The sequence below is a fragment of the Haemophilus sp. HN_Hi08 genome, assembly GCF_049824455.1.
Taxonomy (GTDB): Bacteria; Pseudomonadota; Gammaproteobacteria; order Enterobacterales; family Pasteurellaceae; genus Haemophilus; species Haemophilus influenzae_D.
In genome coordinates, this window is record NZ_CP187493.1 from 1095759 (window position 1) to 1326444 (window position 230686).

The window sequence follows — 230686 nt, forward strand, 5'->3', positions numbered from 1 at the left end:
TCATTGCTTTGGTGATGTATTAGCCGTGAAAGCAGAAGAACGTGAAGACGGCAAATTACAACTTTTAGCTCAATTACAGCCAACTGATGCACTTATTGCATTAAATAAAGAAGGGCAAAAAGTTTACACCTCCGTTGAAATCGACCCCAATTTTGCCGACACGGGCAAAGCCTATTTGGTCGGTTTAGCCGTTACGGATAATCCAGCAAGCTTAGGCACAGAAATGTTAAGTTTCTCACACAATGGTTTAAATGCTCGCAAGCTAAAAACAGATAACCTTTTCACTGCCGCTATTGAAACTGAATTGGAATTTGTGGAAGAAACACAAAGCATCTTTGAAAAAATCAAAGGCTTGTTTGCGAAAAAAGAAAAATCAGACGATGAACGCTTTTCTGATCAAACACAAGCCATTGAGCTTTTAGCCGAGCAAACCAAAGAAACCTTGGAAAAATTAACCGCACTTTCTGACGATTTAGCCAAACAACAAGCCGAAATCGAAGAAATGAAAGCAGGTAATGCGGAAATCCAAGCAACCTTTGCAGAACTCAAAAAGCCGGTTGAACCCGAAAATCCTCGCCCTTTAGTTTACGGTGAACAACCTGAAACTGACGGCCGCTTCTTTTAATTTATCTTAGGAAAAAACCAAATGAATAAATTTACCCAACAAAAATTTAATACTTATGTAGCTGGTGTTGCAGCAGATAACGGCGAAGATGTGGCATTCGTTGCAAATGGCGGTCAATTTACCGTTGAGCCAACTATCCAACAAAAATTAGAAAATGCCGTGCTTGAAAGTTCTGATTTCTTGAAACGCATCAATGTAGTAATTGGGCTTGTTATTGGTTGAAAAGCACCCTGAACAAGCACTGGCATATTTAGAACGTGCTTTGGGTTTAGATCAAAAAATTGGTGTGAAAGGCGACATCAAGAAACTAAAAAAACAATTATCAACAACTGAATATTGATGTTGTTTTAATGCCCCGTCTAAATCGCCTGACCGACTTGGCATTTTAGGAAAATTTTTCTTGTTTGAGAGTAGCGAGTTAAAAATTTTCAGTTAAGAAAATGACAACAAAGGGCAGAAAAGCGATTTAATCAGGGTGTGTTCTTTGGTTCTTTCTTGCACAAGCAAGAAAGAATATAAACCGAGCAAACCACGCAGCCGTCGGGCGGATTAAAAGTGCGGTCAAATTCTGACGGATTTATTAGCCGTGCTTAATTTAATCCTCACCCGACTTTTTTTATAAGGGTAAATCAATGAGCGACGGCGCAATATCAGTCAAACTTGCCCCTGATTATGAAATGGGCGAAGTACAGCAACAGTTAAATGATTACGATACGTTAGATGACATTATCAGTAATGACGGTTTCTTCCCCGATATGTCACTTGCTCAATTTCGTAATCAATACCGTGCAGACGGCACCATTACCACACAACGTTTACAAGAAGCCTTGATTGAGGGCATGGCAAGCGTCAATGCAGAACTCTCCACGTTTAAAACGCAAAGCAAACACGACAGTTTAGAACAGATCACTGCCCCATCAATCAATGGCGAAAGCGTGCTGATTTATCGTTATAAACGTGCGGTAAGTTGCTTGGCACTGGCAAACCTTTATGAACGCTATGCAAGCTACGACAGCACTAACGATGGCGAAAAGAAAATGGCACTACTCAAAGACAGCATTGATGAATTACGCCGTGATGCTCGCTTTGCGATTAGCGACATATTGGGCCGAAAACGCGTCGATGCGGAGTTAATCTAATGCAAGTTTACGCACAACAAAATGACAATTTAGATGCCATCCTTTATCGCCATTTTGGACGAAGTGAAGGCTTGCTCGAAATAACTTGCGAACTCAATCCACATTTAATGGACAAGCCCATTATTCCCATTGGTACGGTAGTCAATTTGCCAGAAGCCGATACAGAAAAAATCAGTGTAGCAAATGACACAATTCAACTTTGGAGCTGATATGCACGACACACCATCAAGAGCGTCTTACACATCAGGAATATTCGCTTTCTTAATTGGACGCATTGCCGATATGTTCTCAAATGTAAATTGGGCTGATGTCGCATCGATTACAGGTATTGTGATTGGTGTCGCCACCTTTCTTGTGAATTGGTATTACAAGAAAAAAGACTTTGAATTAAAAGAAAAAGAACTGAAACAACGGAGCCATCATTATGATTAAACGTTCAGCTAAATACATCTGCGCCATATCCGCCATTGTTGGACTTGTGATTGCCACTCATGGGAATGAAATTCGAACATCAGAAAAAGGCTTGTTACTGATTGGCAATGCAGAAGGTTGCATGAAAAAGCCCTATCAATGCCCTGCCGATGTTTTAACAGTCGGCATAGGCATAACCGATGCCGTTGAAAAAATTGACCGCAATAAAATTTACACCTTGCAAGAAATTGCAGAGTTATACGTAAAAGGCATTAAACAATCAGAAAAATGCGTTAATCAATACGCCAACGGGCAAACTATGCCACAAGGTGCATTTGATGCCTTAGTGTCCATTACCTTTAACGTAGGATGTGGCAAATTAAAAAATAGCTCACTTTTTAAAATGGCACGCCAAGGCTACAGCAAAGCCATGTGCGGTCAGTTTGAGCGTTGGATTTATGCCGCAGGAAAAGTGCTAAAAGGCTTAATCGAACGCCGACAAAAGGAGAAAAACCTATGTTTAATTTCTTAACTGCCAAAGAAAGAAGCATTTTACTTATCGGGCCAATACTACTTGTACTCTTGATTATGTTTCTGGGATTTGAGGCTAATTATTGGCGAAAAGAAATGCTCAAAGAAGAACAGCTAAAACTGAAATGGCAAAACGCTTACATTGAGTTAAATCATAGTGTTCAAAATTTTGCCGAACAGCAAGCACAACTTATTCAAGCCGTAAACAACCTCAAAGCAAAATCAACAAACACAGGATTTAAAAAATGTACTTAAATCAAATCAAGATTGGGCTGATAGCCCTTTGCCTGATGATGTTAAACGCCTGCTCAACTCAGCAGGAAATCATTAAGTCGCCGATTCTTTGTCCGCAAACCACAGAGTGCAGTGCCTATTCGCCACAAATCCGCACCAATGGCGAATTAGCCGAAGCCTATTTACGGACACTGCACCACCTTGATTTGTGCATTATCGAGAACTCAAGTTTAAAAAAATGCATGGATGAATTTAATAAAAAGGAACAGCCATGACAGATCAATTCGACCGAGCACAACAGCTTGAAGAAATGCAACGCGAAATCGCCCTGAAAAAACACCGCACTTTTAAAGCAGTAAGTCGCCTTTATTGTGAAGATTGCGATGCACCCATCCCAGAAAAACGCAGACAAATGATTCAGGGCGTAACACGTTGCGTGGTTTCTAAAAAAGAGGGTAATAACGTACAAATTCATTACGCAAAAGAACCAGTATGGGATGAACCACCCCGAGTAAAAGTCTACTTGGAAAACTGGGATTCGCCAATTTTTGAGGGGGATATAGTCTAATGGCAACAGTAGAAGAAGTTCAGGCAAAATTGACCGCACTTATTGCCAATCTTTCTCTGCAGGCACGTAGACAACTTGGGCGAAAAATCGGGCAAGCCTTACGAAAAAGACAATCGAACCGAATTGCACGCCAACAAAACCCCGATGGTTCTGCCTTTGAACCGAGAAAACCACGTAAAGAATTTAGAAAAAAAAGGGCGAATCAAACGCAAAGCCATGTTCGCTAAACTTCGCACCGCCCGACATTTAAAAGTGCGGTCAAATGGTAACGAAGTTTCAGTGGGTTTTAATGGCTCAAGTGCCGCCATTGCTACAGTGCATCAATACGGTTTAAGCGCTAGCCCATCTAAATATAAAGATTTCAAAGTGCAATTACACCAAAATCAATTGCAAGCCCAAGTAAGCCAACAGACAGAATAAATAATGAAAGTATCGCAATCATATTTCCCCCTTTTGCTTGCTCGATTATTGAGCTAAATAATTAATCTTGTTAATAGAAAAGTGAATAAAAATGAATAATTTACAACTTACCGTTTTATTAAATGCCATTGATAAAATTTCTGCTCCAGTTCGCAGTGCATCTAAAAGCGTTAATGAGCTATCGGCAAAACTAAAAGAAAGCAAATCGATTCAGCGACAACTAAATCAGCAAAATAAACAGCATCAAGCTGCAATGAAACAATATGCTTCTGCTATCAACCCATTGAAATCAAAATTAGATTCACTAAATCAAGAATTAGAGCAAGCCAAACAAAAAGCAGCGTCTTATGCTCAATATATGAAGAATGCTCAACATCCTACTGCAGGACTTCAAAAGGAAGTAGAGAAAGCGAAAAGTGCGGTAAAAAACTCAAGCAAGAACAAATTGATGCAGCAAATAAATTACAGCAAGCACGCCAAGAATTAGCAAAATCAGGCATTTCTGCAGAAAAACTCGCGCAAAAGCAAAGAGAACTGCAGAAAAATACCAAAAGCGTAACGGATCAAATTAAAAATCAAGAAGCCGCATTGAAGAAACTCAACGCTAAGCAGGCTGCTTATAATCAATATCGTGGGCAAGTTGAAACTCTCAAAAGTATTAGTGGAAAAGCACAAATTATTGGCGCTCAAGCCTCTGCTGCGGGTACAACGATCACTGCACCAATTGTCAATTCCATTCGAGATTTTATGTCGTTTGAAGATGTTATGGCGGGGGTCGCTCGCCAAGTTCCAGGGCTAAAAGACAAATTTGGGCAATTTACTCCTAAATACGATGAATGGAAAAATAAGATTAAACAGCTTTCAACTGAATTACCTCTTACCACAAATCAAATTGGTGACATGGTTACTGCTGCAGCGAGAATGGATATTCAGGAAAATGAATTGGAAGATTTTATTCGCTTAAATACCCAAATGGCGACAGCATTTGATGCAGAAAACCCCGATGAATTAGTAGAGTTATTTGGTAAAGTACAGAAAAACTTTAAATTAACCACCAAAGATGCCAAAGAGCTAGCCGATACTATTAACTATTTAGATGATAATGCCATTTCAAAGGGGACAGATATTATTAATTTTCTAAATAACACATCAGGAATTGGTAATTTAGTCAAAATTAGTGAAAAGAATCTTGCTGCACTTGGTTCAACTTTATTAACGGCAGGAAACGAAGCCAGTACATCAGCCAAAGCAATCGAAAGTACGTTCAACCGTCTAAGTAAAGCCACTAGAATAAAACCCGTTAATAACGGACTAAAAGCGTTAGGTTTAGATCCAAAAGCGATTCAAAAAGCAATGGTAAAAGATGCTCAAGGCACATTAATGATGATTGTTGAAAAAATAAAAAAATTGCCTAAACATTTATAGGCTGGCGTAATTAGCGATATTGCAGGCGGAAATTATAATACCCAATTAGCAGGGCTTGTTGCCAATACCGAAGAATGGCGCAGACAAATTGAACTGGCAAATAGTGAAGAAGCTAAAAATAGTATGGCTAGGGAATTTCAAACCCGAATGACTACTTTATCAGCAAAATGGCAATTATTTAAAAATCGTTTATTCAATGTAAATAGTTCTGTAGGAGCCAGTTTAAAAAATACGATGACTAGCTTAATGGACGGAGTTGGCTATTTGCTTGATAAAATCCAGACGTGGATTGATAAACATCCTAAATTAACCTCTACTATAGCAAAAACAGCAGCTGCAGTTGGGGAAGTTTAAGCCTATTAGGTGCATTAAGCCTTGCTTTAAGTTTTATACTTTACCCCGCCGCACGGCTATTTTTAGGCTTATCCAAATTAAACGTAATTCTTCCTAAATTTTCAGGACATTTATCATCTGCAGGGCGGCTAATATTAAGAGGATTACTTTCTCCGCTAAAATTAATTGCACTGGCTATCAGTCCACTAGGGATAGTTAAATGCGTGGGCTTACGACCAACCTACATTGGATTATATGTTGTTATATCAATAACCAAGCTAAAACAAGCATAAAGTGCGGTTAAAAAAGCTAATAAAAGAAAGACAAGGAATTAGCTTAAAACTAATAATATTTTGTAGAAATTTTAAAAAATAAAACCGAGCATTTACTCGGTTTTTTCTTTTTTAGAACAGATTGCTAATAAAAATCACTAAGATGATCACGGGGACAACAAATTTCACGTAGTTAAACCAAATTTTGATAAAAGTTGAATATTTTGTTGAAGAAAGTTCTTTTTTGGCTTCATCTTTTAATACAAAACCAACGAAAATAGCACAGCCAAGTGCGGTCAGCATAAAGAGAATATTTCCACTGGCGTAATCATAGAAATCAAAAATGCTTTTGCCGAAGATGGTTACGCTTTTCCATAGATTATCCCCTAAAATTGCTGGAATATTGCCTAATAGAAAGATCCCTCCAAGCGTAAAAATAATGGCTTTACCACGACGCATTCTGAGTTTTTCTTGCAATGCCGTGATGATTACTTCATAAATTGTGATGGAAGTCGTTAGTGCGGCAATTAATAATAAGCCGAAGAAGATAATCGCAAAGAATTTACCTGCCCATAAGTGAGAAAATACGATAGGTAAACTTTGGAATACTAAAGTTGGCCCTGCGTTTGGTTCAATCCCAAAAGTGAAAAGTGATGGGAAAATCATAAAGCCAGCAAGTACAGCAATAATTGTGTTGGTAAAACCTGTGATTACGGCGGTGTGGATTAAGTTTTCTTCTTTATTGAGGTAACTGGAAAGGGTAATTAATACGCCAAAACCAAGGCTTAATGCGAAGAATACTTGACCTAAAACGAAGATAAATAATTGTGGGGTAATTTTGCTGAAATCAGGTTTTAAATAGAATGTAATGCCTTCCATTGCGCCCGATAATGTTACGTTGCGAATAACCATTCCAATTAAGAAGATAAATAGCAGTGGCATTAAATATTTTACCGAACGTTCAATCCCACCAATGATACCCTTTGCCAAGATAATGTAATTCACGACAACAAATAAGAATGTGTAGAACATAATTTCATAAGGGCTGTTGCCGATATGAAGATCGTAGAAATTTTTGGCAATGTCTTTTGTGATGGGGCTTGAAATGTCCAATGTACCGTTAATTAGGCTGATGATATAAGAAATAACCCAACCACCAAGCACCATATAATACGCCATAATGCCAAATGCACCGAGTAAGCCCATATAACCTAATATTTTCCAATATTTAGAAATGCCTTTTCCTTTGTCGAGAATTTTATCGCCGAAGGCATCAATAGAATTTACACGTAAGCGGCGACCTATCACGTTTTCAACTAAAATCATTGGGATACCGATTACAATCATTGCGATGCAGAAAAGTAGAACGTAGGCACCGCCACCATTTTCCCCCACGAGATAAGGGAAACGCCAAGTTGCACCGAAACCGACAGTTGCACCTGCGACCGTCATAACATAAGTTAGGCGGCTCGACCAAGTTTGTCGCTGTTTATTATTTGTTGTCATTTTTTATCCTATTTTTAATAAAAAGTGCGGTAAATAATTAGGCTGTTTTACCGCAAAATTAAAATTCAACTTTTTCTTTATATTCACAAAGATCTTCAATAATGCAAGATCCACAACGTGGTTTGCGTGCAATACAAGTGTAGCGTCCGTGTAAAATCAGCCAATGATGAACATCTACTTTAAATTCATTAGGTACGACTTTAAGCAGTTTTTCTTCCACTTTTACCACATCTTTACCCGCTGCAAAATTAGTACGATTGCAAACACGGAAAATATGGGTATCCACGGCAATGGTTGGGTGACCAAATGCTGTATTTAGTACAACATTGGCTGTTTTTCGCCCAACACCTGCTAATGCTTCTAAGGTTTCACGATTTTCGGGGATTTCGCCGTTGTGCTTTTCGATTAAATCACGGCAGGTTTTGATAATATTTTCTGCTTTACTATTAAAAAGCCCGATAGTTTTAATATAGCTTTTTAAACCGTCTAATCCTAAGTCTAAAATCGCTTGAGGCGTGTTTGCCACGGGGAATAGTTTCTCTGTTGCTTTATTCACGCCTTTATCCGTTGCTTGTGCCGATAGAATGACCGCAATTAATAATTCAAAGGGCGAGTTATACTGTAATTCTGTGGTTGGGTGGGGATTTTGCTCCCGTAATCTTGTGAGTATTTCGATTCTTTTTGTTTTGTTCATATTTTGTAGAAATTAGTCTATTTTATTTATTGAAATTATTTGTTTAGAAGGTTGCAAGCCCCCTTCCGTCACTTCGTGGCACCTTCCCCCGCAAGCAGGGGAAGGCAAGATTTTTTTGAACCTCTTTTTGTCACTTTGTGACATCGCCCTGTAAGTAGGGGAAGCAAGATTTGGTTGCCTTATTTTTTTACATTATCAATTCGATTTTTTATGGCGAGGAGCAAGCCTAAGCCTATAAATGCGCCTGGTGGCAGAATGAAAAGTAAAAAGCTACTGTCTGTATGGTAAATATGGTGCGTTAAAAATTTTGCTTGTTCGCCGAATAGATTTTCGATGCCCTCAAAAATCGTGCCTTGCCCAATAATTTCACGCAATGCACCGAGTACTGTTAAGCTAAGTACCATTCCTAATCCCATTGAAAATCCATCCCAGATCGAATGGAGTAAGCTGTTTTTTGAGGCGAATGCTTCTGCACGACCGATAATAATGCAGTTAGTCACAATTAATGGAATAAAAATCCCCAGTGATTGATAAAGCGTATAAGTGTAAGCATTCATTAAAAGTTGAACCGCGGTTACTGTTGTCGCAATAATCATCACGTAGATTGGAATACGGATTTCCTTAGGAATATATTGACGGAAAAGGGAAATGACCGTATTTGTGCAAGTGAGTACAAGCATTGTTGCTAAGCCCAAACCAAGCGCGTTGGTGGCGGTGCTAGACACCGCTAAAAGCGGACAAAGCCCGAGAAGTTGGACAACCGCAGGGTTATTTTTCCAAATTCCTTGAGTAAAAATATCTTTCCAGATGGATTTTTGTTGATTTTCAACCGCACTTTCTATTTTTTCTTCTTCAAGTGCGGTATTTTTTTCAGTTAAATCTGTCATATTATTTCACTTGTGTTGAAAGCTGTTGTAACAAGGCTCGATTATTTAGCATGATTAATGCTGAGCGTTTAGTTTGATTAACCACTGCGCGAGGTGTAATGGTTGCGCCAGAAAATTGATCAAATTTTCCGCCATCTTTTTTGACTGCCCATTCGCTTAAATTATGTTCATTAATCGATTGATTTGTGAAACCTAAAATCCAGTTAGAAATTCGGCGTTCAATTTTATCGCCTAAGCCTGGTGTTTCGTGATGTTCAATTACTCGTACTCCTAACACTTCGCCTTTCGGATCTAATCCTACAAGCAAGCGAATATCGCCAGAATAACCATCGGGCGCGGTGGTTTCATAGGCATAGGCAGAAACATTTCCATCTTTTTTCGCAAAATAAATTTTCTGAATGCCCAGCAAATTTTTATCTTGAGGAATAACCGCACTTTCTAGCAAATTATTGTTGAAATAATCTTGTGGAATAACTTGTAGAAGTAATTCTCGCTGTTGTGCTGCGATTACCGCATCAATTTTATCTTTTGTTAGGAAGAAAATTCCTGCAGAAATTATTGTGCAAAGTAGGGCAATAAAGCCTAATAATATGCCGTAACGCGATGTGATTTTTACTGTACCCATTATTTTTTTCCTTTTATTGGATAACCAGATACGCGAGGACGTGTGTAATGATCGATAAGTGGAACGCAAATATTACTTAATAAAATAGCAAATGCCACGCCGTCGGGATAATTTCCGTGATAACGAATGAGATAGACAAATAATCCCACTAATGCACCAAAAAAAATTTTTCCTCGTGGTGTAATGGAGGCTGTGACAGGATCTGTGGCAATAAAAAATGCACCAAACATCATTGCACCGCTCACGAGTTGGCTAATTGCACTTAAATGCGTGAAACCAGTGAAAGCGGTGGCTGTGGCTAAACAGAAAAAGGTTACGATCATTGCCACTGGAATTTGCCAGTGAATGATGCGTTTTAAAATAAGGAAAATTCCGCCCACTAAGAAAGCCACATTGACTTGCCACCAGCCTTGAGCAAAGTCGGTTCCATTACCCATAAAAATCGGTAGTTTAATTAATTCATAAAAATCATTTAATTGAGTGTGACTTTTATAGAAAATTTTTGCGCTATCTAAGGGGGTGGCTTGGGTAATACCATCAATGTTATGCGTAAGTTGTGAAAGCGTAAACCCATCAGTGGTTAAGCCTGAAAATATTAATGAAAAGGCATCTGAAAAAGTTGGTGTTTCCTGTAATAAATTAATTGGTGGCATCCAAGTTGTCATTGGTAATGGGAATGAAATTAGAAGAATTACATAGCCAATCATCGCAGGATTGAATGGATTTTGCCCTAAACCCCCATAAACTTGTTTACCTAATAAAACTGCACAGAGTGTTCCAATAATGATGACCCAATAAGGTGCATAAGGTGGAATAGCCATTGCCAAAATTAATGCAGTCAGGGCTACGCTGAAATCTGAAAGATAATTGAGCGGCTTTTTGCCGCGTAATTTTATTGCAATAAATTCCGCAATAATTGCCGTGCCAATGGCTAATGCGGATTGAATTACCACGCCAAATCCAAAATAATAAATTTGCGTGAAAAAAGCGGGCATCATTGCCAATATTACCCAAAGCATAATACGCGCTGTGAGTTTCCCCGAATGGGTATGTGGAGAGCTAACCATTTTAAACATTATTTTATTCCTGATTATTTTCTAATGTTGCTTGTGTTTTTGCTAATTTCTTTGCTTTTGCTCGAGCAATAGCAGCGGCTACGGCGGCTTTTTTAGGGTCAAGTGCGGTTGAATTTTCTTCTGTTTTTTCTACCGCATTTTTTGTTTTTTCTTCATCATTTTCTACGGTTTTTGAATTTGAAATAGCTTCGGCGGTGCTATTTGCTTGCGCAAGTTTTTTCGCTTTTGCACGCGCAATAGCAGCGGCTACGGCGGCTTTTTTAGGGTCAAGTGCGGTTGAATTTTCTTCTGTTTTTTCTACCGCATTTTTTGTTTTTTCTTCATCATTTTCTACGGTTTTTGAATTTGAAATAGCTTCGGCGGTGCTATTTGCTTGCGCAAGTTTTTTCGCTTTTGCACGCGCAATCGCTGCGGCTACGGCGGCTTTTTTAGGGTCAAGTGCGGTTGAATTTTCTTGTGTTTTTTCTACCGCACTTTTTGTTTTTTCTACTTCATTTTCTACGGTTTGAGAATTTGAAATAGCTTCGCTAGTGCTATTTGCTTGAGCAAGTTTCTTCGCTTTTGCACGGGCAATAGCAGCAGCTATAGCCGCTTTTTTAGGGTCAAGTGCGCTTGAATTTTCTTGTGTTTTTTCTACCGCACTTTTTGTTTTTTCTACTTCATTTTCTACGGTTTGAGAGTTTGAAACAGCTTCGCTGGTGCTATTTGCTTGCGCAAGTTTTTTCGCTTTTGCACGCGCAATCGCTGCAGCTACAGCTGCTTTTTTCGGATCAAGTGCGGTTGAATTTTCTTGTGTTTTTTCTACTTCATTTTCTGTGGTTTGAGCGTTTGAAATAGCTTCGGCGGTGCTATTTACTTGCGCAAGTTTTTTCGCTTTTGCACGGGCAAGTGCGGCTGCAACCGCTGCTTTTTTCGCATCGGTTGGCTGAACAGATTGTTCTTGATTTTCGACTTGAGATGCTGCTTGCTGACGAGCTAAACGGCGAGCCTTACGTTGTGCCATTAAATCTGTGTTATCCGGTAAAACTTCCCCTTTTTCTGAGGTTAGTGTTTTAATCTGCGTTGATTCTGTTTCATTGGCTTTTTTCGCTTTCAAGCGTTCGAGTGCCGCCTTGACTGGATCTTCCCCTTTAGTTTGGGCTAATTCTTCACGGCGAGCCTGTGCTGCACGTTGTGAACGTGCTTTACGCTCTTGTTCTTCACGTTCCATCCGTGCTTGTTTTGCTTCAAAGCGAATTTTGGCTTCATCTGATTTCTTTTGTTTTTCTTTGATTTGCCAAATTTTTGCTTTTTCTTGGCGGAAATACTGAATTAGAGGAATATGGCTTGGGCATACGTAGGCGCAAATCCCACATTCAATACAATCTTTGAGGGCGTATTCTTCCGATTTTTTGTGATCTTCACTGCGCGCAAACCAATAAAGTTGTTGTGGCATTAAATTTACTGGGCAGGCATCAGAACAGCTAGAACAGCGAATACAAGCCTGTTCTGCTTCAGGTTCGGCATATTCAAGATAATCTGGAGCAAGTAAACAATTGACAATTTTTGTCACAGGCGCATTGAAGTTTGGAAGCTCTAGTCCCATCATTGGCCCACCCACAAATACAGGAAAATACTTGTCAAATTGATAGCCAACATCGCTCAATATTTGGGAAATGGGTGTGCCAAGACGAACCCAATAATTACCTTTTTCAGCGATTTTATTTCCAGTAAGGGTAACGACACGTTCAATTAAAGGCTCGTCATTTATAACTGCTCTTTTTATTGCAAACATTGTTCCCACATTTTGCATTAATACGCCAATGCTGGACGAACGTGCACCACTTGGCACTTCTATCCCTGTGAGCAAATAAATCAGTTGTTTGGTAGCACCTGAGGGATATTTTGTTGGAATGATCCGAACGCTAATGTCATTTGCTCCCTGTAGTGCTTTGCGGATTGCCTCTATGGCTTCAGGCTTGTTATCTTCAATGGCAATGACAACTTTTTCAGGACGCAATATATAACGTAAAATACGAATGCCTTCTATTATTTCATCAGCGCGTTCACGCATAAGACGGTCATCACAAGTGATATAAGGCTCACATTCTGCACCATTGATAATTAAGAGTTTGACTTTTTGCTCTGCTGACTGAATTTTGGCAGCAGTCGGGAATACCGCACCGCCTAAACCTGCTATACCTGCTTGATAGATTTTGTGGATAAGTTGTTCTGGTGATAGCGTTGAAAAATCATCAATAGGATTACGTTCGATCCATTGATCTAAACTATCTGCTTGTAAATGAATTGTGGGTTCATCAAGACCTGAAGGATGGGTGGCAACATAAGGTTTAATCGATTTAATTGTGCCAGAAGTGGGCGCGTGAACTGGCAACATACGCAAGCCATCGCCTTTTGTTAAGGCTTGTCCTTTTAAGACGTAATCGCCCTCTTTTATTAAGAGATTGCCTGTTGTTCCTACGTGCTGTTTGAGTGGAATGTAAAAATCCGTGCCGAGAGGCAGATGGCGTAATGGCTGTGAATTAGATTGAGATTTCATTTCTGGTGGATGAATGCCACCTTTGAAATCCCATAATTTACCGGAATTGAAACGAGATAATACGTCCGCCATTTATTCCCCCACAACCAATTTTTTTTCAGAGCCATCGACATTCATTACTGGAATAACAAGTTTTGCATCAAATTTCCAATCCCAATTATCGATATTTTTTTTCACGGGAATCATTAAAATACAATCTGTCGGGCAGGGAGCAACACAAAGCTCGCAACCTGTACAAAGATCGGGAATAATCGTGTGCATTGCTTTATTTGTACCAATAATGGCATCAACGGGACAGGCTTGGATGCATTTTGTGCAGCCAATACACATATTTTCATCAATAAAAGCGACTTTCTCGATAGGTTCTTCTACGCCATCCATTGTTGGCACATCAACCCCTAGAATTTCGGCAATTTTTACGATAGTTGTTTGACCACCTGGAATACATTTTGTGATTTCATCGCCATTGCAAATGGCTTCAGCATAAGGCTTACAACCAGGATAACCACATTGCCCACATTGGCTTTGCGGTAAAATAGCATCAATTTTCTCTACGACAGGATCAGCTTCCACTTTGAGCTTAATTGATGCAAAGCCCAAAATTGCACCGAAAATTAAAGCAAGTAGCGTAATTACGATGAATAAAAAAGTCATTATTTCTTTCTTTTTCCTGAAAAATACTGAGACAGCCCAATAAATAAAATTAAGAGAGTTATTATCATTAAAAAGTAAATCATTTTATTACTTTACAAGTCCTGTAAATCCCATAAAAGCGAGGGACATTAAGCCTGCAGTAATTAAAGCAATGGCTGAACCGCGAAAAGTGACTGGTACATCAGCTGCGACTAAACGTTCACGAAGTGCGGCAAAAAGTACCAATACTAAGGAAAAGCCGAGAGATGCACCAAAACCATAAACGACAGATTCTGTTAAATTATGAGCAAGATTTATATTTAATAGTGCGACACCAAGTACTGCGCAGTTTGTGGTTATCAAAGGCAAGAAAATGCCGAGTAAACGATATAATGTTGGACTTGTTTTGTTTATTGCCATTTCGGTAAATTGCACCACTACAGCAATAACTAAAATAAACACTAATGTACGTAAAAAAGTGGCATTTAAGGGAATTAGAATATAATGATCAACTAAATATGCACAAAGGGAAGCAACGGTTAAAACAAACATTGTTGCTAATCCCATTCCCACAGCCGTTTCAATTTTTTTGGATACGCCCATAAAAGGGCAAAGTCCTAAGAATTTTACCAATACAAAATTGTTAATTAATGCGGTTCCGATAATTAATAAAATATAGTGCGTCATTATTTTTTGCCTTTTGAATAGGGGCGTTATTATCCCTATTTATGGAAGCAAGAACAATAGAAAATTTTGCTAAGGGGAAATGCTAAATAGCGATTTTGGTCTTTATTCATACCACTTTCAATCATTCGGAGATTGTCCCAATTTGGCCAAGAACCAAATTGACTGCCATCTTTTTATGAATTAAATATAATAAAACCCCTAAAGATTGGAGAGTGTCTTAATGACAAAGATTTGTCTTGTAAACATAGAAATAAAAACTTCTGTCTTTTTTGTGAATAAATGTTTAGTACATAAAGTCTTTAGACTGTTTTGCACTATAACGATGAATGATATTTATCGCACTTTCTTCAGCTTGTCGTCCGAATTTTTTTATTAGGGATTTTTTTAAACGGTATTTAACATTAAGCACCTGTTTTTCTTTCATTTTTTCCAAAATTAAATCATCACTCGTTGAGATTTCATCGACAAGTTGTAATTCAATGGCTTGTTGTCCAAACCAATGTTCGCCTGTTGCGATTTTATCAATATCTAGGCAAGGGCGATTTTGTGAGACAAACTGTTTGAATAATTTATGTGTTTCTTCCAATTCTTGTTGAAATTTTTGTTTGCCTTTTTCCGTATTTTCGCCCAATACGGTCACTGTACGTTTAAATTCGCCCGCAGTCATTACATCTACATCGACATCGTGTTTTTTCAATAGTCGATGAACATTTGGAATTTGAGCGACAACGCCAATAGAACCGATAACAGCGAAAGGTGCGGATACAATTTTATCGGCAACGCAAGCCATCATATAACCGCCACTTGCAGCCACTTTATCAACGGCAACGGTCAATTTTATGCCTTTTTGTTTTAAGCGAGACAATTGAGAGGCTGCAAATCCATAATTATGCACAATGCCACCAGGACTTTCTAAACGTAGTAATACTTCATCTTCAGGTTTGGCGACATTTAAGATAGCTGAAATTTCTTCGCGAAGTGCGGTTGTTTCTGAGGCTGAAATATCGCCGCAAAAATCTAATACATATACGCAAGCTTTCTTTTCATCTTCTAAAGTATCGCCTTTTTTCAATTTTTCTTTACGTTTTTTAGCATTTTGTTTTTCAGCTTTTTTTTCTGCTTTGGCTTGCTGTTTTAGTTCTTCTTCAGAAAGATTAAAATCACGTAATAAACGAACTTGTTCATTAAATTCTTTTGATAAATCTTTAATTTCTAATTCTCCCGTTTTAGACTTCTTATGTTGGCGATAAGAAATAATCAAACCAACAATAGCAAGAATGAGTAATAAAATTGTTAAAATTTCCAAAATAAAAATTCCATAGCCTGTTAAAATATCGTTCAACATTGTTACTCCCGTTGATATTTAATGGATTAAATTTTCACGACACTGGTTTAGTGTGTAGATCGCCAACATAATAAAACATTGTGATTGTTTTTGCTATTTATAACAAAAAATTTTAAATTAATTCTTACTTTTTATATTTTCATTTTGCTTAATTTGGCATAGCATAAGCGAGTATTTCATTTATACCAAAGGAGCAATTATGAAATTACGTGCTGTTGTATTAGGTCTTGCCACTTTATGCGCAAGTACGGCAACCTTTGCTGGAATGGTTTCTACGTCATCTAATCTTGAGTTTTTAGCGATTGATGGTCAAAAAGCCTCTAAATCTCTCGGAAAAGCTAAGACATTTACTGTAGATGATACCCAAAGCCATCAGGTTGTTGTGCGTTTAAATGAAATTGTTGGTTCAGGATCGAATCAATCTCTTTTTGAATCTAATCCTGTGATTGTGACATTTCAAGGTAATGCTGAAGATTTAGTTATTTCTGCACCAGTTATTCGTAATCTTGACAGTGGCGATAAATTCAATCAAATGCCAAATATTACTGTGAAAACAAAATCAGGTAATGCTATTTCAGCGAAAGTGGATGTGTTAAAACAAGAAGGTTTATTCCCAAGTGCTAATGTGCTAAATGATCTTGCTGAATATAATGCTTCTGGTGCAGCTGCATCAGTTTCTGCATTTGCTGCAACAACTTCTGCTAATTCAATGGTTGCTGCTCCAGCAGGTAATGCAAAAGCGAATAAAGGCAAAGTGGTTATTCAGGGCGAAAATGTTACAGAGCAACAGCTCCAATATTGGTTCCAACAAGCGGATAAAGAAACTCAAACACGTTTCTTAAATTGGGCAAAATCCCATAAATAATGACCGCACTTTATACAATAAAAAGTGAGCCTTGTTGCTCACTTTTCTATTTTGATAAGGATTTGAAATGAATATTCGGTTAAATGCTAAAGTAATTTCTACAATTCCTGTTTTTATTGCCGTAAATATTGCGGCAGTGGGAATATGGTTTTTTGATATTTCTTCGCAATCAATGCCTTTGATTCTCGGCATTATTGCAGGCGGTTTAGTGGATTTAGATAACCGTTTAACTGGACGATTGAAAAACGTATTTTTTACCCTTATTGCCTTTTCTATTTCTTCCTTTATTGTGCAGTTACATATTGGCAAGCCTATCCAATATATTGTGTTAATGACGGTGCTGACATTTATTTTCACTATGATTGGTGCCGTGGGGCAGCGTTATAGCACTATTGCTTTCGGTTCATTAGTGGTTGCGCTTTACACCACATTAACTTATATCCCAGAGGTAAATGTATGGTTTATTAACCCTGTAATGATTTTATGCGGTACCTTGCTGTATAGCGTGGTGACTCTGATTGTTTACCTGTTTTTCCCAAATCGCCCCGTGCAAGAAAGTGTCGCTAAAGCGTTTTGTGCGTTGGGTGAATATTTAGATACTAAATCCTGTTTTTTTGATCCTGACGAAGTGGCTGAGATTGAAAAAAAACATCTTAATTTCGCGATGAAAAATGCGAATGTTGTCACGGCATTTAATATTGTGCGCACCGCACTTTTTTACCGTATTCGAGGGCAACATCGCCATCCTCGTACCCAGAGAATGTTACGTTATTATTTTGCCGCGCAAGATATTCACGAACGGGCTAATTCTACGCATTTTGATTATCAACAAATAACGGAAAAACTAAAAAATACAGATTTGATTTTCCGTATTCAACGTTTATTAGAGCTACAAGCACAATCCTGTAAAGAAATCACGGCGAGTTTGCGTGAAAATAAACCTTATCATTTTAATGAACGTGTGGAACGATCCCTTTTAGGCACCTTGCATTCCTTTGAACTCTATCGAACACAACATCTCAATGATCAAGATGAACTGATTGATATTCAAACCTTGTTAGATAATTTACAAAGCATCAATTGGCAACTTCGCCAATTGGCACAAGAAACGACGTATACAGAACAATTAGCTCAAATTCATACGGAACAAATCACTGGGTTAAAAAATATAAGTGCGGTGATTTTTAGTCATTTTACTTTTGAGTCACCGTTGTTCCGTCACGCAGTGCGTTTATCTATTGTGGTATTTTTATGTTGTGCAATTGTTGAATTTTTCCAATTTAATCTTGGTTATTGGATCTTATTGACCACTGTATTTGTGTGCCAGCCAAACTATTCTGCAACTAAAGTACGTTTACGTCAGCGTATTATTGGCACGATATTAGGCGTAGTGGTGGGATCTCTATTACCTTATTTAAATCCAACTTTAGAATTAAAACTGGGTCTTGTGGTACTTACAAGCACGTTGTTCTTTTTCTTTCGTAGTAATAATTACAGCTTTTCAACCTTTTTCATCACACTGCAAGTATTGCTCAGTTTTGATGTCATGGGATTTGATACGGCAGCTGCGTTAATGCCTCGCTTACTTGATACTTTGCTTGGTGCCGCGATTTCATGGTTTGCCGTATCTTACTTATGGCCAGATTGGAAATATTTGCAACTTGATAAAGTGAGCCATCAAGCATTGCGTAGTGATGCGGTGTATTTATTGCATATTATTAGCCAATTGCAATTTGGTAAAAGCGACGATCTTAAATATCGCATAGCACGTCGCAATGCCCATCAATATGCAGCCGCACTGAGTACAACACTTTCTAATATGAATAATGAACCAGTGAAATATAAGGCATATTTACAAAAAGGCTTTGATTTACTCAAGCTTAATTATTCTCTATTAAGCTATATTTCGGCCCTTGGCGCTTATCGCGACAGAATGAAAAATTTGCAACAGACCGCACAGTTTTTATCTGGTTTTTATCCTGTGGCAAAGAAAATTATTTATACCTTAGAACACATTGAAGAAATACCCGAAGCTATTTTTAACCAACAGCAAGAAAGTATCGAAACACATTTAAAAGAATTGGAAAAACAAGAGATGACTGCCGAAGAACGCGCCGTCTTTAGTTTGCCGTATCAGCAATTAAATTTGATTACGCAACTCTTACCGCAGTTCTATGAGTATTTTAGGAAAGAGTCTTGTTAAAGAGTATGGGATCGTTATAAAGATAAAAGTGCGGTTGATTTTTGAGAGATTTTAAAACGCTTTGAAAATTGACCGCACTTTATTTTTTATTAAGCAATAACATTGACGAATGAGTTATTACTGTCCCATATTTTTCACTGATTTTAGGAAACCTTGGGCGGTATCAAACACAGAGGATTTTCCCTGAGCTTGTAAAATCATATCAGACATTTCACGGAATGCGCCTTTGCCGCCATGGGTGGAAAGTACATGATCAACAGCATTTTTCACATAAATAGGGGCATCAGCCACAGCAAAAGAAGTTCCACACGCTGCAAAGGCGGGGAGATCTACGCTATCATCGCCAATATAAGCGGTTTGCTCGGCGGTGACGCCAGCTTGTTTCATGAGATCAAAACAAGCCGTTTCTTTTTCAAGTTTGCCAAGAAAGAATAATTTAATACCAAGATCGGCAATGCGACGACGTAAAATAGGGGAGTCGCGACCAGAAAGCACTGCCACTTGAATATCCGCATCCATCAGCATTTTTATGCCTAAACCATCTCGTACATGAAAGCTTTTGATGGCTTCACCATTGGCATCATAATGAAGTTGTCCATCAGTGAGTACGCCGTCTACATCAGTAATGACAAATTTAATATTTTCTAATTTTTGTTGCATCGGGATTCCTTAGCTTGAAAATTCCACTAAACCCACTACGTGATTTTCATCATTAACAACGACTAGCGAGTGAATTTTTTTCGCTTTCATAAAGTCTTCGGCTTTTGATAAAAATTCGTCTTGATGAATAGTTTTTGGTGAACTTGTCATAAAGTCTTTGGCTGTTTTATTCAGCGTTCCTGCACCATTGGCTGTAAGCGCGCGGCGAATATCGCCATCCGTGATAATACCTTTAAGTTGCTCATTTTCCATCACTAAGGCAACGCCCATTCGCCCTTCATTCATGACTGTGAGGCAGTCAGTAAAATTGGTGGTCGGTAAAATTGTTGGTAGGCGAGTTTGCATTTGATCTTTCACTTTACATAATAAACGACGACCAAGACTGCCACCTGGATGGAATTTAGCAAAATCTTCAGGTTGGAAATTTCGTGCCGTAATGAGCGATACGGCGAGCGCATCACCAAGTGCCAGCGTTACAAGTGCGGATGTTGTTGGCGCGAGATTATTTGGACACACTTCACGCTCAACAGTAATATCTAGAACATAATCTGCATGGTGTGCGAGCGTGGAATTTTTGTTACTCGTCACGGCAATAATTTTATTACCAAAATTTTTTAAACTTGGAATCAGTTTATTGACATCATCGGTTTCACCGCTATAGGAAATTAACATCACGATATCAATTGGTTTCAACATTCCTAAATCACCGTGGAAGGCTTCAGTCGGATGTAAAAAGAAACTTGGCGTGCCCGTAGAGGCAAAGGTAGCCACCATTTTTTTGCCGATTAAACCCGATTTTCCTATCCCTCCGATTACCAAACGCCCTTCGCAGGCTAAAATAAGATCGATGACTTGATTAAAATCGTCGCCTAAGCGTTGGCTGAGTTGCAAAAGTGCGTTACTTTCCACTGAAAGGGAATCCTGTGCAATTTTTAGATAGTTCATTCTTCTTCCTAAAAGAGCGGTTGAAATTGGCGTTATTTTAGCGAAATCCTAAAAAAATACGAATGAAAAATTAGGCATTATTGTTTATAAGATTGATGAGCAATATTCAAAAATTGGGGATTTTATTGACCGCACTAGTGATTGCCCCTATACTACGTGCCGAGTTGGTTAGACAATCGCTGGTTTATTGAAGCCCTTAACCGTATTTATACGACCTAGTGGGACAAGTAAACGAGAGGAAAGTCCGAGCTACACAGGGCAGAGTGCCGGATAACGTCCGGGCGGCGTGAGCCGACGACCAGTGCAACAGAGAGCAGACCGCCGTGTAAACGGTAAGGGTGAAAGGGTGCGGTAAGAGCGCACCGTGCCGTTGGTAACAACGTGCAGCAGGGTAAACTCCACTCGTAGCAAGACCAAATAGGAACTCAATGGGTGGCCCGTCCAGAGTTCGGGTAGGTTGCTTGAGCGGCAGAGTAATTTGTCGCCTAGAGGAATGATTGTCCACGACAGAACTCGGCTTATCGACCAACTCAAAACGCTTGTAAAAATGACCGCACTTTAGTTTGTTTTTCGGAATAGATTAAAGTGCGGTTATTTTTGACGAATATTAAATTATTTTTCGTTTAATACACGTGGAAATAAAATATTATTTTCCAAATGAATATGATGCATTAAATCATCAATAAATTCATTAATACCGCTATATAAGGCTTTCCAACTGAAACAAGCATCTGCTGGTGGCGTGCAGTTATTAGTAAGCGATTTGATCACTTCCACATCTTGTCCCGCTTCATCGTGTTCCATTTCCATTACACGAATTGGCATTGAGGCCATAGCATAATTCCCCATTTTGATCATTGGGAACAAAATTTGTTCTTCTTTCATTAAATGCTGGCTAAGTTCAGCATAAATTTTTTCTAACTGTGCGACTACGCCTATAGGACAGTCATCACGATCACCATGTACATTTTCTACTTTCTCCGCCAATGTAATTAATTCAGGGAGTTGTTCACGGTGGCGATTATGAAAACGAGTAATAATGTGATCGATCATCTCCGCATAAGATGCCGAAGTCCAATCTTTATCATTATTTTCTGCTTTACTTTGTTGTAAATCAGTTAAACGTTTTTCAATTTCAGCAAGGTTAAGATTCTTTTGTTGTGCTGCGACTTCTAATAATACAGAACCTCCGCAGCAAAAATCTAAATCATATTCACGAAAAATTTTAGTTGCACCTGGAATTGAAACAGCGAGTTCGCTAAGTTTTTGTTGGGCAAAAGACATAAATCACTCCTATATTGATTAAGTAAAAATAAATCCGATAAAAATAGTAGGATATTTTTCTGATTATGAAAAGTAGAGAAATTTATTTATTGATTAAATTATGATTTAAATCAATAAAAATACCTCATAATAATCAGCTAAAAATTTATGGTTATTAATATAAATAGGATTAATTATCACTAATGAGCTAGTCTTATATTCATTATGTATTTTTTTATATAATTGATTTTTAAGAATTTAGGAAAATACTGATTTTCATCAATATTATTGATTGTGTTTATGAAGTGAAATCTTTTAGAATGACGACAAATCAAATTTAACGCATAACTCCGAGCTTGTTTAGCCTAAGTTTCACAAGAAATACGGTGGCAAGCCAATAACGCGCTACGTTATTCAGGGATACGCTGGAAACGGTTTATCCTCTCCGTATTTAGAAAGGTGTAAAATGCAATCCATTCCTATTAAAAACGTAGGAGAGTCTCGCTTAGTCGATCTTTTCCAACGCCAATACTACTATCTGCGACTGTCGATTACCGATCAGTGTAATTTCCGTTGTACTTATTGTTTACCTGATGGTTATCAACCCGAAGCTAACAAACCAAGTTTCTTAACTTTAAAAGAAATTACCCATCTTGCTCAAGCGTTTGCTGAAATGGGCACAGAGAAAATCCGTTTAACGGGTGGGGAACCGACTTTACGCAAAGATTTTATTTCTATTGCTGAAAGCATTACTAACATTGATGGCATTCGTCAATTAGCCGTCACGACAAACGGCTATCGCATGGCAAAAGATGTGGCTGATTGGAAGAAAGCAGGGATTACGTCTATTAACGTCAGTGTTGATAGCCTTGATCCCAAAATGTTCCATCAAATTACAGGTATCAATAAATTTGATGACGTGATGCGTGGTATCGATCGTGCATTTGAAGTGGGCTACAACAAAGTTAAAGTCAATTCAGTTTTGATGAAAAATCTGAATGATAAAGAATTTGAACAATTTCTCGCTTGGGTTAAAGATCGCCCAATTCAAATGCGCTTTATCGAACTGATGCAAACGGGCGAAATGGATAGTTTCTTCGATAGATACCATATTTCTGGACAAATCTTAGCGGATAAATTGCTGAAAAATGGTTGGACATTACAGCAGAAATCTCACACTGATGGTCCTGCTAAAGTATTCACGCATCCTGATTATGCAGGCGAAATTGGCTTAATTATGCCTTATGAGAAGAATTTCTGCGCAAGTTGCAATCGTTTAAGAGTGTCAGCAAAAGGTAAACTTCATCTTTGTTTATTTGGCGAAGAAGGCATTGAATTACGTGATTTATTGCAGTCGCACGAACAGCAAGGTATTTTACAGGCTCGTATTTTTGCCGCACTTCAAGGCAAACGTGAACATCATTATTTGCATATCGGCGATACTGGTGTAAGAAATCATTTAGCTTCTATTGGTGGCTAAAAAGCAAAGTGAGATGAATGGTAATATTCATCTGCTTCCTTTTGTCGCTTATTTAAAACATTCAATATTTTAACCGCACTTTTATTATATTATGACTACATTTACACATATCAATTCTCAAGGCGAAGCCAATATGGTGGATGTTTCTGCTAAAGCGGAAACTGTTCGTGAAGCTCGTGCTGAAGCCATTGTCACCATGTCAAAAGAAACTCTTTCCATGATCGTGGAAGGAAAACATCACAAAGGCGATGTATTTGCTACTGCTCGTATTGCGGGTATTCAAGCCGCAAAACGCACTTGGGAGCTTATCCCACTTTGCCATCCATTGTTACTTTCTAAAGTAGAAGTGAATTTAGAACCGTTACTTGAAACCAACCAAGTTCGCATTCAATCTCTTTGCAAATTAACTGGAAAAACTGGCGTAGAAATGGAAGCACTAACTGCGGCAAGCGTAGCAGCCTTAACCATTTACGATATGTGTAAAGCTGTGCAGAAAGACATTGTGATTGAGAAAGTTCGCTTGTTAGAAAAGAGCGGTGGAAAATCAGGCCATTTTATTGCGGAGGAAAAATAAGATGTTAAATGTTTTATTTTTTGCTCAAACTCGTGAATTAATTGGCATTGATGTCATTCAATTAGAAGATGATTTTGCCACTGCGGAAGCGGTGCGTGAACACCTTGCTCAAAAGGGCGATAAATGGGCATTGGCACTGGAAAAAGGTAAACTTTTAGTGGCAATTAATCAAACCTTAATGCCTTTAGAAAGTGCGGTAAAAAATGGCGATGAAATTGCCTTTTTCCCACCAGTAACAGGGGGCTAAATGACGGATATTCAAATTGCGGTACAAGAACAGCCTTTTGATCAAAATGCCGTTTATCAATGGCTTTCTGAGCTACATTCGGTTGGCGCAACGGTTATATTTGTGGGCAAAGTACGCGATCTTAATTTAGGCGATGCAGTATCTAGTTTGTATTTAGAACATTATCCCGCAATGACAGAAAAAGCCTTACGTGAAATTGTAGAACAGGCGAAAGCACGTTGGGATATTCAACGTGTATCGGTAATTCATCGTGTTGGGCTTTTACAAACTGGCGATGAAATTGTTTTAGTGGGGGTAAGTTCCGCACATCGTGGAGATGCTTATCACGCCAATGAATTCATTATGGATTTTTTAAAATCTAAAGCACCATTTTGGAAAAAAGAACAAACCAATCAAGGCGAGCGTTGGATTGAAGCAAGAGAGAGTGATAAAGAAGCATTAGAAAAATGGTAATAGCTTATCTGCACCCTAATTCATTAAGGTGCAGATTAAATATTTTCATTTATGTTATTTTGATAACGCGCCACTTCCCCAAGTTTGCACTTCTTCAGGGCGGTTTATTTGAAGCAAGAAACGTTTGTTGGGCTGCGCTTGCGGTTGAATTTCTTTTTCTGCTGGTGTGGAGAAAGAAATCCCACCTTTTAGCAACTGCTGAACACTACCCGTATTAAATACCGCACCTTTCCAGCCTAAGCTAAAGTCGTAGCCTGATGCGATCCAAAATTCTGTGTTTTGTCGAACAAGATGGCTATATTTCGGCATAATGGCAATATGCACTAATACACGATCACCAAGACTATTAAGTTCAAATTTCTTCACTGTGCCAACTTCTACACCTCGATAAAGAATTGGCGAACCTTCACTTAAATTCATCGCATCACGCGTTTCTAAAATAAACGGCGTGCCATTGCTAAATTTATTACGTTGTGGTGCCGTTTGCGCTAAATTAAATTGTGTTTTTGTGTTTCCATTACCAATTTCAATATCAATATAAGGCTGTAATAAACTATCAAGGTTATCTATTCCACCAGCCGAAATTTGTGGCGAGATTATCGTAAAATTAGCCCCTTCTTTTGCAATTATATTCATATAACTTGGATTTATTAGGGCTTTTGCAGTAATGCGTTTTGCTTTTGCATCAAGCTGAATACTGTCAATTTGCCCCACATCTAAACCAAGATAGCGCAGATTCATTCCTTTGCTAAGATTAGTTGCATCATCTGTGATTAACGTAATTACAAACCCAATGGATTTTGCATAACTTTCATTTGCATAAAGTGTTCGATTATTGCCTGAACCGCCATTATCAAAGCTAATCGCCCCTTTTAAGGAACGTGCAAGTGGCGTTGCTTGAATACTAATGCCTTTTGGACTTACATCTATTTTTGCCGCACTTTCTACCCAAAAACGGCTTTTATCTGTCAATAAATGTTGATAAGCAGGATAAATATAAATGTCTACATCAAAGTTATTTGTTTTAGGTTTAATACTTAAAATTTTTCCTACTTCAAATTGACGATATAGTACAAGAGAGCCTTTATCAATGCTTGGTAAGGTTTGGGTGTGTAAGGTTATCGTTGGCGTAAGAATATTTCCTGTGATGCCATGTTCAGCATTGCTGATATTTTGATAAAGCGGATAACTGGTTTTAGCTTTTCCCAAAGCTTGTTTTGCCAGCACTCGAACACCGCCTTGTAACCATTTTTCTGGTGTCGCGGATTCAAAACGCAATCCATCTAATCCAACGCTTATATCAAAATTGGTTGCTGCCACAAATTGTGTATCTTCGTGAATTAAATTGCGGTATTCAGAGGCAATTGCTGCTTTAAATTGTACGCCATTTACATCTATTGTTTGTGAAACAATTTGCCCAATTATCATATTGTTATAAAACACATTTTGCCCTTCGCTTACACCATAATTTTCTGGCGCAGTAAGGGTTAAAACTAACGTGTTAGGCGCATTGAGTAATAATTCATTTTCTTTAATCACGTTAAATTGATGTTTAGTTTCGCCGTCTCCCGCAATCACATCAAAATATTCGCCACGAAAGAATTTTTTGGGTTCTGCTAAATTGCCAAGATCTATTTTTTTATTGCGTAGGACAATTTTGCTATTCGCTTTAAACAAAGAGGCTTGGTTTGGATCTATCAATAAACTGCCCTCTAAAATTTCATCGTTATTTTCCACCGCACTTAGCTTGGCGAGAATCCCTATAGCATTATCTTGAGAATAAACTTCCGTTTGCCCTGCAATAAGAGCGGTAGAGGCAGGAATAGTTACCTTAATTTCAATCCCACGTTTAGCCGCTTTTAAATTGGTATAGAGCGTGAAATGACTATTTTCATTTGCTTTTGGGCTGTCAGCTGGAGAGTCAAAAGAAACCGCCCCCTGTACAACGGCATTTAAACTTTCTACATTTAGGTTTAAGCCTGACGGGCTAATATTAGCGTTAATGCCACTAATATTCCAAAAGCGTGAATCTTTTTTCACAAACTTGGCATAGGCTTTATCAATGACCACATCTATTTCTACTTTATTGTTTTTATTAATACGGTAATCATAGATTTTTCCTACAGGTAATTTTTTAAAATAAACGGACGCACCAATAGAAATCGAACCTAAATCATCAGAAATTAAGTGGATCAACAAGTCTCCTGCTGAAACTTGCGCAATAGGCCCTTGTTCTTCTGCTATAAATTCATCTTCACGATCGCCATCACCCGGTTGAAGAGTGATGTAATTACCTGACACGAGAGAATCTAATCCTGAAATGCCTGCAAGGGAAACATTTGGTTGTACAAGCCAAAATTTTGTGTCTTCACGTAAAATATTTGAAGCCTCAGGATTGATATTTGCAATAACTTCTACTTTTTGTAGGTTATCAGTGAAATGAACTTCTTTTACTATGCCAATTTGTAATCCTTGATAACGAATTTGAGTTTTATCTGCCACAATGCCAGAACCATTGGTAAAAGTAATTGTAATGCTAGTACCGCGTTCTTTCACAATTTGGAAGAATAAAATTGCCCCGATACATAATGCGATAAAAGGCAATAGCCAAAAAGGCGAAATGCGTTTTGTTTTACGTAAGTTCGCTGTTATTTCTTGATATTTTTCTTCTATTGAGGAGGAATTATTTTTCTCTGTCATAAATTTTCCAAATTAATTTGCTATCAAATTGAGAGGTGGAAAGCATAGTGCAAAATACGGCTGCGCCAAAATAAAATGCGCCTGGCCCTACGGTAAAATTAATGATTTCTCCGCGTGTGACAAGCGACATCATTAAGGCTAATACAAATAAATCGAGCATAGACCAGCGTCCAACAAAATGTACTAGATGCAATAAACGCATTTGCCATTTAATAGAATGTTGCCATTTAAAATGCACGCAAGCAAGTAAGTAAAGCATAATAAAAATTTTGCTGATAGGCACGAAAATACTGGCAAAAAACACAACAAAAGCAACAAAATAACTACCTGATTTAACAAATGAAATAACCCCAGAAATTAACGTATCTTCAGATAATGCACCTGTTAAATAAATGCCAGATATAGGTAATAAATTTGCAGGAAAAAGCATAATAATCCCTGCAATTAAGGTTGCCCAAGTCGCTTGTAATTTTAGCTTATCCGATGTATTAAGAGGTGACTGGCAGCGCGGACAACAAATTTTTTGTTGATGATCGTAATGGATAGATTTTTGTGTAAAGGTGTAATGGCAAGCAGGACATAATTCAACAGCTTGTTTTGTATAAACTGGAGTACATTCAGGATAAAATTCCTGCCACAAGGCGGAAAGATTAAGTTTGATAAAAAGCAGCGTGGTTAAAAGTGCGGTAAAAATAAAAGGAATTAAATAAATATTAATTTCTAATGTTGCATATTCGCGTACTTTAAATATGGTTACCCCAAGTGCCACTAAATAAACATCAAACATTACCCAAGCTTTAATGTAACCAAGAAATAGTAAAACACTACGTGGTTTTATCTGAAAAATCTTAGCCAGCCAAAGCATAATAACTAAAAGTGCAAAAGTAATCGGCATTACTACTGCACAAATAAAGATCATAAACGCGGTATATTCATAACCACCCACTGCCATTTTCCAAATGCCATCCCAAATAGAGGCATCAATTTTAATACCTAATAAATGTAAACTTAATAAGGGGTAGTTCAAGGAAAAGGGCATTAATATCAAAATAGATAATGCAATCATTGCACAACGATGTAATGACCACCTCGTACCACTTGCTAATAGATGATGACAACGTGGACATTCGGCTTGTTCATTTGATTGAAGAATAGAAGGCACGTTAATGCAAGCATCACATTCTGTGCATTTTAAAATTTGAAATGAAGGCGAAGTTAGCTTTGTTTTAGGCACGTTTGTGGTCTTTCTTTATGAATTAAAGCACGCCATTCTATCGTTGTTTTAACGTATTTGTGAAGTCTTGGCGTTATTTTTGTGTGAAATTTATTCAGCATAACGGGATCCGTTGTTAATTTTGTAAAAAGTGCGATAAACTAGGCAAATCTTCATTTTATTAATAGCCTCAAGGATATAACTATGACTGACACACAATTATCATCTCAAGTTACAGATGTGCAAACGGAAGTGCAAAAATTAACCAACGCAAAAGCTATCATTGCTTATTTAGCAGAAAAATTTCCTCTTTGCTTTGTTTTAGAGGGCGAAGCAAAACCATTAAAAATAGGTTTATTTCAAGATTTAGCTGAAGCATTACAAGATGATGAACGCGTAAGTAAAACCCAATTGCGTCAGGCTCTTCGTCAATATACATCAAATTGGCGTTATTTATATGGCTGTCGTGAAGGTGCAGTGCGTGTTGATTTACAGGGTAATCCTGCAGGTGTATTAGATACAGAACACGTTGCTCACGCTGCACAGCAACTTGCTGAAGCGAAAGCACGCTTTGCGGAAAAACGTAAAGCAGAAGCTGCGGCTAAAAAAGCACAACAAAAACAGCGTCCGCGTAAACCAGCGAATAAAAACTTTAAAAAACAGAGTAAATTATCACTAAGTGCGGTTGATTTTTCACAAATTTCTGTTGGTTCTGTTGTGAAAGTTAAAGCTGGAGATAATGCTAAAAAAGCAACAGTGGTAGAAGTATTAAAAGATTCAGCACGTGTTGAACTTGAAAACGGTTTGATTATGAACGTTGCTGCAGATCGTTTATTTGCTTAATAAATGAAAATTGACTCGGAAATGGTTATGAAATTTAAAATGTCAAAAAATGTGATTTGTTATGCGTGGTTATCGGTATGTTTGAGCAGTGCAATTCCTGCATTTGCTGTACAACCTAAGTTAAAGCCAAGTGACATTAGTATTCCAGCGATAAGTGAAGAAAACCAGCTGGCAACTAAGCGTGCAACGACGAGATTAACTCAATCCCATTATCGTAAGATTAAATTAGATGATGATTTTTCCGAGAAAATTTTTGATCGTTATATTAAAAATTTAGATTTTAGCCACAATACTTTTTTGCAGTCTGATATAGACGAACTTCGTCAAAAATATGGTAATAAGTTAGATGATCAGTTAAATCAAGGCGATCTTTCTGCTGCGTTTGAGATTTATGATGTAATGATCAAACGTCGTTATGAACGTTATACTTATGCGTTATCTTTATTAGATAAAGAGCCTGATTTAAATGGTCAAGATCAAATTGAAATTGATCGTGAAAAAGCGGCTGCTCCACAAACTGAAGCTGATGCGAATAAACTTTGGGATGCTCGCGTAAAAAATGACATTATTAATCTTAAATTAAAAGATAAAAAATGGTCAGAAATCAAAGCAAAACTTACAAAACGCTATAATTTAGCCATTCGTCGTTTAACGCAAATAAAAGCAGACGATATTGTTCAAATTTATTTGAATGCTTTTGCGCGTGAAATTGATCCTCACACCAGTTATCTTTCCCCAAGAACAGCGAAAAGTTTTAATGAAAGTGTGAATCTTTCCTTGGAAGGCATTGGGGCTACTTTACAATCAGAAGATGATGAAACTAGCATAAAATCTCTTGTACCTGGTGCACCAGCGGAACGTAGTAAAAAGCTGCATCCTGGGGATAAAATCATTGGCGTTGGGCAAGCAACAGGCGATATTGAAGATGTTGTTGGTTGGCGTTTAGAAGATTTGGTAGAAAAAATTAAAGGGAAAAAAGGCACTAAAGTTCGCTTGGAAATTGAGCCTGCTAAAGGGGGAAAATCACGTATTATTACTTTGGTGCGTGATAAAGTCCGTATTGAAGATCAAGCGGCTAAACTAACTTTTGAAAAAGTGTCAGGGAAAAAAATTGCGGTAATAAAAATTCCAAGTTTTTATATTGGATTAACCGAAGATGTCAAAAAACTACTGGTTAAATTAGAAAATCAAAAAGCTGAGGCTCTAATTGTTGATTTACGTGAAAATGGCGGTGGTGCATTAACGGAAGCGGTGGCGTTAAGTGGTTTATTTATTGCTGATGGCCCTATTGTGCAGGTTCGCGATGCTTATCAGCGTATTCGTGTTCACGAAGATGATGATGCTACGCAACAATATAAGGGGTTATTATTTGTGATGATTAATCGTTACAGTGCTTCCGCATCAGAAATTTTTGCTGCAGCAATGCAAGATTATCGTCGAGGTATTATCATCGGGCAAAATACTTTTGGTAAAGGTACGGTACAACAGAGTCGATCGTTAAATTTTATCTATGATTTAGATCAGAGTCCGTTGGGTGTTTTACAATATACCATTCAAAAATTTTATCGCGTTAATGGTGGTTCAACCCAATTAAAAGGTGTTGCAGCCGATATTAATTTCCCCGAAATTATAGATGCGAAAGAATATGGGGAAGATAAAGAAGATAATGCGCTTGCTTGGGATAAAATCCCATCAGCGAGTTATATGGAAGTAGGAAATATCGATTATATTGATAATGCAGTAAATATTCTAAATGAAAAACATCTTGCTCGTATTGCTAAAGATCCTGAATTTGTTGCATTGAATGAAGAATTGAAAGTGAGAAATGAACGCCGAGATCGAAAATTTCTATCATTGAATTATAAAATGCGTAAAGCAGAGAATGATAAAGATGATGCAAGACGTTTAAAAGATTTGAACGAACGTTTTAAACGTGAGGGTAAGAAAGCGTTGAAAGATATTGATGATTTGCCGAAAGATTACGAAGCACCAGATTTCTTCTTAAAAGAAGCTGAAAAAATGGCAGCTGATTTTGTTATCTTTAATTCAGATCAGAAAATTAATCAAGCAAATAGCTTATCTGAAGAAAAAACGGAAAGTAAAAAATAAATACTAAATGGTTTTGACCGCACTTTGTTTGAGCAGAGCATTTTAATAAAGGTTTAGGAAATGGTCGTGTTTAAAAGCACCTTAAAGTTATCATTATTCGCCTTATCATTATCTATGATGATGTCGGGTTGTGTTTTAGCCGATTTGAGCAAAAATGACCAATCTAAATCATTGAACGGCATTAATCTTTCCCATTTGTCACTCGCAGAAAGAAAAGAGCTTGAAGAAGCCATTTATGCGGATCAGCAACGTTTAACGGAAGAAAAACAAACATTGCTTAATATGACGCTAACACACGAAATAGGCGATCATAAGTTACAATTTAAGTCCTTACTTGCGCGTTTATATGCTTCTCGTAAGTATGCCCCGTTATGGACTGACAATGCGGCAGCTCGTCAATTGTTACGTGATTATGCAGCAATGGTGGCAAGCGGTATTTCAACATCGTCGGCAAATTCACTAGAAACATTGGCATTGGTAGAACAACAAGGTGGATTGGCTTATGATGTGTTATTAAGTGATATTTTGTTAGATTATTTATATTACACAAAGAATGTTCGTTCTCAAGCATCGAATTGGTTGTATTCATCTGATCAATATCAAGCAAAACAGCCTGAAAATGATCATATTCAACGCTGGTTAAGTGCGGTGGAAAATAATCAACTTCTTGATTTCATACAAAGTTTAGCGGGAGAAAATCATTTATATCGCCAAACAGTTCAATCATTGCCGATGTTTATTCCGACTTCTAAAGAATCAAATATTGCTCAAAAACTGGCAATGAATGCACAGCGTTTACGTGTGATTCCTGATTTTCATAATGGAATTTTTGTGAATATTCCAAGCTATAAATTACAGTATTATCGTGATGGCGATTTAATTTTAGAATCTCGGGTAATTGTTGGCAAAAATTCGCGCCGAACCCCTGTGATGTATAGCAAATTAAGTAATGTGGTTGTAAATCCGCCTTGGAATGCGCCAATTCGCTTAATTAATGAAGATTTACTGCCAAAAATGAAAGCCGATCCAAATTATATTACGGAGCATAATTATTCAATTTTAGATAATCAAGGCAATGTTGTTGATCCTGCTTCTATTGATTGGGAATCTATTGGTAATAAATTTCCTTATCGAGTTAGACAAGCGGCTGGCGATAGTGCATTAGGTAATTATAAATTTAATATGCCAAGTTCTGATGCAATTTATTTACACGATACGCCAAATCATGGCTTGTTTAATCGTAAGAATCGTGCGTTAAGTTCTGGCTGTGTACGCATTGAAAAATCAGATCAATTGGCAAGTATTTTATTAAAAGAAGCAGGTTGGACAGAAACTCGAAAAAATACAGTATTAGCAAGTAAAAAAACCACTTCTGCACCGATACGCTCGGATAATCCTGTCTTTTTATATTATGTTACTGCGTGGATTGAAAACGGAAATATTGTAAATTTACCTGATATTTATGGTTATGATCGCCAGATTAATCTTGCGGAGATTAATTGGGATCTCGTAAAAAAATATCTTCAATAAAATAAGGAGCTATAATGAATTATGTGGATCAAAATAAACGAAAGTGGTTATCGCTGGGCGGTATTGCGTTAGGAATATCTATTTTACCCAATTCTGTATTAGCAATGGTTTCAACGCCTAAGCCTCGTATTTTAACTTTCCGCAATATTAATACGGGCGAAAGATTAAGTGGCGAGTTTTCTTTAGTAAAAGGTTTTTCGCCTGCGATGTTAAAAAAATTGGATTATTTAATGCGTGATAAAAGGACAAATCAAGTGCATAAAATGGATCCAAATTTATTCCATAAATTTTATAATATTCAAACTAATTTAGGTTTACGCAATGCTGAAATTGAAGTCATTTGTGGTTATCGTTCAGCTGCCACTAATGCAATGCGTCGTCGCCAAAGTCGCGGTGTAGCGAAAAATAGTTATCACATTAAAGGAAAAGCCATTGATTTTCGTATTGCGGGTGTGCCTTTGATTAAAGTGAAATCTTCTGCGGAAAGTCTTAGAAATGGTGGCGTGGGTTATTATCCAACCAGCAATTTTATTCACGTAGATACAGGCCCTGTGAGAACTTGGAAAGGCGTGTAAAACAAATGTAAAATTAACCGCACTTTTGTGCGGTTTTTCATTGGAAAAGATATGTTATTTGACAGCCATCTTCATTTAGACCAACTCTCTGACGAGAATATTCAGCAAACACTTGGTCATTCAAAGATTATAGGTATGCTTGCGGTAAGTATGAATCTTGCAAGTGCTAAGAAACTGCTGAATTTAAAACAGACTTACCCAGAGAAACTTTATATTGCAGCTGGTTTTCATCCTGAACAGCAATTACCTAGTTTAGAAGAACAAAAAGAATTATTTCAATGGATTGACGAACATCACTCCTTAATTTCTGCCATTGGCGAGGTGGGCTTGCCACATTATTCTAAACGAGAAAATCCGAATTTAGATTACGCACCTTACATTGAATTACTAGAACGATTTATTCTGATCGCGAAAAAATGGGATTTACCATTAAATTTGCATATTGTACATAACGATGTAGAGATTGCCCTTGAATTATTGCAGAAACATAATATTCAATTTGCCCATTTTCATTGGTTTAAGACAGATGAAAAATCTTTTCAGAAATTTTTATCTACCCCCTATTTTGCAAGCCTAACGCCTGATATTTTATGGAATCCTAAAACCCAATATGTCGCACAACATTTACCCTTAAATCGCTTGATGATTGAAACAGATAGCCCTTGGCAACACGAGGGATTTAAAAGTGCGGGTATTTCTGAACAATTATTGGCAGTATTGCAAAAACTAGCTGAATTAAAATCTTTGCCATTACATTCTGTTCAAAATCAACTGTTTTTGAATACTCAACAATTTTATCGATTATAAGGAGTAAAAATGAATATCGAAATTATCCCTGTTACCGCATTCCAACAAAATTGTTCTTTGATTTGGGATGATGACAAAAATGCCGCAATTATTGACCCAGGTGGCGAAGCCGAACGCCTAATTCAACGTATTGAAGAACTGAATTTAAATCTCAAAGTGATTTTGATTACTCACGGTCATTTAGATCACGTTGGTGCTGCAATGCAATTAAAACAACATTTTGGTGTTGAAATTTGGGGTTCTCAAGAAGAAGATAAATTTTTATTTGAAAGTTTACCCGAGCAAGCCCAACTTTTTGGCTTACCAAATATTGACGCTTTTTTGCCTGATCGTTGGTTTAATCAAGAGGGCGAAATTTTAAAATTAGATGGCTTTAATTTTGAAATTTTACATTTACCAGGACACACACCAGGGCATATCGGTTTTATTGAACACGAGAAAAAAGTGGCATTTACAGGCGATGTATTATTTCAAGGTGGTATTGGTCGTACCGATTTCCCTCGAGGCGACTATGAAACATTGATTTCTTCAATCCGAACAAAATTACTCCTATTAAATGACGATCTTATTATTATTGCTGGGCATGGACCTTATACAACCATTGGGCAAGAAAAGCAGACCAATCCATTTTTAAATCCTAAATCCTTGGAGGTTATTGATCGCTCAATTGCTAACTGAAAAATGAATGATCAATTAGCCTAAAAGTGCGGTAAATTTTTCCACGTTTTTTTATTTAATTTCCAAAAATGTGAAGTAGCTCACATTTTTGAAATTATTTTCTGTTACAATCAACGTCCTCAATTATTTTCTTGACAAAGGAGCAAAACAATGAAAATCATTAAGCAAGCAAGCAAGCAAGCAAGCAAGCAAGCAAGCAAGCAAGCAAGCAAGCAAGCAAGCAAAATAGTCTAATTCGCCTTTCTTTAATCAGTCTACTTATTTCCACTTCTTTTTATTCTGTTCAATCTTTTGCTGACGATCCAAAATGGACACCAGAGTATGGAACTGTTCCTAGTGGTACAGCTTTTGGTGTGGCATTGGGTGATGAAAGCCAAGTATTAAATCAATCTAACGGGAAACCGTCTCACGCTTCCGTAGCAATTGGAGGTTTGGCTAAAGCTCAAAATTTGGGTTCAATAGCAATTGGTTATAAAGCTGAAGCTGGACTGGATAATACGACAACAGGCGAACAAGGCGATGCGTTTAGTTATGCTATTGGGCGTGAAGCTAAAGCACCAAAAAGTGGTTTAGCATTTGGTAGTGAAGCTGAAGCTTTAGGTAATGAAGCTATTGCTATTGGTACATATTCATATAGTAAAGATGGGATTGGTGCAATGGCTATCGGTGTTGGTAGCCGAGTGGCTGTTTTGGAAAAAGGAAAAAGTAATAAAATTGATAATCAAAACAGTAAAGTGTTAGAAGTAGATGCAGAAGGTTGTGTAAATAAAATTAGTGTAGATCGAACTTCTGAAGCTGATATTATCAAAAAAAGTGGAGCAACTTACGGTGCATTAGCATTTGGTTGGAAAGCATCTTCGCATAATTTATTTGCTACCTCAATAGGTGCATTTTCTACGGTTGCCGCGATTGAAGGCACTGCTGTTGGTGGCGGAACTCAGGTAACCGGCTATCGCGGTTCTGCTTTCGGTATGCACAGCAAGGCGCAAGCAGAAAAAAGTTTGGCTTTGGGTTATGAAAGTGAAGCCGCCGCTTACAACTCTGTTGCTTTAGGTGCTAGTTCTCTTGCTAACCGCCCTAACACCGTTTCTGTTGGCGATGGCAATTATAATCTTTACCGTCAAATCACTAATGTCGCCGATGGTACTCAAGAAAATGATGCAGTAAATGTTCGTCAGCTAAAAGCTCAAGCTCAACGACTGAAAAAAGAATACCGCTCAGGGATTGCAAGTGCGATTGCAATTGGAGGACTGCAATCTGCTTCCATACCCGGTAAACAAGGTGTTTCTGTCGGGGTAGGGAATTTTAAAGGGGCAAATTCACTCGCAGTAGGGTATTCACGTTTATCTTCTGATGGTTCAGTGAGTTTGAAAATTAACGCAGCTCTTTCATCTAGTGGCTATTCTGGCGGTGGAGCAAGCGTAGGATTTATGTGGTAATTTAAAAACACAAGTAAAAATAACCGCACTTTGTTTAAGAGATGAAGTGCGGTTTTTTATATACAAAGAGTTTGAACTAGATCACAAATTTGTAACAATTTCTTATAAGAGGCTTATTTCCTTTTTAATCCTATGTATAATGCGTAAAAAAATGGAGCGAAAATATTGCTTCAAATATCATAATAAAGAGGTAATTATGCAGCAAAACAAGGCATTTGATGATTGGTTAGCCAGCACAGCTTTAGGTGGTGCAAATCAATCTTATATAGAAGAACTTTATGAAAGCTATTTGAGTGATCCACAGTCGGTGGAGGAAAGTTGGCGAGCCACTTTTGATTCTTTACCAAAAACTACCGCACTTGAACAGCCCCATACACCAGTGCGAGATTATTTCCGTCGTTTAGCGCGGGAAAATCATAATGAAGCAGTGACAGTAATAGATCCTGAAGCTGGCGCAAAATTAGTGAAAGTTCTACAATTTATCAATGCCTATCGTTTTCGTGGCCATTTAGAGGCTAATCTTGATCCTCTCAATTATTATCGTTGGAAAGTATCTTCCGTCCCTGAATTAGATTATCGCCATCACGGTTTTACTGAACAAGATCTCAACGAAACTTTCAATATTAATCAGTACGTTTACAAACGCGATACCATTAAACTTGGCGAATTAGCTCAAATGTTGAAAGAAACATATTGTGGCTCAATTGGCTTGGAATTTATGCACGTACAAGATATGGAGCAGAAAATGTGGCTTCAGAGTAAAATGGAAAGTGTGTTAGAGAAACCGCTTTTTACATCTGAAGAACGTGTTAATTTTCTGCGTGAACTTACGGCAGCAGATGGTTTAGAGCGTTATCTTGGTGCGAAATTCCCTGGTGCGAAACGCTTTTCCTTAGAAGGAAGTGATGCCTTTATTCCATTGATGAAAGAAATTATTCGTCATTCTAGTCGCCAAGGGGTAAATGATGTGGTAATGGGAATGGCACACCGTGGACGTTTGAATATGCTTGTGAATGTATTAGGTAAAAAGCCTGAAAATTTATTCGATGAATTTGCAGGTAAACATTCCAGTGAACGTACGGGGGATGTGAAATATCATCAAGGTTTTTCTTCTGATTTCGCAGTAGATGATAAGCGAGTTCACTTAACTTTGGCATTTAATCCTTCCCATTTGGAAATCGTAAGCCCTGTTGTAATTGGTTCTGTTCGATCTCGACAAACTCGTATGAATGATACAGAACATAGCAAAGTGCTTGCTATTACTGTTCACGGAGATTCAGCTGTGGCAGGACAGGGGGTTGTTCAAGAAACATTGAATATGTCAAATGCCCGTGGTTACAGTGTGGGCGGTACCATTCGTATCGTGATTAATAACCAAATTGGTTTTACCACATCTAACCCGAATGACACACGTTCCACAGAGTATTGCACCGATATCGCGAAAATGATTCAAGCGCCGATTATTCACGTTAATGGCGATGATCCTGAAGCGGTGGCATTTGCTGCGCGTATGGCGGTGGAATATCGTAATTTATTCAAACGAGATATTTTTATTGATTTAATTTCTTATCGTCGCCACGGTCATAACGAGGCAGATGAACCATTAGCCACTCAACCAATGATGTATAGCATCATCAAAAAACATCCTACACCTCGTAAAGTTTATGCTGATCGTTTAGTTTCAGAAGCTGTAATAACTGAAGAACAAGTTATTGAAATGGCAAATAATTATCGTGATGCGCTAGATAATGGCGATCGCGTGGTATCTGAATGGCGTGAAATGGATGCGGCAAAAATGGATTGGTTGCAATATCTCAATTATGATTGGACTGCACCTTATGAAAGCAAATTTTCGCAGGAACGTTTTTTAACCCTTGCCAAACGTGTGTGTGAATATCCCGAAAGTTTACGTGCGCATCCTCGCGTAGAAAAAATCTATAATGATCGTAAAGCAATGTATCAAGGCGAAAAATTGCTCGACTGGGGTATGGCTGAAACCATGGCTTATGCAACCTTACTTGATGAAGGTGTTAATGTTCGTTTATCAGGCGAAGATGCGGGACGAGGTACTTTTTTCCATCGTCATGCCGTTGTGCATAATCAAAATGATGGTACGGGATATGTACCATTAACACATTTGCACGCCAATCAAGGTCGTTTTGAAGTATGGGATTCTGTACTTTCAGAAGAATCTGTACTTGCTTTTGAATATGGTTATGCAACGACAGATCCAAAAACTTTAACTATTTGGGAAGCGCAATTTGGCGATTTTGCTAATGGTGCGCAAATTGTTATTGACCAATTTATTAGCTCTGGCGAACAAAAATGGGGCAGAATGTGCGGTTTGGTAATGTTGTTGCCACACGGCTATGAAGGACAAGGCCCAGAACATTCTTCCGCACGTCTTGAACGTTATTTGCAACTTTGTGCCGAACAAAATATGCAAGTTTGCGTGCCATCAACGCCAGCGCAGGTGTACCATATGTTACGCCGTCAGTCTTTACGTAAAATGCGCCGTCCGTTGATTGCTATTTCTCCAAAATCTTTGTTACGCCATCCATTAGCCGTATCCAGTTTAGATGAATTGATTAATGGAACTTTCCAAACGGTAATTGGAGAAATTGACGAGCTGGATCCTAAAGATGTAAAACGTGTGGTAATGTGTTCAGGTAAAGTTTATTACGATTTACTTGAACAACGTCGTGCCAATAATCAGAAAGATGTGGCGATTATTCGTATTGAGCAGCTTTATCCATTCCCTCACGAGGATGTGAAGAATGCACTTGAGCCTTATGCGCACGTGACTGATTATGTTTGGTGTCAAGAAGAACCACTTAACCAAGGTGCGTGGTATTGCAGCAAACATAATTTTGAATCAGCAATTCCAGAATCCGTTAGACTAAAATATGCAGGGCGTCCAGCTTCTGCTTCGCCTGCTGTGGGCTATATGTCGCTTCACACTAAGCAGCAAAAGCAGTTAGTGGAAGATGCACTGAGTTTTTAAAGTGCGGTTAATTTAATAAAGGTTTTTATATCTTTGCTTTCCTCTGTAAATAGGGGAGCCAAGATAATTAAGATATAGAGTAAAAAAGAAGAAAAGGAAAAATAAAATGACTATCGAAATTCTTGTTCCAGACCTACCTGAATCAGTTGCAGATGCAACTGTTGCCACTTGGCATAAAAAATTGGGCGATACTGTGAAACGTGATGAAGTTATTGTGGAAATTGAAACGGATAAAGTCGTGCTAGAAGTCCCAGCACTTTCTGATGGTGTACTGGCTGAAGTTGTTCAAGCTGAGGGCGAAACTGTCGTCAGTAAGCAGTTGCTAGGCAAAATTTCTACGGCTCAAGAAGGAGATGTCAGTTCAGCGACGTTAAAAGCAACGAATGAACCCACACCATCTGATCGTCAAAATGCAGCGATTGAAAATAGTCATAATCATAATGCGGATCATAGCCCAGCAATTCGTCGTTTATTGGCAGAATATGATTTACAAGCAGATCAAATTCAAGGTTCGGGTGTAGGCGGTCGTTTAACACGTGAAGATATTGAACGTGAAATCGCAAAACGACAAGCTCAGCAAGTGAAACAAGAAGCTGCCACTGAGCAAAATACAATTAGTACGGTGGCTTATAGCGCACGTTCTGAAAAACGTGTGACAATGACCCGTTTGCGTAAACGTATTGCTGAACGTTTACTTGAAGCCAAAAATAGTACAGCAATGCTTACTACTTTCAATGAAGTGGATATGCAGCCAATAATGACTTTGCGTAAAACCTACGGGGAAAAATTTGAAAAACAACATTCAGTGCGTTTAGGATTTATGTCTTTTTATATCAAAGCGGTTGTGGAAGCATTAAAACGCTATCCTGAAGTTAATGCTTCTATTGATGGGGATGATGTTGTTTACCATAACTATTTTGATATTAGTATTGCGGTTTCGACCCCGCGTGGATTAGTCACACCAGTGCTTCGTGATTGCGATAAGCTTAGTATGGCTGATATTGAAAAACAGATTAAAGCATTAGCTGAAAAAGGTCGTGATGGCAAATTGACAGTAGAAGATCTCACTGGCGGCAATTTTACTATTACAAATGGCGGCGTGTTCGGTTCTCTTATGTCCACTCCAATTATCAATCCACCACAAAGTGCGATTTTAGGGATGCACGCAATTAAAGAACGCCCAATTGCGCTTAATGGTCAAGTTGTGATTCGTCCTATGATGTACCTTGCTTTATCTTATGATCATCGCCTAATTGATGGCCGTGAATCTGTTGGTTTCTTGGTAACGATTAAAGAATTATTGGAAGATCCAACAAGATTGTTATTAGAAATCTAAGAAATAAAAGGCTTTCTGTATTAGAAAGCCTTTTAAAATGAACAAAAATTTAACCGCACCTTAAATATTTAAAAAGTATATTCCAAAGTGCGGTTAGTTTTTATGTGTTTTTAATTAGAGAGAAAAATCGTCAAAATCATTCGTATCAACTTTTGAGTCAATTTGACCTACAAGGTAAGAACTTACTTCTACTTCTTGTGGTGCAACCTGTACGTTATCTGACACTAACCAAGCGTTAATCCAAGGAATTGGATTTGAACGTGTTTGGAATGGTAGTGGCAATCCAACAGCTTGCATACGGATATTGGTAATATATTCTACGTATTGAACTAAAATATCTCTGTTGAGACCGATCATTGAACCGTCTTTAAATAGATAATCAGCCCAGGCTTTTTCTTGTTCTGCCGCTGCAACAAATAAATCATAGGCCTCTTGTTTACATTCTTCCGCAATTTCTGCCATTTCAGGATCGTCTTGACCTGCTGCCATAATATTTAAAATATGCTGTGTACCTGTTAAGTGTAAGGCTTCATCACGTGCGATAAATTTAATAATTTTCGCGTTGCCTTCCATTAAACGACGTTCAGCAAAAGCAAATGAACAAGCGAAAGAAACGTAGAAACGAATAGCTTCAAGCGCATTAACACTCATCAGGCAAAGGTAAAGTTGTTTTTTCAAACTACGTAAAGTCACGACGCATTCTTTGCCATCTACGGTATAAGTTCCTTCGCCGTATAAGCCATAAAGTTGGCTATCACGGATTAAATCATCGTAGTAAGATGAAATATCCTGTGCGCGTTTGATGATTTCTTCGTTGGTCACGATGTCATCAAACACGATAGAAGGATCGTTCACAATATTACGAATAATATGTGTGTAAGAGCGAGAGTGAATGGTTTCAGAGAAGGTCCAAGTCTCAATCCAAGTTTCTAATTCAGGAATAGACACTAAAGGCAATAATGCTACATTCGGGCTACGACCTTGAATAGAATCTAACAAGGTTTGATATTTTAAGTTACTGATGAAAATGTGTTTTTCATGTTCAGGTAACGCGGCATAGTCAATACGGTCTTGCGACACATCTACTTCTTCCGGACGCCAGAAGAAAGAAAGTTGTTTTTCAATAAGCTTCTCAAAAGTCTCATATTTTTGTTGATCGTAACGTGCAACATTAACATTTTGACCAAAGAACATCGGTTCTTTTAATTGATCATTTTTATTTTGGGAAAAAGTGGTATACGCCATTTTATTTATCCTTTTAAATAGAAGTTATCATTTATTTAGCTTTCCCTGTTTATCAGGAGAAACTATCGAAGACTGAGGAAAGTATCCTAATTCATTATGTCGTGCTATCTTCCCCATAAGTTGGGGAAGACAATAGGGGCGTTTAAATTTTGCAAGCACCACCAGCACAGCCGTCATCAAGATCTTCTTGAACATCTTCGGCACCGTCGCGGGTGTTTTGATAGTAAAGGGTTTTTAAACCGTATTTGTAAGCGGTTAATAAATCTTTTAATAATACTTTCATTGGTACTTTACCGTCTTCAAAACGTTTTGGATCATAGTTTGTGTTTGCAGAGATCGCTTGATCCACGAATTTTTGCATAATACCAACTAAGTGTAAGTAACCGTCATTACTTGGAATATCCCAAAGTAATTCATAGTTATCCATTAAATTTTCATATTCAGGCACAACCTGTTTTAAGATACCATCTTTTGACGCTTTAATACTTACGTGACCGCGTGGTGGCTCAATACCATTAGTCGCATTGGAAATCTGTGATGATGTTTCTGATGGCATTAAGGCCGTTAATGTTGAGTTACGTAAACCAAATTCTTGAATATCTTTACGTAAACTTTCCCAATCATAATGTAGAGGCTCTTGTGTTAAAGCATCTAAATCTTTCTTATAGGTATCAATCGGTAAAATGCCTTTTGCATAAGTGGTTTCATTGAAGTATTCACACGCACCTTGCTCTTTTGCTAAGTTCATAGAGGCTTTCAATAAATAATATTGAATGGCTTCAAAAGTGCGGTGAGTTAAATCGTTGGCTGAACCATCAGAATAGCGAACACCATTTTTCGCAAGGTAATAGGCATAGTTAATGACCCCAATACCGAGTGAACGGCGTGCAAGTGAGCTACGTTTTGCTGCCACAATAGGGTAATCTTGATAGTCTAATAAGGCATCAAGAGAACGAACCGCAAGATCCGCAAGTTCTTCTAATTCATCTAAGTTTTCAATTTTACCTAAGTTAAAGGCGGAAAGCGTACAAAGTGCAATTTCCCCATTTTCATCGTTAATGTGTTGAAGCGGTTTAGTTGGTAATGCAATTTCTAAGCACAAGTTAGATTGACGAACTGGTGCCACTTGCGGATCAAACGGAGAGTGGGTATTACAGTGATCCACGTTTTGAATGTAAATTCGACCCGTTGATGCCCGTTCTTGCATCAATAAAGAAAAGATTTCAACTGCTTTAACAGTACGCTTACGGATAGTTGGATCTTGTTCGTATTTTACGTAAAGTTCTTCAAATTTATCTTGATCCGCAAAGAATGCTTCATAAAGTCCTGGCACATCTGATGGGCTGAATAAAGTAATTTCGCTGCCTTTAATTAAGCGTTGATACATTAGTTTGTTTAATTGCACGCCATAATCCATATGACGAACGCGGTTGTCTTCCACACCACGGTTATTTTTTAATACGAGCAAGTTTTCTGCTTCTAAGTGCCAAATTGGGTAATAAAGTGTTGCTGCACCGCCACGAACGCCACCTTGTGAGCAAGATTTCACTGCAGTTTGGAAATATTTATAGAATGGAATACAACCTGTATGGAATGCTTCTCCACCACGAATCTCACTACCTAATGCACGAATAGCCCCTGCATTAATACCAATCCCCGCACGTTGTGAAACATATTTTACAATAGCTGATGCCGTTGCATTGATTGAATCTAAACTGTCATCACATTCAATTAATACGCAAGAGCTGAATTGACGAGTTGGAGTACGCACACCCGCCATAATTGGCGTTGGTAAGGAAATTTTGAAAGTCGATGTTGCATCGTAGAAACGTTTTACATAATTCAAACGTGTTTCTTTTGGATATTTAGAGAATAGACTTGCGGAAACGAGCAAATATAAGAATTGTGCAGACTCGTAGATTTCTCCCGTCACACGGTTTTGTACTAAATATTTACCCTCCAATTGCTTCACGGCTGCATAAGAAAACGTCATATCACGCCAATGGTCGATGAAATTGTCCATTTCATCCCATTCTTCGCGAGTATAATCATCTAATAACGCTTGATCATATTTTCCCATACGTACTAATTTTTTGACGTGATCGTATAAACGAGGGGGATCGAAATGACCATAGGCTTTTTTACGTAAATGGAAAATCGCTAAACGAGCAGCTAAATATTGATAATCTGGCGAATCTTTGCTGATTAAATCTGCGGCTGCTTTAATGATGGTTTCGTGGATGTCTGAAGTGCGAATGCCTTCATAAAATTGAATATGTGAACGAAGTTCTACTTGGGAAACAGAAACATTGTCTAGTCCTTCAGCAGCCCACGTGATCACACGATGGATTTTATCAAGATTGATTTGTTCTTGCGTACCGTCACGCTTTGTAACCATTAAACTTTTATTCATTGTATTAGCCTTCTTGTTGTTATTTAAAACAGGATTTAAAACACAAGATATAGTGTTTTTATGAAAACGATGCACAAGATAATGTGTTTGAGAAAAGATCGCAAGTAATAAATTTTTTGTTTTAATTCTTGACAATAGATAACTTATTTAAAAATAAACGGTTTTTGTGAGAATAAAAATTAAAATTTTTTATTTATAAAAATAAGAAAAAGTGCGGTAAAAATTTGTTGAATTTTTCACCGCACTTTGAAAGATTAGTCTAGGTATTTGAATACTTTAATTACTTTTTTTACCCCGCTGATTTTGCTGGCAATGTCGGCTGCCGCATTGGCTTGGGATTGTGTGACGTTACCCAGTAAAAATACTTCTCCATTTTCACTAATCACTTTGATATCGGTGGCTTTAACTCGACCATCAACGAACATCTTAGATTTGACTTGCGTTGTGATCCAACTATCTTTACTTATTTGTGCAAAGGAAATTTTAGGGCCTATAGTGAGTTGGTTATAAGTATCATTAACGCCTTCAACGCCACGTGTTAAGTCCGTTGCTGTTTCCTTGACGTTATCATTTGGTACTTGACCGATTAAAAGTACTCGACCATTGTAAGATACGGCATTTACACGGCCTTCAGCCTTAATTTGGGCATCTTTTTCTACAGCATTTTCGACTTTAAATTCTAGGGTTTCGTCATCAATTTGTGTCCCTGTGGTTCGGGGATCTGTACCTACTTTAGCTGCGACAGCACCACCTCCAATCACAGCTGCAACACAGCCTTGTAGAAAAATAGTCGCCCCAAGCAGGATAGCGAGTTTTTTTAACGGGGATAATGTCATAATTAACTCCTTTTTAGATTAAATTACTATTAGTTTGAAAGTGATTTATTTTCCTGTCAAGCACTTGGGAATAAAGTCTGATCAACTAATTCACAAAGTGCATTAATCACAAAAAGATGGTTCTCTAAGATACGACTTTCTTTGCTGGCTGGGATTGATATTTCTAAATCCTTGTCTGCTAAAATTCCTTGAATGGCATCATTGTTAGAGCCAGTCAGCGCAATAACATTAATTTCTTTGCTGACAGCGTGGGAAATCGTATTTAGCACGATTTTTTCTGTCCCCAAAGGTGCAAAAGCAATAAGTAAGTCGCCCGATTTTGCAACAGCATTAAATTGATGACAATACAATTCTTCTGGCGATTGTTCAAAAACAAGTGAAGAACCCACCGCACTTTCTAAACTCAATAGTACAGAAGGGAAGCTCGGTCTAACTAACTCGTATCGATTCAGCAAGTTAGATACAAGAAACTGTGCATTAGCATAAGAACGTGACACGCCACAGGCGATAACCTTATTACCGCCTAATAAACATTGCATTACCATTTGTGTGGCGTTGGTAATATTTTCAGAAAGCATACTTGATGCTGCAATTTGAATTTGAATACTTTCGCTATAAATATCTTTTACTTTTTGTAACATTATAAAAAGCCGTTAATCGAGAAAATTAGGAATCCATTGAATATCTTGGGGCGTTTTGCCAAAGGCGATTAAATCAAAGCGGCAATTAGCATCTTCTAAGCTCATATTTTGTTTTGCAAGCCATAAATTTGCGGCATCTAACCATTTTTGTTGTTTTCGCCAATCTACGCTTTCTATAGCAGAACCAAAGGCGGAATGACTTCGTTGGCGAACTTCAACAAAGACGATAGTTTTTTTGTCATTCATTATTAGATCAAGTTCACCACATTTGAGATTTTGATTAGCCGCAATAAATGTTAAGCCTTTTGCTTCTAAAAAAAGGCGAGCTTGATGCTCAAAGCTCGCCCCTTGCTGACGTTTTAAAGAAAACATTAGTTTGCAACTGGTACAATTGCACCATCTTGATATTGATACCAAGTCATATCGCGTTCAACATTACAGTTGGTATCAGCACTTAAAATCCCTGTTAAGCCACTTAAGCGATAGCCTGGCACTTGGCGTAATTCATTGAATTGATTAATTAGCAACCACGCATCCGCACCCATTGCATATAAACGCATCAATTGATATTCGCCCCCCGTGGATTTTGCCAACTTCTGATATTGTGGAGAATTGGTATCTTTAAAAAATGGAATATCACTAAACTGTACACCGTTCATCTGTGCGATGAAGTCAGCATTAGTGTTTGTTGCACTTGCGCTTGCTCGAGAGCTGGCATAAATCGCTAAATTAGGCACGATATTTGTTAAATAACCTTTCATTTCTGCCAGTTCAGTTGGACTTGCTACGGCATAAAGTGCGGTTGTATTTGAGTTATTTTCTTGAACGAAATAAGTCACATCCGCAGGCAAATTGTAGTAACGGATATTCGCATCAGTACCTGCTAATTGTTGCCAACGTACATTAAAGGCATTGCCTACGCGTTGTCCTAAATCATTTTGTGGCATTGCGACAAGTGGATTACGCACGCCATCGTTCCACATTTTATTGGCAGCAGATTCAGCTTCATCTTCTGGAGAAAGTCCGTAATAACAAAGTTGAGGAATCGCACGAGAATTTGGTGTGGCATTTAATGCAAGCACATCCATACCTTGAATTTGAGCAGGATCCGCTAAAATCACATCAAGATTTTGTTTTAGTAATGGGCCAACTAAGGTTTTAATACCCGCCTGTTTTGCCTGCACAATAATATCTTGAACAGAATTCATTGAGGTATCAAATACTTGCACTGGAACGGTTGAGTTACCTTTTGCATCGTTGAAACCCGATTGAATGGTTGTACCAAGAATTTGTCCATCACCACTTAATGGCAGTAACAAACCAATTTGTGAAAGAGTTGTTTGCTGGAAATTTAATAAAGAAAGTAATTCTTTTGGAAATAAAATTGCGGCTGAATGATTTGGATAGGCATTTTTCCAGCTTTGTAGTGTTTGGCTTAATTGCACAGGCTGACGAATATAATCGTTGTAAGCTTTGATTAAAGTGAGCCAGCCACCTAAAGCCGCGCTGCCTTCATCAGAAGCATTATTGATTACGCCAGTATTCGCTGAACGCAATAAAGCCCAAGTTTTATCAATGTTATCTTGACGGCGTTGTACATCCGTTAAATTTTTATCCATTTCTATCCGCGCTTTTACCGCTTCAATAATGTCTTTACGGTTTTCGGCAACAATAGCTAAGATTTCGTAATAACGAGATTTTTGTGACGGGCTTAATTTATTCAAATCTAATACACGTAATTGATTTTGAGCGACCTCATTAGCATTTTTTGCAGCAGAAATTCTCGCTTCAATTAATGCTCGATCTAATTTTTGCGCATCATTTAATTCGCCTAATTCCCTTAATAACGCTTCCGATTGTTCAACTTTATTTTCACGGATTAACACGCGAGCTGCGAGCAATTTATAGGTTTGTTGATCTTCAAGTTCTTGTGTTTGCCCTAATTTGTTTATATAAAATTCAGAACTTGCATTTGCATCTTGTTGTAAGGTTTGTGTGAAATTGCTACCAAGTAGATTTGAACAGCCAGCTAAAGCCATTGACAATAAAATTGGCATTAAACGTTTTTTAAAACGTCCACCTTGTAATAGAATAGACATCTTTGCTCCATCATAAACAGACAATAGTTGTAGCAGATCTTACTTATCTCATAACTTAAAAGCAAACAAAAATGACTGATTTAACCGGAATTTTATACATTGTTGCCACGCCCATTGGTAATTTACAGGATATTACCCAGCGTGCTTTAGAGACTTTTGTGCAAGTGGATTTAATTGCAGCAGAGGATACTCGCCATAGTGGATTTTTATTGAGTCATTACGGCATTAAGAAGCCATTTTTTGCTTTGCACGATCATAACGAACAAGAAAAAGCCCATATTTTGGTGGAAAAGCTTAAGCAGGGGAGTAATATTGCTTTGATTTCTGATGCGGGGACGCCATTAATCAGTGACCCTGGTTTTCATTTAGTACGTCAATGCCGTGAAGCTGGCATTCGAGTTGTGCCTTTGCCTGGAGCCTGTGCGGCAATTACCGCACTTTGCGCATCGGGGATTGCTTCTGATAGATTTTGTTTTGAAGGTTTTTTACCTGCGAAAAGTAAAGCGCGCAAAGATAAATTAGAAAATATCGCCGAAGAAGACCGCACTTTGATTTTTTATGAATCTACCCATCGTATTTTAGATACGCTAGAAGATATGCAAGCGGTGCTAGGAGAAGAACGATATATGGTGTTAGCCCGTGAAATGACTAAAACTTGGGAAACGATTACGGGCAACACGATTAAAAATTTACGAGAATGGCTTTTAGAAGATCCAAATCGTACAAAAGGCGAGATGGTTTTGATTGTGGAAGGCAAACCAAAGTCTGACAATAACGATGAAATTTCGCCGCAAGCGGTAAAGGCACTTGAATTAATTGCAGAAGAATTGCCACTAAAAAAAGCAGCAGCTATTGTTGCGGAATTGTATGGTTATAAGAAGAATGCTTTGTATCAATTTGGATTAGCGCATTTGGAAAAATAACCTCAAAATCAACCGCACTTTATTAATCCGATTTTAATCTGTGTTGTTGTACTAAACGGATATAAGCACTCACAAGATATTTACTTTAGACTGGAAAAAATATGTTAAACCAAGTTTCAAATACATTACTCACGCCAAGCAATCTTTCAACTCAAACATTACTCAATATTTTTGATGTTATGTCGCATCGCAATATTGATTATGCCGATCTGTATTTTCAACTTAGCCAAGATGAAAGTTGGGTATTAGAAGATGGCATTATAAAAGAAGGCGGTTTTCATATTGATCGTGGCGTTGGCGTGCGGGCAGTTTCTGGCGAGAAAACAGGCTTTGCTTATGCCGATCAAATTAATCTTGCTTCTTTGCAGCAATGTGCAGAAGCTGTGAAAGGAATTGCGCAAGTCAAACAGGGAAATTTGATTTCGCCATCCGCTTTTAATGTTGTAAATCCTATTGCTCGTTATGCAGCGATTAATCCTTTGGAAAGTTTAACCAAAGAGAAAAAAATTGAGCTATTACATTTGGTTGATCGTACGGCTCGAGCTGAAGATCATCGTGTAACCAAGGTTTCAGCAAGCCTCAGTTCCGTTTATGAAGAAGTATTAGTCATGGCGACGGATGGTACACTAGCAGCAGATATTCGTCCTTTAGTTCGCTTATCTATTTCTGTGTTAGTAGAAGAAAATGGCAAACGTGAACGAGGCAGTTGTGGTTCTGGTGGACGTTTCGGTTTAGATTGGTTCTTTGAAATTGTTGATGGCGATATTAGAGCTGTAAGATTTGCTAAAGAAGCGGTTCGTCAAGCACTTGTAAACCTTAGTGCAATTGCAGCACCAGCTGGATTAATGCCTGTTGTATTAGGTGCTGGTTGGCCGGGTGTGTTGCTACACGAAGCAGTAGGTCACGGTTTAGAAGGCGATTTTAACCGTAAAGAAAGTTCACTTTTTACAGGCAAGATTGGCGAACAAGTAACTTCTCCATTATGTACAATTGTAGATGACGGCACCATTGAAAATCGTCGAGGATCATTGACTATTGATGACGAAGGTGTGCCAAGCCAGTGCAATGTACTTATCAAAGATGGAATCTTGCAAGGTTATATGCAAGATAAAATGAACGCCCGTTTAATGGGCGTCTCGCCAACAGGGAATGGACGACGTGAGTCTTATGCACATTTGCCAATGCCTCGAATGACTAACACCTATATGCTTGCGGGACAAAGTCACTTTGATGATTTGATTGCTTCTGTAGAACAGGGGATTTATGCACCGCACTTTGGTGGTGGGCAAGTGGATATTACCTCTGGTAAATTTGTATTTTCTACTTCAGAAGCTTATTTAATTGAAAAAGGGAAAATCACGAAACCAGTGAAGGGTGCAACTTTAATCGGTAGCGGCATTGAAGTGATGCAAAAAATTTCTATGGTTGCAGATAAATCAGAACTTGATTTAGGTATCGGGGTTTGTGGTAAAGAGGGACAAAGTGTACCCGTTGGCGTAGGGCAGCCAGCATTAAAAATTGATGAAATTACTGTTGGTGGAACAAATTAAGTCGAATTTGTGTGAAAGATCACAAAATGCTTATCAAAATTGGATTTTTACTGGTAATTCTATTCAAATTTTTATAGCCTCTGCTAGATTTTATTTCTTTTAATTATTTGAAATTATGTTGAAAAGAATTTTAGTTATTATTGGTTTAGCTGTATTAGCAACGGCTTGTTCTAATACACCACGAACGGCAAATCATCAGATTATTTCGGAAAATGATGATGTTCAATTAACGGGTTTAATTAATAATTTAGAAAAAGATAATCGAACAGGTATTTTTCACAAAGTGAGAACAAACCGCTCCTCGGCTTTGATGGGCGATAAGGCTCTCGCTAGTGTATATAATGAATGGGTTGGCACTCGTTATCGTATGGGCGGTACGACTAAACGTGGTATTGATTGTTCAGCATTTATGCAAACAACTTTTTCTGAAGTTTTTGGTATTGAATTGCCTCGTTCTACGGCTTAACAGCGTCATTTAGGTAGAAAAATAAATAAATCCGAACTTAAAAAAGGCGATTTAGTTTTCTTCCGTAAAAATAATCACGTTGGTGTTTATATTGGTAATAACCAATTTATGCACGCAAGTACAGGGCAAGGTGTGACGATAAGTTCCCTTGATGAAAAATATTGGGCTAGAACCTATACTCAATCGCGTCGTATTATGTAATATAAAAAAACCGAACATTAAGTTCGGTTTTTTGATAAAAATTTCCTCTTTTAGTCGAGGGGATTTTTATTATTCTTTAAATTCTTCCATCATTTCTTGTGCTTTTTTTACCATATCTTCTGAACCCACAAATAATGGAACACGTTCATGAAGTGCGGTTGGTTCGATATCTAAAATTCGACGATAACCATCTGTTGCGACACCACCAGCTTGCTCCGCTAAAAATGCAATAGGATTGCCTTCATATAATAAACGGAGTTTTCCATTTGGATAGTTGGTTGCACTTGGGTAAATATAAATGCCGCCTTTTAATAAATTGCGGTGGAAGTCTGCTACAAGTGAACCAATATAGCGAGATACGTAAGGGCGATGAGTCGCTTTATCTTCTTCTTGGCAATATTTAATATATTTTTTCACACCTTGTGGGAATTTCAGGTATTGTCCTTCATTGATGGAATAAATTTTGCCCTCTTTTGGCATTTGCATATTTTCGTGTGACAGACAGAATGTACCGATAGACGGATCATAAGTGAAACCATTCACACCGTGACCAGTGGTATAAACCAACATTGTTGATGAACCATAAACAATATAACCCGCCGCGACTTGTTTATTACCTGGTTGCATAAAATCTTCTAAGGTAACAGGTGAGCCAATTGGAGATACGCGACGGTAAATAGAGAAAATTGTTCCTACAGATACGTTTACATCAATATTTGAAGAACCATCAAGGGGATCCGTTAAAATAATATATTTTGCATTACGGCCACGTTCTGTATCAAACGCAATAAAACTTTCTTCTTCTTCAGATGCAAAACCAGCCACTTCTTCACGTGCCATTAATGCCGCTTTCATCGTGTTATGGGCGAATAAATCGAGTTTCATTTGACTTTCGCCTTGTACATTTTCAATACCAGATTGACCGAGAATATTTGTTAAACCTGCTTTGTTAATATCTCGATGAATAATTTTCGCTAAAAGACGAATTGACGACAAAATACCACTCAATTCCCCCTTTGCGTTTGGATATTCAGCTTGGCGTTCAACGATAAATTCACTCAATGTTTTCATAATTTTCCTTTTAGTTTTTCATAATACGTTGATTAATTATAGGGAGTTTGGAGTGTAAACTCTAATGGCAGATTATCAGAATGAGATCTTTATCACAAAAATTTCACATTAATTGTTGTAATTTTTAGAAACTATCGCTTATTTTTGAATAAATTTTGGAGTGTTTTTATGCATTTGCGCTCCAAATAAACTTGGGCTACCATAACCGCACTTTATTAAGCCAAAAGGTAAAAAATGAAAATTGCATTAGGCATTGAGTATAATGGACAAAATTATTATGGTTGGCAGAGACAAGAAAAAGTCCGCAGTGTACAAGAAGAATTAGAAAAGGCACTTTCTCACATTGCAAATGAAAAAATTGAAATATTTTGTGCGGGGCGAACGGATTCTGGCGTAAGTGGAACGGGGCAGGTTGTTCATTTTGAAACCAATGCGGTTCGCCCAGAGAAGGCTTGGGCTTTTGGTACGAATGCTCATTTACCTGATGACATTGCAGTGAGTTGGGCAAAACAAGTCGATGATGAATTTCACGCCAGATTTTCTGCAACAGCACGCCGTTACCGTTATATTCTTTATTGTAATAAATTACGCTCTGCGATTTTAGCGGGAGGAATGACACATTGTCATTTAGATTTAGATGCGGAAAAAATGCATCAGGCAGGACAATGTTTACTTGGCGAACATGATTTTTCCTCTTTCCGTGCAGCACAATGTCAATCCCATACCCCTTGGCGTAATGTGCATCATTTGAATGTGTCTCGTATCGGGCAATATATTATTGTGGATATTCAGGCGAACGCTTTTGTGCATCATATGGTGCGTAATATTGTGGGAAGTTTGATTGAGGTCGGTGCTGGAAATCAGCCGATTGAATGGATGCAATGGCTACTTGAGCAGAAAAATCGTCAGCTTGCTGCACCAACAGCAAAACCCGATGGATTGTATTTGGTTGATGTGATTTATCCGCAGAAGTTTGATATTCCTAAACGCCCAATTGGCCCTTTATTTTTAGAGGATGGTTTATTAAATCGTACTTTGAAATAAAGCGTAATTTAATCCTTTAAATAACCATATCTGTAAAAAAGACCGCACTTTAAAAGTGCGGTCAATCTTAAGTGAATTTTATATTAATTTTGATATTCCATAGTTCACTAAAAATCCACCAACCACTAGCCATAAATAAGTTAGTATTCCTAAAACAAACGGTTTTAATCCTGCCTTTTTGATTGCGCTTGCTTGCGTCGTTAAGCCAAGGGCAGCCATTGATGAAATTAATAAGAAAGAATCGATTTCAACTAATAAGTTTACGAGTTCTTTTGGTAATAAATCAAAAGAATTAAAAATCGCAACACCAATAAAAAGTACAGCAAACCAAGGAATTGTAATTTTGTGTGACGTATTTTCTGATACTCCATTACTACGTGTTAATAACCAAGAAAGCATTAATAAAAATGGTGCGAGCATCATCACTCGGATCATTTTGGAAATGACGGCAGTATTCGCCACGATAGGATCAATATTTTCCCCAATAGCATACACTTGAGCCACTTCGTGTACACTAGAACCAACATAAATACCGAATTGATGGGCGTTAATTAAATCTTGTGACCAAGTGTAGAAAAAGGGGTAAGTAAAAATAGCAAGCGTCCCGAAAATGACCACTACGGCAATCGCTACTGAAACTTTATGAGATTCTGCTTTGGTCACAGGCTCTGCCGCCATAACCGCTGCCGCACCACAAATACTACATCCAGCCCCAGTGAGATAAACTAATTGTTTATCCATTTTTAGATAACGAATGCCTAAAAGTGCGGTAAAAAAGAAGGTTGAAATTAGCATAATCGCATCAGTGACAACAGCATTTAATCCTACATCGGCAATATCGCCAAAAGTGAGGCGGAAACCATACAGCACAATGCCAGTGCGAAGAAGCGTGCCTTTGGCAAACAAAACGCCTTTTTCCACTTGTGTTGAAAATTGCGGATAAATGGTATTGCCGATTGCCATTCCCAGCAAGATGGCAATAATTAAAGCACTGATATGATAATGATGGGAAAAATCAGTGTTTCCTAAATAGTTAGCAAGTATAGCGATAATGGCAATAAATATAAGTCCGAAATAAAAGGGACGAGTGTTCATTTTTCCTTTCCTTAGTGAGTGTTTTTGTCTTTTACCCAAGCGGTTTCATCTAAAATTTTGCCAAAATAGCTTTCGACTAAGCGACGAGTAACATCAGTTTGTGGATCAGTAAAAAGATTTTGAGGGCTGCCATATTCAATCATTTTTCCGTCATCCATTACGATAATCGTATCTGCAATATGTTTAATTACACCGAGATCCTGTCCCACATAAATATAAGATATACCTAAACGTTGTTGTAAATCAAGGGTTAAATTAAGCAATTGAATACGTACAGAAGCATCTAAATTGCCAATTGCATCATCTATTATAATAATTTCTGGTGCTAAAATTAATGCGCGTGCTAGGGCAACTCGCTGCTTTTGGCTGATAGAGAGATGCTTAATATTGAGATTTGTGTAATCAGGATAAAGTCCAACGAGAGAGAGGGTTTCAAAGATTTTTTCATTACGTTGTGTCTCTGTCCAATCTGTTGCTAGGCTTAATGGTTCGTCTAATATTTGCCCAATATTTAAACGTGGGTTGAATGCAGAATTAGCATCTTGGAAAACCATACGAATATGTTTAGCTCTAGATTGTACATCCTGATATTGTAATTCTCGATCATTAAATAAAATTCGACCAGAAGTCGGCGGAATAATACCTGCTATCATTTTCACTAGGGTTGATTTACCAGAGCCATTATTGCCAATGATCGCTAGTGTTTGTTTGCGTTCAAGGGTAAAACTCACGCTATCCACTGCATTGAATTGACTTCGACCAAATAAACTGGCGTGACCTTTGAAAGTTTTAGTTAAATCTTCCACTTGTAGTAAGGGCATTATTCATTTCCTTTGCAATTAAGTATAAAAGGGGTGGCTGTTGTTTTTTCTTTAAAATTTTTTTCTCGTAAATTAATAGGATAATGACAAGAAAATTCGTGTTGTTTTATTTTCAATCGTCTTGGTTTTTCCATACATTTTTTTTGTGCAAAAGGGCATCTTGGGCCAAGACGACAGCCAATTGGCATTTGCTCTAAAATAGGAACGGTGCCTTCTAACGTACCCAATTTAGTTTTAAATCCTAAAGGTTGAGTAAAATCGGGTACAGCATTAATTAAGGCTTGGGTATAAGGATGATGGGGACTTTCGATTAATATTTCAGTCGGAGCGGATTCTGTATTTTGCCCACAATAAAGCACTGAAATTTGATCGCACCATTCACTAATACTTTTAATATCGTTACTCGTAAGTAAAATTGTTGTTCCCTGATTTTGGTTCATACTGGAAAGTAAACGAAAAACTTGTAGGGCAGTGGTTGATTCTAACGCATTTGTTGGTTCATCCGCGATTAATAAGCGTGGCTGATTAGCGACAGCCATTGCGATCATAACTTTTTGTCCTTCGCCTTCTGTCAGTTCGTTAGGATAGCTTGCCATAATATCACGATGATCTTTAATTCCTACGCGATGTAACAATTCAATAGCACGTCTTTTTTTCCACCCAAACCATTTCCACCATTTATTTTTAAATGTCCAATTAGGAATATTTTGGATGAGTTGTTTTCCTATTTTTCGACTTGGATCAAGGCAAGATAAGGGATTTTGGAAAATCATTGAAATTTCTTTGCCAACAATCTTACGTCGTTTATGAGGACTGAGTTTCAGTAATTCTACATCGTGAAAACGAAAGCGATCGGCAGTAATAATCCAATTTTCTTTGATTGCATTACAAATGACTTTAGCGATTAAACTTTTTCCTGAGCCTGATTCGCCAACTAATCCAGTGATTTCTCCTTCGTTAAGAGAAAGATTGACGCCATCTACAATTTTTATACGCCCATTGGAGGTTTGAATTTCAATATTGAGGTTACAAATGTCTAAAAGTGCCATAAGCTATTCTTGATGTTGATTGATGGCTTTAGTTAAGCCATTACTGAAAATAATACTTAATAAAATAGTAAAAATAATGGCGAAACCAGGTAAAAGTACTGTCCAAGGCGCAAGATAAAGTAGTTCCAAAGAGTCTTTTATCATTGCCCCCCATTCAGGTGTAGGTCGTTGTGCGCCAAGAGAAATAAAGCTTAATGCACTAATATCTAACACGGCTATAACAAAAGCATGAGCCACTTCTTGAATATAAATAACGGTAATATTCGGTAAAATAGTGCTTTTCAATAAGGCTTGATTGGAAATGCCTTCAAGTTTTAGCATTACAACATAATCTTTTTTTAATTCTTTTTGAATAGCGCGATATATGGTGTGAATGAAATAAGGCAAAATCGCTAATAGCGTAGCAAACATTGCATTCCATAAACTTGGTTCCATTAATGTTGAAATAACAACGGCAATTAATAGAATAGGTAACGATAAAAAAGCATCAAAAATATGCCCGACAAAACGAGCTTTAATACCTTTCAGTAGTCCTGCAATAATTCCTAGTGCGCCGCCTATTATTGCCACTGAAAAGACAACCAGTAAAGCAGAACCTAAGGTATAGCGAGTACCCATAATTAAACGACTTAATATGTCGCGACCTAAATCATCAGTACCAAAGAAAAAAGCAATTTTTCCTCTATCTACCCAAGATGGAGGCATTAATTCTTGCCCAATAAATTGTCGATTATCAGCATAAGGTGCAAGATAACTAGCAAAAAGTGCGGTAAAAATTAATGCGATTAATAAATAAAAGCTAAAAAGTGCGATGGTATTTTGACGAAAGCGTAACCAAATTTGAAAGATTGAGGTACTTTCGCGGAATTCATCAGGTTCTTTATTTTGCATACCAACCTTTCTTTTTAAATGGATCGAGTATAAAAGTGAATAGTTTAGTTAATGTATCAATTAAAATAATACATACACCAATAACAATTACACCTGCGGCAATGCTGTTGTAATCTTGTTCATTTACGGCATTAATTAACCAACGACCAATGCCTGGCCAGCCTAAAGCGGTTTCTACCAACATACATTGCGTTAATACTAATGTGAATACACGTGGTACTTGTGGAACAAGCAGGGGAAAAGTATTACGGAATACATATTGATGGAGAATTTTCCATTTTGACCAACCCCGTGTTGTCGCTACTTTAGAAAAATTTTGATTCAAAATATATTCTGCTCGTTGATGAATAATGCGGATAATTTCCATCGTTGGCAAAATACACAATACCAGCGTTGGTAAGGCTAAATGTTGTAATACATTTTGTACAATTTTTGTGCGATAAGGTACTTCCATAAACCATATATCAATGACAGGAAATCCTGTAATAGATTTAATTTCGTAAAGTAAATTATATTGCCCAATAGCGGCAATTTCCCAATGTGAGAGCGCGGCAACATACAGTAAAATGGGGGCTAACCAAAATATTGGAATAGATAGTCCTACATAAGATAGGCTTTGTAAACTTTTTGCAAAAACTTGTTCAGAATTGACCGCACTTATAATGCCAAGTGGCAAACCAAAAATAAATGCTAAAAATAATGTAATGAAACAAAGTTCTAATGTGGGAGGAAGAACCGTGAGAATAAGGTTCATTAATGATTTTCCACCGTTATAGGTAATGCCAAAATCACCTTGTAACAAGGTGCCTAAATAATGAAAATAGCCGATATAAATGTTTTGTGTAACAAGATTCGCATTAAGAGGATCTCGCAATAAAATGACAAAGCCTAATAGCGATAGTACGAGTAATAATAATGCCACCCACAGAATATGGCGAAGAGCCGACCATAACATTAGTGTTTCTCCTGAATAAAATGTAAGGTGGAAAAATCTAAGCTACCAAAAGGTGTTATTTTTACTCCTTTCACACGACTATTTGCGACTAAAATACGTTTTACATTGGCAATAGGAATAATGGGTAATTCACGTAAAACGAGTTCTTGGGCTTCATTATAGGCTTTTGCGCGTGAACTTAAATGTGAGGTGGTAATGGCGCGATCCATAAATTGATCAAATTCTTCATTACACCAATTAGATAAATTAGTGAGTTCATTTTTTGTTCCACAGCTTAAAATTGGACGCATAAAACCATCAGGATCAAGATTACCAGCTAACCAACCAGATAGAATCAAATCATAATTTTCTGATTGATTGCGTAATTGCGCCGTTAAAAATGGACGAGTTACGGCACGCACTTTAACTTTTACACCCGCTTGAGCTAAATCCCATTTTATCATTTCAGCCATTTTAAAAGGTGCAGGATTATAGACTTGTTCTTCATTAATTACCCATAAATTTAACAAAAGGTTTTTATCTGCTAATTTATTTTTGGCGATTTTGGGATGGTAATCAAACTCAAATTCTGGCGTATTGACAGTTGAAGCCCAAGACACTTCAGGAATAATGTTATTAGCAACAGTTGCTGTGTTATGGTAAATGCTATGAATGATTCGAGCTCGGTTTAAACTTTGTGAAATAGCAGCACGGATTTCGTGATCTCGCATTAATGGCTTATCAAAATTAAACGCTAAATAGGCTAAATTCATCCCATCAGTAGATTGCATATAATAATGTTTGTCATCATTTTTTAATAAGCCAATTTGGCTTACTTCAGGATAAGAAGCGATTTGACATTCGTGATTGAAAAATTTGACTAAACGCCCGCTTCGATCAGTAGAAAGATCCACAATAATATGTTCTATCTTAGCTTCTTTTTTCCAATAGTTTTCGTTACGCACTAAGCGAACATATTGATTATATACATAATCTTTTACTTGATACGGCCCTGTGCCTACTGGATGAGTATCTAATTGAGCAAGATTGTCATCTGCGCTTAATTGATAGGCATATTCTTGTGAAAAAATAATCGCATATTGGCTGGCAAGATGCGACAAAATGGAGGAATCAGGCTCAAATAATTCAATTTTTACTTGATAAGGCGAAAGTGCGGTCACAGATTTGATTTTTTCGTTAAGTTTAATGCTATCAAAATAAGGAAAACGCACTTTTCTTGCTTGTTCGTGAAACACTTTATATTGTGGATTACTATAGGTAACATTCGCCTTTGCTAAAGTTGGTAAATAAGTATTATGCCCTAATACACGATTAATCGAAAATACTACATCTTCAGCGTTAAAATCACGTGTTGGGGTAAACCAAGGGGTTTGGTGAAATTTTACGCCGTGACGTAAATTTAATACAATTTCTTTACCATCAGCTGAAATGGAATAAGATTGCGCCAGCATTGGTGTTAATGTTGCACTGTGATTTTTTATATCAAATAATTTGTTATAAATTTGCTCCGTAACCACATTCATACTGGTTCCTGCATCTGCAGTTTGCGGATTAAATGAAAAACCTGAAGCATGGGTGCAATAAGTTAAGCCATTTTCAGTTAAAAATGTTGGAATACTTGGCGCAGCTTGTAATTCTATATTTTGGCTTATGCAGAGCAGAAAAGATAAAAATCTCAGATTTAGACGTAACATAACAAATGCATTGTGATAAATTATGTGCCAAATTGTAAGGCATATTAGTAAAAATGGCTAGGATATTGAATGTTTAATCGGGTTCAAAAGGAAATCAATCAAATTATTAATCGTGGTTTTGACCGCACTTTGCGCTTGGCGGTAACAGGGTTAAGTCGAAGTGGAAAAACGGTGTTTATTACAAGTTTAATTAATCAACTTCTCTCTATTAATCAAAATTCGCCACAGCATTTGCCCTTGTTTGAAGCGGCTAGAAATGGTTCAATTTTGGCAGTCAAACGAGTATCCCAACAAGATCTCAGCGTGCCACGTTTTGATTATGAAAGTAATTTAAATGATTTGTCACAAAATCCGCCTCAATGGTTTCAGTCTACTCGTGGAGTGAGTGAAACGCGTTTAGCCATTCGTTTTCAACGTCAATCTGGCTTGCTACGTCATTTGAAAGAACGCAGTACGCTTTATCTGGATATTTTTGATTATCCAGGGGAATGGCTACTCGATTTGCCGTTGTTAAATCTAGATTTTCAACAATGGTCACAAGAACAAGTCAAGGCAACCACAGGTATTCGCGAAGAATTAGCGCGAAATTGGCTTGCTATGTTACAGGATTTGGATTTAAGTGCGGTCGCAAATGAAGATGTTTTAGCCAAGATTGCGAAAAGTTATACGGATTATTTACACCAATGCAAGTCGCAAGGCATGCAATTTATTCAGCCTGGGCGATTTGTGTTGCCAAGTGATTTAGAGGGCGCACCCGCATTACAATTTTTTCCATTAATTCATCTTTCAGAAGAACAGTGGCAAACCTTGAAAAAAACAGCCAAATCGAATAGCTATTTTGCCGTGCTGACAACACGTTATAATTATTATCGCAATAAAATTGTGAAAGGTTTTTACGAAAATTATTTTTCTAATTTTGATCGCCAAGTGATTTTGGCGGATTGTTTAACGCCTTTAAATCACAGCCAGCAAGCCTTTTTAGATATGCAAATGGGCTTAAATCAGTTATTTAATAATTTCCATTATGGCAGTAGAAATTTTCTTCATCGTTTGTTTTCCCCGAGAATTGATCGATTAATGTTTGTTGCGACGAAAGCGGATCATATTACTCGCGATCAAATGCCTAATTTAGTGAGTTTAATACGCCAAATTGTGCAAGAGGGCGGTCGCCATGTGGAATTTGAAGGAATTGATACGGAATATACCGCGATTGCGGCTGTTCGTACCACAAAGCAAGTGATTGTAAATCAGCAAGGAAAAGAAATTAAAGCGATTCAAGGGATTCGTTCTATTGATAAACAACCGATTACGCTTTATCCAGGAACGGTGCCGAGTAAATTACCAAGATCAGAATTCTGGCAAAAACAACCGCATTTTGATTTCGATAGTTTTGAACCTCAGCCTTTAGAACAAGGGGAGAGTATTCCTCATTTGAGAATGGATGCAGTTTTACAATTTTTATTAAGTGATCGATTTGAATAAAAAAGTGCGGAAAATTTTTCCGCACTTTTTTCATCGTTCTAGCCCGTATTACGCATTCCAGCTGCGATACCTGTAATGGTAATCATCAATGCTTGTTCCACATCGGGATTGACTTGCTCTGGATTTTCACGGAAACGATGAAGCAATTCCACTTGTAGTAGATTGAGAGGATCCGTGTAGATATTACGCAATGCGATTGAATCTGCAATCCAAGGTAAATCAGACATCAATTCACTTTGATGAGAAAGTGAAAGTACAGTTTGAATATCATCTTCAAGTTGCTTACGTAAATTTTCCCCTAAATACCAAAGTTCTTTTTTCACTAATCGTTGATCATATTGTTGGGAAAGCCAGGTATCTGATTTACTAAATACCATTTCCAACATTCCGATTCGCGTTGAAAAGAACGGCCAGTTTTCGCACATTTTATGAATAATATCGCCTTTGCCTTGTTCAATAATCTGGCGGATAGCTGCACTAGCCCCCAACCAAGCTGGCAGCATTAAACGGTTTTGCATCCACGCAAAAATCCAAGGGATGGCACGTAAACTTTCCACACCGCCATTTGGATTGCGTTTTGCTGGGCGAGATCCAAGCGGCAATTTGGACAGCTCCTGTTCTGGCGTTGCACTACGGAAATAAGGCACGAAATCTTTATCGCCACGCACCACACCACGATAAATATCGCAAGAAATCGTGGAAAGCTCGTCCATTATGTTACGCCATTCTGGTTTCGGTTCTGGTGGCGGTAACAGATTTGCTTCTAAAATAGCACTGGCGTAGAGATCAAAGGTTTCTACCGCTACAGCCGGTAAACCCAGTTTGAAGCGAATCATTTCGCCTTGTTCTGTTACACGTAAACCATTTTTTAGGGAACGAGGCGGTTGAGAAAGTAATGCCGCATGTGCTGGCGCACCGCCACGACCAATTGTGCCACCACGTCCGTGGAATAAAGTGAGTTCAATACCAAGTTTTTCCGTTAAATTCACTAAGGCTTCTTGTGCACGATATTGCGCCCAAGAGGCAGCCATCATTCCCGCATCTTTTGCCGAATCTGAATAACCAATCATTACCATTTGACGATTATTGATAACGCCACGATACCAACCCACATTGAAAAGTTGAGTCATGACTTTTTCAGCTGCATCTAGATCCTCCAAGGTTTCAAATAATGGCACAACAGGAATATGATATGGCACGCCCGCTTCTTTTAAGAGTAAATGAACGGCTAAAACATCAGAGGCACTGCGTGCCATCGAAATAACATAACAGGCTATTACACCTTGTTTTTGTTGAGCAATGACTTTGCAAGTATCTAAAATTTCTTGGGTTTCAGGCGATGGCGTCCAGTTTTGCGGAATTAATGGACGGCGTGAGCTTAATTCCCGAATTAAGAAAGCCTGTTTATCGTCTTCCGTCCATTGAGCGTAATCGCCCAAACCAATATAGCGCGTGATTTCAGCAATGGCATCGGTGTGACGAGTGCTTTCTTGGCGAATATCCATCTGAGAAAGTGTCACGCCAAAACAACTAATACGGTGCAAAATATCCAATAATGAACCATTTGCAATAATGCGCATACCGCATTGAATTAAAGATTGATAACAATCGTAAAGCGGTTCCCAAAGTTGATTATCTTCTAAAATAATTTCGCTTTCAGATACGCGCGGTGTGCGATCAGATAAGCGATCATCAAAATAAGCTAAGGTTGCTGTTAGCTGATGGCGTAAATTTTTTACTACGAAACGATAGGGTTCTAAATGGTTACCGTATTTAACACGAAATTCATCGCTACATCTCATCATTGAAAGTTCATCGGCTAATTTGCTGATGTCTTGTAAGAATAAATCTGCCGCTTTCCAACGGGCAAAATAAAGTACTTTTTTGGTGATTTGTGCGGTAACAAATGGGTTTCCATCTCGGTCGCCGCCCATCCAAGAGGAAATGCGTACGGGTTTTAATCCCACTGGCAAATCGTAACCTAAAAATTCACGGGCGGTTTCATTTAGTTGGCGTAAAAATTCTGGTACAGCTTGCCACAAACTGTTTTCCAACATTGCAAAGCCCCATTTTGCTTCATCAAATGGCGTTGGACGAACAGTACGAATTTCGTTGGTATGCCACGCTTCTGCGATTAAACGAAGTAATAGACGCTCAATAATATTGCGTTCTTTTTCCGTTAAATCATTATGCTCTAATTTGCTTAAACATTTATTGATTTCAATGTGTTTATGAATTAATGAACGACGTGTTGTTTCTGTTGGATGTGCGGTCAGAACAAGCTCAATTAATAATTTTTCGACGGTTTTATGCACCTCTTCCACTGAGGCATTTTGTTCTTTTAAACGTTTGAAAAGTTCGCTTAAGGATTGAGAAGAACTTTGTGCAAGAGAATGTTCACGGGAAATCGTTTGATATTGTTCAGCAATGTTTGTGAGGTTTAAAAATTGGCTGAAAGCACGTGCGACGGGAATAATATTTTCATTAGAAATACTGCCGAGCGTGTCGAGCAATGCTTGTCTTGCTTTATCATCGCCAGCACGAGAATTGCGAGAAAGTTTACGAATGTTTTCGATTAACTCGAGAATATCCTCGCCCTGTGCATCGTTGATTGTTTCTCCGAGAAAACGCCCTAACATACTAATGTTATTGCGCAGAGTGGCGTACTCTTGTGTCATAGGAACTCCTAAAAGTAAAAAATAAAATTTGTCAGTTGGCGGTAGATATAACTAAAAATAGGGTGGAGGGCAAATGCTATTCAGAGAAATTTTGAAAATAATCAAGAAAAGCTAAAAAATAGCTAAAAAAGAACCGCGCTTTTTAGGGATTGTTTAAAAAGTGCGGTCTATTTTTGTTAAGTTTATAAAATCGATTTAACGGATTTTCGAATGATAAGCTCAGGGGCTATATCAATACGACCATATTGTTGAACGCTTTCATCTTTGTGACTAATTCGTTCTAACAGAATATTTACTGCCTGTCTGCCTAAACGTAGTTTTGATTGATGAATGGTGGTTAATGGTGGTGCGTAGAAACGTGAGGCGTGAATATCATCATAGCCGATAATGGACATATCCTCTGGCACGCGTAAGTCTTTTTCTGTCAGAGCGGAAATTGCACCTAACGCCATCACATCGTTACAACAGAATAGGGCAGTTGGTAATTCCTCTTGAGTCAGTAAACGATTCATACATTCATAACCATCTTCAGGCTCAAATGCACCTTCTAGTACCCAAGACGGATTGATGGTTAATTTAGCTTCTTCCATTGCTTTTACAAAGCCTTCATAACGTGTTCTTGCGGTAGTTTTATTGAGTTCGCCGCAGATAATCCCGATTTTTTTATGACCGCACTCAATGAGGTGTTTGGTTGCTAAATATCCGCCATCAAAACTATGATCATCAATCACATCGGTATTAGCATTTGGGCCCCAATCCATTACAACCATTGGAATAGTGGAAAATGATGAAAGTAAATCCAATGAATCTTGCGTATATTCAGAACACATTACAAGCAAGCCATCAACCCGTTTTTTTGCCAACATTTCTAAATGATTTTTGACTTTTTCAGGATCATTTTGTGTGTTACATAAGAACAAAGAATAACCTTGTCGATAGCAATGTTCTTCAACAGAATGAATGATTTCGGCAAAATACGGTGCTTCACTGGTTGTCACAATCATGCCAATGGATTTAGTAGTATTGACTTTTAAACTGCGCGCTACAGCACTAGGGGAATAATTAAGTTGTTTAATTGCGGATAACACCGCTTCTTCCGTATCTTTTGCAACGAAACGGGTTTTATTAATTACGTGAGATACGGTTGTGGTGGACACACCAGCTATTTTTGCCACATCTTTAATTGTTGCCATATATTTAAATCCCTAAAAAATTTTTCCTATTATAAAGGTTTGTTGAGAATTTAGTCATCTTTATTGCAAATTTTTTATAAAAAGAAGTGATTTTTTCGTATTATTCTTGCTAGAATGTCTGCGTTATTTTTTATGAGGAGAACAAAATGAGCGATTTTGGTTATGCAATGATTATGGTTGTTTTTAGTATGTCTGTTGTCGTGGGGCTTGCACTTTCAATCTTTTAATCAAATCAACTTTTTATTATCACCGCAGTTTTGTTTCTACAAAGTGCGGTGATTTTTTTCGGTGTTTTGCTTGCCCGTTTAAAATATGGTAAAACTAACGCCGTTTTATTCACAACATATAGGAAGTTCTATGTCAAATTTACAAGCAATTATTGAAGCTGCATTTGAAAAACGTGCAGAAATTACACCAAAAACCGTTGATGCAGAAACGCGCGCGGCAATTGAAGAAGTAATCGAAGGGTTAGATTCTGGAAAATATCGTGTAGCCGAAAAAATTGATGGCGAATGGGTAACACATCAATGGTTAAAAAAAGCGGTTTTACTTTCATTCCGTATTAATGACAACCAAATCATTGATGGTGCAGAAACAAAATATTACGACAAAGTGGCATTAAAATTTGCGGATTACACCGAAGAGCGTTTTGCCGAAGAAGGTTTCCGTGTTGTGCCTTCTGCAACGGTGCGTAAAGGCGCATATATTTCTAAAAACTGCGTATTAATGCCATCTTATGTAAACATTGGTGCTTACGTTGGCGAAGGCACCATGGTGGATACTTGGGCGACAGTAGGCTCTTGTGCGCAAATTGGTAAAAATGTTCATTTATCTGGCGGTGTAGGTATCGGCGGCGTGTTAGAGCCATTACAAGCTAATCCAACCATTATCGGCGATAACTGCTTTATCGGCGCACGTTCAGAAGTGGTTGAAGGTGTTATTGTAGAAGATGGCTGTGTTATTTCAATGGGCGTATTCATCGGTCAATCAACTAAAATTTATGATCGTGAAACAGGCGAAATTCATTATGGTCGCGTACCAGCAGGTTCTGTGGTGGTGTCTGGTAGCCTTCCATCAAAATGTGGAAAATATAGCTTATACTGTGCTGTGATCGTGAAAAAAGTGGATGCGAAAACTTTAGGTAAAGTTGGCATCAATGAATTATTACGTTCTATTGAAGAATAGTAAAAAAATCATAAAAAAAGACCGCACTTTTAAAGTGCGGTCTGAAAATCAAAAGAAATTAAGCGGCGAATGGGTCGCGTAAAATCATGGTTTCTACACGATCAGGGCCTGTTGAAAGAATATCAATAGGTACACCAGTCACTTCTTCAATACGTTTAATATAGTTAATACAGTTTTGTGGCAATTTATTTACATCTGTGATGCGGAAAGTATTTTCTTTCCAACCGGGTAATGTTTCATAAATTGGTTCTACACCTTCCCAATCTTTTGCCGCTAACGGTGCATATTCAACGATTTCGCCATTTGGCATTTTGTAAGCAACGCAGATTTTTACTTCATCAAAACCATCTAACACGTCTAGTTTAGTCATACAGAAACCTGAAATGGAATTGAGTTGGATTGCACGGCGAATTGCAACGGCATCGAACCAACCACAACGACGTGGACGACCTGTTACCGCACCAAACTCGTTACCTTTACGTGCAATTTTAGCACCCACATCATCAAATAATTCCGTTGTGAATGGGCCACCGCCTACACGAGTACAGTAAGCCTTGATGATACCAAGTACATAATCAAGATTGCGTGGGCCAAATCCAGAACCTGTTGCAACGCCACCAGCCGTTGTATTTGAACTAGTGACATACGGATATGTACCGTGGTCGATATCTAACATTGTGCCTTGTGCGCCTTCAAATAAAATATGTTCGCCATTTTTGCGTGCGGTATCAAGAATTGTAGTGATGTCTGCCACCATTCCCGTAATTACATTGGCAATTGCCATTACATCATCTAAGGTTTTTTGATAATCGACAGGTTCAACTTTGTAGTAGTTCACTAATTGGAAATTATAGTATTCAAGGATATTTTTGAGTTTTTCGGCAAAAGCTTCTTTGTCGAACAAATCGCCTACGCGTAAACCACGACGAGCCACTTTATCTTCATAAGCTGGGCCAATACCACGACCCGTTGTACCTATAGCTTTTTTGCCAAGGGCTGCTTCACGGGCGTGATCCATAGCAACGTGATAAGGCAGAATCAAAGGACAAGCTTCTGAAATTAATAAACGTTCACGAACTTTAATACCTCGGCTTTCAAGTTCGCCCATTTCTTTCATTAATGCTTCAGGCGAAACCACAACGCCATTACCAATTAAGCAAGTTACGTTTGGATGTAACATACCAGATGGAATTAAACGTAATACGGTTTTTTCGCCATTGATGATAAGTGTGTGACCTGCGTTATGACCGCCTTGATAACGAACTACGTATTTTACGCGATCCGTCAAAAGATCAACGATTTTTCCTTTACCTTCATCGCCCCATTGTGCGCCTAAGATAACAACGCTTTTTCCCATAATTTCCGCCTTTTATTCGGTTAAATTAGTCAAATAAACAGTCGTTTACTTTACTCTTTTTCAACTTTAATCTCAATGATATAAAAGAAAAAGTGCGGTAATTTTTCACCGCACTTTAGGTTTAAACTTTATTCAAATAAGGATTTGTGTAATGAGCGTACAATTTCATCAGAATGTTCACTTTGTACTAACATACAAACATTGTTGGTACTTGCCCCATAACTAATCATTCGCACATTATAAGATTGAACAGTATCAAAAATACATTTTGCCACACCTGAAGTAATATGCAGGTCATTACCGATTAATGCAACTAATGATAATCCTGTATCGACTTTTACTGAACAGTATTGACGAAGTTCATCTAATAATTCGGTTGAAAGTAATTCCGCACCTGAAGATGCAGAACCTGTTTTATCTAATGTTAATGCAATGCTTACTTCTGAGGTGGTAATGGTATCCACTGAAATTTTGTGTTTAGCTAAAATGTTAAATACATTTGCTAAGAAACCTTGTGCGTGCAACATACTTAAGCTCGAAAGCGTGAGTAAAGTTTGATCTCGGCGTAATGCAATTGCACGGAAAGTTGGACGCGGTTGAGGATCACGAGTAACCCAAGTACCACACGCTTCAGGTGCTTTGCTTGAACCCACATAAACAGGGATATTGCTACGTACGGCAGGGAGCAATGTGGCTGGGTGTAGCACTTTAGCCCCAAAGGTTGCCATTTCAGCGGCTTCAGCAAAGCTCATTGTGTCGATGCGTTGTGCTGTCGGAACAATGCGTGGATCGGTTGTATAAATGCCTGCTACATCAGTCCAAATTAAAACGTCTTTTGCATTTAATACTTCGGCTAATAAAGCAGCAGAGTAGTCGCTACCGCCACGACCTAATGTGGTTGTTTTACCGCTTGGTTCACGTCCGATAAAACCTTGGGTAATAACTAATTCGCCGCGGTCTATTAATGGTTTTAAAATGCTATCGCTGTTTGATTGGGTTTGTTCATCATTTGGCGCAGCTTTACCAAAATGGTTATTGGTTGAAACAATTGTACGCACATCAACCCAAGTCGCAGATGCGTTTTGCTCACGTAAAATCTCAATAAAAATTTGAGTAGACATCATTTCGCCGTGACTGATAAGTTCATCGGTTAATGCGGGAGAGGTTGCAAGACTAGCTGCTTCAGAAAGTGCGGTAATATTTTCAAGATATTTTTCAATAATTGGACGGATACGGCTGTCGTCTTTTAATTCATTCAAAATATTCTCTTGAATTTGACGGATTTCGCCAATTAATTTTTCACGTTCTGTCGCTTTTACACCATTTGCTAAAGCCACTAATAAATTTGTTACACCAGCTGATGCAGAAAGCACGACTACGCGTGTATTTGGATCGGCAATGATAATTTTTGCACAAGCTGTCATTGCATCGTGGTTAGCAACGGATGTTCCGCCAAATTTGGCAACCGAGAGATGGGACATAAGATACTCCTAGATGTTGTGTTTTTTTAGAATAATAGGTATAGAAATAACGATTTCATTATTTTTTGTCAAATAAATTTTAATTAACAATAAATGAACGCATAAAAGAAAAAATAGGATTAGGAAAAATTGGTTGTTGAGAAAGACATATAAGTTGTATAAATGAATAAAAAATAAGTGATATGCTTCATTAATAAGCAAACAAACATAAAATTGCTTTTTTTGTAAAAAAGTATTTGACGAGGATCATCAAAATTAGCATAATACGCCCCGCAAAGCCGATATGGTTAAGCAAATTAAGTAATGGCTACATAGCTCAGTTGGTTAGAGCACAACACTCATAATGTTGGGGTCGCAAGTTCGAATCTCGCTGTAGCCACCAAATTTGCGGGACTGGCGAAATTGGTAGACGCACCAGATTTAGGTTCTGGCGCCGAGAGGTGTGTGGGTTCAAGTCCCTCGTCCCGCACCATTTATCGCTTTGTAATTCAAATAGTCGTTGGGGTATCGCCAAGCGGTAAGGCACTGGGTTTTGATCTCAGCATTCCTAGGTTCGAATCCTAGTACCCCAGCCATACTATCAAAAAAGTCTTCTTTATATCCAATCAAAGATTTATCTAATTGGGGTATCGCCAAGCGGTAAGGCACTGGGTTTTGATCTCAGCATTCCTAGGTTCGAATCCTAGTACCCCAGCCATATTTTTTAACTCCCATAGCACTAACAAAAGCTAGTTTTTTGTCTTATTTAAGGTTGTTTTTGCGATCCAGATCTCAAACAGGTTTATTTGTAATATAAAGTAATATTCTATTAATGCTATCTTGTTTTCCTGTTCATTTAGGAGAGCAATATGGAATTTTCTTTACAATACATCATTATTTTCATTTTTGTTATTTTATTTCTCATTGGCTTATTTTCATCTAAATCAAGATCAACTCGTCGTAATGCAAAGAAGAGTCGTCTTTATCTTTCGACAGAAAACAAAATTAATATTGTGAATAAAAATGATCATCTTGATGTCGTTATATTGAATAAGTATAAAAGAAAAGCTTTGATGAATAAGAGTGAATATCAACTTTTTCTTCGTTTAGAAAAGTTGTTGTCTAAAGATTATCAAGAGTTCCGTTTATTTACTCAGGTTTCAATGGGAGAGTTTTTAGAATCAATAGATAAAGAGGCCCATTTTGCGATAAATAGTAAACGAGTAGATTTTTTGATTGTGGATAAGAAAGGCTATGCCGTAATAGTAATTGAATATCAAGGGCAGGGACATTATCAGGATAATGCAGCGAAGCGTGATGCAGTGAAACGGGAGGCTTGTCGAAAGGCTGGGGTGATTTTTTTAGAATTTCAGCCGAACTATGGAAAAGCAGAATTAGAATTTGTTGTTGAAAACTTAAAACGTTATTTGATAAAAAATTAAAGTTTAGATATTTATTGAGAAACAATGAATATGTAAGGAAAAAGCTAAGATGAATGTCTTAGCTTTTTTGTTATTTTATTTAAATGTGTGAACTAGAATTATGCACGTTTGAAGTCAATGTGAACCAATTTTGGTTTGAATGGGTGACGTTGCATTGCTTGTACTTTAACTGCAACTTCTTTACCACCGATCACTAATGTAATCACTTCAGAATAGAAAGATTCGTGTGCTTGCGCGTTGTTTAATTCATCGTGGTTTAAGATGATTGAAACTGGTTCTTCACTGCCACCATAAACAATTGCAGGGATTTGACCATTGTTACGCAGGCGGCGGCTCGCACCCTTACCTTGCGCAGTACGAACTTCAGCGTTAAATTTAAATGCCATTTTTATGTTCTCTTGAAATTAAATGTTAAAAGAAAGAAAATCGCAGGCGACCCAGCAATTTTCCTAAAAACCGCTCAAAGACAAGCCTTGAGAGCGGTGGATTATAGAATATCCTTATTTTCAAATCAAACTTTTTTCTAGGCTTTTTGATTTAAAAAGATTAAAATGTGAACCAATTTTTTGTCACATCTATTAATAAAAAAGCAGGAACAAATGGAATTTTTGATTGGATTTTTTACTGAATATGGTTATTGGGCTGTTCTTTTTGTTTTAATTATTTGTGGATTTGGTGTACCTATTCCAGAAGATATAACATTAGTTTCAGGTGGTGTCATTGCGGGGCTTTATCCAGAAAATGTCAATTCTCATTTGATGTTGCTAGTTAGTATGATTGGTGTGCTTGTTGGCGATTCCTGTATGTATTGGCTTGGTCGAATTTATGGTACGAAAATTTTACGTTTCCGACCAATACGTAGAATTGTAACATTACAGCGTTTAAGAATGGTGCGTGAAAAATTCAGTCAATATGGAAATCGAGTACTGTTTGTTGCACGATTTTTACCCGGTTTACGCGCTCCAATTTATATGGTCTCAGGCATTACACGCCGTGTAAGTTATGTTCGTTTTGTTTTAATAGATTTCTGTGCTGCGATTATTTCTGTACCCATTTGGGTTTACCTTGGGGAATTAGGGGCTAAAAATTTAGATTGGCTACATGCACAAATTCAAAAAGGTCAAATAGTGATTTATATATTTTTTGGTTTACTTGTAGTATTCTTTTTTTGGAAATGGAAAAAATCTAAAAAATCAGTGCAATAATAGAATAATAAACGGCTAAAAACATTCCTATTTTTAGCCGCACTTTTTAATTTTCTTCTCTCTTTTCTTTAAATAAACCTGATTCGCCTTCAGAATAATCTCTTGGTTGTTCATTTTGAGATTTATCTGTTGCAGTAATCAACTGTTGGGTGAATAAACCTTTGTGATCTTTTTCGCCCAGTAAATTATTGGAGGAGGTTGCGTAGTGGTGATAAAGTTTTTGATAATCCTTAATTAAGGTTTTGAATAATTCAGCACTTTCTGCAAAATGTTTTTCGATTTGCGCTTTTTGTGTATCAAGTTGGGTTTTGACTGTTTTTAATTCAGCCTCTGTTTTAGCTTGATGTTTTACGGAACCTTTGGTTAAACGCACGGCAATGTAACCAATAAATAATCCAACAATAAAAGCGATACCAATCGCTACCCAAATTTCATTTGTCCAATTTTCCATAATGTTCTCCCATTAATGTGATTAAAAACTAGCAGGTTGCAATAACAACAATTTCAACTTTCCAACGAGGATCCGCTAATTTAGCTTCGACTGTCGCTCGACTTGGTGGGCTAACATGATCGACCCATTCATCCCAAGCTTGATTTAATTGTGCATAATCTTGCATATCTGCCAAGAAAATTTGCGCAGTTAAAATATTGCTTTTATTGGAGCCAATTTCTGCTAACAATTTATCAATTAATCCTAATACTTCTTTGGTTTGTTCGTAGGCATTTTGCTCGATGGTTAGTTCTGGAACTTGCCCTGCAAAATAGGCGAGGTTGTTATGAATTGAAACTTCACTTAAACGTGCATTGGGTAAAATGCGTTGAATTGTCATAGGATTCTCCTTTGGGGTATTTTCTTCTATTCTAAATAGCCTTTACTGCTTTGTAAAATCCTCTTTACTAAGCTAGAATACCCGACAGTTATTCTCAATTATTTAATTATTATGAAATTGCTTATTTCTAATCAGCACGGTGCTATTGTTATGGCATTGGTCCCTTTTATTTACGGTATGTTACTTGCTAATCCAGTATGGGCTCACTTATTTTTACTATTAGGATGGTTTTCGCTTTATTTGATGACTTATCCTTTTTTGAATTTATTTAAAGGTAAAAATCTTGAGTTATACAAAAAATGGTCTGTGATTTATTTTGCTGCCGCAGTGATTTTTGCGATCCCCGCGTTAATTTATAATTGGCAAGTACTGTATTTTATGTTTGCCATGCTGCCGTTTGTCGCGGTGAACATTTATTTCACTAAGAAAAAAGATGAGCGTAACTTATGGAATGATTTGGCTGGGATCTTAATTTTTGCTTTAGCTGGAATGGGATCCTATTACTTTTCTGACCGCACTTTTGATGAAAAAATACTTTGGGTGGCGATTTATCCAACATTATTTTTTATTGGAACAACGCTTTATGTGAAATCTATGATGCGTGAGCGAAAAAATCCACGTTATTTTTGGGCATCAGTGATTTTTCATTTATTATTTGTGCTGATTTTTGTGGTTTCTCAGCAGTTTATTTTAGCATTAGCTTTTGTCCCTGGATTAGTGCGAGCGGTTTATCTGCCCACTAAAAAGCTTTCTGTTATGCAAGTTGGATTAATAGAATTTGCGATTACAGCGGTCTTTTTTATTTTACTTTTAATAGCAACTTTATAAATGAAACTGAAGTTATTTTTTCATACAGTATTACTTTCTTGTAGTTTGCCTATTTTGGCGATGAAAACCGTTGATATTACAGCGAGTTCGAAAATGGATGATCAAGCAAGAATGAATTTGGCACAAGAGTTTGCCAATAAACAGCAATGGATCTCTGTTTTCGATATTATGTATCCGATGGCGTTGGAAGGAAATATAACGGCTCAAAGCAATCTTGGTATGTTATATAATCTCGGGCGTGGCACAGCGAGAGATTATGAAAAGGCTTATTGGTGGTTTAGCGAAGCCGCAGAGAAGGGCAGCGTGAAAGGGCTAAATAATCTTGGCGTTATGTATCTGCGTGGCGATTACGTCAAACAAAATACAGAGCAGGCCATTAAGCTTTTTGAACGTACTGCTCGGGCTAAAGATACGGATGCGATGATGATGTTAAGTAATATTTATCGCTCACAAAACCAACCTAAAAAATCCTTAGAATGGTTGAAAAAAGCTGCTGAATTAGGTAATCAGGAAGCAAAACAGCGTTTATCTAGCCAGCCATAATCTAAAAGTGCGGTTATTTTAATCGCACAAATTTCACGCCACTATGTTGCAATAGTAATTTCATTGGATCTTCATCATTCGAGACTGTTTTCTCACGTAATTCCATTAATTTCATCCGCAAATGGGCGAGTTCGTGAATCCTTGTCGCCACCTCTTTAATGTGTTTGTCTAACACGCGATTAATTTCTTCTGCTTGCTGTTTTGAAGCATTTTCTAAATTCAGTAGGCTTTTTATTTCATTTAATGAAATATCTAAATTTCGGCAGTTACAAATAAATGATAAACGTTGCAAATGTTCTTCATTATATTGGCGAAAATTGCCTGAAGTGCGTTTTGGGGGTGGGATTAAACCTTGTTGTTCATAATAACGAATGGTTTCTATGGTACAGCCTAGGGCTTTAGCAAGTGCTCCAATTTTCATCAATTTCCTTAAAAAATGACTTGATTCTAAAGTTACTTCATATTTTATCATACGCCTAGATTTTCTTAAACAAACAAGGAGTATCCAAAATGGAATTAAAAAAAATCGCAGTGGGATTAACCGCACTTTTAGGTATGTCTGTTGCTAACGCACACAATGTTTGGCTTGAGCCTGCTTCATCACAAGATGAATACGTAGTGAAATTTGGACATGAACAAACTGAAACTTATCCAGAATCTAAACTTAAATCTATCCAAGCCTTAAATGCGCAAGGAAAATTAACTGCCGTTGATTACCAATTCAGAAATGGCGAAGCCTATCTTATGCCTAAATCTGATTTAGTATTCGTTCATTTCGATAATGGTGTATGGTCAAAATTACCAAGCGGTAAATACGTTGAAAAAACAAAACGTGAAGAACCAACAGCAGAATTTAGTACCAACCCTGTTAAATTTGGTAAAGCGATTTTGAAATGGGATGCTGAATCTTTCAAATCTCATCAACAAGCTTACGAATTGATTCCTCAAGAAAAAGCACAAGCGAACAAACCACTTTCTATCCTTGTTTTACATAACGGTAAACCCGTTCAAGGCATAAAAGTGGGCGTGAGTGAAGATGCACCGTTCAATTTAACCAATGAAAAAGGTATCGCTCAATTTACGCCAACTAAAGGCTTCAACAAAGTATGGGCAGAGTTTGAGGAAAAAGTAACAAATAATGCGGATTACGATCGTCGCTCTGTGGAATATATGCTAACTTTTGACGCGCAATAATATGGATTTGGGATGAAAAAAATTGTTTTTTTAACCGCACTTTTTGCGGCTTGCTATCTCCCGAATACTTATGCCCATGCGCTTTATGTGTTTGCCCAATATGATGGGCAAACACTCTCTGGCAAATCCTATTATTCTGATATGACCCCTGCAGCTGAAACTTATTTAGAAGTTTTCCGCTCGGGTGTTTCAGATCCTGTTTTAACTGGAAAAACAGACCGCCAAGGCGCATTTAAGCTTTCTATTGCTGATGTGCCACATACAACCTTAAAAGTTGTGGTGGAAGGCGATGAAGGACACCGTGCGTCAGTGGTTGCCGCTCATACATCTGCCGAAAATCAAAGCGGTGCAGATTTAATGCTGCTTCGTGAAGATATTGCGCATTTAAAAGATAAAATTTATTTACATGATATTTTAGGCGGAATAGGTTATATCGTTGGTATTGCTGGACTTATTGCTTTACGTAATGCGCGTAAAATTAAACAAGGACGTATTTAATGCATTTATCTGAAGGCGTGTTACATACGCCTATTTTATTAGCTGGCACAGTGCTTGCTGTTGTGGGCATTGCTGTGGGGTTGCGTCGTTTAGAATCAGAACGTTTACCCCTTACCGCACTTTTTGCGGCTGCATTTTTTGTGGCTGGAACCATTCATGTCCCCGTAGGAATTGGTAGTGTGCATTTAATTTTAAATGGTATGGCTGGTTTATTCCTTGGGTGGGCTGTTTTTCCTGCGTTTCTTATCGCACTTTTATTGCAAGTCATCTTCTTTTCTTTTGGCGGATTTGCAGTGTTAGGCGTCAATCTATGCGTGATGGCAACGCCTGCAGTGATTGCTCATTATCTTTTCCGTTCTCGTTTACAACCGCACATAGCTTTAAAAGATCGCTTATTCGTCGGTATTGGAGCTGGCGTAATTGGCGTTGGCGGGGCAGGCGCACTTGCTTCTTTTGTGCTGATGTTAGATGGTGGAAAAAGTTATCTGAATCTTGTTTGGCTCTTGCTAGTCTCTCATATTCCGGTATTTATTTTGGATAGTATTATCAGCGTAGGAGTGATTACCTTGCTTGGTAAAATGTATCCTGAAGTCATGAATCGTACCGAGAATGTCTCTTAATGAAAATTCATCGCTTATTTCAACCGCACTTTAGGTTGATTTATCTATTTATCTGGGGGCTAATCATCAGTGGATTGAGTGATCTCACTTGGCTTATCTCCCTTAATGTGCTTGCAGTTTCTCTCTTTTTTATTTCACTGCTGTTCAGTCAAAAATCTTTTTTGCCCTATCTTAAACGTTGGTTTGCTTTAGTTATTTTTATTGCTTTAATGTGGGCGACATTAAGTTGGCAAATTGGCGAAAATGGCATTGAACTCAATTTTCAAGGTATAGAATTAGCAGAAAAATTGAGTTTACGGACTCATTTATTGCTGATTTCTCTTTGGCTCTTTTTGTGGAATATTAATGATGCGGTGCTTGTTCAAGCCATTGGCAAATTGCCTTTGCCAGAAAAATTAATTCAACTTTTTGTGCTGACTGTACGTTACATTGCACTGCTTGGCGAATTGCGTCAAAAAATGGATATTGCTATGCGAGCTCGTGGATTTCGTCCTGGGCTTAATCGCCGAACCCTTTATGTGACCGCTCAAAGTGTCGCTTTATTATTGATTCATGCCCTATTAAAAGCCGAAACGGCGCAAATGGCTTTAAAATGTCGTGGTTTTCAGTTTGGCAAAAAGAGAGAAAAATAAATGTTAGCTGTAAATAATCTTTATATAGAACGCAATGGTAGAGCGATTATTCAAGATTTAAGTTTTACCTTGGAAGGTCAAAAACGTCTTTTCGTCCAAGGGGAAATTGGCTCAGGAAAAACCACTTTACTGCTTGCTTTGTTGGGATTTGTTCCAGTAACCAAGGGGGAAATTAAACTATTTGGCAAAGTTTGTCGTAAAGAAAAAGATTTTGCGCCATTTCGTGGCACGATTGGTATTTGTTTTCAAAATGCGGATGATCAACTTTTTGGCCCAACAGTATTGGATGATATTGCCTTCGGGCCATTAAACCAAAATGTGTCTGGAGAGCAGGCGTATCATATCGCAGAGCAGCAATTAGAACGTCTTGGCATTACACGTTTAAAAGATCGTATGGTACATACCTTATCTGGTGGTGAGAAAAATTTTACCGCACTTGCAGGTGTCTTAGCGATGCAGCCAAAAATCTTATTATTAGATGAACCCACCAATGGATTAGATCGAAAAAACACTGAAAAATTGACCGCACTTTTGCGAGAACTTTCCCTACCCATTTTGATTTCATCCCATCATCATGGATTTATTAACGAATTAGCCACAGAAATTATTAGTTTATGATTTCTATATCCATTAGATAAAAATGCGGCTGTGATTGGGAAAGTGATAACCGATAAAAAAGTGCGTTTAGTGGGTATTTTTGGACAAAGTCGATTATTAGATTTACCCACAAATGAACCATTGCCAAGAATTTGTTAATGATTAGATAAAATTAAAGCCTTGATAATCAAGGCTTTATTTTTTACTTACAATATTTTAGAGGATATATTATTTGTAACCCTATTAAAGCACTTTCACGATACTTTCACATAGATAGCGAATATTATCTTCTGTGATTCCAGCTACGTTGATACGACCAGAACGAACAGCGTAAATGGCAAATTCATTTTTTAGACGATCCACTTGTTCCCCTGTTAATCCACTGAAAGAGAACATACCGTTTTGTTCAATGATAAAGCTGAAATCTTGTTCTGCACCATATTCTTTTAGTAACTGAACGAATAAATGACGCATTTTTTTGATGCGTTCACGCATTTCAGTTAATTCATTTTCCCACTCTTGGCGAAGTTGAGTGTCATTTAATACTGTTGCGACAGTCGCCCCACCGTGAGATGCAGGGTTAGAGTAAAGTGTACGAATGATTGATTTCACTTGGGTTAATGCAGTTGAAGCAATTTCTTCATTTTCTGCCACAAGGGTAAATGCACCAACACGTTCATTATATAAACCAAAGTTTTTCGAGAATGAACTCGCCACTAATAATTCTTTGTGGTTTGCCGCAAAAGCACGTAAACCATAAGCATCTTGGTCTAAGCCATTGGCTAAACCTTGATAAGCAAAGTCAAAGAGTGGCAACCAACCATTTTTAGCTGAAAGTGCGGCTAATTCTTGCCATTGTTCTGGAGTAGGGTCAATACCAGTCGGATTATGGCAACAACCGTGTAAAAGCACCACATCGCCTTCGCTTGCTTGGCTTAAATCTTCTAATAAGTGTTCCCAATCAAGGGCTTTGCGTTCAGCATCATAATAACGATATTCACGAATGGTCATACCGACAGCATTGAAAATCGCATTGTGGTTTGGCCAAGTTGGTGTGCTGATCCAAACATTTTGTGCTTTAGTTTGGCGTTTAATAAATTCTGCCGCAATGCGTAATGCACCTGTTCCGCCTAAACTTTGTACTGTTCTTGCTCGATTAGATTGGATGACTTCAGAATCTTTACCGAAAAGTAACGCTTTTGTTTGTTCGTTATAATCCGCAATACCATCAATAGTCAGATAATTCTTGGTTTTTTCCTTATCAAATAAGCGTTTTTCGGCTTCTTTTACTGCACGCATAATCGGGGTTGTGCCTTGCGCATCTTTATAAACGCCAATACCCAAATTGATTTTATTTTCGCGAGTTTCGGATTTAAATGCTTCGCCTAAGCCTAAGATTGGATCGGCTGGTGCCGCTTTGATATGTTCAAACATAGCTTTTCCTTATGTATGTGTTGTGTGATGAATAGTTTTATACTTCAGTCATTTTATTTTATCAAGAAAGATTTTATAAAAATTAACCACACTTTAATATTTTTAAATATTTATCAAAAAGTGCGGTCATTTTTTAAATTATTTTAGTTTTTCAATCGCCCAATTTAATCCCGATTGATAATCTTCGGGTAATTCAATTCGGAGCTTTTCTAATTGTTGAATAATGACCGCTTTATTGGGATGAGAAAGATTGATATGCCCAACCTTACGCCCAGCCCTCACTTCTTTACCGTACCAATGAAGTTGTGCAAAAGGTATATTAAGCCATTTTGGATTATGGTTTGTGCCGATTAAATTTACCATTACACTTGGGGCAAAAATTTGTAAGTCAGGTGTTGGCAAATCAAGTAGCGCACGTAAATGTAATTCAAATTGGCTAATCGCGCATCCTAGTTGTGTCCAATGTCCACTGTTATGTACACGAGGCGCAAGTTCGTTAATTAGTAATTTGTCGCTTACAACAAAACATTCCATTGCCATCACACCCACATAGCCTAATTTATCCATAATTTTGCCGAGCATTGTTTCAGCTTGTTTTTGTTGTGCGGATTGTTGAGGAAATGCATTATCAATCACACTGTAACGCAAAATACCATTTTGTTGCAGGTTATGCGTAACGGGATAAAAACGCTTTTCGCCATTTTTAAATCTTGCGCCTACAATAGAAACTTCATAATCAAAAGGAATAAATTTTTCTGCGATCACTTCACCAAATAAGTCATCGGTGATGTCCGCTTTGTTTTCATCGCTGATAATCCATTGACCACGCCCATCATATCCGCCTGTTCTACGTTTGACGACGACTTTCTCGCCAACAGTTTGGAAAACATCATTCCATTGCGTTTTATCTTTTAATAAACACCAAGGCGAGGTCGAAAGATTCAGTTCATCAAGCAAGGATTTTTGAGTAAAACGATCGGCTAATAATCCAAATACATGTTGATTGACGAAGTTTTTATGATTGCCGAGTAATTCAGTCAAAGGCGTTTTTTCCCAGCGTTCAATTTCTGCCGTGATGATCGCATTTTCAGGTAAGTCAAAAACTGGCACATTGAAGGCTAAGGGTTCGACATAAATATCTAAAGGTGCGCCAGCGTAACCTAACATTCTGCCGAGTTGTCCGTTGCCAAGTACATAAACCGTTGGGTATAAGGTGGAGTTTTGCATAATATTTCTCGTTAAATTTACGAAAAAAACAACCGCACTTTAGAAGTGCGGTCAGATCTGAAGATATTTTTATGTGCGTGGATCGGGATTATCCAGTACAGCACGAGTTTGGCTTTCACGGAAAGATTGCAGGCGTGAAAGCAATTCTACATCCCAACTTGCTAGAATTTGTGCGGCTAACAATCCAGCATTTGCCGCACCCGCAGGGCCAATAGACAATGTTCCGACTGGGATTCCTTTTGGCATTTGCACAATTGAATAAAGGCTATCTACGCCATTTAACATAGAACTTTTTACTGGCACCCCCAGCACTGGCACAAGTGTTTTCGCTGCGAGCATACCGGGTAAATGTGCCGCACCGCCTGCACCAGCAATAATTACTTTGTAACCATTTTTTTGTGCATTTTCGGCAAATTCGAAAAGTTTATCAGGCGTACGATGGGCAGAGACGACTTCCACATGATAAGGCACGTTTAATTCATCTAAAATCTGAGTTGTCTCTTGCATAGTAGCCCAATCACTTTTTGACCCCATCACAACGGCAATTTGTGCAGTTTTTGACATGCTATTTTCTCAATTTTTTTAATTAAAACGTGGTGTAGAATAGCATAGATTACATATATCTAGCAAACGTTTGCTATTTATGTACGTATTAATGGGGATTATTTTATAATTATTTGATTTTTAAATTTTAGTAATTGTAGGCTGGGCGTAAGCCCACGCAGGATATAACAAACACGTGGGCTTAGATTGCGTTACATTAGGAATTATTCGTAAGCAATTTGGAAATCAACTGAGGATTGTACTTTGCCAGCGGTTGCTGGACCTGTTGCGTAATACTGGGCGATAAATTGGAGATCAATTGAATTCTTATCATTTATTTCAGTACTATTCGAAATGTGTTTAGTATTTACGTTTGGTGCTGAAACGCCGTTATTCGTATTTTGAAAAGAAAAATCGGTCGTATCATTACCTACCACTTTAATTGTATCCATACCATTAGCTTTTAGAAGCTGAATATTAACCTTAGTTGCGTAATCTTGATCGGCTTTATTTTTCAACGTAAAGCTATTGTCTTTATCGGCATTTTCCCAAGAATAGAAATAAACCCCGACTTTCTTCGTTTTCGTATCTCCAACTCCAGTTGTAGTACAATCAGTCAATGTAATCGTAAAAGGCGTTGGCATTGCGGTATTCCCCTTGTTTTTTAAATGGGATTTACCTACATCATTTAATACTACGCTCATATCTCTATTTTCTGTTTTCACTTTACAAGTATTCTCAACAACCTTACCAAAAAAGTAACTTTACCAGCGGTTTCTGGATCATTTCCACCATTACTTGCCGCCTGCACATTTCCTGCAAATGCCAATAAAATTAAACTACCAAGAAGTGTTTTTTTTCATAATAAATTGCTCCATAAAGAGGTTTGTGCCTTATAAATAAGGCAAAAAGATTAATATAAACCGTTTATTAAAATGCCAAAGCCTTAATAAACAGCAAGATTTGTTTTTCCAAAAAAGTAAAAAACGCTTCCATTATATATATAATTAAAGTCCTTTTTGAAACATTTCATATTTTATTTTGGATTAAACACGCCGATTGGGGCGTTTTCCGCTGATGCCACTTGGTCGCACGCAGAATTTCCGCTGAAAAAAGTCAGTAAAAACGGTTACAGCTTGCACGGCAGTTATAGCATTAACTTCAACGAAATTGGCACCAATCTCACGTTGGCAGCTTATCGCTATTCTTCCCGTGATTTTTACACCTTAAGCGACACCATTGGTCTTAACCGCACTTTCAGACAATTTAGCGGGGCGTATTTGCCTGAAATTTACCGCCCGAAAAATCAGTTCCAAGTGAGTTTAAGCCAAAGTCTGGGGAATTGGGGCAATCTCTATCTTTCAGGGCAAACCTATAATTATTGGGAAAAACGTGGCACGAATACGCAATATCAACTGGCTTATGCAAATCGTTTCCATATTCTCAATTACTCTGTAAACCTCTCACAGTGCATTGACAAAGAAACAGGCAAACGCGACAACAGCATTTATTTGAGTGTCAGCCTGCCATTAGGCGATAACCATTCTGCAGACAGTAGTTATTCTCGCAGTGGTAACGATATTAACCAACGACTTGGCGTAAATGGCTCTTTTGGCGAACGTTATCAATGGAGTTATGGCATTAACGCTTCACGCAATAATCAAGGCTACCGCAGTTATGACGCAAATCTTGCACATAACAATAGCATTGGTAGCTATCGTGCCTCTTATTCCCGTGACAGCCTCAAAAATCGCTCCACTTCATTAGGCGCAAGTGGTGCTGTCGTGGCGCACAAACACGGTATTACTTTAAGCCAACCTGTTGGCGAAAGCTTTGCCATTATTCACGCCAAATCATTCCTCGTGCAAATTCAATTAGCTTAGTGGATTTCCGCACGGGCAAAAATACAATGGTGTTATTTAACCTCACTTTGTCAAATGGCGAGCCAGTGCCAATGGCATCCACCGCACAAGATAGCGAAGGGGCATTTGTGGGCGATGTGGTGCAAGGGGGCGTGCTTTTCGCTAATAAACTTACCCGGCCAAAAGGCGAGTTAATCGTCAAATGGGGCGAGCGAGAAAGCGAACAATGCCGCTTCCAATATCAGGTTGATTTGGATAACAAGCAAATACAAAACCACGATATTCAATGCAAAACCGCAGAATAATTGAAGAGGATTTATGCAAAAAACAGACCGAAAATTAACCGCACTTTATGCTCGAAAATCCATCGCTTGCGGTGGTCAAACATTGAGTGCCTTTTGTCGTCAAATAGCCTTGTTTGCTTGCTTCATTGCACCGCCTTTATATGCTCATGACGGCAGAGTGACCTTTGAAGGGGAGATTTTAAGTGATGGCACTTGTAAAATTGAAACAGACAGTAAAAATCGCACCGTTACCCTGCCAACGGTGGGGAAAGCCAATTTAAGCCATCCAGGGCAAACCGCCGCCCCCGTGCCTTTTTCTATCACGCTAAAAGAGTGTAATGCAGTCGATGCTAAAAAAGCCAATCTGCTATTTAGCGGGGCAGTAACAGGGCAGATATATCTTTCTAATGCCACAGGCAGCGGCAAAGCCACCAATGTTGGCATTCAAATTGTCAAAGCCGACGGTGCAGGCACGCCCATTAAAGTGGACGGCAGCCAAGCCAACAGCGAAAAAGCCCCCGACACAGGCAAAGAGCAAAACGGCACAGTTATTCAACCCCGTTTTGACTACTTCGCACATTATTACGCCATAGGTGCCGCCACCGCAGGCGACGTTGAAGCCACTGCAACTTTTCAAGTGCAGTATAAGTAATGTTTAATAGGCAATAGAATAAAATGAAAACTCTAACAACATACGCAAAGTATTTCACGCCCATCTCTAAAATTGCATTCTTATTTTGTTTCTTAATGGGGAATATTGCAGAAGCAAGTACGAAACAAGCAAGATTGCAAAATCAATTTTCAGGTCGATCAAGAATTCTTACTTATAATTTTGAAGGTAATTCTATAATGATTGCATCTGCGACTACTAATTAAAAACTTGGCGTAGAATAGCATATTTTACGTACATCAAGTAAACGTTTGCTAAATGATTTTTATAGGAAAATACCATTGCAACTTTAAGGATAAAATTTTATCCTAAGCACAATTTTTATAAGAATGGGGCAAATTATGTTAGCCAAAGCAAAATATAGAAAAGATTACAAACAACCAGATTTTACGGTCACTGACATTTATTTAGATTTTCAACTTGATCCTAAACATACTGTGGTGACTGCAACCTCAAAATTCCAACGCTTAAATAATGAAGCGACTTCTTTGCGTTTAGACGGGCATAGCTTCCAGTTTTCTTCTATTAAATTTAATGGCGAGCCATTTACTGCCTATCAACAAGATGGCGAGAGTTTAACGCTCGATTTAAAAGACAAAAGTGCGGATGAATTTGAGCTTGAAATTGTGACTTTCCTTGTGCCAGCTGAAAATACTTCATTACAAGGGTTGTATCAGTCTGGAGAGGGTATTTGTACACAATGTGAGGCGGAAGGCTTCCGTCAAATCACTTATATGCTTGATCGTCCTGATGTGCTGGCGCGTTATACAACCAAAATTACGGCAGATAAAACCAAATATCCATTCTTACTTTCGAATGGTAATCGTATTGCAAGTGGCGAATTAGAAGATGGTCGCCATTGGGTGGAATGGAATGATCCTTTCCCAAAACCAAGCTATTTATTTGCTTTAGTGGCGGGAGATTTTGATTTATTACAAGATAAATTTATTACTAAAAGTGGTCGTGAAGTGGCTTTAGAGCTTTATGTAGATCGCGGCAATTTTAACCGTGCAACTTGGGCAATGGAAAGTCTTAAAAAAGCGATGAAATGGGATGAAGATCGCTTTAATTTAGAATACGACTTAGATATTTATATGATCGTTGCTGTCGATTTTTTCAATATGGGCGCAATGGAAAACAAAGGGTTAAATATTTTTAACTCTAAATTTGTATTAGCCAATCCACAAACGGCAACCGATGATGATTATCTTGCCATTGAAAGTGTGATTGCACACGAATATTTCCATAACTGGACAGGTAATCGTGTGACCTGCCGAGATTGGTTCCAATTAAGTTTGAAAGAAGGCTTAACAGTTTTCCGTGATCAAGAATTTTCTTCAGATACGGGCTCTCGTGCGGTGAATCGCATTAATAATGTGAAATTTTTACGCACTGTGCAATTTGCCGAAGATTCAAGCCCAATGTCGCACCCAATTCGCCCTGAAAAAGTGATTGAAATGAATAACTTTTACACGGTGACAGTATATGAAAAAGGGGCAGAAGTCATTCGTATGTTGCACACCTTATTAGGTGAACAAGGTTTCCAAAAAGGCATGCAACTTTATATTGCTGAAAACGATGGTAAAGCGGCAACTTGTGAAGATTTTGTGTCTGCAATGGAACGGGCAAATAACCTCGATTTAAACCAATTCCGCCGTTGGTATAGTCAATCGGGTACACCAGAATTATTGATTAGCGATGCTTATGATGAAAAAACGCATACTTATTGTTTAACGGTTTCACAATCCACACCGCCAACCGCAGATCAAATGGAAAAAGTGAATTTACATATTCCATTAAAAGTGGCACTTTATGATGCGGACGGTACGAAACAAATGTTACAACATAATGGCGAATTGTTGAGTAATGTATTAAATGTTACTGAAAAAGACCAAGTCTTCGAGTTTCACGGCATTTATGGTCGTCCAATTCCAGCATTGTTATGTGATTTTTCTGCGCCGGTAAAACTGGATTATGATTATAAAACGGAGCAGTTATTAGGCTTGCTGAAATTTGCAGATAATCAATTTATCCGTTGGGATGCTGCTCAGATGTTATTTGCACAAGAATTACGTCGTAATGTTGTGCGTTTCCAACAAGGCGAGCCACTAGAAATTTCGCCTGAAATTTTGACCGCACTTTCTTATGTTCTTAACCATTATGAGAAAGATATTGAACTGGCGACCTTAATTCTCACCCTTCCAAAAGAAATGGAATTTGCCGAGGGTTTCAAAACCATCGATCCTGATGGTATTTCAGCCGCAAGAGCATTTATGCAAGCTCAAATTGCAGAATCTTTAAAAGATGATTTCTTGCGTGTTTATACCCATATTCGTCTTGATGATTATCAAGTTACGCAACAAGACATTGCCTTGCGTGCAATGCGTAATCTTTGCTTAACTTATTTGGCTTACACCAATTTGGGCAACAACCTAGTGCAAAAACACTACAATAATGCGAATAATATGACAGATACATTGGCTGCATTAAGTGTTGCAACTAAAGCGGCATTACCTTGCAGAGATGCGTTGTTAGCTGATTTTGAACAAAAATGGCAACACGATGGATTAGTGATGGATAAATGGTTTGCATTACAAGCCACTCGCCCAGATGAAAATGTGTTGGAAATTATTCAGTTATTAATGGATCACCCAAGTTTTAATTTTAATAATCCAAACCGTTTACGTTCATTAGTAGGTAGCTTTGCAAATCACAACTTAAAAGCATTCCATAATGTAAGTGGATCAGGCTATCGTTTCTTAACGGATGTGTTAATCCGTTTAAATGAAAGTAATCCGCAAGTGGCTGCGCGTTTAATCGAGCCATTAATTCGTTTTTCTCGCTTTGATGCCCAACGCCAAACGCTGATGAAACGTGCTTTAGAACGCCTAAGCGTTGTAGAAAATCTGTCAAAAGATTTATTTGAAAAAATTGAGAAAGCGTTGCAGTAATACTTGATGATGTGAGAATAGGCTTTATGCCTATTCTCTATTCAATTACCGAATATTTTTAAATGAACTAAAAATTTTTTGACTGCAAATAATTTTCTACCGTATCTACAATGGCTTGCGTTTGAGGATCGATTTCAATATTCACAATATCGCCCACTTTACGTTGCCCCATTAAAGTTCTTTGCAAGGTTTCAGGAATTAAATTCACACAGAATTGTGTGTCTCTTACTTCGCCAATAGTGAGGCTAATGCCATCTACCGCAACAAATCCTTTCGTTAAAATATATTTCATTACATCTGTGCTTGGCAGCTCGAACCAAATTTGTCGGTTATTTTCACTAGCGATAATATCTGAAATTTTTGCGGTGCAATAAATATGACCAGATAATAAATGTCCGCCAATTTCCGTTCCCATTTGCATAGCACGTTCGATATTCACATAATCGCCCACTTTTACTGTGCCGAGATTTGTAATTCTTAAGGTTTCTTGCATCAGATCAAAGCTAACCAGATCGCCGTTAATTTCAGTTACAGTTAAACATACGCCGTTATTTGCTACTGATGCGCCAATTTCCAGATCTTTACGCATTTCAGGTGGTAATTTTACTACTTGTGTTCTAAAATTAGCCTTTTCTTTAATGGAGTGGATAGGGACGGTGCCTTGGACAATTCCAGTAAACATAATTTTTTCCTTTTCTAAAAATTTTTAGCAGTATATCAAATTTATGAATTTTCGTCTTTTATCTCAATACCACGCTGATATTAAAAAGTTGATTAAAATTTCCTTGCCTATTTTATTAGCGCAAATTGCACAAAACTCAATGGGATTAGCGGATACCATTATGGCGGGGCGAGTGAGTTCCACTGATATGGCAGCCATTTCTATTGGTGCTTCAATTTGGATGCCATTGATGTTTTTTGGGCAAGGTTTATTGTTGGCATTGCCGCCTACAATTTCTTATTTGAATGGTTCAGGCCAACACCATCGCATTGCACATCAAGTTCGCCAAGGCATTTGGCTTGTGTTAGGCGTGAGTATTCCTTTAGGTTTACTGATTTATTTCTGTGAAATTCCGCTGCAATATATGCAAATGGAAAGCAAAATGTCAGATTTAGCACGCGATTATTTACATGCCATGTTGTGGGGATTGCCAGCTTATTTGATGCTGATTAATTTTCGTTGTTTAAATGATGGGATTGAGAAAACCAAGCCTGCGATGGTCATTACCTTTTTAGGTTTATTGATTAATATTCCGCTTAATTACATTTTTATTTATGGAAAATTTGGTATGCCTGCTTTTGGTGCGGTGGGCTGTGGTATTGCGACAGCTATTGTGAACTGGGCAATGTGCTTAATGATGATTTTCTATTCCTACACGAATACTCAAGAACGTTCACTAAAAGTATTTAGTCAATTAATTGAAATGCCAAATCCGAAAACACTTAAAAAATTACTGCGTTTAGGATTACCGATTGCCATTGCAATTTGTTGCGAAGTGGCGTTATATGCACTTACGTCCTTAATGCTTTCTCCGCTGGGTGCAACTATTGTGGCAAGCCATCAAATTACGCTGAATACTAGTTCTTTTATTTTTATGTTCCCTATGTCGATTGGTATGGCAACGACGATTTTAGTTGGACAAGCATTGGGTGCAGGTTCTCCACAAAATGCGAAGAAAATTGGCTATGCCGCATTATTATTAGGGCTAACTGTGACAATTGTTACTGCATTAATTACGATTTTTTTCCGTTATGAAATTGCATCGATCTTCGTGACAGATGAAATTGTCATCGCCATGGCAGCAAATCTATTATTATTTGCCGCACTTTATCAATTTTCAGATACCATTCAAATGGTGGTTGGTGGTATTTTACGTGGTTATAAAGATACTAAAGTCATTTTATACATTACCCTTTTCTCTTATTGGGTAATTGGTGTGCCACTTGGTTATACGCTAGGTCGTACAGATTGGCTTGTGCCACACATTGATGCGAAAGGTTTCTGGATTGCCTTTGTGGTCTCGCTCACTTTTGCGGCATTCTTACTTTCTTTGAGAATGAAAAAAATGCAAGCTATGAACGACAACGCTATTTTACAACGTTTAGAAAAACTTAAATAAGGAACTTTATGCAACTTCCAGCTTTACAATCGGCAAAATTAATTCGTCGTTACAAACGCTTTCTTGCGGATATTGAATTGCCAACTGGTGATGTTATGACAATTCATTGTGCCAATACAGGTGCGATGACTGGATGCGGTGAAAAAGGCGATAAAATTTGGTATTCACATTCTGATAGTCAAACTCGTAAATATCCCCATTCTTGGGAGCTTACTCAACTCGCAAATGGACAGCTTTGCTGTATCAATACGCATCGTTCTAATCAGCTTGTCTTTGAAGCATTGCAAAATAAGCAAATCAAAGAATTGGCAATGTATGATGAAATTTACCCTGAAGTGAAATACGGCGAGGAAAATAGCCGCATTGATTTCTTACTAAAAGGCGAGGGTTTGCCTGATTGTTATGTAGAAGTGAAATCAATCACGCTTGTAAAAGGCAATTTAGGTATGTTCCCCGATGCGGTTACTACGCGTGGACAAAAACACGTTCGAGAATTATTGGCAATGAAAAAACAAGGTCATCGAGCAGTAGTGCTGTTTGCTGGGTTACATAACGGTTTTGATCGCTTCAAAATCGCGGAATATATTGATCCTGAATATGATCGCTTATTAAAAGAAGCAATGGAACAAGGTGTTGAAGCCTATGCTTATGCGGGACAATTTGAAATTTCTAATGAAATTCCTACCGCACTTTCTTTGACAGAATCGGTGCCTTATATAAAATAATATTTTTTGATAATTATTTTCATTTAGTTATTGACAAGATTATTGATAACAATTATCATCTAATCATTCCAACAACAATATTAGATAATCACTCCAACATTCCCGCCTATTTCCCCACAAATAGGCGTTTTTTTTATTCACAAATTGCTAAGAATCCCTATAATAAAACCTTTTAAAACATAATTTAGGAAATAATAATGACTGACATTAATACCGTTCTCGCGGAACTAAAGCGTGGTACTGATGAAATCCTTTCAGAAGCGGATTTAATCGAAAAACTGAAAGAAAATCGCCCATTAAAAGTAAAATTAGGCGCAGATCCAACCGCACCAGATATTCATTTAGGACATACTGTTGTATTAAACAAATTACGTCAATTTCAACAACTCGGTCATGAAGTCTATTTCTTAATTGGCGATTTTACTGGAATGGTGGGCGATCCATCAGGTAAAAATGCAACGCGTCCTCCACTCAGCCGTGAAGATGTATTGCGTAATGCTGAAACCTATAAAGAGCAAATTTATAAAATTCTCGATCCACAAAAAACCAAAATCGTCTTCAACTCTGAGTGGTTAAGCAAACTTGGTACAGAAGGTATGATTCGTCTTGCAAGTAACTACACGGTTGCGCGTATGCTTGAACGGGATGACTTCAAAAAACGCTTTGGCAATAACCAACCTATTGCCATCCATGAATTTATTTACCCATTATTACAAGGTTACGATTCTGTTGCATTAGATGCAGATGTGGAACTAGGTGGTACAGACCAAAAATTCAACTTACTTGTTGGCCGTGAATTACAAAAATCAGCAGGTAAAAAACCACAGGTTGCGATTACACTTCCATTACTGGTTGGCTTAGACGGCGAGAAAAAAATGTCCAAATCACTTGGTAACTATATCGGCGTAACGGAAGCACCAAGCGATATGTTCGGTAAAGTGATGTCCATTTCCGATGAACTGATGTGGGATTGGTATAATCTTCTTTCATTCCGTCCATTAAGCGAAATTGCACAATTAAAATCGGAAGTAGAAAACGGAAAAAATCCACGTGATGTAAAAATCTTATTAGCAAAAGAATTAATTGCACGTTTCCACAATGAAGAGGCAGCAAACGCTGCAGAACAAGAATTTATTAATCGTTTCCAAAAAGGCGCAATGCCTGATGAAATGCCTGAATTTACGTTTTCTGGCGAAATAGGTTTAGCTACTTTATTAAAAGAAGCGGGCCTTGTGCCTTCCACTTCAGAAGCAATTCGCTCTGCTCAACAAGGCGGCGTGAAAATCAACGGCGAAAAAGTAGATAACGTGAAAGACAATGCACCAAAAGGCACAAATGTTTACCAAGTGGGTAAACGAAAATTTGCGCGTGTAACGGTTGAATAAAGCAGGTAAAAAAATACCGCACTTAGCTGATAAAAGTGCGGTATTTTTTATCGAAGTTTTAATTTAGTTAAACATCGCAGAAATAGATTCTTCGTTGCTAATGCGACGAATGGCTTCAGCTAGCATAGAAGAAAGTGTTAATACACGAACTTTACCGATCGCTTTCATTTCTTCTGATAGAGGAATAGTATCGGTAACAACAACTTCATCAATGGCATCGCTAGCTAAGTTTTTGGCTGCTGCACCAGAGAAAACGGCGTGAGTTGCATAAGCAAATACACGTTTTGCACCACGTTCTTTTAATGCTTCTGCCGCTTTACAAAGCGTACCGCCAGTATCAATCATATCATCTACCAAAATACAATCACGGTCTGCAACATCACCGATAATATGCATTACTTGTGCTACGTTTGCACGAGGGCGACGTTTGTCAATAATAGCCATATCCGTATCGTTTAATAATTTAGCCACAGCGCGAGCACGTACAACACCGCCAATATCTGGAGAAACAACAATTGGATTTTCAAGATCAGATTTTTTCAAAATATCGTGAATTAAAACTGGAGAACCAAATACGTTGTCTACGGGAACATCAAAGAAACCTTGGATTTGTTCTGCGTGTAGGTCGCAGGTTAATACGCGGTCAATACCAACAGTTGAAAGTAAATCTGCTACAACTTTAGCAGTAATTGGTACACGAGCAGAACGAACACGACGATCTTGGCGAGCATAGCCGAAATAAGGAATGACGGCAGTAATACGGCCAGCAGATGCTCGACGTAACGCATCTACCATCACAATCAATTCCATCAAGTTATCATTAGTCGGCGCACAAGTTGATTGGATGATAAATACATCCGCACCACGCACATTTTCATTGATTTGAACTTGGATTTCACCATCGCTGAAACGTGCGACCGTCGCATCGCCTAGTGAAATATATAAACGTTCAGAAATACGTTTTGCAAGTTCAGGTGTTGCATTACCCGCGAAGAGTTTAATGTCAGGCATTTTATAAAACCTCAGGTTTAGATTGTCGATGAATATGAATTGATGATAGCTGCTTCAACATTGCGTGCAAGGGAGAAACATTGAGTCCTTTCGCAACAAAGCCAAAAAATGCTTCTGGTTTTTGTCTCAATACCGCTTGCGCTTCTGCTTCATTATCAAATTCAGCAAAAACACAAGCTCCCGTTCCTGTTAGTCTTGCTGGCGCATATTGTAGCAACCAGTTTAACGCTTTTTCAACGTTTGAATAATGATTTACCACAACTTTTTCGCAATCGTTTTTATAAGATTCACTCAAAAGTTGTTCAAGGGATTTTTTCGGTGTATTACGTGGTAAATTTGGATCTTGAAAGATGGCAGCCGTCGATATCGAATCATCGGGTTTTAATACAACAAACCATTTTTCGGCAGGTTCACAATAAGTGATTTTTTCCCCAACGCCTTCAGCAAAAGCAGCCTGTCCGTGTACAAATATTGGCACATCCGCGCCTAGAGTTAATCCTAATTTTGCCAGTTCATCAATGGATAAATTGGCTTGCCATAAATAATTTAACGCGACCAATGCGGTTGCTGCATTGGATGAACCGCCACCAACACCTCCTCCCATTGGAAGAATTTTATCTAAATGAATATTTGCACCCAATTGAATATTAGCTTTTTCTTGTAAAAGTTTTGCAGCTCGATAAATCAAATTATCTTCCGTTTTTAGATTTGGAATTTCTGGGGTTAAAACAATTTGATTATCTTCTTCACGGATACTAATTTCCAACCAATCGCCGAAATCTAAAAATTGGAAAAGCGTTTGTAATTCATGATAGCCGTTCGGCAATTTTCCGTTGATATAAAGAAATAAATTCAGCTTGGCTGGGCTAGGGAAGCGCAATGACTTCCCATTTGATTGTTTTGTATTTTGACAAAGTGCGGTAGAAAATTGATGTGATTTCATTAATGTATTCATTAGTAAATCCACTCATCCACGCGAATTTTTAGAGTTTGTTTCGTGCTGTCATTTTTTAGCAGAATGTTTTCAGGCATCGAATTATTTGAGTGATAAGTGAGATAATCTGCTGTCCATTGAGAACCATCCACATGATAAGTAAATGCGCCAAGTAAATGGTTAGTACCGACTTGATAATCTGCATTTATTGCTGGTTCGCCTTTCAGCCAATAAGCTAAATGTTCTAATGGCACATCCATTCCAATAATCTCTTGTAATAAGAGTTTGGCATTGTCTGCAGATTGTTGATTGCCGTTGTTATCGGAAATTGTCATCCCACTTTGGTGCATTTGAATCCAAAGGGTAGATTTACTGATTAAAGAATAGAGTTTAAGCGTATAAGATTTTGGATTTTGGTATTGCCATTCAAAGCGGCTAGAAAAACGTTCTGTAGGACTGATATAACCAATTTGTCCTTTAGCTTGATAGGATTGAATTTTTTGAATCTGTTGTAAATGCTGTTGCCATATCGCATCTGTTTTATCAATATATTGCACATTTGTAGGTCGATCCATATCTAATGTACAAGCGGTTAGAATAGCAGTGGCAAAAAGTGCGGTAAGAAATTTAAACGTTTTCATATTATTCATTAAATCAATAAGCTCGCATATTTTAAGGATTTAGTTTAATTGAGTAAAGTTACTTTTATTTGTTAATTTTTTGGGTAATTTTCTTTTGTTTGTTTAACCGCTAAGATTCTTCGTTTCGTCAATTCATTTCTGATTTCTTGTTTCTCAAATCCATCTGCAATAACTTGCTGTACATCTACTTCATTTGCCGCTTGTAATAATTGATTAATGTAATCTATTTGTGGATAGTCTTTATTTTCAAAACCTGTTCTACCTCGAGTATCAGCTAGACAGACTTGTAGAAATTCTTGAAAGCGTTGTGGTTTTCTCCACACATCAAAACGATTAAACAGCGTTATGACGGTTTCAGCTCGAAGCTCAAAGGCTTTGTGAATATGCGTGTGAAATTCACAAGTCAGTTCTGCAAGTTCTTGAAAATAACTTGGAACCTTCAAGCGTTTGCACAAGGTTCTAGTTGGTTTTATGCCAGCTTGCTCGTGTCCGTAATGATGGGGCAGAATATTTTGAGGCGTAAGAGCTTTGCCTAGATCGTGACAAATGGCGGCAAAACGAACCGCACTTTTGTTTAGATTATGGTTATTTTCAGTTAAATGAACTGTTTGTTTTAATACCAACATGGTATGAATAAAACTGTCCACTTCGGGATGATGTTTTACAGGATTTGGCACCCCATAAAGAGCATCGATTTCAGGAAATAAAACGCTTAATGCGCCTGTTTTATGTAAGGTTTCAAAATAAATTTCAGGGTTTTTTTCGTTTAAGGCTTTTTCTGTTTCTAGCCAAACTCGTTCCGCCGTGAGATGTTGTAATTCTCCCGATTGGGCAAGTTCTGCCATTAGGGATAGCGTTTCTGATGCGATTTTAAAACCGAGAGAATGATAACGGGCTGCAAAGCGTGCCACGCGTAATACTCGTAAAGGATCTTCTGAAAAAGCGGGAGAAATATGGCGTAAAATTCGATTTTCTAAATCTTGTTTTCCGTCATAAGGATCGATAATTTCACCGTCTTCGCTTTGAGCCATGGCGTTAATAGTGAGATCGCGTCGAATTAAATCTTGTTCTAATGTGATTGTTGGGGAGAAATCACAAATAAAGCCAGTGTAACCTGCGCTAGATTTACGTTCTGTTCGGGCAAGCGCATATTCTTCTTTTGTTTTAGGATTGAGAAAAACTGGAAAATCTTTGCCTACTTGTTGATAACCGAGAGAGAGTAGCGTAGAGGGGTCTGCGCCTACCAAAATCCAATCACGATCTTTTACTGGTAAACCCAATAATTGATCGCGAACAGCCCCACCAACTAAATAAATTTTCATTTGTGATTATGCCCAGCCATCACGACGGCGGCGTTTTGGTAAAACATAAGGAATAAGCAAGCCGAAGAGTAAGCCTACGCCCAATACTGAACCGCCATAAATAAACCATTGGATCGCAATTTCTCGTTTACCCACATCAAGTATCGCTTCTAAATCACGATTTTTATTTTTGGTCATTTCAAGTTCACGTTTCAATTGTGAATTTTGTTCTAAAAGATCCGCACTTTGTTGTTCCGCTTGTTTAGTTCGACGTTGCATTTCGACGGTACGTTGTTGCCAATCCCCGTCTAAACGACTAAGTTTTAAGGTTAATTCTTGGACTTGAGCTTTTAATTTTGGATTTTCTTCTTTACTACTTGGTGTACTGCTTAAGTCTGAATTTAAAATCCAAGCTTCACGATTTTTATTGTCACGAATGAGTGTGTATTTGCCTTGGCGATCTAATACATTCACGGCTTCGCCCGCTTGAATTGAACCTGCAATTTTAAATTGCTCCCCAGCACCGCGACGTAAAAACGTGCTTAGATTTTCAGTAACATATTGGGTTTCAGCATAAGCAACATTTATTGATGTGCTTAAAAGTAAAGATGAGATTAAGGCTTTATAGATCTTTTTCATTTTTTCCCCTTAAACATCACAACAAAAGTGCGGTTAAAATTAACCGCACTTTTTATTGAGATCAATTAATTAAAGATAGTTCTTAGCACATAGAAAATAATGATGGCGAAAAATGCACCAGCTGGTAATGTGACGATCCAAGAGCTAATGATATTTCGGATAACCGTTAAATTCAGTGCTGCGATACCACGAGCAAAACCGATACCTAAAATAGCTCCAACAAGTGTTTGTGTTGTTGAGATCGGCAAGCCTGTACCTGATGCCACTACAACAGTCATCGCAGTAGCAAATTGAGCGGCAAAGCCACGGCTTGGCGTTAAATCAGTAATCCCAGATCCAACAGTCGCCATTACTTTTTGCCCCATAGTGATTAATCCTACTGCAATACCTAATGCACCTAAGGGTAAAATCCACCATGCAAGAGTGCTATTAGAGGCAATTTTTCCGCCTTCATTTACAATAGAGACTACTGCAGAAAGAGGGCCAATTGCATTGGCTACGTCATTAGAACCGTGCGCAAATGCCATCGCACAAGCGGTTAATAACATTAATATACTGAAGACTTTTTCTACTGCACCAAAGGTGCCTTTACTTGCAGATTGAGTAAATGTTTTACTTTTGAAATAGAAATGGAAGAACAACATTCCGATAAGACTGATGACAAGTGAAATAATTAAAGTTTCACTATTTGAAAGATTTAAGCCTATGTGTTTTAAGCCTTTTTTCATCGTTACGATACAAAGTACAAACATGGTTATCCCCATATAATAAGGGCCATATTTTTGTGCATTTTTTAATGGCTGTTCAGTATCAAAAATAAGTTTTTGCGTACTTGCAAAGATTGCATAAGCCAAAATACCCGAGATGACAGGCGTGATAAACCAGCTACCAACGATGCTGCCAATATTTGACCAATCTACAGAACTAGGGCCAATCGTAATACAGGCAAATCCAATAATTGCACCAATAATAGTGTGTGTACCAGAAACTGGCCAACCCATTTTGGTTGCAATAAATAACCAAGCACCTGATGCAAATAAGGTTGAAAGCATACCTAAGGCTAAAATATCGGGTGTATCAACAAATTGCATTGGGTCGATTACGCCACTTTTTATGGTTTGTGTTACTTCGCCACCAGCTAAATATGCACCTGCAGATTCAAAAATTAACGCAATAATAATTGCTTGTTTGGCTGTTACAGTACCAGATCCTACGGATGTACCCATTGAGTTTGAGACATCATTTGCTCCAATTCCGAACGCCATAAAAAAGCCAAAGGCTGCTGTGATCCACACCAACCAAGAACCATATTGACTAATAATTTCCATAGTTAATTTCCTATGTTTTGTTGATTATGAACGCGCCAGCATTAATTCAATGCGCGAACCGACACGTTGTGCTTGGTCAGCCAAAACGCCAACCCATTCAATAATTTTATATAAGAACATTACATCAATTGGATTATAACGGCTTTCGATGGTGTAAAGCATTTTACGCAATTTGATCTGCATTTGGTCTGTATCATCTTCAATTGAATCAAGTTCTTGAATCATATCATTGACTAATTTGAGTTCACGACCTTTAAAACCCGTTTCTAATAGCTTATCCATTTCTTCGATTACTCGGTGGGCTTGATGAATTGCATCTAAACTACGTTTTACGTAATGTAAGAATTCTTCCTGCATTTCTTCAGGAATACCAAATTGACGACCAATCATACGGCCTGCAATATCTTTGGCATAATTGGCAAGTTTATCTTGTTGCGTGACTAATTCTAAAAGATCAGTACGATCGATAGGTAAGAATAAACCACGTGGCAATTTCAACCGAATTTCGCGTTTTAAACTATCTGCCTCACGTTCGCATTGAGAAATTTCTAAGCGTTTTTCTTCCGCTTGTTCCCAATTCTTTGAGAAAGTCGTTTGAAAAAAAGGAATCAAAAGATCGCTACATTCGGTCACTTTTTCAGAGTGTTTTTGTAACGGCTTGAGAGGCGAATGGGCAAATAATCCGAGAATATTATTCATTGCCATAAGTGATTTACTCCAAATTAAGGGGTTAAAAATTCGTGCGCATATTACCTGATTTTTGTTGATAGTTAAAATTTTTCAAAAAAATTTGTAAGAAACAAGGTTTATCTTCGACTAACTAAGTAACTGGGTAATATTTCCTAGTGTGGTAAGATAAGTAACTCAATACACTTTTCGCTTTAAAAGCGAGAAAATTTGAAAGGTAAAAAAATGAAGGATTGTAAGATGCAAGGTATCGGCAGTGGCGTAAGTTTATTGATTTTACGCTTTTTTCTCGCGTGGGAGTTTTTTGAATCAGGATTAGAAAAATGGAATGGACAAAATTGGTTCGCTGAAATACAAGATCGTTTTCCTTTTCCATTTAATCTTATTCCTGCCGATATTAATTGGCACGTTGCAATGGGATCAGAATTAATTTTCCCATTCTTGCTGATATTTGGGGTGCTAACACGTTTTAGTGCATTAAGTTTAACGATTTTAATCTCTGTCGCGTGGTATAGCATTCACGCCGATTCAGGTTATAACGTATGTGATAATGGTTATAAATTACCATTAATTTATGTGGTGACTTTATTAATCTTAATTACACAGGGAGCGGGGAAACTCTCTTTAGACACGCTTATTAAGAAGGTTTATCCAACTAAAAGCTGGTTGAAATTTCTCTAATTATTTATTCAAAACTCAAACTTTAGGAGATTATTCAAATGAAAAAATTAGCAACCTTAACAGCATTAGCAGGTGCATTAACGATGGCAGTAGCGACAGCAGCACAGGCTGAATCAAAGTCAAGCAATACTGATAATACAGCAACACCTTGTGTGGGCGATAAATGTGTCAAAACGAAAGCTGCAGAAGGTAAATGTGGTGAAGGCAAATGCGGTGCAGACAAAGCTAAATCTGCTGAAGGTAAATGTGGCGAGGGTAAATGTGGTGCGAGCAAACCGAAAGCTGCTGAAGGCAAATGTGGCGAAGGTAAATGCGGTTCTAAATAAGAATAATAATTATGCTGGCGTAACAATTTATGCCAGCTTTTATTAAAAAGGAGTTAATTATGAAATTACAAGGCGCTGGACTAGGTTATCGTCGGAATTTAGCTGAGGATTTTTTACAACTTCCCTCAAATAACGCTATTCAATTTATTGAAGTCGCACCAGAAAATTGGAGTAAAATGGGTGGAATGGCACGTTATCAATTTGATCAAGCAGCAGAAAGATTTCCATTAGCAGTACACGGTCTTTCACTTTCTTTAGGTGGGCAAGCACCACTTGATCGCGAATTACTCCGTAATACGAAAGCATTAATTAATCAATATAATTCGTCTTTCTTTTCTGAACATTTAAGTTATTGTGAATGTGAAGGGCATTTATATGATTTATTACCTATGCCATTTACAGAAGAAGCAGTAAAACACGTTGCACAACGAATACGTGATGTGCAAGATTTCTTAGGATTACAAATTTCATTAGAAAATACTTCTTATTATTTGCATTCTCCTACTAGCACAATGAATGAAGTGGAATTTTTAAATGCTATCGCACAAGAGGCTGATTGTGGCATTCATTTAGATGTGAATAATATTTATGTTAATGGTGTTAATCACGGATTACTTGATCCTTATATCTTTTTAGATCAAGTTGATGTTAAACGTGTTAATTACATTCATATTGCAGGGCACGATGAAGAACATTCTGCTGCACAAGTTGTAGAGAATTCAGCAAATGAATCATTTAATAAAGTAAAAGGAGCATATCGCCATTTACCTGAATTATTAATTGATACACACGGTGAAGCTGTAAAAGGCACTGTATGGGATTTACTCGAATATGCCTATCAACGATTACCTACGATTCCCCCAACATTATTGGAACGTGATTTCAACTTCCCACCATTTGCAGAACTTTACGCCGAAGTTGAGCATATTGCACAATTACAGCAAAAATACGCTCACACAGAGGTAATGTCTTATGCAGCCTAAGTCATCATTGAAAGAAACTCAGCAAGCATTGGCAAATGCTATTCGGTTAGGTAATGCAGATCCTTTAAATGGTTATGCTGCAAGCCGTTTAGCGGTATATACACGTTTAGTTCGTAATAATGCTTTTGGTTTTATTGATCGTTGTTTTGTTGAAGCACCATTGCATATTGAGCCAGAGTATTGGAAAAATGCTAAAGAAAATTTTGTGCAAAATGGTAATCCGCATTCTCCTTATTTCCAAGATATTGCAGGAGAATTTCTCTTGTTTTGTCAAGAAAAAGAGATATTTGATGCAAATATATTGGCATTGATGGATTTTGAAAATACACAATTACTTGCAGAAGTTTCTTTAGCCAAAGTGCCTGAAAAATTTGAGTGGGATAGACATAGCGTAATGCAATTATCTGGTGCAGCTTATTTAAAAAGTTATGAAGTTGATTTTTTATCAAGTGACTTTAAACAATTTGATGATACGCCAATTCAAGTTATTATATGGCGTGATAGTGATTTTAGGATTCAGCAACAAATCCTTTCAGAGTTAGATTACTGGTTGTTAAGTTATCTACAAGAACAACCAAATTCATTAGAAAATGTTTTGTCTGCACTTAATACAATGGTTGAAGACAGTACTTCAATAATCCCATTATTAGAGCAAGTATGGATGAAATGGGTTACATCTGAAGTAATTTACCCCGAACAAAGATAAAATTTTTGAAAATGCTGAGTAAGATGAAAATATTCATATTTTCATCTTATTTTTTATTGACATTTCGCAATTATTGCTAATTTAGATTAGCAAATATTCACATTTTAGTTTGGCTTTGTTATTTAAAATTATCAATTTTATCCGATGAAATTTGTTGTATGTTTTTCGGATTATTTTGTATTTTTAGTCGCAATATTTTAATCACAATAAATAAAAATTCATTTATAGCTGTTTAATATGTAAAGTAAAACACCACAAAAATCTTGATTTATTTCTATTGTATTGTATATTCAAACAGTTAATTTGAGTAAGGAATATTATGCTACAAGAAATTGAATTAAAATTGGCGATTTCGCCACAAATAGGTATTGAATTGCCACAATATCTCGCAAAATTTACGATTTTAGAACATCAAAATTTATTTTTGGGCAACACCTATTATGATTATCCCGATTATTTTCTTGCTAAACAAAAAATGGGATTACGTATTCGTCAAGAAGATCAGGAACTTACATTAACGCTTAAAACTAACGGTAAAGTTGTTGGTGGATTGCATAGTCGCTCAGAATATAATTTATCATTAACCGAAAAAGAAACGCCAACTAATGCTCAATTAAGAGAGCTTTATCCTTTTGAACAATTACCTCGTTCTACACTACAACCTATTTTCTTCACAGATTTTAACCGCACTTTTTGGTTAGTTGAATTTCAACAATCCAAAATTGAAGTGGCGTTCGATCAAGGCAAAATTATTGCAGGCGAATCTGAGCAACCTATTTGTGAAATTGAGTTTGAATTGAAATCTGGTAATGTGCAGGATCTTTTTGATTTTGTAGAAACCTTGCCTTTCGAAAGAGATATTTATTTTAGTAGTGCAAGTAAAGCAAAGCGTGGTTATTTGTTAGGTTCAAAACAATTTTTGACGGATTGGCTCAATAAATGGCGTGATTTATTAAAAGAAGAACGAGAAGAAAGTGTGGTAGATTTTTGTGCAAAATTTAATTCCGTGTTGAAAATGGAACAGAAACTTTTGGAAGAGACCTTATCTTTTTCTCCCGCACTTTTTAGCCAAGATTTTATGAAAACAGTGGAGCGAGTTGGGGCATTTTTTAATCTTTATCATTATTATGATGAAAATGGAAAAATCTTAGAAGCAGTGGCAACAGAGAAACAAAAAGAAACGCTCTTACCAGCTTTGTTAGAAAGCAATCAGAAAATCTTTGTTGAAATTCGTAACTTGATTCGTTTTCATAGTGAAACGAAAGACAATGAAAAAACTATTGAAAAATTGACCGCACTTTTGAAAAGTCGAGCTTATTTTGAGCGAATGATTAAATTAATGGAATTATCTTATGACCTAGGGTAGGTATACCCTAGGCTAGTCTCAGTGCTACCCCGTTGGGGTAGTTTGATGTTCCCCAAAGGGGAACCACTATAAACATAAATTAACCGTGGGTACACTTACCCACGGGAAGTGCCACTTGTTGGAGTGATTTGATGTTCCCCAGATGGAACTACTATAAACATAAATTAACTGTGGGTATACTTACCCACGGCAAATACGGAGAATGAAATGGCTAAAGCCACGAAAACAGCTTATGTATGTAACGATTGTGGTGCGGAGTTTTCTCGTTGGCAAGGGCAATGTTCGGCTTGTAAAGCGTGGAATACCATTACGGAAGTGCGGTTAATTTCCACGGCAAAATCAAAAAATGATCGTTTTAGTGGCTATGCGGGGGAAACTCAGGCAAAAATTCAAACCCTTTCTGAAATTAGTTTGCAAGAAACACCACGTTTTTCCAGTGGCTTTAATGAATTAGATCGGGTATTGGGCGGCGGGATCGTACCGGGCAGTGCGATTTTAATTGGTGGGCATCCTGGTGCAGGGAAAAGTACATTGTTATTACAGGTCATGTGTGGTTTAGCGAAAAATATGACCGCACTTTATGTGACGGGAGAGGAATCGTTACAACAGGTTGCGATGCGTGCAAGTCGATTGGGATTGTCAAACGATCAATTAAAAATGTTGTCAGAAACCTCTGTGGAACAGATTTGTAATTTGGCGGATCAATTAAAACCGCAAATTATCGTGGTGGATTCTATCCAAGTAATGCATTTGGCAGATATTCAATCATCGCCAGGAAGTGTGGCACAAGTGCGTGAATGTGCTTCTTTCCTCACCCGTTATGCGAAAACCCGACAAGTCGCCATTATTATGGTGGGGCATGTAACGAAAGACGGTACTCTTGCAGGGCCGAAAGTGTTAGAGCATGCTATTGATTGTTCATTACTATTAGAAGGCGAGGCCGATTCTCGCTATCGTACTTTGCGTAGCCATAAAAACCGTTTTGGTGCAGTGAATGAATTAGGTGTATTTGGTATGACCGAACAAGGTTTGCGAGAAGTGAAAAATCCATCGGCGATCTTTTTAAGTCGTGGGGATGAGATTACATCGGGCAGTTCCGTGATGGTGCTTTGGGAAGGCACCCGCCCTCTTTTAGTTGAAATTCAAGCTTTAGTAGATCATTCAATGTTGGCGAATCCTCGCCGTGTTGCGGTGGGATTAGAGCAAAATCGTTTGTCGTTGTTATTGGCGGTTTTACATAGACACGGAGGTTTGCAAATGGCGGATCAAGATGTCTTTGTAAATGTCGTTGGTGGTGTAAAAGTTAGTGAAACAAGTGCGGATTTAGCCTTATTGCTTGCGTTAATTTCTAGTTTCCGTAATCGCCCTTTGCCGCAAGATTTAGTGATTTTTGGCGAAGTTGGATTAGCGGGAGAAATTCGTCCTGTGCCAAGTGGACAGGAACGTATTAGCGAGGCTGCAAAACACGGTTTTAAACGTGCTATTGTTCCTTTTGGTAATAAGCCGAAAAGTGCGGTCGAAAATATGCAGGTTTTTACTGTAAAAAAACTCACGGATGCGCTCGCTGTGTTAGATAATTTATAAAAAAATCATTGCCTACTGAAAATGAAAGTGAAATTCTGTAGAATAGTTGTTCCTTTTTATGTGTAAAGAAATAAAGAAAATGGAAAAAAAACGAAATAAAGCATTGGATGCGATAGATATAAAAATTCTGAATGAATTACAACGCAACGGTAAAATTTCCAATATCGATTTGTCGAGAAAAGTGGGGCTTTCGCCAACGCCTTGTTTAGAACGCGTTAAACGTTTGGAAAAACAAGGTGTGATTATGGGGTATCGCGCATTGTTAAATCCAGAATTATTGGATGCGCCATTGCTAGTAATTGTTGAAATTACATTAGTACGGGGTAAGCCCGATGTGTTTGAAGAATTTAATGCGGCGATTCAAGAGTTAGATGAAATTCAAGAATGCCATTTGGTATCGGGCGATTTTGATTATTTATTAAAAACTCGTGTGGCAGATATGGCTGAATACCGAAAATTGCTGGGGACGACATTATTGCGTTTACCAGGTGTAAATGATACCCGTACTTATGTTGTGATGGAAGAAGTAAAACAAACCAATTTCCTTGTATTGAAATAATATGATTAAACAAATTACAGAACGATTTACGCCAAGACAGTATTTAGCTGAATTTTTGCTAGGATTGACCGCACTTTTTGGACTTTATTTGATTGTTGCTTGGTCAAGTTATACGCCTCTTGATAATTCTTGGGCTACAGCCAGCGCGTATGAAAACACAATTAATAAAGTGGGGACATTTGGAGCGTGGATAATCGATCTTTTTTTTGTTTTTTTTGGCTATGTTGCCCATATTATTCCTTTCACAGCTTTTCTCGTGCCTATTTATTTATTGAAAACAAAAGCAGTTAAACATCTTTCCTGCACTCGAATTATTCTGCGTAGTTTCGGATTTATTATGCTGATTATTGGGCTTTGTGTAGTGAGTATGTTGCTTTTATCAAGTAATACTTTTTATTTGAGTGGCGGCGTATTGGGTGGATCGCTTGTTGTAAATTGGTTCTATCCTGTATTAGGTAAATTCGGTTCAATTTTAATTGGTTTTGTGTTTGCTTTAATTGGCTTTATTTTTTGTTCTGGCGCATCATTAATTCGATTAATTGTTGCATTTTATTATTGGCTAACAATGAAGAATGAGCAATCAGAAAATGCTGAACAAGAAAAATCAACAGAAGAATTAGAGCAAATCGTGATTGTAAAATCAGATCGTTCAGAAACAGAAAATCTAGATCAAAATCATCTCAATGTAGAACAAAACAGTGAAATAGAAACAGTAAAGCCATCATTAGAAGCAGAAAATATTTCAATTGACGCATCTTCATCACATTTAATTAATATTAGCGGGTTAAATCCAGAGGTTTCTATAAAATCAGAATATGAACTCGCTAACGAAGATAGTGAAAAACCGCAATTTTCTTTTGGGTTTGATTCTGAAAGCTTGCCTAGTGTGAATTTATCGAGTGATTCAGATGAACAAAGAGTGAGTAAAAATGATTTTGTAGCAGTTTGGAATAAGCCTGTAAAAACAGTTGTTCAAGAAGATCTAGCAATTAATCAAAGTGCGGATGATTTTACGCAAGTTTCTTTGCTGACAAATGATGAAATGCCAACAGTTTCATTAAAATCAACCTCTGATACTGAAATGGCAGATAATCATTTTGCTGCTCAAGTTGATGAAAAGGTAGATTTAGAAAAAGATGAAGTGAAATTTAGCGTATCTTTACAGAATAATGTGGACGCAATTGAATTAGACAAAAATCAAGAGCCTAATTATAAAGGTTACAGTGGTAGTTTGATTCATCCTGCATTTCAACAGCAAACAACAAAACGTGAAAAACCGAGTACGCCATTGCCTAGTTTGGACTTGCTTTCAAAACATCCGCCAAGTGAACAACGTATTACACCAGATGAAATAATGGAAACCTCACAGCGTATTGAACAACAATTACGCAATTTTAATGTAAAAGCCAGCGTAAAAGATGTGCTTGTTGGCCCTGTTGTTACGCGTTATGAATTAGAATTACAGCCCGGTGTGAAAGCATCAAAAGTTACGAGCATCGATACCGATTTAGCAAGAGCATTGATGTTTCGTTCTATTCGTGTGGCAGAGGTTATTCCGGGTAAACCTTATATTGGTATTGAAACACCAAATCTTCATCGTCAAATGGTGCCATTACGTGATGTGTTAGATAGTAATGAATTCCGTGATAGCAAGGCAACTTTACCTATTGCTTTAGGGAAAGATATTAGCGGCAAACCAGTCATTGTTGATTTAGCGAAAATGCCACATTTGTTGGTAGCAGGATCAACGGGATCAGGTAAATCTGTTGGTGTGAATACGATGATTTTAAGTTTACTTTATCGTGTTCAGCCAGAAGATGTGAAATTCATCATGATCGATCCTAAAGTTGTCGAACTTTCTGTTTATAATGATATTCCGCATTTACTGACACCAGTTGTAACGGATATGAAAAAAGCCGCTAATGCGTTGCGTTGGTGCGTAGATGAAATGGAACGTCGTTATCAGTTGCTTTCAGCTCTACGAGTACGCAATATTGAAGGTTTTAACGAAAAAATTGATGAATATGACGCAATGGGAATGCCAGTGCCGAATCCAATTTGGCGACAGGGCGATACAATGGATGCAATGCCCCCCGCATTGAAAAAATTGAGTTATATTGTGGTTATTGTCGATGAGTTTGCTGATTTAATGATGGTGGCGGGTAAGCAAATCGAAGAACTCATTGCACGGTTGGCACAAAAAGCCCGAGCCATTGGTATCCATTTAATTTTAGCCACACAACGCCCCTCTGTGGATGTGATTACTGGTTTAATTAAAGCAAATATTCCAAGTCGCATTGCTTTTACCGTTGCAAGTAAAATTGATTCACGCACTATCCTTGATCAAGGTGGCGCAGAGGCTCTTTTGGGTCGTGGAGATATGCTTTATTCTGGACAAGGTTCATCTGATTTAATTCGCGTACACGGAGCCTATATGAGTGATGACGAAGTAATTAATATTGCGGATGATTGGCGAGCACGTGGTAAACCTGATTATATTGATGGAATTTTGGAAAGTGTGGATGATGAAGATAATGCAGAAAAAGGAATATCAAGTGGTGGAGAATTAGATCCACTTTTTGATGAAGTAATGGATTTTGTTATTAATACTGGTACAACTTCAGTATCTTCTATTCAACGTAAATTCAGCGTAGGTTTTAACCGAGCCGCTCGCATTATGGATCAAATGGAAGAACAAGGGATTGTCAGCCCAATGCAAAATGGTAAGCGTGAGATTTTATCGCGTCGTCCAGAATACTAATTTAAAAGGAAAGTAAAATGAAAAAAACAACCTTAAAATTTGCCGCACTTACCTTACTTGGTTTGAGTAATTTTGCATTGGCTGATGCGGCAAGTGAATTGCAAATGCGTTTGGCTAAAGTCGATGTTTTAAGCGCAGAATTTGTGCAAACAGTGACTTCTGGAAGTGGCAAAAATATTCAACAAGGAAGTGGCAAACTTCAAATTAAACGCCCAAATTTATTCCGCATGGAGACTAAAACCCCTCAAGAAACCCAGATTATTTCTGATGGTAAAACCTTATGGTTCTATGATCCATTTGTGCAACAAGTAACGGCACAATGGGTTAAAGATGCGGTAAATAACACGCCTTTCGTGTTGCTTACCAGTGATGATAAGACCCATTGGCATCAATATACGGTAACACAACAAGCGGATACCTTTGTGTTAAAACCAACCTTATCAACAAGCAACATCAAGCAATTTGATATTCGTGTTGATGTTAATGGAATATTGCGAAATTTCAGTACGACAGAGAAAGATGGTCAAACCAATCTTTATGTTTTACGTAATATTACTAATCAAGCCTTGTCTGATAGCTTGTTCCAATTCAAGCCAGAAAAAGGCGTTGAAGTGGATGACCAACGTAAAAAATAACAAATGATTATTTTAAATAAGGGCGTAGAAATACGCTCTTTAATTTTGTGAGAAATAAACATGTCGAACCTCAATTTTGATTTTGCCGAAAATGATTTTCGCCCACTGGCGGCAAGAATGCGTCCAACGAGTCTAGAGCAGTATTTTGGGCAAAGCCATTTAATTGGCGAGGGCAAACCACTGCGAAAAGCGATTCAAGCTGGACATATTCATTCAATGATTTTGTGGGGGCCACCAGGTACGGGAAAAACGACCCTTGCAGAAATTATTGCGCAACGTATTAATGCAGAAGTAGAGCGAATTTCTGCAGTGACGAGTGGTATCAAAGAAATTAGAGAAGCGATTGATCGTGCAAAACAAAATCGTCTTGCAGATCGTAAAACTATCTTGTTTGTGGATGAAGTCCATCGTTTTAATAAAAGCCAGCAAGATGCATTTTTACCACACATTGAAGACGGAACGGTTATTTTTATTGGGGCGACAACAGAAAATCCCTCTTTTGAGCTAAATAATGCGTTGCTTTCTCGTGCGCGAGTGTATGTACTGAAATCACTTACGACGGCTGAAATTGAACAAGTTTTGCAGCAAGCTGTAGAAGATCCTAAACGTGGATTGGGTAAAGAGCGGTTAATTTTAGAAGAGAATTTACTGCAAGTGCTTGCCGAATATGTTAATGGGGATGCTCGATTAGCCTTGAATTGTCTCGAATTAATGGTGGATATGGCAGATGAAACCGAAAATGGAAAGAAAATTGACCGCACTTTATTAAAAGAAGTCTTAGGTGAACGCCAAGCGAGATTTGATAAACAAGGCGATCGTTTCTATGATTTAATTTCTGCGCTACATAAATCTGTCCGAGGTTCTGCTCCAGATGCTGCGCTGTATTGGTATGCAAGAATTTTAACGGCAGGTGGAGATCCTCTATATGTCGTGCGTCGATTACTTGCCATTGCTTCAGAAGATGTGGGAAATGCAGATCCTCGCGCTATGCAAGTTGCATTGGCTGCTTGGGATTGCTTTACTCGAGTGGGGGCTTATGAAGGGGAGCGTGCCATTGCCCAAGCCATCATTTATCTTGCGGTTGCTCCAAAAAGTAATGCAGTTTATACGGCGTTTAATACTGCAAAACAGCAAGCGAAAGATTTACCCGATTACGATGTTCCCCCACATTTACGCAATGCGCCGACTAATTTAATGAAAGAGCTTGGCTATGGTGCTGAATATCGTTATGCCCACGATGAACCTAACGCTTATGCGGCAGGCGAAAATTATTTCCCATCAGAATTAAAAGATACTCAATATTATTTTCCGACGAATAGAGGTATGGAAATTCAGATTAAGGAAAAACTAGAACGTTTACGTGAGCAAGATAAAAGTGCGGTGAAAAAACGGTATAAATAATTTTAATTTAGGATTTGTTTTTAAGAATGGAATGAAAGTGCGGCTAATTTTGAAAACTTTTTTGAAATTGACCGCACTTTTTTACTTAATCTCTTAAACAAATCTTTTCAAATTCACTAAAGAATGTTGGGAAGGTTTTGGCAGTACATTTAGGATCTAAAATTGTCACTGGTGTATTGGACAGAGCGATTAGAGAAAAACACATTGCCATACGGTGATCGTTATAAGTCTCAATATCGGCGTGTTTAAATTGATTGAGTGCAAGCGGTTGAATACGAATAAAATCTTCGCCTTCTTCGACTTCAGCACCGACTTTACGTAGTTCAGTTGCCATAGCCGTTAAACGATCTGTTTCTTTCACGCGCCAGTTATAAATATTTCGAATGACGGTTTCGCCGTTGGCAAAAAGAGCTGTGGTTGCAATTGTCATTGCAGCATCTGGAATGTGGTTCATATCCATATCAATGCCATTCAATTCAGCACGTTCGGCTTGAATAAAATCCTCTCCCCAAGTAATTTTTGCCCCCATTTTTTCTAATATATCAGCAAATAAACGATCGCCCTGAATAGAGTTTTTGCCAATGCCTGTTACTTTCACTTTTCCTTTAATTGCTCCAGCTGCGAGAAAGTAAGAGGCTGATGAGGCATCCCCTTCTACCAAGTATTTATTAGGCGAAATATAGGATTGATTTCCCTTAACTTGAAATTTTTGGTAGTGCTGGTTTTCAACCTGAACACCAAAATCTCGCATCATTGCAAGGGTAATGTCAATATAGGGTTTAGAAACTAATTCACCAATAATTTCGATTTCTGTGTCATTTTCTGCAAGTGGCGCAGACATTAAAAGTGCGGTCAAAAATTGAGATGAAATTGAACCATCAATTTTGACTTTTCCACCTTTTATCCCTTTATTGCGAATTGCGAGTGGGGGATAACCGTCATTCTCTAAGTAGCGAATATCTGCCCCCGCTTGGCGTAAAGCATCGACTAAATGGAGAATTGGCCGCTCTTTCATACGAGGCTCGCCAGTTAAGATGATTTCGCTTTCGGTACTTCCTTTTAAGCAAAGTGCTGCGGTTAATGGACGCATTGCCGTCCCCGCATTGCCAAGAAAGAGAGAAAGATTGTTCTGTATATTGAATGTTCCGCCTAATCCCTCTATTTCACAAATAGTTTTGTTATCAGACAGTTGATAGCGTACGCCCAATGCTTTTAGGGCGTTAAGCATATGTTGAATATCATCGCTATCTAATAAATTGGTTACTTTTGTTGTGCCTTTCGCTAAGGCGGCTAAGAGTAATGCGCGATTTGATAAACTTTTAGAACCTGGTAAATTAATTGTTCCTTCAACCGCACTTATTGGTGCAAGAGTAATTTTTTCCATTATAACACCATCGTTTTATTTTTATAAACAAAAATTCTATCGTGTAAAGCGAGATCAAGGGCGCGACTTAGCACGGTTTTTTCCACATCACGACCAGCACGCATCATCGCTTCAGCATTATAAGTATGATCTACATTAATCACATTTTGCATAATGATTGGGCCTTGATCTAATTCGTTATTAATAAAATGTGCAGTTGCGCCAATAATTTTTACACCGCGTTCATAGGCTTGTTGATAAGGTTTTGCACCAATAAAAGCAGGTAAGAATGAATGGTGGATATTAATCACTCGATTTGGATAACGAGCGACAAATTCAGGGTTTAGCACACGCATATATTTAGCGAGAACAATATAATCTGGCGTATATTCATCAATTTTTTTTGCCAATAATTTGTCGTGTTCCACGCGAGTTAAGTTTTCGTGGCTAACCAAATGAAATGGAATATTAAAACGTTCAACAAGTTCACGTAAATTATCGTGGTTGCCGATGACTGCCGCAATTTCTACATCAAGCGCACCATAATAATTTTTCATTAAAATATCGCCAAGGCAGTGAGCTTCTTTTGTGACTAAAATTACAATTCGCTTACGTTGGGTGCTAATTAATCGACAATTCGTTCCTTCGGGTAAGCTATATTTTAGATCTTCTAATAAAGTAGCTTCGTTAAAAATACCTTCCAATTCTGTACGCATAAAGAAATGCTTGGTTTCAAAATCTACAAATTCATTATTATGCAGAATATTTAGTTGATGTTTGTAACAAATATTAGTTATTTTTGCGATTAAGCCTTTATCATCAGGGCAATCAGTGAGTAATATTTTTTTTTCGATCATAATGTTGTGTGCTATGTTTAGATAAAAAAATAGAACCCATAAAAATGAGTTCTAGTTTCGAATAAAAAAATTAAATTTCGAAATCAGATAATGATTTACCTTTGTTCAATGCATTTTGAATTGGACGTGGTGTGCGACCTTGACCCGTCCAAGTTTTATGCTCACCATTTTCATCAATAAAGGCATATTTTGCAGGGCGTGGAGTACGTTTTGCTCGAGTGGATACAGTTGTTGTGCCAAAAATTTCGCGTAATTCTTCAGGCGTAATACCTTCTTTTTCCATTAATTCTTTATATTTAACTAAACGTTCTTTACGTTCAGTTTCTGCTTTAATTAATTCTGCTTCATTAGCGCGTTTTTCTTCGATAGCTGTTTGTAATTTTTCTAGGGCATTTTCTGCTTGTTCTAACGTTAATTCACGTACAGCTGCGCGTAAACTACGAAGATTTGTTAAACCTCTTACTAATTCGTTCATAATAAACCTCAATAAATAACATTAAATGTGGGGAAATTTATTTAATAATAGAGAAAATAAAATTTATTGTAAATATCTATTATTAAATAAATGGCCGGAACAGATATATATTTATATTTTTTTGTGTTTATTTTCTTTATATTTTTATTCGAGTTTATAAATTTTTTACAAAATCTGTTGGCATTTTGTTTGTTTTACGGTAATCTCTCGAATTACTACAAAAGTAGAGGTGCAATTATTATAAGTATTTTTTCAGAGTGGATAACGAAGAAGAAAAAAGAAAGGAATAGTTGCCGAAATCAAATAAAAGTCATTTTGTTTGGTTGGTGGCGTACTCGAAAGGGGCGGCACTGTCATAGTTTTTCTGATTAACTATGGAGCGCTACGGTTGTTCTGGTCTTATTCTGTCCTGTGCTTTCCGTTCTCTCCATTAATTATAGGTATTATTTAATGGAACTTATTGATTTTTCATCATCTGTTTGGTCAATCGTCCCTGCCTTGTTGGCGATAATTTTGGCGATAGCAACTCGCCGTGTTTTGGTTTCCCTTAGTGCGGGGATTATTATTGGATCATTAATGTTAAGCGATTGGCAAATCGGCAGCACATTTAATTATTTGGTAAAAAATGTGGTTTCTTTGGTTTATGCTGATGGTGAAATCAATTCAAATATGAATATTGTTTTGTTCTTATTATTGCTTGGTGTTTTAACCGCACTTTTAACCGTATCAGGCAGTAATCGTGCCTTTGCTGAATGGGCGCAAAGCCGTATTAAAGGTCGTCGCGGTGCTAAATTATTAGCGGCATCATTAGTTTTTGTTACTTTTATTGATGATTATTTCCATAGTCTTGCTGTAGGCGCAATTGCTCGTCCTGTGACAGATCGTTTTAAAGTTTCTCGTGCGAAACTTGCTTATATTTTAGATTCAACGGCTGCACCGATGTGTGTAATGATGCCTGTTTCAAGTTGGGGCGCATATATTATTACTTTAATAGGTGGTTTATTAGCGACTTATTCCATTACTGAATATACGCCAATTGGTGCATTCGTGGCGATGAGTTCAATGAACTTCTATGCAATTTTTTCCATTATTATGGTGTTTTTTGTGGCATATTTTTCTTTTGATATTGCTTCAATGGTGCGTCACGAAAAATTAGCTTTGGAAAATGCTGAAGATCAGTTGGAAGAAGAAACGGGTGCAAAAGGTCACGTGCGTAATCTTATATTACCTATTTTAGTTTTAATTATCGCTACAGTTTCAATGATGATTTACACAGGGGCAGAAGCATTAGCTGCGGATGGAAAAGTGTTTAGTGTTTTAGGTGCATTTGAAAACACAGTAGTAGGAACATCTTTGGTTGTAGGCGGATTCTGTTCAATTATTATTTCTACTTTATTAACTATCCTTGATCGTCAAGTGAGTGTTCCTGAATATGCACGTTCTTGGATTGTGGGAATTAAATCAATGTCAGGCGCAATCGCAATTTTATTCTTTGCTTGGACAATTAATAAAATCGTAGGAGATATGCAAACAGGTAAATATTTATCTTCTCTTGTGTCAGGTAATATTCCAATGCAATTTTTGCCTGTTATACTTTTTGTTCTTGGTGCAGCGATGGCGTTCTCAACAGGTACGAGCTGGGGGACATTTGGCATTATGTTACCAATTGCCGCAGCAATGGCAGCGAATGCTGCACCAGAATTATTGCTTCCTTGTTTATCTGCAGTAATGGCTGGAGCTGTATGTGGAGACCATTGCTCGCCAGTGTCGGATACAACAATTTTGTCTTCAACGGGCGCAAAATGTAATCATATTGATCACGTTACTACTCAGCTTCCTTATGCTGCCACAGTTGCAACAGCGACGGCTATTGGTTACATTGTTGTAGGGTTTACTTATTCAGGTTTAGCTGGTTTTGTAGCAACGGCAGTTTCATTGATTGTCATTGTATTTGCAGTTAAAAAACGCTAAAAGTGTGATCTAATTCAAAAATTTGAATAAAAAATAATATTTTTACTATTTTATAAAATGCGGAATTTTGTCGCATTTTTTTATTTTTATTGATGAAAGATTTTATAAAAAACTAAATTTTCATTTATTTTTGGTTTTTTATATTTTTTTAATTGATTTTTTTATTGTTTTAGTGGCTAGACAAATTTTTTTTACTTTGTATGATGTGAGACATTGACATAACCTGTTCGTATTTTTAAAAGTGCGGTAAATTTAAGGAGTAAAAGATGAAGAAGTTATCTGGCGCAGAGATGGTGGTTCAATCTTTACGTGATGAAGGCGTAGAGTACGTATTTGGTTATCCTGGTGGGGCGGTATTAGATATTTATGATGCAATTCATACGCTAGGTGGCATTGAACATATTTTAGTTCGTCACGAACAAGCTGCGGTGCATATGGCGGATGGTTATGCACGTTCAACAGGTAAAGTTGGATGTGTGTTAGTGACTTCAGGACCAGGAGCAACAAATGCAATCACTGGAATTTTAACGGCTTACACCGATTCTGTGCCTATGGTTATTATTTCGGGTCAGGTTATGAGTAATTTAATTGGCAGTGATGCTTTCCAAGAATGCGATATGCTAGGTATTTCTCGTCCCGTTGTGAAGCATAGCTTTATTGTAAAAAAGGCGGAAGATATTCCATCTACTTTGAAAAAAGCCTTTTATATTGCGTCTACAGGTCGCCCTGGCCCTGTTGTTGTGGATATTCCAAAAGACACTGTAAATCCTAATTTTAAATATCCTTATGAATACCCAGAATCTGTCGAGTTACGCTCTTATAATCCCACAGTCAATGGGCATAAAGGTCAAATTAAAAAAGCGTTAAAAGCACTTTTAGTGGCGAAGAAACCGATACTTTTCGTCGGTGGTGGCGCAATCACTGCTGAATGTAGTGAGCAGTTAATTCAGTTTGCACAACGCTTAAATTTGCCAGTGACTTCATCGTTAATGGGATTAGGGGCTTATCCAAGTACAGATAAACAATTCTTAGGTATGTTGGGTATGCACGGTACTTTAGAAGCTAATACGGCAATGCACGAAAGTGATCTTATTTTGGGGATTGGCGTTCGTTTTGATGATCGTACAACAAATAATTTAGAAAAATATTGCCCAAATGCAAAAGTGATTCATATTGATATTGATCCAACCTCGATTTCTAAAAATGTTCCAGTCGCGATTCCAATTGTCGGAAATGCGAAAAATATATTGGAAGAATTTTTGAGTTTATTGAATGAAGAAGGCTTGAGATCGCAAACAGATCTTGAAAGTTGGTGGCAAGAAATCAACCAATGGAAAGCAAAAAAATGTTTGGAATTTGACCGCACTTCTGGTGTGATTAAACCGCAACAAGTCGTAGAAGCTGTATATCGCCTCACGAAAGGACAAGCTTATGTGGCTTCTGATGTTGGGCAACATCAAATGTTTGCTGCGTTACATTATCCATTTGATGAACCTCGTCATTGGATTAATTCTGGCGGTGCTGGCACAATGGGTTTTGGTTTTCCTGCGGCACTAGGTGTGAAATTAGCTCATCCTGAAGGAACTGTTGTTTGCGTTACTGGCGATGGTAGTATTCAAATGAATATTCAAGAACTTTCTACCGCAACACAATATGGCATTCCTGTTGTCATTATTTGTTTGAATAATCATTTCTTGGGAATGGTAAAACAATGGCAAGACTTGATTTATTCTGGTCGTCATTCACAAACCTATATGAATTCCTTGCCTGATTTTGTGAAATTGGCTGAATCTTACGGTCACGTAGGAATAAAAATTGCTACCCCCGATGAACTTGAAAGCAAATTGCAAGAAGCATTCAGTATTAAAAATAAATTAGTCTTTGTAGATATTAATGTAGATGAATCTGAACACGTTTATCCAATGCAAATTCGTGGTGGCGCAATGAATGAAATGATTTTAAGTAAACCTCAAGAGGAGACAAACTAATGCGTAGAATTTTATCTGTTTTACTCGAAAATGAATCGGGAGCATTATCGCGTGTTGTTGGTTTATTCTCTCAACGTGCCTTTAATATTGAAAGTTTGACGGTTGCGCCAACGGATGATCCAACGCTTTCTCGAATGACTATTGAAGCAGTGGGCGATACTCAAGCATTGGAGCAAATTGAAAAACAACTTCATAAATTAGTGGATGTGTTCAAAGTGGTTAATTTAAGTGAGCAGGAACATATAGAACGAGAAATTGTTTTAGCGAAAGTAAGAGCAGTGGGGTCATCTCGCGATGAAATTAAACGATTAGCGGATATTTTCCGCGGTCAAATTGTAGATGTCACACCAAAGTCTTACACAATTCAATTAAGCGGTACAAATGATAAAGTTGATGCGTTTATTTCTGCATTGAAAGAAGAAACTACATTGTTAGAAATTGTTCGTTCTGGCTTGATTAGTGTATCTCGTGGAGAAAAGAATATTCTCTAAGTTAAAGCAGAAAGTGCGGAAATATTTTAATAAAATTTTTACCGCACTTTATTAAAAACGTCGTTGTTTTAAGGTTTTAATAAAAAAATCGTGACCAACTTCACAAATCTAAAAATATGTATTTGCATAACTGATAGGATTTCTTTATTCTGAGACCACTAAAAACAAGTGCTATCTTAAATAGCCGACATCTATTTTGCTTTCCGAGTAGTGCCCCATTGGGGCACTTTTTTTATTCAGTAAACAAGCATAAAAAATCCCTTTCGTAGGAAAGGGATTTAATTATCGAAATTACATTTTTTCTACGGTTTTAATACCGAGTAACGCTAAACCTTGTTTCAAGGTTTTTTCCGTTAATAATGCTAATTTCAAACGACTTAATTTTACGGCCTCATCTTCAGCATTTAAAATTGGGCAATGTTCATAGAATGATGAGAATATGCCAGCAAGTTCGTATAAATAAGCACAAAGCACGTGTGGTGTGCCTTCTTTTCCGACAGTTTGCACGGCTTCTTCAAATTGTAGAAGTTTGATTGCAAGCGTTCTTTCTTTATCATCTTTAATAGTTAAAGGTGCAGCCAAAAGTGCGGTCGAATTTATCTCTGTTTTATTAAAGATCGAACGAATACGGGTGTAAGCATATTGCATATAAGGCGCAGTGTTGCCTTCGAAACTTAACATATTATCCCAATCAAAAACATAATCCGTGGTGCGGTTTTTGGATAGATCTGCATATTTTACCGATCCAATACCAATAGCCTCAATCACAGCTTGTTTTTCATCATTAGATAAATTGGTATTTTTTTCATTAATTAATACAGTGGCGCGTTCGATGGCTTCATCTAATAGATCGGCTAATTTTACTGTGCCACCAGTACGAGTTTTAAATGGTTTGCCATCTTTACCAAGCATCATCCCAAAGTTTTTATGCTCTAACGAGAAACTGTCTGGTACATAACCTGCTTTACGAGTAATTAACCAAGCTTGTTGCATATGTTGGCTTTGGCGAGTATCTGAAAAAACAAGTGCACGATTAGCTTTTAATGTTTCATAACGATATTTTGCTGCAGCAATATCGGTTGTAGTATAAAGGAAACCGCCGTCTTTTTTCTGAACGATCACGCCCATTGGATCGCCTTCTTTATTTTTGAATTCATCTAAATAAACAACCAATGCACCATCATTTTCTACAGCTAAACCTTGTTTTTTAAGATCTTCTACAATGCTTGGTAACATAGGATTATAAAGACTTTCACCCATTACATCTTTTTCGGTTAAAGTGACGTTTAATCGATCATAGTTGTGCTGATTTTGTTGCATAGTAATATCGACTAAACGTTTCCACATCGCTCGACAATATTCATCTCCACCTTGTAATTTCACGACATAATTACGTGCTTTTTCAGCGAATATTTCATCTTCATCGTAGTGTTTTTTGGCTTCGCGATAAAAGGCTTCAAGATCTTGCAATTCCATTTCACTGGCGTGTTCGTTTTGCATTTTTTCAAGATAAGCAATAAGCATTCCGAATTGCGTTCCCCAGTCGCCTACGTGGTTAGCGCGGATGACATTGTGACCTAAAAACTCAAGGGTTCTGGCTACAGCATCGCCGATTATCGTAGAGCGTAAATGACCTACGTGCATTTCTTTTGCTACGTTTGGAGAGGAATAATCAATCACAACTGTTTGTTTATTGGTAGCTTGAATACCTAAATTTTTGTGGGAAAGTGCAGCTGAAATTTCAGTTGTTAGCCAAGTTGGATTTAAGAAAATATTGATAAAACCTGGGCCTGCGATTTCTAATTTTTCTGCAATATCAGATAGTTGAAGATTATCTAAAACTTTTTGAGCAAATTCTCGTGGATTTAAACCTAATTTTTTTGCCGCAGCCATAATGCCATTGGCTTGATAATCGCCAAATTGTGGTTTTCCTGATTGACGAACAAGCGCATCGCAAGATTGATCAGCGCCTGCAAGAATCATCGCTTGTTTAATTTTATCGGATAGAATAGATTGAATATTCACGTTTTTTCCTATGTTCAAATTGAATAATAAAAATAATCGGTTATGATACCGTTCTTTGTATATTTCTCAAAGGGACAAAATGACAAATTTACAGGAAAATTTAACCGCACTTTCAGCAGATTTAGCAACATTTGAAAGAAAAATTCAGCATTTAGCCAAAGAAATGACAATAGATCTGTCTCACTATGAAATCGATCATCTTGCATTACGGGTAAATAGTGAGCAAAGTGCTAAAAATTGGCTGATACTTTTATTAAAGTGCGGTAGAATTTTATCTGATAATATTGTTAATGGTCGTAAGATTTATCTTATTGAATTAGAAAAACCAGTTAAATTTGCCAATCAATTTGTGGATATTATTGAACTTCCACTTCCTAAAAATAAAAAATATCCAATTGAAGGTTGGGAACATATTGAGATTGTAGTGCCATTTTTACCGAATGAATCTATAAATGAATGGGTACAGCGTGTTAATATGTATTTTTTATGGGACAAATTAACTCAATTAACTCAATTAACCATTAAAGTGAGCGAGCCTAAGGTGGATGGGGAAAGATTACCAAATCCATCTATTGCAGTAAGTTTTACGGATAAAACAGTAAATCATACTTGCATTAAGGTTCATCCTTATTCTATTAAAAAAATACTTGAGGTTTAGTAAAAATGAATAAATTATCACTTGCATTCGTTGTTTTAGCAACAGTAGGCTTGAGTGCTTGTTCTTCTTTCCAAAAAGATGAAAATGCTTATAAAGGTCAAATCGTTTTTAGCCAAATGGAAGGCGAAAATCTAAAATTAACTGTTCGTAAAAATGATTGTTCTGGTAACCAGCAGAAAGGAGAGGAAGTTGTTATTGTGCATAAGTATGATTCAACTCTTGCTGTTGGGGCTTGTGTGACGGTATCTAATAATAGCCAAGTAAAGAATATTTCATCATTTTCGCCAAGAAATCCATTTTAATTCTTTTAAATTAAGGATATAGATATGAAAAAGAAAACACTAGTATTGGCTATCTTAACTATTTTTAGTGTGGCTGGATGTACGAATACAGATATTTTTAGCGGCGATGTGTATAGTGCATCTCAAGCAAAGGAAGCGCGTTCAATTACTTATGGTACGATTGTTTCTGTACGTCCTGTTAAAATCCAAGCTGATAATCAAGGTGTAGTTGGTACTCTTGGTGGTGGTGCGTTAGGTGGTATTGCGGGTAGTGCAATTGGCGGTGGTCGTGGTCAAGCTATCGCAGCAGTAGTTGGGGCGATTGGTGGTGCAGTAGCTGGAAGCAAAATCGAAGAAAAAATGAGTCAAGTAAACGGTGCTGAACTTGTAATTAAGAAAGATGATGGTCAAGAGATCGTTGTTGTTCAAAAGGCTGACAGCAGTTTTGTAGCTGGTCGTCGAGTTCGTATTGTTGGTGGCGGCTCGAACTTAAATGTTTCTGTGCTATAACTAATAGCATTAAAGTCTAATATGATTAATCAGTGTCTTAACTTAGTGAGGCACTGATTTTTTTATAATTAAATTTGTTCAAAATATATATTTATTGTCTATTTAAGATAAATTTAAAGGACTAAATTAGAATTTAGTCCTTTAGACAAGCTTGGAATTATTCAAATCCAAATAATTAACGCCATTCTTTAAATTGATTAATTAATCCATTTGTTGAACTGTCATGACTTTCTATTTTTTCAGAATCTGCTAATTCAGGAAGAATTCTATTTGCAAGTTGTTTGCCTAGTTCGACACCCCATTGATCGAAGCTAAAGATATTAAAAATCACACCTTGTACGAAGATTTTGTGTTCATACATCGCAATTAATGCCCCCAAGGTAAATGGCGTGATTTTTTGAACGAGAATCGAATTAGTCGGTTTATTACCCGTAAATACTTTAAATGGAACGATATTTTTCACATCATTCAAGGATTTCCCCGCTTTTACAAATTCAGCTTCGACTTCTTCTTTTGTTTTTCCGAATGCTAATGCTTCTGTTTGTGCGAAGAAGTTTGAAAGCAATTTATTGTGATGATCTGCCAATGGGTTGTGGCTTTGGGCTGGTGCGATAAAATCACAAGGAATTAAAGTGGTACCTTGATGAATTAATTGATAGAACGCGTGTTGTCCATTTGTACCTGGTTCTCCCCAAATAATCGGGCCAGTTTGGTAATTGTTAATGACATTGCCATCACGATCCACATATTTACCATTTGATTCCATATTACCTTGTTGGAAATAGGCTGCGAAGCGATGTAAATATTGATCATAAGGTAAGATCGCTTCTGTTTGTGCACCAAGAAAATTGGTATTCCATAAACCAACTAATGCTAAAGTAGTTGGAATATTTTGTTCGATTGGAGCAGAGCGGAAATGTTTATCCATTTCATGTGCGCCACTTAATAACGCTTCAAAGTTTTCGAAGCCAATGGATAGTGCAATTGAAAGACCAATGGCTGACCATAAAGAGTAACGACCGCCAACCCAATCCCAAAATTCAAACATATTATTGGTATCAATACCAAATTTTTCTACATCTTTAGCATTGGTTGATAATGCTGCAAAATGTTTTGCAACCGCACTTTCATCTTTCGTTGCTTTCAGTAACCAATCACGTGCACTTTGCGCATTTGTCATGGTTTCTTGAGTTGTAAAGGTTTTCGATGCCACTAAGAAAAGAGTGGTTTCAGGATTGACTTTTTTTAAGGTCTCCGCAATATGTGTACCATCGACATTTGAAACAAAGTGCATATTTAGATGATTTTTATACGGGCGAAGTGCTTCGGTTACCATATAAGGGCCTAAGTCAGAGCCACCAATACCAATATTCACGACATCAGTAATCGCTTTGCCTGTATAGCCTTTCCATTCGCCAGAAATAATACGCTGACAGAAATCTTTCATTTTAGCTAGCACCGCATTGACTTCAGGCATAACATCTTTACCATCAACAAGTACTGGAGTATTAGCGCGATTACGGAGTGCAGTATGTAGCACGGCACGATTTTCAGTACGATTGATTTTTTCACCGGTAAACATTGCTTCTTTTGCACTATCAAGAGCGCATTCTTGAGTAAGTTGGCGAAGATGTGAAAGGGTGGTTTGATTGATGTTGTTTTTGGAAAAATCTACAAGAATTTGGTTATTGAATGTTAAAGAATAATCGTCAAAACGATTTTTTTCTTGTTTAAATAAATCTTGGATGGTGGTGTTTGACAATTCAGCTTTATGAGCTTCAAGAGATTTCCACGCATGGGTGTTAGTCGGGTTAATGTTTTTCATGGTATTTCCTTTCATTAAAAATAATTGAAATTTTAACCGCACTTTCTGGAATTTTATTAGGGAGAATGACTCTCTCTGTTCAAAAAATGCAGTGATTAATCAACATATTCAGTTATAACACGCGGTGTTAATTTTGTAATTAGCTCGTAGCTTAAAATGCCTGTGAATTTAGCTACGGTTTCAATAGGTAATTCCTTGCCCCATAGAATTACTTCATCGCCTACCAAATCTTGGCTATCTGCGCCTAAATCAACAGTGAGCATATCCATTGACACACGCCCAACAATTGGTACAAGACGGCCATTTAAATAAACAGGCGTACCTTCTGGCACATCGCGCGGATAACCATCGCCATAACCCATTGCGACCACGCCAATTTTGGTATCTCGTGGGCTTGTCCAAATACCGCCGTAACCTACAGGATCGCCTTGTTTATGATGGCGAACGGCAATTAATGACGAGGTTAAATTCATTACAGGCGTTAAGCCAAACTCTTTACCGATAGTATCAGTTGGAGAAATGCCGTACATAATAATGCCCGGGCGGATACATTCTAAGTGAGATTTTGGCCAGAAAAGAATGCCGCCAGAAGCGGCGATAGTGCGTTCACCTTGTTTATCTTTTGTGGCGGATAAAAAACGATTGATTTGGAGCTGAGTGTAATCTGATTCTAGTTCATCGGCTCGGCTGAAATGGCTGACAAAGCCTAAGTTCGGTTGAATTTGAGGGAGTTTTTTCAGTTCTTGATAAAAATAATCCACTTCATCAAGAGCAACGCCCAAGCGATGCATTCCCGTATCTATTTTTAACCAAACCTTAATTGGACTTGGTAAATTCGCACGTTTTAATGCTTCTAATTGTTCACGATTATGTACAATAGTTTCGATATTATTGACCGCTAAGATGGGCAAATCTTGTTCATTGAAAAAGCCTTCAAGCAATAAAATTGGTTTGGTAATGCCATTGGAGCGTAATGCCAAAGCCTCTTCTAAACGCGCTACGCCAAAGCAATCGACACTTTGTTCTAAGGTTGAAGCAACGAACACAACGCCGTGACCATAAGCATTTGCTTTAACCACAGCAATAATTTTGCTATTTGGTGCTTTTTGTTTAATTATTTCTAAATTCTGTTTTAAGGCGTGCGAACTGATTTTCGCTGTCGCCGGTTTTACGTTCATTATTTTTCCTTAATAATCATCTCGATATTCACGTTGTTCAGCGAGATTGTCGAAGCGTGAAAATTGTCCATTAAATTTTAACCGCACTCGACCAATTGGACCGTTACGCTGCTTACCAATAATAATTTCTGCAACCCCTTTATCTTCCGAGTTATCGTTATAGACTTCATCACGGTAAATAAACATAATCAAGTCAGCATCTTGTTCGATAGAGCCTGATTCACGTAAATCTGAGTTTACAGGGCGTTTGTCTGCACGTTGTTCTAAAGTACGATTTAACTGAGAAAGGGCGACCACTGGCACTTGTAATTCTTTGGCGAGTGCTTTGAGGGAGCGAGAAATTTCTGCGATTTCTAGTGTTCGGTTATCTGAAAATGCGGGTGCGCGCATTAATTGTAAGTAATCCACCATAATCATACTTAATCCACCATTTTCACGATAAACTCGGCGTGCGCGCGAACGAACGTCGGTAGGGGTTAAACCTGAAGAATCATCGATAAAAAGATTATTTTTTTGTTTGAACATTCCCACTACGCTGGCAATTTTGTTCCATTCAATTTCATCTAAATTTTGACCTGTGCGGATTTTGGTTTGATCAACGCGAGCAAGGGAAGCGATCATACGCATCATAATTTGTTCTGCGGGCATTTCTAAACTAAATACTAAAACAGGTTTTTTACTTGCCATTGCAGCATTTTCGCAAAGGTTCATGGCGAAAGTGGTTTTACCCATTGACGGACGTGCCGCAACGATAATTAAGTCAGAAGGCTGTAAACCTGCCGTTTTTTTATCAAGATCAGTAAAGCCAGTTGTAACACCAGTCACACCCGAATGATTTTCAAGCTTGCTTAAAATATCGATTTTTTCAATAGTACTTTCCAATACATTGATCACATTCTGCGGGCCTTCGCTAGAAGTTGTCCGTTTTTCTGCAATCGCAAATACTTCACGCTCAGCTTCATCAAGAATTAACTTAATGTCTTGCCCTTTGGGAGAATAACTATTTTCAGCAATACGATTTCCTACCGAAATAAGTTCTCGTAATATGGCTTTCTCTCTCACAATATCCGCATAAGCCAAAATATTAATTGCGTTCGGGGTATTATTGGAAAGCTCTGCAAGATAGGCAAACCCCCCCACTTCATCGCTTACACCACGGCTTCTTAAGGCTTGATCTAGCGTAATTAAATCAATAGGCGATTGATTACGCATTAGATGTTCCATTTCTGTAAAAATCAGACGGTGTTGAAAAGTATAAAAATCGTCAGCAATAACACGTTCAGCAATGCTATCCCAATGTTGATTACTCAGCAGAATGCCACCCAATACAGCTTGTTCAGCTTCAATTGAGTGCGGGGGAATACTTACTTGTGCCGTTTTTTTGTCAGAAGATTTGATTTGAGGTTGTGATGCCATAGGACTTATTTCGATACTAGAATGTCGCCTATAATACCGCAAATATCTATTGGGTTTAAGTGAAAAGTGCGGTAAAAAAAGGAAATAAAAAACGGTGGAAAATCCACCGCTCTTTATTTAAAGTATTCAGATTATTGATTATTCAACAATTAATGTGCGACAAACGTTAGTTTCTGTCGCACCTTGTCCACCCTGCGTTAGAAGCACTAAATCGCCTGCAGATAAATAACCTTTTTCTTTTAATGATTGTAGTGCAGCTTTTGCACCAGCTTCAGTACGGCTATCTTCACCATAGAAAACAGGGGTTACACCGCGGTATAATGCACAAAGATTTAAGGTTTCTTGATGACGAGATAAAGCAAAGATTGGTAAACCAGAGCTAATACGTGACATCAATAATGGTGTATGACCTGTGCTAGTTAAAGTAACGATTGCTGCAACACCTTTCATATGGTTTGCTGCATACATTGCAGACATAGCAACAGATTCTTCAATGGCTTCAAATTCTTTATCCATACGGTGACGAGAAACATTAATGCTTGGCATTTTTTCTGCCCCTAAACATACGCCCGCCATTGCCACTACTGTTTCAGAAGGATACTGACCTGCTGCTGTTTCAGCAGAAAGCATAACCGCATCAGTACCATCTAATACTGCGTTTGCAACGTCCATCACTTCAGCACGAGTTGGCATTGGGTTGCTAATCATTGATTCCATCATTTGAGTTGCTGTAATTACTGCACGATTTAATTGACGTGAACGACGGATTAATTTTTTCTGCACGCCAACTAATTCAGGATCGCCAATTTCCACACCTAAATCACCACGAGCAACCATAATTACATCAGATGCTAAAATAATATCGTCCATTGCCTCATCATTAGCAACAGTTTCTGCACGTTCAACTTTAGCAACGATTTTTGCATTTAAACCAGCTTGTTGAGCAAGTTCACGCGCATAATTTAGGTCAGCACTTGAACGAGGGAAAGAAACAGCTAAGAAATCAACGCCAATGCGTGCAGCGGTAATAATGTCTGCTTTATCTTTTTCTGTTAATGCATCTGCAGATAAACCGCCACCTAATTTGTTGATACCTTTATTATTTGATAATGGACCGCCAACAGTGACTTCGGTGAAAACTTTTGCACCATCAGTTGATAATACTTTTAATTGAACACGGCCATCATCTAATAAAAGAATATCGCCTGGCACAACATCTTGTGGAAGCGTTTTATAGTCTAAACCAACAGATTCTTGTGTACCTTCGCCTTTTGGCAATTCCGCATCAAGAATGAATTTATCGCCAACTCTTAAGAAAATTTTACCGTCTTTAAAGGTAGAAACACGAATTTTAGGACCTTGTAAATCACCTAAGATTGCCACGGTTTTACCTAATTTTTTCGCGATAGAACGTACACGTTCTGCTCGTTCGATATGATCTTCAGGTGTACCGTGAGAGAAGTTCATACGAACTACGTTAGCACCCGCTGCGATAATTTTTTCAAGATTGTTATCACGGTCAGTTGATGGGCCCATAGTACATACAATCTTCGTTCTTCTTAGTCTTCTAGACATTATTTACTCCGTCAATAATTACAAAATTTTAAAGATACTATTTTTACTTGGCTACATATTAGCCAGATGAAAAATCGGTGCGCATTATACGCTTAAAAATTTGGGAAATCAAAAACAGCCCTGTTAGTTAAGGCAAGACTGTTTACTTTTTTGCCAGTTATATCGAGTTTTAAGAAAAATACTTGTTTTCAGATTAAAAATATCTATAATTCCAAACACTTTATACAGTGCGACTATAGCTCAGTTGGTTAGAGCACCACCTTGACATGGTGGGGGTCACTGGTTCGAGTCCAGCTAGTCGCACCAAATTTATTCTTCTTTATTCCACAATCTTCAGAGAAAAATATAATAAAAACAATATCTTATATAATTTTACATGCTTAAATCCCCCGCAATTTCTTCCGCTTGTTTAATCACATAAGTTACCGCCTCTTCCTGTTTATCAGGCGGATATTTATATTTTTGTAAGGCACGTCGAACGAGTAATCTAATTCTTGCCCGTACTGCTTCTTTGTGTTGCCAATCAATACTGACTGAGCGGCGTAAAATATCGGTAATCTCTTTAGCGAGTTTAGAAAGCATTTCATCGTTCATCAATTCTTTAGCACTCTCGTTTTGAGAAAGTGCATCGTAAAACGCTAATTCTGCCGTGCTTAAACCGAGTTTTTCGCCTCGCGATAAGCGTTCGGAGAAATCCCGCCCCATCTGCACAAGTGCATCAAGAATTTCCACCACGCTCAAATTGTGATTGTGATATTGCGTGAGGGCTTCTTGCAAACGTTGCTCAAAATCTTTTTGTGCGGTCAGATTTCTACTGGCTTTGGCTTTAATTTCCTGCTTCAAATAACGCTCCATCGCTAACACCCACAGGTTTTTGGTCTCGCTGTTTTTGATCGCTTGCAAAAATTCGTCGGAAAGCAAATTAATCTGTGTTTGTTCTTTGCCCAACAAATCAAATAAATCAATGGTACCTTCAGATACAATACTTTGATTGATTAAGGCTTTAAGCTGAATTAAGCGTTCAGTTGTCCCTTTTCCATTTTGTTCACGTTTGGTAAGCACAGCACGCACAGCATCATAAAAGGCAACTTCTTGACTATATGGTTCGATTTCAGGTAATGCCCCGCATAAAGCGTAACCTTTTTTCAAGCTTTCTGCCGTTTTCAAAAAGGCTTTTTTGCGCGGCTCAATATCGTCTGCATTGTGCCAATGTTGATCGTGCGCTTTGCCTTCGTTTGGTAATTGATCCAGCGTAGCAATATGGTTTGCCGCTGTCGCTATGGCTTTTAGCAACAATGCAGGTTCTTGTTCAGAAATTGCGATCTGAACATCAAATGCTTCGCCTTCAATTGGTGTCGCAAACAAAGTTCGGATAAATTCAAGCTGTTCTTTTATTTTAAAGAACACGCTTTGCACATCTTCCGCTAATTGCCCTTTGCCGGTAGAGTTGGTGTATTGCTGTGTGGCTGCTCGTAATTCTTCTGCCAAACCAACATAATCCACGATAAGTCCACCGTTTTCGCGACTTTTGTTAGCGAATACACGGTTTACTCGTGCGATGGCTTGCATTAGGTTATGTCCCTTCATTGGCTTATCAAGATACATAGTGTTACAGCACGGTGCATCAAAGCCTGTCAGCCACATATCACGCACAATCACCACTTTCAGCGGATCAGTAGGATCTTTAAAACGGCGTTCTAACGTTTGCTTTTCCAGCTTACTGTAAATATGTTTTTGCATTTCAGGCGTATCGCTTGCCGAACCTGTCATCACAATTTTAATCGCACCCTCATTGATATTATCCGAATGCCATTCAGGGTGCAGAGCGATGATCTGATTATACAAATCCACGCAAATTTGACGGCTGGAAACAACAATCATCGCTTTGCCGTCTTGTTGCTGATTGCGTTTTGCAAAATGTTGCACAAAATCGACCGCTAAATCGTGCAATCGTGCTTCTGAACCGAGCAATTTTTCTCGCAAGCGTAATTTCGGGTTTTCTTCGCCTTCCAGCAGCTCATCAATTTCTGCAAATAATTCATCGTGATTAGCATTCTCCGCTAGCTTGATTTGGCGAGCTTCGTAAATAATCGGCACAGTTGCACCATCTTCCACCGCATCTTGCAAATCGTAAATAGATACATACTGACCGAAAACATCTTGTGTATCGCGATCTTCAAGGCTAATTGGCGTACCTGTGAAGCCGATAAAAGACGCATTCGGCAATGCATCACGCAAATGGCGAGCATAACCTGCTTGGAATTTGCCGTTATATAGTTTTTGTGTAAAACCGTATTGACTACGGTGTGCCTCATCGCTAATCACAATAATATTGCTGCGTTCATTTAAGACAGGGAAGCGGCTTTCTTCTTCATTTAGAGCGAATTTTTGAATGGTAGTAAAAAACACGCCGCCCACTTCATTTTGTGCGAGCAGTTGGCGTAGTTGTTCTCGGTCTTCTACTTGTTGCGGTGTTTGTTTGATTAAATCTTTGCCTGAAGAAAAAGTTTGGAACAACTGACCGTCCAAATCGTTGCGATCGGTGACGATTAAAATCGTCGGGTTTTTCAATTCAGGTTGTGAGAGCAATTTGCCTGCATAAAACAGCATTGAAATGGATTTGCCCGAACCCTGCGTATGCCACATCACGCCAATGCGTTTATCGCCTTGCTCGCTCGTAGCAAAAATCGTGGATTCTACAGCTTCATTCACACCGTAATACTGATGATACGCTGCGATTTTCTTGATTAACGCTCCATTAGAACCGCGTTCAAACAGCACAAAATAACGTACATAATCCAGCATTTTGCGGTGTCATCAAGCCGTTTAACAGATTTTGCAATTCATCGCCAAAATCCAACCGCTTACTTTTTGCCTTTTCGTCCACGACTTTCCAAGGTGTAAAGCGTTGGAAATCTGCCGAAAGCGAGCCCAAACGGGCGGCAATGCCGTCTGAAATAATCAGGGCTTGGTTGTAAACAAACAGCTCGGCAATTTCATCTTTATAGGTTTCAAACTGATTAAACGCCTGCAATAAATCTGCCGATTCACGCAACGGATTTTTGAGCTCAAATACCACTAAGGGAAGACCATTTACAAAGCCGATAATATCGGGAATCCGCTTGCCCCCTTTACGGCTTCGGATTTCCAATTGATTGACGGCGACAAAACGGTTGTTTTCCCAATGCTCGAAATCTACCAAGCGTGCCATCTCGATTTTCTGCTCATTTTGTCCGTGGTTATTGGGAGCCTGATATTCAACTCGTACACCATCACGCAACAGCTTATAAAACGCCTGATTACGCACCACCAAGTCGCCAATATCACTTTTTGTCGCCGATTTGACCACAGAATCCACCGCGCTTTCAGGCAGCTGCGGATTAAGTTTACGCACCGCCTCACGCAGTTGCTCAATAAAAACTACGCCGCTCAAATCGCCACGGGCAAACTCGCCTTCATGAACAAGCAAGTCTTTACCATAGCGATATTCCCAACCGAGGGATTGCAGGCGTTGAAGGGTGAGTTGTTCGATGTCGTTTTCGTTGAGCATTTTATTGTTCTCCATCATTTAATAATTCCAGCAAGGCTTCAATGCTTTCATCATGATCGCCATCATACCAAATTGGAAAAATATTGGATTTTTGAAGTGCTTTTCTGCGAGCTGTTCGTTCTTCCTCGGATAAATTTTCACAAGATAAAAAAGCATAGTGTTTAGGTAGATTATCTTTGCCGCGTTCTTCGACAATTTCTGCCATACATTGCAATGTTCGATCTTTATCTAGACTACAACCTAAAAATAGCAAAGATTGAGAAAATAATGATTCCATTACACAGGTTTTGAGAATATTGTGTTCAGAATAATGTCTTTTATAATCATCTTGGGTGAGTACTCTTTTGTTTTTACTTATAAATGTTCCGTGTAACTTTAAAAGAATTCGATAGCCTTCTCCAAATAATTTTTTAAACTCTTCAGCATCAATACCAAATACTTCTTGATCAAAATGAATATCTTGATTTGCATATATTTTTTTAATCAAATCATCGTAATTTGTTGTAATTATGGTTTCTTTAAAAAATTCAGGTAGCCTACATATAATTCCTTGTAGTTCTCCAAGATTTGGAGATTTACCAAATTGATTTTCTAAATGTTCTTGTAGATGACCTTCATCTACATCAAATAATAATTGTGCAGCTTCTTCGTATTCTCCTTTATGAATATGTTCTTCAAAAATAGGGAAATCTGCTCCTGATTCTTTTTGTACTTCATAAAGAAAACCTTTCCATGATGGAAATCCTGAAGGCATAGAAAGTCCAGCTCCAATAAATGGGGTTAGTTTATTTCTTCTAAAGATTTCTTTTAGCTTATGGAATCGTTGTTTATTATCTGCAATTTCTAAAATCTGATTAGCAGTGTCAATTGCTTGTTGTTTACGTTGGTTTTTCCAGTCTTGAAAGGCTAACTCATAAGTTTCAGGTTCTAGCTTAGATAAAATTTGGTCTCGAAGAAAAACACTTCCTCTGATAACTATTTCTTCTCCTTCTGAATTTAATTCTTCAATGAAAAGGCGTTCTAAATAATTGTTATTCATAATTCTCCCCATCTAATAATCTAGGTAGCAATAGATCTCTAGAATTAGATAAGATCTCGTTCTGGTAGCTATTAAATATAGATTTATCTAGAATTTTCTTTAATAACTTTTCAAAAGCTAAATGTACATCATTATTCGCTAGCAATAGTGGATATTTTAAAATATCTCTAGTGCTAATATTGGGTTGAGCAGATCCTTGTGCAGTAAAGTCAACAAAGTTTTTGAATTCTTCTTGAATTACATTCATATATATAAAGCTATAAAATGTTTCAGATTCATTTATTCGTTTAGCCAGAAATTTAGCTACACGTTGATTCAACATAGCCTTTTTATTTGCTGGCATTCTTCCTACTTTTCCAACATAAGCACCTGTTAGTCCAATGACAATGTCTCCACCATTCAAAACAAAATTAGAACGTAAAGATAGGTTATCTTCTGAAACGAAACCATTTCCTTCTACTGTGAGAATTTTTGATTGTATAGAGCCAATTTTTATTACAGGAATTCCTGTATCAGTCCATTCTGAGCTTTTGAATGCATAACCGTTTTGCATTTCACAAATTTCTGAAAGTGTTGTTTGTTTCCACCCCTTCGGCACTTCAACCCCATCAACTTCCACCATCTCACACGGAAACGCTTTGGCGGTTTCGGCTAGTTCGGCGTAGCGTTCAGGCTGTGTTTGTGAAAGTGCGGTCAGTTCTTCGGGTGTTTTTCCGCTGATTGCCTGCATAGCGGCAAGTTCTGCTTGTTCAAGACTCATGCCGTCTGAAAGGGCTTGGACTTTGGCACGCACGGGATCGAAATCAACAAACCAACTTTTAAACAGGGATTGGGCGATTTGTTCCAAGGTTTGATTGATTTGGGTGTTGAGTTCAATTTTTTTATCTAAATCAGATAAAATTCTAGCAATTTCTTTTTGTTCAGAAAGTGGCGGTAAGTTAAATTGATATTTCAATAAATCGCCAATTTTCATATTTAATTGAACAGATGTACCACCTGATATTCCATCAATATAACCACTAAAATGTTTTGATTTGAAAACATAATAAATAAATTGAGGATCAACTTTTTCTATTTTTAAACGTATTCTTGCTAATCCATTATTAAAAACAGCAGGTAATTCTTTTTTTACTAGATAACAAATACCTGTCGAGCAAGTTCTTGCCATAATAATATCATTAGGAATCAGCTGAAATTTTTTAAAGTCAGAATCTTTAACTTCAGTATATCCCCATTTGTCAAATGGCTTATTTTGAGAAATATCTTGTATTCTCAAACAGCGTAAATTTGTTTCATGTTCAACAATCGGTGCTCTACGAATAGCATCTAATCCTGTATTAATACTTTCCGTTATATCTTCTAATGTTACTGTTTGCCAATCACTCATACCCCAATCCTCCTAAATTCTTCTTAATTTCCGCTTCTAATTCCGCACTTTTCGCAAATTGCTCCTTCAAAAGAGCGGTCAGATTTTGCATTTTTTCTGCAAATGGTACGCCGTCGTCTTCTTGTTCTGCGGTGCCGACGTAGCGTCCCGGTGTGAGGACGAAGTCGTTGTCTTTAATTTCTTCTAACGTAGTGGATTTGCAGAAAGCGGCTTGGTCTTCATAGCCGTCTGATTTTTGCCAAGCGTGGAGGGTATTGGCGATTTTGGCGATGTCGTCAGCGGTAAAATCGCGCAATACGCGGTCTTTCATATAGCCGATTTGGCGGGCATCGATAAACAATACTTCGCCTTTACGCTTTTTGTTGCGGTTTAGAAACCAAATGCAGGCGGGGATTTGGGTGTTGGTGAAGAGCTGACCAGGCAGGGCAACCATACATTCCACTAAGTCGGCATTGATGATGGCTTTGCGGATTTCGCCTTCGTTGTTGGTTTGGCTGCTCATGGAGCCGTTGGCAAGCAATAATGCCATTTTGCCGTTGGGCGAGAGGTGGTAAATCATGTGTTGCAGCCAAGCGAAGTTGGCATTGCCTTTGGGCGGCGTGCCGTATGCCCAACGTGGGTCGTCGGCAAGGGATTCGCTCCACCAATCGCTGATATTGAATGGCGGGTTTGCCATAATGAAATCCATCTTTTTGTCGATATGTTGCGGCTGCGTAAAGCTGTCGGCGTTGTGTTTGCCGAAGTCGTAATCAATGCCGCGAATCGCCATATTCATCGCCGCAAGTTTCCATGTGGTGGGGTTGAATTCTTGCCCGTAGATGGAAACGTTATTGATGTTGCCTTGATGGGCGGAGATAAAGCGTTCGGTTTGCACGAAAAAGCCGCCGCTGCCCATGGCTGGATCATACACTCGGCCGGAGTATGGTTCGAGCATTTCGACAATCAGGGAAACAATGGATTTCGGCGTGAAATATTGGCCGCCGCGCTTGCCTTCGGCTTGGGCAAAGCGACCAAGGAAGTATTCGTAAACGTGGCCAAGAATGTCTTTTGCACCTAAATGCACGGGCTCGCCGTTGTAAGTCGGACGGGTAAAATTAGTATCGGAGAAGAGGATAATCAGCCCGCGCAGGGTGTCTTCGTTTACCGCATAGCCACTGATGCGTTGGAGTACGCCTTTGAGTTTTTCGTTATCTTTTTCAATAGCATCAAAGGCATCATCAATGAGCTTTGCCACACCAGAAAACTTCCCACGCTCCTTTCCTATATTCCAAGGCAATTCTGCCCCAGTATTGAGAATAGAAACTTCTTGTAAGGCTTGCCAACGTGCAGAAGCTGGCACCCAAAATACGTTATCCGCGGTGTAATAATCACGGTTTTCTAGTTCAGCGGTTAAGGCTTCTTGATATTCTTCTTCAGTATCAAAAAAAGTGCGGTCAAGATAGAGTGGGTTTTCAGGTGTGGAGAGTTCCGCCTGAATTTTTTCCTGTTGATGGGTGAAATTATCAGAAATGTATTTTAAAAAGATAAGACCAAGAACGATATGTTTATAATTGGCGGCATCAAGTTGTTGACGGAGTTTATCCGCAGATGACCAAAGTTTTTCGTCTAATTCATTTAAAAATGCTTGTTGTAATGCATGATTTTCATCGACAATCTTGGTCGTCTCGCTTGCATAAATTATGCCCTCTGTAAAGTGATTTTTATCGGAAGTTTGAATATTCAAACAAATTATCAGGTGTCATTTTATCGAAAAACAGTATCAGGTTGAAAGGGATTTTTGCGTGCTAAATCCAATGATTTCCAGTAGAATGGGGCGATTTTATAAATAAGGAATAACTATGGCAAGAGAATTTAAACGTAGCGATCGCGTCGCTCAAGAAATACAAAAAGAAATAGCAGTCATTTTACAACGCGAAGTGAAAGATCCCCGTATTGGGATGGTGACGGTTTCTGATGTGGAAGTGTCGAGTGATTTATCTTACGCAAAAATCTTCGTGACTTTTTTATTCGATCACGATGAAACGGCAATTGAGCAAGGTATGAAAGGCTTAGAAAAAGCATCGCCTTATATTCGTTCGCTGCTAGGCAAAGCGATGCGTTTACGTATCGTGCCAGAGATTCGTTTTATTTACGATCAATCCTTAGTGGAAGGGATGCGTATGTCAAATCTTGTGACAAATGTTGTGCGTGAAGATGAGAAAAAACATGTTGAGGAAAGCAATTAATGTCTAGACCTCGTAAACGCTGGCGTGATGTTGATGGAGTGTTTTTGTTGGATAAACCACAAGGCATGTCATCAAATGACATTATGCAAAAGGTAAAGCGTTTATTTCAAGCGAACAAAGCTGGGCATACTGGCGCGCTCGATCCGTTGGCAACGGGGATGTTGCCGATTTGCTTGGGCGAAGCAACTAAGTTTTCACAATTTTTGCTTGATGCAGATAAGCGTTATCTTGTTACGGCAAAATTAGGCGAGCGTACCGATACTTCCGATGCGGAAGGGCAAGTGGTGGAAACGCGTGAAGTTCATGTTGAAACTCAGCAAATTTTGACCGCACTTGAACAATTTCGTGGCGATATTTTACAAGTGCCGACGATGTTTTCTGCACTAAAACATAACGGCAAGCCGCTTTATGAATACGCGCGCCAAGGTATTACGGTTGAGCGTGAGGCGCGTCCAATTACGATTTTTGAACTCAATTTTATTGACTATAATGCGCCTTATTTAACTTTAGAAGTGCATTGTTCAAAAGGCACTTATATTCGCACCTTAGTAGATGATTTGGGTGAAGTGCTAGGTTGTGGCGCACATGTGACAATGTTACGCCGTACAGCCGTAGCGGATTACCCCGTAGCAGAAATGATGCCAATCGATGAGTTACAATTGCTTGCTGAAAGTTTTCCGTTAAGTGAATTGGATCATCTATTACTGCCAACTGATACCGCTGTAAGTAAATTGCCCACTTTGCATTTGGATACAGAGCAGAGTAAAGCCATTGGTTTTGGTCAGCGAGTGAAATTTGCTAACGAACAGCAATTAAGCGGTCAAGTGCGGTTATTTTCAGCGGAGAATTTATTCTTAGGTGTAGCCTTAATTGATGGAAATATAATTCGCCCACAACGGTTAATCACACAATCCGCATAACTTAATTGCCTTTCTTATAAAATTCTAGTAATCTCCCTGTAATTAATTTTTTACAATATATGTAAGATAAACATTACAGGTGAGTTTTATGGAAGCCCTTAAGGATTTACGTTCTGAAATTGATTCGCTTGATCGCGAACTTATCCAACTTTTTGCTAAACGTCTTGAGTTGGTTTCTCAAGTCGGTAAAGTTAAACATCAACACGGATTACCTATTTATGCGCCAGAGCGTGAAATAGCAATGCTCCAAGCGCGTCGTTTAGAGGCTGAAAAAGCAGGCATTTCAGCAGATCTGATTGAAGATGTCCTACGCCGTTTTATGCGCGAATCTTATGCCAATGAAAACCAATTTGGCTTTAAAACCATCAATCCTGATATTCACAAAATTGTTATTGTGGGCGGTTATGGTAAATTAGGTGGCTTATTTGCCCGCTATTTACGTGCATCTGGCTATCCAATTTCTATTTTAGATCGTGAAGATTGGACGGTAGCTGAAAGTATTTTAACGAATGCTGATGTCGTGATCGTTTCCGTCCCCATTAATCTCACCTTAGAAACAATTGAACGCTTAAAACCTTATTTAACGGAAAACATGCTACTTGCAGATTTAACCTCTGTTAAGCGTGAACCGCTAGCGAAAATGCTTGAAATCCATACTGGTGCTGTTTTAGGTTTACATCCAATGTTTGGGCCAGATATTGCAAGTATGGCAAAACAAGTAGTTGTGCGTTGTGATGGACGTTTCCCTGAACGTTACGAATGGTTACTTGAGCAAATTCAAATTTGGGGCGCAAAGGTTTATCAAACCGATGCGACAGAACACGATCACAATATGACTTATATACAAGCCTTGCGTCATTTTTCGACTTTTGCAAATGGTTTACACCTTTCCAAACAGCCCGTTCATCTTTCTAATTTATTATCGCTTTCTTCTCCTATTTATCGCTTAGAACTTGCAATGATCGGTCGTTTATTTGCGCAAGATGCAGAGCTTTACGCAGATATTATTATGGATAAACCAGAAAATTTAGCGGTAATTGAAACACTAAAACAAACTTACGAAGAAGCCTTATCTTTCTTTGAAAATAATGATCGTCAAGGTTTTATTGATGCTTTCCAGAAGGTGCATGACTGGTTTGGCGATTATTCCGAACAATTCTTAAAAGAAAGCCGTCAGTTATTACAACAGGCAAATGATTTGAAGCAAGGGTAGGGAAAGTGCGGTGAAATCTCACCGCAGTTTTCTTTTACTGTCTCGCCAATCTTAAATTTTCAGGTAAATTCTCAAAATTAGAGCGGAATGGATTAATGTCTAATCCGCCACGACGAGTATAGCGTGCGTAAACGGTGAGTTTTTCTGGTTTGGCGTAGTGCATTAAATCATAAAAAATACGTTCGACACATTGTTCGTGGAATTCATTGTGTTGGCGAAACGATACAACGTAACGTAATAATTTTTGGTGATCGATTTTGGTACCAACATAGTGAATATACAAAGTTCCCCAGTCTGGTTGATTGGTAATGAGGCAGTTGGATTTTAGCAAATGGCTGACTAATTTTTCTTCGACAATTTCATCCGATACGCAATCTTTCAGCCAATCAGCGTTAAATTCGTAGCTGGTAATTTCAATATCTTGTTCATCAATGCAATCGCCTTGTAAATGATCAATTTTTTGAGAATCATAAACTGCCACTGGATTTAACCGCACTTTTACATCGCCTTGCGCACATTCGCTTAAATCGCCTTGCATAGTTTGTTGAACGGCGTTGAAGTCGGCAAATTTGCTTTGGTTGAAGCTGTTTAAATAAAGTTTAAAACTTTTTGACTCAATCAAATTTTGGCTTTGATAATCCAGATAAATGTCTGCGATAGCCACTTGCGGCAAGCCTTTTTCATTGAGCCAAGAGATTTCATAAGCCGTCCAAATATCGGCACCAATGGTAAAAGGCTGGTTTTGGGTAATGCCCAATCCATCGCGATTTAACGCGCGTGGCACAGGCTGTAATAACGTGCGGTCATATTGAGAGGCGTATTCCGTTTTTTGACCGAGTTTTAAGGATTTTAAGCTGTTGTCTTGGTAATTCATTTATTTTTCCTTTATATGTTAAAAAATAATTTTGCCTTCCCCTGCTTGCGGGGGAAGGTGGCGCGAAGCGTCGGAAGGGGGATAAGACTTTATCATTCCAACAGAGAGTTGAGGCATCGACTTAAATTACAAAAAATTCCACGATAGATTCGAAACTAATCGACAGGTATCGCATTTAAAATGAAAGGTATCAAAAATCGCGTTTTTTAACGCCCAATTTGCACCACAAGAAGGGCAGCAACGGGATTTTTCAGATTCTAAAGATTGCCCACCTACACGATATAAATAATAGTAAGTCGGTATGCCAGTTTCTTTTTCTATTTCTTGAGCTAAATAACGCCCATGTTTTGAAAGTGTGCTTTGATGATCCGAAATTTCTGCCAAAGATTGTTGTTCTAATATCGCTCCATTCATTTGTAGTTGATCGCAGGCTTGCCAATTTTCTTGCCATTTAATCAGATCTTGGCTTAAGTGCGGTTGATTTTTCAACTGTTTATACAAAGGGATTGGTGCGAAATTTTCTCCGCTATGAATCGGCGAGCAACTTTGTAAATGGGTTGTGTAAAGCACTTGCCAAGCTGGCGACGCATTTTCTGCCGTTTGATCTGAATTGAAATCATCGCCCACAAGTTGAAAACCATCAAAAATTACACCGCACTTTTCTGCTTCTTGTAATGAGCGATTTACTTCCGCGTTATTATTTTGCGAGAAAAGACTATCTTGCTCAGGGCAAATGACACGCATAGCAAAACCTTGTTCGCCATCTTCTTCCGCTAAATATAAAGGAATTTCACGTCCGATAATTTGCCCGTTATACCGCCATTGATCGATCACCGCATTAAGTAAACGGCTTTGTGATTTAATGTTATTTTCTAGTACAGTTAGGCGAAAATAGGTCTCGATTAAATACATAAATTTTTTAATTGCTGTCCGATTTGGTTTAAGCCGTTTAAACGCGTTTCACTTAAACGTTGTGAAATGCCGAGTTCGCTAAAAAATACAGTAATATCAAATGTATTCAATTCATCCGCTGTTTTACCATTGATTTGATTGAGTAAAATCCAAAGCAAGCCATTTATAATTCTGGCTTCGCTAAATCCGTTGAATTGAAAAGTGCGGTCATTTTTAGGCATAATTTGAAACCACATTTGTGCTTCACAGCCAGTAATAGGTTGCATTTGAGCAAGTTCATCATCGCTTGGGCGAGATAAATTTTTGCCAGCTTGAATAATCAGGCGATAGCGATCTTCCCAATTTTTAGCTTGTTTTAATTGTTCTATCATTGTAATAAATCCAGTGCTTTATCTAAGGCGGTAAAAAATACCTCTACATCTTCCTGTGTATTATAAGGGGCAAAAGATAGGCGTAATGTGGTGCGTTCGCCTAAGCGTGCTAAATAAGGTTGAGCGCAATGTTCGCCCACTCGGAGCGCAATATTTTGTTCGCTTAAAAGTGTTGAAAGATCGGAACAGTCAATGCCGTCAAATATAAAGCAAACAACGGTGCTTGGTTGAGGAGAATTGAATAATCGGCAATTCTCGTAAGATTTTAACCGCACTTTGACAAATTCAGCCAAAGATATAGTGTGCTGTTCTGCCGCAGTGAAATCCCATTTTTGTAACCAATCCAGTATAGCATTAAAGCCAATAACCCCAGCAATATTGGGTGTGCCTGCTTCTAAAAGATAAGGCAATTCGGCAAAAGTAATACGATCATTTGATACACGATCAACCATTTTCCCGCCAAAAAAGAGCGGTTGAAGTTGAGAAAGTGCGGTCAATTTTCCTGTTAAAACGCCAAGCCCATTTGGGCCATAAATTTTATGGGCAGAAAATGCGAGAAAGTCTGCATCTAAATCTTGTAAATCAATTTTAATATGACTAATCGCTTGTGCTGCATCCACCAAAACCAACGCATGACTATGTTTTCTAATTAGTTGAATCAGGCGTTTAATCGGCTGTTCTGTGCCAGTGACATTTGAAACAAAATTCAGCGCAACGAGTTTTGTTTTTTCAGAAAGGGCAGAAATAAGAGCATTTTCATCAATTAGCCAATTATCTAAAATCGGTAAAACTCGAATTTTTGTACCGCACTTTTTCGCTGTTTCGTGCAAAGTAACAAAATTAGCGTGATGATCTGCTTGGCTAATCAGAATTTCATCTTCTGTGTTTAATTGCGGCAGCAATCCATTTGCCACTAAGTTTATTGCGTGAGTTGTACCCGAAGTCCAAATAACAGCGCGTTTATCTTCTGCATTAATTAATTCTTTAACTTGTGTGCGAGCCTGTTCATATTGTGCAGTTTGGGCAGCATCATATTGGCTACGATGTACCGAACCTGCAGAAGCATAAAATTCAGCGGTGCGATTAATTAACACTTGAGGTTTCAATGCGGTGGCGGCGTTATCTAAATAAACAACCGCATCTTCACGTTGGAAATAAGGAAATGCTTGACGGAAAGTTTGAACATCAAAAGCCATATTTATTTTTCTCCTGTCTGCGCCATTGGCTCGGTTCGATAGGATGATTATCCGCCCAAAGACCAATTTGTTTGGCTTGTGCATTTTCTTGTGCTTGAAGATAAATCGGATCGTGAGAATATTGTTTATAAGCCCAAGCCATACCCTGTTTAACCATTTCTAAATTAATATTTTTATCTTGATAATAAACAATCGCCAATGTGCGTTTATAGCGATCTTTTCCTTTTTGCGCAAGGCGTACATTTTTTTGATAAACCAGATCAGACAAGGTTTTTTTCGATTTTTGCCCAAAGGCTTGGGATTTTTCTGGCGCGTCGATTTCGGCTAAACGAACCTTAATGGATTTATTACCTTTAGTGAGGCAAGTGAGCGTATCGCCATCACTAATTTTAACCACACGACAGGTATTTTTTTCGCGAGAACAAGTAGAAAGTGCGGTAAAAATAAGTAATAAACTCGTCAATAGTATTTTTCGATTTATCATTTGCAAAGTTTTTGATCTAAGTCTGGTTATTTTACCGAAAAAATGGCTCAAGTTAGCAAAAAAAGCGTAAAATAATTTTGAAATATTATGAAAATAGTTGAAAAAGGTTGTATATGATTCAAAAATTATTTTTATTAGTTCGTTCCTTGGTCATTTTATCCATTATGTTATATCTCGGAAATCTTATTGCTTATTACATTCCAGCTGGCGTTCCGGGAAGCATTTGGGGATTATTGCTACTCTTTTTAGGTTTAACAACACGAGTAATTCATTTAAATTGGATTTATTTAGGTGCAAGTTTGCTAATTCGTTTTATGGCGGTGCTTTTTGTGCCAGTGAGTGTGGGAATTATCAAATATTCTGATTTATTGAGAGAGCAAGTTAATATTTTGCTTGTTCCTAATATTGTGAGTACTTGTGTCACGTTACTTGTTATAGGATTTTTCGGTCATTATTTGTATCAGGCGCAATCTTTTACACATAAACGCAAAAAAGTAATGAAACGTAGAGAAAATCAAGTAAAACAAGCGAATTAGTATGTTAGGAAAGTTATATGCAGCAGTACATTATTTATTTTTATACATTTTTGACTATTTTTGGATTTTGGCTAGCACTACAAATTAGTAAACGTTGGAAGTCAATGATTTTTAATACTTTTGTTTTAACAGTATTAATTTTGGCGGCGATTTTAGTGATAGGTAAGATTCCTTACGATGATTATATGGCAGGAAATGCGCCTATTAATAATTTACTTGGCTTGAGTATCGTCGCTCTTGCATTGCCTCTTTATGAACAACTTCGTCAAATTGCCAAACAATGGAAAATTATTCTTTCAACGGTGGTTATAGCTTCTTTTTTAGCGATGTTAAGTGGTGGACTTTTAGCATTTCTTTTAGGTGCAACGCCCGAAATGATCGCAACAGTTTTACCTAAATCCATCACAACGCCTATTGCGATGGAAGTTTCTCGTCATTTAGGCGGCATTCCAGCCGTAACTGCAGTTGGTGTTGTGGTTGCTGGTTTGCAAGGATCGATATTTGGTTATCTTGTATTAAAAAAATTAGGTATTAAACATCAAGAAGCCATTGGGCTTTCTGTTGGTTCGGTTTCTCACGCACTTGGTACAGTAAGCTGTATGGAAACTAATCCAACTGCAGGCAGTTACAGTTCGATTTCTCTCGTGCTTTGTGGAATTATTAGTTCTATTCTCGCCCCATTTGTATTTAAGCTGATTTATTTCTTTGTTTAAATATCAATAAAAATTCAACCGCACTTTATTCATTCTAGATTTTGTTTGTTCTAGATAAAGTGCGGTTGTTTTTTACGCTGAATGATTAGATAATGCAGAAAAACTAAATAAAACAAAGCGATATGAAATTACTTACTGTTAATTCTTCTTGGACAGAACGTTTTCTACCCGATCCTCCACGCGAAAAAGATAATCGTCCACCATTTCGTCGCGATCGTGGGCGAATTTTACATTCTGCCGCCTTTCGTTGCTTACAAGCGAAAACCCAAATACACGCAATTGGCGAAAATGATTTTTATCGCACTCGCTTAACCCATTCTTTGGAAGTGGCTCAGATTGGCAGTAGTCTAGTTGCTCAGTTGAAATTTGTAGAAACCTTTGAAAGCCTTTCGCAAACATTAAATATTGATAAAAACGAGTTGCAAAAACAATTAAAACCTTTATTGCCGAGTAACGATCTTATTGAGAGTTTGTGTTTTGCTCATGATATTGGGCATCCGCCTTTTGGGCATGGTGGCGAAACGGCATTAAATTATATGATGGCAGAGCAGGGCGGTTTTGAAGGCAATGCGCAAACCTTTAGAATTTTAACGAAACTTGAGCCTTATACTGAAAATGCAGGGATGAATCTAACGCGTAGAACACTATTGGGTGTCGTGAAATATCCTGCGTTGTTAGATGTGGCTTCGCCTCAATATGCAGAACTTAATTTTTCTCGCAATATTGATCCTCGTTTTGTGCGTATTCACGATTGGATTCCAGGAAAAGGCATTTTCCGTGATGATTTAAAAATGTTTAATTGGTTGCTGGAAAATCTTTCTGAAAATGACCGCACTTTATTCTGTCAATTTAAAAAAGTGCGGGAAAATCCAGCTGAATCTTTACATACTCGGTTTAAATCGCTGGATTGCAGCATTATGGAATTAGCAGATGATATTGCCTATGGCGTACATGATTTAGAAGATGCCATTGTGACTGGCGTGGTAAATCCTCATCAATGGCAAGCGGCACATTCCGCATTGAAACAAATTCCTTCAGCTTGGTTGCAAGAAAATATTGATTCAATTAGCCAACGACTTTTCTCTGATAAACATTTTGAACGAAAACAAGCCATTGGTGCATTGGTGAACTTTTTTATTACTAATGTGCGGTGGAAATTAACGGCAAATTTTGATGAACCTTTGTTACGTTATAACGCAGAGTTGTCACCTGAAGTGATTATTGCACTTGGTGTATTTAAAAAATTTGTTTGGGATTATGTTATTCGCAATGTGGATACTCAACGAATCGAATATAAAGGGCAGAGAATGCTGACAGAAATGTTCCAAATTTTTGAATCTGACCCAGAGCGTTTATTACCAAGAAATACTGCAAATCGTTGGCGTAATGCACCAGAAGAAGGGAAAAAACGGATTATTTGCGATTATATTGCAGGTATGTCAGATGCGCACGCCTTGCGGGTATATCAGCAACTTTGACATTGAATTGATGGGATTTTTTATGCAAACTGTATAGAATAGTGCGGTTAATTTTCACTGAATTTTTATGGGGCAGTTGTGGCATTAATTAGTTTAACCAATGGATACCTTTCTTTTAGCGATGCACCTTTATTAGATCACGCAGAACTACATATTGAAGCGAATGAACGCGTTTGTTTAGTTGGGCGTAACGGCGCAGGTAAATCAACTTTATTGAAAATCATCGCAGGCGATGTGCTCATGGATGATGGCAAAATCCAATACGAAAAAGATCTTGTGGTTTCTCGTTTAGAACAAGACCCACCGCGTAATGCGCAAGGCAACATTTTTGATTATGTCGCGGAAGGCGTAGGGCATTTAACGGATTTATTGAAAGAATATCATCATATTTCTGTTCAATTGGAAGAAAATTATAGTGATCAAATTTTAAGTCAATTAGAGCAAGTTCAGGCTAAATTAGAACACGCTGATGGCTGGCGATTTGAAAATAAAATCAATGAAGTATTGTTAAAACTAGGTTTAAATCCAAACACAAAATTATCCGCACTTTCGGGCGGTTGGTTACGCAAAGCGGCACTAGCACGCGCATTGGTGTGCGATCCTGATGTGTTATTACTTGATGAACCAACCAACCACTTGGATGTGGAAGCTATTGAATGGCTGGAGAATTTCTTACTGGATTTCCAAGGTAGCATTGTATTTATTTCCCATGACCGTTCTTTTATTCGCAAAATGGCAACACGCATTGTGGATTTAGATCGCGGTCAATTGCGGTCTTATCCAGGAAATTACGATTTATATTTAACCACAAAAGAAGAAAATCTACGCGTTGAAGCCTTGCAGAATGAATTATTTGATAAACGTCTAGCACAGGAAGAAGTGTGGATTCGCCAAGGTATCAAGGCTCGCCGTACAAGAAATGAAGGGCGAGTGCGAGCATTAAAAGCGATGCGTGAGGAACGCCGCCAACGCCGTGAGGTAATGGGAACAGCCAAATTACAGTTAGACACCTCAAGTCGTTCAGGCAAAATTGTCTTTGAAATGGAAAATGTGAGCTATGAAATCGCAGGAAAAACCTTATTAAAAGATTTTTCAACAACGATTTTACGTGGAGACAAAATTGCGCTTGTTGGGGCAAATGGCTGTGGGAAAACCACGTTCATTAAATTATTGCTGGGGGAAATTCAGCCAACATCAGGAAAAATTCGTTGTGGCACCAAATTAGACATTGCTTATTTTGACCAATATCGTGCTGATTTAGATCCCGAAAAAACCGTGATGGATAATGTAGCGGATGGCAAACAAGATATTGAAGTCAATGGTGTAAAACGCCATGTGCTAGGGTATTTGCAAGATTTCTTGTTCTCGCCAAAACGTGCAATGACGCCAGTTAAAGCCTTATCTGGGGGAGAGAGAAATCGTTTATTGCTCGCCAAATTACTGCTTAAACCAAATAATTTATTGATTCTTGACGAACCGACCAATGATCTCGATGTAGAAACATTGGAGCTTTTAGAAGAAATTTTGACTGATTATCAAGGCACATTGTTAATTGTGAGCCACGACCGTCAATTTATCGATAATACTGCGACAGAATGTTATTTATTCGAAGGTGAAGGGCGTTTGAATAAGTATGTGGGAGGATTCTTTGATGCGAAACAGCAACAAGCCAATTTCTGGGCAAGTAAAGCAACAGAAGAACAAGTTAAAGCGAAGAAAACTGAACAGCTAAAAGAAGAAAGTTCGGTAAAAAATGACCGCACTTCTAAGCCGAAATCAGTGAAACTTTCTTATAAAGAACAACGTGAGCTAGAACAACTTCCACAACTATTGGAAGAATTAGAAACCAAAATCACCATACTGCAAGCTGAAATAGCCGATCCAGCATTTTTCCAACAATCTCACGATATTACCGATGCTAAATTAAAAGCATTATCGGATGCTGAAGCTGAATTAGAAAAGGCATTTTTACGCTGGGAAGAATTGGAAGAAAAGAAAAATTTGGCTGACGGTAAAGCTTAAAAAATAACGCCCGAAAGGGCGTTTTTATTTAGAGGAAATATTGCACAGAATCAGATTTTAATTCTTTGCTAATTGACCAATTATTTTGCTGCTTTTAATTCTTGATAATATTGTTCATAGAATTGGATTGCATCGCCAACGTCATCTTGCCAGTGACTATTTTTTAATATATCAGCTGACGGATAAATCGCTGGATCTTCAGTGATTTCTTTTGGTAATGCTTTTTTCGCTTCAATATTTGAGGTTGGGTAACCGATAGCTAAGGTTAATTTTTCAGCTGTTTTTTTCCCTAACATGTAGTTAATCAGCTTGTGTGCGCCTTCAGAATTTTTAGCTGTTGCAGGAATTGCAAGAGTATCAACCCAAAGTACAGGACCCTCTTTTGGGAATACCATATTTAGAGGTGCTTTTTCTTTTTTAGCAATACGTACCGAACCATTCCATAATTGACCCACTTCCACTTCGCCTGAGATGAACGAGTTAGCTGGGTTATCGGAATTGAAAGAAAGTACATTTGGACGTAATTTCAATAATTCTTCATAGGCTTGTTTGATAATTGCTGGATCTTGAGTATTTGGATCTTGACCAATTTTCAATAAAGCAATGTTGAATACTTCACGTGCATCGTCTAATAACTGAACTTTGTTTGCAAATTCTGGTTTCCATAAGTCTGCCCAAGAAGTGAATTGTTCGCCTTTGTAAGTGTTGGTATTGAATGCGATACCCGGCGCACCTAAAAGTTGCGGAAGAGAGTATTTGTTACCTTTATCATAAGGTTTATTGAGCCAATCAGGATCTAATTCTTTAAGAACAGGTAATTTGCTGTGATCAAGTTCTTTTAACATTCCTTCGCGTGCCATTTTAGAAACGAAGTAGTTAGAAGGTGCGATAACATCATAGCCACCAGACTCGCCTTGAGTTTTGAGTTTTGCGTACATTGTTTCGTTTGATTCTAGGCTTGAAACGATAACTTTGATGCCAGTTTCTTTAGTAAACTCATCTAAAAGACCATCTGGTACATATTCAGTCCAAGTGTAGAGATACACAGTGTCATTAGCAGCAGCCGTAGCTTTTGCAGTTTCTTGCTTAGCATCTTTATCGTTGCAAGCGGTTAAAGTTGCAGCTACGAAGCTGGCAGTAATTAAACCTGCAAATTTTTTCATTTTTGTTTGTTCTCCTGTTAAAGAGTCGTAAAAAACCACCTGCCGAATGACAGGCATAAAAAAACGCCTTGATTGTGCGTCAAGGCGTATTCTATTTTAAATTCAAAGGTTTGTGAAACCTTTTGTTAATTAATGGTTATTTTTTCGTGTAATTAGCTGGCTTAAAACGACAAGAGCTAATGAAAGCACGATCATAATCGTTGCTAAAGCATTAACTTCAGGTGTTACACCGGTTTTCACTAGAGAGAATATTCTCAATGGTAAGATTTCATAACTTACACCACTGACAAATGATGAAACCACAACATCATCTAATGAAATAGTGAAACTTAATAACCAGCCTGATACAACTGCAGGTAATGCTAAAGGAAGGATAATTTTACGTAAAATGGTCACTTCACTTGCACCTAAGTCTTTCGCTGCTTCTAACATTCTAGCATCAAAGCCATTTAAGCGAGAGAAGATGGTTACGGTCACATAGGGTAAACAGAAGGTCACATGGGCTAGTAATAAAGACCAGAAACCTAATGAAATACCGACAATCATAAATAACGCAAGTAAAGATACTGCCATTACAATATCTGGAGACATCATAACGATAAATAGCATACCGCTTACTGCTTGTTTACCGCGGAATTTATAGCGGTAAAGTGCGATTGCAGTTAATCCACCTACAATAGTAGCTAGTGTAGCCGCAAAAAATGCAATAGTTACCGAATGAATCGCAGCTTGTATTAAGGTGTCGTTATTAAATAAACGCTCGTACCAATTCCAACTAAAGCCTTTCCAGCTTAAACCATAACGATCTGAATTGAAGGAATTGGTTACCAAGATAATAATTGGGATATACAAATAAGCGTATACCACAAACATAAATGCATTACGTAGTAAACGACTCATTATTCTAACTCCACTTTCTTATTCAATAGTTTGTTTGCTCGGTAGTACACGAAAATCAACAATGCCATTAGAACAGTTAAACCAATACTGATTGCAGAACCAAATGGCCAGTTACGAGAAATTAAGAATTCGCTCTTAATTACGTTCCCCACTAGTAATACTTTTGCTCCACCAAGTAGGTCTGCTACATAGAACATTCCCATTGCTGGCAATAATACCAATAAACAACCTGCAATAATGCCTGGCATAGTTAATGGTAAAATCACTCGGAAGAAACGTTGGAATGCATTTGCACCTAAATCTCTTGCAGCCTCTAATAAGCGACCGTCTAATTTTTCAATGGCAGAGTAGAGTGGCAAAATCATAAATGGCAATAGCAAATAAACTAATCCAATGATTACCGCAATTTCAGTATTCAAAATGCGAACGGGTTCACTCAAAATTCCCATGTCTATCAACATGGTGTTAAGCACACCTTTCACACCGAGAAACACTTTCATTCCATAAATACGAACCAATGAGTTTGTCCAGAATGGTAAAACCACAAGGAACAATAAGAGCGGTCGATATTTAGGATGAATTTTGCTCATCATAAAAGCAAATGGATAACCTATTAGTAAGCAAATAATGGTGGCGATGCCCGACATAGACAATGAATTCCACACAACTTGTGCATAAAGTGGATTAAACAAGTTTGTATAGTTTTCAACAGTAATTGGGAACGCATAAAAGTTGCTACCGTCTCGAGTCAGAAAACTGACGGCGAATACCAACAAGTTTGGAATCAACACAAAGAAAATGAGCCAACTGAAGATAATCGCAACAGTAATTTTCTGGAATTTATTATTGATTATCTTCATCGTTGAGAACAACCTCCCAGCCCTCATGCCATGTAATGCCTACGCGCTGACCTACGCTATGATCCATATATGGATCGTCTTCATTAAAGAATTCACTTACAAGGACACGCATTCCGTTATGATCAAACTCTACCGTTGATTCTAATGTCATTCCTTTATAAGTGCGGTCAATAATATGACCGATAATCGCTTTAGAATGTTCATTTTCATCTAATTCTTCAATCACAATATCTTCAGGGCGAAGGAGTACTTGAAGTTTTTGCTCTTTCTCAACAGGCATGTCTGTGTAAATATCACAAACTCGACCTTCAACATTCGCCAGTACAACTTGTTCTGATTTACGTTCAATCACAGTGGCTTCAAATACGTTAATTTCGCCAATGAAACGAGCAACGAATAAGTTCGCTGGATCTTCATAGATTTCACGTGGAGAACCATCTTGTGCGATTTTACCTTTACGCAATAATACGATACGATCAGACATTGTAATCGCTTCTTCTTGATCGTGGGTGACGAAAATAAAGGTAATGCCAAGCTGACGTTGTAACATTTTGAGTTCTTGTTGCATTTGTTTACGCAATTTGTAATCTAATGCAGATAAAGACTCATCAAGTAGCAACACTTTTGGTTTATTTACTACGGCACGAGCGATAGCAATACGTTGTTGTTGTCCGCCAGAAAGTTGAGTTGGCTTACGATCAGCCATTTCTTCTAACTGTACCATACGCAAGGCTTCTAAAACACGCGGTTTAATTTCGTCATTTGGTACTTTTTGCATACGCAAACCGAAAGCTACGTTCTCAAAAATTGTCATATGTGGAAATAGTGCATAGCTTTGGAATACCGTATTAATATGACGTTTTTCCGCTGGCACATTGGTAATATCTTCGCCATCTAAAATAATGCTACCTGAATCCAATTCTTCTAAGCCTGCAAGTAAGCGTAAAACTGTGGTCTTACCACAGCCTGAGGGGCCAAGAATAGTGACAAATTCACCGTTATTAATTGTAAGATTGAAATCGTTAATAATAGTGTTAGAACCATAGGATTTTTTGATTGAACGAAGCTCAATAATAGGCTTGTTTTGAAGCTGATTTTCCACTAGCTTTGGTTTTCTCCCTAATTTCACCAATGATTTGGTACTGAGTAGAAATAAAACCTGCAAGACTGCAGGGGCGACATATAAAAATAGACGCTTATGATATAGCGAATTGTTAATAATGAAAAGGGCTTAATGCCTTAGAAAGTAAAAAAACTGCCATTCATAAAAATAACGAGAAATTTAACCGCACTTTCGATGTATTTTACTTCGTTAATTTTATAAATATTGTTATATATCAAGATGTTTTCTATTTTTCTCGTTAAACTAAAAAAGATATTTTTAAAAGGAGCGAGAATGTGATTTCTCAAATAGATAAAACAGAACTTTTAGAACGATTTTTACATTATGTGTCTTTTGACACCCAATCAAAACCTCATGCTAAGCATTCCCCTAGCTCAGTTGGACAAATGAAGTTAGCCATGCAGTTGCAAAAAGAGCTTACCCAACTTGGTTTAGAGAATGTTGAAGTAAGTAAATACGCGGTGGTGACAGCATTTTTACCCGCTAATGATCCTAACTTAACGAAAACCATCGGTTTAATTGCGCATCTTGATACGTCTCCGCAATGTAGAGGCAAAAATGTACGCCCCGAAGTGATAGAGCAATATCGTGGCGGAGATATTGCATTAGGTATTGGCGAGGAATTTATTAGCCCTGTTTATTATTCTTTTATGCAAAAATTGGTCGGGCAAACGCTTATTGTTGCCGATGGAACCACTTTGCTTGGGGCGGATAATAAAGCGGGAATTGCAGAAATTATGACCGCACTTTCCATTCTTCAAAAAGAGAATATTCCTCATTGCAATATTCGTGTTGCTTTTACGCCTGATGAAGAAATTGGTTTGGGAATCCATTATTTCCCAATGGAAAAGTTTTCCTGTGATTGGGCATATACCATTGATGGGGGAGAAGTAGGGGAATTAGAATACGAAAACTTTAATGCTGCAACGGCAAAAGTGCGGTTTTTCGGGCGGAGTATTCACACAGGTTATGCAAAGGGAAAAATGGTGAATGCACTCACTTTAGCTTGTGAATTTCAGCAAGTTTTTCCTGTTGATGAAGTACCAGAAAAAACCGATGGGAAAGTGGGCTTTTATCATTTAGAAGATTTTTCTGGCGATATTGAGCAAGTAGATCTCACTTATTTGATTCGTGATTTTGATGAGCAGAATTTCGCACAAAGAAAAGCTTTTATTAAAAGTCAGGTGGAAAAATTTAATGCTAAAAAAGGTTTGAAAAAGCCTATTGAGTTAGAAATTCAAGATAGCTACCAAAATATGTATGATGTGGTAAAAAACGTTCCTCAATCAATTGAACTTGCTGATCGCGCAATGAAAGCGGTGGGAATTAAACCAAATCATAAGCCGATTCGAGGTGGTACAGATGGGGCATTTTTAGCATCTGAGGGTTTAGCATGCCCAAATATTTTCACGGGTGGTTATAATTTCCATAGTAAACACGAATTGGTTTCTTTACAGGGTATGGAAAAAACAGTTCAAGTAATTATTGAAATGATGAAATGTAAAGATTTGTAAAGAAATGTAAAGATTTTTCTTGCTATTCTTTAGATTACTCAATATAATAGTGGCGTTTTATCGAGATTCCTTTGATAAAGCTAAACTTTAGAGATTTTATTCATAAATTCCTTTTTGATGCCCCTAATTATTTAGGGGCTTTTTTTATCTAATTGGACAAGAAATAATAAAATAGCTAACAAATTTAATATTTCTTCATTTTAAATTATTTTTATCGTATTAATTTAAGTCTAAATTCTCAAGAATATATTTTCTCAACTAAAAAATAGTTAATAATCACAATTTTTAATTTTCTACAATATTTATTTCTATAGATTTATTTACTGATTTAAAAAACCGTTAAATTTAGTGGCTAAATTGACTAAATTAGTTTAAAGAGATTACTGTGAATAATAGGTATAAGAGTTTCCTTTATTCAGACTGAATTTGACATTCCTATTCTAAATAGGAAACCCTTATTTTTGAGGTAATTTGCTAGATCAAATTTGATCTTAGACAAATTAAATTTATCTAACTTTATTGAGTTAGATTAATTGCAGGTTAGTTTTCGTTAGCATTGAAATTTATTCATTAATTAATGCAAGTTTGGCACGCTGCTTGGAACATCCATACTAATTTTTCTTGTTCTTTAATATAGTCACTCATTTGTGATGCAGTACCTTCATCATTAGCGTTATTTGCAAAAGAAAGAATTTCACGTTGTTGATCTAGTAATGTTTTTAGACCTTGTAATGTGCTTGATAAACATTCTTGTGCTTCACTTACTGCAATATCTTCTTTAATTCGAGATATTTTTAAGTATTGGCTGTAAGCATTATTTGGTGTGTAACCTAAAGTTAAAATACGTTCAGCCACTTCATCAACTCTAGCAATTAAATTAGTATAAATTTCTTCAAATTTTGCGTGTAATGCAAAGAAGTTTACACCTTTAATGTTCCAGTGATAGCCTCGCACATTAGTATAGAAAACTTGGTAGGTTGCAAGTAATTCGTTAAGTTTATTGGCTAATTCTGCTGACTGAACTTTATCTAGTCCGATTGATGTTTTTGACATAATAATTTCCTTTTTCTAGTTGAATAATTGAGCTAACGCCCTCCCTTTGGTATGGGTATTATACGTTTCTATAATTTGCAGTGAAATTGTTCTATTCAATATAATTGATAGCCTTAGCCTTATTTGTTAATAAATTGTAATAAATAGAAGCTATCAAAATAAGTGATCAAGATCACAGTTTTAATGAATATTTAATCAAACTATCGCAGCTAACAGTAAATTTTGATTTAATAAGTACAGTTATAATTTTTAATATTTTTTCTAAGGATATGTTATGCAAGAACTTATTAAGCACGCCTTGCCACAAGATGATGCACTCAATCAAGCTATTGTGAATGAACTTCGTTCACAAAGTTGGGCTGGTTTTTTAAATTATTCCCAAGTGCAACTGCTTTGTCGTAATTTTGAACTTACATCACTAAAATTAGCTATGCACTTGTTGCCACTTGCCGCAAGTTATAGTCATACTGCTATTTCTCATTTTAATGTGGGGGCAGTTGCTATTGGCGAACAAGGGGATTTTTATTTTGGTGCGAATCAAGAATTTGCTAATTCAGCCATTCAGCAAACGATTCACGCGGAACAAAGTGCAATTTCTCACGCTTGGTTGCGTAATGAACGCCGTATTTCAGATATGGTGGTCAATTATACGCCGTGTGGGCATTGTCGTCAATTTATGAATGAATTGCACGGTGCTGAAAAAATTTCAATTCATTTGCCACATAGCCAAAATAATCCGTTACATTCTTATTTACCTGATGCTTTTGGACCAAAAGATCTCGATATTGCGGCGCATCTTTTAGCGGAAGAAAATCATCATTTAGTTGCAGATCATCAAGATGATTTGGTTAATCAAGCTATTTTGGCGGCAAATCAATCTCATTGTCCTTATTCAAATAGTCCGCACGGCATTGCGATTTTATTTAAAAATGGAGATGTGGTAACAGGACGTTATGCAGAAAATGCTGCATTTAATCCGAGTTTGCCAGCATTGCAAACTGCACTTAATTTTGCGTATTTAAATGATAAAAAATTGACTGATATTGAGCGAATTGTGATGGCTGAAAAAGCATTAAAACTGAGCCATAAAACGATGGCTGAAACCTTATTATCTACATTAACTTCAGTAGAGTTAGCGTATTATTCGTTGTAAATATGAAACGCAAAGTAAAATAAAAAAAGGGATTAATCCCTTTTTTATTTATTCGCTAAAATTACCGCTCTTTTCGGTGCTTGATAACCTTCAATGGTTTTACTGTGATCATTTGGATCTAAGAAATCAATTAGGCTTTCATTTTCTAACCAATCAGTTTTACGCTGTTCTTCCAATGTGGTTGTCGCTACATCAACACAACGCACATTGGTAAAGCCAACTTTTTCTAGCCAGTTGATTAGTGCGGCGACAGAGGGGATAAAATAAACATTTTTCATTTTCGCATAGCGATCTGCTGGTACAAGCACAGTATTTACATCGCCATCCACCACTAAGGTTTCTAATACCAATTCGCCACCTTTTACCAATTGATTTTTCAGCTGGCTTAAATGATCTAATGGGGATTTACGATGATAGAGTATCCCCATTGAAAATACAGTATCAAATGCCGCTAATGGTTGCATTTGCTCAATACCAAGTGGGATAAGATTTGCTCGACGATCATTATTAAGCAGCTTGCGTACGGCTTCAAATTGGCAAAGGAAAAGCTCGGTAGGATCAATCCCCACTACCATTTTTGTGCCTTCGCCTACCATTCTCCACATATGATAACCGCTGCCACAGCCCACATCTAAAATAGTGCGGCCTTGCAGTGGAGCTAAATGAGGAAGAACACGATCCCATTTAAAATCTGAACGCCATTCACAATCAATATGAATGCCAAAAAGATGATAAGGCCCTTTTCGCCACGGCATTAATTGCTTTAAATGATGGATAATTCGTTGTTTTTCTCCTGTTGAAAGGGGAAAAGTGCGGTCAGATTTTACCGCACTTTTTAGATCGATTTTGTCAGCTTGTAAATCAGGCAAAAAATCAACAATTTTGCTCCATTTAGCATAATCAGCGTGAGTTTGATTTTCCCACTCTTTTAATTGGCGCGGTAAGGTTTCTAACCAGTCTGATAAATTTGTGGTCGCAATTTGTTGATAAAAAGGGCGAAAGTCGATCATTTTGCTTCCTTATAGGCCTTTTCTGCTTTATCAAAGGTATTAAGAATATCTTGTTCAGGTTTACTGGAAAGCAATGAAATAACAATAATTGCAAGGCTGGCGAAAGCAAACCCCGGGATCATTTCATATACTTTAAACCAATCGGTATCAGTTGGAATAATTTCTTTCCATGCAAATACTGTCACTGCGCCTACCAGCATACCTGCCATTGCGCCCGATGATGTCATTCGTTTCCAGAAAAGAGAGAAAAGTACAACAGGGCCAAATGCACTACCAAAACCAGCCCAAGCGAATTCTACAAGTTTTAATACTTTGCTGTTTTCATCTTGTGCGATCCAGATAGCAAATGCAGCAATCACTAAGACCATTATTCTGCCAAGCCATACGAGCTCTTTTTCTGAAGCCTTAGGGCGAATGAAACCTTTGTAGAAATCTTCTGTGATTGAGCTAGACGAAATTAATAATTGCGCACTTAATGTACTCATTACAGCGGCTAAAATAGCTGAAAGTAATATGCCTGCGATCCAAGGATTAAATAAAAGTTTAGCTAATTCAATAAAAACCTGTTCTGGTTCGCGATTAACTGTGCCTGCAATAGCTGGATTTGCAAAGAAATACGGAATAGCGAATAAGCCAATGCCAATTGCGCCTCCTAAGCAAAGCACCATCCAAGCCATACTAAGACGACGAGCTTTGATAAGTGATTTGACAGAATCTGCAGCCATAAAGCGCGCTAAAATATGCGGTTGCCCGAAATAGCCCAAGCCCCAAGCGGCAAGGCTTAATAAACCAAGTGGTGTGGTAGAAGTAAATAAATCCGTGAAATCTTTATTTACTGCAGCCTCAGCTTGTTCTAATACGGCGGAAAATTGAGCGGTATCAGTGAAACTTAATAACACAAAAACAGGGGTTAAAATTAATGCAAAAATCATTAATGTGGCTTGAATGGTATCTGTCCAGCTTACCGCAAGGAAACCTCCGATGAACGTGTAAGCAATGGTTGCCGCTGCGCCGTACCAAAGTGCGGTAGAATATTCCACAGAAAATATATTTTGGAATAATTTTGCACCTGCCACGACACCTGAAGCACAATAAATAGTAAAAAACACTAAAATAATCGTGGCAGAAACAAGTTTTAATAATTTGTGTGATGAACCAAAACGATTGTGAAAATATTCTGGGAGAGTGAGGGCATTATTATTTAATTCTGTATAAACACGCAAACGACCAGCCACTAAAAGCCAGTTAAAATAAGCCCCGATAGTTAAACCAATAGCAATCCAGCCTTCAACTAAGCCTGATAAATATACCGCACCCGGTAAGCCCATTAAAAGCCAACCAGACATATCTGACGCACCTGCTGACATTGCGGTGACAAAGCTGCCTAAACGACGTCCACCGAGAATGTAATCTGATAAATTATTCGTGTAATAATAGGCGAGTACGCCAATCAGTAACATTCCGAAAATATAAATAGTAAAAGTAATAAGAGTTGGGTCTAATCCAAACATTTTATAAGTCCAAAATGGGTTAAAATTTCAGAAAGGGTGCATTTTACCTTATTTCGGGCTATTATTCTATTTAGACTAAATATTTGATGAAATTTAAGAAATTAGGAATATAAAATGGATGCTGTCGAGTTATTGATGAACGTAACGCCTAACGAAACACGCATTGCGCTAGTCGAAACAGGAATGTTGCGCGAAGTGCATATTGAACGCCAAGCCAAACGAGGAATTGTCGGAAATATTTATAAAGGTCGTGTCACTCGAGTGCTACCAGGAATGCAATCTGCTTTTGTTGATATTGGTTTGGAAAAAGCGGCTTTTTTACACGCCGCTGACATTGTATCTCACACGGAATGTGTAGATGAAAATGAACAAAAGCAATTTAAAGTTAAGAGCATTTCAGAATTAGTACGTGAAGGGCAGGATATTGTTGTACAAGTGGTTAAAGATCCCCTTGGTACAAAAGGTGCGCGTTTAACCACAGACATCACATTGCCATCACGTTATCTTGTTTTTATGCCAGAAAATAGCCACGTAGGCGTTTCACAACGTATTGAAAGCGAAGAAGAACGCGCCCGTTTAAAAGCATTAGTTGAACCATTTTGTGATGAACTTGGCGGTTTCATTATTCGTACCGCCACAGAAGGAGCAAGCGAAGAAGAATTGCGTCAAGATGCTGAATTTTTAAAACGCTTATGGCGTAAAGTCTTAGAGCGTAAATCTAAATATCCAACCAAATCAAAAATTTACGGAGAGCCTGCACTTCCACAACGTATTTTGCGCGATTTTATCGGCACAAACTTAGAAAAAATTCGTATCGACTCTAAACTTTGCTTTGGCGAAGTGAAAGAGTTTACCGATGAATTTATGCCTGAACTAAGCGATAAACTTGTGCTTTATTCTGGCAACCAACCTATCTTTGATGTGTATGGAGTTGAAAATGCGATCCAAACAGCGCTAGATAAACGTGTTAATCTCAAATCGGGTGGCTATTTAATTATCGAGCAAACGGAAGCCATGACCACCATTGATATTAATACAGGTGCATTTGTAGGGCATCGTAATCTAGAAGAAACCATCTTCAATACCAATATTGAAGCAACTAAAGCCATCGCGCAGCAACTCCAACTACGTAATCTTGGCGGCATTATCATTATTGATTTTATTGATATGCAAACAGATGAACACCGCAATCGAGTACTAGAATCTTTATGTGATGTGCTTTCTAAAGATCGTGTGAAAACCAATGTGAATGGGTTTACGCAATTAGGTCTTGTAGAAATGACCCGTAAAAGAACCCGCGAAAGTCTTGAACACGTGCTATGTGATGAATGTCCAACGTGCCATGGCCGCGGTCGAGTGAAAACTGTTGAGACTGTTTGCTACGAAATTATGCGTGAAATTATTCGGGTTTATCATTTATTCAGCAGCGAACAATTTGTTGTTTATGCCTCGCCAGCGGTTTCCGAATATCTTATTAATGAAGAATCTCACGGTTTGCTACCAGAAGTGGAAATGTTTATTGGCAAACGCGTTCAAGTGAAAACTGAGAAATTTTATAATCAAGAACAGTTTGATGTGGTTGTTATGTAAATGCTGCTTCAACAAAGTGCGGTAAAAATTTTTAAGATTTTCACCGCACTTTTTATGTATAAAAACAATATTTCCTTTATATCTTAATCTATATGACGTAAAATTGAGTATCTTTTATTTAATATAGTGAGGATCTAAATATGTTTTTATATAATTCTGTAAACAAACAATACTAGTCTTTTCTTCCCATCTTGTACAATAACTACAGCTCTCTCCATTATTGGTGGAATATTCACTAATCCAGCTTTAGCAGATACTTCTCCCCCTGCCACTTCAAATACTAACTTCTCAGAAAATTTTGGAATGAAAGATATTAGTACATCTGATAGTACGAGCAATAACAATATCATTATCGGTAATTTAAAAACTAATAAAATTAATGATGTTAAAGGTACTGATACTTCTAATCCTAAATTATCTCACGCAACTAATAATTTAATCGTTGGCGATAACAACACTTTAACGGGTAATAGTACGGTAGTTGTAGGGCTTAGTAATAATGCAACAGGCATTTCTTATGGTGGGGGTAATGGTAATTTACAGGTTTATGGTTTGAGTAATACAGTAAAAGGTGCTTCAAGCCAGGTGTTTGGGCAAGGAAATGAAGTGTATGGTGTCTATCACACTGTGTCTGGTTATGGTAATAACGTAGGCAAATCTAGTGATGGTATAAGTGATAATCGCTACAATGTAGTATCTAGTTATAAAAATAAGGTGGAAGGTAGTCATAATGTTGTGTTGGGCGAAATGAATGAAGCGAAGAAAGCTGATAATACTGCGGTAGCTCATACAGTGGCGTTAGGATATAGCGTGAAAACACTTGGAAATGATGCGGTGGCAATTGGCAAGAAAACCGAAGCAAATATTGGTTCTACGGCAATTGGTGGAAACGCAAATGCTACAGGTAATTATTCGGTTGCGTTAGGGAAAGAAGGTGAGGCATCGAAAGCTATACAGTAGCAATTGGTAAGGGGACAAAAGCCTTAAAATCATCAGCCGTAGCTCTTGGAGATGGTGCAAAAGCTGAACACAGTCACAGCGTTGCATTAGGTTCTGACACACAAACAACAAGATCGAATGAAGTTTCTGTGGGTAAGGTTGGCACTGAAAGATACATTGCCAATGTAAAAACAGCCGAAAAAGACACTGACGCAGTAAATAAAAAACAAATGGATGATGGCGATAAACAGATTCAATGTAAAATTTTTCATTTTAAATTTCTTTTTTTGAGTGTAAAAATAGCTACCTTAGTTTATTAAAGGAAGTGGGTTTCATTTCTTACATAAGTTTTAAAGGAGTTAAAATGAATGTTATTTCTGATCTTGAGCTTCAGCAAATTCGCACTCAAATGCTGACATTTGCACAATTGCAAGTAAATCAAGCTGATCTTGCTGAAGATTTAGTACAAGAAGCTTTTTTAAGTGCATTCAAAAATCTTGATAATTTTAAGCATCAATCTGCATTTAAAACTTGGATTTTTGCGATTCTTAAAAATAAGATTATTGATTATTTACGTCAGAAAGGGCGGTTTGTTTTAGAAAGTGAACTTGAAGATGAAAATACCAATAATTCATTTTTTGATGAAAAGGGGTATTGGAAACCAGAACATTACCCGAGTGAATTACAAGGCGAAGAAGAAACGGTTTATTCCGATGAATTTTGGCTGATTTTTGAAACTTGTTTGACTTGTTTACCCGCCAAACAGGCAAAAATTTTTATGATGCGAGAGTTTTTAGATCTTTCATCTGAAGAAATTTGTCAAGAAACGCATTTAACTTCGTCTAATTTACATACCACCCTTTATCGGGCTCGTTTACAGTTGCAAAACTGTCTTTCAAAAAAACTTTAGGAGAGATTATGCGTTGTCGCCAAGCCACTCGAATGATTTCCGAATCGCACGAACGTTCATTAGATATACAAGAAAAAGTTGGGTTAAAAGTTCATTTAGTTACCTGCTCACGTTGTCGTCGTTTTCGAAGAAATTGCAAAACCTTAAGCGAGATGATGAAGCAATTTAGGGATGCCGAAAACCATCTATAGAATTAACTGATAGGTAGCAAAAAAATAAGCGGTTGAATTTGCAAAATATTTTACAGCTTCAACCGCTTATTGTTAAAAATACTTTATTTCACTTTTCTAATAATGAAATCATTTTTCTAAGCATTTCTAATTCTTTTTCTTTCTGCTCTAATAATTCATCTTTATGAATAAGTTGTAATTTTAATTTTTCAATTTCAAACATTATAGAGTGATCACCACTATAATAATTTGCAGAAGTATTATTTCCATTTTTATTCATAAAGAAGATAACACCTTTATCATTATCAACAAGATCAGATAAACTCACATTAAATATCTGAGCAATTTGCACCAATTTATCGTATTGTAGGCGAGTTTCACCTCGTTCAATCTTGGCATAACCACTTGGCGACATATTCATTTTCTCAGCCATATCTTCTTGCGATAATTGACGAAGCTCTCTCATCATACGAATTTTATCATGCATTCCCATCTAAATTTACCCCTTTCCAAATTGAGCAATTTTTGCCGAAATTAGGTGCTATTTTGTCCTTTTTGTTGTTGTTTTTAATGGTTAAACTTCCATAAAATTTACCCGCATTTACTTATGCAATTGATGTATTTTCACACATTTAGAGGTCTTAATCTATGAAAAAATTACTTATTGTAACTATGTTATCTACTTTAGCACTATCAGCTCAAGCTCAATGGTATGTTCAAGGCGATTTAGGTGCTTCAAAAATTGATATTACTCATGTAAATAGTTCAGACAGTTCATCTTTTACCCAACGAATTAGTGTTGGCTATGCTTTTGATAAGAACTTTCGTTTAGCCGTAGATTATACAAACTACGGAAAAGTAACTGCAAATTATGCTGATGTTGTAGATGTATCTCTTAAAGGTAAATCATTAGGCCTCACTGGTTTTTATGATTTTGACTTAGCCGATTTCAAACCTTATGTTGGTGTCCGTGTATCTGCCAATGAACCAGATGTAACTGCAAATGCAAATGCAAATGCAAATGCAAATGCAAGATATTATCGCATAGATTTTGTAAGCGAAACGAGCATAGGCATTGGTGCATTAGCTGGTGTTCAATATAAATTAACTGATAACGTTGCACTTAATACTAATATTGAATATAACCGTTTAGCCTCAGATGCTTCTGATGTGGGCGTTAAGGCTGGTTTACGTTTTAGTTTCTAATGGGTATTTTGTGAAACAGTTATTTGCAAGAGCATCAATTATAGGGGTAGCGTTATTACTTTCAGCTTGTGCAACCGTTCCTATGGCTTCTGTTGAAGAAAGTAATGCCGCCAAACAATTCAGATCTCCCGAAAAAGGAAATTCAGGATTATATATCTACCGTGATTCTTTTATAGGAAAAGCTTTAAAGAAAGATCTCTATATTGATGAAAAATTTATAGGTGAGTCTGCTCCTGATGTATTTTTTTATAAAACCGTTAAAGCTGGAGAGCATAAAATTTCAACTGAATCCGAATTTAGCAATAATGATTTAAACATTAAAACTGAAAGTAGTAAAAACTATTTTATTCGTCAATATATTAAATTTGGTGTATTTGCAGGCGGTGCAAATTTATAACAAGTTTCTGAAGAAGAAGGTAAGAAGGCTATTTCTAAACTAAATATGGCTGTAAGTCATTAAAATTCTGCTCTAACAACATCATTTTATTTAAACAAGACTAAGTCTATATTTAATTTAGACTTAGTCTTTTTTATCTAAAATTCCCCTCTTATTCCTACTACAATTCAAATTTAAGATAAAAAAATCTGTAAGAAATCCAATTCTTCGCCGTCTAACCTTATGTAACGTTAATTTTTACTTCATAAGGAAAAGCAATGAAACTATCAAAAACATTTCTATTTATTACCGCACTTTGCTGTGCAGCACCAACTTTAGCAATACAAAATTCAACATCATCATCTGGAGAACAAAAAATGGCAATGGAAAATACGCAAAACATCCGAGAAATTTATCTTGCTGGTGGTTGTTTCTGGGGTATGGAAGCATATATGGAGCGTATTCACGGTGTGAAAGATGCGATTTCTGGCTATGCCAATGGTAATACGGGGAAAACCAGTTATCATATGATTGGGCTAACCGATCACGCAGAAACGGTAAAAGTCACTTACGATGCAAACCAAATTTCGTTAGATAAATTGCTTAAATATTATTTTAAAGTGATTGATCCAACGAGTGTAAACAAACAAGGTAACGACCGTGGTAGACAATATCGCACAGGGATTTATTATCAAGATGGGGCAGATAAAGCGGTGATCGAACAAGCTCTCGCCCAGCTTCAAACCAAATATAAAAAACCAGTGCAAGTTGAGGTACAACCGATTAAAAATTACATCGTAGCAGAAGAATATCATCAGGATTATTTGAAGAAAAATCCAAATGGTTATTGCCATATTGATATTACCAAAGCAGATGAACCTGTGATTGACGAAAAAGATTATCCGAAACCGAGTGATGCAGAACTCAAAGCGAAATTGACACCGTTGCAATATTCCGTTACTCAAAATAAACATACTGAACGCTCTTTTAGTAACGAATATTGGGATAACTTCCAACCCGGTATTTATGTTGATGTCACTACAGGCGAGCCTGTTTTCTCTTCAAATGATAAATTTGAATCAGGTTGTGGCTGGCCAAGTTTTACGAAACCGATCATTAAAGATGTGGTGCATTATGAAACCGACAATAGCTTCAATATGCAACGTACCGAAGTGTTAAGTCGTGCGGGCAATGCCCATTTAGGACACGTTTTTGACGACGGCCCGAAAGATAAAGGTGGTTTACGTTATTGCATTAACAGTGCATCAATTAAATTTATTCCGTTAGCTGAAATGGAAAAGGCAGGATACGGATATTTGATTCAATCCATTAAAAAATAAGGAGATGTAGGATGTTAGATCAGCAACTCCTTATTGGAACTGTATTTTTAGCTGGGCTTGCTTCTTTTCTTTCGCCTTGTATTTTCCCGATTATTCCAATTTATTTTGGTATTTTGAGTAAAGGCGGTAAAAAAGTCCTAAATACTTTTTTATTTATTTTAGGGCTTTCCCTTACATTTGTCAGTTTAGGCTTTAGTTTTGGCTTTTTAGGGAATATTTTATTTAGCAATACCACACGTATTATTGCAGGGATTATTGTTATTATTTTAGGTATTCATCAACTTGGCATTTTCAAAATTGGTTTGTTGGAACGCACGAAATTGGTGGAAATAAAAACATCAGGAAAATCAACCGCACTTGAGGCATTTGTCCTTGGTTTAACCTTTAGTCTTGGTTGGACGCCTTGTATTGGCCCGATTCTGGCTTCCGTGTTAGCTTTATCAGGCGATGAAGGCTCTGCACTTTACGGTGCATCAATGATGTTTGTTTATGTCTTAGGGCTTGCGACCCCGTTTGTACTGTTTTCGTTCTTATCTGACAGCTTGCTCAAACGTGCCAAAGGGTTAAATAAACACTTAGACAAATTTAAAATCGGTGGCGGAATTTTAATTATCGTGATGGGTATTTTATTAATTACGAATAATTTTTCGTAAAACATAACCTCAACAAAAGAAATTTATAAAAGGAAAAAAGCAATGAAAAAACTACTATCAATATTTCTAATGGCATTCAGCCTAAACGCTTTCGCACAAACTAATTTGGCGGATGTGCAACTCAAAGATTTAAATAATCAGCCAGTTACTTTAAGCCAATATAAAGGCAAACCTGTGTATGTAAAAATGTGGGCATCTTGGTGTCCGATTTGCTTGGCTGGATTAGCTGAAATTGATGATTTAAGTGCGGAAAAAGATCGTAATTTTGAAGTGATTACCATCGTTTCGCCCGATCACAAAGGCGAAAAAGACACCGCTGATTTTATTGAGTGGTACAAGGGATTGGAATATAAAAATATCACGGTGCTTTTAGATGAAAAAGGCGAAATCATTGATAAAGCAAGAGTGCGTGGCTATCCGTTTAATCTCTTTTTAGATAGCGATCTAAACCTGAAAAAAACCGTACCAGGACATTTAGGTGCAGAGCAAATAAAAGTTTTTGCAGTGAAATAACGATAAAAAGCGGCTTATTTTAAGCCGTTTTTTATATCCCATTTTTACAGAGTAAAGACAAAATAGCTAAGATTGGCGTTTGTACATTGAGCATTTGGTAGATTGATAAAAAATATATATTATAAGCGGTATGATTTTATTGCTTGTATAAGTAATTTTTATTTTTACTGTAATATTTATTCAAATTATCTTTGAAAATTAAATAAAGTGCAGTGATCTACAAAAAGGAAAATAATGGAAGAAATTATTAACGGATTGCTTATCGTGCTTGTGCCGATGATGTTGGGGTATTTAGCCAAAATACAGAATCAAAATGCGTTGGCGTTCATTAATAAAATTGTGATGTTATTGCTTTACATCATTTTATTTATGATGGGGTTTATGCTCGGGCAATTAGAGAATTTAGAACAAAAATTGCCAATTATTGGTATGACGGCTTTGGGGCTATCCGCTATCATTCTGACTTGTAATATCCTAGGCTTGGCTATTTATGACCGCACTTTGCCTAAGCCTGTTAATTACTTACAGGGAGAATTGCCATCTCGTTGGCATTCGTTAGTGGACTCAATTAAATTATTAAGTGCGGTGATTATCGGCATCGTTTTAGGTTGGTTGTGCAATGATTGGTTGCATTTCCCACATGGTTCCAATCTTTACGTGCTTATTGCGTTGATCTTTTTTGTTGGAATTCAGCTTCGTAATAACGGCATTTCCTTGAAAGAAGTCTTATTAAATAAGCAAGGTTTGATGATGGGGGCAATTTTTACCCTAAGTTCTTTAGTCGGTGGTGTTATTTCAGCATTTTTTCTAAGTATGCCGATTACTCAAGGTTTAGCCTTTTCATCGGGATTTGGTTGGTATTCTTTATCAAGCGTCGTGCTGACAAATGCTTGGGGGCCGATGCAGGGTAGTATTGCTTTTTTCAATGATTTGTCGCGTGAAATATTGAGTTTATTTTTGATTCCATTGTTTATGCAACATTATCGCTCTACAGCTATTGGGATTACAGGCGCAACGGCATTAGATTGTACATTACCGATTATTCAAAAATCAGGTGGAATTGAAGTAACGCCTATTGCCATTTCTTTTGGTATGGTGACAAATTTATTACCGCCGTTGTTGTTAGTTTTTTTCTCGAGTTTTCCAATTTAATAGGGCGTGAATTTTAAGATAAAAGAAAAAGGGAAATCAGCTGATTTCCCTTATTTTTACTTTATTGTTATTTTTTCCAAATAACGTGAAATTCTCGATCTTCTTCTCGGTGAGAAATTAAGAATTTAGCAAAGACATCATCCATTTCATCTTGCTCATTGACTAAGCCCACCCACACTTCAGCGTATTCTTCAGGGTCAATCAGTACACCAATTTCTTCTTCCCAATTATCGGCGGTTTCAACGAATTCCACACCACCGCGTTCTTCAAATTGTAGGTTGAATAAAAGAATATCAGCAGGATCTAAATTTTCCCCAGCCATTTCTAAGAAAATATCGTAAGCAATATCAATGGCTGTATCTGGATCAAGTTTTTTAATTTCTGTTGTCATAATGTTTGTCGTAAAGGTTATGGTTAATAAAAAGTGCGGTTAAATTTTTTCTCTTTTTAAGCGTTTTATTCCACACTGGTTGGAAGTTTAATTTCTCGGATATTCATCGAAAAACCATCAATCATCAATAAGCGTCCACACAAATTCTTACCGATTTTTAACCGCACTTTAATTGCTTCTAAGGCTTGAATGCTTCCCACAATGCCGACGATTGGTGCAAGCACGCCTGCTTCAACACAGCTTAATATATTTTGCCCAAATAATTTGCTGAGATCACGATAAGTTGGTGTATTTGGTTCATAAGTGAAAACGGAAACCTGACCTTCCATTCGAATCGCCGCGCCAGAAATAAGAGGAATTTTTGCATTATTACATTGGCGATCCAATTGATTACGGATTTCTACATTGTCTGTACAATCTAAAACAATATCAAAGTGCGGAATGATTTCAGCCAGTTTTTCTTTATCTAATTTCGCATTAATGGTCTCTATGTTTATATGCGGATTAATTTGTTCCAGTGCAATTTTAGCTGACTCTACTTTGGGCATATTCAAACGTGCATCGCAGTGCAAGACTTGTCGTTGAAGATTCGAAAGAGAAACAGTATCGAAATCCAACAGTGTTAAATTCCCGACACCTGCCGCAGTGAGATATTGGCTGGCTGCGCAACCTAAGCCGCCAAGCCCAACGATCAGCATTTTGCTTGCTTTGAGTTTTTCTTGCCCATCAAAATCTATGCTTTTAAGAATAATTTGACGGTTATAACGCAATTCTTCTTCGTGACTAAGCTCGATCATTTGTTATCCTAATAAATGATTGAAAGGCTCAATTGTCACTGTTTCACCTGCAGTGACATTGCCTCGTTCTTGTTCTAAAACGATAAAACAATTGCTTTTTACAAAAGCACTAAAGAGATGAGAGCCTTGAAATCCTACTGATTGTACTTCAATTTGACCTTGTTCATTGATGTGATAAAAACCCCGTTGGAAATCTAAACGTCCTACTGCTTTTTTCAAATCCATTGTAGCAATGGCTGAAAAGTGCGGTGGTTTTTTCCATTGTTTTTGGCCTTGAAGTTTAGCAATGAGTGGCTGAACAAGTTGATAAAATGTCACTAATGCGGAAACAGGATTGCCTGGTAAACCACAGAACCAAGCGTTTTCTAATTTACCAAAAGCGAATGGTTTGCCCGGTTTGATTGCAATTTTCCAGAAATTTACTTGACCTACTTTTTCCAATACCGCTTTAGTGAAATCCGCTTCACCAACGGAAACACCGCCACTGGTAATCACTAAATCGGCTTGGCTTTGTGCGGCAATAAATGCCTTTTCAAATTCGGCTTCATTATCAGGCAATAGCCCTAAATCAATGACTTCACAGTTTAGTTTTTCTAGCAGTAATTTTACGGTAAAACGATTGGTATCGTAGATTTGTCCGCTTTGCAATGGCTTACCGACTTCCACAAGTTCATCGCCAGTTGAGAGTACGCCGACTTTTAATTGGCGATAGCATTTTACTTCTGCAATCCCTAGAGAGGCTAATAATGGCAAGGAAACAGGGGTAAGCGGTGAGCCTTGTTCCAATACCACATCGCCTTTTTTTACATCTTCTCCAATACGACGGATGTTTTGGTTTGGTTTAGGCAATTCACTAAAAGTGATGGTACCGTCTTCATTGAGTGTCACTTGCTCTTGCATTATCACGGCATCTGCGCCTTCAGGAATCATCGCGCCAGTCATAATTCTGACCGCACTTTTTGATGGCCATTCCCCTTGGAATGGATTACCTGCAAAAGATTTTCCTGCCACTGAAAGGGTTAAGGATTGTTGTAAATCCGATAAACGTACAGCATAACCATCCATTGCTGAATTATCGAAAGAGGGAACATTGATAGGCGAAATAATATCTTCTGCACAAATTCGATTGGTGGCTTCTTGTAAATTTAGGCTTTCAGTTTGAGTTGGGAAGGGAATCTGTTCGAGCATTTTCGAGCGAGTTTGATCCAATGTAAGCATAGAAAATCCTTATTTAATAAAATAAGTCGGTATTTTATCTCTAAAGACTTATTCATTCAAATTTGCAATTTTTATCATTTTACCATCCTATTATCCTTTGCTAGAATAGCCGATTATTTTTTTAGGAAAGACTATTATGAGCAAAATTTCACTGGATGCACTGAATGTAAGAAATGCCTTGATTGAGAAAGGCATTGAAACACCAATGATTGATCCAACACAGGCTAAAAATGAACGCCGAGAAAACATTGCAAAACATATGAATGAAGTGATGAAGCTGATTGGATTAGATTTGCGAGATGATAGTTTAGAAGAAACGCCAAATCGTTTAGCTAAAATGTTTATTGATGAGATTTTCAGTGGAATGGATTATGCCAATTTTCCAAAGATGACAAAAATCAAAAATCAAATGAAAGTCAGCGAAATGGTGCAAGTGAATGACATCACGCTAACAAGCACTTGTGAACATCATTTTGTGACGATTGATGGTAAAGTTTGTGTGGCGTACTATCCAAAAGATTGGGTGATTGGTCTTTCTAAAATTAATCGAATTGTCTCGTTTTTTGCGCAACGTCCACAGGTTCAAGAACGCTTAACCGAGCAACTTTTGACAGCATTCCAAACCATTCTTGAAACCGATGATGTGGCGGTATATGTGAAAGCGACCCATTTTTGCGTGAAAGCGCGTGGTATTAGAGATACAAATAGTTATACTGTCACATCTGCTTATGGTGGCGTATTTTTAGAAGATAGAGATACTCGTAAAGAATTTTTAGCCACAGTTCAAAAATAGGAAATGATAAATTGTAATCCGCACGTAAAATGTGCGGATTTTTATTTCGGGAAATTAAATATGCTATGTGCCATTTATAAAAGTAAAAAGAAGTTAGGAAGTTACCTTTATGTTGCTAATAGAGAGGATTTTTCTTCAGTTCCCAGCGTTTTACTCGAACATTTTGGTAAACCAGAATTAGTAATGATGTTTAATCTGCTTGGGCGTAAAGCATTACACAATGTAGATTGTAATGAAGTATTAGAAACAATTAAACTCCAAGGATTTTATTTACAAATGACAAAACAAGATGATGGTTTATTTAATAGCTTGAGTGAGATCAAATAATTTGTCTATTTCTAAGATAAAAAAGTGAAAATTTGCGTTATCTCAAATTATTAAATAAAAAATTCCTTTAAAATCCACCGCACTTTTTAAAGGAGAAAAAATGAGTAGTTTTTTTGTCGCAGGGACAGATACGAATGTAGGGAAAACAACAGCAGCACGCGCAATGATTCAAGCCTTGCAAGGGCAGGGCGTGCAAGTTGTCGGCTATAAACCCATTGCTTGTTGTGGAGAAGAGAGTATTTATCCTGTTGCTCAGTCAGAAAATACATCTGATTATGATAATTTTGTAAATGCTGATGTATTAACGCTGATGAATTCAACAAAAGAAAATGTGTCTTATCAGGATATTAATAGCTATACTTTTAGTCACTGTGCACCAATGCTCACACAAGATAAAATGCGGATTAAATTAGATAAAATTAATTGTGATTTAACGCGTTTGAATCAAACTTATCAATCTGTTGTGGTGGAAGGATCTTTTGGTTTAATGACACCAATGGCAGAAGGAAAAAGTTTTGCAGATTGGATTACTCAACGAAAAATGCCAGTAGTTCTTGTAGTTGGAATTAAAGATGGTTGCGTAAATCACGCTTTATTAACGGTAAAGGTTATCCAACAGTTAGGTGTACCTTTATTAGGTTGGATAGCGAATCGAATTAATCCATTATTAAGCCATTATGCAGAAATTGTTGATTTGCTTGTTGAACATATTGATGCGCCGCTTTTAGGTAAAATTCCTTATTTACATAAACCCGAAGAACAAGAATTAGGGCATTATTTAACGAATATAGATCGATTAATGTATATGCAAGCTGAATTAGTAAAATAACGAAGTGCGGTTGAATTTTTTTAGTTTTGTATAAGGGCGAAATATCGCCCTTATTTTGTGTTTGAAAAGAAATATATTATTGTGATAATTAAGGTCTTACACCTAACATATGACAGATAGCATAAGTTAATTCACTACGATTTAACGTATAAAAGTGGAAATCATTTACGCCTTCACGAGATAAAATTTTTACCATATCCATTGCAACACTTGCTGCTACAAGATTACGTGTAGTTGGATCATCATCCAAACCATCATAGGCTTTAACTAACCACGCTGGAATTTTCACATTAGTGAATGATGCCATTTTTTGGAGTTGTTTAAAATTAGTAACAGGTAAAATACCGGGTACGATTTCAGTATCAATACCAATTGATGCACAACGATCACGAAAACGCAGGTAGTTTTCAATATCAAAGAAAAATTGCGTAATCACGTGATTTGCACCTGTATCAATTTTACGTTTTAAATTAATCAAGTCTGCTTGTGCGGATTTTGCTTCTGGATGAACTTCAGGATAAGCGGCTACAGAAATATCAAAATCAGCGACAGAACGGAGTAATTCCACAAGATCTGACGCATAAAATGGTTTTTTTGCGTAACCTTTAGGTTCGTCACCGCGTAACGCAACAATACGGCGAATACCACTATCCCAATAATCTCTCGCAATTTGTTTTAATTCTTCAGGAGTCGCATCAATTCCAGTTAAATGTGGTGCGGCTTCTAAGCCAGTTTCTTGTTTAATGGCTTTCACAATGCCGTGAGTGCGGTCACGTTCTCCCGAATTTGCGCCGTAAGTGACTGACACAAATTTAGGCTTTAAGACTTTTAAACGATGAATGGAATCCCATAGAAGGGTTTCCATTTTTTCGTTTTTAGGAGGAAAAAATTCAAAAGAGACATTAATTTTTTTATTAAAATCTGCAATATGTTGATTTAATGTATCAATTTCTTTCGCGTAGCTCATAAGGCTTCCTTTAGGATTCTAAAATAGTATTTGTACAATAAAATAGGTTTTAATATGAGTCAATTTCAATTTATTCATTAAAAGTATGATTATTATTAATAATTCAATAAATGGATAATGATTGTTCGATAATAACTAATTTTTAGATCAAAACGTACTCAAAACTACCGCACTTTTGTTAGCAATGATTTATCCCATTTTACAACGAAAAAGAAAGTGCGGTAATTTTTTTGTGTATTTTTATAGAAAGATAAATGCGTGTTAAATAAATACAATAGATTTATTTTTTAGTGCAAAAAATTAGCATTTTATGAAAAAACGAGTATAATACGCCGACCCTGTAAATGTGCGAATTCCCATCGTACATTATTTTATCGAGATCACACTCGAAGGGGTGATGATTAAGATTAATGGTTGTGTTCATAAGAACACTGGGTATCAAACTAATTTTTGGTAATTAATTAATGAAAACTTTTGTAGCAAAACCAGAAACGGTTAAACGCGACTGGTACGTAGTAGATGCGACAGGTAAAACTTTAGGTCGTTTAGCGACTGAATTAGCACGTCGTCTTCGTGGTAAACACAAGGCTGAGTACACTCCACACGTAGATACTGGTGATTACATCATCGTTATTAACGCAGACAAAGTGGCAGTAACTGGTCGTAAAGAAACAGATAAACTTTACTACTGGCACACTGGCTATGTAGGTGGTATCAAACAAGCGACTTTCAAAGAAATGATCGCTCGCCGTCCTGAAGCAGTGATTGAAATTGCGGTTAAAGGTATGTTGCCAAAAGGTCCATTAGGCCGTGCAATGTTCCGTAAATTAAAAGTGTATGCAGGTGCTGAACACCAACACGCTGCACAACAACCACAAGTATTAGATATTTAATCACGAGGTTTAGAAAATGGCAGAGAATCAAAACTACGGCACAGGTCGCCGCAAAAGCTCTTCAGCTCGTGTATTTATCAAACCGGGCAGTGGTAAAATCACTATCAACCAACGTGAATTAGATGTTTACTTTGGTCGCGAAACAGCGCGTATGGTAGTACGTCAGCCATTAGAGTTGGTTGAATTAACTGATAAATTAGATCTATACATCACAGTTAAAGGTGGTGGTATTTCTGGTCAAGCGGGTGCAATCCGTCACGGTATCACTCGTGCATTGATGGAATACGATGAAACATTACGCCCAGCACTTCGTGCAGCTGGTTTCGTTACTCGTGACGCACGTCGCGTTGAACGTAAAAAAGTGGGTTTACACAAAGCGCGTCGTCGTCCACAATATTCAAAACGTTAATTTTTATTTTCGTTTCCAAAAGAAAAGCAGAGAGAAATCTCTGCTTTTTTATTATTTTATTTACTCTAACTTATTGATTATAAAACAATAAAAAAGATTATATTGGCAAATAGGTAATGCTTTATGGTAGAATATTGCCCCTTAAAAACCTAGAATATTTTTGGATCTTCGGAGGAATAAATGTCCAGCGCATCAAATAAACGTTCAGTAATGACCCTTTTTTCAAATAAAGATGATATTTATTGCCATCAGGTAAAAATTGTTTTGGCTGAAAAAGGTGTGCTTTATGAAAACGCAGAGGTTGATTTGCAAGCACTACCAGAAGATTTAATGGAATTAAATCCATACGGCACTGTGCCTACGTTGGTTGATCGTGATCTCGTATTATTTAATTCACGCATCATAATGGAATATCTTGATGAACGTTTTCCACATCCTCCATTAATGCAAGTGTATCCTGTTTCTCGTGCTAAAGATCGACTTTTAATGTTACGTATTGAACAAGATTGGTATCCAACCCTTGCAAAAGCAGAAAACGGTACAGAAAAAGAAAAAATTTCAGCATTAAAACAGTTAAAAGAAGAATTATTAGGGATTGCCCCAATTTTTCAACAGATGCCTTATTTTATGAATGAAGAATTTGGTTTGGTTGATTGCTATGTTGCACCATTATTATGGAAATTAAAACATTTAGGTGTGGAATTTACAGGCACAGGAAGTAAAGCAATTAAAGCTTATATGGAACGTGTATTTACACGCGATTCTTTTTTGCAGTCTGTAGGTGAGGCTGCACCAAAAAATTTAATGGATGATAAGTAATGGAATACAAAGCTTCCCCTAAGCGCCCTTATTTATTACGCGCCTATTATGATTGGCTAGTAGATAATAATTTTACGCCTTATCTAGTTGTTGATGCGACTTACTTGGGAGTAAATGTTCCTGTGGAATATGTAAAAGATGGACAGATTGTATTAAACTTGTCTGCTAATGCTACGGGTAATTTACAACTTACAAATGATTTCATTCAGTTTAATGCGCGCTTTAAAGGTGTTTCTCGTGAATTGTATATTCCAATGGGAGCAGCCCTTGCGATTTATGCTCGTGAGAATGGCGATGGCGTGATGTTTGAACCTGAGGAAATTTATGATGAACTTAACATCGAGCCAGATACTGAACAACCAACAGGTTTTTATGAAGCAGTAGATAAGCCTAAAAAACGAGAAGAAAAAAAGAAAACAAAATCAGTTTCCCATTTAAGAATTGTGGATTAAGAAAAAACGCGATGAAATTATCATCGCGTTTATTTTTATAAATTGTCCTGTTTTGCAATAAAGTTGATAATTTTTTCTTCAATGCCTTTTGTATCCAATCCTAAATCTTCCAATGCTTCTTGCTGTGTCGCTTGGGGAATAAAATAATCTGGTAAACCAAGTTGTAAAAGTGCGGTTGATTTTCCTGATGAATTTAGTACTTCTGACACAGCTGATCCCGCCCCACCTTGAATTGCATTTTCTTCTAATGTGACTAAATAATCGTGAGTTTGAGCAAGCACATTAATCATTTCAATATCAATCGGTTTCACAAAACGCATATCGACAACCGTTGCATTGAGTTTTTCTGATGCTTCTAACGCAGATGGTAACAGGGTACCAAAGTTTAAAATCGCAATTTTTTGACCCCCTCGAATTAAACGTGATTTACCGATAGGTAGCATTTCCAAAGGAGTAAGTTTTACACCAACGGCATTTCCGCGAGGATAACGTACTGCCGCTGGTTTGCCACATTGATAACCTGTATAGAGCATTTGACGGCATTCATTTTCATCACTTGGTGTCATGATAATCATATTGGGAATACAACGCATAAAGCTGAGATCAAATGCCCCTTGGTGTGTAGCACCATCTGCGCCAACTATTCCCGCTCGATCAATCGCAAATAGCACAGGGAGATTTTGAATGGCAACATCGTGAATTAATTGATCGTAAGCACGTTGTAAAAATGTCGAGTAAATTGCGACAACAGGTTTGTATCCGCCAATTGCAAGTCCTGTAGCAAAAGTGACAGCGTGCTGTTCTGCAATTGCTACGTCAAAATATTGTTTTGGGAAGCGTTGGGAAAATTCTACCATACCTGAACCCTCACGCATTGCAGGTGTGATACCAATAATTTTGGCATCTTTTTCTGCCATTTCGCATAGCCAATCGCCAAAAATTTTCGAATAAGTTGGTTTACTATTGTTTTTGGGTAATTCGCCACTGATTGGGTCAAATTTTGGTACGCCGTGGAAACCAATCGGATCTTTTTCTGCAGGCGCATATCCTTTACCTTTTTTTGTTTTTATATGTAAAAATTGCGGGCCTTTCAGATTACGCATATTCGTAAGTGTTGCCACTAATTCCTCAATGTTATGCCCGTCCACTGGGCCAATATAGTTAAAACCGAGTTCTTCAAATAATGTACTTTCTGGCGAAAACATTACACCTTTCATATGTTCTTCGGTTTTTTTCATAAAGTTTTTGATTGGAGGAACTTTATCAAGGATTTTTTTACTGCCATCACGAAGTGTAGAGTAGAGAGAGCCAGAGAAAATACGCGCAAGATGATTATTTAATGCACCAACGTTTTCTGAAATAGACATTTCGTTATCATTTAAAATAACTAACATATCTGTATGCAATGCCCCAGCGTGATTTAATGCCTCAAATGCCATTCCCGCCGTAATTGAGCCGTCACCGATGACACATACTGTTTTTCTACTTGCATTTTCTCGTTCTGCAGCGACTGCAATACCTAATCCCGCACTAATAGACGTGGAGGAGTGACCAACACTTAATACATCAAATTCACTTTCTTCACGCCAAGGGAAAGGATGAATACCGCCTTTTTGACGAATTGTGGACATCTGCTCTCGGCGACCCGTTAAAATTTTATGTGGATAAGCTTGATGTCCAACATCCCAAATTAACTGATCAAATGGTGTTTTATACACATAATGTAGCGCAACAGTCAGTTCCACCGTGCCTAAACCTGATGCTAAATGCCCGCTAGTTTGACTAACTGATTCTAAAAGATAAGCACGTAATTCTTGGCAGAGTTGTGGTAGCTGGTCTTTATTTAAAAGACGTAAATCTTCTGGAGAATTAATTAAAGATAAAAGAGGATAATTGTTCATATTGTTAGTCATTTTAAAAACGTTATAAATTTTGACCGCACTTTTGTGAGTGTTTAACTTTTTCTGGTAATAATGAATTCAGCTAATGCACGAAGTGCGGTCGTATTAAAAGGAATTTTTTCTAATTCAGACAAAGCACTTTGATATAGATCTTGTGCTTTTTGTTTTGCACCACTTAATCCAAGTAATTTTGGATATGTGCTTTTATCTAAATCAAGATCGGCACCGACTTGTTTGCCAATTTCTGCACTATCGCCTTCAATATCTAAAATATCATCTTGAACTTGAAACGCTAAGCCAATGGCTTCCGCATATTGCGTTAAGGATTGTTCTAACTTTTTGTCGGTAAAATGCGGAGAACAAATGAAACCTAATTTCAATGCGGCAATTAGCAACGCACCCGTTTTGTTACGATGGATTAATTCTAATTCGCTTAAACTAATTTGTTTATGTTCAGAAATAAGATCTAAACTTTGCCCTAAGCACATTCCTTGTACGCCTGAGCCTTGAGCTAAAATTTGAACTAAAGCCAGTTTTTGTTCAGCAGAAATATTCGGAGTTTTGGTTAATATTTCAAATGCGAAACTTTGTAGTGCATCGCCCGCAAGAATAGCTGTAGCTTCATCAAATTGGATATGACAAGTAGGATGTCCACGACGTAGATTGTCATCGTCCATCGCAGGTAAATCATCGTGAATTAAGGAATAGGCGTGAATGGCTTCAATGGCAGCAGCAGCGTAATCTAAGGTTTGTTTCTCTGCGCCAAGCATTTGACCTGTTGCGTAAACCAAAAAAGGTCTAACTCGTTTACCACCAAGTAATAATGCGTATTTCATCGCGTCAAGCAAAGGTGCATTATGACTTTCAATGCCCTCAAATTGAGCTTCTAAAAAGCGATTGATACGATTTTGAACCTGTTGTAATTCTTCAGAAAAGTGACCCATTAAGCATTCCCTTCATAATCATTCCCTTTATAATCATTCAGTGGAGCATCTTCTGTTTTTTGCAGTAAGATCTGAATACGTTGTTCTGCTTGTTGTAAACGTTCTTGTCCTAACTTAGCGAGTTGCACACCTTGTTCAAATTCTTTTAATGCTTCTTCTAACGGTAGATCGCCATTTTCTAAATGCGTAATAATATTTTCTAACTGCGCTAATGTTGTTTCAAAATCTTGTGAAGATGCAGGTTTACGCGCCATTTAATCGTCCTTTTTCACGGTAAAAATTGCTTGCCATTGTACTGTATTTTACTTGAGTTGTTAAAAAATTATTTCAAGCTAGGACCAGTGGACTTTTCACTATCTTTGCGTAAAATACTCGCCACTTTAAATATCCAAGCTATTCATATGAAATTTGTCGTTAAACTTTTTCCTGAAATTATGATTAAAAGCGAGACTGTTCGTAAACGTTTCGCAAAAATTTTGACCTCTAATATCCGCAATATTTTACAGAAATATGATGAAGAAACTGCAGTTGTACGTCACTGGGATTACATTGAAGTGCGGTCAAAAAATGAAGAAAATCGTGAAGAATTAATCGCCTTGTTACAACGTATTCCCGGTATTCATCATTTTTTAGAAGTTGAAGAAAAACCCTTTACCGATTTACATCATATTTTTGAATTGACGCTTGCTGATGTCGTGCAACAACTTCAAGGCAAAACCTTTTGCGTTCGAGTAAAACGTAAGGGAAAACATAAATTTAGTTCGATTGAAGCAGAACGTTATATCGGCGGTGGATTAAATCAACATATTGAAAGCGCAAAAGTGCGGTTGAAAAATCCAGATGTGACAGTTCGTATTGATATTGAAGATGACAAAATGATGTTAGTTAAAGCACGTCACGCAGGGATTGGCGGTTATCCAATTGGGACGCAAGAGGATGTGCTTTCTTTGATTTCGGGGGGATTTGATTCTGGCGTATCAAGTTATATGCTAATTCGTCGTGGTTCTCGAGTTCATTATTGTTTCTTTAATCTTGGCGGCGCAGCCCATGAAATTGGCGTAAAGCAAATGGCTTATCATATTTGGCAACGCTATAGCGCTTCACATAAAGTACGCTTTATTGCAATTAACTTTGAAGGCGTTGTGGGGGAGATTTTAGAGAAAGTCGATAACGGCCAAATGGGTGTTGTATTAAAACGGATGATGGTGCGAGCAGCAAGTAAAGTCGCTCAACGTTTTAATATTGAAGCGATTGTGACAGGGGAGGCATTAGGACAAGTTTCTAGCCAAACTTTAACCAATTTACGCTTGATTGATGAAGTCGCTGATGCCTTAGTATTACGTCCGCTAATTACGCACGATAAAGAACAAATTATCGCAATGGCGAAAGAAATTGGCACTGACGATATTGCAAAATCTATGCCTGAATTTTGTGGTGTGATTTCAAAAAATCCTACGATCAAAGCTGTTCGCGAGAAAATTGTTACAGAAGAAGGGTATTTTAATTTCGAGATTCTAGAAAGTGCGGTGCAAAATGCGAAATATTTAGATATTCGCCAGATCGCAGAAGAAACAGAAAAAGAAGTCGTGGAAGTCGAGGCAATTTCTATATTAGGCGAAAATGAAGTGATTTTGGATATTCGTAGCCCAGAAGAAACGGATGAAAATCCATTTAAATCGGATGCACATGAAGTCATTCAAATGCCGTTCTACAAACTTTCCTCTCAATTTGGTAGTCTTGATCAAAGTAAAAATTACGTGTTGTATTGTGAACGTGGTGTGATGAGCAAATTACAGGCCTTATATTTGAAAGAAAATGGTTTTTCAAATGTGCGTGTGTTTGCAAAAAACATTCATTAATTAGGATATAAAATATGCGTAATCAAACTAAACAGCATCTTGAACAGCTTCAAATTACTATGCAGCAACTTAATTTATGGCAAACGATGCCCCCTGCTGCAGAGGCTTTTTTAAGTGAGGAGCCTTTTTCAATTGATACGATGTTTGCCGAAGAGTGGCTACAGTGGGTGTTTATTCCACGTATGCAGGCATTGTTAGAAAGTGGTTCTGCTTTACCAAATAAAATTGCCATTTCGCCTTATATTGAAGAAGCAATGAAAGAATTTGATGAATTGCAAAAATTATTAGCCCCTTTGGTTGCTTTAGAAGAACTTCTGAACAAGAAAGAATGTTAGAAATTTTATATCAAGATGCGTTTCTAGTTGCGGTGAATAAGCCTGCTGGCATGTTGGTTCATCGCAGTTGGTTAGATCCTCATGAAACTCAATTTGTGATGCAAACTTTGCGAGATCAGATTGGTCAGCACGTATTTCCTATTCATCGTTTAGATCGACCGACATCTGGCGTGTTGTTATTTGCATTGAGCAGCGAAATTGCGAATTTAATGTGTGAACAATTTGAACAAAAGTGTGTTCAGAAATCTTATTTAGCTGTAGTGCGAGGGTATCTACAGGGAAAAGAGCGGATAGATTATCCACTAAAAATCCAATTGGATAAAATCGCAGATAAATTTTCTCAAGAAGATAAAGAGCCTCAAGAAGCGATTACTGATTATGAAGGATTAAAAATAGTCGAAATGCCTTATCCTGCTGGGCGTTATCAAACGGCGCGTTATTCTTTAGTTAAATTAATCCCTCATACAGGCAGAAAACACCAATTACGTCGCCATATGAAACATATTTTTCATCCGATTTTAGGGGATACACAATATGGTGACTTACATCAAAATCGTGCATTAATCTCACATTTAGGCTGTTCTCGATTATTTTTACATTCAGATAGTTTGTCTTTTATTCATCCGATAACCAAAGAACAAATCACTATCACAGCAGGGCTAGATGAACAATGGCAGAAACTAATTAATCAATTTGGATGGGAAAATGCTTGATATAAATCTAACACACGAACAGCAACAAAAGGCAGTTGAACAAATTCAAGAACTTATGGCAAAAGGAATTAGTAGCGGAGAAGCTATTCAAATAGTGGCGAAAGCACTACGAGAAATTCATAAAAATGATAAAAAAACTCCAGAAAATTAAATTTTTTGTGATCTACTTATCATTTTTGAATATTGCTCGTTGCATAACCGTTCAAAATATTTAAACATAACGAACCTATATTAGGTGATAAGGCGAGAGTCTTGTTGATTTATTGTTTTAATAGGCGAAGCCTAGAGAGGTCTTTTATGGAAATTGGTATTGTAAAATGGTTCAATAATGCAAAAGGATTTGGTTTCATTTCCGCAGAAGGTGTGGATGCCGATATTTTTGCACATTATTCAGTGATTGAAATGGACGGCTATCGTTCATTAAAAGCAGGTCAAAAGGTGCAATTTGAAGTTATCCACGGCGATAAAGGATCTCACGCCACAAAAATAATCCCAATTTTGGATACTCAAGAATAATAAATACCCTAAATTTTTTCTATTAATCCTAATTTAAAAGACAAGAATTGCAGCTTGTCTTTTTTTATTTTAATAAATTCTTTAAACTAGTTTTCATTGCTGCCATTTGATTTTCAAATTGTGCTTTGCTTTCTCTTTCGTCAATCATATAGGTAATTGTTTCCGAAAGTGTCATTTTCATTTTTCTAGAATATTTAGAAAGACGTAGCCAAACAGCATATTCCAAATCAATGGATTTTTTCTTGGTATGTTGTTTTTCTCCATTAAAAAAGCGTTTACGGCGGGCACGAATGGCTTGATCAAGCTTAATTGGTAAGGCTGGGGAAAGATGGTTTTTAATCCATTCTTCAATTTTTTCTGGATAATTTTGAGCATCTAATAATTCTTGTGCTTTGGCTTCTTGCAAACTTCGTTCTTCGTAGCGAGTAATATTTTCCCCTTCGCGATGTTTACGAATGAGGTAAATCCATTTCCAATTTGCTTCTTGATTTTCGAGTTTTTGGTATTTCATTTTTTATCATTGAGTGACGTGGTAACTGCATTAATATACGTGTTTTTATGCTGATTTTCTAGTGGATTTTCACAAGGCTATTAAATATGCGATAATGTGGCTAATTTTTCTAGAAAGAGACCAGCCGTGAGTTCATCATTTTCTCAACAACAAGCTATGGAGCAATCCTTAAATTGGCAGGCATTACAACCTGATTTAGCAATTCAAGATTTTCCTTTAGAACCAGTGGATTTCTGGGCATTACAACCGAATGCTACACAGGCTATCGATTTATTTTTACGCCATCCAACGCGTTCTTTATTGATGATGAAAGTCGGTGAGCCAGTTGAATATGCGGAGTTATTGCAAAATTTTATATCGCAAAACCATCATAAAGTGCGGTCAATTTTTGGTGTGAATTATGTGATAGAGCAGGGGGACTCTTTTTCTTTTCCGTATATTTATACTGAGCCTGCAAAATCTTTAGATGATAATTTTGCCAGTCAAGGGGATGTGTTAAGCGCATTGTATTGCGATCAATTCCAGCTTTTCGGTAGTTTTCGGCTTCATCCGAGTTCGCAAGATATTCAATTAGTGTCGGGATTGGTGCATAAGGCTAATGGTGGTGTTTTGATGTTAAGTGCGGCAACATTGTTATCTCAATTTGATTTATGGGGGCGTTTAAAACAGATTCTGCAAACCCAAACTTTTGATTGGTATTCAGCTCATCCATTTAAAAATTTACCTTGTGATATACCAGGCTATACGCTTAACTTAAAAGTGATTGTACTTGGTAATCGTACTGAATTAGCCACTTTGGCTGAGTTAGAAGAAAATCTTTATTCTTTCGCCGATTATGCTGAAATTGAAAGTTATGTTTCTGTGGCTGAAGTGGAAAAACAAAAAACTTGGGCTAGTTATGTGCTACAAACGGCTCAAGAGCAAAATATTGAGCTAGATTTTTCGGCGTTAAATAAACTCTATCAATTATTGGTGCGTGAAAGTGAAGATCGTTTTTTAATTAACGCATCTCCTCTCAAATTAAAAGAAATATTACAAGATGCTTCAACTTTTGCTGAAAAAACTGCATTAAGTGCAGTGGATTTTGAGGATATTTTTCAACAAAAATTAGCGCAATATGGTTTCCTAAAAAAACAAACTTATGCCGATATTTTAAACGAGCAAGTTTATGTCGAAACGCAAGGCGAAATTGTTGGACAAATTAATGGGCTTTCGGTAATTGAATATCCTGGTACGCCAGTATGTTTCGGCGAACCTTCGCGTATTAGTTGTATTGTGCAATTTGGCGATGGAGAAGTGATTGATGTTGAAAGAAAAAATGAACTAGCGGGAAATATTCACGGTAAAGGAATGATGATTGCTCAGGCTTGTCTTTCCAATATATTAGATTTGCCCTCTCAATTGCCATTTTCTGCGTCATTAGTGTTTGAACAGTCTTATGGAGAAATTGATGGCGATAGTGCATCTTTGGCGATTTTCTGTGTGCTAGCAAGTGCTTTGGCTGATTTGCCTTTGCCTCAAAATATCGCAATTACAGGATCGATTGATCAATTTGGACTTGTTCATTCTGTTGGTGGGGTAAATGATAAGATTGAAGGCTTTTTTACTATTTGCCAACGTCGCGGTTTGACTGGAAAACAAGGTGTAATCATTCCAATGACAACAATCCAGCAACTGAGTTTATCTGATGAAGTGAAAAGTGCGGTAAAAAATGGCGAGTTTTTTATTTATCCTGTGGAAGATATTTATCAGGCTTGTGAATTGTTATTTGAGCGTGATTTGTTAGATGAGAACAAAGATTATACAGAAAAAACAGAGCCTTTATCTCGTCTTATTCAACGTCGTATTGAGGGGAGAGCTGATTCAGAACGAAAAAGTTTTTGGCGTTTTTTCCGCTCCTAATAGAGAAAAGCGAGCATTTTTTCACTTTTCTTTTTTTCTATAATTTCTAAGAGTGACTGCTCCGACAAGTTTTGCGAACAAGTGTTAGCTATTTACAGTTTGCTGCGTTCCTTTTAAAATACATATATCAGTTATAAACTGGATTTATCATATATAAAGGAATCTGAAATGCAAAACACTTGTACACTTAATAAAAAAAGTAGCTATTCTTATGATGATTTGCTTGCGTCAGGTCGCGGCGAATTATTTGGTAAAGAAGGGCCGCAATTACCCGCACCAACAATGTTGATGATGGATCGCATTGTTGAAATGAATGAAGAAACAGGTGCTTTCGGTAAAGGATACATTGAAGCCGAACTTGATATTAAGCCTGAATTGCCATTTTTTGGCTGCCATTTCATTGGCGATCCAGTAATGCCCGGTTGTTTAGGGTTGGATGCGATGTGGCAGCTTGTTGGGTTTTATTTAGGCTGGATTGGTGGCAAAGGAAAAGGGCGAGCATTAGGGGTTGGCGAAGTGAAATTCACTGGGCAAATTTTGCCGACAGCGAAAAAAGTAGTTTACAGAATCCATATGAAACGAGTAATTAATCGTAAACTAGTTATGGGAATGGCTGATGGCGAAGTTGAAGTAGATGGTCGTGTTATTTATACCGCGACAGATTTAAAAGTAGGACTATTCCAAGATACCTCAGCATTTTAATTTTTCTTTATTAATTTATATAAAAGTGCGGTGAAAATTTTTCTTAGATTTTCACCGCACTTTTCCTTATTAAATTGTAATAAATTCTTAAAATATCTATAATATTCCTGCTATTTTTTCAATTTTATTAGTGGTAAATAAAATTTATTTTAAAGTTTTTTAATAGACGTTATTATAGAAAATAATAAATTAATTTCTATTTAAACTATAAATAATATATTGAAGTAGTGGGAATATGATGGCAAATGATGATTTTCAAGAATATGTGAAGCAACTGGTAACAAAACATAGAGATGAACGAATTTATCCTTTTCAATATGAAGGAAAAAAATATTGGTTGAAACAACCTGAAAAATTGAAAGGGATTTGGCTATTATTAAAACCCCATCCTAAAAAATCTTTTAAAAATGAATTACATACTTTATTGAAGCTTGCTGAACAAAATGCGCCAGTGCCAAAAGTCTCTTATTATAGTGATCATTTTTTTGTGTTGGAAAATGTGGGACTGACTGTATCACAATGGCTATGCAATAAAAATATAGATGAACAACAGAAATTTTTAATTATTTATGATGCTTGTCTCGCTTTGATTGATTTGCACGCTAAAAATTTGATGCACGGTCGTCCTGCTATTCGAGATATTACTTGGGATAAAGGAAAGGTTACTTTTCTTGATTTTGAATCTCGCTCAAATAGCCAAAATCAAATTTGGATAGTTATTCGGGATATGTTATTTTTCTTTGATAGTTTATGTCGAGAAGAAGATATTTCGGACACTTTTATTCAAAAAGTAGCATTATATTATCAAACACATTGTGAAGCGAAAAATTGGCAGAATATGATCGTATTTTTGCAGCGTTTTAGCTGGGTTTATTATCTTTTATTGCCTTTTAAACCTATTGCAAAGACAGATTTAATTGCGATTTATCGTTTATTTGAAATTTTATTGATAAAGAAAAAATGATGAAGAAAATATTTTTTATTTTTGCATTATCAGGCATATTAGCTGCTTGTACTGTGGGTGGTGTTAGTGCTGGTGGTGGAAGTAATGGTGTAGGATTAGGTGTGGGGATTGGATCTGGTATTCGCTTCTAATAATGAAAAGTGCGGTAAGTTTAATCTTTATCTTGCATTTGAACTTATTCATCGTTAGAATGCGAACTCCTTGTCATCGCTGAGTTAGAGATCGGCGAATGATGTATTTACAACACTACCTTTTAGGAGTAAAAAATGTCTCTAAGTACTGAAAAAAAAGCAGCAATCGTTGCTGAATTTGGTCGTGATGCGAAAGATACTGGTTCTTCTGAAGTTCAAATCGCATTATTAACTGCACAAATCAACCACTTACAAACTCACTTCACAGAGCACAAAAAAGACCACCATGGTCGTCGTGGTTTATTACGTATGGTTTCTCGTCGTCGTAAACTTTTAGACTACTTAAAACGTACTGATCTTGCTTTATACCAAAGCACTATCGCTCGTTTAGGTTTACGTCGCTAATTTTTATTACGATAGTAAAATCAAACCCTCGAATTTCGAGGGTTTTTTTATATTCTATCTTTATTTAAATACATTGAAATAAATAAAATATTTGATTTACATATTTTGCATAGCTATTTTCTTATTTTTCGTAGTAAACATACATTTAATTTGAGTTGTTTGTTATGAAATTGCTGTAACGTACTACGATGACCTACGCTGAGAATAATCATTTCGGGCAAACGCTCTTTAATTGTTTGGTAGAGTAAATGCTCCGTTGTTTCATCCAATGCGGAAGTTGTTTCATCAAGAAATACGACATCTGGTTTTGTGAGTAAAATACGAATAAACGCCACTCTTTGTAGTTCACCGGGCGATAAAATCGCTTGCCAGTCATTTTTTACATTAAGTGCTTGTATGTATTTTCCTAGCGCGCAATCCTTCATGGTTTGTTCCAATTCTGCGTGACTTGGATTGATATTTGGGTAACAAATCGCTTCTCGTAAAGTGCCTTGTGGCATATAAGGTCGTTGTGGCAAGAATAAACTTCCCATACAAGGATGCTCTGCAATGCCTATTGTTTCAAAGGGATAGATTCCTGCAATGGCTTTAGCAGTGATGTTTTTCCTGTTCCGGATGCACCTTGAATTAATAGGGCATCTCCATTTTCTAAATTTATATTCAAATTATTGAGTAATATGTTGCCTTGTTCATCTTTGATGCCAAAGTTTTTTAATGCGACTCTACGAGAACAATGAAAAGTATGATAAAAATTTTGCTTATCTAATTCATCCATTTTGGTTATAAATCCATAAAGACGATTTAATCGTGCTTGATAGAGTGTAAATTGTTCGTAAAATAATCGGAAAAATGAAAGTGCGGTCATTAATCGGTTAAATGCTTGGACTGTTTGATGCATGTCTCCCAGCTTTATTTGACCAGAAAAGAAACGTGGTGCTTGTAACATTAAGGGCAATAATTTGGCAACGCGAGTAACCCCTGAGTTGAAACTATTTAAGCCCAACATTTTTAATACAATGGACCAACGATTATGAATAATTTGACGGAATTGATATTGTAAGAATGTTTGTTCTTTTGGCTCGCCATTATAAAAAGCAATGCTTTCTGCATTGTCTCGCACACGGATTAGAGAATAACGATAATCGCCATTGAGTTTTTCTTTTGTAAAATTTAGCTTAATTAGTGGGCGTCCAATCCACACGGACATAAATATTGCAAAAATGATAAAAGCATAAATGAAGAAAACGACGCCTTTTTCGATATTAAATCCAAATAAAGTTAATATGCCAGAAAGTGACCATAAAATAATCGTAAATTCAATGGTTGTGAGTACCGAGTTAATTATGCCTCGCACAATTTGTACAGTGCTGGTAATAAATTCTCTCGCATCTTGTTCAATACGTTGATCAATATTATCTGGCAAATCTCGTTTATATTTCAGTCGATAGTATTTTTTCTTATTTAACCAGCGTTTAATAAGTGTTGTATTAAGACTTTCTAACCAACGAATTTCAAAAACTTGTTGAAAGAAATAATCCGCAATAGTATGTATAACTTGTGCTGTTACAAGAAGAGCATTTAATTTTGCAAAGAACCAAAATTTCTCGATGTTTAACTCTTGCATTGAATATATAATCCATTGTAAAAAAATGAATTAAGCAGGCTAAATCTAACTTCCAACAATATCATTATAAATAGCACTAACAACATTAAAATTAGTTTAAGGCTTGTTTTTTTATTCATTGATGGTGACACGTGACACGATACACCAGAATTTTTTGCCGAAAGTAGTTTGTTTTAAGGCTAATATTGTGATGGTAAAGCATAATATTACCCAAAAAAGTGCGGTTAAAATCCAGTTTAAACTATTATAAAGTTCGGTTTGCCAGTTCATTAATTTTCCGTAAATAGAAAAAGGCGAAATCAGTTCGCCTTAATTTTTAATAATTCATCAAAATTCAATTTTAGTGTTTAATATCACTTCACGCGCATAGCCTAATGCAACAGGAATAAGTGTTCCGTTTGCATTTCCTGACGTTGATGGATAATAAACTTTATTCGATAAGTTTTTACCATTTAATTGGAAAGAAAGTTTTTTGCCTGAAATTTTTGTATCGTATGCAATGAACGCATCATAAACAACTGAATGTGGGAGCTTATATGCTTTTGTATAGGTGCTATTATAAGCATACCAAGAGCCTAAATAATGCGCACCACCAACACGAATATGGCCAAAGTCAAATTCGCCAATGTTATAGGCTAAGAATAATGAAGATTGATGTTTTGGTACACTTGAAAGTTGTTTACCAATAGCTAATTTATTATTGTGATTCTCTAAGGTTTTTACTTTTATGTAAGTATAGTTTACAGCAATACTTAAATTATCAGTAAGTTGCCCATTTATATCAAACTCAATGCCACGAGAACGCTGTTTTCCAACAATTTGTAGTTCATTTGTGTTATTAATATTAACTGTTTCTGCAACATTGCTTTTGTTTATATTAAATAAAGCCAAAGTTGCATTTAAATATGAATTATCATATTTTAAACCTGTTTCAAAAGATTTACCTTGCTCCGCAGGAAGTTCGCTATTAATAATAAGCGTTCTATTATTTTGTGGGCGGAATGATTCTGCACAGTTAAAAAATGTTGCAATTCTTGGGGTAAATTTATATACACTACCGAATTGATAGAGAAGTTTTCCGTCTGTTTGCGCTAAATATCCACTTCTAATATTATCTAATGTTGATCTTCCAATCACTTGATCAAAATATTCATAACGAAGTCCTCCTGTTATAATAAAGTCATCAGTAAAATAAGCAGAATCTTGAATATAAAGACCTAAAGTTTTTAAATGATTAAACTGGTAGGCATTTTTATTTGTATTTTTTTGAATAGCGATTGGATTTGTATAGATTGGATTATCAATATTTAAAGGTTTTCGTTCTGCTGACTTATTTGTATTGTAAATTGGACCAAGATCCATATTATTACGCATAATATCAACTCCAAATGCTAAGCGATTAGCTACATTTCCAATACCAAATTCTCCAACTAAATTTAATGTTCCACTATGAATGTGCTGACTGCCTTGTTGTTCAATATAACGTTGGGCAATTCTATTCGTTATATTTATGCTATTAATACGAGATTGGTTATAGAAATATTTATAACCTGAATAACTATAAGCAGCATTAATTTTCCATTGTTCATTTAGTTTATGTTCAATTTTAAAATCAATATTATCTGTTTTTGCAGTTGTTTCGTTATTGGGTTCATCTAAACGACGAGAAACAGGAATATCAGGTCATAAATAAAACGATATGCAAAGCCGTTGCTTAAACCGCCAGTGAAATCTAATTGAGTTCCCCAAAGATTATGGCTACCTAAAGAGCCAGCAATTAAATATTTTGGTGTTTGTTGTGGTTTTTTAGTCACAATATTGATTACGCCACCCGGATCTTGCACACCATAAAGCACAGAAGTAGGCCCTTTTAAGAGTTCAACAGTTTCAGTTGTAGCACTAAAATTTTTAGCAGGACCAACCTGTAAGCCATTACGCATAATTGAGTTATCTCGGTTGCCGCCAAAACCACGCTTTTGAATGGAATCAAACATTCCCCCTAAAGTATTTGCTTGACTTACGCCGCTTACATTATAAAGCGCATTAATAAGAGAATTCGGCTGACGATCTTGTAAAAGTTGTGTTGAAAGGACATTAACAGTATTTGGCGTATCAAATACGGGGACTTCAGCTTTAAAAACAGCAGATGTACCTGTTACTTGATAACCGTTTTGTTTAAGACCTGTATCTTGTAATTTGATCTAATGTTTTAGTATCAGAGTGCTGTGTTGTTTTTGCTATGGCAGAAACAGAAATACCCGCAAAAAGTGCGGTATAAACTAAGCTTAATTTAAAGTTCATACTGTGCTTCCCAAGGTTAAATCTAGGTTAAAAAAGAGTGGAGAGTATAAGAAAATATAGCAAGTTAATTAATAAAAATAATTATCATTTAATATTTTAATTGATGAATAGCATTGAGTAAAAAGAGATAAAAAAATACCACACTTTTTATGAACAAAGAACTTTTAATGAACAAAGAAAAGTGCGGTATTTTTAAGAAAGAATTTATCAATATTTATAGAGTTCGTTGTATAAGTTACGCTCAAATTGTACCAGTGGTGCACGTTTTGTTTTGCTTTCCAAATCGCCCGTTGAGTAGCCATTAATAAATTGTACAAATGCTACTTTTTCCCCTCTCGCGTTTGTCATAAAGCCAGCTAGGTTATAAACCCCTTTCAAAGAGCCAGTTTTAGCAATCACATTTTTCACTAATGGCGGTCTAATTAATCCGCCACGACCACTGATCGTGCCATCTACGCCTGCGATGGGAAAAGTTTCCATTAAATGTAATTTATCTTCGTTTTTGGCGATGTATTCTAAAACGGATAGCATTGTTTTAGGTGCCACAAGATTATGGCGAGACAGACCAGAGCCATCGGCTAAAATACTGTTACCAAAACGAATTCCTTGTTTTTGCAAGATGGATTTAACCGCCAATGTGCCTAATTGAAAGGAGGCGGGGCGTTTATAGTAATTGAATGCCACAGCTCGGAACAGTGAATCGGCAATCTGGTTATCGGATTTTTTCATCATTTTTTTCAATAAATCGGGTAATGGTTTTGATAAATGTTTCGCTAATAGCTGACCTTGTTGCGGTTTTTGGGGTAACAAGACTTTACCATTAAACTCAATACCTAATTGTCTTAATTGACGTTGAATAATCGCGGCAGCATAGGCATCTGTATCTTGCACGGCAAAGCTTAAGCCAAAAGGTTTAGATTGACGCGCTAAACATCCTTTTACTTGATAGCGATTATTATCGTGTACAACAACATCAAGGTGACAATAAGGGGCTTCATTGCTATCCACTACATAGACTTGTCCGAACACTTGAATTGGAAATTGTGCAGGCACATTGATTTTTACTGTTTCTCTGGGATTTTGATTGGCATCTAGTTCCGCATAGAAACAGTTGTTATCGATATTTGCCGCTGCAGGGGGAGAGTTGAAACACATTGTGAGATCGTTCCAAATCCAACCTAATCCTCGATCGTGACTGGAAAAAACAGAGGTATCTAATACTAAATCGCCATTAATTTTTTTGATGCCTTGTTTTTTTAATTCTGCAAGTAAGGTATAAAGCTGGCCACTTGTGAGATCAGGATCGCCTGTAAAACGCACGATTAAGTGACCCTCTAAATTGACATTTTGAATTTTCCCATTACTCAAAAGTGCGGTCTCAAATTGGAATTGATCGCCTAATGCAAGTTTAGCGGCAACGGCTGTAAAAACTTTTTGTGTACTCGCAGGCAGCATAAAGGTTGAGCCATTATAATTAGCAATTATTTGATTTTGATTGATATTTTTAGCAATAACACCTGCGTTAGAGCCTTCAGGCAGTTTTTGTGTTAAATCTGAAACATTAATATTGGCGAAAGTTGGTAGGCTAAAACTCACTGAAAGTAAAAAGGAACCAAGTGCGGTGGAAATTGAAGATAATTTTTTCATATTAGGTTTGTTATGGTTGCTATTTTTTTTTAGACGAACAATAATAAGCCCCGAATGAAATTGAGTAAATCATTTTCTCATTTCAAGTTTATTTTTAATAATACTGCAGTAAGATTTTAGAATTTTACTGTGGTTTTTGTTTTATTTAGTAAAAGGAAAAACAATGCAACAAATTCCAATGACTGTGCGTGGCGCAGAACAATTACGAGAAGAATTGGATTTCTTAAAAAATGTACGTCGTCCAGAAATTATTAAAGCCATAGCAGAAGCCCGCGAGCACGGAGATTTAAAAGAAAATGCAGAATATCACGCAGCGCGTGAGCAACAAGGTTTTTGTGAGGGGCGTATTCAAGAGATTGAAGGTAAACTTGGTAATGCTCAAATTATTGATGTCACAAAAATGCCAAATAATGGTAAAGTGATTTTTGGTGCAACAGTTGTACTTGTAAATACAAATACAGACGAAGAAGTCACTTATCGCATTGTAGGCGATGATGAGGCTGATATTAAATCTGGTTTAATTTCGGTAAACTCGCCCATTGCGCGAGGCTTAATTGGTAAAGAATTAGATGATACCGTTAATATTACAACGCCTGGTGGTGTCGTTGAGTTTGATATTATTGAAGTGAATTATATTTAAATAAAAAAAGTGCGGTTAAAAATGACCACACTTTTGTTGTTATTTGCGTGGAAGCTGAATTTTTGCTTCTTCGCTTGGGCGATAAAGCACCAAAATATGCCCGATAGTTTGTACTTGTGCTGCTTTAGTTTCACGCACAATCGCATTGATAATAAGTTGTTTTGTTTCACGATCTGCACCAGCAACTTTTACTTTAATGAGTTCGTGATGATTAAGTGCATTTTCAATTTCAGCAAGTACGCCTTCGGTTAAGCCATTTCCACCAAGCATAACGACTGGGTTAAGATGGTGCGCAAGACCTTTTAAAAATTGTTTTTGTTTGGTTGATAAGGTTGTCATAAGGATTCCTAATAAAAAAGAGCGGTTGATTTTCTCAATGTTTTTCATTGATTTCAATCAGCCTCGACTTGAATTTGACAGATTGTACCCAAATATAGGCGAAACGACTACAAAAAATAGAAGATTATGGGAAAGAAAAAACGTTCAGCGAGTTCTTCTCGTTGGCTGAATGAACATTTTAGTGATCAATTTGTGCAAAAAGCACATAAGCAGAAGTTGCGATCACGCGCTTATTTTAAGATTGATGAAATTCAGCAAACGGATAAATTATTTAAACAGGGAATGACAGTGGTCGATCTCGGCGCAGCACCAGGCGGTTGGTCACAATACGTAGTAAGCCAAATTGGTGGCAAAGGTCGAGTGATTGCTTGTGATATTTTGGAAATGGATCCCATTGTAGGCGTTGATTTTCTGCAAGGCGATTTCCGTGATGAAAATGTTTTGAATGCTTTATTAGCACGCGTAGGCGAAGATAAAGTTGATGTTGTGATGTCTGATATGGCACCAAATTTTAGTGGAATGCCATCAGTGGATATTCCACGTGCAATGTATTTGGTCGAGCTTGCTTTAGATATGTGTAAACAAGTCTTGGCAAACAAAGGAAGTTTTGTTGTTAAAGTCTTTCAAGGGGAAGGCTTTGATGAATATTTAAGAGAAATTCGTTCTTTATTTAATGTAGTAAAAGTGCGTAAGCCTGAGGCATCACGTGGACGATCTCGTGAAGTATATATTGTAGCAACAGGCTATAAAGGATAATTGCTTTGATAGCTTTTCATTGCTAATGATGTGTAGTATCTTGTGACGAAATTTTTTAACTTAGGAAAGGTAGGTTAGACTTTGAACGATATGGTCAAAAATCTAGTGCTTTGGGTGGTAGTGGCAGTCATTATGATGACAGCATACCAAAGTTTCAATTCATCTTCGGTAGAAAATTCTACTGATTATACAACCTTTGTTTACGATGTAAGCAACGGACAAGTGACAGCGGCACGTTTTGATGCCAATGAAATTACGGTAACGAAAACCGATGGTTCTAAATATTCAACCGTAATGCCACCACTTGAAGATAAAAAATTGCTTGATGATTTATTAAGCAAAAAAGTGAAAGTGGAAGGCACGCCATTTGAAAGACGTGGTTTTTTATCCCAAATTTTAATTTCTTGGTTCCCAATGTTATTCCTTGTTGGTGTATGGGTATTCTTTATGCGTCAAATGCAAGGCGGTGGCGGCAAAGCGATGAGCTTTGGTAAAAGCCGAGCCAAAATGTTGAATCAAGATCAGATTAAGGTGACTTTTGCGGATGTGGCTGGTTGCGATGAAGCAAAAGAAGAAGTGGGCGAAATCGTTGATTTCTTGCGTGATCCGAATAAATTCCAAAATTTGGGCGGTAAAATTCCAAAAGGTATTTTGATGGTAGGGCCTCCAGGTACTGGTAAAACTTTACTTGCTCGTGCGATTGCGGGAGAGGCAAAAGTTCCATTCTTCACTATTTCTGGCTCTGATTTCGTAGAAATGTTTGTAGGTGTTGGCGCATCACGTGTACGTGATATGTTTGAACAGGCTAAGAAAAATGCACCTTGCTTAATCTTCATTGATGAAATCGATGCAGTGGGTCGCCAACGTGGTGCGGGCTTAGGCGGCGGACACGATGAGCGTGAACAAACCTTAAACCAAATGCTAGTTGAAATGGATGGCTTTAGCGGTAATGATGGCGTAATTGTTATTGCCGCAACTAACCGTCCAGATGTACTTGATCCAGCTTTAACTCGTCCAGGCCGTTTTGACCGGCAAGTAGTTGTTGGCTTACCTGATGTGAAAGGTCGTGAGCAAATCTTAAAAGTGCATATGCGTAAAGTGCCTGTTGCGCAAGATGTTGATGCAATGACATTAGCGCGTGGCACACCTGGCTATTCCGGTGCAGATTTAGCAAATTTAGTCAATGAAGCCGCCTTATTTGCTGCTCGAGTCAATAAACGTGCGGTAACCATGCTTGAGTTTGAAAAAGCAAAAGACAAAATCAACATGGGGCCAGAACGTCGCACCATGATTATGACGGATAAGCAAAAGGAATCAACCGCTTATCACGAAGCAGGCCATGCGATTGTGGGCTATTTAGTGCCTGAACACGATCCTGTTCACAAAGTGACGATTATTCCTCGTGGCAGAGCGTTAGGTGTAACATTCTTTTTGCCTGAGGGCGATCAAATTAGTATTAGCCAAAAACAATTAGAAAGTAAGCTTTCTACCTTGTATGCAGGGCGTTTAGCGGAAGATTTGATTTATGGTGAAGAAAATATCTCAACAGGTGCATCAAATGATATTAAAGTCGCAACTAATATCGCGCGTAATATGGTGACGCAATGGGGATTCTCTGAAAAGTTAGGTCCGATTCTTTATACAGAAGATGAGGGCGAGGTTTTCTTAGGTCGTTCAATGGCAAAAGCGAAACATATGTCAGATGAAACCGCACATTCTATTGATGAAGAAGTGCGTGCAATTGTAAATCGCAACTATGCGAGAGCAAGACAGATTTTGACTGATAATATGGATATTTTGCACGCAATGAAAGATGCGTTAGTCAAATATGAAACTATTGAAGAAGAACAAATTAAGCAATTGATGAATCGCGAACCCGTCACACCGCCATCAGGTTGGGAAGAGCCGAAAACTCAACAGGCTGCTTATGCAAATTCAACAACGAATGATACAAAGCCTGAAAGTGCGGTAGAAAATACCGACGATTTTAATGTTTAACTTATCAAAGCCTTTCTTCGGAAAGGCTTTATTTTTTCCTAATGATTTTTTTCTTGGATGTATTTCGTTATAATCGCCCACCAAAATCACTCTAAAAATTAACCGCACTTTATGAAACTTTATGCGAATAATAAATGTCTTGATTTAAGCGTGCCTCAAATTATGGGGATTCTTAATTTTACGCCTGATTCTTTTTCTGATAGCGGACAGTTTTTTAGTCTAGATAAAGCACTTTTTCAAGTTGAAAAAATGCTAGAAGAGGGGGCGACAATTATTGATATTGGTGGTGAATCTACGCGTCCTAATGATGCGGATGAAGTCTCTGAACAAGAAGAATTGCATCGTGTTGTGCCAGTAGTGGAGGCGGTGCGAAGCCGTTTTGATTGCTGGATTTCTGTCGATTCTTCAAAAGCAGTTGTGATGCGTGAAGCAGCAAGTGTTGGAATGGATTTGATTAATGATATTCGTGCTTTGCAAGAGCCAAATGCGTTAGAAACCGCAGTAAAACTAGCTTTACCTGTTTGTATCATGCATATGCAAGGGCAACCTAGAACGATGCAGGCAAATCCTCATTATGAGAATGTCGTACAAGATGTATTCGCTTTTTTACAAAAACGTACTAATGAATGCCTTTCTGCTGGCATTAAAAAAGAAAACTTAATTTGGGATATGGGATTTTGTTTTGGTAAGTCTGTACAGCATAATTATCAATTATTACAAAATCTGAATGAATTTTGTCAGATGGGCTATCCAGTATTAGCGGGATTATCTCGCAAATCAATGATTGGCGCAGTACTTGATAAACCCGTCGATCAGCGAGTGATAGGTAGTGTGGCAGGTGCGCTGATTGCAGCGCAAAAAGGTGCAAAAATTTTACGCGTACATGATGTTGCTGCAACATCAGATATGCTCAAAGTTTGGCAGGCGACAGAAAATGCCTGATGGTTTTATAAAAAAATTAAAGGAATTGTATTATGGCAAATCGTAAATATTTTGGAACAGATGGTGTACGTGGAAAAGTGGGTACTTATCCAATCACACCAGATTTCGCATTAAAATTAGGCTGGGCTGCGGGAAAAGTATTGGCTTCTCAAGGTTCTAAAATGGTTTTAATCGGTAAAGATACCCGAATTTCTGGATACATGTTGGAATCAGCCCTCGAAGCAGGTTTAGCCGCTGCGGGGTTATCTGCTGCATTTACTGGCCCTATGCCGACACCTGCTATTGCTTATTTAACCAGAACTTTCCGTGCTGAAGCAGGTATCGTGATCTCAGCCTCTCATAATCCTTATTATGATAATGGGATTAAATTCTTTTCAGCAAAAGGCACTAAATTACCTGATGAAATTGAAGAAGCTATTGAAGCAATGTTAGAGCAACCGATGGATTGTGTGGAATCTGCCGAATTAGGTAAAGCCAGCCGTATTAATGATGCAGCAGGACGCTACATTGAGTTTTGTAAAGGTACATTCCCCGCTCATTTAGGCTTGGAAGGTTATAAGATCGTGATAGATTGTGCAAATGGTGCAACTTACCATATTGCGCCTAACGTGTTTAGAGAGCTAGGTGCGGAAGTCATTGAAATTGGTACGGATCCAAATGGTTTGAATATTAATGAAAAATGTGGTGCAACTGATGTAACTGCATTGCAAGCTAAAGTAGTTGAAACGAAAGCTGATGTTGGTTTGGCTTATGATGGCGATGGTGACCGCATTATGATGGTCGATCATTTAGGAAATAAAGTCGATGGCGACCAAATTCTCTTTATTATTGCGCGTGAAGCATTGCGCTCAGGTCAATTAAAAGGCGGTGTCGTTGGCACCTTAATGAGTAATATGAGCCTAGAGATTGCGTTGAAAATGCTTGGTGTTCCCTTCTTACGTGCAAACGTGGGAGACCGTTATGTATTGGAAAAAATGCTTGAAAATGATTGGACGCTTGGGGGGGAGAATTCTGGACATATTATCATTGCGGATAAGAATACAACTGGCGATGGCATTGTTGCGTCATTGGCTGTATTGGCGGCTATGGCACAGCATAAGTTATCATTAAATGAATTAGCAAGTGCGGTTAAATTATTCCCTCAAGTGTTAATCAATGTACGTTTTGCGGGTGGGGAAAATCCACTTGAAAGTGATGCTGTAAAATCTGTTGCCGCAGAGGTTGAAAAACGTTTAGAAGGTAAAGGTCGTATTTTATTGCGTAAATCGGGTACGGAACCACTTATTCGTGTTATGGTGGAATGCCAAGATGCTGAACTTGCACAACAATGTGCAGAAGAAATTGCAGAAGCCGTGAAAAAAATTAATTAATTTTTGACCGCACTTAGTAAAGTGCGGTTTATTTTTATAAAGTTTTTAGGAAAGCAAAATGAACATTTTTATTATGCGTCACGGCGAAGCGGAAGTAATGGCTAATAGTGATAAAGCTCGCCATTTAACTGTTTATGGTTCTAAACAGGCTTTTTTACAAGGGCAGTGGTTAAAACAGCATTTAAGCACGCTAGTAATTAATTCACTAGACCGTATTTTAGTGAGCCCTTATGTCAGAGCTCAAGAAACCTTTCATCAAGTTAATCAAGCGTTTGATTTGGAGTTAGAAAATAAATTTGAAATTTGGGAGGGAATAACCCCTTATGGCCATGCGCATTCCGTCATTGATTATTTAGAAGTGCTAAAAGACGAGGGCGTTAAATCTGTATTGATTGTTTCCCATTTGCCCTTAGTGGGAGAAATTGTTGCTGAACTGTATGGAAAACGAAATCCAATATCATTTTATCCTGCAACTATTGCTCAATTATTATGGGATGGTAATAAATCAGAAATATTGATGCATCAAGCATCTCCTGTAATTTATTTAAAATAAACTATTCTTTTTTTACAAAAAATAAAATTTTTATTGGTTTTTTATATAATCTATTAAAAATCAATATCTTAGATGTTGTTTTATAAAGTAATCTTTTTAAAGAAAGGTAAAGTTTTACTATTATTGTTTTTCTTTTTATGAAAATTCCCGTAAACTAAACTGCATCAAAGTAATAGGGCTTTGTAATAATCAAATTATTCTATGGAGAAAATAATGAAAAAATTAACATTAGCATTGGTTTTAGGTTCAGCTTTAGCCGTGACAGGTTGTTTTGATAAGCAAGAAGCAAAACAAAAAGTTGAGGATACGAAACAAACTGTAGCATCAGTCGTATCAGAAACAAAAGATGCTGCAGCTAATACAATGACTGAAGTAAAGGAAAAAGCACAGCAGCTTTCTACAGACGTGAAAAATAAAGTAGCAGAGAAAGTGGAAGATGCGAAAGAAGTAATTAAATCAGCAACAGAAACAGCATCAGAAAAAGCAACTGAAATAAAAGAGGCGGTTTCAGAAAAAGCAAGTGAGATGAAAGAAGCAGCATCAGAAAAAGCAAGTGAAATGAAAGAAGCTGCATCAGAAAAAGTAGGCGAAATGAAAGAAGCAGCATCAGAAAAAGCAAGTGAGATGAAAGAAGCAGCATCAGAAAAAGCAAGTGAAATGAAAGAAGCTGCGTCAGAAAAAGTAAGTGAAATGAAAGAAGCAGCATCAGAAAAAGCAACTCAAGCAGTAGATGCAGTGAAAGAAGCGACAAAATAATACGTTTAATTTAAATAACAAAATCCCTGTTAAAGAAATTTAACAGGGATTTTTTATAGATTAATCCAATTTGATTTTTACAAATAATATCCCGCCATTGAGCTATATACCGCATTTTCACTTTGCAGCACTTGATATTTTGCATTCAAAATCGCAAGTTGTGATGATTTTTCCGTATTGGCTGCAACTAACCATTCGCGCAATTCGGACACGCCCGCATTATAGCGGTTTCGATAATATTGCGTGATACGCTGATTGTAACTATGGGTTTGCTGTAAATTACTTAATGTACTTTGCGCTTGGGTAAAGGCAAAGTAGTTGGTATCCACATTATTGAGAGCTGTGGTAATACGTTGTTCGTAATTTAAACGAGCTGTTTCATAGTCAGCTTCAGAAATTTTAACGTTCCATTTTACGCTGTTCCAATTTAAGAACGGTAGGCTAATTCCTACTGTGCCAGCAGCCACAGGGTTATGTAACGCCGTACCAACCGTGCTTGCTGTTGAAGAAAGGCTTGCACCTAAATTAACCTCTGGGAACCAACTTTTTTGAGTTGCTTTGGCATTTTTGAATGCACTGCTTAAACGGAATTGTGCTGCTTTTACATCAGGACGATTTGCAATCACAGATACTGGTACATTCAAGTTCACCCCAGCAATTTTCACATTCATAATGTGAGGGAACGTGATATTTAATGCTTCATTTGGTTTTAGGTTGAGAAGATTACGCAGTGTTTGTTCTGCTGTTTTGCGTTGGGTTTCAAAATTTAATTTGTTATTACGCGCCGTTAATATGGCTTGTTGTGCTTGATCAACGCTGGCTGCATCAGCCACACCTTGGGCTAAACGCGTTTGCATAATATTGCCAATATCCGTGTAATATTTGATTGTTTCATCGGTTGTGCTAATTGCATCATTTAAATACGCAATTTGATAATAAGTTGTTATCACAGAATTGATTAATGATAAACGAGCCGACTCCATATCTTCTGCGGTTGCTTTGTGTGACCATTCCGCTGCATCAGCGGCATTGGCTAAACGTTGCCAAAGATCTAATGTATAGCTCACATTTAAAGAACCTTTGTGTGAAATGGTTGAGCTTGCACTAGTATCAACTCGACGTTGTGCCGCAGATGAAGTTGAACCATTAAATGCAGGCACTAAATTTGCGCCAACTAAATTTGCACTATAAAGCGCACGGTTTACCGCTACAGCAGCTTTAGCTAAATCTTTATTGTTTGTTAAAGCCTGTTCTATAACACGATTTAATTGTGCATCGTTATATAATGACCACCAATTTTCTTTTACATTATATTGCTTGGTAATTGCTTCATATTGCTTGTAATCTTCAAGGCTTGCTTGATAAGAATCGCCAATATTGGCACATCCCACTAATGCACCAGACATCAACAAAGCAAGCGTGATATTTTTCATTTTAAACATTGAATTTTCCTTTCTACGAACTAAAAAGTGCGGATGATTTTAACCGCACTTTTTTATTTATAAAATAAATATTGTGACCATTATTTATAATGAACGTTTGTTCAGTGGCAGGTATTTTAAAGTTAAATAGTAGAATTTGCACGAAAAAATTTGTATTTTCTTTACATATCAATCTATTTAACGTAAAGTCACGCTTCCATTTATTTTAATGCTAGGAGTATATAAAATGTCTTATTATAATTCTGCAAGCAAGCATAATCTTTTCTTTTCATCTGTCAAACTAACCACGGCAGCCTAACTTATCAGCAGTTTGCTGATCTCTTCTCAAGCCTTTGCGGCAAATAACAATTCAATTAGTAGTAATTACGGCATTAAAGAGTTTGAGGCATATAGCCTAATTATTGGTCATTTAAAGAATAATACAATTAATAGTAAAAAAGCCGAAGAATTTACACTTTCAAGGATCCAGTTAAAAAACAGCAAAATTTCCTATCAAATGGGAGCTGGCTGGGTTTGGTAAGCTAAACATTCAAAAAACTTACCGCACTTTTTGCATTTATACATCGCCACGATAATTTCGTGGCGGTTTTTTATGGCAAGTTTTTACAATCTTTTATTTAAATCCAGTATTTCTATGGCAAGAACAGGAGATGAACCTTTATTTTCCCTTAGATTTGTATAGAATAGCCAAATATTTTTTTATTTTAACGAGAGAAAATGATGACAGAGACATCTTTGGGCGCAGAAAATACTCGCACTCACAATTTTATTACCCAAATTATTGATGAAGATTTAGCTTCGGGTAAACATAAAAGCGTTCATACCCGTTTTCCGCCAGAGCCGAATGGCTATTTGCATATTGGTCACGCCAAATCGATTTGCTTAAACTTTGGCTTAGCAAAAGAATATCAAGGTTTATGTAACCTACGTTTTGATGACACCAATCCAGTGAAAGAAGATGTGGAATATGTAGATTCCATTAAAGCCGATGTGGAATGGTTAGGCTTTAAATGGGAAGGCGAACCGCGTTATGCGTCTGATTACTTCGATGCACTTTATAGCTATGCCATTGAATTAATTAAAAAAGGCTTGGCTTATGTGGATGAACTTTCGCCAGAAGAAATGCGTGAATATCGTGGCACATTAACTGAAGCGGGTAAAAACAGCCCATATCGTGATCGTAGTGTCGAAGAAAACTTAGCTTTATTTGAAAAAATGAAAAATGGCGAATTTGCCGAGGGTAAAGCAAGTTTACGCGCAAAAATTGATATGGCATCGCCATTTATGGTCATGCGTGACCCTGTAATTTATCGCATTAAATTTGCCAGCCATCATCAAACAGGCGAAAAATGGTGCATTTACCCAATGTACGATTTCACTCACTGTATCTCTGATGCCATTGAGCGTATTACTCACTCGATCTGTACATTAGAATTCCAAGATAACCGTCGTTTATATGATTGGGTGTTGGAAAATATCAGTGTTGAACGTCCATTACCGCATCAATATGAATTTTCACGTTTAAATTTAGAGGGTACATTAACGTCTAAACGTAAGTTATTGAAATTAGTAAACGACGGCATTGTAGATGGTTGGAACGATCCACGTATGCCAACCATTTCAGGTTTACGCCGTCGTGGTTATACACCTGCTTCGTTACGTGAATTCTGCCGTCGTATTGGTGTGACGAAACAAGATAACGTCGTAGAGTATTCTGCACTTGAAGCCTGCATTCGTGAGGATTTAAACGAAAATGCACCGCGTGCAATGGCAGTTATTGATCCTGTTCGTGTGGTAATTGAAAACTTTGAAGGCGAGGAAGTTTTAACTGCCCCAAATCATCCAAATCGTCCAGAATTAGGCGAGCGTCAATTGCCGTTTACGAAAGAGCTTTATATTGATCGAGCTGACTTCCGTGAGGAAGCAAACAAACAATATAAACGCTTAGTGTTAGGCAAAGAAGTGCGTTTACGTAACGCTTATGTGATTAAAGCTGAACGTGTCGAAAAAGATGTAAGTGGCGAAATTACCACGATTTTCTGTACTTATGATCCTGAAACCTTAGGTAAAAATCCAGCAGATGGTCGTAAAGTGAAAGGGGTAATTCACTGGATTTCTGCTACGCATAATCATCCAGCGGAGTTCCGTTTATACGAGCGTCTTTTCACCGTACCAAATCCAGGGGCTGAAGATGATATTGAAAGCGTATTAAATCCAAATTCTTTAGTGATAAAACAAGGTTTTGTAGAACAAAGCTTGGCTGCTGGAGAAGCAGAGAAAGGTTATCAATTTGAACGTGAGGGTTATTTCTGTGCAGATAGTAAAGATAGCCGACCTGAACATTTGGTGTTTAACTTAACAGTAAGCTTAAAAGAAGGCTTCTAATTTTAATCAACCAAGTGCGGTCAAAATAAATGCGATTTTGACCGCACTTTTTATTTGTATCAACTATGCAATCCAATATGCAACTTGAACCCAATTTCTGGCAAACAAAATCCCTGCTTGAAATGACTGAATCTGAATGGGAAGCGTTATGCGATGGCTGCGGAAAATGCTGTTATCGCAAATATATTCAAGGGCGAGGTAAACGCCAAAAACTTTATTACACTCGAATTGCTTGTAACCTTTTAGATATGGAAACTGGAAAGTGCGGTAATTATTCAGAGCGTTTTAAAATTGAAACCGACTGCACCAAACTCACTAAAAAGAATTTACCTGATTTTCATTGGTTGCCTGATACTTGCGCTTATCGTTTGCTTTATGAAGGAAAAACACTCCCAGAATGGCATCCGCTTATTTCTGGATCTCCCCATTCTGTAAAAAATGCGGATATTTTGATTAAAAATGGTATTCATGAACGTGATGTAATTGATTGGTTTGAGTTTGTGATTTAAGTTTTTATAAAAAACTGGTGTTATTTTTATAATTATTTATAATTTTAAATTGTTCATATATTGTATTAAATTAATATTTAATCAGGTAATTTTAAATTATTGTTATATAAAATATTTAGAATATTAAAGTAGGAATTATGATGGAACCACAACCCAGTATTAATCGTTTAGAAAAAGCAATTGTAGATAAAAATTATGAAGTTGCCTGTTCTGAACTTCTAAACATTCTAGAGAAGATTGATGGTAATTTTGGTGGTATTAACGAGATTGAATTTGATTTTCCTGAACAAATTTCAGATTTATTAGAAAAACGGACTCAATATTTTTGTACTCGTGTAGCTAACGCGGTCACAAATTTATTTATTGATCCTAATTTAATTCTTTCAGAAAGTGGTGCATTACGTTTTATTGCTTTTCAACGTTGGCTTGCATTTATTTTTGCAAGTTCTCCTTATGTGAATGCAGATCATATTTTAAAAACGTACAACACTAATTCTGATATTTTAGGGGATATTCATTTAAATAATGATTTTTCAGCAATTGCAAAATTTTGTATTTTATATTTCCCCGAATCAAATATTAATATTAATTTGGATGTGCTTTGGGAAATAAATAAAGAGCTTTGTGCGTCTCTTTGTTTTGCATTGCAATCGCCTCGTTTTGTTGGAACAGCGACTGCATTTAATAAAAGAGCAGCTATTTTACAATGGTTTCCTAATAAGTTAGAGGAATTTGATAGTTTAAATCAATTGCCTGCAAGTATTTCTCACGATGTTTATATGCATTGTAGTTATGATTTTGCGAAAAATAAACACGATGTAAAACGTGCGCTAAATCAGGTTATACGTAAACATTTGTTGGCGCAAGGTTGGCAAGATCGTGAAATTACTTCATTAAGCGAATACAACGGTAAACCTGTCATGATTGTGCTTTTAGAGCATTTTCATTCTTTTCATTCCATTTATCGAACTCACTCCACTTCAATGATTGAAGCGCGTAAAAAATTTCATTTAGTTGGTATAGGAAAAGAAAATGTAGATCAAGCTGGACGAGACGTATTTGATGAATTTTTCCAACTTGAATACGGCACAATTTTTCAACAACTTGAGTTTATTCGAAATAAATGTGAAGAATATGGAGCGGCAGTATTTTATATGCCAAGTATTGGTATGGATATTACGACAATTTTTGCAAGTAATACTCGTCTTGCACCCATTCAGGTTGTTGCCCTTGGTCATCCAGCCACAACCCATTCTGATTTTATTGAATATGTGATTGTTGAAGATGATTATGTAGGTTCTGAAGACTGTTTTAGTGAGACCTTACTACGTTTACCAAAAGATGCGCTGCCTTATGTGCCGTCAGCATTGGCACCTGAAAAAGTCGATTACTTGTTCAGAGAAGAGCCTGAAGTAGTGAATATTGGTATTGCTGCAACAACAATGAAATTGAATCCAACATTCCTTGAAACATTGAGAATAATTCGAGATAAGGCTAAAGTGAACGTTCATTTCCATTTCGCACTAGGGCAGTCTTTCGGTATTACACATCCTTATGTTAAGTGGTTTATTGAGCAGCATTTAGGGGACAGCGCAACAGCCCATGCCCATGCGCCTTATAACGAATATCTCAATATTTTACGTCATTGCGATATGATGTTAAATCCATTCCCGTTTGGTAATACGAATGGCATTATTGATATGGTTACGCTTGGTCTAGTCGGCGTTTGTAAAACGGGTGCTGAAGTGCATGAACATATTGATGAAGGATTATTTAAACGTTTAGGCTTACCAGAATGGCTTATCACTCAAAGTGTAGAAGAATATATTGATTGCGCAGTTAGACTTGCTGAAAATCATAAAGAGCGTCTTGAGCTTCGTCAGCATATTATTAAAACCAATGGTTTAAAAACACTTTTTAAAGGCGATCCTAGCCCTATGGGTAAAGTGTTATTAGAAAAAGTAAAGGCGTTAAAATTTTAATAAGATTTTATTCACGAAAAATTTAGTTTTATATTTAGCCTCTAAAAGTTGGATTTTATCTAACTGATTAGAGGCTTTATTTTGACGAAGATCACACTTTTAAATAAAGCCAGTTGTCATCACTTTCAGCTTAGTTATAATCCCTAACAAGAGTTATATAGTTGTGATGTGGTGTCTATGCAAATCTCGGATTCTCTCAAACAAAAAGCGGAAAAATGCGGTATCGCACTTTCTCATTATGATATTGATGGACATCTTATTTTCGCAGATGAAAAGACGGTTTCAACTTTTGTTGATCTTTTGCAGTCTCCGCCAAAAGCGAAAGGACAGTTTGACGATGTACTGGCTGCATTTGAAAATGAACCGATTGATTATCGACTAAATCGTTTAGATTTGCCACTATCTGCGGAATATCGTTATCAGCTGATTGATGAATCTAATGCTATTCTGTTGGAAAAAACACTTTCAAATTTATCCGCACTTTCCCTGCCTCCACTTCCTTTTGGCTATTATCAATTATCTATTTTTTCTGATACTGAACAGTACAGCGTTCGTTTACTTATTTCCCCTAAAACAGCGTTTCAACCACCCGTATTAAAAAATAAAAAAGTATGGGGCGTGAATGTGCAACTTTACAGTTTACGCTCAGAACAAAACTGGGGGATTGGCGATTTTGGCGATTTGGCCTATTTGATTGAACAAAGTGCAAAATTAGGCGCAGATTATGTGGGAATTAATCCATTACATTTGCCGTATCCTGCTGTGCCAAAATGGGCAAGCCCTTATAGTTCATCTTCTCGTCGTTGGTTGAATTTTTTATATTTAGCCATTCCTGATTTACCCGAATTTAAGTGTTGTCGTTCAGTGCAAAATTGGTTTAAGCGTGAGGATATTCAGGAAAAAATTGGTAATTTACGTAAAAGTGATTGCGTCGATTATTCTTCAATTTTGGCTTTAAAATTAACCGCACTTGAGTTTCTATTTGATTTCTTTCAACGTAGTCAATCCGCTGAAATTGTGACACGTCAAAAAATCTTTGATGATTATTTAAAAAACAAAGGTGAACCTTTGTTGTTACAGGGGCTATTTAATGTATTAGATTTACAAGAACACGCTGACCATCAAGCAGAAGAAAATACCATTGGTTGGCTTGGCTGGCGTAAGGAATGGCAGTATTTAAGTGCGGAAAAAAGAAAAGCCTTATTAAAAACACATCAGGATAAAATCCAATTTTTTGCTTGGTTGCAATGGCTTTCGGAAGAACAGCTTTCCGCATTACAAAATCTTTGTAAACAATCTGGTATGAAGTTGGGGATTTATGGCGATTTAGCGGTGAATAGTTCTCGTGGTAGTGCTGATGTATGGAGCGATCCTGATTTATATTGTGTAAATGCCTCTACTGGCGCACCACCTGATCCGTTAGGCCCAGTCGGGCAAAATTGGAATTTGCCACCTTATAATCCAACAGTGCTAAAAGCACGTGGCTTTGCACCATTTATCGATATGCTACGTGCCAATATGCAATATTTCGGTGTGCTACGCATCGATCATGTGATGGGCTTATTCCGTTTGTGGTGGATTCCAGAAGGAAAAACCGCGGCTGATGGTGCTTATGTGCATTATCCTTTTGATGAATTAATGGCGATTCTTGCCATTGAAAGTGTACGCAATGAATGTTTGATTATTGGTGAAGATCTCGGCACGGTGCCTGATGAAGTGCGGTGGAAATTAAACGAGTTTAAAATTTTCTCTTATTTTGTATTGTATTTTGCCCAACGAAATGGCGAATTTCCTCGTATATCTGATTATCCTCGCAATGCTTATGCCACTATTGGTACACATGATGTTCCCTCATTACAAAGTTTTTGGCATTGCCGTGATTTAGAATTATTTAATCAACTCGGTATTCTGAATGGGGAAGTGCTCAAGCAAAAATACGATCAACGCGTTGTTGATAAACAAGCCTTATTAAATAGTTTACATCGTGATAATTATTTACCGCCACATTATGAAGGCGATGCACTTTCTATGGCGATGCACGATCATTTAAACAGAATGATCCATCATTATTTATCAGAAAGTAACAGCCGATTGATTGGTGTGCAATTAGAAAATTTACTTAGCCAAGAAATCAGTTTTAATTTGCCGGGTACTTCAAATGAATATCCAAACTGGTGCAAGAAACTTGCTCAACCGTTAGCGTTTATTTTTAACAATGAAGCTTTAAAAACGTTCTTTGTGCAAATTAACCAAGGGCGAAATGTATAAGGAGTAAATATGACAACCGCAGTAACACAAGCAATTATTGATGGTTTTTTTGATGCGAGCAATGGCGATCCTTTTGCTACGCTTGGTATGCACGAAACAGAGCTAGGAATTGAAATCCGTACGTTGTTGCCAGATGCCAGTCGCGTTGTGGTGATTGAGCGTGAAAGTGGAAAAGAAATAACGGAACTTGATTGTGTCGATGAGCGTGGCTTTTTTGTTGGTGTTATTTCAAATTGCCGTCAATTTTTTGCTTATCAATTACAGGTTTTTTGGGGAAATGAATCGCAAATAATCGAAGATCCTTATCGTTTTCATCCTATGATTGATGATTTAGAACAATGGCTACTTTCTGAAGGTTCTATGCTTCGTCCGTATGAAGTGCTTGGTGCGCATTTTATGGAATGTGATGGTGTGAGCGGGGTGAATTTCCGCTTATGGTCGCCTAATGCAAGATGCGTTTCTATTGTGGGCGATTTCAACTATTGGGACGGTCGTTGTCATCCTATGCGTTTCCACCCAAAAAGTGGTGTGTGGGAACTATTCCTACCGAAAGTTTGTCTTGGTCAGCTGTATAAATTTGAATTGATTGATTGCTTTGGAAACTTGCGTTTGAAAGCCGATCCTTATGCGTTTAGTTCACAACTTCGCCCCGATACAGCATCGCAAGTCAGTGCCTTGCCAAATGTGGTGGAAATGACCGAAGCACGCAAAAAAGCCAATCAAGGCAACCAACCTATTTCTATTTATGAAGTGCATTTAGGATCTTGGCGTCGTAATTTAGAAAACAATTTTTGGCTAGATTACGATCAAATTGCTGATGAATTAATTCCTTATGTAAAAGAGATGGGCTTTACCCACATTGAATTTTTGCCGCTTTCTGAATTTCCTTTTGATGGTTCTTGGGGTTATCAACCACTTGGACTTTATTCGCCAACCAGTCGCTTTGGTTCGCCTGAGGCATTTCGCCGTTTAGTAAAACGTGCTCACGAAGCAGGCATCAACGTGATTTTAGATTGGGTGCCTGGGCATTTCCCGAGTGATACCCATGGTTTAGTCGCGTTTGATGGTACAGCCTTGTATGAACATGAAGACCCTCGCGAAGGCTATCATCAAGATTGGAATACCTTGATTTATAACTATGGACGTAATGAGGTCAAAAATTTCTTATCCAGTAATGCACTGTATTGGCTTGAACGCTTTGGTGTAGATGGTATTCGTGTGGATGCTGTGGCTTCGATGATCTACCGCGATTACAGCCGTGCCGAAGGCGAGTGGATTCCAAACCAATATGGCGGACGTGAAAATTTAGAGGCCATCGAGTTTTTAAAACATACCAACTGGAAAATTCACAGCGAAATGGCGGGAGCAATTTCTATTGCGGAAGAATCAACTTCTTTTGCAGGTGTAACCCACCCAAGCGAAAACGGCGGATTAGGTTTTAATTTCAAATGGAATATGGGCTGGATGAACGATACGCTCGCCTATATGCAGCTTGACCCAATTTACCGCCAATATCATCACAACAAAATGACCTTTGGAATGGTTTATCAATATAGCGAAAATTTTGTGCTGCCACTTTCTCACGATGAAGTGGTTCACGGTAAATATTCACTTCTTGGCAAGATGCCGGGCGATACGTGGCAAAAATTCGCTAACTTGCGTGCATATTACGGTTATATGTGGGGCTACCCAGGCAAAAAATTGCTCTTTATGGGCAATGAATTTGCTCAAGGCAGAGAATGGAATTACGAAGAAAGTTTGGACTGGTTCTTGCTTGATGAAAATATTGACGGAGGCTGGCACAAAGGCGTGTTGAAGCTGGTTAAAGACCTTAATCAAATTTATCAAAAAAATCGACCGCTCTTTGAGCTCGACAACTCCCCAGAGGGTTTTGATTGGCTTGTCGTTGATGATGCGGCAAATTCTGTGTTCGCCTTTGAGCGTCGCAGTTCAAACGGAGAACGCATTATTGTCGTCAGTAACTTTACCCCTGTGCCTCGCCACGACTACCGCATCGGTGTGAATATTGCGGGCGAATATGAAGAAATTTTGAATACCGATTCAATGTATTATCAAGGCTCAAATGTGGGCAATTTTGGTTGTGTCGCAAGTGAAAACATCGAAAGCCACGGACGAGAAAATTCGATTTCAGTGTCCATTCCGCCGTTAGCAACAGTTTATTTGAGATTGAAACCAGTAGAGTAATCCGTGGGTATAAATACCCCACGGTTAGGCATAGGCGTTCTCATTTGGAGAACCAAATAGCAGAATAGAATAGCAAATTACAACCTCAAGGGGGTTGGATTATAACTAACCTAGGATAACTTGTTACCCTAGGAACAACGAAAGATATGTTTACGATTTACAACAACGGCAATCCTATTCCAATGGGATACTCACAAGCGGTCGAAAACAACGTGCAAATTACCAATTTCGCTCTGTTTTCCGCTGCGGCAATAGGCATCGAACTTTGCCTTTTTGACGAACAAAACCAAGAAACCCGTTTGCCAATGGTGCGTACTGGAAATGTGTGGCATTTGGCGGTAACTGGCGTGAAAACTGGTACGGAATATGGTTTTCGTATTTACGGAGAATTTGCCAATCCACAGAAATTGATACTCGATCCCTATGCGAAAGCCGTGAATGGTAAACCTGATTTAAGTAGCGAAGAAAGTCGTTCTTGGTTCTTGCTTTCGGATAATCGCGACAACGCACATCTTGCCCCAAGAGCGGTTGTGATTTCGGAAGATTTTGATTGGGAAAATGATTCCGCACCCAATACGCCTTGGGCGGAAACCATTGTGTATGAATTACATGTTAAAGGATTTAGCCAGTTAAACGAGAAAATCCCCGCGGCGTTGCGTGGTACTTATGCGGGATTAGCTCATCCTGTGAACTTGGCGTATTTGAAAGAGTTAAGCATAACTGCAGTGGAGTTGCTGCCTGTCAATTTCCATATCAATGAACCACACTTACAGGCACGAGGCTTACAAAATTATTGGGGATACAATCCCTTAGCTATGTTTGCGGTGGAACCTAAATATGCGGCAACAGATAATCCATTAGCTGAATTTAAAGCGATGGTGAAGGAGTTTCACAAAGCGAGTATTGAAGTTATTTTAGACGTGGTATTTAACCATTCTGCAGAATCAGAGCAAACTTATCCAACATTCTGCCAGCGTGGTATTGATGATCAAACTTACTATTGGCGCAACGACAACGGGCATTACATTAACTGGACAGGCTGCGGCAATATGCTCAATTTATCCTCTGATGTAGGGCGAAAATGGGTGGTGGATTGTTTACGTTATTGGGTGGAGCAATGCCACGTTGATGGTTTTCGTTTTGATTTAGCCTCTGTTTTAGGGCGTGATACGCCTGATTTCAACGCGTCAGCTCAGCTTTTTACAGATATTAAAAATGAGCCAAGTTTACGAAATATTAAATTGATTGCCGAGCCTTGGGATATTGGGCATTACGGTTATCAAGTCGGCAATTTCCCAAGTTATTTTGCCGAATGGAACGACCGCTTCCGTGATGATTTATGTCGTTTCTGGCTATGGAAAAGTGGCGAAATTGGTGCATTTGCTGAACGCTTTGCAGGTTCTAGCGATTTATTTAAGAAAAATGACTGTTTGCCACATACTACACTTAATTTTATTACTGCCCACGATGGTTTTACGCTTAAAGATTTAGTGAGTTACAACCAAAAACATAATGAAGCGAATGGCGAAGAAAATCGCGACGGCAGAAACGAAAACTACAGTTACAACCACGGCATAGAGGGTTCGAGTGAAAACCTTGCTGAACCGCAAAAAAGTGCGGTGGAAAATAACCGCACTTTTGCACAAAGTGGCTTGTTAATGAGTTTATTGCTTGCAAATGGCACACCTATGTTGTTGGCTGGCGATGAATTCGGTAATACCCAATATGGTAATAACAATGTCTATTGCCAAGATAACGAGATTACTTGGCTTAAATGGGCAGAATTTAACACAGCATTATTTGAACTGACCAAGCAAACGATTGCACTTCGTAAGCAAATTGTCAGTTTAAACCAAGATCAATGGTGGTCGGATGAGAATGTACAATGGCTTAATATTGCAGGCGAACTGATGACAGTTGAAGATTGGCAAAATCAACAAACCAAAGCATTACAGATAGTTTTAGATAATCGTTGGCTTTTGTTGATTAACGCCAAAGCCGAAAGTCAGGCATTTTGCCTCCCCGCAGGGGAATGGACACCCCTAAATGGCACACACTATTTAACTCTCAATACACGGCAAACCGAGCTATGTGCAATGGGTTTCTGTGTATTGAGCAATGAATAACCAAAAGACTATGGAGATCCTTATGAAATCTGGCGACCTTAACAAATATGATTTAGTTAAAAACACTTTGGTGCTTGTTCTCGCAGGTGGACGTGGTTCACGTTTACACGAATTGACAGATAAACGTGCAAAACCAGCTCTTTATTTTGGTGGTAATCGTCGCATTATCGATTTTGCACTTTCTAATTGTATTAACTCAGGTTTAAACCGAATTGGGGTCGTGACTCAATATGCGGCACACTCCTTGCTTCGTCATTTGCAAACAGGCTGGTCTTTTTTGCCACAAGAGAGGGGGGAATTTGTCGATATGTTGCCAGCTCGTCAGCAAATTGACGATTCTACTTGGTATCGTGGCACGGCGGATGCGGTATATCAAAATATGGCTATTATTAAAAATCACTATCGCCCGAAATATATTTTGATCTTAGCAGGCGACCATATTTACAAACAAGATTACAGTGTGATGTTAATGGATCACGTCAATAGTGGGGCGAAATGTACCGTTGGTTGCATTGAAGTGCCACGTTCTGAGGCTCACGAATTTGGTGTGATGGCAGTAAACGAAAACTTGAAAGTGAAAGCCTTTGTGGAAAAACCGAAAGATCCGCCAGTCATAGTGGGCAAACCTGATGTTTCGCTTGCCTCAATGGGGATTTATGTATTTGATGCTGATTATCTTTATAAAATGCTTGAGCAGGAAGTTAATACCCCACAAACTAGCCACGATTTCGGTAAAGATGTGTTGCCAAAATGTTTAGAAGAAGGCACGCTTTATGCTCACCCATTCAGCCGTTCTTGTATGGGACGCAACACCGAAGGCGAAATTTACTGGCGTGATGTAGGGACGCTTGATAGTTTCTGGCAATCCAATATCGATTTAGTCTCTGAAAATCCACAATTAGATATTTATGACCAAAACTGGCCAATTCGTGGTAATCCTATTCAGGCTTATCCATCAAAATTTTTCTACAAACACTCCAATGTGCATCCAGTGGATAACTCACTTATCGGCGGCGGTTGTGTAATTACCGATGCTTCGATCAGCAATTCTGTGTTATTCGACCACATTAAAATTGACGCATTTTCAAAAGTGGATCACTGCGTGGTGTTACCACAAGTTAAAATCGGCAAAAATTGTGTGTTGAAAAATTGTATTATCGATCGTGAATGCGAAATTCCTGATGGTATGCAAATTGGTGTGGATATAGAAGAAGATAAAAAACGCTTCCGTATTAGCTCAACAGGCAAAGTCATTCTTGTAACCCCGAAAATGCTAAAGAAACTTGAGGGACACGAGATTGAAGAAGATGGGCATTTAGATTAGTTAGGAAAAATGCGGTCAAAATTGACCGCACTTTCTGAAACCCCTCTTTAGCAAAGAGAGGGGCTGATCGAGCGTTATTCATATTTATAGGGAAAATAAAGAACTCAATGAAAATACTACATGTTTGCTCGGAACTCTATCCGCTATTAAAAACAGGCGGGCTTGCCGATGTTTTAGGGGCATTACCCCAAGCACAAAACCAAATCGGGTTGGATGCTCGCGTTTTATTGCCTGCTTATCCTGCAATTACAGCAGGTATTCCGAATACCCAAGTGGTTGCCGAATTTGACAACTTCGCTGGGCACGTGGTGTTGCGTTATGGAGAATATAACGGTGTCGGGATCTATTTGATTGACGCACCGCACTTATACGGTCGCGAAGGCAATCCTTACCACAATGCCTATTACAATGACTACGGTGACAATTACAAACGTTTTGCTTTGCTCGGTTGGGTGGGGGCAGAATTAGCCACTGGTTTAGACAGCTGGTGGCGTGCAGAAGTGGTACATGCTCACGATTGGCACGCTGGCTTATGTGCAGCATATCTGTTCAACAAAGGCCGCCCTGCGAAATCGGTGTTCACTATTCATAACTTGGCATATCAAGGGCAATTTTCTTATCATCATTTATACGAAATTGGTTTGCCTGCTGGAATGTTTAATGTGGACGGTTTGGAGTTATTCGGGCAAATTTCTTATTTAAAATCAGGCTTGTTCTATTCTGATGCAAGCACGGCGGTAAGCCCAACTTATGCAGAAGAAATCACGACACCTGAATTTGCCTATGGTTTGCAAGGCTTGCTTTCTGGCTTAAAAGCTCAAGGTCGTTTGGTGGGGATTTTAAACGGCGTGGACGAAAATATTTGGCATCCAAACGTGGATCAATACATTCCGCACCATTACAAGCTGAAATATATGGCAGGCAAAAAGAAAAACAAAGCTGAATTGCAAGCGTTTTTCAATTTGCCACAAGATGAATCTGCCTTGGCATTTGTGATGGTCACCCGTTTAACCGAGCAAAAAGGTGTCGATTTATTAATCGAAAGTGCAGACGAAATCGTCAAACAGGGCGGACAGTTGATGATTTTAGGCTCTGGTGCACCGCACTTGGAACAAGGCATTCGCGATCTTGCCGCCCAATATCCAGAAAATATTGCGGTAAAAATCGGCTATGATGAAGCCCTTTCGCATTTAATGGTCGCAGGTGGCGATGTGATTTTAGTGCCAAGCCGTTTCGAGCCTTGTGGCTTAACCCAACTTTATGGTTTGCAATATGGCACACTTCCACTTGTTCGTAAAACGGGTGGTTTGGCGGATACGGTGGTGGATAGCACTTCAGAAAGTATCAAAGCTCGCACCGCAACAGGTTTTGTGTTTGAACAGGCAACGGCAGATGATTTACGCCGCACCCTTCAGCACGCATTTTCAATTTGGAAGAAACCTAGAGCTTGGTCAATGATACGCACGGACGCAATGGAACAAGACTTCAGCTGGCGTAAAGCTGCAGAGCAATATAGAACACTTTATGAACGCTTGTAGTTTTATTCGTAAACTTTCTTAATAATCACACCGCTTGTGAAAGAATCTTTTGCAAGCTGTGTGATTGGGCTTGTTTTTTACAAAGATAAGCATAAAATTCGAACTACTTTTGTAGGCTGTGTGAACAACATTCACGCACTCAAAGAGCGGTCAAATTTTGATTGATTTTTGCAAACGTGCGTAAATTTTGAAAATTCATACACCCTACGTTAATCATTTCTTAGCATTCTAATAGAGGTTTTACCTATGATAATGGATAACTTTGATTCTCCATTCCAATATAATCGTCCTGAAATGACCGTTGAAGCGATTAAAAAATCAATCGTTTACAAACTCATTTTCTTAATCGGTCGCTCTCCACGTGAAGCCAGCCAACGCGATTGGCTCAATGCAACACTCCACGCTGTACGTGATTTGGTTACCGAAGGTTGGATTACCACTGCGCGCCAAACTCGAGCAGAAGATTCTCGCCGTGTTTACTACCTTTCAATGGAATTTTTAATCGGACGTACGCTATCTAATGCGATGATTGCAGAAGGCATTTATGGATTAGCACAGGAAGCACTTTCTGAATTAAATGTGGATTTAGAAGAAGTTTTAGAAAAAGAAGTAGATCCAGGCTTGGGTAATGGCGGTTTAGGTCGTCTAGCAGCGTGTTTTATGGATTCTATTGCGATCCTTGGTTTACCAGGTATGGGTTACGGTATTCGTTATGAATACGGTATGTTCCGCCAAAAAATTGAAAACGGTCAGCAAGTAGAACGCCCAGATGCGTGGCTTGAAAAAGGAGCGCCTTGGGAATTTATTCGTCCATCAAAACGTTTTACTATAGAATTTGGCGGTAATATTCACTTTGAAGGCAAAAAATGTATTTGGCAAGATACTGAAAAAGTGACCGCACTTGCTTACGACCAAATGATTCCAGGTTATCAAAATAATTCTGCTGCGACATTACGTTTATGGTCGGCACACGCAGGGGAAGTGTTTAACCTTGCCGACTTCAACCGTGGCGAACATTTAGCCGCATTAGAAGAGCATTCTGCAAATAAAAACTTATCTCGCGTGCTTTACCCTGATGATTCTACGTGGAATGGTCGCGAATTACGTTTACGTCAAGAGTATTTCTTAGTCTCTGCATCACTTCAAGATATTTTACGCCGTCACAAACGCACCCACGATAGCCTTGAAAACTTGGCGGATAAAGTGGCGATTCACTTAAACGATACCCACCCAGCGTTAGCGATTCCTGAATTAATGCGTATTTTAGTGGATGATGAAGGTTTTGAATGGAAAAAAGCGTGGGAGATGACGCATAATATTTTCTCTTACACCTGCCATACTTTAATGTCCGAAGCATTAGAAACTTGGCCAGTGGAAATGATGGCGAAAATCTTACCGCGTCATTTACAGATGATTTTTGAAATTAACGATCACTTCTTAGAATATGTCCGCACTTATGTGACGACTGACAACGATTTTATCCGTCGTGTTTCTCTTATCGAAGAAGGCTACCAACGCAAAGTGCGTATGGGCTGGCTATCCGTGGTAGGTTCACACAAAATTAACGGGGTTGCCGAAATCCACTCTGATTTAATGGTAACTTCAACCTTTGCCGATTTTGCTCGTATTTTCCCAGAACGCTTTACCAATGTAACAAACGGTATCACACCGCGTCGTTGGTTAGCCGTTGCGAATCCACAATTAGCCGCATTGTTTGATAAATATATCGGCTCAGAATGGCGTTGCGATTTAAGCCAAATCGAAAAACTCAAACCGTTCGCACAAGAAAAAGCATTTAAAGAGGCTGTCGCTGACATTAAATTTGCCAATAAAGTGAAATTGGCGGAGTACGTAAAACGCGAGTTAGGGGTAGAGCTTGACCCGCACGCTTTATTTGATGTGCAAGTAAAACGTATTCACGAATACAAACGCCAAATGTTGAACGTGTTGCATATTATCGCTCGCTACAATGAAATGCTTACCAACCCTGAAAAAGATTGGCAACCTCGTGTATTTATTTTAGCAGGTAAAGCGGCTTCAGCTTATTATGCGGCGAAACAAACCATTCACTTAATCAATGATGTAGCAAATGTAATCAACAACGATGAACGTTTGAAAGGTCGCTTGAAAGTAGTGTTTATTCCAAATTACAGCGTGAGCCTTGCTCAGTTGATTATTCCTGCAGCGGATATTTCAGAGCAAATTTCACTTGCAGGCACAGAGGCTTCTGGCACCAGTAATATGAAGTTTGCCTTAAATGGTGCATTGACACTTGGTACACTTGATGGTGCAAACGTAGAGATCTTGGAAAACGTGGGCGAAAATCACATTTTCATCTTCGGTAATACGGTAGAACAAGTGGAACAACTTCGTCGAGAAGGGTATCGATCATTTGAATACTACCAGAATGATGCTCAATTACGCACAGTTGTGGATCAAATTATTGAAGGTAAATTCTCACCAGAAGATCCTCAACGTTATCATCAACTATTACAAGGCTTGCAATACCACGATTATTATCAAGCTTTTGCTGATTTCCGCAGTTATGTAGAAACTCAAAAAGCCGTAGATGAAAAATACAAACAACGCGACCAATGGATTGAAAGTACCATTCAAAATATCGTGAATATGGGCTTCTTCTCGTCTGACCGCACGATTAAAGAGTACGCAGAGAGAATTTGGAAAGTTGAGCCAGTTCAATTAGGTGATTAATTTTATATTAAATAGCCAATAAATAAATTATCTGCATCAAACCAAGTTTGATGCAGATTTTTTTGGAGTGTTAGTTACAAACAAAATTACATAAATTTTTAAGCCAAAATCAGTACGGGCAGGTAGTATTTCATAGTCATTGTTTATCAATTTTTTAGATATAGTTTTTAATTAGATTTTAATTTACTTATACATAAAGTTTTATAGAATTTTGAGTAGGATAATTTTTATCCTAAATTTATTAATTTAAAATTTGGGGTTGTAGTAGATTAGCCTAAATATCACACTATTTTTCAAAATTTTAACAGTTTTTTTGATGTACTAAAGTTAAACTGAAACTTACATTATTCAAGAATAAAGAAACAAGCCTAATTATATGATAAAATAGATTTGTTGTATCAGGCTGTATACCAAGCAAGTTTGTAGTAGTTACCGTAGTAGTTTCAGCCAAAAAATTAAAATAATTTTTTCTGTAAAAATTTCTTTAATTTATAATGGGTTATTTTTATTTCTGCAGTGTATAATTGATGTACAACTTTATTTTATAAAAAATAAAAAAAAGGCGTGATACTCACACCTTAAATTTATTCAACTAATGTAATTTTTGTTTTATTCGTACCAGTTAATTCAATTAAACCATTTAAATCATTGATTGTAATATATTTGCCTTGTACGCTAATAACACCGAGTTTTTGAAAGCGACCTAATAAGCGGCTGATGGTTTCTACTGTTAAACCTAGGTAATTGCCAATATCGCCACGTGTCATCGTTAAACGAAATTCTTTTGCTGAAAAACCTCGAGCAGAATAGCGTTTAGAAAGATTATGAATAAAAGCAGCCAAACGTTCTTCTGCATTCATTTTAGATAGCAATAAAATCATCTCTTGATCACTTTTAATTTCACTGCTCATCAAACGTAAAATTTGCTGGCGTAGTTTTGGCATTTTTCCTGCCAAATCATCTAAAATATCAAAAGGAATTTCACATACCATAGCCGTTTCTAGAGCTTGTGCAAAACTAGGGTGTTGCATTTGAGTAATGGCATCAAAACCAACTAGGTCACCGGGCAAATGAAATGAAGTAATTTGTTCTTCGCCAGATTCACTAATCGTATAGCTTTTTATTGTGCCAGAACGAATAGCATAAATTGAATTGAGAGAATCTCCTGCTTTAAATAATACTTGAGACTTTTGAATCGGTTTTTTTCTCTCTATGATATTATCAAGCTGATCTAATTCTTGTTCATTTAAGGTAAAAGGAATGCAAAGCTGACTAATACTGCAATCCTGACAATGAATCGCACAACCGCCTGATTGAATTTTGCGCCCTGATTTAGCTTCTGCAACGAAATTTTTCATGTACGCCTCAAATATTGAAAAAAAATAGTGTAAAATTGATCTAACGCAAATATTCTACCACTAATTAGTCAGATTAAGAAGAGTAAAGCATTATGGCAGCTGAAAAATTAACAAAAAAACGTTTAGCTCAAATTTTAATTATGTTGTGCATTTTAATTATTGCATTTGTTTGGCGATATTTTTAGAAAACAGAAAATTCTTGCTTATTTTTAAAACAAATGGATTATTTCTAATAAATTTTGCTTGTCACACTCTTATATATGCGTATAATTCGACCCATTAAGCCTGGGTGGCGAAATTGGTAGACGCAGCGGATTCAAAATCCGCCGTTGAATAAACGTGTCGGTTCGAGTCCGACCCTAGGCACCATAAAAATAAAACTAGCCGTGTTAATCGCGGTTTTTTTATACATAATTAAAATGTATTAATGCTCGTGTAGAGCTTAATTTTGCAATATTTTCCCTTGATTCTTTCTATATTTCTTTATTATTTGCACATCATCTGTGTTCCTCGTAGAATACGAACAATCTTTCCCTTAAAGTGCGGTGAAAATTAACCGCACTTTCTTACAGTAAACTATCCTGAGAGATAAACGAGTATGTATCAATTATTCCGTCAAGGCATTTTCCAAATGGATGCTGAAAAGGCTCATAATTTCACGATTCAATGCTTGAAATTAGCTGGTAATCCTTTATTTCAACCGATCTTAAAATCTCTTATTCATGCACCCAAAGGCTTTCCGAAAACAGTAATGGGTGTGAATTTTCCTAATCCTATTGGATTGGCGGCTGGGGCGGATAAAAATGGTGATGCGATTGATGGTTTCGGTGTATTGGGTTTCGGTTTTCTCGAAGTAGGAACTATTACGCCCGTTGCACAAGATGGGAATGTAAAGCCACGTCAGTTTCGTTTAATTGAAGCTGAAGGCATTATTAACCGTAATGGCTTTAATAATAATGGCATAGACTATCTTATAGAAAATGTGAAAAACGCCCGTTATCAAGGCGTGATTGGTATCAATATTGGTAAAAATAAATTCACGCCTTTGGAACAAGGCAAGGATGATTATATTTTCTGTTTGAACAAAGCCTATAACTACGCAGGTTACATTACGATGAATATTTCATCCCCCAATACACCAGATTTGCGTCAGTTACAATATGGTGATTATTTCGATGACTTATTGCGAGGCATCAAGGATCGTCAGGCTATTTTGGCAAACCAATATAATAAATATGTGCCGATTGCGGTAAAAATTGCACCAGATTTAACGGAAAGTGAATTAGTGCAAATTGCGGATACGTTAGTTCGTCATAAAATGGATGGTGTTATTGCAACGAATACCACGGTTTCTCGTGATACGGTTATGGGGATGAAAAATGCGGAGCAGCAAGGCGGATTAAGTGGAAAGCCGTTACAGCATAAAAGCACGGAGATTATTAAGCGATTACATCAAGAACTGAAAGGTCAGATTCCCATTATTGGTAGCGGTGGCATTGATGGTTTGCAAAATGCGCAAGAGAAAATTGAGGCTGGTGCCGAGTTGTTACAAGTTTATTCAGGATTGATTTATCACGGTCCAAAATTAGTAAAAGATTTAGTAAAAAATATTAAATAATGACAAAAAAATACGACTTACATTGTCACAGCACCGCATCAGATGGGGTATTAAGTCCAACTGAATTAGTCCAGCGTGCTTATGCGCAAGGCGTGAACGTGTTGGCATTATGCGATCACGATACGATTGCAGGTATTGATGAAGCACAGATAGCAGCTAAAGAAGTAGGCATTGAATTAATTACTGGAGTAGAAATTTCCACAAATTGGGAAGGGCGAGGGATCCATATTGTAGGATTAAACTTCGATAAAACTCATCCCAAAATGACCGCACTTTTGCAAAGCCAAAAAGCATTACGTGAAAAAAGAGCGGTGGAAATTGGCGATAAATTAGAAAAAGCAGGTATTCCTAATGCTTATGAAGGTGCGAAAGCTTTAGCCAATGGCGAAGTGACGCGTGCTCATTACGCGCGTTATTTGGTGCAGATTGGTAAGGTATCTAATGATGGTCAGGCCTTTAAACGCTATTTAGGGCAAGGAAAACCAGCATTTGTCAAAGCAGAATGGACAGATATTCCCACGGCGATTGATATAATCCATGCCGCAGGCGGTATAGCCGTTATTGCCCATCCGTTACGTTATAACATGACGGGGAAATGGGTGCGTAAGCTGATAACCGATTTTAAGGCTTGGGGCGGTGATGGCATGGAAATGGCGGATTGTGGTCAGACAAAAGATCAACGTCAAATGCCTCGTTGGGCAAAAGAATTTGATCTGCTGGGATCCGTTGGCTCCGATTTTCATTTCCCTTGTGGCTGGATTGAGTTAGGAAAAAATTTAGATTTAGTTGGGGGCGTTATCCCAGTTTGGGAAAAATTTTAACAAGCCATAATGTATAAATACCTGTTTCCTTGAAAAGCTAAATTATAAAATTTATTTGGAAACAGGTATTTTTTACGTTTTAACAGATGGATGAAAGATAAATTTTAGCTTTGAGAGTTTTTTTGACTATCTAATAAATAATGTGGCGGCAACTCAGGCATTGACTCTTGTTCATCAAAGGATTCACTTTTAGGTTTGAGATAAAATTCAGCCGCTTCATGATTGCTTTTCGTTTTGCCTAATAATTGTGGCTGAAGTTTTACAAAAGTGCTATTCGGTGCAAGCCAAATGCCGATAAATGCTTGATTAAATTTAGCATCAAAATCGTGTTCCAAAACTGTATCATTTAATACAAAGTAACCTTTATCGGGTAAAGCAATATAGTTCAATATATCGTTTGGGGAAAAATCAGGAAAGGTCTCTTGCATTTCTTTTAGCCAGCTTTGAGTATCGCCATCATTAAGTTTTAAGGTTTCGATTTCTTTAATGAGCGTAATCGCAAAATTTTTTCCTTCAATGGGTTTTTCATATTTGAACGAGAGCATTAATGGACGTTCATTTTCTTGATAAGTGCCAGTTTCGGAAAATAAACCAATGGTATAAACATGGAACGGCCCCCAAGTATATTCGGCATTTCCGATAGGTTGCCAATGGGCAAAAGGTGCGGTAGAAAAAAACGTTATCATTGCCACAAAAAGGGATTTCATTTTCATAATAAATTGCCGTGAATAAAATTGTGTTGATTATAACAAACCGCATCAAAAAACAAATGATAAACGAGTAAAAAGGCGAGTAATTTTACTCGCCTTTAATATTACTGATGTTAATTTGTGCGGTGGATTATTTTAAGCTACCCACCATATCTTCAGGGCGAACCCATTTATCAAAATCTTCGGCAGAAACTAAGCCTAAATTAATCGCCTCTTCACGCAATGTTGTGCCATTTTTGTGCGCAGTTTTTGCAATTTTAGCCGCGTTTTCATAACCGATATGCGTATTAAGTGCGGTCACCAACATTAATGAATTTTCAAGTTGTTGTTTAATGCGTGGATAGTTTGGTTCAATACCCACTGCACAGTGTTCATCGAAAGATACGCAAGCATCGCCCAATAATTGAGCGGATTGTAAGAAGTTTGCAATCATCACAGGGTTGAACACATTTAATTGGAAGTGACCTTGCGAACCCACAAATGCGATGGTGGTGTCATTACCAAATACTTGTGCGCAAACCATTGTCATCGCTTCACATTGAGTTGGATTTACTTTACCCGGCATAATTGAAGAACCCGGTTCATTTTCAGGAATTAAAATTTCGCCAATTCCTGAACGAGGGCCTGATGCTGATAGACGAATATCGTTCGCAATTTTAAATAAACTCATTGCTAATTGACGTAATGCACCGTGAGTTTCAACAATCGCATCGTGTGCTGCTAATGCTTCAAATTTATTATCTGCAGTAACAAAAGGGAGAGCTGTGAATTTCGCAATGTAATCTGCCACTTTCACATCATAGCCTTTCGGCGTGTTCAAACCTGTACCAACCGCAGTGCCACCCAACGCTAATTGACTTAAATGTGGAAGAGTATTTTTTAATGCTTTTAAACCGAAATCTAATTGAGCAGCATAAGCTGAAAATTCTTGACCTAATGTGAGTGGCGTTGCATCCATTAAGTGAGTGCGGCCAATTTTTACCACGTTTTTGAAGGCTTCAGATTTTGCTGCAAAAGTTTTTTGTAAACGTTCAACACAAGGAATGGTATGTTCAACTACTTTTTTATATGCCGCAATGTGCATTGCTGTTGGGAAAGTATCGTTTGAGGATTGTGATTTATTCACATCATCATTTGGATGAATGATTGATTTTTCGCCTAATTTTCCACCGTTTAGCACATGCGCACGATTTGCAACCACTTCGTTCACATTCATATTGGATTGTGTACCAGAACCGGTTTGCCAAATAACGAGTGGGAATTGATTGTCTAATTTATTTGCTAAAATTTCGTCACAAGCTTGAGCAATTAAATCACGTTTTTCAAGAGGTAATACACCCAAATCATGATTAGCAAATGCAGCTGCTTTTTTCAAATAGCCAAAAGCTTCGATAATTTCATGTGGCATTGATGCGGCAGGACCGATTTTAAAGTTATTGCGTGAACGTTCAGTTTGTGCAGCCCAATATTTATCTGCTGGAACTTGAACTTCACCCATTGTGTCTTTTTCAATACGAAATGCCATCCTGTACTCCTATGAATTGAATGAAAATTAAAACTGAATTGATTTTAACACTTCCGAGTTATGAGTGGAACGTAACAAAAACGTTAAAAATCAGTTTTGTGACATAGATCATAAAAGTGCGGTGGATTTTCAGACATTTTTAATAATATCTATTTAATTATTTATCTTCCAAGGTTTTTTCGTTAAAATCCTCAACTTTGTATGGGGCTAGATTGAGAAAATAACGGGGCAAAAAATGGCAAAAAATGCACAATTTTATATTCTTACTGAAAATTGTACTTTAACTGTCGAAGAAATAGCCTGTAATCTTGCTGCCTCAATATGGCGTTCAGGGAAAAAAGTACTAATTAGTTGCGAAAGTGAGAGCCAAGCATTAGAAATTGATGAACTTTTGTGGCAACGAGATCCTAATGAATTTGTACCGCATAATTTATCGGGGGAAGCCACACAATATCCTACACCGATTGAGATTTCATGGCTTGGGAAACGAAATTTACAACGCCGTGATGTGCTAATTAATTTGCAACAAGAAATCCCAGATTTTAGCCATAGTTTTACCCAACTTATTGATTTTGTACCGAAAGATGATGTCTTAAAAACACAAGCTCGAGAACGTTATAAACAATTACGTCTGCAAGGTTGGAATCTTTCTACTGAAAACGTGGGTTAATAAATGAATGACATTACCTTTTATCAACGCTTTGAAGCCGACATTCTCGCCGGGCGTAAAACGATTACCATTCGGGATAAATCTGAAAGCTATTTTAAAGCGGGCGATATTCTACGTGTTGGTCGATTTGAAGATAATCAATATTTCTGCACCATTGAAGTGCTAAGTGTATCGCCGATTACTCTTGACGAGCTGACGGAACAACATGCGAAGCAGGAAAATATGGGATTGGAAGAATTGAAAGAGGTGATTCGGGGGATTTATCCAAAGGAAAAGAACTTCTTCGTCTTAAACTTTAGATTATATTTGTGAATAACCAAATTGTATGATTAATAATCCAGAAGAAAATTTATTTCCTATATATTTTCTATTTAAGATAAATGTAGATTCCATATTGTTTAATCCTCATAAGCCAGAAGGCTTAAGTTTTAGATTAAATGATTCATTATGGTTTTCCTTAAATCCATCAAAGCCTGATGAGGATGCTCAGGGATATTCGCATGGGTTAATATCTCAGATAATAGCAAAATATGAAGTACATCAAGAACAGTATGATTTTATTATCAATTATATTAGAGATAAGAGAGTAACCACTACATCTAGTACTATAACTTTACCTTTATACAGCAATGTTGATCCGAATAAATGTGTAATCGATGACAAGGGATATTGTCAGAAAGGATTTAGTCTAAAGAGATTTATGTGTCCTGATGATATTCAGGAGTTAATTAATTCTGCTGAAACAGAATTATATAATAAGATGAATGATTTATTAGGATTGATTACTTGGAATCACGGGATTCATGTTAATGCATCCTTTGATAAAGGAACTTTATATTGGGGAGAAAAAGGTAAAGATAACTTTTTTATAGTTCCAAGGAATTTGAATCAGCAAGAATTTCCAGTATTTTTAAGTAATGACATTACATGGGAAGAGCAAGATGGAAAAGTTCTTTCTGAAAGTTGGGGAAAAACTTAAAGATTCCATTAGGTCATATATTAGCAAGAGAGGCTACAGTTCTTATTGAGCATTACCCAAGAAGTGCAATATTGATGATGACCTCTGCATTAGAAACTGGAATTAAAACACATATAAGTAAATTATCTCCAGATACTGAGTGGTTACTAGAAAATCTTCCATCACCACCAATAGATAAGATTTTTAAGAATTATATACCACTATTGTATGAGAAATGTGGTAGAGCGATTGAGTTTCAAAAAGAACTGAAGTCACTAACTAAACAAATAAAGGACATAATAGAAGTTAGAAACAAAATAGCCCACACAGGAAAGTTGCCAGAGAATATTGGTAATATATGAGATGTCACAATTTGTTTTTGATATTTTATATTTACTGGATGTATTAGATGGAAATCAATGGGCTAAAGAGTTAGTTAGTTCTAAGTTAATGAGAAAATTAAGTTGGAAATCTAATAAAGAAAAAATATATGTTTCAGAAATAAGAGAAGATTATTAGATCTTTTTGTTAATGAGAGAACAACAATGACACAAAAATTTGAAATGGCAGACCGTTTTAATCCGTCTGCGGTAGAACAAGCCCTTTATCAACATTGGGAAGAGAGCGGTTATTTTAAACCGTCTGAAAATGAAAACGTGCCGAGCTATTGTATTGCGATTCCGCCACCGAACGTAACAGGTTCTTTACACATGGGGCATGCTTTCCAACAAACCTTAATGGATACCTTAATCCGTTTTAACCGTATGGAAGGACATAACACCTTATGGCAAGCGGGGACAGACCACGCGGGTATTGCAACCCAAATGGTGGTAGAGCGTAAAATTGCTGCAGAAGAAGGCAAAACTCGCCACGATTATGGCCGTGAAGCATTCATCAACAAAATTTGGGATTGGAAAGCCTATTCAGGTGGCACAATCAGCCAACAAATGCGTCGTTTAGGTAACTCAATCGACTGGGAACGTGAGCGTTTCACTATGGACGAGGGGTTATCCAATGCGGTAAAAGAAGTGTTTGTTCGTTTGCACGAAGAAGGTTTGATTTACCGTGGCAAACGCTTAGTAAACTGGGACCCAAAACTTCACACCGCGATTTCTGATTTAGAAGTGGAAAATAAAGAGAGCAAAGGCTCCCTTTGGCATTTCCGCTATCCGTTAGCAAACGGTGCAAAAACGGCAGATGGTAAAGATTATTTAGTGGTCGCAACTACGCGTCCAGAAACTATGTTGGGCGATACGGCGGTGGCTGTGCATCCTGAAGATGAACGCTACAAAGATTTGCAAGGTAAGACGGTAATTCTACCGCTTGCAAACCGTGAAATTCCGATTATTGCGGATGAATATGTGGATCGTGAATTCGGTACTGGTGTGGTGAAAATTACTCCTGCGCACGACTTTAACGACTACGAAGTGGGTAAACGTCACAGCTTGCTGATGGTCAATGTATTAACCTTAAACGCAGATATTCGTGATGAAGCGGAAATTATCGGTACTGACGGCAAACCACTTGCTGGCTATGAAGCGACTATTCCTGCGGATTACCGTGGCTTAGAGCGTTTCGCTGCACGTAAGAAAATCGTGGCAGATTTTGAAGCGCTTGACTTATTAGACGAAATCAAACCGCACGATTTGAAAGTGCCTTATGGTGACCGTGGCGGCGTGCCAATTGAGCCGATGTTAACCGACCAATGGTATGTGAGCGTGAAACCGCTTGCTGATGTAGCGATTAAAGCGGTGGAAGATGGCGAAATCCAATTCGTGCCAAAACAATATGAAAACCTTTACTTCTCTTGGATGCGTGATATTCAAGATTGGTGTATCTCTCGCCAACTTTGGTGGGGACACCGTATTCCCGCATGGTATGACGAAGCAGGTAATGTGTACGTAGCACGTAACGAAGAAGAAGTGCGTGCAAAACACAACTTACCGACAGATCTTGCATTACGCCAAGATGAAGACGTGTTAGATACGTGGTTCTCCTCAGGCTTATGGACATTCTCAACTTTAGGCTGGCCAGAGCAAACTAAAGAGCTCAAAATGTTCCATCCAACGGATGTGTTAATCACTGGCTTCGACATCATCTTCTTCTGGGTTGCACGTATGATTATGTTTACGATGCACTTTGTGAAAGATGAAAACGGCAAACCACAAGTGCCATTTAAAACTGTGTATGTAACAGGCTTGATTCGTGATGAGCAAGGTCAAAAAATGTCGAAATCGAAAGGTAACGTGCTTGATCCAATCGATATGATTGACGGTATTAGCCTTGAAGATTTACTTGAAAAACGCACTGGCAACATGATGCAGCCGCAATTGGCAGAGAAAATTGCCAAAGCAACCCGTAAAGAATTTACGGACGGTATTGCTGCTCACGGTACAGACGCATTGCGTTTCACATTAGCTGCGTTGGCTTCAAACGGTCGTGATATCAACTGGGATATGAAACGTTTAGAAGGCTACCGCAACTTCTGTAATAAATTATGGAATGCAAGCCGTTTCGTATTAACGAATGACAAATTAGATTTAAGCGAAGGCGAGATCGAGTTCTCATTGGCGGATCGTTGGATTCAATCGGAATTCAATCGCACAGTTGAAACTTTCCGTAATTCATTAAGCCAATATCGTTTTGACCTTTGTGCCAATGCGATTTATGAATTTACCTGGAACCAATTCTGCGACTGGTATTTAGAATTGACTAAACCAGTATTTGCCAACGGTAATGCAGCACAAATTCGTGCAGCAAGCCAAACTTTGGTTCACGTATTAGAAAAATTATTACGTTTAGCGCATCCGCTGATTCCATTTATTACCGAAGAAATTTGGCAAAAAGTGAAAGGATTTGTCGGCATTACGGGTGACAGCATTATGTTGCAAACTTTCCCGAAAGTGGAAGAGAGTGCTTTTGACCCAGAAGCAGAATCTGAAATTGAGTGGTTAAAGGAAGTGATTGTTGCGGTGCGTAATATCCGTGCAGAAAGCAACATCGCACCAAGCAAAGGTTTAGATCTGTTATTCCGTAATTTAAGTGCAGAGAATGCAAAAATTCTTGAAAAACAGACCGCTCTTTTAAAAGCCATGGCGAAGTTAGACAACGTTCAAGTGTTAGCGGCAAATGAAACCGCACCGCTTGCGGTAGCGAAACTCGTGGGCAATGCTGAATTACTCGTGCCAATGGCTGGGTTTATCAATAAAGAAGCTGAGCTTGCACGTTTAACCAAAGAGATTGAAAAATATCAAAACGAAGTTAAACGCATCGAGAATAAACTTAGCAATGAAGCTTTTGTGGCTAAAGCACCTGAAGCAGTGATTGCGAAAGAACGCGAAAAACAAGCGGAATACCAATCTGGATTAGAAAAAATCCAAGAGCAGTATAAAGCGATTGAGGGGTTATAGCTAAATATAAAAAGTAGGCATTATGCCTACTTTTTTATTTCTGATTTAATCCTAAAAAATCTCCAACTTCATGTTCGAGTTGGCTCATTGTGATCAGAGCCTCTTGGGTTTTCTTAGCTTCATCTTCATCAATAACACTCATTGCAAAGCCCACATGAACAAGCACCCATTTGCCAAGTAAATCGGCTGAATTTCCCGTGCAAACTAGTTAAATATTTACTTCACGTTGTACGCTACATACATCCACTGTGGCAAGTTGAAGATAATTTTCATCAATTTTGACAATTTGACCCGGAACGCCTAAACACATAATATTTTTATTCCTATTGGCATTTAAGCTGAAATATAGATTTATTTTACTATTAGGTAGAATAAATTATTACGATCTGGATCAACAGTTGCTCATTTCGGGTTATTTAGTGATTTCTATGTTATTAAAATTAATAAATATTATTAAAAACTAACCGCACTTTTTCTTGATCTTTTACGCCCGCAGAACTTTCTACTCCTGAATTAAGATCCAAGCCTAAGCAATTTTGTTGAATGGCTTGTTCTACGTTATTTGGCGAGATACCGCCAGCTAAAATAATCTTGTGCTTAAGATGTTCGGGAATTAATGACCAATCAAAGGTTTTTCCTGTGCCACCTTGCTGGTTGGCTGTTTGGCTGTCAAAAATATAACGATCCACATTCAAATCATCAGTAAAATCGACCGCACTTTGGGTTTCAGTATTGACAGAAATCGCTTTCCAGATTTGCGTGTTTTTTGGTAGCTGCTGGCGAAGTGCGGTAATAAATGCCTCATTTTCTGCACCATGTAGTTGCACCGCATAAAGCTGTAACTGGTTGGCTATTTTTACGATAAAGTCAATTTCTTGATTCTGAAAAACACCAACAAATCGAAGTGGAGCAGCGGTTACTAATTCTTGCGCTTGGCGTAAACTCACACAACGTTTTGAATGTTCTACGAAGATTAATCCGCCGTAAAGTGCACCGTTTTCGTAAACGATTTGGACATCTTGCGCGCGTGTTAAACCGCATACTTTATTTTCTCCAAAAATCACTTCACGCACCACATTATTCAAATCTTGGTTGCCCATTAAGCTGCTCCCAATTAAGAAACCATGTGCCACTTTTTGTAATTGATGAATTTGCTTGTGATTGTAAATGCCTGATTCGCTAATAATACGTACATCAGCAGGGATACGATCTGAGAATTTTTCAGTGAGTTCAACAACACGATTTAAATCCACAGTTAAATCGTGCAAGTTACGATTATTGACACCAATAATTTTCGCACCAAGCGCAAGGGCGCGTTCAAATTCTTGTTCATTGCTGGTTTCTGTCAATACGCCCATGCCAAGAGAATGCGCAAGATCTGCCAGCACACGATAAGTTTCATCATTTACCACGGAAAGCATTAATAAAATCGCATCAGCTTGATAGTAGCGAGCAAGGTAAACCTGATATTCGCTGATCATAAAATCTTTGCAAAGAACAGGTTGGTTCACGATATCGCGAACTAAAGGCAAGAACTCAAAATTCCCTTGGAAGTATTTTTCATCTGTCAGCACAGATACAGCAGAGGCATAATGTTTATACACATTGGCAATTTCTTCCAAATTAAATTCAGCACGAATTAATCCCTTGGAAGGGGAGGCTTTTTTACATTCCAAAATATAGGCAGGCTTTTGATGCGTACCTTTTGCTAACGCATCATAAAAAGAGCGGTCAGATTTTTGAATGTTTTGTTTAAACTGAGAAAGGGGAAATTCTTTTTCTTTTGCTTTAACCCATTGCACTTTGTCTAAGACGATTTTTTGTAGCACCGTAGCAGAGTCAATCGGTTTTGTGAAATCTTGGGTAATCATAGTTTTCTTCTAGTTGTAGTTATCGCAACATTAATATTTCGTTAAGTTTTGTAGCGTTTCAAACACTTTACCTGATGCAAGATGCACCAATACACTTTGCACATTTTGTTTTAAGTCATCATGCCCGAATAATTTCAATAATAATGCCGTGTTTGCCGCCACCGCATTAGCGTGTTCAGCCTTTCCTTTACCTTGTAAAAGTGCGGTCAGATACTGAGCATTTTCTTGTGGTTCGCCGCCGCGAAGGCTTTCTAGGGATTGCGTTTTTAAGCCAAAATCTTCAGGCGTTAAAGTGAAATATTCAATTTTGCCATTTTTAATTTCTGCCACTTGCGTTTCACCGTGTAATGCGACTTCATCTAAGCCTGAGCCATGTACAACAAAGGAATGTTGATGCTCTAAGGCGACTGCGGTTTCAGCATAGGTTTTCACTAATTCAGGCACATATACGCCAAGTAAATGATAAGTTGGGCGAGCAGGATTGATAAGCGGCCCTAAAATATTAAAGATAGTGCACGTTTTTAAAGATGCACGGACTGGTGCAACATGGCGGAAACCAGAATGATATTGTTGAGCAAATAAAAAGCAGACACCAATTTCATCTAATGCTTGTCGAGCTTGCTCTGGTGTGACGTTCACATTAACGCCAAGTGCCGTTAATACATCACTGGCACCTGATTTACTTGATACGCTACGATTGCCATGTTTTGCTACCTTTGCTCCCATTGATGCTGCAACAATGGCACTAGCTGTAGAAATATTAATAGTGTTTTGACCATCGCCTCCTGTTCCTACAATATCCGCAAAAGGGTAGTCTGGATATGGAAATGCTTTAGCATTTTGTAAGGATGCTGATACCGCACCACTTAATTCATCAATGCTGACACCACGTACTTTTAACGCAATCAACATAGCTGCAATTTGTTCGTTATTGAGTTCTCCTTGTATAATGGCATTAAAAATGACCGCACTTTCTGCTTTATTGAGTGTTTGTCCGTTGTAAAGTTGTTCTAAAAGTTGTTCGTGTTGCATAGTCTATTCCTGTTTTTATTTGTATGTGGATTTGTTAATTTTCTATATTTTATTAAACATAAATATCGTAATCTAAATCGCGCGCTTCATCGCCTGTCATTCCACGGAAACCCCAGCAATGGGCAGGCTGTTCTTTAATCGTAATTTCCACATCGTGAGCTCGGATGCCGAGTTTGTACTCTAGCTCGCTAAACAGCATTTTTATCAAGCGTTTTTTCGTACCTTCCATACGACCAGCCATTAGATTAATTTCGATGACCGTGTAATTATCGCTGCGGTCAAAAGGGTAGTAAAAATCCTCTTTTTCTAAGCACAAAAAACGAATCGCGTGCTTGCCTTTTGGAATGTCTAAGCCGAGATGAAGACTGTTATAAATTACTTCCGCAAGTTTTTCACGACGTGGTGAAAGTTTGGATTTAAGCCCGAATACAGTGATCATATTTTCTCCTTTAAAGTGCGGTTAAAAATTACCGCACTTTTTTCTGTCTTATCTATTTAACAACCATTCAATTGATTGTTGTAATAATTGTGAACCTTGCACAGTTAAAATACTCTCAGGATGGAATTGAAATGCGCAAATGGGTAAATCACGATGACGAATTGCCATAATAATGCCATTATATTCCGCATTGACGATAAATTCTTGTGGTAAATTTTGTCCCATTAAAGAATGATAACGCGCCACAGGCATTGGATTAGCAAGATCTTTAAACATGGCTTCGTTATCATGAGTGATACGAGAAACTTTACCATGCAATACTTCGCCAGCGTGAACAACCTTACCACCAAAAGCTTGAATCAACGCTTGATGCCCTAAACAAATTCCAATAATCGGTATTTGATTTTTTAAACGTTCGATCAATGGCAGTAAAATCCCTGCTTCTGATGGCGTTCCTGGCCCAGGAGAAAGCGCAAGAATGGTATCAGCTGTATTAAGTGCGGTTTCTATCAGTTTTTCTAAGTCGCAGTCATTGCGATAAATTGTGACGTTGTGACCTAATACACGAAATTGATCCACAAGATTGTAAGTAAAGGAATCGAAGTTATCTAAAAATAAAATATTAGCCATAATAATTCTTCCTTATTTTGCTTGTGTATTAACTTGACGAATTGCTTTTAAGACAGCTGTGGCTTTGTGGCGTGTTTCATCGGCTTCCATTTGTGGATCAGAATCCAATACTTCGCCGCAACCTGCTTGCACATGGGCTACCCCATTTTGTACAAAAGCAGAACGGATCACGATACAGGTATCAAAATGTCCATCGGACGTGAGATAACCCACCGCACCACCGTAACTATGGCGTTTTTGTTGCTCAAATTGATAAATAAGCTGTATTGCTTTAATTTTGGGCGCACCAGTTAATGTGCCCATATTCATACAGGCTTGATAGGCATGAAGTGCATCTAACTCAGGGCGTAATTTACCCATCACACGAGAGACCAAATGCATGATGTGAGAATAACGATCCACTTGCATTAATTCAGCCACTTTACGCGTACCGCTTTGGCAAACTCGAGCAATATCATTACGGGCTAAATCAACCAACATTAAATGTTCCGCTTGTTCTTTGTGATCAAGGCGAAGTTCCAGTTCTAAACGTGCATCCAATTCAGGATCAATATTGCCGTGAGCATCAAAACCACGAGGGCGTGAACCTGCGATTGGATAAATTTCTAACTGACGATTTTTTGGTTCATATTTCAGCGCACTTTCTGGTGATGCACCAAACAAAATAAAGTCTTCATCATTCATATAGAACATATAAGGGCTTGGATTATTTTGTTTGAGTTGGGCGTAACTGGCTAATGTATTCGGGCAAGCAAGGGAGAAACGGCGAGAAGGCACAATTTGGAAAACATCGCCAATATTAATGTGGTATTTTAAGGCTTTCACAATGCCCGTAAATTCAGGATCTTCAAAGTTTGTTTTAACTTCGTCACTTGCCGCTTTAATAGAAAGAACGTTATCAATATTTTTTAGTTTTTGCGCGATAGAAAGTGAGGTTTTCGCAATATTGACTTGTTCTTCTTGAGCAAAACAGAAACTTTTGAGTGTTGCTTGTTGATTTTGATGATCGATGGTAATGAGGTGTTCGGCAAGATAGAAACTGTAATCAGGGCAGTTGATACCATCATGTTGTAATGTAATGCCATCCATTGGAATGAAATTTACGACGAGATCGTAAGCAAATAATCCACCTAAGAAAATAGGCGTTTGGCTATGTTGATAAAAAGTAGAAATAACACGCAGTCCATCAAAAATAGTGGCAGATTGTAATTTACTATCTTCATCGAGTTGATTATCAAGTGGCGAAAATTGTACAGAAAATTCTTCTTCAAAATTGACCGCACTTACTTTCCCAAGTGCGGTTAATTTTGGATAAATTTCTTTTAAAACTTGTTTTCCATTCTCATTTAATGCTTTAAATGTGACGTTGTGACCTAAGCACGTTATTTTAACCGCAGCATTGACTAAGATAAGGCTTTGTAAACTGTTTTTACTCCCGATTTCGGCAGAGTCGAGCAGAAGAGAATTTGAATTAGGTTGGCAAAGTGTATTAAAAATAGCGGTAGTGTCAGCATAATAGGGAATGGGTTGTGCTGTCACTGCAATAAAGGCTTGAGCTTGAATATTCATATTTATTTATCCTTTTGGAAATTTTGTACTATTAAACTAGTGCAAAAGGAATAAGTCAAGCCTGATTTTAATTTTTTATGTTTTTTGATTAAAAAATGTGTTTTTTATTCCTTTGCCCAAGGGCGACCTCCATAATATTCTATATTTTGCTGATTTATCACTTCTAATATTTTTGCAGAAATATTATTGTTATCTTCATCTGACAAAGATAATTGAGGAAAAACACGACGATAAGGTAAGCAATATGTTTTGATAAGATTGGAAATAAAGATTACGCTCTGTAATTATCTAATAGAAAATATTTTTAGGAAATTTGGAATTAAAATAATCTGGCAGACACATTATTTTAAATAAAAGCTCTGCCAGATTTGATGATCTATAATTAGGCTTCGGTAGCGAGATTACCTAAATCCTTATCGATTAAGAACAAGCTTTTGCCATCTTCTCCAAGAAGATTTAATTTATCTAAAATACTACTGAATAATTTTTCTTCTTCATGTTGTTCTTCCACATACCATTGTAAGAAATTAAATGCAGAGTAGTCTTTTTCTTCAAAGGTTTTACCTACTAATTCATTGATTTTACTGGTAATTAATTTTTCATGCTCATAGGTAGTTTCAATTACTTCTTTTAATGATTTATATTCATGTGCAGGCGCTTCAATTGCAGAAATTATAGCACGTGAGCCAGTTTCATTTAAATAAGTAAACAATTTACGCATATGCTGCATTTCTTCAGTTGCGTGAACTGATAAGAATTTTGCCGCACCTTCAAAGCCTTTCTGATCGCACCAAGCACTCATTTGTAAATATAAATTAGAAGAATAAAACTCTAAATTCATTTGATCGTTTAATA

General features: G+C 37.6%; 208 protein-coding genes, 6 tRNA genes, 1 other RNA gene, 16 pseudogenes and 2 riboswitches (2 of these 233 only partly in view). Of the genes and pseudogenes, 135 read left to right on the forward strand and 96 right to left on the reverse strand.

The annotated features are described in order from the left end of the window. The 13 genes and pseudogenes from ACPT8O_RS05365 to ACPT8O_RS05425 form a co-directional block, all read left to right on the forward strand. Nucleotides 1-625, forward strand: partial view of a GPO family capsid scaffolding protein gene (locus ACPT8O_RS05365; RefSeq protein WP_021035395.1) — the 3' portion only. Its footprint begins 182 nt before the window's first position; only the last 625 of its 807 coding nucleotides appear in the window; its start codon lies off the left edge, out of view; its stop codon occupies nucleotides 623-625. Between the two features lie 21 nt (nucleotides 626-646). Continuing rightward, a pseudogene (locus ACPT8O_RS05370) lies at nucleotides 647-829 on the forward strand (P2 family phage major capsid protein); the annotation flags it as partial. After that, a pseudogene (locus tag ACPT8O_RS05375) lies at nucleotides 828-965 on the forward strand (phage terminase small subunit); the annotation flags it as partial. The pseudogenes ACPT8O_RS05370 and ACPT8O_RS05375, both read left to right, overlap by 2 nt. 292 nt (nucleotides 966-1257) lie before the next feature. Then, nucleotides 1258-1764 (forward strand): head completion/stabilization protein, encoded by a 507-nt coding sequence (locus ACPT8O_RS05380; RefSeq protein ID WP_021035392.1) that lies wholly within the window; start codon nucleotides 1258-1260, stop codon nucleotides 1762-1764. Next, nucleotides 1764-1973 carry a tail protein X gene (locus ACPT8O_RS05385; protein WP_021035391.1) on the forward strand — a complete coding sequence of 70 codons (210 nt, stop codon included), beginning with the start codon at nucleotides 1764-1766 and terminating at the stop codon, nucleotides 1971-1973. The genes ACPT8O_RS05380 and ACPT8O_RS05385 overlap by 1 nt, the downstream gene beginning before the upstream one ends. A gap of 1 nt (nucleotide 1974) precedes the next feature. Further along, nucleotides 1975-2196 (forward strand): phage holin, encoded by a 222-nt coding sequence (locus ACPT8O_RS05390; protein WP_005689816.1) that lies wholly within the window; start codon nucleotides 1975-1977, stop codon nucleotides 2194-2196. Beyond that, nucleotides 2189-2707 carry a lysozyme gene (locus ACPT8O_RS05395; protein WP_021035389.1) on the forward strand — a complete coding sequence of 173 codons (519 nt, stop codon included), beginning with the start codon at nucleotides 2189-2191 and terminating at the stop codon, nucleotides 2705-2707. Before ACPT8O_RS05390 ends, ACPT8O_RS05395 begins: the two co-directional genes overlap by 8 nt. Beyond that, nucleotides 2692-3037, forward strand: a pseudogene (locus ACPT8O_RS05400) (chemotaxis protein). Before ACPT8O_RS05395 ends, ACPT8O_RS05400 begins: the two are co-directional and overlap by 16 nt. After that, a complete protein-coding gene (lysC, locus tag ACPT8O_RS05405) occupies nucleotides 2952-3215 on the forward strand; it encodes an Rz1-like lysis system protein LysC (protein ID WP_041175355.1) in 264 nt (87 codons plus the stop codon). The pseudogene ACPT8O_RS05400 and the gene lysC (ACPT8O_RS05405) overlap by 86 nt, the downstream one beginning before the upstream one ends. Beyond that, nucleotides 3212-3424 (forward strand): annotated as a pseudogene (locus ACPT8O_RS05410) (TraR/DksA C4-type zinc finger protein); the annotation flags it as partial. The gene lysC (ACPT8O_RS05405) and the pseudogene ACPT8O_RS05410, both read left to right, overlap by 4 nt. Before the next feature lie 83 nt (nucleotides 3425-3507). After that, nucleotides 3508-3928 (forward strand): annotated as a pseudogene (locus ACPT8O_RS05415) (phage virion morphogenesis protein). A 91-nt stretch (nucleotides 3929-4019) separates the two neighbouring features. Further along, nucleotides 4020-4415 carry a hypothetical protein gene (locus ACPT8O_RS05420; RefSeq protein WP_227894314.1) on the forward strand — a complete coding sequence of 132 codons (396 nt, stop codon included), beginning with the start codon at nucleotides 4020-4022 and terminating at the stop codon, nucleotides 4413-4415. A 278-nt stretch (nucleotides 4416-4693) separates the two neighbouring features. After that, nucleotides 4694-5707: pseudogene (locus tag ACPT8O_RS05425) on the forward strand (phage tail tape measure protein). Nucleotides 5708-6090: 383 nt separating this feature from the next. Here ACPT8O_RS05425 and ACPT8O_RS05430 read toward each other — a convergent pair. From ACPT8O_RS05430 to sohB, 9 genes are all read right to left on the reverse strand, one after another. Beyond that, a complete protein-coding gene (locus tag ACPT8O_RS05430) occupies nucleotides 6091-7464 on the reverse strand; it encodes a sodium-dependent transporter (protein WP_041175354.1) in 1374 nt (457 codons plus the stop codon). Between the two features lie 58 nt (nucleotides 7465-7522). Then, nucleotides 7523-8158 carry an endonuclease III gene (nth, locus tag ACPT8O_RS05435; RefSeq protein ID WP_021035385.1) on the reverse strand — a complete coding sequence of 212 codons (636 nt, stop codon included), beginning with the start codon at nucleotides 8156-8158 and terminating at the stop codon, nucleotides 7523-7525. 179 nt (nucleotides 8159-8337) lie between these two features. After that, complete coding sequence (locus ACPT8O_RS05440) at nucleotides 8338-9045, reverse strand: electron transport complex subunit E (protein ID WP_021035384.1); 708 nt, start codon at nucleotides 9043-9045, stop codon at nucleotides 8338-8340. 1 nt (nucleotide 9046) lies between these two features. Continuing rightward, complete coding sequence (rsxG, locus tag ACPT8O_RS05445; RefSeq protein ID WP_021035383.1) at nucleotides 9047-9670, reverse strand: electron transport complex subunit RsxG; 624 nt, start codon at nucleotides 9668-9670, stop codon at nucleotides 9047-9049. Next, complete coding sequence (gene rsxD, locus ACPT8O_RS05450) at nucleotides 9670-10746, reverse strand: electron transport complex subunit RsxD (RefSeq protein WP_041175353.1); 1077 nt, start codon at nucleotides 10744-10746, stop codon at nucleotides 9670-9672. The genes rsxG and rsxD overlap by 1 nt, the downstream gene beginning before the upstream one ends. Nucleotides 10747-10750: 4 nt before the next feature. Further along, nucleotides 10751-13357: an electron transport complex subunit RsxC gene (gene rsxC / locus ACPT8O_RS05455; protein ID WP_054249408.1), complete on the reverse strand. Its 2607-nt coding sequence runs from the start codon at nucleotides 13355-13357 to the stop codon at nucleotides 10751-10753. Beyond that, on the reverse strand, nucleotides 13358-13939 hold the full coding sequence (rsxB, locus tag ACPT8O_RS05460) for an electron transport complex subunit RsxB (RefSeq protein WP_005631904.1): 582 nt from the start codon (nucleotides 13937-13939) through the stop codon (nucleotides 13358-13360). 87 nt (nucleotides 13940-14026) lie between these two features. Beyond that, on the reverse strand, nucleotides 14027-14605 hold the full coding sequence (rsxA, locus tag ACPT8O_RS05465; protein WP_005631902.1) for an electron transport complex subunit RsxA: 579 nt from the start codon (nucleotides 14603-14605) through the stop codon (nucleotides 14027-14029). Between the two features lie 283 nt (nucleotides 14606-14888). Beyond that, on the reverse strand, nucleotides 14889-15950 hold the full coding sequence (gene sohB, locus ACPT8O_RS05470; RefSeq protein WP_021035375.1) for a protease SohB: 1062 nt from the start codon (nucleotides 15948-15950) through the stop codon (nucleotides 14889-14891). A gap of 199 nt (nucleotides 15951-16149) precedes the next feature. Here sohB and ACPT8O_RS05475 point away from each other — a divergent pair, with 199 nt between their 5' ends. Both ACPT8O_RS05475 and yccS read left to right on the forward strand, forming a co-directional pair. Next, complete coding sequence (locus ACPT8O_RS05475; protein ID WP_021035374.1) at nucleotides 16150-16815, forward strand: curli polymerization inhibitor CsgI-related protein; 666 nt, start codon at nucleotides 16150-16152, stop codon at nucleotides 16813-16815. Between the two features lie 67 nt (nucleotides 16816-16882). Further along, a complete protein-coding gene (gene yccS, locus ACPT8O_RS05480; protein ID WP_021035373.1) occupies nucleotides 16883-19018 on the forward strand; it encodes a YccS family putative transporter in 2136 nt (711 codons plus the stop codon). 117 nt (nucleotides 19019-19135) lie between these two features. Here the strand turns inward: yccS and ACPT8O_RS05485 are convergent, their stop codons facing one another. Then, entirely contained in the window at nucleotides 19136-19678 is a 543-nt protein-coding gene (locus ACPT8O_RS05485; RefSeq protein WP_012054717.1) for a KdsC family phosphatase, read from the reverse strand. 9 nt (nucleotides 19679-19687) lie between these two features. Further along, nucleotides 19688-20623, reverse strand: a complete 936-nt coding sequence (locus tag ACPT8O_RS05490; RefSeq protein WP_005665006.1) for a KpsF/GutQ family sugar isomerase — start codon at nucleotides 20621-20623, stop codon at nucleotides 19688-19690. A 160-nt stretch (nucleotides 20624-20783) separates the two neighbouring features. On the opposite strand from ACPT8O_RS05490, the gene rnpB reads away from it, so the two are divergent. After that, nucleotides 20784-21160, forward strand: an RNA gene (rnpB, locus tag ACPT8O_RS05495) — RNase P RNA component class A. A gap of 75 nt (nucleotides 21161-21235) precedes the next feature. On the opposite strand, the gene ytfE is transcribed toward rnpB, so the two are convergent. Then, complete coding sequence (gene ytfE / locus ACPT8O_RS05500) at nucleotides 21236-21907, reverse strand: iron-sulfur cluster repair protein YtfE (protein WP_021035372.1); 672 nt, start codon at nucleotides 21905-21907, stop codon at nucleotides 21236-21238. A gap of 315 nt (nucleotides 21908-22222) precedes the next feature. Continuing rightward, a riboswitch (molybdenum cofactor riboswitch) is annotated at nucleotides 22223-22364 on the forward strand. Here ytfE and moaA point away from each other — a divergent pair. The 4 genes from moaA (at nucleotide 22353) to moaE (ending at nucleotide 24640) form a co-directional block, all read left to right on the forward strand. Beyond that, nucleotides 22353-23366: a GTP 3',8-cyclase MoaA gene (moaA, locus tag ACPT8O_RS05505; RefSeq protein WP_021035371.1), complete on the forward strand. Its 1014-nt coding sequence runs from the start codon at nucleotides 22353-22355 to the stop codon at nucleotides 23364-23366. It overlaps the preceding riboswitch by 12 nt. Nucleotides 23367-23457: 91 nt before the next feature. After that, a complete protein-coding gene (gene moaC, locus ACPT8O_RS05510) occupies nucleotides 23458-23940 on the forward strand; it encodes a cyclic pyranopterin monophosphate synthase MoaC (protein ID WP_005650053.1) in 483 nt (160 codons plus the stop codon). A gap of 1 nt (nucleotide 23941) precedes the next feature. Beyond that, nucleotides 23942-24187, forward strand: a complete 246-nt coding sequence (moaD, locus tag ACPT8O_RS05515) for a molybdopterin synthase sulfur carrier subunit (RefSeq protein ID WP_021035370.1) — start codon at nucleotides 23942-23944, stop codon at nucleotides 24185-24187. Continuing rightward, nucleotides 24188-24640, forward strand: a complete 453-nt coding sequence (gene moaE / locus ACPT8O_RS05520) for a molybdopterin synthase catalytic subunit MoaE (RefSeq protein ID WP_021035369.1) — start codon at nucleotides 24188-24190, stop codon at nucleotides 24638-24640. A 54-nt stretch (nucleotides 24641-24694) separates the two neighbouring features. Here the strand turns inward: moaE and ACPT8O_RS05525 are convergent, their stop codons facing one another. Then, a complete protein-coding gene (locus tag ACPT8O_RS05525) occupies nucleotides 24695-27340 on the reverse strand; it encodes a PqiB family protein (RefSeq protein ID WP_021035368.1) in 2646 nt (881 codons plus the stop codon). Continuing rightward, the gene (locus ACPT8O_RS05530; RefSeq protein WP_021035367.1) at nucleotides 27324-28574 is read right to left on the reverse strand and encodes a paraquat-inducible protein A; all 1251 of its coding nucleotides are present in this window, start codon (nucleotides 28572-28574) and stop codon (nucleotides 27324-27326) included. Before ACPT8O_RS05530 ends, ACPT8O_RS05525 begins: the two co-directional genes overlap by 17 nt. 183 nt (nucleotides 28575-28757) lie before the next feature. On the opposite strand from ACPT8O_RS05530, the gene proQ reads away from it, so the two are divergent. The 9 genes from proQ to odhB all read left to right on the forward strand — a co-directional run bounded on the left by proQ (nucleotide 28758) and on the right by odhB (nucleotide 40874). Then, complete coding sequence (gene proQ / locus ACPT8O_RS05535; protein WP_021035366.1) at nucleotides 28758-29396, forward strand: RNA chaperone ProQ; 639 nt, start codon at nucleotides 28758-28760, stop codon at nucleotides 29394-29396. A gap of 27 nt (nucleotides 29397-29423) precedes the next feature. Beyond that, nucleotides 29424-31505: a carboxy terminal-processing peptidase gene (gene prc / locus ACPT8O_RS05540; RefSeq protein ID WP_021035365.1), complete on the forward strand. Its 2082-nt coding sequence runs from the start codon at nucleotides 29424-29426 to the stop codon at nucleotides 31503-31505. 60 nt (nucleotides 31506-31565) lie between these two features. Next, a complete protein-coding gene (locus tag ACPT8O_RS05545) occupies nucleotides 31566-33035 on the forward strand; it encodes a L,D-transpeptidase family protein (RefSeq protein ID WP_041175351.1) in 1470 nt (489 codons plus the stop codon). A 14-nt stretch (nucleotides 33036-33049) separates the two neighbouring features. After that, a complete protein-coding gene (locus tag ACPT8O_RS05550; protein ID WP_021035363.1) occupies nucleotides 33050-33610 on the forward strand; it encodes a YcbK family protein in 561 nt (186 codons plus the stop codon). Nucleotides 33611-33661: 51 nt separating this feature from the next. Beyond that, a complete protein-coding gene (locus tag ACPT8O_RS05555) occupies nucleotides 33662-34417 on the forward strand; it encodes a TatD family hydrolase (protein ID WP_021035362.1) in 756 nt (251 codons plus the stop codon). Between the two features lie 9 nt (nucleotides 34418-34426). Continuing rightward, the gene (locus ACPT8O_RS05560) at nucleotides 34427-35095 is read left to right on the forward strand and encodes an MBL fold metallo-hydrolase (protein ID WP_021035361.1); all 669 of its coding nucleotides are present in this window, start codon (nucleotides 34427-34429) and stop codon (nucleotides 35093-35095) included. A gap of 353 nt (nucleotides 35096-35448) precedes the next feature. Then, nucleotides 35449-36534, forward strand: a complete 1086-nt coding sequence (locus tag ACPT8O_RS05565; RefSeq protein ID WP_021035359.1) for a YadA family autotransporter adhesin — start codon at nucleotides 35449-35451, stop codon at nucleotides 36532-36534. Nucleotides 36535-36730: 196 nt separating this feature from the next. Next, nucleotides 36731-39538, forward strand: a complete 2808-nt coding sequence (sucA, locus tag ACPT8O_RS05570) for a 2-oxoglutarate dehydrogenase E1 component (RefSeq protein WP_041175350.1) — start codon at nucleotides 36731-36733, stop codon at nucleotides 39536-39538. A gap of 106 nt (nucleotides 39539-39644) precedes the next feature. Next, complete coding sequence (odhB, locus tag ACPT8O_RS05575; protein ID WP_021035357.1) at nucleotides 39645-40874, forward strand: 2-oxoglutarate dehydrogenase complex dihydrolipoyllysine-residue succinyltransferase; 1230 nt, start codon at nucleotides 39645-39647, stop codon at nucleotides 40872-40874. A 114-nt stretch (nucleotides 40875-40988) separates the two neighbouring features. Here odhB and nrdB read toward each other — a convergent pair whose 3' ends face one another. The 6 genes from nrdB to ACPT8O_RS05605 all read right to left on the reverse strand — a co-directional run bounded on the left by nrdB (nucleotide 40989) and on the right by ACPT8O_RS05605 (nucleotide 48108). Beyond that, nucleotides 40989-42119, reverse strand: a complete 1131-nt coding sequence (gene nrdB, locus ACPT8O_RS05580) for a class Ia ribonucleoside-diphosphate reductase subunit beta (RefSeq protein WP_005650087.1) — start codon at nucleotides 42117-42119, stop codon at nucleotides 40989-40991. 142 nt (nucleotides 42120-42261) lie between these two features. Further along, nucleotides 42262-44532 (reverse strand): class 1a ribonucleoside-diphosphate reductase subunit alpha, encoded by a 2271-nt coding sequence (nrdA, locus tag ACPT8O_RS05585; protein WP_041175349.1) that lies wholly within the window; start codon nucleotides 44530-44532, stop codon nucleotides 42262-42264. A 254-nt stretch (nucleotides 44533-44786) separates the two neighbouring features. Then, the gene (gene dolP / locus ACPT8O_RS05590) at nucleotides 44787-45368 is read right to left on the reverse strand and encodes a division/outer membrane stress-associated lipid-binding lipoprotein (protein ID WP_021035355.1); all 582 of its coding nucleotides are present in this window, start codon (nucleotides 45366-45368) and stop codon (nucleotides 44787-44789) included. A gap of 56 nt (nucleotides 45369-45424) precedes the next feature. Then, nucleotides 45425-46009, reverse strand: coding sequence for a D-sedoheptulose-7-phosphate isomerase (locus ACPT8O_RS05595; protein ID WP_021035354.1), 585 nt, complete (start codon nucleotides 46007-46009; stop codon nucleotides 45425-45427). A 12-nt stretch (nucleotides 46010-46021) separates the two neighbouring features. Beyond that, nucleotides 46022-46381 (reverse strand): YraN family protein, encoded by a 360-nt coding sequence (locus tag ACPT8O_RS05600; protein ID WP_054249404.1) that lies wholly within the window; start codon nucleotides 46379-46381, stop codon nucleotides 46022-46024. Further along, entirely contained in the window at nucleotides 46381-48108 is a 1728-nt protein-coding gene (locus ACPT8O_RS05605) for a penicillin-binding protein activator (RefSeq protein ID WP_021035352.1), read from the reverse strand. Before ACPT8O_RS05605 ends, ACPT8O_RS05600 begins: the two co-directional genes overlap by 1 nt. A 71-nt stretch (nucleotides 48109-48179) precedes the next feature. On the opposite strand from ACPT8O_RS05605, the gene rsmI reads away from it, so the two are divergent. The 3 genes and pseudogenes from rsmI (at nucleotide 48180) to ACPT8O_RS05620 (ending at nucleotide 51248) form a co-directional block, all read left to right on the forward strand. Beyond that, nucleotides 48180-49031, forward strand: a complete 852-nt coding sequence (rsmI, locus tag ACPT8O_RS05610) for a 16S rRNA (cytidine(1402)-2'-O)-methyltransferase (protein ID WP_021035351.1) — start codon at nucleotides 48180-48182, stop codon at nucleotides 49029-49031. Between the two features lie 101 nt (nucleotides 49032-49132). After that, a complete protein-coding gene (gene tldD, locus ACPT8O_RS05615) occupies nucleotides 49133-50581 on the forward strand; it encodes a metalloprotease TldD (RefSeq protein ID WP_021035350.1) in 1449 nt (482 codons plus the stop codon). A 115-nt stretch (nucleotides 50582-50696) separates the two neighbouring features. Further along, nucleotides 50697-51248: pseudogene (locus ACPT8O_RS05620) on the forward strand (NlpC/P60 family protein). A 69-nt stretch (nucleotides 51249-51317) separates the two neighbouring features. On the opposite strand, the gene fbp reads toward ACPT8O_RS05620, so the two are convergent. Continuing rightward, nucleotides 51318-52319, reverse strand: a complete 1002-nt coding sequence (gene fbp / locus ACPT8O_RS05625) for a class 1 fructose-bisphosphatase (protein ID WP_012054441.1) — start codon at nucleotides 52317-52319, stop codon at nucleotides 51318-51320. A gap of 234 nt (nucleotides 52320-52553) precedes the next feature. Here fbp and truA point away from each other — a divergent pair, with 234 nt between their 5' ends. Next, nucleotides 52554-53363: a tRNA pseudouridine(38-40) synthase TruA gene (gene truA, locus ACPT8O_RS05630; RefSeq protein ID WP_021035348.1), complete on the forward strand. Its 810-nt coding sequence runs from the start codon at nucleotides 52554-52556 to the stop codon at nucleotides 53361-53363. A gap of 78 nt (nucleotides 53364-53441) precedes the next feature. On the opposite strand, the gene ACPT8O_RS05635 is transcribed toward truA, so the two are convergent. The 6 genes from ACPT8O_RS05635 to ACPT8O_RS05660 are packed head-to-tail and all read right to left on the reverse strand — an operon-like array spanning nucleotide 53442 to nucleotide 59868. Further along, entirely contained in the window at nucleotides 53442-54458 is a 1017-nt protein-coding gene (locus ACPT8O_RS05635; RefSeq protein WP_021035347.1) for a YeiH family protein, read from the reverse strand. An 11-nt stretch (nucleotides 54459-54469) separates the two neighbouring features. Then, nucleotides 54470-55279, reverse strand: a complete 810-nt coding sequence (locus tag ACPT8O_RS05640) for an ATP-binding cassette domain-containing protein (RefSeq protein ID WP_021035346.1) — start codon at nucleotides 55277-55279, stop codon at nucleotides 54470-54472. After that, on the reverse strand, nucleotides 55279-56328 hold the full coding sequence (locus ACPT8O_RS05645) for an oligopeptide/dipeptide ABC transporter ATP-binding protein (RefSeq protein WP_005657080.1): 1050 nt from the start codon (nucleotides 56326-56328) through the stop codon (nucleotides 55279-55281). Before ACPT8O_RS05645 ends, ACPT8O_RS05640 begins: the two co-directional genes overlap by 1 nt. 3 nt (nucleotides 56329-56331) lie before the next feature. Next, a complete protein-coding gene (locus ACPT8O_RS05650) occupies nucleotides 56332-57219 on the reverse strand; it encodes an ABC transporter permease subunit (RefSeq protein WP_021035345.1) in 888 nt (295 codons plus the stop codon). Beyond that, a complete protein-coding gene (locus ACPT8O_RS05655; RefSeq protein WP_021035344.1) occupies nucleotides 57209-58174 on the reverse strand; it encodes an ABC transporter permease in 966 nt (321 codons plus the stop codon). Before ACPT8O_RS05655 ends, ACPT8O_RS05650 begins: the two co-directional genes overlap by 11 nt. Further along, entirely contained in the window at nucleotides 58174-59868 is a 1695-nt protein-coding gene (locus tag ACPT8O_RS05660; RefSeq protein WP_021035343.1) for an ABC transporter substrate-binding protein, read from the reverse strand. The genes ACPT8O_RS05655 and ACPT8O_RS05660 overlap by 1 nt, the downstream gene beginning before the upstream one ends. Before the next feature lie 69 nt (nucleotides 59869-59937). Between ACPT8O_RS05660 and ACPT8O_RS05665 the strand changes: the two genes are divergently transcribed. After that, nucleotides 59938-61350 (forward strand): YcjX family protein, encoded by a 1413-nt coding sequence (locus ACPT8O_RS05665; protein ID WP_021035342.1) that lies wholly within the window; start codon nucleotides 59938-59940, stop codon nucleotides 61348-61350. A gap of 38 nt (nucleotides 61351-61388) precedes the next feature. On the opposite strand, the gene ppc is transcribed toward ACPT8O_RS05665, so the two are convergent. Next, nucleotides 61389-64028: a phosphoenolpyruvate carboxylase gene (gene ppc / locus ACPT8O_RS05670; protein ID WP_041175348.1), complete on the reverse strand. Its 2640-nt coding sequence runs from the start codon at nucleotides 64026-64028 to the stop codon at nucleotides 61389-61391. 182 nt (nucleotides 64029-64210) lie between these two features. Further along, nucleotides 64211-65221, reverse strand: a complete 1011-nt coding sequence (purR, locus tag ACPT8O_RS05675) for an HTH-type transcriptional repressor PurR (RefSeq protein WP_021035340.1) — start codon at nucleotides 65219-65221, stop codon at nucleotides 64211-64213. A 357-nt stretch (nucleotides 65222-65578) separates the two neighbouring features. Here purR and dapD point away from each other — a divergent pair, with 357 nt between their 5' ends. Beyond that, nucleotides 65579-66406 (forward strand): 2,3,4,5-tetrahydropyridine-2,6-dicarboxylate N-succinyltransferase, encoded by an 828-nt coding sequence (gene dapD, locus ACPT8O_RS05680; RefSeq protein ID WP_021035339.1) that lies wholly within the window; start codon nucleotides 65579-65581, stop codon nucleotides 66404-66406. Nucleotides 66407-66464: 58 nt separating this feature from the next. On the opposite strand, the gene purA is transcribed toward dapD, so the two are convergent. Next, on the reverse strand, nucleotides 66465-67763 hold the full coding sequence (gene purA, locus ACPT8O_RS05685) for an adenylosuccinate synthase (protein ID WP_021035338.1): 1299 nt from the start codon (nucleotides 67761-67763) through the stop codon (nucleotides 66465-66467). 128 nt (nucleotides 67764-67891) lie between these two features. Next, complete coding sequence (gene lysC, locus ACPT8O_RS05690; protein WP_021035337.1) at nucleotides 67892-69244, reverse strand: lysine-sensitive aspartokinase 3; 1353 nt, start codon at nucleotides 69242-69244, stop codon at nucleotides 67892-67894. 305 nt (nucleotides 69245-69549) lie between these two features. Here lysC (ACPT8O_RS05690) and ACPT8O_RS05695 point away from each other — a divergent pair. The 5 genes from ACPT8O_RS05695 (at nucleotide 69550) to ACPT8O_RS05715 (ending at nucleotide 70665) form a co-directional block, all read left to right on the forward strand. Continuing rightward, nucleotides 69550-69626 (forward strand) — tRNA-Met (locus tag ACPT8O_RS05695). Between the two features lie 5 nt (nucleotides 69627-69631). After that, a tRNA-Leu gene (locus ACPT8O_RS05700) sits at nucleotides 69632-69716 on the forward strand. 28 nt (nucleotides 69717-69744) lie between these two features. Then, nucleotides 69745-69819 (forward strand) — tRNA-Gln (locus ACPT8O_RS05705). 47 nt (nucleotides 69820-69866) lie between these two features. After that, a tRNA-Gln gene (locus ACPT8O_RS05710) sits at nucleotides 69867-69941 on the forward strand. A 151-nt stretch (nucleotides 69942-70092) separates the two neighbouring features. Then, nucleotides 70093-70665 (forward strand): DUF2726 domain-containing protein, encoded by a 573-nt coding sequence (locus tag ACPT8O_RS05715; RefSeq protein ID WP_021035336.1) that lies wholly within the window; start codon nucleotides 70093-70095, stop codon nucleotides 70663-70665. Between the two features lie 98 nt (nucleotides 70666-70763). Here the strand turns inward: ACPT8O_RS05715 and rplY are convergent, their stop codons facing one another. Continuing rightward, a complete protein-coding gene (rplY, locus tag ACPT8O_RS05720) occupies nucleotides 70764-71051 on the reverse strand; it encodes a 50S ribosomal protein L25 (RefSeq protein WP_005660520.1) in 288 nt (95 codons plus the stop codon). 213 nt (nucleotides 71052-71264) lie between these two features. Between rplY and ACPT8O_RS05725 the strand changes: the two genes are divergently transcribed. Then, nucleotides 71265-71870, forward strand: a complete 606-nt coding sequence (locus tag ACPT8O_RS05725; RefSeq protein ID WP_021035334.1) for a DedA family protein — start codon at nucleotides 71265-71267, stop codon at nucleotides 71868-71870. A 46-nt stretch (nucleotides 71871-71916) separates the two neighbouring features. On the opposite strand, the gene ACPT8O_RS05730 is transcribed toward ACPT8O_RS05725, so the two are convergent. Further along, nucleotides 71917-72321, reverse strand: coding sequence for a YhcB family protein (locus ACPT8O_RS05730; protein ID WP_021035333.1), 405 nt, complete (start codon nucleotides 72319-72321; stop codon nucleotides 71917-71919). 28 nt (nucleotides 72322-72349) lie between these two features. Continuing rightward, nucleotides 72350-72700: a RidA family protein gene (locus ACPT8O_RS05735; RefSeq protein ID WP_005660525.1), complete on the reverse strand. Its 351-nt coding sequence runs from the start codon at nucleotides 72698-72700 to the stop codon at nucleotides 72350-72352. Between the two features lie 111 nt (nucleotides 72701-72811). On the opposite strand from ACPT8O_RS05735, the gene ACPT8O_RS05740 reads away from it, so the two are divergent. Together ACPT8O_RS05740 and ACPT8O_RS05745 are read left to right on the forward strand one after the other, a co-directional pair. Continuing rightward, on the forward strand, nucleotides 72812-73528 hold the full coding sequence (locus ACPT8O_RS05740; RefSeq protein ID WP_021035332.1) for a YwiC-like family protein: 717 nt from the start codon (nucleotides 72812-72814) through the stop codon (nucleotides 73526-73528). Next, nucleotides 73529-74071 (forward strand): tetratricopeptide repeat protein, encoded by a 543-nt coding sequence (locus ACPT8O_RS05745; protein ID WP_021035331.1) that lies wholly within the window; start codon nucleotides 73529-73531, stop codon nucleotides 74069-74071. Nucleotides 74072-74084: 13 nt separating this feature from the next. On the opposite strand, the gene ACPT8O_RS05750 is transcribed toward ACPT8O_RS05745, so the two are convergent. Further along, a complete protein-coding gene (locus ACPT8O_RS05750; protein ID WP_021035330.1) occupies nucleotides 74085-74492 on the reverse strand; it encodes a Cd(II)/Pb(II)-responsive transcriptional regulator in 408 nt (135 codons plus the stop codon). An 89-nt stretch (nucleotides 74493-74581) separates the two neighbouring features. On the opposite strand from ACPT8O_RS05750, the gene ACPT8O_RS05755 reads away from it, so the two are divergent. The 6 genes and pseudogenes from ACPT8O_RS05755 to ACPT8O_RS05780 form a co-directional block, all read left to right on the forward strand. Then, a complete protein-coding gene (locus ACPT8O_RS05755; RefSeq protein WP_021035329.1) occupies nucleotides 74582-75265 on the forward strand; it encodes a DUF4198 domain-containing protein in 684 nt (227 codons plus the stop codon). A gap of 12 nt (nucleotides 75266-75277) precedes the next feature. Next, nucleotides 75278-75763 (forward strand): hypothetical protein, encoded by a 486-nt coding sequence (locus ACPT8O_RS05760; RefSeq protein WP_021035328.1) that lies wholly within the window; start codon nucleotides 75278-75280, stop codon nucleotides 75761-75763. Continuing rightward, nucleotides 75763-76383 (forward strand): cobalt transporter CbiM, encoded by a 621-nt coding sequence (gene cbiM, locus ACPT8O_RS05765; RefSeq protein ID WP_021035327.1) that lies wholly within the window; start codon nucleotides 75763-75765, stop codon nucleotides 76381-76383. Before ACPT8O_RS05760 ends, cbiM begins: the two co-directional genes overlap by 1 nt. Beyond that, nucleotides 76383-77015, forward strand: coding sequence for an energy-coupling factor transporter transmembrane component T family protein (locus tag ACPT8O_RS05770; RefSeq protein ID WP_021035326.1), 633 nt, complete (start codon nucleotides 76383-76385; stop codon nucleotides 77013-77015). Before cbiM ends, ACPT8O_RS05770 begins: the two co-directional genes overlap by 1 nt. Then, a complete protein-coding gene (locus tag ACPT8O_RS05775) occupies nucleotides 77016-77633 on the forward strand; it encodes an energy-coupling factor ABC transporter ATP-binding protein (RefSeq protein ID WP_021035325.1) in 618 nt (205 codons plus the stop codon). Between the two features lie 6 nt (nucleotides 77634-77639). Next, nucleotides 77640-77771, forward strand: a pseudogene (locus ACPT8O_RS05780) (hydrogenase expression/formation protein HypE); the annotation flags it as partial. Nucleotides 77772-77855: 84 nt separating this feature from the next. Here the strand turns inward: ACPT8O_RS05780 and ACPT8O_RS05785 are convergent. The 4 genes and pseudogenes from ACPT8O_RS05785 to ACPT8O_RS05800 all read right to left on the reverse strand — a co-directional run bounded on the left by ACPT8O_RS05785 (nucleotide 77856) and on the right by ACPT8O_RS05800 (nucleotide 81694). Next, entirely contained in the window at nucleotides 77856-79046 is a 1191-nt protein-coding gene (locus tag ACPT8O_RS05785) for an amino acid aminotransferase (RefSeq protein WP_021035324.1), read from the reverse strand. Nucleotides 79047-79184: 138 nt separating this feature from the next. Then, a complete protein-coding gene (purK, locus tag ACPT8O_RS05790; RefSeq protein WP_425613284.1) occupies nucleotides 79185-80273 on the reverse strand; it encodes a 5-(carboxyamino)imidazole ribonucleotide synthase in 1089 nt (362 codons plus the stop codon). A 69-nt stretch (nucleotides 80274-80342) separates the two neighbouring features. Continuing rightward, complete coding sequence (gene purE, locus ACPT8O_RS05795; RefSeq protein WP_425623308.1) at nucleotides 80343-80837, reverse strand: 5-(carboxyamino)imidazole ribonucleotide mutase; 495 nt, start codon at nucleotides 80835-80837, stop codon at nucleotides 80343-80345. A 203-nt stretch (nucleotides 80838-81040) separates the two neighbouring features. Then, nucleotides 81041-81694 (reverse strand): annotated as a pseudogene (locus ACPT8O_RS05800) (fimbrial protein). Nucleotides 81695-81835: 141 nt separating this feature from the next. Between ACPT8O_RS05800 and ACPT8O_RS05805 the strand changes: the two are divergent. The 4 genes from ACPT8O_RS05805 (at nucleotide 81836) to pepN (ending at nucleotide 86583) form a co-directional block, all read left to right on the forward strand. Beyond that, nucleotides 81836-82699: a fimbria/pilus outer membrane usher protein gene (locus tag ACPT8O_RS05805; RefSeq protein ID WP_021035320.1), complete on the forward strand. Its 864-nt coding sequence runs from the start codon at nucleotides 81836-81838 to the stop codon at nucleotides 82697-82699. Between the two features lie 26 nt (nucleotides 82700-82725). Next, on the forward strand, nucleotides 82726-82983 hold the full coding sequence (locus ACPT8O_RS05810) for a FimD/PapC C-terminal domain-containing protein (RefSeq protein WP_227894310.1): 258 nt from the start codon (nucleotides 82726-82728) through the stop codon (nucleotides 82981-82983). 13 nt (nucleotides 82984-82996) lie between these two features. Next, nucleotides 82997-83614: a fimbrial protein gene (locus tag ACPT8O_RS05815; protein ID WP_021035318.1), complete on the forward strand. Its 618-nt coding sequence runs from the start codon at nucleotides 82997-82999 to the stop codon at nucleotides 83612-83614. Nucleotides 83615-83973: 359 nt separating this feature from the next. Then, a complete protein-coding gene (gene pepN / locus ACPT8O_RS05820) occupies nucleotides 83974-86583 on the forward strand; it encodes an aminopeptidase N (protein ID WP_041175417.1) in 2610 nt (869 codons plus the stop codon). 67 nt (nucleotides 86584-86650) lie between these two features. Here the strand turns inward: pepN and ribE are convergent, their stop codons facing one another. Next, the gene (gene ribE, locus ACPT8O_RS05825) at nucleotides 86651-87265 is read right to left on the reverse strand and encodes a riboflavin synthase (protein WP_006996444.1); all 615 of its coding nucleotides are present in this window, start codon (nucleotides 87263-87265) and stop codon (nucleotides 86651-86653) included. 43 nt (nucleotides 87266-87308) lie between these two features. On the opposite strand from ribE, the gene hmrM reads away from it, so the two are divergent. From hmrM to tyrS, 3 genes are all read left to right on the forward strand, one after another. Next, entirely contained in the window at nucleotides 87309-88703 is a 1395-nt protein-coding gene (gene hmrM / locus ACPT8O_RS05830) for a sodium-coupled multidrug efflux MATE transporter HmrM (protein WP_005693623.1), read from the forward strand. A gap of 8 nt (nucleotides 88704-88711) precedes the next feature. After that, nucleotides 88712-89428, forward strand: a complete 717-nt coding sequence (gene sfsA, locus ACPT8O_RS05835; protein WP_021035316.1) for a DNA/RNA nuclease SfsA — start codon at nucleotides 88712-88714, stop codon at nucleotides 89426-89428. 197 nt (nucleotides 89429-89625) lie between these two features. Next, nucleotides 89626-90813 (forward strand): tyrosine--tRNA ligase, encoded by a 1188-nt coding sequence (gene tyrS / locus ACPT8O_RS05840; RefSeq protein ID WP_021035315.1) that lies wholly within the window; start codon nucleotides 89626-89628, stop codon nucleotides 90811-90813. Between the two features lie 63 nt (nucleotides 90814-90876). Here the strand turns inward: tyrS and ACPT8O_RS05845 are convergent, their stop codons facing one another. From ACPT8O_RS05845 to ACPT8O_RS05875, 7 genes are all read right to left on the reverse strand, one after another. After that, on the reverse strand, nucleotides 90877-91824 hold the full coding sequence (locus ACPT8O_RS05845; protein WP_021035314.1) for a ribose-phosphate pyrophosphokinase: 948 nt from the start codon (nucleotides 91822-91824) through the stop codon (nucleotides 90877-90879). 1 nt (nucleotide 91825) lies between these two features. Beyond that, the gene (gene ispE / locus ACPT8O_RS05850; protein WP_041175416.1) at nucleotides 91826-92767 is read right to left on the reverse strand and encodes a 4-(cytidine 5'-diphospho)-2-C-methyl-D-erythritol kinase; all 942 of its coding nucleotides are present in this window, start codon (nucleotides 92765-92767) and stop codon (nucleotides 91826-91828) included. A gap of 11 nt (nucleotides 92768-92778) precedes the next feature. Beyond that, on the reverse strand, nucleotides 92779-93399 hold the full coding sequence (gene lolB / locus ACPT8O_RS05855; protein ID WP_162690886.1) for a lipoprotein insertase outer membrane protein LolB: 621 nt from the start codon (nucleotides 93397-93399) through the stop codon (nucleotides 92779-92781). A 71-nt stretch (nucleotides 93400-93470) separates the two neighbouring features. Next, nucleotides 93471-94721, reverse strand: coding sequence for a multifunctional CCA addition/repair protein (locus ACPT8O_RS05860; protein ID WP_021035311.1), 1251 nt, complete (start codon nucleotides 94719-94721; stop codon nucleotides 93471-93473). 6 nt (nucleotides 94722-94727) lie between these two features. Beyond that, on the reverse strand, nucleotides 94728-95339 hold the full coding sequence (locus tag ACPT8O_RS05865; protein WP_021035310.1) for a TIGR04211 family SH3 domain-containing protein: 612 nt from the start codon (nucleotides 95337-95339) through the stop codon (nucleotides 94728-94730). Between the two features lie 65 nt (nucleotides 95340-95404). Continuing rightward, complete coding sequence (locus ACPT8O_RS05870; RefSeq protein WP_021035309.1) at nucleotides 95405-96667, reverse strand: inorganic phosphate transporter; 1263 nt, start codon at nucleotides 96665-96667, stop codon at nucleotides 95405-95407. A 24-nt stretch (nucleotides 96668-96691) separates the two neighbouring features. Beyond that, nucleotides 96692-97372 carry a TIGR00153 family protein gene (locus tag ACPT8O_RS05875; protein WP_005647270.1) on the reverse strand — a complete coding sequence of 227 codons (681 nt, stop codon included), beginning with the start codon at nucleotides 97370-97372 and terminating at the stop codon, nucleotides 96692-96694. Between the two features lie 222 nt (nucleotides 97373-97594). On the opposite strand from ACPT8O_RS05875, the gene ACPT8O_RS05880 reads away from it, so the two are divergent. The 10 genes from ACPT8O_RS05880 (at nucleotide 97595) to ACPT8O_RS05925 (ending at nucleotide 108356) form a co-directional block, all read left to right on the forward strand. Continuing rightward, nucleotides 97595-98035, forward strand: a complete 441-nt coding sequence (locus ACPT8O_RS05880; RefSeq protein WP_005653243.1) for an HvfX family Cu-binding RiPP maturation protein — start codon at nucleotides 97595-97597, stop codon at nucleotides 98033-98035. 38 nt (nucleotides 98036-98073) lie between these two features. Beyond that, complete coding sequence (locus ACPT8O_RS05885) at nucleotides 98074-98361, forward strand: HvfA family oxazolone/thioamide-modified RiPP metallophore (protein WP_005671572.1); 288 nt, start codon at nucleotides 98074-98076, stop codon at nucleotides 98359-98361. A 59-nt stretch (nucleotides 98362-98420) separates the two neighbouring features. Beyond that, nucleotides 98421-99344, forward strand: coding sequence for an HvfB family MNIO-type RiPP peptide maturase (locus ACPT8O_RS05890; protein WP_005647267.1), 924 nt, complete (start codon nucleotides 98421-98423; stop codon nucleotides 99342-99344). Beyond that, entirely contained in the window at nucleotides 99334-100050 is a 717-nt protein-coding gene (locus ACPT8O_RS05895; protein ID WP_041175347.1) for an HvfC family RiPP maturation protein, read from the forward strand. Before ACPT8O_RS05890 ends, ACPT8O_RS05895 begins: the two co-directional genes overlap by 11 nt. A 319-nt stretch (nucleotides 100051-100369) precedes the next feature. After that, a complete protein-coding gene (locus ACPT8O_RS05900) occupies nucleotides 100370-101416 on the forward strand; it encodes a CYTH domain-containing protein (protein ID WP_021035307.1) in 1047 nt (348 codons plus the stop codon). A 207-nt stretch (nucleotides 101417-101623) separates the two neighbouring features. Beyond that, on the forward strand, nucleotides 101624-103000 hold the full coding sequence (radA, locus tag ACPT8O_RS05905) for a DNA repair protein RadA (RefSeq protein ID WP_021035306.1): 1377 nt from the start codon (nucleotides 101624-101626) through the stop codon (nucleotides 102998-103000). Nucleotides 103001-103079: 79 nt separating this feature from the next. Further along, nucleotides 103080-103559: a leucine-responsive transcriptional regulator Lrp gene (gene lrp, locus ACPT8O_RS05910; RefSeq protein WP_005653255.1), complete on the forward strand. Its 480-nt coding sequence runs from the start codon at nucleotides 103080-103082 to the stop codon at nucleotides 103557-103559. A 1-nt stretch (nucleotide 103560) separates the two neighbouring features. Further along, complete coding sequence (locus tag ACPT8O_RS05915) at nucleotides 103561-106320, forward strand: DNA translocase FtsK (RefSeq protein ID WP_021035305.1); 2760 nt, start codon at nucleotides 103561-103563, stop codon at nucleotides 106318-106320. A 17-nt stretch (nucleotides 106321-106337) separates the two neighbouring features. Beyond that, on the forward strand, nucleotides 106338-106955 hold the full coding sequence (lolA, locus tag ACPT8O_RS05920; protein ID WP_021035304.1) for an outer membrane lipoprotein chaperone LolA: 618 nt from the start codon (nucleotides 106338-106340) through the stop codon (nucleotides 106953-106955). 60 nt (nucleotides 106956-107015) lie between these two features. Further along, the gene (locus ACPT8O_RS05925; RefSeq protein ID WP_021035303.1) at nucleotides 107016-108356 is read left to right on the forward strand and encodes a replication-associated recombination protein A; all 1341 of its coding nucleotides are present in this window, start codon (nucleotides 107016-107018) and stop codon (nucleotides 108354-108356) included. An 85-nt stretch (nucleotides 108357-108441) separates the two neighbouring features. Here ACPT8O_RS05925 and aroA read toward each other — a convergent pair whose 3' ends face one another. The 3 genes from aroA to ACPT8O_RS05940 all read right to left on the reverse strand — a co-directional run bounded on the left by aroA (nucleotide 108442) and on the right by ACPT8O_RS05940 (nucleotide 111051). Beyond that, nucleotides 108442-109740 (reverse strand): 3-phosphoshikimate 1-carboxyvinyltransferase, encoded by a 1299-nt coding sequence (gene aroA, locus ACPT8O_RS05930; RefSeq protein ID WP_021035302.1) that lies wholly within the window; start codon nucleotides 109738-109740, stop codon nucleotides 108442-108444. Next, on the reverse strand, nucleotides 109740-110576 hold the full coding sequence (gene purU / locus ACPT8O_RS05935; protein WP_021035301.1) for a formyltetrahydrofolate deformylase: 837 nt from the start codon (nucleotides 110574-110576) through the stop codon (nucleotides 109740-109742). Before purU ends, aroA begins: the two co-directional genes overlap by 1 nt. A gap of 70 nt (nucleotides 110577-110646) precedes the next feature. Beyond that, the gene (locus ACPT8O_RS05940; protein WP_021035300.1) at nucleotides 110647-111051 is read right to left on the reverse strand and encodes an H-NS family nucleoid-associated regulatory protein; all 405 of its coding nucleotides are present in this window, start codon (nucleotides 111049-111051) and stop codon (nucleotides 110647-110649) included. Between the two features lie 216 nt (nucleotides 111052-111267). After that, nucleotides 111268-111444: riboswitch (Lysine riboswitch) on the forward strand. Between the two features lie 57 nt (nucleotides 111445-111501). Between ACPT8O_RS05940 and ACPT8O_RS05945 the strand changes: the two genes are divergently transcribed. The 3 genes from ACPT8O_RS05945 to ilvN all read left to right on the forward strand — a co-directional run bounded on the left by ACPT8O_RS05945 (nucleotide 111502) and on the right by ilvN (nucleotide 115501). Next, entirely contained in the window at nucleotides 111502-113022 is a 1521-nt protein-coding gene (locus tag ACPT8O_RS05945) for a Na+/H+ antiporter NhaC family protein (RefSeq protein WP_021035299.1), read from the forward strand. A gap of 266 nt (nucleotides 113023-113288) precedes the next feature. Then, the gene (locus ACPT8O_RS05950; protein WP_021035298.1) at nucleotides 113289-115010 is read left to right on the forward strand and encodes an acetolactate synthase 3 large subunit; all 1722 of its coding nucleotides are present in this window, start codon (nucleotides 113289-113291) and stop codon (nucleotides 115008-115010) included. Next, nucleotides 115010-115501, forward strand: coding sequence for an acetolactate synthase small subunit (gene ilvN / locus ACPT8O_RS05955; RefSeq protein ID WP_005691276.1), 492 nt, complete (start codon nucleotides 115010-115012; stop codon nucleotides 115499-115501). The genes ACPT8O_RS05950 and ilvN overlap by 1 nt, the downstream gene beginning before the upstream one ends. A 291-nt stretch (nucleotides 115502-115792) precedes the next feature. Here the strand turns inward: ilvN and argS are convergent, their stop codons facing one another. Beyond that, the gene (argS, locus tag ACPT8O_RS05960; protein ID WP_021035297.1) at nucleotides 115793-117526 is read right to left on the reverse strand and encodes an arginine--tRNA ligase; all 1734 of its coding nucleotides are present in this window, start codon (nucleotides 117524-117526) and stop codon (nucleotides 115793-115795) included. Between the two features lie 79 nt (nucleotides 117527-117605). Between argS and ACPT8O_RS05965 the strand changes: the two genes are divergently transcribed. From ACPT8O_RS05965 to ACPT8O_RS05975, 3 genes are read left to right on the forward strand one after another with little or no spacing between them, the layout of a single operon-like run. Next, nucleotides 117606-118184 carry a VOC family protein gene (locus ACPT8O_RS05965; RefSeq protein ID WP_021035296.1) on the forward strand — a complete coding sequence of 193 codons (579 nt, stop codon included), beginning with the start codon at nucleotides 117606-117608 and terminating at the stop codon, nucleotides 118182-118184. A 5-nt stretch (nucleotides 118185-118189) separates the two neighbouring features. Continuing rightward, nucleotides 118190-118486 (forward strand): hypothetical protein, encoded by a 297-nt coding sequence (locus ACPT8O_RS05970; protein WP_021035295.1) that lies wholly within the window; start codon nucleotides 118190-118192, stop codon nucleotides 118484-118486. A gap of 24 nt (nucleotides 118487-118510) precedes the next feature. Continuing rightward, complete coding sequence (locus ACPT8O_RS05975) at nucleotides 118511-118975, forward strand: glycine zipper 2TM domain-containing protein (RefSeq protein ID WP_021035294.1); 465 nt, start codon at nucleotides 118511-118513, stop codon at nucleotides 118973-118975. A gap of 175 nt (nucleotides 118976-119150) precedes the next feature. Here the strand turns inward: ACPT8O_RS05975 and pgi are convergent, their stop codons facing one another. The 4 genes from pgi to pyk all read right to left on the reverse strand — a co-directional run bounded on the left by pgi (nucleotide 119151) and on the right by pyk (nucleotide 124969). After that, nucleotides 119151-120800: a glucose-6-phosphate isomerase gene (pgi, locus tag ACPT8O_RS05980; RefSeq protein WP_021035293.1), complete on the reverse strand. Its 1650-nt coding sequence runs from the start codon at nucleotides 120798-120800 to the stop codon at nucleotides 119151-119153. A 95-nt stretch (nucleotides 120801-120895) separates the two neighbouring features. Beyond that, nucleotides 120896-121978 carry an alanine racemase gene (alr, locus tag ACPT8O_RS05985; RefSeq protein ID WP_021035292.1) on the reverse strand — a complete coding sequence of 361 codons (1083 nt, stop codon included), beginning with the start codon at nucleotides 121976-121978 and terminating at the stop codon, nucleotides 120896-120898. 9 nt (nucleotides 121979-121987) lie between these two features. Further along, nucleotides 121988-123403: a replicative DNA helicase gene (locus ACPT8O_RS05990; protein ID WP_257842424.1), complete on the reverse strand. Its 1416-nt coding sequence runs from the start codon at nucleotides 123401-123403 to the stop codon at nucleotides 121988-121990. A gap of 129 nt (nucleotides 123404-123532) precedes the next feature. Next, on the reverse strand, nucleotides 123533-124969 hold the full coding sequence (gene pyk, locus ACPT8O_RS05995) for a pyruvate kinase (protein ID WP_041175346.1): 1437 nt from the start codon (nucleotides 124967-124969) through the stop codon (nucleotides 123533-123535). 229 nt (nucleotides 124970-125198) lie between these two features. On the opposite strand from pyk, the gene ACPT8O_RS06000 reads away from it, so the two are divergent. Next, a tRNA-Val gene (locus ACPT8O_RS06000) sits at nucleotides 125199-125275 on the forward strand. A 66-nt stretch (nucleotides 125276-125341) separates the two neighbouring features. On the opposite strand, the pseudogene ACPT8O_RS06005 reads toward ACPT8O_RS06000, so the two are convergent. The 4 genes and pseudogenes from ACPT8O_RS06005 to ACPT8O_RS06020 all read right to left on the reverse strand — a co-directional run bounded on the left by ACPT8O_RS06005 (nucleotide 125342) and on the right by ACPT8O_RS06020 (nucleotide 132668). Next, nucleotides 125342-128519, reverse strand: a pseudogene (locus ACPT8O_RS06005) (type I restriction endonuclease subunit R). Nucleotide 128520: 1 nt separating this feature from the next. Next, complete coding sequence (locus ACPT8O_RS06010; RefSeq protein ID WP_041175345.1) at nucleotides 128521-129558, reverse strand: SIR2 family protein; 1038 nt, start codon at nucleotides 129556-129558, stop codon at nucleotides 128521-128523. Beyond that, nucleotides 129551-130945 (reverse strand): restriction endonuclease subunit S, encoded by a 1395-nt coding sequence (locus ACPT8O_RS06015; RefSeq protein ID WP_021035288.1) that lies wholly within the window; start codon nucleotides 130943-130945, stop codon nucleotides 129551-129553. The genes ACPT8O_RS06010 and ACPT8O_RS06015 overlap by 8 nt, the downstream gene beginning before the upstream one ends. Next, on the reverse strand, nucleotides 130938-132668 hold the full coding sequence (locus ACPT8O_RS06020; protein ID WP_021035287.1) for a type I restriction-modification system subunit M: 1731 nt from the start codon (nucleotides 132666-132668) through the stop codon (nucleotides 130938-130940). The genes ACPT8O_RS06015 and ACPT8O_RS06020 overlap by 8 nt, the downstream gene beginning before the upstream one ends. A gap of 115 nt (nucleotides 132669-132783) precedes the next feature. Between ACPT8O_RS06020 and rbfA the strand changes: the two genes are divergently transcribed. From rbfA to tyrA, 3 genes are all read left to right on the forward strand, one after another. Continuing rightward, on the forward strand, nucleotides 132784-133170 hold the full coding sequence (gene rbfA, locus ACPT8O_RS06025) for a 30S ribosome-binding factor RbfA (protein ID WP_005628626.1): 387 nt from the start codon (nucleotides 132784-132786) through the stop codon (nucleotides 133168-133170). Next, nucleotides 133170-134090: a tRNA pseudouridine(55) synthase TruB gene (gene truB, locus ACPT8O_RS06030; RefSeq protein WP_021035286.1), complete on the forward strand. Its 921-nt coding sequence runs from the start codon at nucleotides 133170-133172 to the stop codon at nucleotides 134088-134090. The genes rbfA and truB overlap by 1 nt, the downstream gene beginning before the upstream one ends. Nucleotides 134091-134178: 88 nt before the next feature. After that, a complete protein-coding gene (gene tyrA / locus ACPT8O_RS06035) occupies nucleotides 134179-135303 on the forward strand; it encodes a bifunctional chorismate mutase/prephenate dehydrogenase (RefSeq protein WP_021035285.1) in 1125 nt (374 codons plus the stop codon). Nucleotides 135304-135337: 34 nt separating this feature from the next. Here the strand turns inward: tyrA and queF are convergent, their stop codons facing one another. The 5 genes from queF to ACPT8O_RS06060 all read right to left on the reverse strand — a co-directional run bounded on the left by queF (nucleotide 135338) and on the right by ACPT8O_RS06060 (nucleotide 139140). Continuing rightward, on the reverse strand, nucleotides 135338-136177 hold the full coding sequence (gene queF / locus ACPT8O_RS06040; RefSeq protein ID WP_021035284.1) for an NADPH-dependent 7-cyano-7-deazaguanine reductase QueF: 840 nt from the start codon (nucleotides 136175-136177) through the stop codon (nucleotides 135338-135340). Nucleotides 136178-136303: 126 nt separating this feature from the next. Beyond that, entirely contained in the window at nucleotides 136304-137089 is a 786-nt protein-coding gene (locus tag ACPT8O_RS06045) for a Zn-ribbon-containing protein (RefSeq protein ID WP_021035283.1), read from the reverse strand. Next, on the reverse strand, nucleotides 137080-137460 hold the full coding sequence (locus ACPT8O_RS06050) for a SufE family protein (RefSeq protein WP_021035282.1): 381 nt from the start codon (nucleotides 137458-137460) through the stop codon (nucleotides 137080-137082). The genes ACPT8O_RS06045 and ACPT8O_RS06050 overlap by 10 nt, the downstream gene beginning before the upstream one ends. Continuing rightward, nucleotides 137457-138656: a cysteine desulfurase gene (locus ACPT8O_RS06055; RefSeq protein ID WP_021035281.1), complete on the reverse strand. Its 1200-nt coding sequence runs from the start codon at nucleotides 138654-138656 to the stop codon at nucleotides 137457-137459. Before ACPT8O_RS06055 ends, ACPT8O_RS06050 begins: the two co-directional genes overlap by 4 nt. Beyond that, a complete protein-coding gene (locus tag ACPT8O_RS06060; RefSeq protein ID WP_032822996.1) occupies nucleotides 138646-139140 on the reverse strand; it encodes a thermonuclease family protein in 495 nt (164 codons plus the stop codon). Before ACPT8O_RS06060 ends, ACPT8O_RS06055 begins: the two co-directional genes overlap by 11 nt. A gap of 113 nt (nucleotides 139141-139253) precedes the next feature. Between ACPT8O_RS06060 and ACPT8O_RS06065 the strand changes: the two genes are divergently transcribed. The 4 genes from ACPT8O_RS06065 (at nucleotide 139254) to ACPT8O_RS06080 (ending at nucleotide 143889) form a co-directional block, all read left to right on the forward strand. Next, nucleotides 139254-139676 (forward strand): CidA/LrgA family protein, encoded by a 423-nt coding sequence (locus ACPT8O_RS06065; protein WP_021035280.1) that lies wholly within the window; start codon nucleotides 139254-139256, stop codon nucleotides 139674-139676. Nucleotides 139677-139693: 17 nt separating this feature from the next. Then, nucleotides 139694-140389: a CidB/LrgB family autolysis modulator gene (locus ACPT8O_RS06070; RefSeq protein WP_041175344.1), complete on the forward strand. Its 696-nt coding sequence runs from the start codon at nucleotides 139694-139696 to the stop codon at nucleotides 140387-140389. A 122-nt stretch (nucleotides 140390-140511) separates the two neighbouring features. After that, the gene (locus ACPT8O_RS06075) at nucleotides 140512-141867 is read left to right on the forward strand and encodes an anti-phage deoxyguanosine triphosphatase (protein ID WP_021035278.1); all 1356 of its coding nucleotides are present in this window, start codon (nucleotides 140512-140514) and stop codon (nucleotides 141865-141867) included. Between the two features lie 78 nt (nucleotides 141868-141945). Beyond that, nucleotides 141946-143889 (forward strand): ABC transporter ATP-binding protein, encoded by a 1944-nt coding sequence (locus ACPT8O_RS06080; RefSeq protein ID WP_021035277.1) that lies wholly within the window; start codon nucleotides 141946-141948, stop codon nucleotides 143887-143889. A gap of 80 nt (nucleotides 143890-143969) precedes the next feature. Here ACPT8O_RS06080 and ACPT8O_RS06085 read toward each other — a convergent pair whose 3' ends face one another. The 4 genes from ACPT8O_RS06085 to potA form a co-directional block, all read right to left on the reverse strand. Further along, nucleotides 143970-145052: an extracellular solute-binding protein gene (locus ACPT8O_RS06085; RefSeq protein WP_005650701.1), complete on the reverse strand. Its 1083-nt coding sequence runs from the start codon at nucleotides 145050-145052 to the stop codon at nucleotides 143970-143972. A gap of 129 nt (nucleotides 145053-145181) precedes the next feature. After that, nucleotides 145182-145952 (reverse strand): spermidine/putrescine ABC transporter permease PotC, encoded by a 771-nt coding sequence (potC, locus tag ACPT8O_RS06090; protein ID WP_021035276.1) that lies wholly within the window; start codon nucleotides 145950-145952, stop codon nucleotides 145182-145184. Further along, complete coding sequence (gene potB, locus ACPT8O_RS06095) at nucleotides 145952-146812, reverse strand: spermidine/putrescine ABC transporter permease PotB (RefSeq protein ID WP_041175343.1); 861 nt, start codon at nucleotides 146810-146812, stop codon at nucleotides 145952-145954. Before potB ends, potC begins: the two co-directional genes overlap by 1 nt. Beyond that, on the reverse strand, nucleotides 146796-147914 hold the full coding sequence (gene potA, locus ACPT8O_RS06100) for a spermidine/putrescine ABC transporter ATP-binding protein PotA (protein WP_021035274.1): 1119 nt from the start codon (nucleotides 147912-147914) through the stop codon (nucleotides 146796-146798). Before potA ends, potB begins: the two co-directional genes overlap by 17 nt. 296 nt (nucleotides 147915-148210) lie before the next feature. On the opposite strand from potA, the gene pepT reads away from it, so the two are divergent. Continuing rightward, nucleotides 148211-149449 carry a peptidase T gene (pepT, locus tag ACPT8O_RS06105; RefSeq protein ID WP_021035273.1) on the forward strand — a complete coding sequence of 413 codons (1239 nt, stop codon included), beginning with the start codon at nucleotides 148211-148213 and terminating at the stop codon, nucleotides 149447-149449. Between the two features lie 570 nt (nucleotides 149450-150019). Here pepT and ACPT8O_RS06110 read toward each other — a convergent pair. Beyond that, entirely contained in the window at nucleotides 150020-150502 is a 483-nt protein-coding gene (locus tag ACPT8O_RS06110; protein ID WP_021035272.1) for a Dps family protein, read from the reverse strand. Nucleotides 150503-150776: 274 nt separating this feature from the next. On the opposite strand from ACPT8O_RS06110, the gene cdd reads away from it, so the two are divergent. Continuing rightward, a complete protein-coding gene (gene cdd / locus ACPT8O_RS06115) occupies nucleotides 150777-151655 on the forward strand; it encodes a cytidine deaminase (RefSeq protein ID WP_021035271.1) in 879 nt (292 codons plus the stop codon). A gap of 44 nt (nucleotides 151656-151699) precedes the next feature. On the opposite strand, the gene cmoB is transcribed toward cdd, so the two are convergent. Together cmoB and putP are read right to left on the reverse strand one after the other, a co-directional pair. After that, nucleotides 151700-152665, reverse strand: coding sequence for a tRNA 5-methoxyuridine(34)/uridine 5-oxyacetic acid(34) synthase CmoB (gene cmoB / locus ACPT8O_RS06120; protein ID WP_021035270.1), 966 nt, complete (start codon nucleotides 152663-152665; stop codon nucleotides 151700-151702). Further along, a complete protein-coding gene (gene putP / locus ACPT8O_RS06125) occupies nucleotides 152662-154176 on the reverse strand; it encodes a sodium/proline symporter PutP (RefSeq protein WP_021035269.1) in 1515 nt (504 codons plus the stop codon). Before putP ends, cmoB begins: the two co-directional genes overlap by 4 nt. Nucleotides 154177-154290: 114 nt before the next feature. Here putP and rng point away from each other — a divergent pair, with 114 nt between their 5' ends. The 6 genes and pseudogenes from rng (at nucleotide 154291) to ACPT8O_RS06155 (ending at nucleotide 157806) form a co-directional block, all read left to right on the forward strand. Next, the gene (gene rng, locus ACPT8O_RS06130) at nucleotides 154291-155766 is read left to right on the forward strand and encodes a ribonuclease G (RefSeq protein WP_021035268.1); all 1476 of its coding nucleotides are present in this window, start codon (nucleotides 154291-154293) and stop codon (nucleotides 155764-155766) included. Between the two features lie 303 nt (nucleotides 155767-156069). Continuing rightward, nucleotides 156070-156726, forward strand: coding sequence for a trimeric autotransporter adhesin (locus ACPT8O_RS06135; protein ID WP_021035266.1), 657 nt, complete (start codon nucleotides 156070-156072; stop codon nucleotides 156724-156726). Nucleotides 156727-156728: 2 nt separating this feature from the next. After that, a pseudogene (locus tag ACPT8O_RS06140) lies at nucleotides 156729-156818 on the forward strand (hypothetical protein); the annotation flags it as partial. Nucleotides 156819-156854: 36 nt separating this feature from the next. Then, on the forward strand, nucleotides 156855-157025 hold the full coding sequence (locus ACPT8O_RS06145) for a hypothetical protein (protein WP_228003454.1): 171 nt from the start codon (nucleotides 156855-156857) through the stop codon (nucleotides 157023-157025). 44 nt (nucleotides 157026-157069) lie between these two features. After that, nucleotides 157070-157615, forward strand: coding sequence for a sigma-70 family RNA polymerase sigma factor (locus tag ACPT8O_RS06150; protein WP_021035264.1), 546 nt, complete (start codon nucleotides 157070-157072; stop codon nucleotides 157613-157615). Between the two features lie 8 nt (nucleotides 157616-157623). Then, nucleotides 157624-157806 carry a zf-HC2 domain-containing protein gene (locus ACPT8O_RS06155; RefSeq protein WP_021035263.1) on the forward strand — a complete coding sequence of 61 codons (183 nt, stop codon included), beginning with the start codon at nucleotides 157624-157626 and terminating at the stop codon, nucleotides 157804-157806. Nucleotides 157807-157894: 88 nt separating this feature from the next. Here ACPT8O_RS06155 and ACPT8O_RS06160 read toward each other — a convergent pair whose 3' ends face one another. Further along, nucleotides 157895-158278, reverse strand: coding sequence for a helix-turn-helix domain-containing protein (locus tag ACPT8O_RS06160; protein WP_021035262.1), 384 nt, complete (start codon nucleotides 158276-158278; stop codon nucleotides 157895-157897). A gap of 155 nt (nucleotides 158279-158433) precedes the next feature. Here ACPT8O_RS06160 and ACPT8O_RS06165 point away from each other — a divergent pair, with 155 nt between their 5' ends. The 6 genes and pseudogenes from ACPT8O_RS06165 to ACPT8O_RS06190 all read left to right on the forward strand — a co-directional run bounded on the left by ACPT8O_RS06165 (nucleotide 158434) and on the right by ACPT8O_RS06190 (nucleotide 163025). Continuing rightward, complete coding sequence (locus ACPT8O_RS06165; protein WP_265468889.1) at nucleotides 158434-158991, forward strand: opacity family porin; 558 nt, start codon at nucleotides 158434-158436, stop codon at nucleotides 158989-158991. Beyond that, nucleotides 158945-159451, forward strand: a pseudogene (locus ACPT8O_RS06170) (DUF2846 domain-containing protein). Before ACPT8O_RS06165 ends, ACPT8O_RS06170 begins: the two are co-directional and overlap by 47 nt. Nucleotides 159452-159645: 194 nt before the next feature. Continuing rightward, complete coding sequence (msrAB, locus tag ACPT8O_RS06175; RefSeq protein ID WP_011962126.1) at nucleotides 159646-160707, forward strand: bifunctional peptide-methionine (S)-S-oxide reductase MsrA/peptide-methionine (R)-S-oxide reductase MsrB; 1062 nt, start codon at nucleotides 159646-159648, stop codon at nucleotides 160705-160707. Between the two features lie 11 nt (nucleotides 160708-160718). Continuing rightward, nucleotides 160719-161360, forward strand: a complete 642-nt coding sequence (locus ACPT8O_RS06180) for a cytochrome c biogenesis protein CcdA (protein WP_021035258.1) — start codon at nucleotides 160719-160721, stop codon at nucleotides 161358-161360. A 42-nt stretch (nucleotides 161361-161402) separates the two neighbouring features. Further along, complete coding sequence (locus ACPT8O_RS06185; RefSeq protein WP_005662382.1) at nucleotides 161403-161873, forward strand: redoxin domain-containing protein; 471 nt, start codon at nucleotides 161403-161405, stop codon at nucleotides 161871-161873. Between the two features lie 234 nt (nucleotides 161874-162107). Further along, on the forward strand, nucleotides 162108-163025 hold the full coding sequence (locus tag ACPT8O_RS06190) for a lysine exporter LysO family protein (RefSeq protein ID WP_021035256.1): 918 nt from the start codon (nucleotides 162108-162110) through the stop codon (nucleotides 163023-163025). A 67-nt stretch (nucleotides 163026-163092) separates the two neighbouring features. Here the strand turns inward: ACPT8O_RS06190 and ACPT8O_RS06195 are convergent, their stop codons facing one another. From ACPT8O_RS06195 to moeA, 3 genes are all read right to left on the reverse strand, one after another. Continuing rightward, the gene (locus ACPT8O_RS06195; protein WP_005641855.1) at nucleotides 163093-163416 is read right to left on the reverse strand and encodes an HI1450 family dsDNA-mimic protein; all 324 of its coding nucleotides are present in this window, start codon (nucleotides 163414-163416) and stop codon (nucleotides 163093-163095) included. 65 nt (nucleotides 163417-163481) lie between these two features. After that, a complete protein-coding gene (gene moeB / locus ACPT8O_RS06200) occupies nucleotides 163482-164213 on the reverse strand; it encodes a molybdopterin-synthase adenylyltransferase MoeB (protein WP_021035255.1) in 732 nt (243 codons plus the stop codon). Nucleotides 164214-164216: 3 nt separating this feature from the next. Further along, nucleotides 164217-165431 carry a molybdopterin molybdotransferase MoeA gene (gene moeA, locus ACPT8O_RS06205; protein WP_021035254.1) on the reverse strand — a complete coding sequence of 405 codons (1215 nt, stop codon included), beginning with the start codon at nucleotides 165429-165431 and terminating at the stop codon, nucleotides 164217-164219. A gap of 136 nt (nucleotides 165432-165567) precedes the next feature. Here moeA and folE point away from each other — a divergent pair, with 136 nt between their 5' ends. From folE to bioD, 3 genes are all read left to right on the forward strand, one after another. Further along, entirely contained in the window at nucleotides 165568-166224 is a 657-nt protein-coding gene (gene folE, locus ACPT8O_RS06210; RefSeq protein ID WP_021035253.1) for a GTP cyclohydrolase I FolE, read from the forward strand. 60 nt (nucleotides 166225-166284) lie between these two features. After that, nucleotides 166285-166551 carry a YcgL domain-containing protein gene (locus ACPT8O_RS06215; RefSeq protein ID WP_041175415.1) on the forward strand — a complete coding sequence of 89 codons (267 nt, stop codon included), beginning with the start codon at nucleotides 166285-166287 and terminating at the stop codon, nucleotides 166549-166551. Between the two features lie 100 nt (nucleotides 166552-166651). Further along, nucleotides 166652-167380 carry a dethiobiotin synthase gene (gene bioD / locus ACPT8O_RS06220; RefSeq protein WP_021035251.1) on the forward strand — a complete coding sequence of 243 codons (729 nt, stop codon included), beginning with the start codon at nucleotides 166652-166654 and terminating at the stop codon, nucleotides 167378-167380. Nucleotides 167381-167468: 88 nt separating this feature from the next. On the opposite strand, the gene metF is transcribed toward bioD, so the two are convergent. Next, the gene (metF, locus tag ACPT8O_RS06225; RefSeq protein WP_021035250.1) at nucleotides 167469-168347 is read right to left on the reverse strand and encodes a methylenetetrahydrofolate reductase; all 879 of its coding nucleotides are present in this window, start codon (nucleotides 168345-168347) and stop codon (nucleotides 167469-167471) included. A gap of 464 nt (nucleotides 168348-168811) precedes the next feature. Between metF and rplM the strand changes: the two genes are divergently transcribed. From rplM to ACPT8O_RS06245, 4 genes are all read left to right on the forward strand, one after another. After that, nucleotides 168812-169240 carry a 50S ribosomal protein L13 gene (gene rplM / locus ACPT8O_RS06230; protein ID WP_005628896.1) on the forward strand — a complete coding sequence of 143 codons (429 nt, stop codon included), beginning with the start codon at nucleotides 168812-168814 and terminating at the stop codon, nucleotides 169238-169240. A 16-nt stretch (nucleotides 169241-169256) separates the two neighbouring features. Then, nucleotides 169257-169649 (forward strand): 30S ribosomal protein S9, encoded by a 393-nt coding sequence (gene rpsI, locus ACPT8O_RS06235; RefSeq protein WP_005631594.1) that lies wholly within the window; start codon nucleotides 169257-169259, stop codon nucleotides 169647-169649. A 180-nt stretch (nucleotides 169650-169829) separates the two neighbouring features. Next, nucleotides 169830-170468, forward strand: coding sequence for a stringent starvation protein SspA (sspA, locus tag ACPT8O_RS06240; RefSeq protein ID WP_005688426.1), 639 nt, complete (start codon nucleotides 169830-169832; stop codon nucleotides 170466-170468). Beyond that, nucleotides 170468-170920, forward strand: a complete 453-nt coding sequence (locus ACPT8O_RS06245) for a ClpXP protease specificity-enhancing factor (protein ID WP_021035248.1) — start codon at nucleotides 170468-170470, stop codon at nucleotides 170918-170920. The genes sspA and ACPT8O_RS06245 overlap by 1 nt, the downstream gene beginning before the upstream one ends. A gap of 35 nt (nucleotides 170921-170955) precedes the next feature. Here ACPT8O_RS06245 and dxs read toward each other — a convergent pair whose 3' ends face one another. Genes dxs through xseB form a run of 3 tightly spaced genes read right to left on the reverse strand, consistent with a single transcriptional unit; the run spans nucleotide 170956 to nucleotide 174019 of the window. After that, a complete protein-coding gene (gene dxs / locus ACPT8O_RS06250) occupies nucleotides 170956-172833 on the reverse strand; it encodes a 1-deoxy-D-xylulose-5-phosphate synthase (protein ID WP_041175341.1) in 1878 nt (625 codons plus the stop codon). Between the two features lie 41 nt (nucleotides 172834-172874). Beyond that, nucleotides 172875-173765, reverse strand: coding sequence for a (2E,6E)-farnesyl diphosphate synthase (gene ispA, locus ACPT8O_RS06255; protein ID WP_021035246.1), 891 nt, complete (start codon nucleotides 173763-173765; stop codon nucleotides 172875-172877). Further along, nucleotides 173765-174019: an exodeoxyribonuclease VII small subunit gene (gene xseB / locus ACPT8O_RS06260; protein ID WP_021035245.1), complete on the reverse strand. Its 255-nt coding sequence runs from the start codon at nucleotides 174017-174019 to the stop codon at nucleotides 173765-173767. Before xseB ends, ispA begins: the two co-directional genes overlap by 1 nt. Before the next feature lie 147 nt (nucleotides 174020-174166). Between xseB and thiI the strand changes: the two genes are divergently transcribed. The 5 genes from thiI (at nucleotide 174167) to cspD (ending at nucleotide 177188) form a co-directional block, all read left to right on the forward strand. Beyond that, on the forward strand, nucleotides 174167-175624 hold the full coding sequence (thiI, locus tag ACPT8O_RS06265; protein ID WP_021035244.1) for a tRNA uracil 4-sulfurtransferase ThiI: 1458 nt from the start codon (nucleotides 174167-174169) through the stop codon (nucleotides 175622-175624). 14 nt (nucleotides 175625-175638) lie between these two features. Next, nucleotides 175639-175959, forward strand: a complete 321-nt coding sequence (locus ACPT8O_RS06270) for a YqcC family protein (RefSeq protein WP_021035243.1) — start codon at nucleotides 175639-175641, stop codon at nucleotides 175957-175959. Further along, entirely contained in the window at nucleotides 175953-176672 is a 720-nt protein-coding gene (gene truC, locus ACPT8O_RS06275) for a tRNA pseudouridine(65) synthase TruC (RefSeq protein ID WP_021035242.1), read from the forward strand. The genes ACPT8O_RS06270 and truC overlap by 7 nt, the downstream gene beginning before the upstream one ends. Continuing rightward, on the forward strand, nucleotides 176665-176823 hold the full coding sequence (locus ACPT8O_RS06280) for a YoaH family protein (protein ID WP_005688434.1): 159 nt from the start codon (nucleotides 176665-176667) through the stop codon (nucleotides 176821-176823). The genes truC and ACPT8O_RS06280 overlap by 8 nt, the downstream gene beginning before the upstream one ends. Nucleotides 176824-176969: 146 nt before the next feature. Further along, nucleotides 176970-177188, forward strand: a complete 219-nt coding sequence (cspD, locus tag ACPT8O_RS06285; protein WP_021035241.1) for a cold shock domain-containing protein CspD — start codon at nucleotides 176970-176972, stop codon at nucleotides 177186-177188. Nucleotides 177189-177252: 64 nt separating this feature from the next. Here the strand turns inward: cspD and matP are convergent, their stop codons facing one another. Then, complete coding sequence (gene matP, locus ACPT8O_RS06290) at nucleotides 177253-177699, reverse strand: macrodomain Ter protein MatP (protein WP_021035240.1); 447 nt, start codon at nucleotides 177697-177699, stop codon at nucleotides 177253-177255. 126 nt (nucleotides 177700-177825) lie between these two features. Between matP and ACPT8O_RS06295 the strand changes: the two genes are divergently transcribed. The 5 genes from ACPT8O_RS06295 to rpsO all read left to right on the forward strand — a co-directional run bounded on the left by ACPT8O_RS06295 (nucleotide 177826) and on the right by rpsO (nucleotide 181803). Further along, complete coding sequence (locus ACPT8O_RS06295) at nucleotides 177826-179601, forward strand: AAA family ATPase (RefSeq protein WP_021035239.1); 1776 nt, start codon at nucleotides 177826-177828, stop codon at nucleotides 179599-179601. Between the two features lie 168 nt (nucleotides 179602-179769). Continuing rightward, entirely contained in the window at nucleotides 179770-180303 is a 534-nt protein-coding gene (gene fabA, locus ACPT8O_RS06300) for a bifunctional 3-hydroxydecanoyl-ACP dehydratase/trans-2-decenoyl-ACP isomerase (protein ID WP_005652828.1), read from the forward strand. Nucleotides 180304-180538: 235 nt separating this feature from the next. Beyond that, nucleotides 180539-181267, forward strand: a complete 729-nt coding sequence (locus ACPT8O_RS06305; protein ID WP_021035238.1) for a hypothetical protein — start codon at nucleotides 180539-180541, stop codon at nucleotides 181265-181267. Then, complete coding sequence (locus tag ACPT8O_RS06310; protein WP_005689651.1) at nucleotides 181267-181398, forward strand: hypothetical protein; 132 nt, start codon at nucleotides 181267-181269, stop codon at nucleotides 181396-181398. Before ACPT8O_RS06305 ends, ACPT8O_RS06310 begins: the two co-directional genes overlap by 1 nt. Before the next feature lie 135 nt (nucleotides 181399-181533). Continuing rightward, nucleotides 181534-181803 (forward strand): 30S ribosomal protein S15, encoded by a 270-nt coding sequence (gene rpsO, locus ACPT8O_RS06315; protein ID WP_021035236.1) that lies wholly within the window; start codon nucleotides 181534-181536, stop codon nucleotides 181801-181803. A gap of 113 nt (nucleotides 181804-181916) precedes the next feature. Here rpsO and ACPT8O_RS06320 read toward each other — a convergent pair. The 3 genes and pseudogenes from ACPT8O_RS06320 to dacB all read right to left on the reverse strand — a co-directional run bounded on the left by ACPT8O_RS06320 (nucleotide 181917) and on the right by dacB (nucleotide 187375). Next, nucleotides 181917-183697, reverse strand: a pseudogene (locus ACPT8O_RS06320) (ABC transporter ATP-binding protein/permease). A gap of 57 nt (nucleotides 183698-183754) precedes the next feature. Then, nucleotides 183755-185728 (reverse strand): annotated as a pseudogene (locus ACPT8O_RS06325) (TonB-dependent siderophore receptor). Nucleotides 185729-185935: 207 nt separating this feature from the next. Continuing rightward, entirely contained in the window at nucleotides 185936-187375 is a 1440-nt protein-coding gene (gene dacB, locus ACPT8O_RS06330) for a serine-type D-Ala-D-Ala carboxypeptidase (RefSeq protein ID WP_425623309.1), read from the reverse strand. 163 nt (nucleotides 187376-187538) lie between these two features. On the opposite strand from dacB, the gene greA reads away from it, so the two are divergent. Continuing rightward, nucleotides 187539-188015 (forward strand): transcription elongation factor GreA, encoded by a 477-nt coding sequence (gene greA / locus ACPT8O_RS06335; protein ID WP_005650402.1) that lies wholly within the window; start codon nucleotides 187539-187541, stop codon nucleotides 188013-188015. 39 nt (nucleotides 188016-188054) lie between these two features. On the opposite strand, the gene yhbY is transcribed toward greA, so the two are convergent. Next, nucleotides 188055-188354 carry a ribosome assembly RNA-binding protein YhbY gene (gene yhbY / locus ACPT8O_RS06340; RefSeq protein WP_005650404.1) on the reverse strand — a complete coding sequence of 100 codons (300 nt, stop codon included), beginning with the start codon at nucleotides 188352-188354 and terminating at the stop codon, nucleotides 188055-188057. Nucleotides 188355-188480: 126 nt separating this feature from the next. Here yhbY and rlmE point away from each other — a divergent pair, with 126 nt between their 5' ends. The 6 genes from rlmE to ACPT8O_RS06370 all read left to right on the forward strand — a co-directional run bounded on the left by rlmE (nucleotide 188481) and on the right by ACPT8O_RS06370 (nucleotide 194729). Beyond that, the gene (gene rlmE, locus ACPT8O_RS06345) at nucleotides 188481-189110 is read left to right on the forward strand and encodes a 23S rRNA (uridine(2552)-2'-O)-methyltransferase RlmE (protein ID WP_005650406.1); all 630 of its coding nucleotides are present in this window, start codon (nucleotides 188481-188483) and stop codon (nucleotides 189108-189110) included. A 90-nt stretch (nucleotides 189111-189200) separates the two neighbouring features. After that, nucleotides 189201-191108: an ATP-dependent zinc metalloprotease FtsH gene (gene ftsH, locus ACPT8O_RS06350; RefSeq protein WP_425623310.1), complete on the forward strand. Its 1908-nt coding sequence runs from the start codon at nucleotides 189201-189203 to the stop codon at nucleotides 191106-191108. Nucleotides 191109-191219: 111 nt separating this feature from the next. Beyond that, nucleotides 191220-192050, forward strand: coding sequence for a dihydropteroate synthase (gene folP, locus ACPT8O_RS06355; protein WP_425623311.1), 831 nt, complete (start codon nucleotides 191220-191222; stop codon nucleotides 192048-192050). A 32-nt stretch (nucleotides 192051-192082) separates the two neighbouring features. Further along, complete coding sequence (gene glmM / locus ACPT8O_RS06360) at nucleotides 192083-193420, forward strand: phosphoglucosamine mutase (RefSeq protein WP_425623312.1); 1338 nt, start codon at nucleotides 192083-192085, stop codon at nucleotides 193418-193420. Nucleotides 193421-193478: 58 nt separating this feature from the next. Continuing rightward, nucleotides 193479-193973 (forward strand): phosphohistidine phosphatase SixA, encoded by a 495-nt coding sequence (gene sixA / locus ACPT8O_RS06365; RefSeq protein ID WP_005652786.1) that lies wholly within the window; start codon nucleotides 193479-193481, stop codon nucleotides 193971-193973. Between the two features lie 213 nt (nucleotides 193974-194186). Continuing rightward, the gene (locus ACPT8O_RS06370) at nucleotides 194187-194729 is read left to right on the forward strand and encodes a histone (protein WP_425623313.1); all 543 of its coding nucleotides are present in this window, start codon (nucleotides 194187-194189) and stop codon (nucleotides 194727-194729) included. Between the two features lie 77 nt (nucleotides 194730-194806). Here ACPT8O_RS06370 and tdeA read toward each other — a convergent pair whose 3' ends face one another. Further along, nucleotides 194807-196171 (reverse strand): toxin/drug exporter TdeA, encoded by a 1365-nt coding sequence (tdeA, locus tag ACPT8O_RS06375; protein WP_425623314.1) that lies wholly within the window; start codon nucleotides 196169-196171, stop codon nucleotides 194807-194809. Between the two features lie 717 nt (nucleotides 196172-196888). Between tdeA and glnS the strand changes: the two genes are divergently transcribed. The 9 genes from glnS to ACPT8O_RS06420 all read left to right on the forward strand — a co-directional run bounded on the left by glnS (nucleotide 196889) and on the right by ACPT8O_RS06420 (nucleotide 213220). Beyond that, the gene (gene glnS, locus ACPT8O_RS06380; protein WP_021035222.1) at nucleotides 196889-198556 is read left to right on the forward strand and encodes a glutamine--tRNA ligase; all 1668 of its coding nucleotides are present in this window, start codon (nucleotides 196889-196891) and stop codon (nucleotides 198554-198556) included. A gap of 77 nt (nucleotides 198557-198633) precedes the next feature. Next, on the forward strand, nucleotides 198634-199065 hold the full coding sequence (locus ACPT8O_RS06385; protein ID WP_041175337.1) for a YcgN family cysteine cluster protein: 432 nt from the start codon (nucleotides 198634-198636) through the stop codon (nucleotides 199063-199065). Nucleotides 199066-199199: 134 nt separating this feature from the next. After that, nucleotides 199200-201047, forward strand: coding sequence for a UDP-glucose:protein N-beta-glucosyltransferase (locus ACPT8O_RS06390; RefSeq protein WP_094037837.1), 1848 nt, complete (start codon nucleotides 199200-199202; stop codon nucleotides 201045-201047). Between the two features lie 177 nt (nucleotides 201048-201224). Next, on the forward strand, nucleotides 201225-203315 hold the full coding sequence (gene malQ, locus ACPT8O_RS06395) for a 4-alpha-glucanotransferase (protein ID WP_425613287.1): 2091 nt from the start codon (nucleotides 201225-201227) through the stop codon (nucleotides 203313-203315). Between the two features lie 9 nt (nucleotides 203316-203324). Next, nucleotides 203325-205520, forward strand: a complete 2196-nt coding sequence (gene glgB / locus ACPT8O_RS06400) for a 1,4-alpha-glucan branching protein GlgB (protein ID WP_425613288.1) — start codon at nucleotides 203325-203327, stop codon at nucleotides 205518-205520. Nucleotides 205521-205666: 146 nt separating this feature from the next. Next, a complete protein-coding gene (gene glgX, locus ACPT8O_RS06405) occupies nucleotides 205667-207646 on the forward strand; it encodes a glycogen debranching protein GlgX (RefSeq protein WP_425613289.1) in 1980 nt (659 codons plus the stop codon). A gap of 22 nt (nucleotides 207647-207668) precedes the next feature. Next, nucleotides 207669-208970: a glucose-1-phosphate adenylyltransferase gene (gene glgC, locus ACPT8O_RS06410; RefSeq protein WP_021035216.1), complete on the forward strand. Its 1302-nt coding sequence runs from the start codon at nucleotides 207669-207671 to the stop codon at nucleotides 208968-208970. A 107-nt stretch (nucleotides 208971-209077) separates the two neighbouring features. Next, nucleotides 209078-210508 carry a glycogen synthase GlgA gene (gene glgA / locus ACPT8O_RS06415; protein WP_021035215.1) on the forward strand — a complete coding sequence of 477 codons (1431 nt, stop codon included), beginning with the start codon at nucleotides 209078-209080 and terminating at the stop codon, nucleotides 210506-210508. 246 nt (nucleotides 210509-210754) lie between these two features. Further along, nucleotides 210755-213220: a glycogen/starch/alpha-glucan phosphorylase gene (locus ACPT8O_RS06420; RefSeq protein ID WP_041175335.1), complete on the forward strand. Its 2466-nt coding sequence runs from the start codon at nucleotides 210755-210757 to the stop codon at nucleotides 213218-213220. Between the two features lie 361 nt (nucleotides 213221-213581). Here the strand turns inward: ACPT8O_RS06420 and ACPT8O_RS06425 are convergent. Then, nucleotides 213582-213729 (reverse strand): annotated as a pseudogene (locus ACPT8O_RS06425) (IS1595 family transposase); the annotation flags it as partial. A gap of 75 nt (nucleotides 213730-213804) precedes the next feature. Next, nucleotides 213805-214578, reverse strand: coding sequence for a fumarate/nitrate reduction transcriptional regulator Fnr (fnr, locus tag ACPT8O_RS06430; protein ID WP_021035212.1), 774 nt, complete (start codon nucleotides 214576-214578; stop codon nucleotides 213805-213807). 283 nt (nucleotides 214579-214861) lie between these two features. Here fnr and ACPT8O_RS06435 point away from each other — a divergent pair. The 3 genes from ACPT8O_RS06435 (at nucleotide 214862) to ACPT8O_RS06445 (ending at nucleotide 217017) form a co-directional block, all read left to right on the forward strand. Further along, nucleotides 214862-214947 (forward strand) — tRNA-Leu (locus ACPT8O_RS06435). 229 nt (nucleotides 214948-215176) lie between these two features. Next, on the forward strand, nucleotides 215177-216196 hold the full coding sequence (pyrD, locus tag ACPT8O_RS06440) for a quinone-dependent dihydroorotate dehydrogenase (RefSeq protein WP_021035211.1): 1020 nt from the start codon (nucleotides 215177-215179) through the stop codon (nucleotides 216194-216196). Next, nucleotides 216196-217017 (forward strand): PHP domain-containing protein, encoded by an 822-nt coding sequence (locus ACPT8O_RS06445; protein ID WP_021035210.1) that lies wholly within the window; start codon nucleotides 216196-216198, stop codon nucleotides 217015-217017. Before pyrD ends, ACPT8O_RS06445 begins: the two co-directional genes overlap by 1 nt. A gap of 104 nt (nucleotides 217018-217121) precedes the next feature. Here the strand turns inward: ACPT8O_RS06445 and ACPT8O_RS06450 are convergent, their stop codons facing one another. Both ACPT8O_RS06450 and fumC read right to left on the reverse strand, forming a co-directional pair. Next, nucleotides 217122-217730 (reverse strand): chalcone isomerase family protein, encoded by a 609-nt coding sequence (locus tag ACPT8O_RS06450; RefSeq protein WP_021035209.1) that lies wholly within the window; start codon nucleotides 217728-217730, stop codon nucleotides 217122-217124. 127 nt (nucleotides 217731-217857) lie between these two features. Further along, nucleotides 217858-219252 (reverse strand): class II fumarate hydratase, encoded by a 1395-nt coding sequence (gene fumC, locus ACPT8O_RS06455; RefSeq protein WP_021035208.1) that lies wholly within the window; start codon nucleotides 219250-219252, stop codon nucleotides 217858-217860. A gap of 235 nt (nucleotides 219253-219487) precedes the next feature. Here fumC and ACPT8O_RS06460 point away from each other — a divergent pair, with 235 nt between their 5' ends. The 5 genes from ACPT8O_RS06460 to valS all read left to right on the forward strand — a co-directional run bounded on the left by ACPT8O_RS06460 (nucleotide 219488) and on the right by valS (nucleotide 224290). Beyond that, nucleotides 219488-219922, forward strand: a complete 435-nt coding sequence (locus ACPT8O_RS06460) for a DNA polymerase III subunit chi (protein ID WP_021035207.1) — start codon at nucleotides 219488-219490, stop codon at nucleotides 219920-219922. Nucleotides 219923-219925: 3 nt separating this feature from the next. Beyond that, the gene (gene yqfB / locus ACPT8O_RS06465) at nucleotides 219926-220234 is read left to right on the forward strand and encodes a N(4)-acetylcytidine aminohydrolase (RefSeq protein WP_021035206.1); all 309 of its coding nucleotides are present in this window, start codon (nucleotides 219926-219928) and stop codon (nucleotides 220232-220234) included. A 13-nt stretch (nucleotides 220235-220247) separates the two neighbouring features. Further along, nucleotides 220248-220901 (forward strand): hypothetical protein, encoded by a 654-nt coding sequence (locus tag ACPT8O_RS06470; protein ID WP_021035205.1) that lies wholly within the window; start codon nucleotides 220248-220250, stop codon nucleotides 220899-220901. A gap of 74 nt (nucleotides 220902-220975) precedes the next feature. Next, the gene (locus tag ACPT8O_RS06475; RefSeq protein WP_133147171.1) at nucleotides 220976-221242 is read left to right on the forward strand and encodes a hypothetical protein; all 267 of its coding nucleotides are present in this window, start codon (nucleotides 220976-220978) and stop codon (nucleotides 221240-221242) included. Between the two features lie 183 nt (nucleotides 221243-221425). Continuing rightward, a complete protein-coding gene (gene valS / locus ACPT8O_RS06480) occupies nucleotides 221426-224290 on the forward strand; it encodes a valine--tRNA ligase (RefSeq protein WP_021035203.1) in 2865 nt (954 codons plus the stop codon). 34 nt (nucleotides 224291-224324) lie between these two features. On the opposite strand, the pseudogene hybG reads toward valS, so the two are convergent. The 7 genes and pseudogenes from hybG to ftnA all read right to left on the reverse strand — a co-directional run. Then, nucleotides 224325-224600: pseudogene (gene hybG, locus ACPT8O_RS06485) on the reverse strand (hydrogenase maturation factor HybG). A 130-nt stretch (nucleotides 224601-224730) separates the two neighbouring features. Continuing rightward, a complete protein-coding gene (gene trpCF / locus ACPT8O_RS06490) occupies nucleotides 224731-226161 on the reverse strand; it encodes a bifunctional indole-3-glycerol-phosphate synthase TrpC/phosphoribosylanthranilate isomerase TrpF (protein WP_425613290.1) in 1431 nt (476 codons plus the stop codon). A 30-nt stretch (nucleotides 226162-226191) separates the two neighbouring features. Next, entirely contained in the window at nucleotides 226192-227193 is a 1002-nt protein-coding gene (gene trpD, locus ACPT8O_RS06495; RefSeq protein ID WP_425613291.1) for an anthranilate phosphoribosyltransferase, read from the reverse strand. Nucleotides 227194-227245: 52 nt separating this feature from the next. Next, nucleotides 227246-227632 (reverse strand): tautomerase family protein, encoded by a 387-nt coding sequence (locus ACPT8O_RS06500; protein WP_425613292.1) that lies wholly within the window; start codon nucleotides 227630-227632, stop codon nucleotides 227246-227248. A gap of 48 nt (nucleotides 227633-227680) precedes the next feature. Beyond that, entirely contained in the window at nucleotides 227681-228262 is a 582-nt protein-coding gene (locus ACPT8O_RS06505; RefSeq protein WP_021035199.1) for an aminodeoxychorismate/anthranilate synthase component II, read from the reverse strand. 12 nt (nucleotides 228263-228274) lie between these two features. Further along, nucleotides 228275-229831 (reverse strand): anthranilate synthase component I, encoded by a 1557-nt coding sequence (trpE, locus tag ACPT8O_RS06510; protein WP_021035198.1) that lies wholly within the window; start codon nucleotides 229829-229831, stop codon nucleotides 228275-228277. A 382-nt stretch (nucleotides 229832-230213) separates the two neighbouring features. Beyond that, nucleotides 230214-230686 carry the 3' portion of a non-heme ferritin gene (ftnA, locus tag ACPT8O_RS06515; protein ID WP_021035197.1) on the reverse strand. Its footprint extends 25 nt past the window's final position, so the window shows 473 of its 498 coding nt (coding positions 26-498); its start codon lies off the right edge, out of view — the gene reads right to left on this strand; it ends in the stop codon at nucleotides 230214-230216.

Coding starts and splice junctions, on each gene's coding strand:
- ACPT8O_RS05380 (WP_021035392.1), top strand. CDS start 1,258: ATGAGCGACGGCGCAATATCAGTCAAACTTGCCCCTGATTATGAAATG.
- ACPT8O_RS05385 (WP_021035391.1), top strand. CDS start 1,764: ATGCAAGTTTACGCACAACAAAATGACAATTTAGATGCCATCCTTTAT.
- ACPT8O_RS05390 (WP_005689816.1), top strand. CDS start 1,975: ATGCACGACACACCATCAAGAGCGTCTTACACATCAGGAATATTCGCT.
- ACPT8O_RS05395 (WP_021035389.1), top strand. CDS start 2,189: ATGATTAAACGTTCAGCTAAATACATCTGCGCCATATCCGCCATTGTT.
- lysC (WP_041175355.1), top strand. CDS start 2,952: ATGTACTTAAATCAAATCAAGATTGGGCTGATAGCCCTTTGCCTGATG.
- ACPT8O_RS05420 (WP_227894314.1), top strand. CDS start 4,020: ATGAATAATTTACAACTTACCGTTTTATTAAATGCCATTGATAAAATT.
- ACPT8O_RS05430 (WP_041175354.1), bottom strand. CDS start 7,464: ATGACAACAAATAATAAACAGCGACAAACTTGGTCGAGCCGCCTAACT.
- nth (WP_021035385.1), bottom strand. CDS start 8,158: ATGAACAAAACAAAAAGAATCGAAATACTCACAAGATTACGGGAGCAA.
- ACPT8O_RS05440 (WP_021035384.1), bottom strand. CDS start 9,045: ATGACAGATTTAACTGAAAAAAATACCGCACTTGAAGAAGAAAAAATA.
- rsxG (WP_021035383.1), bottom strand. CDS start 9,670: ATGGGTACAGTAAAAATCACATCGCGTTACGGCATATTATTAGGCTTT.
- rsxD (WP_041175353.1), bottom strand. CDS start 10,746: ATGTTTAAAATGGTTAGCTCTCCACATACCCATTCGGGGAAACTCACA.
- rsxC (WP_054249408.1), bottom strand. CDS start 13,357: ATGGCGGACGTATTATCTCGTTTCAATTCCGGTAAATTATGGGATTTC.
- rsxB (WP_005631904.1), bottom strand. CDS start 13,939: ATGACTTTTTTATTCATCGTAATTACGCTACTTGCTTTAATTTTCGGT.
- rsxA (WP_005631902.1), bottom strand. CDS start 14,605: ATGACGCACTATATTTTATTAATTATCGGAACCGCATTAATTAACAAT.
- sohB (WP_021035375.1), bottom strand. CDS start 15,950: ATGTTGAACGATATTTTAACAGGCTATGGAATTTTTATTTTGGAAATT.
- ACPT8O_RS05475 (WP_021035374.1), top strand. CDS start 16,150: ATGAAATTACGTGCTGTTGTATTAGGTCTTGCCACTTTATGCGCAAGT.
- yccS (WP_021035373.1), top strand. CDS start 16,883: ATGAATATTCGGTTAAATGCTAAAGTAATTTCTACAATTCCTGTTTTT.
- ACPT8O_RS05485 (WP_012054717.1), bottom strand. CDS start 19,678: ATGCAACAAAAATTAGAAAATATTAAATTTGTCATTACTGATGTAGAC.
- ACPT8O_RS05490 (WP_005665006.1), bottom strand. CDS start 20,623: ATGAACTATCTAAAAATTGCACAGGATTCCCTTTCAGTGGAAAGTAAC.
- ytfE (WP_021035372.1), bottom strand. CDS start 21,907: ATGTCTTTTGCCCAACAAAAACTTAGCGAACTCGCTGTTTCAATTCCA.
- moaA (WP_021035371.1), top strand. CDS start 22,353: ATGCAATCCATTCCTATTAAAAACGTAGGAGAGTCTCGCTTAGTCGAT.
- moaC (WP_005650053.1), top strand. CDS start 23,458: ATGACTACATTTACACATATCAATTCTCAAGGCGAAGCCAATATGGTG.
- moaD (WP_021035370.1), top strand. CDS start 23,942: ATGTTAAATGTTTTATTTTTTGCTCAAACTCGTGAATTAATTGGCATT.
- moaE (WP_021035369.1), top strand. CDS start 24,188: ATGACGGATATTCAAATTGCGGTACAAGAACAGCCTTTTGATCAAAAT.
- ACPT8O_RS05525 (WP_021035368.1), bottom strand. CDS start 27,340: ATGACAGAGAAAAATAATTCCTCCTCAATAGAAGAAAAATATCAAGAA.
- proQ (WP_021035366.1), top strand. CDS start 28,758: ATGACTGACACACAATTATCATCTCAAGTTACAGATGTGCAAACGGAA.
- prc (WP_021035365.1), top strand. CDS start 29,424: ATGAAATTTAAAATGTCAAAAAATGTGATTTGTTATGCGTGGTTATCG.
- ACPT8O_RS05545 (WP_041175351.1), top strand. CDS start 31,566: ATGGTCGTGTTTAAAAGCACCTTAAAGTTATCATTATTCGCCTTATCA.
- ACPT8O_RS05550 (WP_021035363.1), top strand. CDS start 33,050: ATGAATTATGTGGATCAAAATAAACGAAAGTGGTTATCGCTGGGCGGT.
- ACPT8O_RS05555 (WP_021035362.1), top strand. CDS start 33,662: ATGTTATTTGACAGCCATCTTCATTTAGACCAACTCTCTGACGAGAAT.
- ACPT8O_RS05560 (WP_021035361.1), top strand. CDS start 34,427: ATGAATATCGAAATTATCCCTGTTACCGCATTCCAACAAAATTGTTCT.
- sucA (WP_041175350.1), top strand. CDS start 36,731: ATGCAGCAAAACAAGGCATTTGATGATTGGTTAGCCAGCACAGCTTTA.
- odhB (WP_021035357.1), top strand. CDS start 39,645: ATGACTATCGAAATTCTTGTTCCAGACCTACCTGAATCAGTTGCAGAT.
- nrdB (WP_005650087.1), bottom strand. CDS start 42,119: ATGGCGTATACCACTTTTTCCCAAAATAAAAATGATCAATTAAAAGAA.
- nrdA (WP_041175349.1), bottom strand. CDS start 44,532: ATGAATAAAAGTTTAATGGTTACAAAGCGTGACGGTACGCAAGAACAA.
- dolP (WP_021035355.1), bottom strand. CDS start 45,368: ATGACATTATCCCCGTTAAAAAAACTCGCTATCCTGCTTGGGGCGACT.
- ACPT8O_RS05595 (WP_021035354.1), bottom strand. CDS start 46,009: ATGTTACAAAAAGTAAAAGATATTTATAGCGAAAGTATTCAAATTCAA.
- ACPT8O_RS05600 (WP_054249404.1), bottom strand. CDS start 46,381: ATGTTTTCTTTAAAACGTCAGCAAGGGGCGAGCTTTGAGCATCAAGCT.
- ACPT8O_RS05605 (WP_021035352.1), bottom strand. CDS start 48,108: ATGTCTATTCTATTACAAGGTGGACGTTTTAAAAAACGTTTAATGCCA.
- rsmI (WP_021035351.1), top strand. CDS start 48,180: ATGACTGATTTAACCGGAATTTTATACATTGTTGCCACGCCCATTGGT.
- tldD (WP_021035350.1), top strand. CDS start 49,133: ATGTTAAACCAAGTTTCAAATACATTACTCACGCCAAGCAATCTTTCA.
- fbp (WP_012054441.1), bottom strand. CDS start 52,319: ATGAAAACATTGAGTGAATTTATCGTTGAACGCCAAGCTGAATATCCA.
- truA (WP_021035348.1), top strand. CDS start 52,554: ATGAAAATTGCATTAGGCATTGAGTATAATGGACAAAATTATTATGGT.
- ACPT8O_RS05635 (WP_021035347.1), bottom strand. CDS start 54,458: ATGAACACTCGTCCCTTTTATTTCGGACTTATATTTATTGCCATTATC.
- ACPT8O_RS05640 (WP_021035346.1), bottom strand. CDS start 55,279: ATGCCCTTACTACAAGTGGAAGATTTAACTAAAACTTTCAAAGGTCAC.
- ACPT8O_RS05645 (WP_005657080.1), bottom strand. CDS start 56,328: ATGGCACTTTTAGACATTTGTAACCTCAATATTGAAATTCAAACCTCC.
- ACPT8O_RS05650 (WP_021035345.1), bottom strand. CDS start 57,219: ATGCAAAATAAAGAACCTGATGAATTCCGCGAAAGTACCTCAATCTTT.
- ACPT8O_RS05655 (WP_021035344.1), bottom strand. CDS start 58,174: ATGTTATGGTCGGCTCTTCGCCATATTCTGTGGGTGGCATTATTATTA.
- ACPT8O_RS05660 (WP_021035343.1), bottom strand. CDS start 59,868: ATGTTACGTCTAAATCTGAGATTTTTATCTTTTCTGCTCTGCATAAGC.
- ACPT8O_RS05665 (WP_021035342.1), top strand. CDS start 59,938: ATGTTTAATCGGGTTCAAAAGGAAATCAATCAAATTATTAATCGTGGT.
- ppc (WP_041175348.1), bottom strand. CDS start 64,028: ATGACACAAGAGTACGCCACTCTGCGCAATAACATTAGTATGTTAGGG.
- purR (WP_021035340.1), bottom strand. CDS start 65,221: ATGGCAACAATTAAAGATGTGGCAAAAATAGCTGGTGTGTCCACCACA.
- dapD (WP_021035339.1), top strand. CDS start 65,579: ATGTCAAATTTACAAGCAATTATTGAAGCTGCATTTGAAAAACGTGCA.
- purA (WP_021035338.1), bottom strand. CDS start 67,763: ATGGGAAAAAGCGTTGTTATCTTAGGCGCACAATGGGGCGATGAAGGT.
- lysC (WP_021035337.1), bottom strand. CDS start 69,244: ATGTCCCATCTCTCGGTTGCCAAATTTGGCGGAACATCCGTTGCTAAC.
- ACPT8O_RS05715 (WP_021035336.1), top strand. CDS start 70,093: ATGGAATTTTCTTTACAATACATCATTATTTTCATTTTTGTTATTTTA.
- rplY (WP_005660520.1), bottom strand. CDS start 71,051: ATGGCATTTAAATTTAACGCTGAAGTTCGTACTGCGCAAGGTAAGGGT.
- ACPT8O_RS05725 (WP_021035334.1), top strand. CDS start 71,265: ATGGAATTTTTGATTGGATTTTTTACTGAATATGGTTATTGGGCTGTT.
- ACPT8O_RS05730 (WP_021035333.1), bottom strand. CDS start 72,321: ATGGAAAATTGGACAAATGAAATTTGGGTAGCGATTGGTATCGCTTTT.
- ACPT8O_RS05735 (WP_005660525.1), bottom strand. CDS start 72,700: ATGACAATTCAACGCATTTTACCCAATGCACGTTTAAGTGAAGTTTCA.
- ACPT8O_RS05740 (WP_021035332.1), top strand. CDS start 72,812: ATGAAATTGCTTATTTCTAATCAGCACGGTGCTATTGTTATGGCATTG.
- ACPT8O_RS05745 (WP_021035331.1), top strand. CDS start 73,529: ATGAAACTGAAGTTATTTTTTCATACAGTATTACTTTCTTGTAGTTTG.
- ACPT8O_RS05750 (WP_021035330.1), bottom strand. CDS start 74,492: ATGAAAATTGGAGCACTTGCTAAAGCCCTAGGCTGTACCATAGAAACC.
- ACPT8O_RS05755 (WP_021035329.1), top strand. CDS start 74,582: ATGGAATTAAAAAAAATCGCAGTGGGATTAACCGCACTTTTAGGTATG.
- ACPT8O_RS05760 (WP_021035328.1), top strand. CDS start 75,278: ATGAAAAAAATTGTTTTTTTAACCGCACTTTTTGCGGCTTGCTATCTC.
- cbiM (WP_021035327.1), top strand. CDS start 75,763: ATGCATTTATCTGAAGGCGTGTTACATACGCCTATTTTATTAGCTGGC.
- ACPT8O_RS05770 (WP_021035326.1), top strand. CDS start 76,383: ATGAAAATTCATCGCTTATTTCAACCGCACTTTAGGTTGATTTATCTA.
- ACPT8O_RS05775 (WP_021035325.1), top strand. CDS start 77,016: ATGTTAGCTGTAAATAATCTTTATATAGAACGCAATGGTAGAGCGATT.
- ACPT8O_RS05785 (WP_021035324.1), bottom strand. CDS start 79,046: ATGTTTGAACATATCAAAGCGGCACCAGCCGATCCAATCTTAGGCTTA.
- purK (WP_425613284.1), bottom strand. CDS start 80,273: ATGCAAAACTCCACCTTATACCCAACGGTTTATGTACTTGGCAACGGA.
- purE (WP_425623308.1), bottom strand. CDS start 80,837: ATGTCAAAAACTGCACAAATTGCCGTTGTGATGGGGTCAAAAAGTGAT.
- ACPT8O_RS05810 (WP_227894310.1), top strand. CDS start 82,726: ATGGTGTTATTTAACCTCACTTTGTCAAATGGCGAGCCAGTGCCAATG.
- ACPT8O_RS05815 (WP_021035318.1), top strand. CDS start 82,997: ATGCAAAAAACAGACCGAAAATTAACCGCACTTTATGCTCGAAAATCC.
- pepN (WP_041175417.1), top strand. CDS start 83,974: ATGTTAGCCAAAGCAAAATATAGAAAAGATTACAAACAACCAGATTTT.
- ribE (WP_006996444.1), bottom strand. CDS start 87,265: ATGTTTACTGGAATTGTCCAAGGCACCGTCCCTATCCACTCCATTAAA.
- hmrM (WP_005693623.1), top strand. CDS start 87,309: ATGAATTTTCGTCTTTTATCTCAATACCACGCTGATATTAAAAAGTTG.
- sfsA (WP_021035316.1), top strand. CDS start 88,712: ATGCAACTTCCAGCTTTACAATCGGCAAAATTAATTCGTCGTTACAAA.
- tyrS (WP_021035315.1), top strand. CDS start 89,626: ATGACTGACATTAATACCGTTCTCGCGGAACTAAAGCGTGGTACTGAT.
- ACPT8O_RS05845 (WP_021035314.1), bottom strand. CDS start 91,824: ATGCCTGACATTAAACTCTTCGCGGGTAATGCAACACCTGAACTTGCA.
- ispE (WP_041175416.1), bottom strand. CDS start 92,767: ATGAAATCACATCAATTTTCTACCGCACTTTGTCAAAATACAAAACAA.
- lolB (WP_162690886.1), bottom strand. CDS start 93,399: ATGAAAACGTTTAAATTTCTTACCGCACTTTTTGCCACTGCTATTCTA.
- ACPT8O_RS05860 (WP_021035311.1), bottom strand. CDS start 94,721: ATGAAAATTTATTTAGTTGGTGGGGCTGTTCGCGATCAATTATTGGGT.
- ACPT8O_RS05865 (WP_021035310.1), bottom strand. CDS start 95,339: ATGAAAAAGATCTATAAAGCCTTAATCTCATCTTTACTTTTAAGCACA.
- ACPT8O_RS05870 (WP_021035309.1), bottom strand. CDS start 96,667: ATGGAAATTATTAGTCAATATGGTTCTTGGTTGGTGTGGATCACAGCA.
- ACPT8O_RS05875 (WP_005647270.1), bottom strand. CDS start 97,372: ATGGCAATGAATAATATTCTCGGATTATTTGCCCATTCGCCTCTCAAG.
- ACPT8O_RS05880 (WP_005653243.1), top strand. CDS start 97,595: ATGCAAGGTATCGGCAGTGGCGTAAGTTTATTGATTTTACGCTTTTTT.
- ACPT8O_RS05885 (WP_005671572.1), top strand. CDS start 98,074: ATGAAAAAATTAGCAACCTTAACAGCATTAGCAGGTGCATTAACGATG.
- ACPT8O_RS05890 (WP_005647267.1), top strand. CDS start 98,421: ATGAAATTACAAGGCGCTGGACTAGGTTATCGTCGGAATTTAGCTGAG.
- ACPT8O_RS05895 (WP_041175347.1), top strand. CDS start 99,334: ATGCAGCCTAAGTCATCATTGAAAGAAACTCAGCAAGCATTGGCAAAT.
- ACPT8O_RS05900 (WP_021035307.1), top strand. CDS start 100,370: ATGCTACAAGAAATTGAATTAAAATTGGCGATTTCGCCACAAATAGGT.
- radA (WP_021035306.1), top strand. CDS start 101,624: ATGGCTAAAGCCACGAAAACAGCTTATGTATGTAACGATTGTGGTGCG.
- lrp (WP_005653255.1), top strand. CDS start 103,080: ATGGAAAAAAAACGAAATAAAGCATTGGATGCGATAGATATAAAAATT.
- ACPT8O_RS05915 (WP_021035305.1), top strand. CDS start 103,561: ATGATTAAACAAATTACAGAACGATTTACGCCAAGACAGTATTTAGCT.
- lolA (WP_021035304.1), top strand. CDS start 106,338: ATGAAAAAAACAACCTTAAAATTTGCCGCACTTACCTTACTTGGTTTG.
- ACPT8O_RS05925 (WP_021035303.1), top strand. CDS start 107,016: ATGTCGAACCTCAATTTTGATTTTGCCGAAAATGATTTTCGCCCACTG.
- aroA (WP_021035302.1), bottom strand. CDS start 109,740: ATGGAAAAAATTACTCTTGCACCAATAAGTGCGGTTGAAGGAACAATT.
- purU (WP_021035301.1), bottom strand. CDS start 110,576: ATGATCGAAAAAAAAATATTACTCACTGATTGCCCTGATGATAAAGGC.
- ACPT8O_RS05940 (WP_021035300.1), bottom strand. CDS start 111,051: ATGAACGAATTAGTAAGAGGTTTAACAAATCTTCGTAGTTTACGCGCA.
- ACPT8O_RS05945 (WP_021035299.1), top strand. CDS start 111,502: ATGGAACTTATTGATTTTTCATCATCTGTTTGGTCAATCGTCCCTGCC.
- ACPT8O_RS05950 (WP_021035298.1), top strand. CDS start 113,289: ATGAAGAAGTTATCTGGCGCAGAGATGGTGGTTCAATCTTTACGTGAT.
- ilvN (WP_005691276.1), top strand. CDS start 115,010: ATGCGTAGAATTTTATCTGTTTTACTCGAAAATGAATCGGGAGCATTA.
- ACPT8O_RS05965 (WP_021035296.1), top strand. CDS start 117,606: ATGACAAATTTACAGGAAAATTTAACCGCACTTTCAGCAGATTTAGCA.
- ACPT8O_RS05970 (WP_021035295.1), top strand. CDS start 118,190: ATGAATAAATTATCACTTGCATTCGTTGTTTTAGCAACAGTAGGCTTG.
- ACPT8O_RS05975 (WP_021035294.1), top strand. CDS start 118,511: ATGAAAAAGAAAACACTAGTATTGGCTATCTTAACTATTTTTAGTGTG.
- pgi (WP_021035293.1), bottom strand. CDS start 120,800: ATGAAAAACATTAACCCGACTAACACCCATGCGTGGAAATCTCTTGAA.
- alr (WP_021035292.1), bottom strand. CDS start 121,978: ATGAACGTAAAACCGGCGACAGCGAAAATCAGTTCGCACGCCTTAAAA.
- pyk (WP_041175346.1), bottom strand. CDS start 124,969: ATGTCTAGAAGACTAAGAAGAACGAAGATTGTATGTACTATGGGCCCA.
- ACPT8O_RS06010 (WP_041175345.1), bottom strand. CDS start 129,558: ATGAATAACAATTATTTAGAACGCCTTTTCATTGAAGAATTAAATTCA.
- ACPT8O_RS06015 (WP_021035288.1), bottom strand. CDS start 130,945: ATGAGTGATTGGCAAACAGTAACATTAGAAGATATAACGGAAAGTATT.
- rbfA (WP_005628626.1), top strand. CDS start 132,784: ATGGCAAGAGAATTTAAACGTAGCGATCGCGTCGCTCAAGAAATACAA.
- truB (WP_021035286.1), top strand. CDS start 133,170: ATGTCTAGACCTCGTAAACGCTGGCGTGATGTTGATGGAGTGTTTTTG.
- tyrA (WP_021035285.1), top strand. CDS start 134,179: ATGGAAGCCCTTAAGGATTTACGTTCTGAAATTGATTCGCTTGATCGC.
- queF (WP_021035284.1), bottom strand. CDS start 136,177: ATGAATTACCAAGACAACAGCTTAAAATCCTTAAAACTCGGTCAAAAA.
- ACPT8O_RS06045 (WP_021035283.1), bottom strand. CDS start 137,089: ATGTATTTAATCGAGACCTATTTTCGCCTAACTGTACTAGAAAATAAC.
- ACPT8O_RS06050 (WP_021035282.1), bottom strand. CDS start 137,460: ATGATAGAACAATTAAAACAAGCTAAAAATTGGGAAGATCGCTATCGC.
- ACPT8O_RS06055 (WP_021035281.1), bottom strand. CDS start 138,656: ATGGCTTTTGATGTTCAAACTTTCCGTCAAGCATTTCCTTATTTCCAA.
- ACPT8O_RS06060 (WP_032822996.1), bottom strand. CDS start 139,140: ATGATAAATCGAAAAATACTATTGACGAGTTTATTACTTATTTTTACC.
- ACPT8O_RS06065 (WP_021035280.1), top strand. CDS start 139,254: ATGATTCAAAAATTATTTTTATTAGTTCGTTCCTTGGTCATTTTATCC.
- ACPT8O_RS06070 (WP_041175344.1), top strand. CDS start 139,694: ATGCAGCAGTACATTATTTATTTTTATACATTTTTGACTATTTTTGGA.
- ACPT8O_RS06075 (WP_021035278.1), top strand. CDS start 140,512: ATGAAATTACTTACTGTTAATTCTTCTTGGACAGAACGTTTTCTACCC.
- ACPT8O_RS06085 (WP_005650701.1), bottom strand. CDS start 145,052: ATGAAAAAATTTGCAGGTTTAATTACTGCCAGCTTCGTAGCTGCAACT.
- potC (WP_021035276.1), bottom strand. CDS start 145,952: ATGAGTCGTTTACTACGTAATGCATTTATGTTTGTGGTATACGCTTAT.
- potB (WP_041175343.1), bottom strand. CDS start 146,812: ATGAAGATAATCAATAATAAATTCCAGAAAATTACTGTTGCGATTATC.
- ACPT8O_RS06110 (WP_021035272.1), bottom strand. CDS start 150,502: ATGTCAAAAACATCAATCGGACTAGATAAAGTTCAGTCAGCAGAATTA.
- cdd (WP_021035271.1), top strand. CDS start 150,777: ATGCAAGAACTTATTAAGCACGCCTTGCCACAAGATGATGCACTCAAT.
- cmoB (WP_021035270.1), bottom strand. CDS start 152,665: ATGATCGACTTTCGCCCTTTTTATCAACAAATTGCGACCACAAATTTA.
- putP (WP_021035269.1), bottom strand. CDS start 154,176: ATGTTTGGATTAGACCCAACTCTTATTACTTTTACTATTTATATTTTC.
- rng (WP_021035268.1), top strand. CDS start 154,291: ATGGATGCTGTCGAGTTATTGATGAACGTAACGCCTAACGAAACACGC.
- ACPT8O_RS06135 (WP_021035266.1), top strand. CDS start 156,070: ATGAAAGATATTAGTACATCTGATAGTACGAGCAATAACAATATCATT.
- ACPT8O_RS06150 (WP_021035264.1), top strand. CDS start 157,070: ATGAATGTTATTTCTGATCTTGAGCTTCAGCAAATTCGCACTCAAATG.
- ACPT8O_RS06155 (WP_021035263.1), top strand. CDS start 157,624: ATGCGTTGTCGCCAAGCCACTCGAATGATTTCCGAATCGCACGAACGT.
- ACPT8O_RS06160 (WP_021035262.1), bottom strand. CDS start 158,278: ATGGGAATGCATGATAAAATTCGTATGATGAGAGAGCTTCGTCAATTA.
- ACPT8O_RS06165 (WP_265468889.1), top strand. CDS start 158,434: ATGAAAAAATTACTTATTGTAACTATGTTATCTACTTTAGCACTATCA.
- msrAB (WP_011962126.1), top strand. CDS start 159,646: ATGAAACTATCAAAAACATTTCTATTTATTACCGCACTTTGCTGTGCA.
- ACPT8O_RS06180 (WP_021035258.1), top strand. CDS start 160,719: ATGTTAGATCAGCAACTCCTTATTGGAACTGTATTTTTAGCTGGGCTT.
- ACPT8O_RS06185 (WP_005662382.1), top strand. CDS start 161,403: ATGAAAAAACTACTATCAATATTTCTAATGGCATTCAGCCTAAACGCT.
- ACPT8O_RS06190 (WP_021035256.1), top strand. CDS start 162,108: ATGGAAGAAATTATTAACGGATTGCTTATCGTGCTTGTGCCGATGATG.
- ACPT8O_RS06195 (WP_005641855.1), bottom strand. CDS start 163,416: ATGACAACAGAAATTAAAAAACTTGATCCAGATACAGCCATTGATATT.
- moeB (WP_021035255.1), bottom strand. CDS start 164,213: ATGATCGAGCTTAGTCACGAAGAAGAATTGCGTTATAACCGTCAAATT.
- moeA (WP_021035254.1), bottom strand. CDS start 165,431: ATGCTTACATTGGATCAAACTCGCTCGAAAATGCTCGAACAGATTCCC.
- folE (WP_021035253.1), top strand. CDS start 165,568: ATGAGCAAAATTTCACTGGATGCACTGAATGTAAGAAATGCCTTGATT.
- ACPT8O_RS06215 (WP_041175415.1), top strand. CDS start 166,285: ATGCTATGTGCCATTTATAAAAGTAAAAAGAAGTTAGGAAGTTACCTT.
- bioD (WP_021035251.1), top strand. CDS start 166,652: ATGAGTAGTTTTTTTGTCGCAGGGACAGATACGAATGTAGGGAAAACA.
- metF (WP_021035250.1), bottom strand. CDS start 168,347: ATGAGCTACGCGAAAGAAATTGATACATTAAATCAACATATTGCAGAT.
- rplM (WP_005628896.1), top strand. CDS start 168,812: ATGAAAACTTTTGTAGCAAAACCAGAAACGGTTAAACGCGACTGGTAC.
- rpsI (WP_005631594.1), top strand. CDS start 169,257: ATGGCAGAGAATCAAAACTACGGCACAGGTCGCCGCAAAAGCTCTTCA.
- sspA (WP_005688426.1), top strand. CDS start 169,830: ATGTCCAGCGCATCAAATAAACGTTCAGTAATGACCCTTTTTTCAAAT.
- ACPT8O_RS06245 (WP_021035248.1), top strand. CDS start 170,468: ATGGAATACAAAGCTTCCCCTAAGCGCCCTTATTTATTACGCGCCTAT.
- dxs (WP_041175341.1), bottom strand. CDS start 172,833: ATGACTAACAATATGAACAATTATCCTCTTTTATCTTTAATTAATTCT.
- ispA (WP_021035246.1), bottom strand. CDS start 173,765: ATGGGTCACTTTTCTGAAGAATTACAACAGGTTCAAAATCGTATCAAT.
- xseB (WP_021035245.1), bottom strand. CDS start 174,019: ATGGCGCGTAAACCTGCATCTTCACAAGATTTTGAAACAACATTAGCG.
- thiI (WP_021035244.1), top strand. CDS start 174,167: ATGAAATTTGTCGTTAAACTTTTTCCTGAAATTATGATTAAAAGCGAG.
- ACPT8O_RS06270 (WP_021035243.1), top strand. CDS start 175,639: ATGCGTAATCAAACTAAACAGCATCTTGAACAGCTTCAAATTACTATG.
- truC (WP_021035242.1), top strand. CDS start 175,953: ATGTTAGAAATTTTATATCAAGATGCGTTTCTAGTTGCGGTGAATAAG.
- ACPT8O_RS06280 (WP_005688434.1), top strand. CDS start 176,665: ATGCTTGATATAAATCTAACACACGAACAGCAACAAAAGGCAGTTGAA.
- cspD (WP_021035241.1), top strand. CDS start 176,970: ATGGAAATTGGTATTGTAAAATGGTTCAATAATGCAAAAGGATTTGGT.
- matP (WP_021035240.1), bottom strand. CDS start 177,699: ATGAAATACCAAAAACTCGAAAATCAAGAAGCAAATTGGAAATGGATT.
- fabA (WP_005652828.1), top strand. CDS start 179,770: ATGCAAAACACTTGTACACTTAATAAAAAAAGTAGCTATTCTTATGAT.
- ACPT8O_RS06305 (WP_021035238.1), top strand. CDS start 180,539: ATGATGGCAAATGATGATTTTCAAGAATATGTGAAGCAACTGGTAACA.
- ACPT8O_RS06310 (WP_005689651.1), top strand. CDS start 181,267: ATGAAGAAAATATTTTTTATTTTTGCATTATCAGGCATATTAGCTGCT.
- rpsO (WP_021035236.1), top strand. CDS start 181,534: ATGTCTCTAAGTACTGAAAAAAAAGCAGCAATCGTTGCTGAATTTGGT.
- dacB (WP_425623309.1), bottom strand. CDS start 187,375: ATGAAAAAATTATCTTCAATTTCCACCGCACTTGGTTCCTTTTTACTT.
- greA (WP_005650402.1), top strand. CDS start 187,539: ATGCAACAAATTCCAATGACTGTGCGTGGCGCAGAACAATTACGAGAA.
- yhbY (WP_005650404.1), bottom strand. CDS start 188,354: ATGACAACCTTATCAACCAAACAAAAACAATTTTTAAAAGGTCTTGCG.
- rlmE (WP_005650406.1), top strand. CDS start 188,481: ATGGGAAAGAAAAAACGTTCAGCGAGTTCTTCTCGTTGGCTGAATGAA.
- ftsH (WP_425623310.1), top strand. CDS start 189,201: ATGGTCAAAAATCTAGTGCTTTGGGTGGTAGTGGCAGTCATTATGATG.
- folP (WP_425623311.1), top strand. CDS start 191,220: ATGAAACTTTATGCGAATAATAAATGTCTTGATTTAAGCGTGCCTCAA.
- glmM (WP_425623312.1), top strand. CDS start 192,083: ATGGCAAATCGTAAATATTTTGGAACAGATGGTGTACGTGGAAAAGTG.
- sixA (WP_005652786.1), top strand. CDS start 193,479: ATGAACATTTTTATTATGCGTCACGGCGAAGCGGAAGTAATGGCTAAT.
- ACPT8O_RS06370 (WP_425623313.1), top strand. CDS start 194,187: ATGAAAAAATTAACATTAGCATTGGTTTTAGGTTCAGCTTTAGCCGTG.
- tdeA (WP_425623314.1), bottom strand. CDS start 196,171: ATGTTTAAAATGAAAAATATCACGCTTGCTTTGTTGATGTCTGGTGCA.
- glnS (WP_021035222.1), top strand. CDS start 196,889: ATGATGACAGAGACATCTTTGGGCGCAGAAAATACTCGCACTCACAAT.
- ACPT8O_RS06385 (WP_041175337.1), top strand. CDS start 198,634: ATGCAACTTGAACCCAATTTCTGGCAAACAAAATCCCTGCTTGAAATG.
- malQ (WP_425613287.1), top strand. CDS start 201,225: ATGCAAATCTCGGATTCTCTCAAACAAAAAGCGGAAAAATGCGGTATC.
- glgB (WP_425613288.1), top strand. CDS start 203,325: ATGACAACCGCAGTAACACAAGCAATTATTGATGGTTTTTTTGATGCG.
- glgX (WP_425613289.1), top strand. CDS start 205,667: ATGTTTACGATTTACAACAACGGCAATCCTATTCCAATGGGATACTCA.
- glgC (WP_021035216.1), top strand. CDS start 207,669: ATGAAATCTGGCGACCTTAACAAATATGATTTAGTTAAAAACACTTTG.
- glgA (WP_021035215.1), top strand. CDS start 209,078: ATGAAAATACTACATGTTTGCTCGGAACTCTATCCGCTATTAAAAACA.
- ACPT8O_RS06420 (WP_041175335.1), top strand. CDS start 210,755: ATGATAATGGATAACTTTGATTCTCCATTCCAATATAATCGTCCTGAA.
- fnr (WP_021035212.1), bottom strand. CDS start 214,578: ATGAAAAATTTCGTTGCAGAAGCTAAATCAGGGCGCAAAATTCAATCA.
- pyrD (WP_021035211.1), top strand. CDS start 215,177: ATGTATCAATTATTCCGTCAAGGCATTTTCCAAATGGATGCTGAAAAG.
- ACPT8O_RS06445 (WP_021035210.1), top strand. CDS start 216,196: ATGACAAAAAAATACGACTTACATTGTCACAGCACCGCATCAGATGGG.
- ACPT8O_RS06450 (WP_021035209.1), bottom strand. CDS start 217,730: ATGAAAATGAAATCCCTTTTTGTGGCAATGATAACGTTTTTTTCTACC.
- fumC (WP_021035208.1), bottom strand. CDS start 219,252: ATGGCATTTCGTATTGAAAAAGACACAATGGGTGAAGTTCAAGTTCCA.
- ACPT8O_RS06460 (WP_021035207.1), top strand. CDS start 219,488: ATGGCAAAAAATGCACAATTTTATATTCTTACTGAAAATTGTACTTTA.
- yqfB (WP_021035206.1), top strand. CDS start 219,926: ATGAATGACATTACCTTTTATCAACGCTTTGAAGCCGACATTCTCGCC.
- ACPT8O_RS06470 (WP_021035205.1), top strand. CDS start 220,248: ATGATTAATAATCCAGAAGAAAATTTATTTCCTATATATTTTCTATTT.
- ACPT8O_RS06475 (WP_133147171.1), top strand. CDS start 220,976: ATGATGACCTCTGCATTAGAAACTGGAATTAAAACACATATAAGTAAA.
- valS (WP_021035203.1), top strand. CDS start 221,426: ATGACACAAAAATTTGAAATGGCAGACCGTTTTAATCCGTCTGCGGTA.
- trpCF (WP_425613290.1), bottom strand. CDS start 226,161: ATGATTACCCAAGATTTCACAAAACCGATTGACTCTGCTACGGTGCTA.
- trpD (WP_425613291.1), bottom strand. CDS start 227,193: ATGCAACACGAACAACTTTTAGAACAACTTTACAACGGACAAACACTC.
- ACPT8O_RS06500 (WP_425613292.1), bottom strand. CDS start 227,632: ATGATCACTGTATTCGGGCTTAAATCCAAACTTTCACCACGTCGTGAA.
- ACPT8O_RS06505 (WP_021035199.1), bottom strand. CDS start 228,262: ATGGCTAATATTTTATTTTTAGATAACTTCGATTCCTTTACTTACAAT.
- trpE (WP_021035198.1), bottom strand. CDS start 229,831: ATGAATATTCAAGCTCAAGCCTTTATTGCAGTGACAGCACAACCCATT.